The sequence below is a fragment of the Salimicrobium halophilum genome, assembly GCF_900100295.1.
In the GTDB taxonomy this organism is placed as follows: Bacteria; Bacillota; Bacilli; order Bacillales; family Halobacillaceae; genus Salimicrobium; species Salimicrobium halophilum.
The window spans coordinates 275,442-437,352 of sequence record NZ_FNEV01000002.1; the positions used below are offsets into that span (position 1 = coordinate 275,442).

Here is a 161,911-nt window from a genome sequence, read left to right on the forward strand (position 1 = left end):
GGAATACGGAAAACCGGTGACGATCGGCGATGATGTCTGGCTCGGTGGGAGTGCGGTCATCAATCCGGGCGTAAGGATCGGAGACCGCGCCGTTGTTGCTGCTGGGGCGGTTGTGACGAAAGATGTTCCTGCGGATACGGTGGTCGGCGGGAATCCTGCGCGCGTGATCAAAGAGATATGAGTTGCATGGACAGAGGGACGAGCCCTCTGTCTTTTTTTGGGCTTGGTGGACGTTCGCGAGGTGAATTCTGGCTTGAGTGGGTGGCAAAGGCGTTTGCGGTACACTCAGGGGCGATGGTCGGTGATGAACGGTTCGCTATTATATTTGCTGGAAACACATGCTGTGAATCTCACCGTGAGCGACCAACAAACTGAACGCATGGACAGAGGGACGAGCCCTCTGTCTTTTTTTGGGCTTAGTGGACGTTCAGAGGGTGTTTTCTGTTTTGAGTGGGTGGCAAAGGAATTTGCGGTACACTCAGAATGGGTGATCAATGCTGTGCGGTCCGCAACTATTTTTGGTGGACACTCACGAAGAAAATCCCACCCTGAGCGTCCACCAAACCTAAAATAATCAGAAAATTTCATAAATTATATTGTAATTAACGTTAACGTCAATGGTAAAATGAACATATGAGGAGGGGAGCAAGGTGAAAACGATCCAGGAAACGGCTGAAACGTTCGGAGTATCGACGAGAACGCTCCGTTACTATGAAGAAATCGGATTACTTACGCCTGTGCGCTCCTCCGGCAACCAGCGAATGTACTCCAAACAGGACGAGACGAGATTGAAACTGATTTTCCGCGGGAAAAAGTATGGCTTTTCGCTCGAAGAGATTCGCGAAATGGTTCTGCTCTTTGACGAAGACCGGACGGGAAAGAAACAGCTGGAACGGACCATCGAATACGGCGAAGCCAGAGTTCAGGAAATCGAAGCGTCGATTCAGGAATTTCAGGCACTGAAAGAGGAGATGGAACATCTGTTGACCGGGTTCAAACAAAAATTGAAGGAGGAACAATGATGAACACATCTGCACTTCTTGCTCGTAATGCCCGTAAGTACCCTCACCACGAAGCGATCGTCTGTCAGGGAAAGAGGATTCCCTATGCGGAACTCGATCGACTCGTGAACAAATTTGGAAGCGCTATCAGAGGGAAAGAGATTCATGCCGAAGACAAGGTGGCACTATTCCTTCCGAACACACCGGAGTTCGCGATCGCTTATCTCGCTGTTCAGCGGATCGGAGCAATCGTCGTTCCCATCAACGTCAAGCTGACCCAGGAAGAACTGCACTATATTTTAGAAGACAGCGGTGCGAAAGCCCTCATTGCGCATGACATGCTATTTGATACGGTGAAAACTCTCGAGAGTCCCGTGGAGAAAATCAAGACCGGTGATGCCACGGGTGAGTGGAGTTCTTTTTGGCAGATGCTTGAAGCCCAGAAAGACACCCCGATTGAATGCTATCTCCGGGAAGACGATCTCTCGACAATTCTGTATACGTCCGGGACGACCGGAAAACCGAAAGGCGTCTTGTTCACGTACCGGAGCATTCTGAACGTGGCGACGATGATCAATATCGAAATGGAAGTGAAGCCGGAGAGCCGGATTCTTCTCAGCATGCCGCTCAGTCACTCGGCACCGCTGCATCTCTTTTTCATGTCCGGGCTGATGACAGGTTCGACGCTTGTCCTCACGCCTACGTTCACGCCGGATCTGTTCCTCGATATGATCGAAGAGGAAAGGACGACACATTTCTTCGGAGCACCGGTCGCGTACCTCACGACGATGCAGATGGCGAATCCGGCAGGACGCGATTTGTCCTCGATGAAATGGTGGGTGTATGGAGGCGCTCCTTTATCGGAGAACGAGGTACGAGGGATTAAACAGGCTTTCCCGACCGGACAACTAACGTGCGTCTATGGTCTGACGGAAGCTGGTCCGAGCGGGACGCTGCTTTTCGATGAAGAGCATAAGGAGAAAGCGGGAAGTATCGGACGCCGCGCAGCCTGGGGGACAGAAATCCGTCTGATTGATGACGTCGGAGATAAAGTGGCGCCGGGAGATGTCGGGGAGATTGCCCTCCGAGGCGAAGGCAACATGCGGGAGTATTTCCGTAAGTCGCACGAGACAGAAGCTGTGTTTGCCGGAGAATGGCTTCGCACGGGGGATCTCGCCATGCAGGATGAAGACGGCTATTTCTGGGTGATCGACCGGAAAAAAGATATGATCATCTCGGGTGGTGTGAACATTTATCCGAAAGAAATCGAGAATGTGATGCTTGAAATCGAAGGAGTCCGGGAAGTGGCGGTGATCGGTGTACCTCACCCGGAATGGGGCGAGACGGTGAAAGCCGTGTATGCCGGCGACGCAGATGACACGGAAATCCGTAATACCCTCGAGAATCGTGTTGCGTCTTATAAAGTACCGCGAATCTACGAACAGGTGGAAGAACTTCCTCGGAACGCGTCCGGCAAAATTCTGAAACAGTCGCTCAAGGGGGCTCATGCATGAAGGTATTGCAGGAAAAAATCCGTCAGCACAATTTTTATGAAGAGGACGAATTTTTACAGAAGCTGCTGCAGCAGTATATGACGCCTGAGTTGTTCCATTATGCGGATCAGGAGCTGAAAACGTTCGGCCGCAGGGTCGCCGGTCCGATTGATGAACGGGCGAAGCATACCGATCGCGAGGGTCAGCCGAGACTCGAGCGCTATGATAAATTCGGGGAAGAAGTGTCGAAGGTCTGGGTGAACGAAGGATACAAACAGACGGTGAAGGAAACGTATGACACCGGTATCGTCGGCTACGTGCACAAAGACATTCCGGAACTCGGGAAAAAAGGGACGTACACGTACAGCTTCGCGCAAGGATATGTTCTATCCCAGGCGGAACCTGGATTCTACTGTCCGGTGACGCTGACGATGGCGACGGCGTACCTGCTCGACCATTATGCTGATGAAGATTTGAAAGAAGCATACTTGCCTCATGTGCTTGCTACCGGAGACACGGAACTCTACGAAGGAGCGACTTTCCTGACGGAGCGTCAGGGTGGTTCGGATGTTGGTGCGAACGTGGTGGAAGCTGTTCAAGACGGGGATCACTATCATCTGTACGGGGAAAAATATTTCGCCTCCAATGCCGGGATGTGCGGCGTGGCGATGGTGCTTGCCCGCACGGAAGGTGCTCCGGAGGGCTCCCGTGGATTATCTCTCTTCCTCGTACCGTGGGAGGGAAATAATTTAAGGATTCGTCGATTGAAGGATAAATTAGGCGTACGTGCCGTTCCATCGGCGGAAGTGGAATTCACAGGAGCGAAAGCGTATCTCGTCGGTGAAGCGGACCGCGGTTTCTACTACATGATGGAAGCTCTCAATCTATCGCGGATCTGTAATGCGGTGGCTTCGCTCGGAATCATGCGGCGTAGTTACACGGAAGCTCTCCACTATGCGGAAGGACGGAATGCGTTCGGTCGCAGGCTCGTCGATTTTCCGATGATCCAGCAGACACTGCGGAAACTGCGGGTGAAGTTGGAGAAAGAAACGGCAGCGATTTTCGATATGATCCAGCTGTATGAGAAAGTGACCGAAGGCGAAGCGACACCTGAGGATGAGGTGCTGAACCGTCTCCTGATCGCTATCATGAAAAAAGAGTCCGCCGAGCAGTCCATAGCTTTTGCCCATGAAGCGATTGAGATGCACGGGGGCAACGGCTACATCGAGGATTTCGTCACACCGCGGCTCCTTCGTGATGCGCAGGTGCTTACTGTTTGGGAAGGCACGGCTAATATTCTCGCACTGGAACTGCTTCGTCTTGTGAATAAGTACGGAGCGCATACGATTTTTATAGATTTACTGAGAGAGAAAGCGGAAGGCAGTAAACAGCAGGAAATTGATCGCATGGAAGAGCGTCTTATTTACTTCGCTAATCGGGAACAGGTGGAGCAGGAACTCGAAGCGAAGTCGCTTATGAAAGACATGGCGTGTCTGTACGAAGATGTTATTTACGAGAAACTATAAATGAATGATAGTTAAGGCAGAGGGCCAGCCTCTGCCTTCTTTACTTTATAAATATGTAAATGAGCGTAACGAAGAAAAAGGAACTTAAGATATAACTCAGGATACCGGAGATTTTCTTTCCATTCTTTTGTAACCAGATTCCTCTCGTCACTGTCGTATATATAATAAAAGAGAACAGAACAGCGTAGGATAGGGGCCGCTCTGTCGTTAGAGTGAACATGATATAAATCAGTCCTGCTAAGACAATAATCCAGTCCACTATATTAAGCCATCTCGGCAATCGCTCCATCGAATTCCTCCAAGTCTCAAATTTTCCTAAGTGTAAAGGAAAACAAAGGATGTAGTAAAGCCTGCTCATTTCCTTACTAGAAGGGTGTAAAGACAGAACATAGGTGAATAGTCTCGTTTTCCGTGAGAAAGCTGAATTTTAAGAAAAAGAACCCACGAAATCATTTTCAAACGAAAGAAATACGTTATAATGGAAAAATCAAACCTTTTCTACAACAGGAATTTTAAAAAAGCAGGTGAAAGCATGCAGGAACAAGAAGTGGAAATCCTACAACTGATTGAAAAGAATGCGAATATGGAACCTTCAAAAATTGCGAAATTGATGAATATAACGGAAGACGAAGTCCGCCAGCTCCTTCGTGGACTCGAAGAGAAGAAAGCGATTCTCGGTTATTCAACACTGATTGACTGGGCGAAAGTGATTCAACAGGAAGAAGTGACAGCGATGGTCGATGTGAAAGTCCAGCCGGCGAGAGGCGTCGGATTCGATAAAGTCGCAGAGCGTATCTACCGTTTCCCTGAGGTGAAAGCTGTCTATCTCATGTCCGGGGCCTATGACTTATCTGTATCAGTGGAAGGTAAAACGATGATGGAGATTGGTCGCTTCATTTCGGAGAAACTCTCTGCGCTCGATTCAGTACTGTCGACGACGACGCACTTTATTCTTAAACGATACAAGCATGACGGTATCATTCTCGAGGACGACGATGACAACGACAAGCGAATGGTGGTGTCCCCATGAAGAAGACATCCTTCGTATCGAAACAGGCCGACAGCCTTCAGCCATCCGGCATCCGTCGTTTCTTCGATCTGGCGGCGCAGATGGAGGACGTCATCTCTCTTGGCGTAGGGGAACCGGATTTCGTCACACCCTGGAGTTTCATCGAACACAGCTTCCACGCCTTAGAGCAGGGATACACCTCCTACACGGAGAATGCGGGAATGATTGATTTACGTGAAGAGATCAGCAACTACCTCCTAGGAAGCTTCGGCGTGAACTACGACGCGGAAAAAGAAGTCGTCGTAACCGTAGGTGCCAGCCAGGCGATTGACCTCGCGCTCCGGGCTACCGTGAACCCGGGCGAAGAAGTGCTCGTCGTCGAACCTGGATTCGTTGCATATGTGCCGACCGTAAGCCTCGCAGGTGGGACACCGGTTACGATTCAGACGAGACCTGAAGATGATTTCAAACTCACTCCTCAACTGATCGAGGAAGCGGTGACGCCGAGGACGAAAGCGATCATCCTCTGTAACCCGAATAATCCGACAGGTGCCGCTTTATCCAGAAAAGAACTCGAGGACCTGGCAAACGTCGTGGAAAAGCATGACCTGCTTGTGCTTTCGGATGAGATTTACGCGGAACTGACGTACGAAGATGTGCATACAAGCTTCCCGGCGATCAAAGGAATGAAAGAGAGGACCGTGCTGATCAGCGGGTTCTCGAAAGCATTCGCGATGACCGGCTGGCGTCTCGGCTATGCGACAGGACCTCAGGAAATCATCGAAACGATGGTGAAAATCCACCAGTACACGATGATGTGCGCACCAACGATCGCTCAGCATGCGGCCCTTGAAGCGATGAAGAACGGAAAACCGAGCGTCGATCATATGATGAAGAGCTACAAACAGCGCCGGAACTTCATCGTCAGCAGTTTTAATGAGATGGGGCTTGAATGTCCGAATCCAGGTGGCGCTTTCTATGCCTTCCCGTCCATTCGCGAAACAGGGCTGAGCTCCGCCGAATTCGCTGAAGAACTGCTTCAGGAAGAACAGGTCGCTGTCGTTCCTGGTGATGTGTTCGGCGAAAGCGGAGAAGGATTCGTCCGTTGTTCTTATGCAACTTCTTTGAAACAGCTCGATGAAGCGATGAGACGGATGAAGCGTTTTGTTGAGAAAAGAGTATAATACCTTTAATATGATGCAGTTCAACCAGAGATACGATAAGGATCCCTGGTTGAACTGCTTTTTTTAAGTGACTTGTAAGCGATAAGGTGATCAGTATAAACGTGAGGAGAGATTCTGTGCAACACTCATCGATAGAAGAAATCCCAATTGTTCAAAAAGCGGACAATATCCAAACGCTTACGAAAGGATTCTCCTATGACGAAAAATATGTCATCGACGAGCAATACCTTTTACGTATTTTCTCCAGTGACACTAAGCACTCCAGAAGAAAAGAATTTGAAACGATTCATCAGCTGTCTACGTATTCCAATTATGTACCTGAAGCGATAGCGTTCGATACCTTAAAGGAGAGTGACAAGTCATATATGATTCTATCCTACCTCCCGGGTACGGACGGGGAAGTTGCATTGAACCATTTAATGGACGAGGAACAATATTCCACCGGGTTTGAAGCAGGGAGAGAATTGAAGAAGTTACATACGTTACCCGCTCCTTCTGACTATCCAACATGGTTTGAAGTGAAGCAGCGAAAAATCAGCAAATACTTCAAAGAATTAGAAAAGATCGATGTAGATCAAGGTCTCAAGGCGATGTTGGAGAACTATATCAAAGAGAGAGAATGTCTGATGGAAAACAGACCGAACAGGTTCCAACACGATGATTTCCATCCTTCGAACATTGTGATTGAGAATAAGCGGTTCTCCGGACTCATCGACTTTCAACGAATGGACTGGGGAGACCCGATCCATGATCTGCAGAAACTGGGCTTTTTCTCGAAGCAGGTCAGCGTTCCGTTCACGAACGGAATCTTGGATGGCTATCACGAGGGAAAGGAGATCAGTGATTCCTTTTGGGAACTGTTCATTTTTTATAGTGCGGTGCATATCGTTTCCGCACTTGTGTGGGGGGAGAAAAGAAGTCCGGAACAGTATGAGTTGCTTTACGAGCGTTCCCTGGAGGTTCTTCGTGATCATGAGGATTTCAATCGTATTGTTCCTAAGTGGTACACAGAAAAAGGATAATAGAATGAGGTGCTTCTGAATTAGAGGAATGGTGCGTAAAATGCATGCGAAGGGGAGGTTGGTATGTATGAAAAGAAACCTTTGGATAGTCCTGTTCCTACTACCTCTGTTGATGGCCAGTTGTTCTAATCAGAAAACTTTTTACTACGAAGGCGAGAGTGACAATTGGAAAGTCGAATATCAAGTAGATATTACAAGTCAAGATAGCCAGTCTGAAAGCGCGTCTATACAGTATATCGGCGATGACGCTATACCTGAACGGATCGATTATCTTATTGAGACTCGTACCGGTAAGAATGCGGGTAGCACTCCCTTGAGCGAAGAAGGGGTGAAAAGACTCTCTCCAGGTTCTTGTAGCGGATGTTCTGTTGTAATGGAAGATGAAGAGGTCAGTGCAACGATTGAATGGGAAGGGCATAGGGAACGGATTGTATTATCTCAAAACCAATAAATATTATAAGCTTTTCTGAGATATAAAAAAGTAGGGCTACATTGCAAAATAAACTGAGAAAATCTTCAACTGATAAATCTATACACGGAGTTTGTGGAGGGATTTCGGAATTCTTTGGCATCTCCTCTTTTGGAATTAGGCTCCTGTTCATCTTCCTGCCAGGTAATTTATTTATCTATATCATTCTTGCCAATACGATGCCTGACAGTCCTCGTTCTTTATAGGAATTACCTTATTGATTTGTACTCTGCTTTTTGTCCATATACCTGGCCATTAAATACAAGGACCATGATAGTAGTCCGACAAATGCCGTGATCCAACCTTCTATATCGGCGTCAGAAAACAATATGAAAAGAAAATAAATCAAACATGCCAATCCAATAACCTTCATTACTACTGATCCCATTGGCAGTACACACCCTTCTTCAAGTATCATCATTTATTTAGCACATCCTGAATCTCTTGAGTCGATAGAGAACAGTCTTCGGTCAGTGGCTTGTTTGCCCCTACGTAAAAATTCGTAAAAGTAAGGTTCACTATAAAACCATCTGGCATTGGTTTTTCCTGTCCGGTAAGTCCAACTCCATGAATCATGTCTTATCTGTTTATTTTAGATCTTTCTCCGTTATCATCAACATAGTAATAGTCGACATTTCTCAATCCGGAACGGTCTTCATAAGCCCACCCAAAATCACTGGGAGATGACGTTTTCAAATCTCCACCTTCTGGAATTTTATGGGTGATCGTATGATTCTCCATGGGGAGTGCGGGGTGCTCTTCTAAATCATAGATAACTCTTACACATCCTTCGTATCCTTCAGGTATCAGATACACTTCATCCGCAGCATTGAAATTTTCTCTGTAAATGAGGAAAGCGATAGTGAAAACAGCCAGGAAAGCGCCGACGATGAAGAAATTCTGTTTGATACGGATCACCCTTTTTAGAAACTATGGAGGTAGTTACCACTTAATTTAGTAGGTGAACAACAAGAAGGCTAAATATATACCTACGCCAATTAGAATAACTAAGAAGACAGTCTCTATTTTAATTTGAATCTCATTCTTTAATTTATAATAGATAATCAGATTAACAACAGTTGAAGGTATTCCGATGGCGAGAATTATATAAATGGTGAGGTGAGGCGAAATTGTATTGAAATAGTAGTAAGCAACTACTGTCCCTATCGTTGTAAAGTTTCTAAGTGAGTTTAATTTGGAAGGTAAGTTTTCAATAACCATTTACACTTCTCCCTGCTAAAATAGTTACTTGATTACTTTATTAAATTTTCACATAATTATAAATATATTACAATGAAAAGCACAACAACTCAGTAATCATTCCCAGGGGTTCATTATAAGCGATAGATTTAATAGCGAAGAGGCTTCTGATTATCAATTTGAAAGAATTTATACCCACAACAGGAGGGGAAAATGAATAATCCAAAATTTAATGTATTCTTACATATCACAAGAGAGTTGAATGAAATTGGCATCGTCCCATTGTTGATGGGGTCAGTTGGCTTAGAAGTTGTTACGGGCAAGAGTTGGAATGCTCAAGATCTGGACATTCATGTACCAGGAGATGAAAGAGGATGGGAAATACCGCCCGAATCGAACATACATAACTGGAACGACATAGTTAGCATGATGAACGCGATGGAATATACTCTGATTGATTTACACGAGCATGAGTTCAAGAAACAAGGGTTATCCGTGGAATTTGGAATCATTGACACTTTACCGGGTTTCGCGGGAGTCCTCTTAGAAGATTTGGAAATGCTTCAAGAGGGAGAGGTGAACTATTATTTGCTGAATCAGGCACAGTACTTAAAGGTTTATGAAGCTTCTGCAGAAGACAGTTATCGTGCTGATAACAACAACAATAAAGACTTAAGAAAAATCGATTTCTTGAAACGTATGAATCAGTAATCATTTGGAATAGCGTCCTTTCAGCCCTGTATATTTCTGGTATACTAGTTGTTAGAAAATTTGATCATTATCAGGAGAAAAAAGATTGGAAGGGGAGATCGAATGAAGAAACTCGTTTATTTTCTAGTCATCGCGACTGCGGTTCTTTCCGCCTGCGCAGAAGCGGAATCGGAGAAAGAGTACACGGTCGAAGATGCCCGGGACAACGGTGATGTGATTGTGGAGCACGAAACCCAGAATTTTGACCAGATTGCCCAGGGAGCACTTGAGATTGAAAATATCGGAGAAATGACCACACTGCTTGAAAAAGTGGAGAACGAAGAGGAGTACAGCGTAGACGTATCGATCTTCGACACAGGTGGCAGCCATTACAAAAACACGTTTGAAACGGATGGAACAGAAATCACGTTTGAAAATAATTATGAGGGATATTCCCAGGCGGGGACATTCACTTGCCAGTACATGAGTAAGCGTGGTCCGATGATTTACCTCAGCCAATGTGAATCAGAAGAAGGAGAAGAACATTCTACACTGCTCGGTTTCATCGGGAAGGAAGAAGCTTTCAGGGAAGCGGAATAAGAACCGGAAGGAAGGGGTTAGAATGGGGATAGTTTGGGTGGTTTTAGTTTTTCTCTCTCTATACGTAATCGGTGTTTGGCTTAGTGTCTTTGCCTTTAACCATAAGAAGTATCTAGGTTATGTAACCACTTTCTTGTTTCCTATAATCATAGTTTTTTTGTTCGGCTCAATGGTTGTGATTTATATTTTCCCGGCTTTATTAGTCAGCTTGATTGTGTATCATTTGTTGATGAAATCTAGGAAGAGAGTGTGAAAGTCAATTTTCGAAAAAAGGTAGCTATTATGAAAATAGTGAAAGTATATTACTACGATACCTGCAGGAGGCCAAAATGGAAAAGATGAAAAGTGATGCTGAGATGAAAACGAAAATCCACGAGATATTGAACGATACCAGGGATCCGCTTAAAAGCGCTACAGAATATGAAACCATCTTAGAAATCGTAGGAGTCTTGGGTTCTACGGATGCAGAACTGCGAGATGAACTTGGTTACGAGACTTTATTAAAACTATTGGTACATAAAAATTACTTGAACGGCCATGAACTGAAACGCCTTCTGCAATATGCCATTTCGGACAACATGCTGTTACATGACATAGGTAGAGAAAACGAGGATAGCGTGTTTCTCCGCTCTTTTTCTGCTTTACTGGTGACACTTCTGTTGCATCGCGATAATCAAGACGAGTACCTTTCAAAAGCTGAATACGATGAGGTAGTTCATCGTATTGTAGACTATTGTGAAAAGGAAAGGGACTTCCGGGGATTTGTCCCGGAAAAAGGCTGGGCTCATGCTCCCGCGCACATCTCTGACGCCATTGATGAATGTGTGAAAAGTAGATATGTCGATATAGAAGTGTGTCGTTCTTTATGGGAAGGGTTAAAAAATCTTCTGCTACACGCCCCGTTCGTTTATAGCTGTGAAGAAGATGAACGCATGGCCATCCCCATGTTGGCGATGCTCGACCAGAATCATGTGACATTGCCGACTCTTAGAACTTGGTTGACGGAGGTTTCGATCGCAGAAGAACCTATGCATACGAAGATTAATTTCAAACATTTCACAAGATGTATCACTACTCGTCTTTTGATCAATGGGGAAACAACCGAATACCGTGAGATGGGTGAAGAATTGGAGTACAAGTATAACCCAACTTTTTCCCAGTTATAGTAGTGAAAATGAATCGAAGGAGAAATCGAATGAAGAAATTTATGAGAGTACTCATCGTTGTTTTTGTGCTTGGCGTTGCTGGGGCAGTTTCTCTAGGGATGGTGGATTTTGCTGGAGAAGAGGTGCGCGCCGTCGAAGAATTTCCAGAAGAAGCTATTCAGGACATAGAGGTGGAAGCAACGTCCATGGACGTCGAGGTGCAAAGCAGTGATTCCGATCAAATTGCCGTCACTTTTGAGGGAACAACGAGAGGAAATGACGAGCCTTATTATCGCGTGGATCGGGAAGGGGAAACATTGAAAATCGAGCAGATACCACGAAACCAGTTTTCCTTTTTTCCTTTCTTTGCAGGTGATGATGCAAACCTTCGAATAGCCATTCCAGAAAGAATGTTCGATCATTTCGCTTTGGAAACAACCTCGGGTGATATGACGATTTCGAAAGTGCAAGCAGGAGAAGCCCACATAAACTCGACTTCGGGATCGATCGAATTGAAGGAAAGCACAATCGAGGATCGTCTCTCGTTGGAAACCACCAGTGGGGACGTGTACGGTTCATCCAACACTATTCAAAACGCGAGCTATCAAACGACGAGCGGGTCTATTTCTGATCAATCTCCTCAAGGCGAAACGTTTGATTATCGTACAACATCCGGAGACCTCGAAGTGAAGCGGAGTCAGGTTGCAAGGAATACGAATATCCAAACGAATAGCGGGGATGTCTCGTTTCTACATAGTTCGTCCCCGGAATCACTGGCCGTCGAATTTTCCAGTAACTCGGGGGAAGCTGTCGTAGATGCAGAAGGTATGGTTTATGAAACGAAAACGGAGCACAGCTTCCTAGGGAAAACAGGAGAAAATGATGTTCGTCAATTGAACGTACGTACTCAATCCGGAGACTTTCATTTGGAGAAAGAGTAAGTCGCCTGCGAGCTTGCAAAGAAATATGAAACATCTATTCCCATTATAAGGAAAAGGTGGGGGGGTGAAATGCCGACGAGTATGGAGAAGTGGAAGACTTTACATTCAGAATACTTACATAAGAGTGATTTCGTCCATATCAGAAAGGACCGATGTGAACTCCCAGATGGCTTGATCATCGATGATTATTGTGTGAACGAATATCCAGATTGGGTCAATGCGATTGTCATAACAAAAGAACAACAAATGGTTTTAGTAGAACAATACCGTCATGCAGGAGAAGATTTTTTCCTGGAGATTCCCGCGGGAAAAAAAGAGAACGGAGAAACAGATGAAGAAGGGATACTGAGAGAAGTGAAAGAGGAAACCGGGTATGTGTCGTCCGTGGAACCAACATATCTGGGTGAGTTCATGATCAATCCGGCGACCCAGACCAACAAGGTGAAGACTTATCTGATTGAGCAAGCTTACAAAGCACATGACCAGGATCTTGACGATACGGAAGATATTACTGCGAGGTTGTTTGACTTTGATAGCTTCGGAACACTCATCACAGAAAACAAAGTGAAAACGCAACTGTTTACAGCGCATGCGTATTTTATGGCGAAGGCCAGGTTGTTAAATAAGTAAGGGGGCTTTATCATCGAAACGAAAAGATGTCTGCTCAAGGGTGTGTCCCAATCAGATTTTGAAGAGGTCAAGAATCTCTACACCGATGAAAATGTAAGGAGGTTTCTTGGAGGTCCAAGACGAACATTCACTTTGGATGAATTTGCAGATGATGTTGATGCAGAACAATCCTGGCATTGGACGGTAAGGAAAGCCGGAACGAATGAGTTCATTGGAATGATTTCGTTGGCTACCCATCATTCTGGAAAAGACACCGAAGTCTCCTATCAATTTCTGCCTAAGTGGTGGAAAAAGGGGTATGCGAAAGAAACCGTAGCACGAGTAGTTACATTTGCTTTTGAAGATTTGAACCTGGAAAGAGTGGTAGCTGAAACTCAGACAGCTAATCGCCCGTCGTGTCTACTACTGGAAAGATTGGGTATGGAAGTGATTGATAATTACGAGCGCTTCGGTGCCGATCAGTCCCTGTATTCGATTTCTGACAATCGTCATTTTTAAAAAGGGGAATGGATTTGAAAAATTTTCTGGATATAAATCAGCTCATCAGTGATGAGAGCAATCATAACAACTTCTCAGGTGCTGTGTATGTAAAGCAGGATGATGAAGTACTGGCTGAGCTGGCGTTCGGTTATGCAGACCGAGCTGAAAAAAGACTCAATCATCCAACGACACGCTTCGGAATAGCTTCCGGTTCCAAATTATTCACTGCTATCGGGATCTGCCAACTAGTCGAAGAAGGATTGATCACCTTTGAGACCCATTTAGCGGATGCGCTCGATATAAACTTTCCTCATTTTGATGAAGACATCACCATTCATCAGTTGCTGACGCATACCTCAGGGATCCCGGATTATTTTGATGAAGAAGAAATGGATGATTATGAGGACTTGTGGAGGGATTATCCCGTATATCAAATAGAAACCCTCAAGGATTTTCTGCCTCTTTTTCAGAAGGAACAGATGAAGTTCAACCCGGGGCAGAGGTTCCATTATAATAACGCAGGCTATATCATCCTTGGACTTATTCTGGAACAGCAGACTGGCAGGACTTTTACAGAATACATAGAAGCAGAAGTTTTTCAAAAATGCGGCATGTCGGACTCAGGTTACTTTGTCATGGATAGACTTCCTGAGAATACGGCGATCGGATACATCGACAACGAGGAAGAACAAACGTGGAGGACAAATATTTTTTCGATTCCTAAAAAAGGTGGATCAGACGGAGGCGCTTATACAACCGCTTACGACATAATGAAATTATGGGAAGCGCTGTTCAACTTCGAACTTTTGAGCGAAGATATGACAAAGCAATTGCTCCTTCCTCGGGTCCAAGTGAATGGGGAGGTCCACTATGGGTATGGTATCTGGATGAATCAGAGAGAGAACCATATATACAAATATCATCTCATGGGCTATGACCCAGGCGTCAGCTTCAGAACTTCGGTCTACCCTGACATTAGGATGAAAATGGTTATACCGTCCAACGTCGAATCAGGACCTTTCGAGATTACTAAGGTAATAGAAGGGACCGTGCTGAATACATAATGAACCTTTATTTCCATGTAATTAAATTAAGGTATAGAAAGGGGTGGGATTTTGACAGAGGGGCTACTTCATCACGTGGAAATCTATGTATCTGATTTAGAAAAGTCCAAAGCCTTTTGGGGCTGGTTTCTGGTAGAGTTGGGCTATGAATCTTTTCAACAATGGGATAACGGGCATAGCTGGAAGCTTGGAGAAACGTATCTGGTGTTCGTTCAGACAGAAAGCGAGTATCTGGACGTGCCTTACCACCGGCGCAGAACAGGACTGAATCACCTGGCGTTCCATGCTTCATCTCGTAACAGAGTTGATGAGATAAGGGAAATGCTGAAGAAATGGGAGGTGCCGATGTTGTACGAAAAGGATTATCCGTACGCGGGCGGCGAAGACCATTATGCTGTTTACTTTGAAGACCCTGATAGAATTAAAGTTGAAGTTGTCGCGCCAAGTACATAAGTGCAGGGTTTGACGGTTGTAAAGAAGGGAGGAGATGTACTTTGAAGAAAATTCTCATCTTCGTCGTGATTTTCCTTCTGATTCAGGCGGGTTACCTCTTGGTGTCCAATTTTTTGAATGATGGTCCAAAGAGGTACGATAGTGTTCAGGAAGCAATAGAAAAAGAAATAGATAACGATATTAATGAAGTGATCCACACAGAACAACGCGATGGGGTAAATGTAGTCATGTACACAATCGATCCGGAAGTAGATAATCTTCCGGAAGCTGACTTCGAAGCGCTGGCCATCGCTTTTCTGAAAGGGAATGACGAGAACGGGTGGAAGAACCTCGGGTCTGGTGGATGGACCCATTATGATAATGAAAATATGAGGGTATATGTCGAACCTTTGCGGATTCATGAGCACCACTTTCATGTTGTGTTCGGAGAAATAAATAACCCAGCTATTGCAGTGATCGAAACGAAAGCAGATGATGAAAAATCATTCGAAAAGGCGGGAATCATCACTCACAGAGGGGAAAGGTATTATTTTCAGCCGAAATTGGAACCGATTGTACGGGGATTAGCGGAAAATGGAGATATCGTAGATAGACAAGGTGGATAAAAACAGATTCAGAGGAGGATTTTACATGCAAACGATACGATGGGGAATTATAGGTTGCGGAGACGTCACAGAAAAGAAGAGCGGACCTGCATTTCAGCTCATTGAACAGAGCTCACTGCAAGCTGTCATGAGAAGGAACGGAGAGAAAGCGAAAGATTATGCCAAACGCCACGGAGTGCCGACATGGTATGACCGGGCAGAAGACTTGATTCACGATGATAAAGTTGATGCCGTCTATATTGCGACGCCACCATCCTCTCATATGGAGTATACGAAGATGGTCGCAGAAGCCGGAAAGCCGGTGTATGTAGAAAAACCGATGGCGAATAGTGCGGAGGAATGTGAAGCGATGATTGAAGCGTGTGAGGCGAATGGCGTACCGTTATTCGTTGCTTACTATCGTAGATCTCTGCCCAGGTTTCTAAAACTGAAAGAACTGATCGATGAAGGAGCAATCGGGGAGGTCCGTTTTGCAACGATGGAACAAACGCAGAAAATCGTCAAGAAAAAGGAAGATGGAAGCTGGCCTTGGCGAGTCATTCCTGAGCAGAGTGGAGCGGGACTGTTTTACGATGTAGGATCGCACACGCTCGATCTGTTCGATTATCTACTCGGACCGATTACAGACGTACAGGGAGCAGCTGATAATCTGGCGGATTCCTATCCAGCTGAAGATACGGTGAACGGAACGTGGAAATTTGAAAACGGCGCAGTAGGAACCGGGGTATGGAACTTCTCTTCTTACAAAAATGCGGACGATAATCGTATCGTCGGAACCAAAGGTGAGATCCAGTTCTCTACGTTTGATGACCAGCCGATCACCCTTTTGACAGAATCGGAAGAAGAGTCGTTCTATGTCGAGCATCCAAAGCATATCCAGTATTATCACATCCAATCCATCGTCCGGGAATTACTGGGGCAGGGGACATGTCCGAGTACAGGAAAGACAGCGCTTCGCACGAACCAGGTGATGGATGAGTTTGTGAAGGGGTATTATCAGTCATGATTCTAGGACTCTATGAAGTACATTTGCCAGTAAGAGATTTGGATAAGTCGATCGAATTCTATGAGAGGCTGGGACTTGAGTTTGATCATAGGATAGAAGATAGGTTGGCTTTTCTATGGATCGTTAAGGACCAGAGTTGGCTCGGCTTATGGAAAACGGACAACGTGGAGCTTGAGTACCATCCATCCATCAGGCATATAGCTTTCGAAGTCTCTTTGGAGGGATTGAGAAACTCGGTGACCTGGTTGAAAGAGAAAGGATGCGAACCGCGGAAAGCTTTCGGTTTTGAGCCGGTGGAACCGTTCGTGATGCCGAATCCGAGAGAGGGGTTCGGTCATGCTAAAATTCACTTCAACGATCTGGACGGGAATAGTTTGGAATTCATCTGAAAATCGAGAATCCTAATAATGTAACGGAAAAGATGTATTTGAGTGAGAAGCTTTAAATAAGTAATTCATAAGGAGAAAAACATGAATGATTATATAAGAACCATGCGAGAGATGATCGGTCACGAAACGTTGATCACCGTAGGTTGCGGGGCGATCATTGAAGACGAACGAGGAAGGATTCTGTTACAGAAAAGAACGGATTTCGGAGTATGGGGAGTCCCGGGTGGCTTACTGGAAGTCGGGGAAACGTTCGAAGAAGCCGTAAGGAGAGAAGTGAAGGAAGAAACGGGTCTCTCTATGAACGCATTGGACCTATTCGGTGTCTACTCGGGAACGAAGGGGTTTGCCGAATACGAGAATGGAGACAAAGTCTTCAGTGTGCAGATCATATTCAAGGTCACGGACTTCCGTGGGACGGTGGAAAAGAATAAGGAAAGTCATGAATTATGTTTTCTACATAAAGAGGCGATCCCTCAAAAGTTGAATCCACACCAGGCCCCTTTCATACATGACTGGATGAACGATACACCTGGTCCTATTATTAAATGAATTCTATTTATGAGGATAATATTCTTCTTAGTTAGTGACTACTAAGGTTAGGAGAATACAAATGAATAAAGTGTTGAAGTCCAGTGTAATTATTCTCATATTCTCAGCCGTAATTGTAGTAGGTGTAATCGTTTTCCATTTAGTTACTGACTCATTGATACTTAAAGGGACTGTGGTAGAAAAGCAGAACAATAATACTATTGTAATATCTTCAAGTATAGACGGGTCCAAAGGTGAGCCGAGGATCGACAGCATAGGCGACTTTAAATTTGAAAGATTGGAAGAAGGGCAACATGTAACGATTATATGTAAAGAGTCTGGACCTCTTAACGAGCCCTTTGATGCCTATTGGATTCTGATCGAAAATTGAACCAGGAGTATCTTTCTCCTATGGTCATGAGGAGGGGTATGATTTGAAGAGAAAGATGATTATAGGTCTAGTCGCAGCTCTTTTCCTACTCTCTGTCTCTCTGAATTTCTACTTCTACAGTCAAAAAGAAGAGGCAGCCGAACGGTCTGAGGAAGTGACCAGCTTGAATGAGCAGCATGTGACCACTATATCTCAAGTTGGTGCAGACATCTTAAAGAATGCCATCGACTCAAAAGAAATAAGCCAAAGCGATTACACCTCGTTGAAATACATATTCAGCACCCTTCAAGTGAACCTCATGACTATGAACAGAGCTTCGACGGAAGAGCTGAACGATGGAGGGGAACCTTTGCAATACCTTAATTTAATCGGAGATTATTTTTTCAGCAGGGAACTGGAAGTGAGTGGAGAAACCATGAGGTTGGATACGGAAAGTGAACGATATGACAATCTGGAGTATGCTCATAACCTCCTGAATGACATCAGTGATCTAAGTGAGGCGGATAATATGCTGCAAGAAGTGAATGATAGGTTATCACAGGATGATATGTCCATCCGCGAGAGGTTTTAACAAAAAGGAGCTGCTCAAGTTATGGAGATCATCCAACAATGGAAACAGGACGACAGTGACTATATAAGGAAAAAGGTAATCGAACACAATATGCAAGAACTCCCTGATGAGCTCAAAACACCGAACAAGGATATCAGCTTTATGCTCAAGGATGACAGCGGAGAAATCTGCGGAGGCATCACAGCCAACTCGTTCTGGCACCACGTACATATAGAATTTCTGTGGGTAGCGGAAGAATACAGAGGGAAAGGATATGGACGTACGTTGCTCGAAAAGGTGGAGCGATTCGCCCGAAACAATGAATGCAGGTTTGTTTACTTGGATTCATTCAGCTTCCAAGCTCCGGAGTTCTACATAAACAACGGCTATGAAGTGTTCGGGTGTATTGAAGACCATCCCAAAGGGTTCCATCAATATTTCCTGATCAAGCGTTTTGATAAATGAAAATCCGCCTCTCATCGTAGAGAGACGGAAAAAACGTCATGCGGACTGTTTCATGCTTAGTGTGGTGATGGTAAACAGGATAAGAATCATCCCTGCAAGCTGAATGAGCGTGAGTGTATCACTTAGTATCAGCACGCCGAATAAGGAAGCTGTCACCGGTTCTACCATCGCGACCATCGAAGCGGTAGATGGAGAGGTCCACTTCACACCGATCAAGTAAATGATGAACGAAGCACCTGCCCCCAGAATTCCGAGTAACAGGAACCATCCGATGTCACCGGATCCTAAAACATCCGTCAATTCCTGGGTATCCGTGAGAAGGAACAAGATGACACAGAATGCCAGAAAGGCAGTCGTCAAAATCATCTGCGGTTTACCGATGGCTGCCGCTTTCTTAAAACCGAAAATAAAGAGCGCGTACGACACCCCGGCACCAAGTCCGGTTGCTATTCCAAGAAAGCCGGCGGATATCTTATCGGTATTGTAAGCTCCTGTAAGCAGAACGATTCCTATCAGAACACCGACGATACAAATCCATTTAAACCAGCTCGAATTCTCGATCCCCAATACAAACGAGACTAGAAGCACGAATACGGGCGCCGTATACATCAGGGTAGCAGCTACGGCTATACTGGAAGACTCGATCGCCAGGAAGTAAAACGTGAAATTCCCTGCAACGCCGAGCCCCGCGATTATGGCGAAGAAGTACAAGCGGCCGGATACGATCCAGTTCTCTTTCCAGCTGAGCAGAAACCAGCCTATGAAACACAATAATCCTACTGCTCCACGATAGAAGGATATGACAAGAGGGTCCCATCCTTTACTCATTAAAATATCTGCGATGCCTCCGGTAATCCCCCAGAAGATAGCGGCCAGCACTACCAGAGTGGTTCCTCCAAATTTCAAGCAAAATCCTCCTTTATTTATTTAGAAATAAATGTATTTTTTATCAACTCGTAAAGGGGGAATTTCCTTTTCATTTGCGAAATTAAACCTTTAATAAGGAAAAGTAATACCTTTGTAATATTTAGGAGGTTTAGGTGGCTATTCCCTATTAAGAACACCCGCTTCTATTTCGTTGATTTTCCGTGTACACATCTGTCCCGGGTGCATACGATGAAGATAGCCCTTTGTGAAAGGATGGAGATGTATGGTTTACGATTCCTACCATAAACCTTATTACGGCGAAGCGGTCTACCCTCATTCAGAGAAAACTTCAAAAGAAGAACAACGCTCTTCTTATTCGTCCGGTTATGATTCGTGGTCGATGATGCTGAAGGATTACGGACCGAACCCTTTCGTCATCGATATCAACGAAGCGACGAAGCGGAATGATAATTTCCGGACAGCTCTCTGGACGGGAGATCATTTACAGGTTACATTAATGAGCCTGATGCCGGGAGAAGATATCGGCCTCGAGATACACCCGGATGTCGATCAGTTTATACGTATAGAACAGGGAAGCGGAACGACACGGATGGGAAAAAATAAGAATGATTTGAATTTCATGAGAAATGTCCAGGATGATTCTGCTATCCTAATCCCCGCTGGATATTGGCATAACCTGATGAATACGGGAAATGTGCCGCTGAAGCTGTATTCGATTTATGCTCCGCCGAACCATCCATTTGGGACTGTTCACCGGACGAAAGCGGATGCGATTGCAGCGGAGGAACATCATGAACATGGAAATGATCACGCCATGGAAAAAACGCCGGATGAGTGGGTGAAGTACACGGAGTATCTCGTGGAGAAGGCCTTGGAGGATATCGACAAAGGAGTGAATATGACGCACGTCATGCAGGAATTCATTCTGATGGGGGTCCTTGTAGGAAAAGGATATTCGCCGGAAGAAGCGTATGAAACGGTGGAGAACTGGGAGAAGACGGGAGAATCGCAGTTGTTGATGGAAAGTAAGAATATGTAGAAGAAAGACGCCCCGGGAGAGAGGGATTCTCTTCCGGGGTATTTTGCTTATTCTTTGTAACGGTCGATCTCCGATTTCAATCTTTCAGCTACCTGTTGGACAGGCCCCTCGAGTTCTGAGCTACTCAACGTTACTTTCGCACGGCTCTCATCCATTTCGAGAGCTTCCGCAAATAGTCCGCCAAGGCCACGTGCGCGACGATCCACCTCAAGCATCACATCAAGCTTGTCTTCACTCAGGAAGAAAATAGCTTCCAGTTCATCCAGATAAGCCCGGTACTCCCCGCCGGCAGCGAATTCGAATTCCTGCACGAACCCGTGTCGTTTCGAGTATTCCATTTCGACTTCGCGAAGACGAAAGTCCAGATGGTTTTCAAGCGCTTCGAGTACTTTTTCGATATACGGGTGAGGCTTCAGCGTTACTGGGTCCCGGTCCTCAGGGTCGAGAGCCATCGGGATATCCGCGCCGGTTTCGAACCAGATCGGTAGACGTCCGAGGGAAGCAGGAGCGTGGTATGGAAGCTGGATGGTAAATGGGATTTCTTTCGTTTCCCCTTCGCCGATCGTTACGTGATCGCTCACTTTATACTTCTTGAGCGATACCTTCTCCTTCACTTTCTTGTCATCCACTTCCCGGATCGCTTCTGTCATAAGGAAAATATGAATAGCGTCAATCGTCTGCTCGGCTTCTCCGCCCTGGACCACGACTTTCCCCTGGACATCTTCTCCCGGGACGAATGTTTCCTTCTCGAGCTGCGTATCTACTTTTGCAGCACCAATGCCTACACTGGCCAAGAATTTTTTGAACATAGAAGTACCCTCCTTTTCTACTATTATACGAAAAAATAAGAAAGTTTGGTTCAAAAAATTAGTGGTATTACGTAATTTTGCACATCCAAAAGACGTTTTCTTACGTATGCTGAATGAGAAACGTTGTATTCCGGTGATCTGTTTTCTATAATGGGATTACCACACAGAAAAAGGAGAAGCGGATGAGTACTCAGGATGAAGAACTGTACAGACGCGTCCTTCATAAAGATAAAGACGCGCTCGAAACGCTATACGACAAGTATGAGAAACTGTTGTTTTCCTTCAGCTATAAAATGACGAACAATCATGGGTTATCCGAAGAAGTCGTGCAGGATGTGTTCATGAAGTTATGGACGCAGAAAGGCACCTATGACAGCTCTAAGGGGAAATTCTCGAGCTGGCTGCTAACGATCGCAAGGAACGCAGCCGTCGATCTTATGAGAAAGAAAAAGGATACTCCTTATGAACTCGAAGAGAGGGATGCCCTTCAAACGAACGAACCTTCCGTCGAAGAAATGTACGAATGGAAGGAAGAAGCGACAGCGGTCAGAGAAGCAATGCGGGTATTAAATGACAATCAACAGCGGGCGATCCAGCTTTTCTATTTCGATGCAAAATCCCACAGGGAGATTGCCGAACAGCTGGGTGTACCGCTTGGAACGGTAAAAGGACGAATACGAATGGCATTGAAACATTTACAGACAGAGATGAATCGGAGAGAAGGGGGGAAGGAACGACATGAGTGACAAGCGATGCGATATGCTGATCGATTACTTCAATGGACAGTTAACAGACGAAGAAGCAAAACAGTTCGAAGAGCATCTGGAGACGTGCGAGTCGTGTCAGGCAGAGCTTGATGAGTGGCGTTCTTTGACGGAAGACCTTCCTTACCTCTCCGAACCTGTAGAGCCGGATACAGAGATGAAAGGGCGTGTGCTCTCCTCCATTTTCGAAGAGGAAGAGGGCACTTCTACAGATACAGGAAATAAAGAACAGACAGTCGAACGTGAAGAAAACATGAATGAACCGGCGTTGTTTCAGCCGAAGAAGAAAAGGAACTGGGCCGTTTGGGGGCTTGCTGCCGCGCTCGCCGCTTCTCTGATAGGGAATGCAGCGTTTCTCACCCAATGGCCGGCAACGACAACGACGGAACCGGAAGAAGAAGTCGTGATCGATAACCTCGAACAGGCACTTACTCTTCAGAACCCTGAAGGGGGAGAAGCGAGTGGCCGGGCTTCGATGGTTGCGAATAATGGGGAAGCTCAGCTTGTCGTTCAGGCAGAACAGCTTGAACCTCTCTCGGGTGATGAAGCCTATCAGGTATGGCTGCTTGAAGAAGGCCAGCCGGTAAGAGCCGGAACCTTCGTACCGAACGAAGAAGGCACCGGAGCGGTGACGTATCCGATGGATGAGCTCCAGGACGGGAACTGGGATACGCTCGCCATCACCAAAGAACCTGGACCTGATAGTGAAACACCTCAGGGAGACATTGTACTCGCTGCAGAAATATAAAGAATGAGGGCTGCTCTCTTTAAAAGGGAGCGGCTTTTTCTACATACATAGGAGGATGATGAGCGCATGATCATTGATATGCAAGGCGTTTCCCTTAAGAGGGAGGGACGCTTCATTCTGAACGACATCAACTGGAAAGTGGAAAAGAAGCAGCACTGGGCCCTGCTTGGCCTGAACGGATCGGGGAAGACGTTTCTTTTGAATCTCATCAATGCTTATACATTTCCTACGAAAGGAAGAATGAATGTGCTCGGCCTCGAATTCGGTAAGACCTATCTTGCTGAAAAGCTCCGCAAGCAGATCGGTTTCGTTTCTGCTTCCGTGCAGAATCGTCTGCATAAAGGAGATAATGCGTTTGAAGTCGTACTGAGCGGGGCTTTCGCTTCCATAGGGCTGTATGATACACCTACGGATGAGATCAGAGAAAAAGCGATCGGGTTATTGAAAGATCTCGGCTGTTTTGATTATGCCAACCGTCTGTATGAAACGTTATCCTCGGGGGAAAAGCAACGGGTCCTTATTGCGAGAGCACTGATGGCAGATCCTGAGCTTCTTATCCTGGATGAACCGACGAACGGTCTTGATTTCCTCGCGAAAGAACAGTTGCTTGAGTCGGTGGAACGTATCGCTCAGAGGGAAAACGGTCCGACAATTCTCTACGTAACCCACCACGTCGACGAGGTGTTACCCGTATTTGAAAACACGCTGCTTTTGAAAGAAGGGGAGATATATGATTCCGGAGACACGTCCCGTCTGCTTACCTCAGATACGATGTCTTCGTTCTTCGAAGTGCCCGTTGATATCACCTGGAACAAACGACGTCCATTTTTAATGAAGCGATGAACCCTCGTCACAGAGGGATATTTTTAAAAAAGTTATAAAAAATTCAACTTTTTTCGAAAAATAATGATCCAGTGCGAGATCCTCTCCGTATGCTTGGTGAAATCAATTAAAAAGGAGAGGATCATCAATGAACTGGAAAAAAGGACTAGTAACGATTCCGCTTGCTGCAACGATTGCTGTACCGAGCTTAGGATTGAACGTGTACGCGGACGATCACGTAGAAACACCGTCCGTCGATACAGAAGCGGTAGAACTTCGGTCATCTCTCGATCATCTGTTGAGTGAACACGTGTATTTGGCAGTAGAAACAATGAGAAAAGGAGCGGAAGGAGCTTCCGACTTTGATCAGGCTGCCGGCGCATTGAGCCAGAATACAGAAGATCTTTCAGCGGCGATCGCTTCCGTTTACGGAGAAGAAGCGGGTAACCAATTCAACGAAATGTGGTCTGAACATATCGGCTACTTCGTCGATTATGTAAAAGCGACAGGTGCTGAGGATGAAGCGGCTAAACAGGAAGCGCTCGATAACCTTGGCCAATACAAACAGGAATTCTCCCAGTTCCTTGAACAGGCAACAGGAGAACGCTTAGAAGCAGGAGCACTTGCGGAAGGACTTCAAATGCACGTGAACCAACTTATCGGAGCATTTGACGCCTTCGTTGCGGGAGATTATGACAAAGCATATGAATATGAAAGAGAAGCGATGAGCCACATGTATATGGTAAGTAAAGGGCTCTCCGACGCAATGTCCAACCAATTCCCTGAGAAATTCAATGATACATCCGCGGTAACGCCGGCGGCAGATCTACGTTCCGACTTGAGCTATCTGTTGAGTGAACACGCAGGACTAGCAGTCGTAGCGATGCAGAATGGTATTGACGGAAGTGAAGACTTCGAAGCATCTGCAGAAGCGTTGAGCAATAACACCGAAGACTTGTCCAACACGATTGCTTCCGTATACGGAGAAGAAGCGGGACAGCAGTTCCAGCAAATGTGGTCCGACCACATCGGTAACTTCGTCTCTTATGTAGAAGCGACAGGGGCGGAAGATGAGCAGGCGAAAGAACAGGCGCTGACAGCACTTGAAGGCTACCGCTCTGAGTTCTCTTCCTTCATCGAAACAGCGACCGAAGGAAAAGTAAGTGCTGATGTAATGTCAGAAGGGCTACAAATGCACGTGAATCAGCTAATCGGCGCTTTTGACAGCTACGCTATGGAAGACTATGAAGCAGCTTATGGTGACATCCGTGCGGCTTATGAGCACATGTTCACTCCTGGTAAAGCACTATCCGGAGCAATTTCCGCACAGTTCCCTGATAAGTTTAGTCAGGAAATGCCATCCGACATGCCGAAGACCGGCCTTGCACCACAAGATACAGGAATGAATAGCACAACGTGGCTTGCAATCGGTGGAATGTTCGCACTGATCACAGCACTTGTGTTCCACTTCAGAAGACAACAGGAACAGTAATTAGTAGACCGCCTCTTTTTGAAGGGGCGGTTTTTCATATGGAGTAATGTAAGAGGAAGGAAAACATTTCCTTTTGTCGAAGCTAGTAGACATAAGGAGGTTTATTATGCCAGAAGATTTTTATTGTGAAGAAGTACTAAGCGGGAAAACCCAGGTAACTAAGGTGATGGAGACCGAAAACATATTGGCTTATTATCATACGAGACCTTTTTGGCCTACCCATATAGTTGCTATTCCCAAGAAGCACATATCTTCCCTCATCACATTAGAAGAAAGCGATAACGAATTACTATTAGAACTGCTTGGCGTGATCAAAAAGGTTTCCGCTAAGGTAAAAGAAGAAAAGGGTGCTTGTAGAGTTATAACGAATCTCGGAGAATACCAGGATTCCAAACATCTACATTGGCATATAGTTTCCGGGAAGCCTTTAAGGGAGGAGTGAATGGTGTTAATATGCCTCCCTACATAGGTGGGAATGAGCCAAGCTGGTAAGAAATAGAATGAACGTATGAAGTAACTTACCAGGAGGGGAAAAGTATGCGACCCAATGAAATGATGTATTCCGGGGCGTCGCCGAACAGACCTATGCAGGTGGTGGTAGTGGAGCCTTATGTATATGCAGCTCTTCAAAGCCTGATGGGAAAAAGAGCGGTTATTGATACGTCCCGCGGTTCCGTAAGTGGGACAGTAATGGATGTGAAACCCGATCATGTCGTGCTTCAAGAACGTGATTCAGCATTTTTTGTCCGCATCTCTGAAATTGTTTGGATTATGCCAGAATCTTAGAATTTATAATGGTGTGTCGTGAAAAATAAACAGGTCGTAGAGAAAACCCCTACGACCTGAAAATCATCTAAGCCGGTGCTTATCATTTTCCGTTGTTTTTAAGCAGAACCTTCAATCCGTTATCCATATCAGAGGCGAGGATATAGTTCCGATCAATATCAACGCCCCAGAAGTAAGCTCCCTCAGGCTGGTATTGGCCTATTTGGGTCGGTTTGGCCGGGTTCGTGATATCGACTGCGAAAAGACCGCCTGCATAATGGGATAGATATAAGGTGTTGCCGCGCACTTTAGGATCGTGAACCGTGTTGGCGAACGTGACACCATCTTCCACATTATCAACTAGATCCGTCTTGAAAGTACTCAGTTCTTTTGGATTAGTAGGATCCTTAATATCAAAAATTCTCGTGTACCCGTATGATTCTTCGTATCCTTCTTTAACAGGATTGTAGACTTCTCTTGTTTCAATTAAGACGTTTCCACCCTTTGCTAAAGTTGCAGAGTGGGCAGAGCCCTGGACGTCTGGAGCGAAATCTGTACGTCCCTCATATTTTACGTTGTAAGGATCAGAAATATCTAGAATGATTGTCCCTAAATCCCAGAAGGATAAGAGAGCCGTATCTCCATTGTTATCAGTCATGGCACTATGGTTGAATACTGGTCTTGTTTTCCCATCGGGGGAGTTCCAATGATAGCCATTGAAGTCTTCTGATACTTCAGGGAGAATACGTGGATCGAACTCATAGATAGTTTTCGGCTGGTTCGGATCCGAGACGTCCACCAGCGCGAAGTCTTTACTCTCTCCATGAGTGAAGTAGTCGGCGTAAGGGTTAGCAGCCAGTACAAAAGGTTTGCCTTTTTGAACGGTTAAGTATAATTCATGAGTTCCCGGAACACGCTTGTCCATTTCCCAGAATCCGAGTTTCTCAGGGTTATGCGGGTCAGATACATTGTATAAAAGGAATCCGCCTTTAGAATCAGGATTACCTCTATCTAATTGCTGAACGCTGACAACCGCCAATTCTCCTTTGAATTCAGGTGTGTTCACTGATTTCACAATCACTTTTTCCTGCCATGTGCCAGGGATATCATCTGCAAACTTGGCGATTTCTTCAGGGTTTTCAGGATCCTTCATATCAAAGATTCGGACTCCGCCTTCGCCACCGTTCTTCGTATGTGTGCCCAAATAAGCGTAGCCCTTATAAGTGTAGACATCGGCAGTATTATTTTCGACGCCGTCGTATTTTTTCAGAGGCTCCGCTGCAACTTCTTTCCAATTCGAAAGGTTCTTGCTCCCTTCCAGTTTAGGGATATCATTCAGGTCTGCTTCTTGTGCACCTTTTTCAACCCCTACCCCATCTAACATATCGTGGGCAAAGGTCGTAGGTGTGAACATAGATAACGACATGATACCAGCAATAGAAGTCGCTAAAAGTTTTTTCTTCATAAATTACCTCCTATTAAAATATTTTCCATAAATTATGGTATCATAGGGGATGCATTCCGTCAGTAATTATCAGAAAAATAAGACAATAATCGTGTGATAGTACTTGAGTTTTATAGGCAATATTATCCTTGTATGTTATATCAAAGGACTTATGCCCCTGTTTATAGTTGTTTACATAGGCTATAGTCCTTTCTTTCGAGTAATTGATATATTTTTAAAGGGGGAGAGTTTGTGAAAGAGGAGCAATTATTTGAACAAATGAAATTGTGGCGTACATGGACCGTTGAATATCTTCAAACAATTTCAGAAGAGTTGGTTGATCAAATTCCACAAGGTCATAATAATAATATAAGCTGGAATAGTGGTCATATTTTAGTAGGTTGGGACAACGCAATTTTTCCGGCTGAAGAGAGACAAGTTCCTCACAATTATCATGTACTGTTTCCTGATGGGAGTAGACCGGAGGAATGGTCACAAGAACTGCCGTCTATGGCTGATATAATTAAACAACTTGAAGAACAACCCATACTTATTGAACATGCATGCAAAGGTCATTTGAACAAATCACTTAATGAATCATTCTTAGGTATGAAAACGTTAGGCGGCATGTTTGTTTTCCATATGAATCATGAAAATTTGCATATGGGAATCATCAAAAGTATGAAGCAGATGCTTATGAGTAAATGACCGTCCGACTTTTGGCTTTCCGACGTATGGAAGATCTAGGTGGACTTTCATAGCTTGCAACCAATGAGGAGAATTCCAAAGGTGTGTAGGGGGACCGGAACTCTTTTGAAAAAGGAGCGATTACGTAAAGTGACGTATAATAGACATATATTTTTATTCGGGGGAAGTCCACCCTTTAGTGACTACTTTGCGGAAAAGTTTGCAGAGGTTACTAGAAAAGGGAAAGTAGCTATATTATTTCTGGAGAGAGACGGTTGGGAAGACTATATGTCCAAGTATGCGTCCGTGCTAGAGGATAATGGGATAAATGAATTCGTTTATCTTCCACTTGGTTCTGAGCCAGAAGGTGAAACATTGTATGTTTTATCTTCCTGTACCGGAATAATCATCGGTGGTGGTAAGACGGAACTATACCGGAGATATATTGTTGATACTGAGATTGGTGAGCGGATCAAACGACTTTATCATCAAGGAGTCCCTGTTGCCGGTTTTTCAGCAGGGGCGTTAATCATCCCTGAGAATTGTGTAATTCCTCCTATTGATAATTCCCAAAACAAACATCTTTTTCTCCAGGGGCTTGGCTTGATCGAAGATTGTGTGGTAAGCGTCCATTATACAGAGTGGAAGGAAGAAGAGAATTTAAAAGCCGCTTTAAGAAAACTCAACCTGGCTATCGGTTACGGAATAGACGATGAAGCAGCCCTCCATTTTGTGAATGAGGTAGTTTCAGAGACCGATGGGGAGAAGGTGTATAGACTCACCTAGTTTAAATTAGCATAAAGAGGGCAGAAAATTTTGCTTACATTGATAGTTGATTCTGGAGTGTATTGAACGCAGTCAAGCATGAGTGCCTAGAATCATTCAAAAAGGGTGATAGATTGAAGAAAGTAGCAATAGTTCTAATTATGGTTTTCTTTCTCAGTGGGTGTGGGGGCCAAAATCAAACTGTCGACGATCCCTCTCTTGAAAAACAAGAAGGGGTTATTGCTCACAAAAGAGAAATCGATGATAACGACAATCAAATTTTGCTGATACCAAATACGGAACGTGACGAGGTAGTTGATAAATCTGTAAGTCAGCTTACTGGTATGGCTCTGGAGAAGGGTGGAGCCTATTATTACGTGGATTCAGATGAATACATAGACTTAGTAGTCGGAACTAAGGCAATGGTTTACTGGAACGGTACCCAAGAGGATTCTGAAATACCTCAGCGTGAGGCTCAACAAATAGACTTGGTTTCGGAATAGATAACCGGTGATGAGGATGATTTGTAATGAAGGATATATGTGTGGATTTACTACAAATAAGAGATAGTTCTTTTGAAATCGGTGTTAGAACAGGAAGAGTGATTCAGAACCAACCAATAGTTCAGACGTTCAAATCTATAACAAAACCTGAAATTGATTATGACAATATGAAGTCGATCTACTCTTCGTTTGCTCCCCATTTGCTTGAAGAGCTGGATGGGTTAGCGCATAGTATCAATCTTCCTACAAGTAAGGCTGCAGCTTTGTTCAGTGGTTATGATGTTCCGAGGACGGAAGCTATGGGCTGTTCGGCACTTCTGACAAAAGATTATTATGTCAGAAATTATGATTTCTCTCCTGCTTTCTATGATGGGATATTCAGCTTACTACAACCTGAGAAATTTTTAGCTTCAGCAGGATATAATCTGCAGATCCTCGGAAGACATGATGGCGTGAATGAACAAGGTTTAGTAATAGGTCTGCACTTCGTGAGTAACGATGGGTACAGAAAAGGTGTATCCCCATGGATTTCTGTTCGAATGGTGTTAGATATGTGTTCTTCGGTCGAGGAAGCAACCTCTATGTTGAAAGAGATCCCTCACGCTGCTTGCTATAATTTCTCACTTGGAGATAGTCGAGGGAATATGGCTGTTGTAGAAGCTAGTCCAGAGAATATAATGGTAAGACGTGATGACTTCTTAACCTGTGTAAATCATTTTCAAGATGATGATCTTAAAGATAAGAATCGTAATATAATTGATGGTTCCTTGGAGCGTAATAGCTATTTACACAATCTTCGAGAAACCAACCTTACTCAGGAAGAAGCTTTCAACGAGTTTAAAAGTAAACAGTCGCCATTATTTTTCACTGACTATGACAACCTTTTCGGAACGCTGCACACATTTTCTTATTCCTACCAAGACTCAAAGATTCTGACTGCCATAGCGCAAAGCAGTCAGACGTTAGAGGTGGATTTTAAGGAATGGGTGCAAGGCAAGAATATAAATGTACAGAGACTAAAGGGATCACTTGAGAACTGATGGTATCCTCGTCCTGTTTATAGGTACTGTATTTACTGAAAGAAAGAGGGATGAACGATGGGAATCGATTTCCATAGTAATAAAAACCGTTTTACTTACACCACCCGAACTGCAGACCCTTCCTGGAAAAAGAAGATAGCGCAACTTGTTCCCATTGGGAATGTTTCAATGGCTGCAGATATCGGATGCGGCGGAGGTATTTATACCAGAGCACTGGCGGATATGGGTGTGACATCCGTCATTGGCGTAGATTTTTCTGAAGAGATCCTTGGAGGGGCAAGAGAAAACTGTGATGAGCCCCATATCTCCTTCTGCCATGGTAGTGCTTACGATACCGGGTTAAGTAGTAATAGTTTAGATCTAGTGCTTGAAAGAGCATTAATACACCACCTCGACGACTTACATAATTGCTTTGATGAAGCATATAGAGTACTAGAAAATAATGGGTGTTTTGTTGTGCAGGATCGGACACCTGAGGATTGTTTATTAAAAGGAAGTACCAGTCATATAAGGGGATACATGTTTGAATTATTTCCTGATTTAATCGATAAAGAGGTAAGGCGCAGGTATAGTAGCCAAGCCGTAGTCGAGACTTTGAAGAGTATAGGATTCAGAGAAATCGAGGAAGTGAAGTTGTGGGAAATTAGACAAGAGTATTCAAATAAGAATCAACTGCTGGAAGATCTAAGAGAGAGAACCGGGAAAAGTATTCTACATGAACTGAATGATAGGGAACTTGAGAAACTGATGAATCATGTGGATCAGTCGCTTCCGAATAATGAAATTATAGTGGAGAAAGATAGATGGACCATTTGGAAAGTTGTAAAGTAACAACAGTTGTTAGTTGATTCAGATAAATACATAGGATTGAAAGTCGGTACTCATGTGATGAGTCATTGGAAAAGCACGAAAGAGTATTAAAATTACCACAGCCAGGAGCTGAACGAATAGAAATAACGACAGATTAGAAAACAGCACGTTGGTTTCAATCAAAGACGAAGAATCGATAAATTAGGAGTGTTGGTTTTGGCTGTAGTAGGAATCTTAGGGATGACACATGACGAAGAATTGCAGAAGAAATATAATTACCCCTTATCACTGGTAGAGGAGTTAATCACAGAATTTAATCCGGATGTGATTTGCGGTGAAGTACATCCAGATAGTTGGAAGCTTTTTTTGAATGAAGGGGAACCTTGTGGAGTGCTCGGAGAAACGCAGAAGGAATATCCAAATTTGATTTACCCATTATGTGAAGCGAAAGACATCGAATTTGTTCCTGTAGATTGGTTCGAAGAGGACGTTTTTGAAGAGGAGCCTTTTGATAAATTCGATTATGAAACTCGGGAAAAGTTGGAGGATAAACGGAGTGAATGGAATGAGCAGCAACTTTCAACTTGGAATAAAGGTGAAATCCCACTGAACTCATCTGATTACGATAGAGTAACTAACGATATGTACAACTGGTTACACACTATTAATCCTGAAGTTCAAAATATCGTGTGGAAATCGAGACATTATATTATGCTTGCGAGGGTGAAGAAAACAATCGAAAAGTATCCTGGCAAGAGGATTCTATGTATCCATGGAGCTGACCATAATTACTGGTATCATGAATCATTGAAGGAAGTAGAAAACATTGAGTTAGTGTATCCTTTAAGATGATAATAGCAGAAGTGATTTAGATAGAGGGGAGTTAGTAAATGGAGGATCAGGCAAAAGTGAAAGAAGAAATTTATTCTTTGGAATCGACTCTACTTAAGGGGGACATTCGCAAATCCGCAGGTAAGTTGGATGAGTTATTAGCGGAGGACTTCATCGAATACTCAAGCACCGGAGAGATCTATGATAAAGTAAACATTCTGGATCGTTTGCCAGCGGAAGACGATCCTGGAATAACGATGAGTGATTTTGAGGTTAAGCACCTTTCGCCAACTTCCGTATTGTCTACATTTAAGATATTCATTGAAAGCAAACAGAAACACTCTCTAAGGAGTTCTGTTTGGACATATGAAAATGGGAAATGGCGAATGACCTTTCACCAGGGGACGGTTATGGATTAGAGGGTGAACACGAAATAGCTTCGAGGAGTGTATTTATGGAAACATGGGATGTTTATGACAAAGACAGAAACCCGACCGGGAAGCGGATGAAACGTGGAGACGCCTTTGAGCAGGGAGCCTATCATGTGGTGATCCACGTATGTTTGTTTAATCCACGTGGTGAAATGTTGATCCAACAGCGGCAGCCGGAGAAAGAACATTGGAAGAACATGTGGGATGTTACGGTCGGAGGTAGTGCTATAGCAGGGGAAACCAGCCAACAAGCTGCAGAAAGAGAAGTGAAGGAAGAGATCGGATACGATTTAAACCTGGGAAATATACGCCCTTCCCTGACCGTTAATTTTGAAAATGGATTCGATGATTATTACCTTTTGGAGAGTGATGTCAGTATCGCGGCTCTTAAAGTGCCCACAGAAGAAGTGATGCAGGTAAGGTGGGGATCACAAAGAGAGATTCTTGGTATGATAGAAGAGGGAACTTTCATTCCTTATCGTCCGTCGTTAATTGAAGTACTGTTTGATTTGAGAAATGACATGGGAGCTGTTCGTAAGTGATTGTTCATGTGCAAAAAAAAGAAAGCCTCACATAATGGAGACTTCTTCCGCATATACGATAGGGCTTTCTTGAACTGGGGCAGGCTTCTTGAGACTCAGCACGACGACCGTAATCAAAATCAGTGCGATTCCGAGAAGCTGCACCAGCGTCAAATGATCTCCGATAAGCAGAAAGCCGAACAAAGAAGCGGTTACCGGTTCTACCATAGCTACCATGGAAGCCGTAGTCGGAGCGATCCACTTCATACCGATTACATACAGGATAAAGGAAACACCAGCTCCCTGAACGCCTAACAACAGAAACCACACGAGATCTCCAGAAGTCAAAACGCTTGAGAGTTCTCGAATGTCCGCTACGAGGAAAAGGATGAAACAAAAGGAAAAGAACGCAATCGTGAGCGTAGGTTGCGGCTTTCCGATAGAGGAAGCGTTTTTGAACCCGAAGATGAATAGGGCATAGCATAGTCCCGCTGAAAGCCCGGATATCATCCCAAGAACACCGACGGATATCGAGTCAGTATTGTACGCTCCCGTAAGCATGACGACCCCGATAAGCACACCGAAGATGCATCCCCACTTGAACCAGGTCGACCGTTCAATCCTTAATAGAAACGAAATGACGAGAACGAATACAGGTGCCGTATACATCAACGTTGAAGCGACGGCGACACCAGAAGCCTGGATCGTGAAAAAGTAAAAAGTGAAATTTCCGGCAACGCCGACACCCGCCAAAAAGGACCAAAGATACAATTTTTTTGAGGAGGTCCGATTTTGTTTGAAGCGGATAAGAAACCATGTGAAAAAACATAGAAAACCGATAGCTCCGCGATAGAAGGAAATTACGATAGGGTCCCACCCCTTATCCATCAAAATGTTCGCAATTCCTCCGCTGACACCCCAACATACCGCTGCAAGGATAACCAAGCATACCCCCACCGATCTCATCGTGCGCATCATGCCTCCCACTAAATAAAATCTTGCAAACTTCCATCGGAAATCAGTGTGGGCTTGTAACTCAATAGCTTTACCATGTTTCTTCTTTTCTTCTGTTTGGAAGGCACGGATGATAACTCAGTTGAATGTGAATAGTAGTAGGAAAGTGGGATTCGCATGGTAAGTATTAACAAATTTTATTAAATTTTAGCAGGGAACTATCTGTATTTCAATCAAAAATTTTAGAAAAATTTTGATAATTTTTTAAGCGAAAATGGAAACGTTGAATCAGTGGGATTGACGAGAGTTAGAATTAAAACACTGGAAGGAGTAGTACGTGGAATGAATGGTTGCAAAGGGAGTTGTGTGATTTTTGTATGTCTCTTCTAAGAAGCGCAATAAGAAAAACCCTTGATACATAGGTAGCGATTCATCCTTAGTATCGAGGGTTTTTGGATTTTGTTACTTTTTCAATTCTGTATAAACGACAAGTCTGTCTTCTCTTCCATTAATGGATTCGTTGAAATCTCCTTCGCAGGTAATGAGATTAAGGGCACTGCGATGGGAATACCCGAAAATGTCTTTGACCGGCGAATTCTTACGATTGTAGACTTCTTTTCCTATGACTTCGAAAGTCAGTGTCTTGCCCTCTTTATCTTGGACGTGGATTTCGTCTCCAGCTTCAAGCTTGTGCAAGTCATAAAAAACCGCCGGATTGACGGTATCATCCACATGACCTGCGATGACAGAATTTCCGGCTGCTCCCGGTTTGGTCCCTGGCTCAAACCAGGCGACGTTTTCCATTCCATCTGGAACTCCCATACGTCCTTGTTCATCGACTCCTACATGTTCTATATCTGCCTCAACATTGATGGCAGGAATTGAGAGGATAGAGGGAGTGATCGCCTCCCGCTCATCTTTAATGATCGGTTCAGTATATTCCGTGCTCTTTTTCGTCACTGGTTGGATTTCTGTATTCTCTTCGGTCTGAGCTTGTGTTTTTTCATTTTCTGCACTTTCCGTATCTTCACCGGATGAGCTCATACATCCACTCAGTATTACAAGTATTAGCAACAATAAATATTTGTACATCTGCAAGAGCCTCCTTTAAAAAGCATACGTAGGAGAAGCGTTGTTGGATCACATGAATTTTTGAAAAAGGTTCAGATGTGATTCAATGGGAAGAGAAGATATACAATCAAAAGGAGGGAGAGTAGATGGAGGTGTCGCACATAAGAGAATTGATAAGGTTGAAAAAGAGGCGTCTGATACATATCAATATACTATTTCTCCTGCTGGTACCATTGGCGACGTACGCAGGAAATCACATGAGTGGATTCAGGTTTGTCCTCTTGTTCACTATCATCGTCTGGATAGCCGCTGCTTACTATCTTTTCCTATATTTCACTGGCAAGAAAATAGGTTTGAATTCGTGGGTACGCCATGATGAATTGGAGCGATTTTACCAGGGGGAACGAAAGTGGAAGCGTAATAAGGTGAAAGAAATAGTTTTCATTATTAGTCTTGCTGTTGCATTTACGATTTTTTATATAGTTTTTGAATTCGATTCGTGAAAACAGGGGAACGGCGTCGTATTGATTGGAGGTTGGATCGGAGTGAACCTCGGGGAACTGATGAGAATCGGCTGGCTGTCCAGTGAAGAGAAGAGCGATTCACCCGAATAAAAGGGAATTGCTCTTTTGTATCATATTCTCTTCCATTGTGATCTTTTCAACGTCATATTGAGCGAATCAATCCAGTCCCCTTGATGCTCCAGGTCATCCTTGTCGACACTTGTTACGGTGAATCCCAAAGACTCGTACACATGTATTGCTCTCGGGTTGAAAGCAAAGACGCTTAGAGTGATAGCGTGTAGATCCGTTTCTCTGAACGCGTAATCCAGGAGTAGTTTTGACGCTTCCGTTCCAAGGCCACGGTTCCGTCCATCAGGTCCTATCAGGATACGGAAGTTCATGGAATGGGTTTGTTCGTCGTACAAATTGAGAACGACTTCGCCCACAAGCATACCTGTTTCCTTATCGATCACAGCAAGATCCAGGCGGTCCGTCTGACTATTTCTCGTCTGGTACCAGTCCTTTGATTTCTCCTCTTCGAATGTGTCATCACTTCCTGTGTATTTCAGGACGACCGGGTCTTTCAGACATTTCGCAATAGCCGGGAAATCTTTCTTAAAGTGGAAAGGACGTAGTGCCACTTTACACCCTTTGATAGTTGGTTTGTGAGATAAGTCAATCATTGGATGAACTTCCTTTCCAGAATGATTTTTACAGTTTCCGTTTACTATTGTACACTTTCCCTAACAAAAAGGAGAGAGAGAATTGTATATAAGGTATTACAAAACAGAGGACTTCGAAGCGATCAATGGTTTGAATGAGAAAGAAGGCTGGAACACTCTGGCTGAGAATCCTGAACAGACTAAGGCAGCATGGCAGAATTCCAACGCCAGTTTTGTAGCTGTAGAAGATGGAGAAATCGTCGGGTATCTTCGTGGCATGACGGATACGGTGGTCACGTTCTTCATATGTGAGATGCTAGTGGCAGAAGAATATCGCAAGAAAGGAATTGGACAAAAACTGCTTTCTTATGGTCGTAGAGAGTTTCCTGAGACGCGAACGGACGTGTTGGCGACGAGCACTTCCCGCGATTTTTATGAACAAAACGAATTCATACCGTTTTATGGTTTCCGAAAATGACACTTATAAGTCTGAAGGGAGAGGGAGGATTGAATGGATAATGAGGAGTGGGACCTGGAGGAAGTCAAAAGGTTGAAAAAGAGAAACTTGATTCAAGCTAACGTCATTTTCTTATTTCTGTTTATAGGTGTACCATACATAGCTTCTCATACAACGGTTTCGACAATGATGACTATATAGAAGAGGAGGACAGCGATTCATCTGAATGAAGATGGGTCGCTTTTTTTGCATCTTGGATTTGATTTTGGACCGGTCAGCAAAATGTAGTGGGGCTGTAGTATCACTTCTTATATAATGAAATCAGAAACAAAAGAGGGAGGGGTGTCCGGTGAAAATAAACGTGGAGATCGATGAAGAGTTGGAGCGGCTGGAGGTGCTGATCCGAGCGAAAGAGTGGGATGACGAAGTGAACAGGTTGATGGATCGCCTGAAAGAGAAGCGACGCTCGTATTTCAGCGGCACGAATGGCGAGACGCGTCACGTGTTCAAACCGGAGGAGATTTTATATCTCTATACGGAAGACAAAACGGTGCTGGCGCGTACGGAAGATGGACGTTACCGGATGAAAGAAAGGCTTTATGAACTGGAAGAAGAATTGCCGGAAGAGCAGTTCGTCCGGCTTTCCAAGTCAGCGATCGCCAACCTCGACGCCCTTCAGAAATTCGAAGCGTCTTTCAATGGGACCCTTTGCGTCTATTTCAGAAATGGGGAAAAAGAGTACGTCTCGCGCCGGTATGTATCGGATATCAAGCAAAAAATCGAAGGGAAAGGATGAAGACCAGTGCTTAAAAAAGTAGTATTCCAAAGTTTTGTCGGGATCTGTTTCGGTGCATTCGTTTCCGTGATGGTCTATTACGGTGTCTATCTGTTTGGAGGAATAGAATCGTTCGAAGCTCCTTTATTCATCAAGAATACGACAGCGAGTATTTTCTGTGGCTGGTTCTTCAGCGTCGGTGCGCTGATCTTCGCATTGGAGCACTGGAGTCTTGCGAAACGGACGGTTGTTCATTTTCTCATTGTAACTAGCCTATACTTTATTTTGGCGATTGGCGTGGGATGGCTCTCTCTCACTACGACACAATTGATACTGGGTGTACTATTTTTCCTCGTCGTCTACGGACTGATCTGGCTCAGTTGCTATGTCTACTTTTCTTATCAGGCGAAAAAATTGAATGACTCTCTGAATATGTAAGGCCGGCGACTGCCGGTCTTTTATTTTGCTTACAGCGTATTTTGAAACGAAATGAGTTCCCTTTTCGTATTACTTGGGAGAGACAGCTTATGTGGTTTGCTTTTTTTATTATCGGATGCCGATTTGTGGTATTCTTGTAGTATATCGGATACATTTTGTCGAGAACGAAAAAGGGGCTGACGAACCATGGATAACCTCTACTCTTCTACGCTTGAGAATTTGGAACGGACGTTTATGCCGTACCTTTCCGAATATCAGCGTTACATCGATTTTCAGACGATGAGAGACATGAAGCAGGTCATCAAAGACAAGCGTCCTGTTTATTTTGATTTGGATATAGATGAACTGGTGGAAATGAACACGAGATATATTATGGACGTCTTCTGGAATGGAGTTTTCTTCACCGCGGTGATCCCTTCTTCGAATACGTTCAAGGGTACCATCGAAGTATATGGGAAACCTCCGAAGATGCTCCTTGGCCGATTCGAGAAGGAAGAAGGGGAGGACACCTTTTTCCCGACATTTTTAAAAGAAGAATTCACGAGAAGAAAAGGACTCGGAGATACCTTACGCGATTTTTCGAAGGTGCTGTATACGTATCTGGATTCCTATGTGGAGCACCGGGCACGGTCCGGAGACGAGATAACTTCAGAGCATCCCGGCGAAGCGATTCTCGAAGGCTGGGATTTCCCGTTTCTGGACGGGCACCCTGATCTTAAGAAAGAGTGGGTGTCCTTGAAGAAACGCACGGTGACCCAGTTCAGGCGCATGGAAGAACTCGAAATCGAAGAACAATACGCCCTTGAAACGATGGTGGAGAAAGACGTGCCGGACTTCATCGAATCCTTCGAGCAGCTGTCTGTGGCGAATAAAGAAAGCCGCAAAGAGGAAGTATTCGAGACAATGAATGACCTTCATAAGTTTATCGCGAAGCTTGAGCGTAAAGAAGAAGAAGGCCATACCCGGAAATTCGCCAGAAGCAAAGGGATCATCGCGTCGAAGTACAACAAGGAAGACGAGAATTTCTTCTCCCGTAAGGAAAAAGATGTGTAATCAACCAATCCTAGATAGGAGAGATGGACATGAGCGAACGTTCTTTTCATAAAGACAAGGAAGCGGAAATGAACCATCAGGATTTGAGAGAAGCGATGACGTTAATTGAAAAAGAAGATATTGACCGTTTGAACGAGGAAGCGGAAAATTACGCGGGTCGATTCGATTCTCCGCGCGATGAATCTTTGTCAGAAGTGATGAGAGAACTCGGCGATCTCGGTGAAAAAGAACAGCGTATCGCCGGGGAGACGATGGAAACGTTGAAACGCCCGGTGAACGATCTCATGACGAAAAGTAACAATGACATTCCACAGACATTGAGTGAGCTCGAAGCGATCGTGTCGGACCTTGACCCGAAACGTACGGAAGGCAATGGTGTACAGCGCTTCTTCTATAAACTGAGCAAAAAGCAGCCGATCGACCGCTATATGAAGAAGTACGAAACGGTCGACTCGAAGATCGATACCGTCGTCCGCAGCCTGCTTGCAGGAAAAGATCGCCTCGAAGAAGACAGCGTCGAGCTGCAGATGATCAAAGAGAATGCCCAGCAGCGGATCTACGACCTGGACAAGCAGATCTACCTCGGGAAGAAACTGTTCGAGCTTTTGAAAGAAAAAGAAGCGACGGGCGAATATGATCTGGCGCTGCTTACCGAAGGAAAAGAGAAAATCATCACGCGTACGAGGAACATGACGCAGATGAAGAGTGTGCTGCACCAGAGTATTTCATCCGTGGATATCATCAAGAAGAATAATGAAAAGCTGAAGGAATCGATCCGTAACGCGGTCACCCTGACGAAGAATATCATCACCGTTTCCGCTTCGATCCAGCTGGCTTTGAACAATCAGCGGAAAGTAATCGACACGGTGAACGGCGTCAACAAAGCGACGGAGGAAATGCTGTTGTCGAACTCCCGCAATCTGAGAGAGAATGCGGAAGAGACGACGCAGATGATGGAGAATCCGGCCATCAGTATGGAAGCTCTCCAGGAGTCGTTCGATAACGTATTCGAAGCATTGAAGACGACGGAGCAGTCCTCCGAGCGGATCATCGCTTCGAGTGAGCAGTTCATCGAAGAGATGGATGCACTGAATGAAAACGTACGGAAAAAATTATCACAGACGTCTACCCAACGAGCGCTTCGAGACTGAAGCGCTCGTTTGTTTTGGAGGAATAGCGAGCCACTCAAGCCGGAGAACTTGGCCTGAGTGGATCGGTAATTTGAAAGCGCCCCGTTCAGAGCCGCACCTGGAGCGTGAGTGGGAGGCAAACGGGTTAGCTGGACACTCGGAGGAGCTCTGCCTCCTTGAACGGGACGCAAGTGCATCTAAGAACTTCATCAATTCTTCAAGAGCTAAAGCGAGCCACTCAAGCCGGAGAACTTGGCCCGAGTGGATCGGTAATTTGAAAGCGCCCCGTTCAGAGCCGCACCTGGAGCGTGAGTGGGAGGCAAACGGGTTAGCTGGACACTCGGAAGAGTCTTGCCTCCTTGAACGGGGCGCAAATGCATTCAAGAACTTCATCAATTCTTCAAGAGCTAAAGCGAGCCACTCAAGCCGGAGAACTTGGCCTGAGTGGCTCGGTAATTTGAAAGCGCCCCGTTCAGAGCCCCACCTCGAACGTGACTGGGAGGCAAACGGATTAGCTGGACACTCGGCAGAGCCTTGCTTCCCTGAACGGGGCGCAAGTGCATCTGAGAACTTCATCCCTGATTATGCGACAGTTTTCTAACAGCACAGGCGGCAAACTACAGCATAACTTTCCTCATCAAACAAAATACAATCATCAAAAGAAAAAAATGCCGCATAACATAAGTTATCCGACACCTTCTCAAATCCACGCGCCAAAACTACCTCATATCCCACTAAGAACATCACCGCGATACGAACTTATTCCCCGTCACCCAGAACCTCCACGGAAAATCGCGCGCTTCCTCCGAGTTCTCGATTCCAATCCGGGGCCCGACGGAAATATCCTCAGGTATAAACCCTTTGGCGATATAAAGCGGCGGCTCCCCGTACAGGTGACCATAGTCCGATTTGACGATGCCCAAAGCTTTCGTAAGCTTCCCAGGTCCGTTCGTCAGATCTTTTTCTTTCTTATCCCCGCGACGTTCATACATCAGGTCAATCCCCTGCACTGGTTCTACGGCACGAATCAGAATCGCTTCGGGTTCTCCCGCTTCTCCTGACACGACATTCACCAAACAATGGGTGTGCATGACGTACGTATAGGCGTACCCCGCTTCGCCGAACATCACTTCCGTCCGCTTCGTCCGTTTGTAATCATAGCTATGCGCGGCTTTGTCGACCGCTCCGATATACGCTTCCGTTTCTACGATATAGCCGGAAGCGACTCCTTCTTCGGTTTCTTTTATCAATTCACAGCCGAGCAATTCCTCAGCCAGCTCAAGTGTCGGCTTTCCAAAAAATTCTTTAGGCATCCGTTCCATTCGCTTCACCTCGAAAATTATCATATCATACGTCACGCCCGTGGGCACAGCGACATATGCTGAGGTGTAGGAGGGGTGTGGGATGAGTGAGTCAAAAGCGATCCAGCTTGAAAAACAGGAGTGGAGACGACAGCGGCGCCAGGAACGATGGAAGCAGCTCCTCACGATTGCTTCTCCGATTTTCCTTCTATTGGTCTGGGAGTTTCTATCGCGTACCGGACTGGTGGATGCGAGATTCTTCCCGCCACCGACCGCCATCATCGGCACGTTCTTATCGATGGCAGCAAGCGGAGAGTTATTCTCGCATATCGGCATCTCTCTGTTCCGCATTATCGCAGGATTTCTTCTCGGGGTCATACCGGCCATTTCGCTCGGACTTCTCATGGGATTGTACAGTCCGCTCCGTCACTTCTTTTCCCCACTCATCATGGCACTCATGCCCATCCCGACGCTGGCCTTACTCCCGATCATCCTCATCGTTTTCGGAGTGGGGGAAACGTCGAAAGTCGTCACTATTGCAGGAAGTGTCTTTTTCCCTGTCATTATCAATACGGTTGCAGGAGTCGTGAATATCGACCGGATCTATCTCGATGTGGCAAGGAACTACGGGGCCTCGTCGAAAGACTTTTTTCTGAAAATCGCGCTGCCGGGAAGTCTGCCGGTGATGATGGAAGGCGTGCAGATGGGGCAGGCGATTGCCTTACTGACGATTGTCGCGGCTGAAATGATGGGAGCGAATGCCGGCATCGGATACCTGATCTGGACGTCGTACAAAGCATTTCTGCTGAAAGAAATGTTCGTAGGCCTGATGCTGATTTCCTTATTCGGATACTTATTTTCTCTATTGCTGAAAGGCATTCAGGCGAAAGTCGTTCCATGGAAGTGAGGGGAGAAGGATGAAGGAGAAGATTGTCATCGAGGCGCTGACGAAAGCGTTCTATCAGAAAGAGAAGATTCACACGGCCGTCGAAGATATAACTGTGTCGATCAGGGACGGAGAGTTCGTCTGTCTTGTGGGACCGAGCGGATGCGGGAAGACGACGCTACTCCGGATTATCGCCGGGTTAATAAAAGAAAGTAGCGGTTCCTACAACATTCAGCGGGAGAAGAAAGAGAGCCCTTTGCAGTCGATGGTCTTCCAGGAACAGGGGGTTATTCCGTGGCTGACGGTCCGGGAGAATGTCGCTTTCGGATTGAAGATGCGGGGCCTGGATAAAAGAATTGTAAAGGAGCGGACAGATCGATTTCTTGAAAAAGTCGGACTCACCGCCTATGCCCGCCAATATCCGAAAGAACTGTCCGGAGGCATGAAACAGCGGGTCAGTATCGCAAGAGCTTTCGCCAACGATCCCGAAATCCTTCTTATGGATGAACCGTTCGGAGCGCTCGATGAACAGAACAAATTCATCCTGCAGGAAGAGCTTCTTCACATATGGGCGGAAACGAAGAAAACGGTACTCTTCATTACACATAGCATCGATGAGGCGCTGCTTCTTGCGGACCGGGTGCTTCTGATGAGCGCGGGGCCGGGGAGTATTGTGAGGGATATAACGGTAGATATCGAACGTCCACGAACGATGGAGAAGGTGCGTGCCGACCCGCGGGCAGCGGAGCTTTTCGTGGAGATATGGAATCATCTGCAGGAAGAAGTGCAGAAAGGAAGAAAGGGGAACTCGTCATGAAGCGATTGGTTTCAGGGATCATGCTTGTAGTGCTGCTGGCGGCCTGTGGAGGGAAAGAAGCGCCGGAAGATAAGCCGGAAGTGAAAGAAGGGGACTTTGCGCCGCTTGAAGAGAAGACGACAGTGACGATTGCCGAAGATGGAGCGGCTTCGGGGGCAGGATTCTACATTGCGATGGAAAAAGGATACTTCGACGACTATAATATTGACGCGGAATTCACGACATTCGCCAATAGTGATGATATGTTGCCAGCGCTCGCTTCAGGAGAAGTGGATATTGCCGGTGGCGTATCGACAGCCTCCTTTTTCAATGCCATCGCTCAAGGGATCGACGTGAAGATCATTGCGGATAAGGGGCACTACATCGAAGGGGATTCTTATTTCTCTTTCGTTTTGAGAAAAGAACTTGAAGATGAAGTGACAGACTATGAAGATCTGAAAGGGAAGCGGATCGCCGTCTCCGCCCGTAATACCGTCGATGATTACATCTATCAGAAAATGCTCGACCATGCCGGGCTCACCGAAGAAGACGTGGAATTCGTACTTATGTCTGATTTCGGGAACATGTTAGCGGCGATGGGGAACGGGTCGATCGATGCCGCCCTGCAAATCGAACCGCTCATCACTCAGGGCATCAACGAAGGGCTGCACGTCCGTTTCCATGATGCTACCGACTTCGCACCGGATGCCCAGATTGCCATGGTGCTCGGCTCGCCGGATTTCGTGAAAAACAGCGACGTGTCCGTGCGTTTCATGGCAGCGTACCTGAAAGGGTTGCGTGACTATCATGAAGCATTCGTCAACGGCAACGGAATGGATGAAATCATCTCCATCATGACGAAGCATACGGCACTCAAGGACGAAGAGGTGTGGAAAGACGTCGGCGTTACAGGGCTCGATCCGAACGGGGAAATGTTCATCGAAGATATCAAGAAACAGTACGACATGTATAAAGAAAACGGAGCGATTCAGGGGGATATCGATTTCGATAATGCAATCGTCACGGATATGACGGACGAAGCGATTGAAGTCATAGGAAAATATGAAAAATAGCGCGTCTTCTATGGTAGAATGAGGAAAACCGGGCCGGAAAATCGGCCCTCTACATAAGGAAGTGGAAGAAATGAACATAGAAGTTTGTCCATCTGAGGATGCGCCGATCGAGCTTTTACTCGAAGCGGATCCATCCGAAAAGCATATCCGTGATTACGTGAAGCGGGGAGTCGTTTACGTCGCGGAAGAGGAAGGGATCGTAGGCGTATTTGTCCTGTTACCGACACGTCCCGGAACGATAGAACTGGTGAATATAGCTGTCACTGAAGCCCGACGCGGAGAAGGGATCGGGAAGCGTCTCCTGGAAGCCGCGAAAGAAGCAGCGGAAGGGTACAAGCGTATAGAAGTAGGAACAGGCAATTCCAGCACAAATCAGCTTTCGCTCTATCAGAAGGCCGGCTTCCGTATCACCGGTATCGATCACGATTTCTTTACGATTCATTACGAAGAAACGATATGGGAGAACGGCATCTGGTGCCGCGATATGATACGATTGACTCTGGAACTGTGAATAAAAGAAAGAGGGTTTAGCGATGCTTAAGATTTTCGATTTTGTCATTTTGCCGGCTATCATCGTACTGGTGGCCGTCTTACTATTGGACATGCCGCTTGTGCCGGCACTGATCGGCGCTTATATCGGTATATGGATAGCGCTTATTCTACGCCGGAAGAGGGAAGAGAAACATGGAAAACAAAACGGATGAACAGAAGCTGATTCAGCAGCACCTGGCGAATGAACGCACGTACCTCGCCTGGATCCGGACGGCGATAGCGCTTGTAGGAATCGGATTCCTGGCAACGACGCTTCATATCAACGCAGCGCCTGATGCGGGAGCTGTCGAGCAAAATCTTGTGATGATCGTCAGTCTTTCGGCCCTGGGTCTCGGAGTTCTGACTATCATTGGAGCGACCCTTAACTACTACGCAATGAGAAAAAACATCAACGAAAGCCGCTTCCGCTCCTCACAGTGGATCATCGGCTTCATGACGAGTATCGCCGTATTACTCGTGATCCTCGTCAGCATCTATATTTTCGTTGTCGGTTAGGAGAATGACAGATGGAATTCAAGACGATAGATTTGGAAAAAGATAAACAGACCGTGCTCCATTTCCGTAGGGAATCCTTCAGGGAAAGTTTCGGGGACGAAGATTCGTTCGATGAAGAAGACTATCTCGACTGGCTTCAGAAGAAGATCAATGAATACCCGAACGGCGTTGTGTTCGTAATGAACGAGGAAGAGCCGATCGGTCAGATCGAGCTGTCGATCCGTGCGCACCAGGGACGTATCATCGGATATGTCCACCTTTTTTATCTGAAAGAGGAGTGGCGCGGCGAAGGCTATTGGCTGTTCGATTATGCGATGAAATTCTTCCACGAACGGGACATCACCGAATTTCACCTGAGAGTGGCACCTGGAAACGAGCGTGCCGTCGCTTTTTATAAGAAATACGGAATGACCGAAGCCGGGGAAGAACTCGGCGGGAAAGTGATACGAATGATAGGGAGTGTAAATGCATGGACATTGTAGAATTGAAGACGAGAAAAGAAATTACTCAGGCGTTTGCGGTCGTGAATGAACTGCGGACGCACCTGGACTTGAATAAATACCTCGAGCTCGTTACAGAAGCGATGGAGACGGACAACTATCACATGTTCGCGATGATGGAAGAAGAGGAGATTGTAGCTGTCGCTGGACTGAAACCGATGGTCACTCTTTATTACGGACGCTTCGTCTGGGTCAATGACCTCGTTGTCACGAGTGAAAAGCGGAACAATGGCTACGGAGAAATCATGCTCCATTTCGTCGAGCAGTGGGCGGCCCAGAACAAATATGATCACGTCGCACTGTCCTCTGGTCTTGAAAAAGCACAAGCGCATAAGTTCTACCAGGAGAAAATGGATTACGATAAAGCGAGCTATGTCTTTTTGAAGAAAAACGTCTGAGAAAGGAAGTGCTTCCATGATGGAAGGGAAGAGGATCACGGATTTGCTGGAAACGGAGATTCCTGTTGTTCAGGCAGGCATGGCCGGAGGCGTAACTACGCCGGAACTGGTAGCGGCCGTCTCGGAAGCCGGAGCATTCGGAACGATCGGCGCCGGATATATGTCAGCGGAAGATATGAAAGAGTCGATCCGTGAAGTGAAGAAGCGTACGTCGAAACCGTTCGGGGTGAATCTGTTCGTACCTGAAGAGCCGGAAGCAAGCCTTGAAGATAGGGAGAGAGCTGCCGAAGCCCTGCGTCCTTACCGGGAAGAACTTGGAATGGACGACGGGGATGCCCCGGAAGTTCCTGATGTTTTTCTTGAGCAGGTAGAAGGGGTGCTTGCTGAAACGGTGCCTGTGGTGAGCTTCACGTTCGGTATTCCTCCGAAAGAAGTTATCCAATCATTGAAGCAGGCAGGGATGACGGTGATCGGAACAGCGACGACGGTCGAGGAAGCTGTACAGAATGAAGAAGCAGGGATGGATGCAGTGGTCGCTCAAGGAGCGGAAGCCGGCGGTCATCGTGGCACATTCGATACAACCTTCGACAAAGCGATGATCGGCTCGATGTCTCTTCTTCCCCAAGTAGCCGATCACGTGTCGATTCCCATCATCGCAGCCGGAGGGATTATGGATCGCCGCGGCGTGGATGCAGCTTTCGTTCTCGGAGCGGAAGGGGTGCAGCTCGGGACTGCCTTTTTGACGACGAGAGAAAGTGGAGCTCAGGCGGTGCATAAAGAAGCGGTTCTTCACGCTGGGGAAGCGGATACGGTCGTGACGAAAGCCTTCAGCGGCAAACCCGCCCGCGGGATCGAGAATCGATTCACCCGTGAGATGGAAGGCCGGAATGTGCTGGACTATCCTCTGCAGAATGCATTGACGAAGCCGATCCGGAAAGAAGCGGGTCGGCAGCAGAACACGGACTTTTTATCGCTCTGGTCCGGACAGAGCCCGAGACTCTCTCAGGACATGACCGTTGCGGAGCTCATCCGAAGTCTTGTCGGTCCGTGGGAGTAGAGCACAGCTAAGGTTATGGAGATATAACGCTATGGATGTCGCGGAAAGTGTGACGTCTGTAGCTTTTTTTTATTGATTGCGGTCTATTCAGGTGAAACATTTATTGCTGAGCGGTTCGTTTTTTTGGAAATGGACCGTTCGCGGAGCGGAAAAAAGCACGAGTGTCCGATTCTTAGTATTTGCGGTACACTCAGGACGGGTAGCACCCTCGTGAACGGTTCAAAAGCATCTGAATGCCCCTTGCCCCTCTGACAAGCAGAGGGGGCTTAGGCCAGGGCTTCTAAGCGGGAAGTTTCCACTTTTTATTCAATCCAGCTGCATCACCCAGAAACCCGAGCCATAAGTAACCAGGATCAGAAAAAAGAAAGAGCACTTTTGTCTGACCAGGTTACTTATGGCTGAGGTTTCTAGGCGGGGTGATTCCGCTTTTTCTTTCATAATCCAGCTGCGAAGCCCAGAAGTCCATAACATAAGCGGCCACTTCTGTTTCGGAAAAAAGCATCCGAAGCCAGAACCGTCCGCTTATGTTAGAACTTCTAAACGGACTTCTCCGCTTTTTCTTTACCATTGACTTTTATTTCCCACGCCCCTAAAATCTTAAAAGTATTACACGAAATTCCGAGAGATCGGAGGGGCATGAAATGAAACATCGTTTGAGAAATCTTATTGTATTATTTGTAGCATCTATCGGATTGGCGTTCGCTTTCAACTTTTTCCTGCTGCCGCATGAAGTACTTTCCGGCGGCGTTACAGGTCTTGCGATGATCTTCGGTCTATTGACGCCGTTCAATTCCGGTGTATGGCTCGTCATCTTCAACATTCCTGTGCTGATCATCGGCTGGATGAAGCTGGGGAAAGAATTTATCGCGAACAGTATCTTCTCGGTTGCCGTGACGTCGGTGGCTATGCTTTATATTCCGCTCATTCAGGTGACGGAAGACGCGCTGTTGTCTTCAGTATTCGGCGGAGTGATTACAGGTGCCGCTATCGGTGTCATCATCAGATTCTACGGGTCGACCGGTGGTTTTGATGTGATCGGGCTCGTTCTTACGCTGAAAAGGGATCTGCCGCTCGGAGCGCTTGTCTTCAGTTTGAACAGTCTCGTCGTTTTCGCTTCCGGTTTCTTTTTTACATGGGAACTCGCGCTTTATACGCTTGCTTCCATTTACATCACCGGAATCGTCGTCGACCGTATTCATACTAGGCACATCAAGCTCAGTCTTATGGTGGTCACGGATAAAGATCAGGAGCTTCGCAGCGAATTGATCGGGAACCTGATCCGCGGGATTACCGTCATGGATGCGCACGGGGCTTATTCCAACCAGGAGCGGAAAGTCCTTTATACCGTCATTTCCCGTTATGAACTGGCTCTCGTTAAATCTATCATAAGCGAAGTGGACTCCCGCGCGTTCGTCAGCGTGACAGAAACCGTGGAGGTTATGGGTAACTTCCGAAGGTCCTGATATCTCTATCGTCTCTTTATCAAAAGAGGCGATTTTTTTATCCACCGGAAGTTTTGATTCTATCAATTTCTGTTTCTAGCATATAGTAGATTCCCATACATATAGTATAGCAAGTGCTTCATTTTGGAGCGTGAAGGTCACGATTTCCGGGAGCATATTGGGGAAAGAGGAGGGACTGGTATGAACAGACAGGATGTGGATGCTGTCGTTGTAGGAGCCGGTTTTTCAGGATTGTACATGCTATACAGATTGCGAGAAGCAGGAATGACGACGAGGGCGTTCGAAGCGGCGGACGGGGTAGGGGGCGTATGGTATTGGAATCGCTATCCGGGGGCCCGGTGTGATTCGGAGAGTATCTATTACAACTATACGTTCTCGAAAGAATTGTTCGAGGAATGGTCGTGGTCCTCCAGGTATCCGGAGCAGCCTGAGATTCTGGATTACTTGAACCATATGGCAGACAAGTTCGAACTGAAGCCGCATATTACGTTCAACACGAAAGTAATGAAAGCTTCCTTTCACGAAGACGAGGATCGCTGGTACGTGGACACAGAGTCCGGGGAACAAGTGAGGTGCAAGTACTTCATCACCGGTGTCGGTTGTATCTCCGCGGCAAATGTTCCTGACATCCCGGGGTTGGACCGATTCGAGGGAGAGTGGTATCACACAGGTCACTGGCCGCATGAAAAGGTCGACTTTACAGGTGAAAGAGTGGGCGTCGTGGGGACAGGCTCGAGTGGTATCCAGTCGATTCCTGTAATTGCGGAGGAAGCGGAACATCTTTCCGTATTCCAACGAACGCCGCAGTACAGCATACCGGCCAACAACTATCCGTATTCCGAGGAATTCAAGAAACAAGTGAAGAACGACTACGATACGATACGGAGGCAGATGAGAGAATCCGTAGCAGGATTGAAATTCGAGTATGGAGACCGTTGCGTGCTCGATGACTCGCCTGAGAAAAGATATGAGCGCCTGCAGGACGGCTGGGACAAAGGAGGCTGGCACATTCTCTTTACGTACAACGATCTTCTGACGAATGAAGAGGGGAATGAAAAAGTCGCTTCCTTTGTTCAGGATAAAATCAAGGAAATCGTCGATGACCCGGATACGGCGGAGAAGCTCACACCCGACCATTACTACGGAACGAAACGGGCGATTGTCGATACGAACTATTTCGAGACGTACAACTTGCCGCACGTGACCCTGGTAGACGTGAAAGAGTCACCTATTCAAGAGATTACGGAAACTGGTGTGAAAACATCAGAAGGAGAATATCCCCTTGATGCGCTTGTATTCGCCACCGGGTTCGACGGGATGACCGGTTCGCTTTTCAAAATGGATATCCGGGGACGCCGGGACCTTTCTCTGAAAGATAAATGGAAAGACGGAGAAGCGGTACGCACCTATCTCGGGCTTGCGACGGCGGAATTTCCGAATATGTTCATGCTGACGGGGCCGGAGAGTCCTTCTGTGCTCGGGAATATGCCTGCAGCCATCGAGCAGCATGTGGAATGGGTGATGGATTGTATCGAGGATTCTGAAGAAGAGGGTGTCTCCGTCATCGAAGCGGAAGAAGAGGCGGAGGTAGAGTGGAGTGCCCACTGCCGGGAAATGGCTGAGTCGACGCTTTATATTAAGACGGACTCCTGGTACACGGGAGCGAATATCGAAGGAAAAGCGAAAGGGTTTCCGATCTACGTCGGAGGATACGGACCTTACCGGACGATTTGTGACGAAGTGCGGGAGAAAAATTATGAAGGATTTCACCGATATCAAAGGGAGGAATTATAATGGTACTACACCCACAGGCGAAATTTTTACTCGATCAGATGGCGGAAGCGGACGAAACGCCGATGCACCTGCAGACCCCCCAGGAGGCGAGAGAAGCTACGGATTTCAGTCCCCTCGCCGGAGAGCCTGAAGAGGTAGCAAAAGTGGAAGACCGGACAATCCCCGGGCCGGAAGGAGACATTCCCGTTCGAGTGTATACGCCGGAAGGAGAAGGGCCATTTCCTGCGCTCGTCTTTTACCACGGAGGAGGCTGGGTCATCGGAGATCTCGAAAGTGTCGATGTGCCTTGCCGGATGATAGCAAATAGAAGCGAATGTGTCGTCGTTTCCGTCGACTATCGACTCGCTCCAGAGCATAAATTCCCGGCAGCCGTGGATGATGCTTATGCGGCACTCCGATGGGTCGCTTCGTATGGAAAAGAAATAAATGTAGACCCTTCACACGTGGCAGTGGGAGGAGACAGCGCAGGAGGGAACCTTGCCGCCGTCACAAGTCTGATGGCGAGAGATCGGCAGGAATTTTCGGTGTCCTATCAGATGCTCATCTACCCGGTGACGAATTATTCCTTTGAGACGGAATCCTATAAAGAGAATGCGGATGACTATCTGCTGACGAAGGATTCCATGCAGTATTTCTGGAATCATTATCTTTTGAAAGACCGGGACGGGTCCAGTGCCTATGCCTCTCCGCTCCTCGTCGAAGATTTGAGCGACTTACCACCGGCGTTCGTTGTGACGGCAGGGTATGATCCGTTACGGGATGAAGGGGAGGCTTATGCGGAGCGGCTTCGTACCGCTGGTGTCGATGTCGAATATCACAAGTACGACGGAATGATCCACGGCTTTTTCTGGATGCCTGGAGTGCTGGATGATGGGAGAGACTGCATCGAACGGGCGTCTGCCGCTTTAAAGCAAGCTTTTGAATAATAGAAAAGTGCAGCCGAAGATGGCTGCACTTTTTGTATGGGTACGTTTATGAAATGGTATTTTCATTATTTATGAGAAAAGTGTCTTATAAGTTGAGGAATCATGTTTTTTTCCCTTGAGTCTTGTGTGAATTCGCATCATAACTATTTTTATCAGACACTTTTCCCATCATTCTTATAGAAAACTATCTGATACAAAAAGCAGCCCCTCCTCAAAGAAGGGCTGCTCTACATAATTATTTCACGACAATGACCGGATGATTCACATACTTCACAAGCTTGTGGCTGACGCTTCCGAGAATGAGCGTCTGGAACTTGTTGCGCCCGCGACTTCCGACGAGCACGCAATCATAGTCGCCTTCATTGGCGTATTCGATTAACGTCTCTGCCGGCTGGCCGTGAAGAATCGTGATGTCGGCTCCAAGTCCTTTGTCTTCGATATATTCGATCGTGGACTGGAATCTTTCTTTCCGTTTCAAGGAGGCTGTGTCGGAATCTCCGTACTGCAGCACGTCCTTTTTCGATTGATCTCCGTCCACGGCGTATACGACCTCGATGTGGACCTGGTCTTTGTAAGGATCCACCATTTTCAGTGCTTCATCAATGGCGCGGTTGGAGTGGTCGGATCCGTCTGAAGCTAGAAGAATTTTTGTGAACATAGTAGAACTCCCTTATGATTTAGTGTCCGGAACTTTTCGATACCCCGCCGAGCTTACTCAGTAAACGTTCACTCTCACCGTTCAGCCCGATGAAGGTGACATCGATCCCTTTTTGTTCAAATTTCGCTTCGACACTATCGAGTGCCCCGATAGCGGAGTCGTCCCAAAGGTGGGATTCGCTCAGATCGATGACGACTTCTTTGACCAGATCGGACTCGTTGAATTCGATTCCTTCCTGGAATTCCGTCACAGAAGCGAAGAATAGCTGTCCTTGTACGTAGTATATACGTTTTTGCCCTTCGTTCATATAGAGGGAAAGGACGCGGACTTTCGAAATTTTCACAGCAAAGAAGATCATGCTTAGCACAACACCTGCAAGTACTCCATATGCCAGGTTATGCGTAATAACAACGGTCAGAACCGTCACAATCATAACGGAAGCATCCGATGCCGGAACTTTATGAAGGTTGCGGATTGATCCCCAGTCGAACGTGCTGATGGAAACCATGATCATTACTCCTGCGAGTGCGGCCATCGGAATTTGTACGACGATATTTCCAAGGGCGATAATCAGGAACATAAGCGTGACGCCGGCGACAAGGGCAGAAAGTCGGCCTCGTCCTCCGGATTTCACGTTGATGACCGATTGCCCGATCATGGCACAACCTGCCATCCCTCCGAAGAACCCGCTGACGACGTTTGCGATTCCCTGTCCGCGGCTTTCCTGGTTCTTATCACTCTCGGTATCTGTGAAATCATCGACGATAGAAGCAGTCAGCAGGGACTCGAGCAAACCAACAATGGTAAGAGCAGCTGCATATGGGAAAATGATCGCCAACGTTTCGAAGTTCAACGGAATATCCGGCAGCGCAAAGATAGGAAGGGTCTGTGTCAATTCTCCCATACTGCCTACATTACGAACATCGATGCCCATACTTACGACTACGATGCTCATCACGATGATGGCTACAAGCGTTGATGGAATCGTCTTGTTAATATAAGGGAACAGGTAGATGATTCCGAGCGTTGCAGCAACCAATACGTATACGATCCAGCCTTCATTTTCGAAGTGCTGAAGTTGTGATGTGAAGATCATGATGGCCAGTGCGTTGACGAAACCGACCATGACCGACCTCGGAATGAACTTCATGAATCTGGCAAGTTTGAAAACACCCAGGATAAATTGGAGAATTCCTGTTAAAATGGTAGTGGCGAGCAAGTATTCGAGTCCGTGCTCAGCGACGAGCGTGACCATCAGGAGCGCCATAGCCCCTGTAGCGGCGGATATCATACCAGGTCGCCCACCGACGAATGCAATGGTGACAGCGATACAAAAAGATGCGTACAGCCCGACCATCGGATCGACGCCGGCAATGATCGAAAAGGCGATCGCTTCCGGGATCAGGGCCAGGGCTACAACGATTCCGGACAGCACGTCTCCGCGAATGTTCCCGAACCATTGTTGTTTCATGGATGAAGTTAACATAAATACCCTCTTTCTATTGTTTATTATGCGACCACTAAGTCTCATAGTAGTCAGGATGTATGACCGTTCGTTTATAAATGATTTATAATGGACTATAACAGATTATAATAGAAAGGGCTCAATTGCAACGGGGTTTTCGCTTGTTAAGCGTTTACATTGAAAATTTCTTAACAATTTGCCGGTTGAAAAGGATTACATCTGATTTTTCAATTGTTAAATGGATGAGAAGCACGTACACTTACGGTAGTACATCGAAACGAAGGACGGATATACATGGATAATGAACGTGAGATCATGACCGTGGCCCAAGTCGCGGATTACCTGCAGATCAGTGAAGTGACGACCTATAAGCTGGTGCAGGATGGAAGAATCCCCGGCTTCAAGATCGGACGCCACTGGAGAGTACGAAAAGAAGACTTGAGAGAGCATATCGCGAAGCTCGAGCACGGCGAGCACTTATAAAAAAGCTGCAACTCGAAAGCTTTTGCTGAGGACGCTAAAAGCTAACAGTTACAGCTGGAATTGATGAATAATAAAAGAGGAGCGGACACTTAGTCCTGCTCCTCTTCTTTATGGAACCAAAGCGGGTCATCGATATCCGCTTCTCCGTTATAGTTGATGAATATCTCTTCATCCGGCTGAATATCCCGGTAGGCATAAAAGTCGAACGAATGATTATCGAAATTTATTTCATAAATCGCATTCGGTTCGTAGGAATGGTTGAACATCATACCGTAGCCCAGTAAAAAGGCTGTGTGGTGCTCTCCATATTCGAACGCGTAATCCGCGAGGTACGTTTTCTCGATGTGCTCGTGCTGCTCGTTCGGATAAGGCAGAACCGGCGCCCGGTGAAATCTCGTGCCTTCCTTGATGAGCTGATTGGCGAACACTCCTTTGTTGAATTCATCTTCGACATCTGTAATCTGCGACGTGCGTACTTCGATCAATCAATCACCTGCTTTTCTTTGGGAATCTGTTCAGTATGGCAGGGAACTGACAGAAAAGCAAGGCATCTCAGGCGAAAAGCTTCGTATCCTCGAAGTAATCATACTGGACGAAATCGAGTGTGTTCACATCAAGGTAGTTTTTGAGCACGTAAGCAGCTCCTCCAAGAGCGCAAGCATATTCACCGAGTTGCGAGATGCGGATCGACTCATAACTGTTTATCTTAGAATGGAGCGCGCGCTGGACCCGGTCCACAAACTCAGGATTCTGATTGATCAGCGCCCCGTTCAGAACGATACGCTGCGGGTTGAAAATGTTGATGACGTTGTTCAGCCCGTAGCTGAGATAATCGATATAATCAGAAAGAATGGGTTCGGCTTCGGGTTTTGCAAGGAGATCTATGAAATCACTTCCCTGACCGAGAGAGGACAACTGCTTTTTGAGCGTACGTTCGGAAGCGTAGAGTTCCCAGCAACCATGGTTACCGCACTGGCATTCCGGGCCGTGAGGTTCGATGATCATATGGCCGATCTCTCCGGCGAACCCCCTGAATCCACGGTAAATCGTATAGTCATTGATGATACCTAGCCCGATTCCGGAATAGAGTGTGATACAGAACAGGTCAGGGATGTTTTCGAAGTATACCTGTTCCCCGTAAGCGCTGAGGTTAGCATTGTTGTCGATGTAGATGGGAACATCGATTTCTTTTTCCAGACGTTCTTTCAGATTGACATGGGTCCACTGTTGTTTCGGTGTGAATTCGATTTCGTCTTCATTGTTGATGATCCCGTGGATCCCGAGACAGATCCCCGTCAATCCGATGGGGGAGTGGCTTGCTTCGAACCGTTGGATCAGGGGAGAAAGGTTCTCTTTCACTTCGCTTACGAGCGTGTTGATATCTTTATCTCCGTTCGGTATCACTTCCCGGTGAATCGGTTTTCCTTTGATGTCGATGAACACGACACGGACTTCCTGGTCATCGATGTCCACGCCGATGCTGAATCCGGATTCGCCGTTCATCTCCACAAGGATCGGTTTTCTGCCAGGGGTCGTAATATCACCGACTTTCGTTTCCGTAACGATTCCATCTTCGATCATAGAAGACACCTGAGCGGAGACCGTCGCTTTGTTCAAGCCGGTTTTCCTCGATAAATCACTTCTCGAAAGGGCTCCTTCTTTCACGATATGTTCTACGAGAATTCTTCTATTTAAATGTTTGATGTAATTCGCATCACCAGTACTCACTATGTCATCACCCAATCTGCAAGTTATTTCCTTCTATTTATCATATCAGAAAGCTGTATTTTTCACTATATCACAAACTTTTTCGAAAATAGGGGTTGAAATGTGAAACGCTTACACTTATCATAAGTATTAATAATTTGTTTATCAAACAAACGAATTATAATCCATTACATGAAAAGGTGCGGAATATGTAATGAAAACAATGATAAATGACGAGTTTTTACTCGAAAGCAAAACAGGTTACGATTTATATCACAACTATGCGAAACACATGCCGATTGTCGATTACCACAATCATCTTGTCCCTGAAGAAATACTCGAGGATAAGAACTTCAACAATCTTTATGAAATCTGGCTCGCAGGTGATCACTACAAATGGCGGGCGATGAGGGCCAACGGAATCGAAGAGAAGTACATCACAGGGGATGCCTCTCCCTACGAGAAGTTTCTCGCCTGGGCGAAAACCGTTCCACAGACGATCGGAAACCCATTGTATCACTGGACCCATCTGGAACTCAGGAACTACTTCGGGATTGAAGAGCTTCTGAATGAAGAAACGGCTCCGAGAATCTGGGAGATAACAGAACGCATGCTTCAGAAAGAGGCGCTATCGGTGAGGAACATCCTCAAGAAAGATCATGTTCGCTTCGTAGGAACGACGGATGATCCGACCGATGATCTCGAAGCTCATCGGAAGCTTCAGAACGTGGAGGATTTCACAGTATCTCCTTCCTTCCGGCCGGACCCGGGTCTCCATATCGAAAAGGATGAATTTCCTGCGTGGGTACAGAAACTTTCAGATGCAGCTGGAAAAGACATCACTTCTTATGAAGAGTTTCTCACAGCTCTCGGTGATCGCGTCGCTTACTTTGACGAACTCGGGTGCCGCAGTTCGGATCACGGCATAAGTTCCATGTTTTTTGAAGAAGGGACGAAAGAAGAAGCGGCAGATGTATTCCGTAAGCGGATGAACGGGGAAGAACTGACGGTGAAAGAAGCAGACCTTTTCCGTACGTATACACTCGTCACGCTTGGAAAACTGTACGCGGATTACGGCTGGATTATGCAGCTTCATATGGGACCGAAGCGTAACAACAACACGAAGATGTTCCATCGTCTGGGTGGGGATAGTGGGTTTGACTCCATCAACGATACAGCATTGGCAGAGCCTCTTGGAAATTTTCTGGATGCGCTTGAAAAAGAGGACAGTCTTCCGAAGACGGTGTTGTACAGCTTGAACCCGAACGATAACCATATCCTCGCTTCCATGGCAGGGAACTTCCAGGGGGACGGCATCAAAGGGAAAGTGCAGTTCGGTACGTCGTGGTGGTTCAACGATACGATTGACGGGATGGAGAATCAGATGAAGACGCTCGCGAATATCGGGCTTATCAGTAACTTCATCGGTATGCTTACGGATTCGAGAAGCTTCCTATCGTTTTCGAGACACGAATACTTCCGCCGCATTCTCTGTAACCTGATCGGAAGCTGGGTCGACAAAGGTCTCGCGCCGAATGACCCGGAACTCCTGAAGGAATACGTCGAAAATATCTGCTACTATAACGCTGAAACGTACTTTCAACTGAATGAAAAAGTAGCGATGAAGGAGGTATGATTGATGCAATTGCCATTCAATATAGATTTAAAAGGAAAAGTAGCTGTTGTCACCGGCGGTAGCGGGGTACTCGGTTCGGTATTATCGAAAGCGCTTGCGGGGGCAGGGGCGAAAGTGGTAGTTCTCGCCAGAACCCAGGAAAAAATAGATAAAGTCGTCGCAGACATCAATAACGATGGAGGCGAAGCATACGGGTACAGCGTCAGCGTCCTTGATAAAAATGATCTGGAACGGGTCCATAAGAAAGTGAAAGAAGAAGTAGGTCCTTGCTCCATCCTGATCAATGGAGCCGGTGGCAATCACCCGAAAGCGACGGCTTCTCATGACCGCTTTCCTAAAAATGCTGATGCAACAGGGGATAAATCATTCTTCGATCTTGATCAGCAGGCAATCAGCCAGGTGTTCGATATGAACTTCCTCGGGACGCTGCTCCCTTCTCAAGTATTCGGAGCGGACATGATCGATCAGGAGGGGGCGACAATCATCAACGTATCCTCCATGAATGCGATGCGACCGCTTACCCGGATTCCTGCCTACAGTGGAGCGAAAGCGGCAGTAAGTAACTTCACCCAGTGGCTTGGCGTCTATTTTTCAGAGGTTGGAGTGAGAGTGAACGCTATTGCTCCAGGATTCTTCTCGACAGAGCAGAACAAAGATCTTCTGTTCAACGAAGACGGTTCCTATTCGGAACGCGCTGAAAAGATTCTATCGCAGACCCCGGACGGCCGTTTCGGGAAACCGGAAGAACTGGTCGGTACGCTGCTATGGCTCGTACACACCCCGTCTTCAGGGTTCGTCAACGGCATCGTCGTTCCCGTTGACGGAGGATTCTCTGCTTATTCAGGCGTATGACGACAATAGAAGGACTTACTTTCGTGAGTCCTCCTATTACCAATTATTTGTAAGCGGTATCAGTTTTCGGAAAAAATGAAAAGGAGCGTGGAACTATGTCGGATGCACACGTGACGAAGACGGGCTATGAGTACAACCAGGCAAAGATTTGGCAAATCGCTTTGTTCGCCATGAATAACTCCGCAACGAACATCTATTTATTCGCCATCGGATTCATTTCTTATTACGCTACAGGGATTGCCGGTCTCGGGGTTGTGGTCGTAAGTGCTGTACTTACCGGTATGAGGGCTTTTGATGGAGTTACCGATCCGATTATCGGTTACATCATCGACAAGACGGAAACGAGATTCGGGAAATTCATGCCCCTCATGCTGATCGGGAATGGAATACTTATCACTTCGTTCCTCATCATGTATGGCATCATGCATCGGCTTCCGGAAGGGTGGCAGCTGCCGTTCTTCATTCTCATGCATGCCATCTACATCGTAGGTTATACAATTCAGGCCGCCTGTACGAGAGCCGCTCAGACGGTGCTGACCAACGACCCGAAGCAACGTCCATTGTTCACCGTATTTGATGCTATCTATATCATCCTCGTCTTTACAGGGGGCCAGCTGCTTGTCGCCAACTACCTTGTGCCTAAGCACGGTGGATTCGATCAGTATTCTCTGTTCATCGAGCTGAATGCTTATGCGATGGGGTTAAGCGCAATCTTCACGATCCTCGCAGCGATTGCCATCCGCGGGAAGGACAGAAAAGAATTTTATGGCCTCGGAAAGACACAGAACCTTCAGGTGAAGTTCAAGGATTATCTGCCGGTCCTTAAAGAAAACCGTCCGCTTCAAATGCTTGTCATCGCAGCGTCCTCCGACAAACTCGCTATGCTGGTACTCAGGCAGCCGGCTATTCCGATCATGTTCTTCGGTATCTGGCTCGGTGATTATGCTCTGAGTGGAACGATGCAACTCGGAATCATCCCACCGACACTGTTGCTCGTGTGGGCAGGGATGGTATATGCGAGAAAACGTGGGTTGAAACGGGCGCTCGTACTATTTACCACGATAGCGATGCTTTCGTTCGCAGCGCTGATTCCGTATCTGCTCTTCGTCGATCAGACGCAGATTTCCTTCAGTAACTTCGGTCTGGTCACGATAGGGTTTCTACTTCTTTACGGCATAGGTATGGGAATCTCTACATTCACCGGCGGTCTCGTCATTCCGATGATTGCGGATGTCGCTGACTATGAGACGTACAAATCCGGCCGCTACGTGCCCGGGATGATCGGAACCTTATTCTCCCTGGTGGACAAAATGGTATCGTCGCTCGCACCAGCCATCGTCGGGGTACTATTGGCATTTATCGGATTCCAGGATGAATTTCCAGGCGTCGATACACCACTGACGACAGCGCTCCTTGTCATGACGATCGTTCTCCAGTTCGGCGTGCCGATGCTCGGGTGGCTGACAACACTCATTGCAATGAAGTTCTACAAGCTCGACTCTGAAAAAATGGAAGAAGTACAGGATAGAATCCAGGAAATAAAAAAGGAAGCTAAGAAAGAAGAAGCTATGTAAAAAAGGAAGGGAGAAGATTTACATGCTATATCCAATCACTACAGAAACAAGAGGAACGATAGACTTGAACGGAATTTGGGATTTTAAGCTCGATACCGCTCAGACACTGACAGAGAGCTGGAAGAACAAACCTCTCGAAGATACGATGGAAATGGCTGTGCCGACGTCCTACAACGATGTCGGTGTCGTCGATGAAATCCGCAACCATGTGGGCTGGGTCTGGTATGAGAGAGAATTCCAGGTTCCCCGTTATATGAAAGAGGAGCGTCTTGTGCTTCGTTTCGGATCTGCGACGCATGAAGCGAACGTATATGTGAACGGGGAGAAAGTGACCGAGCATAAAGGAGGATTCCTTCCTTTTGAAGCGGAAATCAATGATTACGTAACGTCAGGGAAAAATCGATTGACGGTAGCCGTGAACAATATTCTGGATGAAACGACGCTACCGGTAGGCAATTACAAAGAAGAGGAATATGAAGGGTTGGGGAAAGTCGTATCCAACGAGCCGAACTTCGACTTTTTCAATTACGCAGGTCTGCACCGCCCGGTGAAAATCTATTCTACTCCTCATACGTACACGAAGGATATCACTATTATTCCGGACATCGAAGGTTCAGACGGTAAGGTTAAGTATGACGTGGAGACGGAAGGGATAGCCGGGGATGCGAAAATCCAGGTTCTTGACGAAGAAGACCGGGTGGTGACAGGAGGAGAAGGCTTATCCGGAGAGGTAACGATTAAGAATGCCAACCTGTGGGAGCCGATGGATGCTTATCTTTACACGCTGCGCGTCGAGCTATATGAAGGCGGGGAGCTTGTAGACCAGTATGATCAGCCGTTCGGCGTAAGGACCGTAGAAGTCGCTCACAACGAATTTCTGATCAACGGAAAGCCGTTCTACTTCAAAGGTTTCGGAAAGCACGAAGATACCTATATCCATGGTCGGGGATTCGACGAAGCAGCGAACGTCTTAGACTTCAACCTTATGAAATGGATCGGGGCAAACTCGTTCCGTACCGCACACTACCCGTATTCGGAAGAGATGATGCGTCTTGCCGATCGTCAGGGCATTGTCGTCATCGATGAAACACCGGCCGTCGGGATTCACCTGAACTTCTCTGTTTCGCTTCTCGGTGGAGCGGAGAGAAGAGAGACTTTCAAGGAAATCGGTACTTTCGAGCATCACCAGCAGGTTATCAGAGATCTCGTCGCCCGTGACAAAAACCATCCGAGTGTCGTCATGTGGAGCATCGCGAACGAGCCTGCGTCGAACGAAGAGGGAGCGGATGAATACTTCAAACCGCTGATCGATCTTGCCAAAGAAGTGGATCCTCAAACGCGTCCGACGACGATCGTCAACATTCTTATGGCACCTCCGGGAGAATGTAAGATTTCCCCGTACGTCGACGTCATTTCCATCAACCGCTACTATGGCTGGTACGTCTATGGTGGCAACCTGGAAGTGGCGAAAGTGAAGCTGAAAGAAGAGCTCGACAAGTGGGCGGAGCTTCATCCAGGAAAACCGGTCATTATGACGGAGTATGGAGCGGACACGATATCCGGCTTCCATGCGATCGATCCGATCATGTTCACCGAAGAATACCAGGAGATGTTCCTTGAAGCGAACCATGAAGTCTTCGATGAATCGGAGAACTTCATCGGAGAGCACATCTGGAACTTCGCCGACTTCGAAACGAGTCCTGGGGTCATCCGCGTCCAGGGAAATAAGAAAGGGATCTTCTCTAGAGAACGTCAGCCGAAAGCCGCGGCTTACTATATGAAAGAACGATGGAAAGGTATCCCTCATTACCATTACAAATCCCAAAAGGAAAAAGTTAAGTAAGAGAAATCGCCCGTAGTAGATGCGGGCGATTTTTTTCATGCGTAGGGGAATTATAGAAATGATTTTGTACAGACGGATCTATTCTGAAAAATGTTTTTATTTATGGTAAAGTAGATACTATCAGTTTTCACGAGTAAAATCGAGAAAACCCTTGAAAAATGAAGCGGTTACATATATTATATAAGTAACTGATATTGTTTGTTTAGTAAACAAACAAATTAAACGAACGAGAAAAGGAGTATGATTATGTCCAAATCACAATTCGGAGTCATAGGTCTGGCGGTCATGGGTAAGAATCTTGCGATGAATGTCGAAAGCCGCGGCTATTCCGTAGCTGTATTCAACCGCACGTATGAGAAAACAGAAGAGTTTCTCAATAATGAAGCGAAGGGTAAGAACTTCACAGGGGCAGAGACGGTCGAAGAATTCGTCAACTCTCTGGAGACCCCGCGTAAAATCATGCTGATGGTCAAAGCAGGACCGGCGACAGACGCTACAATCCAGTCTCTGCTGCCTCACCTGGATAAAGGGGACGTGCTGATCGACGGCGGGAATACCCTTTATGAAGAAACGATGCGCAGGAATGAAGAGCTTGCGGAATCCGGCATTCACTTCATCGGTACCGGCGTTTCTGGCGGAGAAGAAGGAGCATTGAAAGGACCGTCCATCATGCCTGGCGGTCAGAAAGAAGCTTATGAGCTCGTTCGTCCGATTTTTGAAGACATTTCCGCAAAAGTCGACGGCGACTCGTGCACGACGTATATCGGTCCGAACGGGGCTGGGCACTTCGTCAAGATGGTCCATAACGGTATCGAATATGGGGACATGCAGCTGATCTCAGAAGCATATGTATTATTGAAAGATGTGCTTGGAATGGATGCAGATGAGTTACATGAAACGTTCAAAGAGTGGAACGAAGGAGAGCTCGATTCCTACCTTATGGAAATCACTGCGGACATCTTTACGAAAAAGGATGACGATACCGGCAAACCGATGGTCGACGTGATTCTTGATTCTGCTGGTCAGAAGGGAACAGGTAAATGGACGAGCAAGAACGCTTTGGACCTTGGGGTTCCGCTTCCTCTGATTACAGAGTCTGTATTCGCCCGTTTCATCTCTTCTTTGAAAGAAGAGCGCGTAGAAGCAAGCAAAGTATTCTCCGGCCCTGAAATCTCTTATGACGGAGATAGAAAGGAACTCATCGAAGCGATCCGAAAAGCGCTTTACATGAGCAAAATCGCTTCTTACGCTCAAGGATTCGCTCAGATGCGTCAGGCGAGTGAAGAGTACGGTTGGGACTTGAACTACGGAGATATCGCTATGATCTGGAGAGGCGGCTGTATCATCCGTGCCCGTTTCCTGCAGAAGATCAAAGAAGCGTACGACCGTGAACCGGAACTGAACAACCTGCTTCTCGACGAGTATTTCAAAGGTATCGTAGAAGATTATCAGGGTGCGCTTCGTGAAGTCGTAAGTGTCGCTGTGAAAAATGGAATTGCTGTACCGACCTTGCAGAGTGCTATCGCTTATTATGATAGCTACCGTACAGCGGACCTTCCGGCGAACCTGATCCAGGCTCAGCGTGACTACTTCGGTGCACACACGTACAAGCGTAAAGATAAAGAAGGAACGTTCCATACGGAGTGGCTGAAGTAAGATGAAGACATTATATTTTGATTGCTTCTCCGGCATCAGCGGCGACATGACGATCGCCGCTCTCCTCGATGCCGGGGGAGATTTTCATAAATTAGAAGCTGAACTCGCCAAGCTATCATTTGAAGATGAATATGAACTAGGGTATACGAAGGTGAATAAAAATGGAATCATGAGTGGTTTGTTTACAGTTGGTTTGTTGTCTGAACAAACAAATGGAACGTCTAACCACGATCACGAGCATAGTCATGATCATCACCACGGGCATCATCATGAGTACAACCACCATCACCATCATGGCCATAGCCACGGACACGCTCACGGGCATCACCATCATCTTTCGTATAAAGACATCAAAACGATGATCGAAGATTCCCAACTGGCTCCTACGGTAAAAGAGAAAGCGCTTAAAATTTTCGAAATCATCGGCTATGCGGAAGGGAAGATCCACGGCATGGCTCTTGAGGACGTTCATTTCCACGAAGTCGGTGCCGTCGATTCCATCATCGATATCGTAGGAGCGGCTATTCTGATCGAGGATCTGCAGGTAGATCGGATAGTTTCTTCCCCGGTGCCTACCGGATCCGGTCATATTCATATCGACCACGGAACCTATCCGGTTCCGGCCCCGGCGACGCTTGAATGTCTGAAAGGGGTTCCTTTGAAAGAAAGCAGTTTGAAAGCGGAACTGACGACACCTACGGGAGCGGGGATCATCAAAGCTCTCGTCGACGAGTTCCGTACGATACCTCCGATGACCGTCGAAAGAATCGGATACGGAGCAGGTACAAAAACGTTTGAAGACCATCCGAATGTCCTACGTGTCATGATCGGAGATAATTGAGGAGGGAGTAATATGGAAGCAGGACTGTTGGCTGTATTCGCCGTAGGTTTTTTTCTCGGGATCAAGCATGCGATTGAACCGGACCATATCATCGCTGTATCCACCATCGCCAGTGAAAGTGACAAATGGATCCGTTCGTCACTCGCCGGTGTGTATTGGGGTATCGGTCATACGGCGACATTGTTCCTTGTAGGTATAAGTTTTATAGTGATGAAAGGGAGCATTCCCGAAACCTGGGCGATGTCTCTGGAGTTCCTTGTAGGGGTGATGCTCGTTTATCTCGGCATTCAGGCTCTTATCTTTTACAAGAAGCAGAAGGAAGCGAGCGCTCCGCGCAAAAATTCCAAATCGATGTTCATCGGTTTCATCCACGGGCTTGCGGGAAGCGGAGCGATGATCATTGCGACGATGAGCATGGTGGACAGTATCGTACTTGCAGGCGTCTACATTCTCATTTTCGGGGTAGGGACTGTGGTAGGAATGCTTTTGTTCACGACCTTGCTCGGCATCCCTTTTATGCTGACGAAGCACAAAGAGAAGTTGAATCATCGCCTCGTACAAGTCACAGGCGCTGTCAGTCTCGTTTTCGGTGTGTACTACATGTACGGTCTCGGAATTGAGGACGGACTATTTCAGTTATGGTTCTCCTGATTCGGAGCATTAGGAAAAGGAGGGGAAAGGTTATGGGGATTTTACACGATCTCGTCAAAGATATCCCACTTCCGAAGATGGCGAAAGTGGAGCAGAATTTCGACAAAACGGAACTTCAGCATTTTGAACATGAACTGAAACGAAAGCTTGAAGAGGAAGTGGACACTTCGAAAATAGAACCGGGAATGAAGATCGCTGTAGCTGTAGGCAGCCGCGGCATCGACAAGTTGGTGGAAATGACCGAAGGAACTATCCGTTTTTTGAAGGACCTCGGTGCTGAACCTTTCATCGTTCCCAGCATGGGGAGTCACGGCGGGGCTACCGCGGAAGGACAGAAGGAAGTACTTGAACACCTCGGCGTCACGGAAGAAGCCGTAGGGGCGCCGATCCATTCTTCCATGGAAGTCGTGAAAGTGGGAGAACTGGACAAAGGGCTTCCGATTTTCATTGATAAACTGGCTTCTGAATCGGACGGCATCGTCGTGCTGAACCGGGTGAAACCACATACTGCCTTTCGTGGTCCGGTCGAGAGTGGTATTATGAAAATGATATCCATCGGCCTCGGCAAGCAGAGGGGTGCGGAAACGTGTCACCAGCTCGGATTCAAGCACATGCATGAGCATGTCCCGCAGATGGCAGAGATTACGATGAAACGTATGCCTATTCTATTTGCCGTGGCTACGGTGGAGAACGCGTTCGATAAGGTGAAGCGTCTCGAAGTGATGATGCCCGAAGATGTCTACGAAAAAGAGAAAGAGCTGCAACAGCTAGCGAAGGAATCGTTGCCGAAAATTTTCTTCGATCAGATCGATGTCCTTATCATCGATGAAATCGGAAAGAATATAAGCGGAGATGGAATGGACCCGAACATTACGGGACGTTATCCTACCCCTTATGCCCATGGAGGACCGGATGTCACCAAAATGGTGATACTCGATCTGACGAAGGAAACCGGTGGCAATGCCAACGGAGTCGGAACCGCCGACTTCACGACGGAGCGCGTCGTCGATAAGATGGATCGTCATGCCACTTATGCAAACGGTCTCACTTCGACGGTCGTCGGTCCTACCCATATTTCCACAGCGATGGAGAATGACAGGGAAGCGATCCAGGCAGCGATCAAAACGTGTAACATCCTCGATTTCACGAACGTTCGCATGGTCCGTATCAAGAATACGCTCGAGATCGGTGAGATCGAAGTATCGGAAGTGATGCTTCAGGACGTGTCGGACAACGAAGAAACGAAGCAGGTATCTGAACTGTATGACCTTCCCTTCAAGGACGGGAATTTACGGTAAACGGTGGTGGAGGAAATGCAAGAAGGATTAGTGATAGGACTCGATATAGGTACGACAAGCGCAAAAGCCGTCCTTTTCGAAACGAATGGGAAAGTCGTCAAGGAAACGGAAGAGAAGCTCGAGACGCTCCATCCTTTTGATGGTGCAGCAGAGCAGGATCCTATAGATGTAGAGGAGAAGGCGAGACTTGCCCTGACCTCGCTTATGGAAAATATAGATAAGTCGCGTATTCTGGCAGGAGGGTTCTCGGCAGCGATGCACTCCTTCCTATTCGTAGATGGTGAGGAACGACCTCTGTCGCATGCAGCTCTCTGGTCGGATGCGAGGAGTCTGGAAGATGTCGAAGCTTTTCCGATGAAGGAAACGATCTATGAAAAGACAGGAACGCCGATTCACCCGATGACGCCGCTGGTGAAACTATTCCACCATAAGCGGGCGGAGACGGAAGCGTATAGAAAAGCGAAAGGCGTTCGTTCCCTGAAAGAATATATCATTTACAGCTGGTTCGGAGATAAGGTTACGGATTATTCGATGGCTTCTGCGACGGGGATGTATAATATCCAGGAAAGTGACTGGGATGAACAGGCGCTTGGAATCGCCGGGATCGACAAAGGGATGCTAAACCCGATTGCAGCTCCGGATACGAAACTGTCTCTGATCAATACGGAGATCGCCGGAGAGGTCGGGTTGCCGGAAGGGGTTCCTTTTTACCTCGGCGCCTGTGACGGGCAGCTCGCCAACCTTGGGGATGGGGCGATTGCGCCGGGAGAAGTCGCGATTTCCGCAGGTACGAGTGGAGCGATCCGCCAGTTCGCGAAGAATCCTTCTATCGATAAAGACAGGGAAACGTTCACGTATGCATTTGAGAAGGACTCTTTCATCGTCGGCGGTCCTACGAACAACGGCGGAATCATTTTGCAGTGGATCAAAGAAGTGATGGGCTTCCAGGGTACGACAACCGAACTCACAGCTCTTGCTGAAGACGTAGCACCAGGAGCGGATGGTGTACTGTTCATCCCCCATGTGAATGGGGAGCGTTCTCCAGTCTGGGACCAGGGAGCTCGCGGAAGTTTTCACAACTTATCCATTCAGCACAAGCAACCTCATTTCGTAAGAGCTTGTCTTGAAGGTATCGCGTTTAACCTGTATCACATCGGCCAATCGGTGGAGCGGATGGCCGGGGAGCCGAAGCGGATCCGAATGAACGGAGGGCTTTCGAAATCCCGTCTGTTCGTTCAGATACTCGCCGATGTTTTCGGCCATGACGTAGAGCTTTCTGAGACCCACCACAGTGCCGCCTGGGGAGCTGCGTGGACGGCTCTTGTCGGTGCCGGCTATGCGGAATCCTATGAAGCGATACGTGAATACTCCCCTGTAAGTGAAGTGATCAACTATGATAGGGATAGACATGAAGTCTATCAAAACGTATTCAAAAAGTATCATCGACTCGTCCAGAGAGGATGATTGGGATGGATGACATACTACAAGCGCTTGAGGCGGGAGAACTCTCAGCAGAACAAGCGAAAGTAAAACTTACGAGCTACGATAATCTCGGGTTTGCGAAAGTCGATCGGCAACGACAAGAGCGGACAGGCTTCCCGGAAGTCGTGTACGGAGAAGGGAAAACCGCTGATGAAATCATCCGTATTTTCCGATCTCTGAAAGAACATTCAGAAGTATTGCTCGCGACCAGAATCGACGAAGAAAAGGGGCGGAAGATCGTCGAGGTACACGACGACTGCACGTTCGACGAGCGATCAGGAACGGTTTATAAAAAGAAGCCACTAGAAGACACCGAGCATTATATCGCGGTCGTCTGTGCCGGAACGTCTGATTTAGCGGTAGCAGAAGAAGCCGCGATTACGGCTGAAGTATTCGGTGTAAGAGTCGAGCGCGTATATGACGTAGGCGTAGCCGGGTTGCACAGGTTACTTGGAGAAATCGAAAGAATACGAGCCGCTCGCGTGTCGATCGTAGTCGCCGGAATGGAAGGGGCCCTGCCGAGTGTCGTCGGAGGACTTGTTGCTCATCCGGTGCTCGCGGTGCCGACGAGTGTCGGATACGGCGCGAACTTCGGAGGTGTCTCTGCCTTACTTTCGATGCTCAATTCCTGCTCTTCGGGCATCAGTGTCGTGAACATTGATAACGGTTTCGGAGCAGCGTATAATGCAGTCATGATTGAAAAAATGGCGGGTAGCTGATCATCTTGGGTAAGAAAGGAGCTCTGTAAATCATGAAAGCCGAGGACGAGTACCATATCGATGATAAAATGATGAAAATCGAAGTCAACCTCGATGATACTCCCGGTGAATGGCTCGGCTTCGTGATGGAGGAGCTTTTCGACAAGGGGGCGAACGATGTCTATTATACGCCGATCTATATGAAGAAGAATCGGCCGGGCGTTCTCTTACAGGTCTTATGTAGCGAGGAAGAACTTGATATAATGAAGGAAGTGATTCTTCGGGAAACGACGACGCTTGGGATCCGCTATCATCCGCTGACGGTAGAACGATCCGAGAGAAAGTTCAAAACGGTGGAAACGAAATTCGGTCCCGTGCCAGTGAAAGTCGGCCTGAAGAACGGAGAAGTTTTTCAACTGGCTCCTGAATACGAAGAATGCAGAACGATAGCGAAGAAGGAAAAGGTTCCTCTCAAAGTGGTGTATCAGGAAGTGTGGAAATCGATAGAGTCCTATGAAGGAGGAGAAGAGTATGAGTAAGAACGAACAATTAGGGACGCTGCTCAGAAGTATGGAAAAAGTGGTCGTCGCTTTCTCAGGCGGGGTCGACAGCAGCTTTCTTCTGAAACGGGCACAAGATGAGCTCGGCTCTGACAACGTGCTTGCAGTAGTGGTCGCATCGGAGTTGTTCCGTCAGGAGGAGTTCGATGGTGCCGTCCGTCTCGCAGAAGAAATGGGCGTGCCGGTCCACCGCGTCAGTATGCGCGAACTCGAAGATGAGAACATCGTGAATAACACACCGGAGAGCTGGTATTACAGTAAGAAAATGCTGTATAAAGCATTGAACGAAACAGCGGAAACATTCGGATTCTCGTACGTCTTAGATGGAATGATCAAAGACGACGAAGATGACTTCCGCCCTGGTATGAGGGCACGTACGGAAGCCGGAGTGAGAAGTCCTATCCAGGAAGTCGGCATGTACAAACAGGAAATCCGTGAATTATCCAAAGCGCTGGACATTCCTGTCTGGGATAAACCGGCATCCTGTTCCCTCGCTTCCCGGATCCCCTACGGCACGCCGATCGATCGTCAGAAGATCACCCAGGTCGACCAGGCAGAGCGTTTCATCCAAAGTCTCGGCTTCAAAATCGTACGCGTCCGTCACCACGGGGAACTCGCGCGTGTCGAAGTCCGTCCGGTCGAAATGTTGTCTCTGATGCAGAAGAAGGATCAGGTGCTCATGAAGCTTCGGTCGCTCGGGTTTTCCTATATTTCCATCGATCTTGACGGCTACCGCACAGGCAGCATGAACGAAGTGTTAGAAGACAAGAAGAATACGACGAGTGTCGGATAATCAGGTCGGGTCTCCCGTCCTGATTTTTTTCGTCTGTCTGTGTTAGAATAAACGGAATAGAAGAAATTCTTGGCGAAAAGCCTTTAGCAATTTTTCGAACAAAAAAAGGAGGGGAGCGTCGTGGCTTTTGTCATCACGAGTCCATGCATGAGCGAGAAATCCGGAGAGTGTGTGGATGTATGTCCGGTGGATTGCATCGAAGAAGGGGAAGATCAGTTTTACATAAATCCGAATACGTGCATCGACTGCGGAATGTGTGTCATGCAGTGTCCGGTGGCGGCGATCGTGGAAGAATTCGATCTCACCCCCGGAGACGAAGAGTATTTGAAGAAAGCGGAACAATTTTTTGAGAACAGGTAGGAGGAGATAGCTATGTCCATCAGAATCGAAAAGGCAGAAAGCTTAAAACAGAAACCGGAATCGAAAAAGATCCCGTTCGGACAGGTGTTTACAGATCATATGTTTGTAATGGACTACGAAGAAGGGCAAGGATGGTATGATCCTCGCATCGTTCCTTATGCACCGATCACCCTCGATCCGGCGGCAATGATCTTCCACTACGGACAAACAGTTTTTGAAGGGTTGAAAGCGTACCGCACGAAAGATGGGGGAACGCTTCTGTTCCGCCCGGATAAAAACATGCAGCGCCTGAATAAATCGAACCGCAGGATGAGTATCCCTGAAATCGATGAAGAGGAAGTGCTCGGTTATATCAAGCAGCTCGTGGAGATTGAGAAAGACTGGGTGCCGGAGTTTGAAGGGACCTCTCTGTACATTCGTCCATTCATTATTTCGACAGAACCGAATCTGGCAGTAGCACCTTCGAAAACGTACAAACTGATGGTCATTCTTTCCCCGGTAGGTCCTTATTTTGCCGGAGGCATGAAGCCTGTACGGATCAAAGTAGAAGATGAATTCACGCGCGCGGTGAAAGGCGGAACCGGTGCTGCGAAGACGGCCGGGAACTATTCCGCGGCCTACCGCGCCCAGGCGAACGCGAAGCAGGAAGGTCATGCCGATGTCCTTTGGCTCGATGGTGTAGAAAAGCGTTACATCGAAGAAGTCGGAAGCATGAACATCTTTTTCAAAATCGACGGGAAAGTGGTCACTCCGGCCCTCAGCGGGAGTATACTGGAAGGGGTGACGCGTATGTCGGTCCTCGAGCTTCTGAAGGATTGGGACATTCCGGTGGAAGAGAGAAAGATCTCCGTAGCGGAATTGTATCAGTACTACGAAGAAGGGAAGCTTGAAGAAGCATTCGGAGCAGGAACGGCTGCTGTCATTTCTCCGGTGGGACGCCTTGACTGGCTGGGGAATACGATGACCATCAATGATGAAGAAGTCGGACCGCTCGCGAAACGTTTGTACGATGAAATAACGGGAATTCAATTAGGAGAGAGAGAAGATACTAAGGGATGGAGTGTGAACGTGTAATCACTTCTCATTCAGAAAGGGGAGTCCCATGCCTACGAACGATGAACGACTGTTTGCGATGCTCATTTATTTGATCAGTCTGTTTTTCCCCGTCCTCGGTCCATTGATCATCTGGCTGATCAAGCGGGAAGAATCTCCATTCGTCGATTACCACGGCAAAGAGTACCTGAATTTCTTCCTGTCGTATACGATCTATACAATCATCAGCGGTATTCTCGTACTGTTGTTGGTGGGGATTATTCTGCTGATTGTTGTCGGTATCGCCGCTTTCATTTTTACGATTATTGCTATGGTGAAAGCTTATGGTGGAGAAGAGTATCGTTTTCCATTAGTGATCCATTTCATAAAATAAGTTAGTAAACCCGGAGTTCATCTCCGGGATTTTTTTGTGCAATTTCCTGTGTTGTCCCTAGTTTCAGGAGATTTGCGGTACGTTCACGATTTGAAAAGGAAGCTTGAGTGGTTCGTTTCTATTGCATGGAACCGTTCGTGAATGGTTTAGCCTGATGAGCGATTTGTAACTATTTTTGCGGTACATTCGTGTGTTGGTGGATTCACTCAACGGTTCGTTTCCGCTGTGGGACCAATTCATCTGGAGAAAAAAAGGTGTCTCCACTTTTCTTTTAAGGGCTAGCTGCAAAGGCCAGAAACTCCTTAATACTGAAGTTTCTAATCGGGCCTTCTCCACTTTTCATGTCTAGTTGTAACACCTAGCCCTTAGCGACATAAGTGAAAACCAACCATAAAGAAGAAATACGTTTCTTTAGGTTGATTTTCACTTATGCGAGAAGGGCTGAGCAAGGTGTCTCCACTTTTTTTTAAGGGTTTTCCCTGATAGCGTTTTCATGAAATCGAGATTATAATAAAGGGTGTACGATACTTAAGGAGGGATTTGGATGCGTTTGAAGGACAAGGTAGCTGTCGTGACAGGTGGAAGCAGCGGAATCGGGGAACATACGGTTCGGCTTTTCGTAGAAGAAGGCGCAAAAGTCGTGATCTCTGACGTCAATGATGAAAAGGGGCAGGCTCTGGCTAAGGAACTCGGCGATGCGACGGTATATCAGCATGCGGATGTAGCAAAAGAAGAGGATGTCGAAAAGCTGATCCAAAAAGCGGTCGATCAATTCGGGAAACTTGATATTCTATTCAGTAACGCAGGGATTGGATCCCTTTCTCCTACGCATGAGCTTTCTGCTGAAGACTGGAAGCAGGTGCTTTCGATCAACCTGGACGGAGTTTTTTACGGGGCGAAACACGCGGTGAAAGCGATGAAAGAAAGCGGAGGAGGCAGTATCATCAATACCGCTTCCATTCTTGGACATGTCGGACAGGCGCAGACAAGTCCTTATTCCGCTTCCAAAGGTGCGGTCGTGAACCTGACGAGAACCCTTGGAATCGAATATGCTCAGGAACATATCCGGGTGAACGCTGTATGTCCTGGTTATATCGAAACCCCGCTTCTTGAACAGCTGGATGATGAGATGAAACAGCACCTGATCAGCCTGCATCCGATCGGTCGTCTTGGTCGTTCAGAGGAGGTGGCGAAAGCAGTGCTTTTCCTTGCGTCGGATGATGCGAGCTTCGTCACGGGTACAAGCCTTCTCGTTGATGGTGGATATACCGCCCGATAAATAAAGACGCTCCGGTACGGACCGGGGCGTCATTTCTGTTTAAGCAGCTGCTTCGTCTTTTGGATGTAGGCGATAGCCAAGTAGCCGAGGCTGAGAACGAGCAGAATGCTGATCGCGAGCCACATAAAGTTAAGTACTTGCGGGACGAATGTTGCAATGAGACCGAAAAGGATGGCCGCAATCATAAAAGCCGTAACGAATCGAATCACCATACCGGACTCCCCCTAAATTCGTTTGAATCCTTCCTGCTCCAAAAAGTCGCTCGCTTCGTCATAGGTACGGAACGAGCCCTCAAGACGGTCGCCTCCGTAGACGTTGAATCCGTCATCTTCTTTCATGAGAACGAGCAGCTCTTCGCCGTCGTTTTCCCATTCTTCGAGGAGCGGATCTCGCTCAGCATCGGTCATGGATAAAGAATCGATTGCGTCCTGTACAATTTCCTTCAGTTCCTCTTCAGAGAAATCACGGATATTGACCATACCGCGGTCATCCGTTTCCACATCTCCGATCATGCCGGCGTATACATAGCCGTTTCCGTTCGGATGCAGGTGATAGACGACATTCTTCTTATCATATAAACTCTCTTCATAGTGATAGTTGACTCGTCCGAGAGATATTTCTTTCTTCTCGAGTTCTGTGAACGTATCGAGAATGTTCTGTTTTTCTTCAAAGGATAGCATATAATCCCTCCATTCCGTACGAATTATAGCACAAATATGAGTGATTAACTACGGGGTGAAGCGGAAGAACACATCGTCCTCCTCCTCAGGATTGCCGCGCCCGTCACGGTTACTGGTAATTCCGTGCCCGTACCCCTCTGTGAAGAGGATATCACGGATGCGTCCATATTCCTCAGAAAGAACGTTGATCTCGAGGGACTCTGGTTCCACTTCAAGAAGTCGCTCTCCTCTGAGAGCCGCGACGTATAACTTGCCTTCAAAAGCATCTATTCCGGAAGGAGCCCACGTATCGTTGCCGGTATGATAAAAAGGAGTTACCATCCCTTCCGCCTGTTCGTCTCCTTCGATGACGGGCCAGCCGTAGTTTTTACCGGGTTCGATGATATTGATTTCGTCTTTCGCACTCTCCCCGTGTTCAGTACTGTACATCGTACCGTCTTCGGTCCACGTGATGCCCTGCGGGTTGCGATGGCCATACGAGTAGACATACGACTCTTCAAACGGATTATCCTCAGGGACGCTACCATCGATATTCATACGAAGAATCTTTCCGGCGAGGCTTTCTTTATCCTGGGCACATTCCGGATCAGCTGCATCTCCGGTAGTGATGAAAAGATGGCCTTCCGGACCCTGCTCCAGTCTCCCCCCGTTATGGATCCGTGCCCCTGGAATTTCATCGATGATGACTTCCGACTCCGTCCAGGTATCATCCGTTTTGGTTATTTTCGAAACACGGTTCCGCGGTCCATCCCCCGCATTGTAGGAATAATAAATATACCCTTGATCAGCATCGAGGAGAGAGAAACCTAATAGCCCTGCTTCTCCGCGAGTATAGAGGGGAGCGGAAAGCTCGAGGGTCTGTTCTGTGATCTCGCCTGCATCACTGACAAGGAACAGTTTTCCCGCCCGTTCCGTTATATAGAAATCGTCTCCGGATGCTGCGATGGACCAGGGCGTATTGAAATTCGTCGCAAGTATGCCCTGTTCCAGAGGTTCAGCATTTTCCTTTTCCGCGGTGGAAGAAGTGGGTTCCTGTTCACCCGAACTGCAAGCGGCTATGAATATAAATAGAAAGAAAATGATGGATCTCATGGCGCTCTCCTTTTTCACGTAACATAGCAGATATTATCTGTAATGTAAACGATTTCGCCCGACTGTGAACCGATTCGGTTGCTGAACACTCTCATAATGCGTATCATGTAAAAGGATATCTAACAGAAAGGAGGGAGGAATCTATGATGTACTGGTGGGAACGTATGATGGCGACGGACCCTGGTCGGAAACGTTTTCGACAGGCGGGAAAGGCTAGCTTGAGCCTCATGACTTCCGTGTTCGCGACGATGCTCATTCTTACTTTCGTTGGAAAAGAACCGCTGCTACCTTCGATACTAGCAGGAATGGTCGGGATGATGGGCATTATGGTAGTGATGGATGATACGGAAAAAGAGAAGAAACAGACGACCCTTCTCCTTCCACTATCGGCGGCTTCCGGTATTACATTCGGTTCCCTGCTTGCGGAGAACGTGTTTCTTGTAAGTGGGCTTATGATTCTCGTAACGGCCAGCGCGTTTTATTTTTCAAGATATGGCACCCGCTATTTCTCCCTCGGCATGATCGGTTTTCTTACTACGTATCTGGCATCCTTTCTCGGGTTGCCGGTTCAGGAATTCCTCTGGTTTTACATGGCTATCTTCATAGGAATGATCAGTGCGTATTCCTATAATTTTCTTCTTTTCAAAGATTCGGCTCGTATGCTGAACCACAGCATGCGCTCTTTCCATCGTCAGGCGAATTTGACTTTCGACCTGCTGGAGGAAGTAATACGGGATGAGAACCTTCTCGAGGAGAAGAAAGCGATCCTCGATCAAAACTCCAGGAAACTCCGGGAGTACGCGAGCAGTGTCGCGACAGATGTGAAGGCACAGGAGATCCAGGAGCTGTGGCCGGGGCTGTCGACGGCGCAGGTACGGCTGTATCTTTTCGATGCGGCGATGCTAGTCACCACCTTGTCGGACAGCCTGCAGCGGCTCAAGGAAGATCGTGCTTTTGAAAATGGACGGATCCGGAGGCTGTTGATCGATGTGCTGGACCATCTTCGGAAAGCGGAAGTGTTGAAGCATTCCTACGACGCTTATGACCTTGAGAAAGCGAACGACACCCTCGAAGAATTGCGCGGGGTCATTGATGATCTGTTTCATAGTCAGGTAGACAGGCCGGGAGGATGGCTCTATCTCCTGCGTCGTATAGAAGCGATCGCCGGCCACGTGACCGAAGGCGCCATGGAGATCCGGCAGTCGATGTACAGGGATCGACATATAGAGGATCAGGAAGAAGAGGAAGAAGCTGAAGAGGTAGAAGAAGGGATGAAACCTTCTACGAAAAAAGCGATCCAGGCTTTGATCGCAGGGTCGATCGCAATTGTCGTAGGCCATTGGATTTCCCCGATCCAGCCATACTGGGTGATACTGACGACGTTCATCGTCCAGATCGGTACGGATACAGTAGGCCGGACGTACCTGAAAGGGCTGGAAAGATCGATAGGTACGGTGATCGGAGCGATTTTCGGATTCGGGTTGGCTACCGCCGTATCAGGATACGCCATTCTTGAACTGATTCTTATCTTTTTCGTCATTTTCTGTGCGTTCTATATGCTCAGCGTGTCCTATACGATCATGAGTGTATTCATTACGATGCTGATCGCTTTCATGTATGACCTCATTCTCGGGGGAATTACGTATGAACTGCTGGCAGCACGGGTCATTGATACGATTGCCGGTGCGATCATCGCTCTTACTGTCGTGTCCTTCATTTATCCGACAAAAACGATGAACAAAGTGACGACTACGTTCGAAGAATACCTCGAAGAACTCGAATCCTATGTGACGGATTACCTGAAAGGGTTCCGCGGCAAAGGAGTCAAAGACCTGGCGGAGAATGCCTTCGACCTTGATGAAAAGCTTCAGCTTATGGAAGACGAGGCTAAACCGGTGCTTCAGGGGCCGGGCATCCGTAAGTATTCAGGCTTGCCACGATGGATGACGATTTTTACGGCTATCAATTATTATGCGAAGCAGCTCGTCGCCTCCTCGTATCAGAAAGAATTCTCCTATGATGATACGGTGAGGGTAGAGCTCGAGCGAACGGAAGAAAAAATAGCACAGAATCTCCGTATTCTGCGTGAAAGTATGAAAGAGAAGAAAAAAGCTGGTGCGCTGCACGATCTGAAAAGAGAACGGGATATTATCGAGACACATGCGCCTGCGTCATCCGAGGCGAGAGGAGATCTAATTCATCATCTTCATTATGTGTGGAAGATCAATCAGTCTCTTCTCGTTCTGGGGGCCAGGCTTCATCTGGACGAAAAAGAATCCCGAGACGACGTTTTGTAGTCGTTTCGGGATTCTTTTTGTTTCTAAGCGGGAAGTTTTCACATCTTACTCTTCATAATCTAGTTGCGTTACCCAGAAACCGGAGCCATAAGTAGCTCGGATCAGAGAAAGGAAAGTGCGCCTTTCATCTGACCGAGCTACTTATGACTAAGGTTTCTAAGCGGGGTAACTCCACTTTTTATTTCATAATCCAGCTCTGCCATCCAGAAGCCCGTGTCATAAGCAGTGATTTCTTTTTCAGGAAAGGGCACCTGAAAAGAGAAACCCCTGCTTATGCCAGACCTTCTAAGCGGGATGGCTCCGCCTCTTATTTCTGCATAGGACGGACCATGACTTCATTGACATCTACATAGTCCGGTTGGGTTACGGCGTAGGTGACGGCTTTGGCTATGTCTTCGGCGTTCAGTGTTTGTGTGCTTCGGCCCTTGAACATGTCGAGTACGTCTCCATCTGTAATGTGGTCGGTCAGTTCGGTGTCTACTGCTCCTGGGGAGATGTTCGTCACTCTGACGCCGGTGCTGGAGAGTTCTTTCTCCATGCCCATGGACAACGCACGTACTGCATATTTCGTTGCACTGTAGACGGCGCTTGAAGGGAAGACTTCGTGTCCTGCTACGGAGGATATGTTGATGACATGACCGGATTCCTGTTCGATCATCGTCGGCAGCGATGCATGGATTCCGAATAGTACCCCTTTGATGTTGACATCGACCATCTGCTCCCATTCATCGACGTGGTCGTTTTTAAGGAAAGATAGAAGCATGACGCCGGCGTTGTTAACGAAAATATCAACGCTTCCGAACGCTTCTTTCGTTTCTTTCACCAGGTTCTCCAGGTCTTCTTTCTTCGTTACATCCGTTTCTATCACTTTTGTATCTACGCTATAATCTTTCTTGACCTCATCGGAAAGCTCTTTCAATTTTTCTGAGCGGCGAGCGGCCAGTACGACATTCGCCCCATGGCTAGCCAGATGATGGGCAATCGCTTTTCCTATGCCACTGCTGGCTCCTGTAATGATTGCGGTTTTATTTTGCAATGTTTCCATGAAGAATCCCTCCTTGAAGTGTATGCCTTATCTTTTGCAGGCAAAGGTTATATACCCGTTCCACTCCTTGAATAATCAAACGATCTTGAAAATGAGCGGGTTCGTTCTGCTGAAAAGCGTCGAAATCCCTCCTTGATTTTTCCTGTGAAAGCGATTACGATATATTTATACATAAGGTCATCTGATGACCGGAGGAGATAAAAGATGGAATACAAACAAATACGAACGAAGAAAATTTATGAACAAGTAGCTGATTCCTTAATAGAGATGATCAAGAACGGCGATCTTTCTCCCGGGGATAAACTGGAGTCCGTCGAAACATTGGCAAGAAACTTCGACGTCGGACGCTCTGCTATAAGAGAAGCGCTCAGTGGGCTCAGGTCCATGGGATTACTTGAAATGAAGCAGGGAGAGGGGACATATGTGAAAGAATTCGAAGCTTCGAAGTTCACACTCCCTGTCCCTTCCGCTTTCCTTATGAATATCAAAGATGTGAAAGAGCTGTATCAGGTCAGAAAGATGCTCGAAGTGGGAACCGCAGGGCTTGCAGCCGAACACCACGATGACGAAGATCTCGAAGCGATTCATTCGGCCCTTCAGGCGATGAAGAAAGCAGATAAGGAAGAACTTGCTGAGAAAGCGGACCATGATTTCCATATGGCGATCGTCAAAGCTACGCATAATGATATGCTTACCTATCTTATGGGGAGTGTATCCGAAATCATGGCAGAGACGATCCGTGACACGAGAAGAGTGCTTCTCTACACAGAAGAGAAAGCTCATGATCTTTTTTCAGAACATGAGAAGATTTATAACGCCATAAAGAATAACAATTCCGATTTGGCAGAAAAAGCGATGTACACGCACCTCGCCGCGGTAGAGATGCTTCTGTTTCAGCATTTGGAAAAGTAAAAGGGGGAGAGAAATATGAAAGTCTCTTTGTTTATCACTTGTCTGAGTGACTTGATTACACCGAAAGTCGGGCAGCATACGGTGGAACTTTTAGAAAAAGCAGGCTGTGACGTGGATTTTCCGGAATCACAGACTTGTTGCGGCCAGCCGGCTTTCAACAGCGGCTATCTGCAGGAAGCGAAACAGGCGATGAAACAGACGATCCGTGCTTTTCAGCATGCTGATTATGTCGTCGGTCCATCCGGCTCCTGTGTCGGGATGCTCAAAGAGTACCCGAAAGCGTTTGAAGAAGAGAGGGCCTGGTACGTGGAAGCGAAGAAGCTTGCAGCTAAATCCTATGAGGTTACGGACTTCCTCGTCAATGTTCTGAACGTGACGGACACAGGCTCCACCTTCAAAGGAACCGTAACCTATCATCCGTCCTGCCACATGACGAGAGTGCTCGGCGTGAAAGAAGCTCCGAGAAAATTGCTTGAGAACGTCAAAGGAGCCGAAGTGATCGATTTACCGGAAGCTGAGGACTGCTGTGGGTTCGGAGGTACCTTTGCCGTGAAGAACTCCGTAATTTCAGGGGAGATGGTGAAAGAAAAGTCACGTCACGTAAGCGAAACGAAAGCGGAATATCTTGTCGGCGGCGACATGGGCTGTCTGTTGAATATTGAAGGACGAATGAGACGCGAGGGCAAGAACGTAAAAGTCGTGCATATCACGGAAATACTTAACGCTCAGGAGGGATGAAGAGATGGCTATCAGAATCGGAGATCAACCGTATGAAGGGCGAGTAAAAGCCGGTGTAGATAATACGTTTATGCGGGAAGCCGTTTCGTCAGCGCAAGGGAGATTCAGAAGCGGAAAACAGAAATCCTCGGAAGAACTCGGGAACTGGGAAGACTGGCGCACACTCGGGGAAGAAATCAGATCCCACACGCTTGAAAACATCGATTACTACCTGCACCAGTTAAGTGACAAAGTGGAGGAACGTGGAGGTCACGTATATTTCGCCGAAACGGCGGAAGAAGCGAATACGTATATTCAAGGTATCGTAAAAAAGAAGAATGCGAAAAAGGTCGTGAAATCGAAGTCGATGGTCACCGAAGAAATAGGGCTGAATGAAGCGCTTGAAGAAGCAGGGACGGAAATCGTGGAAACAGACCTCGGAGAATGGATCCTGCAGATGGATGAAGATCCTCCTTCGCACATCGTGACGCCAGCCCTTCATAAAAACAAAGAACAGATCCGTGATTCGTTCCGTGATAAAAAGGGCTACGAAAAGACAGATAAACCGGAGGAACTTGCTGCCTTCGCAAGACAAGAGCTTCGTAAGGACTTCTTGTCTGCAGATGTGGGAATCACCGGATGCAATTTTGCTGTCGCAGAATCGGGCGCCGTAACCCTGGTTACGAATGAGGGGAACGCCAGGCTCGTGACGTCTCTCCCTGACACGCAAGTATCTGTAATGGGAATGGAGCGTCTCGTCCCGACGTGGGAGGACCTTGAAGTGCTGGTCGGTCTTTTGACGAGGTCGGCAGTAGGCCAGAATCTCACGAGCTATGTAACGTCCATTATCGGTAGCAAGCTTGAAGAAGAAGTGGACGGTCCTGAAGAGTATCATTTGGTGATCGTCGACAATGGTCGTTCTAAAATTCTCGGGACTGAATTCCAATCTGCGCTTCACTGTATCCGCTGTGCCGCCTGCATCAATGTCTGTCCCGTATACAGGCACGTGGGTGGCCATGCCTATGGTTCTGTATATCCAGGACCGATCGGAGCTGTGCTTACACCTTTACTGGATGGATATGAAGATCATAAAGAGTTGCCCTATGCTTCTTCTCTTTGTGCAGCTTGCACAGAAGCATGTCCGGTGAAGATACCGCTTCATGAACACCTTATCCGGCATCGGCAGATCATTGTCGAAGAGGAGAAGAAGTCGCCGCAAACAGAGAAAATCATGATGAAAGGTTTTGCGAAATGGGCATCGAGCCCGGCGGCTTATAAACTCAGCGAAAAAATGGCGCGTACCTCTTTGAAACCGTGGACGAAAGAGGAGACGATCGAGAAGGGGCCGGGTCCTCTCAAAGGATGGACGGATGTCCGGGATTTTCCTGCGCCGGCGGAGCAAAGCTTCCGGAAATGGTTCAAAGACCGGAAGAAAGGAGAGGATTCCTGATGACCATCAAGAATCGTGATTCGTTCCTCAACAATCTTGCAGCGAACCTTGGACGACCGAGACGGACGGAGTCGGTGGAGAGACCGGCGTATAGCGTATCACCACAAAAGGAAGCGTGGAAAGACGCAACGTCTGAAGAATTGCTGGAGGTATTCAAAGAGCAGTCCATCAAAATGAGTGCCGAAGTAGAAGAAACGACCGAAGAGAACCTTCCTTCGCTTATAAGAGATCTCATTGTACGGGAGGGCAATTCTGTCATTGCGGCAGGTGGAGAGCGGAATGACCTTTACGGGTTGACGGAAATGTACGAAGAACTCGAGAGCAGGATTGGGGAGGTCCATATCTATGATTCGGCCTTAGGTAAAGAGAATCAGGTGATTGCCGAAAGAGCAGATGTAGGAGTGACATTCAGCGATGTGACCCTTGCAGAATCAGGGACGGTCACACTTTTCAATGATAAGGACAATGGCCGATCCATCAGTCTCCTGCCGAAAACGTATATCGCTATTGTTCCGGAAAGTACGATTGTGCCACGGATGACTCAGTCGATGCAGGTTCTGCGTGAGAAGGAAAAAAGTGAAACAGAAAAGACGCCGTCCTGTGTAAGCTTCATTACAGGGCCGAGTAACAGTGCGGATATCGAAATGATCAAAATCGTCGGCGTGCATGGCCCTGTGAAAGCCATTTATGTAATCGTCCGCGATTCTTAGCACACATGAAAAAGCCCTGAGGGGGAACTCAGGGCTTTTTCGTACGTTTTCCAGATATAAATGAAATTAATCTTCCAATACAGGGTAGACTCCGTTTTCATCGTGCGTTTCCTGTCCAGTAATCGGTGGGTTGAAGACGCATACCATACGCATATCTTCTCCTTCATAGGCACGAAGCAGATGCTCGTCGTGTTCATCAAGGATGTAGATTTCGTCCTTCTTGATCGGATGGATCTTTCCGTCTTTTACTGTTTCGACTTCACCTGCACCCTGGATGCAGTACACGGCTTCCAGGTGATTCTGATACCAGATGTGTGTTTCCGTACCTGCTTTGATGATTGTATCGTGCACGGAGTAGCCCATGCCGTCTTTTTTCAATACAAGACGACGGGACTCCCATGTGTCTGCTTTCACTTCTTGGTCTGTTCCTAAAATGTCTTCTAGTTTGATTACTTTCATGTCCTGAAATTCCTCCTGTTTAGTTGGTTACCGGTTCGTTTTTAGCTACTGCAGCTTTGACGGATTCTTCGATAACATCGAACCCGCGTTCAAGCGTTTCGTTATCCATGTTGATGGCAGGGAACAGTTTGAATACTTCATCATCCGCTCCTGCAGTCTCCATAATCAGTCCACGCTTGAATGCCTCTGCCGCTACATCTTCCGCAATACCTTCAACACCGCAGGAAATTCCCTGCATCAGACCGCGACCTTTTACGTATCCGTCGAGTTCCGGATAGTCTTTTACGATACGATTCAGATAGGAAGTGACTTTTTCGATCTTTTCATGGATCGCTTTCTCGAATGCCGGGTCGTCCCAATATTTCAGAGCTTCTGTCGCAGTGACGAAGGCATGGTTATTCCCGCGGAACGTACCATTATGCTCCCCTGGTGCCCAAATATCATACTCAGGCTTGATCAATGTGATCGCAAATGGAGAGCCGTATCCTCCGATGGACTTGGACATACACACGATATCCGGTTTGATACCTGCTGGTTCGAAGCTGAAGAACGTACCTGTACGTCCGACACCTGCCTGAACGTCATCGATGATCAACAGAATGTCAAAGCGATTGCACAGTTCTTCGAGGCGTTTCAACCATTTATTCGAAGCCCAGTTCAATCCACCTTCACCCTGTACCGTTTCAAGGATGACAGCCGCCGGTACTTCTACACCGCTTCCTCCGTCTTCAAGGTAATGTTCCAGATAGTCGAGAGAATCTGTCGTATCATCCATGTAACGGTCATATGGCATAGTCACTGCGTTGTGAAGCGGGATACCGGCACCTTTACGTTTGAACGCATTACCGGTTACAGATAATGAACCGATAGTCATGCCGTGGAATCCGTTTGTAAACGTGATGACTTCTGTACGTCCCGTCACTTTACGAGCCAGTTTCAGGGCGCTCTCTACCGTATTCGTTCCGGTAGGTCCCGGGAACATCACTTTATAGTCAAGATCGCGAGGCTTCAGAATTACGTCGTTGAACGTTGTAAGGAATTCCTGTTTTGGAGTCGTCGCCTTGTCGAGGCTGTGGGTAATGCCATCGCTCATAATATAGTCTACAAGCTTCTGCTTCATATTCGGATCATTATGACCGTAGTTAAGCGCTCCAGCACCACAGAAGAAGTCGATATACTCTTTTCCTTCTTTGTCCCACATAATAGATCCTTTCGCTTTTGTGAAGACAGTAGGGAAACTGCGGCAATACGAACGTACCTCAGATTCCAGGTTTTCAAATACTTTAAGATCTTTATTCATCAATGAATCCTCCTTATTTTTTGTCGAATGGTCCAATTCGGAACGTCAATTCTTCTTCGTGTTCATCTCCGGGGAATAATTCTTTGTTGAAGCATGGGGATACGGTGCATGTTGTATCATTCTTCGCAGCGAATCCTTTGAACAAGGCGCTCGATGCATCGTTTGAAGGGGTCACAGTAGCTTCGAGGTAGCGGACTTCATCTGTAATCGTACGGTCTGTCAGTTCTTTCAGAAGTCCCGTAGCGATACCCTTGCCGCGTTGATTCTCATCGATGCCGATCTGCCATACAAAGATGACGTCCGGTTTTTCCGGGGGTACGAACGCGGTCACAAATCCGACAAGTTCACCGTTTTCTTTCGCTGTAACGCACGTTTCTGGGAAAAATTCGCACATCATTATATATTTGTAAGGGGAATTTTGATCGAGGGTAGATTCATTGACTAACTCCCACATTGCAGCTCCGTCCTCGACAGTTGGCTTGTCATAGACGATCTCAGCCGTTGTAGCTGTTTTCATTAGAATAATTGGCCTCCTTTGGCGATCACTTCATACAATTTTTTGTGTGCTCTCGTAACGAACACGTTTATAATGTTAGGCAGTTTTCGGAAATATATCAAATGAGCTTAAACGTGATGAGCAAAGATTAGGTTGTAAAGCACTACATCCTTTTTAATTAGTTATTAGCTTCTTTTAAATTGCTTATGTATAGTACGCTTTTCACCGGAATCCTTCAGAAATGCTGTTTGATTTTTCTGACAGGACGTGTTAAACACGCGCGTATGGGGCATATAAGTGAATAAGAACCAAAAAAAAGGAGATGAGACCAATGGGATTTTTGGATAATCTTATGGGGAATGCCGCTGAGGTCGATTTGTCGAAACTGGAGAAGGAACTCGAAGATATACTGATTGAAGGGGAGAAAGTGGATCGTGGATATAATGTCTTCAGGGATATGTTCCTGTTTACGGATAAACGTCTGCTTCTTGTCGACAAGCAGGGAGTGACCGGGAAGAAGGTCGAATACCACTCCATCCCCTATAAAAGCATCACCCATTTCAGTGTCGAAACAGCGGGAACATTCGACATGGACTCGGAGCTCAAAATCTGGCTGAGCGGAACTTCAGAACCTATTTATAAACAGTTCAAGAAAGGTAACAGTATAGCTGACGTCCATAAGGCACTTGCTACGTACACTTTATAGTAGAAACTCGGAAACCCCCGGTATCATCCGGGTGTTTCTGTTTTCCTGAGAGATAATATAGTAGAAAGTCGGTAATAATATGTAGGAAGTCTATGTATGATAGGAAGATAAAAGATAAATATGACCGGGTCGTCTAGAGGGGAAAAGGGATACTTTTCCTTTTTTCAATAGGCTGTGATCCCCTCACGAAAGCAGTGAACACACCTTCACTTTAAGATAAAAAAGAAAAAAAGAAAAAGCGCTTTTCCGCTTTAAACCATGCATATCAACGTTGGAAGCGCTTCCTTGTATTTTGACTTTTTGAAGTGTTCTGAAAAATTACAAAATATCTGTTGACCTTTGCTCTAAAGCATATTAAAGTAATCATCAATAAACATTTCGTTCTCGTCGGAGCGGGGCGAATTGTTTTGGAAAAGACCTCTTTTCTTGGCCCTGAAATAACTATTCTTTAATAGTGATCAGGGTCCCCTTTTAAAAATTGGTTATACTGACAAACATCTATATATAATGGATAAAATATTAGACAGAAAGGAGTGCTAAGGATGAGCAGCCAATGGATATTTTTGAGCGGTGAATTCGTAACGAAACAGGAGGCAGCAATCTCCGTCTACGACCACGGCTTTCTATATGGAGACGGGGTGTTCGAAGGTATTCGTGCTTACGAAGGGAACATCTTCAAGCTCGATGAACACCTCGACCGGTTATATGACTCTGCTAAATCAGTCATGCTCGATATTCCATACGACAAGGAGGAATTGGAGCAGATTATTGCAGAAACGATCCGTAAGAATGAATTAGAATCCGCTTATATCCGTGTAGTCGTTTCCCGCGGCGTCGGAGATCTCGGACTGAACCCGGTTTCTTGCAGTGAGCCGCGTCTGGTTGTCATTGCTGAGGCACTTTCCTTATTTCCGAAGGAGCTTTATGAAAGAGGGGTCCGCCTCGCTTCTGTAGCAAGTCGTAGAAACAGACCGGACGTTTTGTCGCCACAGGTGAAATCACTGAACTATCTCAATAACATTCTCGTAAAACTTGAAGCGAACCAGGCTGGTGTAGACGAAGCACTGATGCTCAATGATCAGGGATATGTAACGGAAGGTTCAGCGGATAACGTATTCATCGTGAAGAATGGCAAGATTTATACGCCGCCGGTTTACCTCGGAGCCTTAGAAGGCATTACGAGGAACGCCATCATCGATATAGCCAGGGAACTGGATTATGAGATGGTGGAACAACCGTTTACACGCCACGACGTGTATGTGGCAGATGAAGTCTTCCTCACAGGAACCGCCGCTGAAGTGATCGCGGCAGTCGAAGTGGATAAACGGATGATCGGTGACGGAAAGCCCGGCACGATCACGAATCATCTGCTATCTGAATTCCGTAAAATAACGACGACGGATGGATACACTGTATATCCATCCAGTGATGAAGTGCAAGTAGGATAACTATACCAAGAACACGATGATGGGAAGAAAGGTTTAAGGAAGCGTATTTTCAGAGAGTCAGGGTTGCTGGAAGCCTGGCATTACGTCTTAATCCGACATCGTCCCTGAGTGCTCACACTGAACGGTAAACCCAGTAGGTGGAGCCGGGTGCAGGTCACCCGTTACCAAAAGGAGCAGAACGTTTGCTCTGTGAGGCAAAGCAGCCGCTTTGCGAACAAGGGTGGTACCGTGGAAAGCATAACCTTTTCGCCCCTTTTTCCGAAATGACTCCAGGCGTTGGTCCGGGGAAGTATCGGAGAGGGATGGAAAGGTTTTTTTGTTGATAAAAAATAGATGAAATATTAAGAACGACAGGAGGATGATGAACATGAGAGCCAGTGCAGAGCCGAAACCGAAACAGGAGGCGGAACCGATTGTGAAGACAGGTGCAGATCTATTGGTGGAGGCGTTGATCAGTCAGAAAGTGGAAACGATCTTCGGTTATCCGGGAGGTGCTGTTCTTCCGATCTATGATGCCTTGTACCGCGCCAAGGGAAGCTTCGATCATGTTCTTCCAAGACATGAACAGGGAGGCATCCATGCTGCAGAAGGGTATGCACGTGTTTCCAGGAAGCCGGGGGTAGTCATCGGAACATCCGGACCCGGGGCGACGAACCTTATTACCGGTATCGCTGATGCTATGATGGACTCCCTTCCACTCGTTGTATTCACCGGTCAGGTGGCCAAAAGCGTAATCGGAACCGACGCTTTCCAGGAATCGGACGTTATGGGAATCACCACACCGATCACAAAACACAACTACCAGGTGCAGGACCTCGAAGATTTGCCACGCATTGTTAACGAGGCATTCCACATTGCATCCACCGGGCGTCCGGGACCGGTCGTTGTGGATATCCCGAAAGATATCTCCTCTACCGTCTATGAAAAGGATGTACAGAGCGAATTTCATCTTCCGGGATATCAACCGACAATCAAACCGAATCCGCTTCAGGTCAACAAACTGCGCGAAGCTCTCGTCATTGCCAAGAAACCCGTCGTTCTGACAGGAGCAGGAATCCTTCACGCAGGAGGATCTGATGCGTTGATGAAGTTCGTGGAGAATTACGATCTTCCGGTGACTTCTACATTGCTCGGTCTGGGTGCGTTTCCGGGACACCATCACCGCTTCCTCGGGATGGCAGGAATGCACGGCACATACGCCGCCAACATGGCACTGTATGAATGTGACCTTCTAATCAATATCGGCGCTCGTTTTGATGATCGATTAACAGGGAACCTGAAGCACTTCGCTCCGAATGCGAGAATTGCTCACATCGATATCGACCCTGCGGAAATCGGGAAAAACGTGACGACGGAAATTCCGATCGTATCGGATGCGAAGAAGGCGATCGAGAAATTGAACGATCTCGAACCGGCTACCCTCGATCATCAGGAATGGGTAGATAAACTTGAAAGTAACAAACAGAACTATCCATTGTGGCATAACGATTCGGAAGATGTAATTCTGCCACAGTATCTATTAAGGAAAGTACATGAATTTACAGATGGAGAAGCGGTCGTAACGACAGATGTCGGCCAGCACCAGATGTGGGCGGCTCAGTACTATACCTTCAATCGGCCGGACCGCTGGGTCACTTCTGGCGGACTTGGTACGATGGGCTTCGGCTTCCCGGCAGCGATCGGAGCACAAATAGCAGAGAAAGACTCTACCGTCGTGGCTATCGTCGGAGACGGCGGGTTCCAGATGACGATGCAGGAGATGTCGCTCCTTCAGGAACGCGGACTTCCGGTGAAAGTCATCATCGTCAACAACCAGGCGCTCGGTATGGTACGGCAGTGGCAAGAGAAATTCTATGACGAACGTTACTCCGAATCGATCATCGATACGCAGCCGAACTTCGTGAAGATGGCAGAAGCCTACGATTTGAACGGATATAAATTCGAAAGCGTTCAGGAAATCGATGAAAAGCTTGCCGATGTTCTGAATGATGACAAACCGGCCGTCATCGACTGCCGCGTCGTTCAGCAGGAGAATGTGTATCCGATGATTGCTCCTGGTAAAGGAAGCCATGAAATGATAGGAGTGATGAAGCCATGAAACGAATAATAACCGCTACGGTGCACAACCGGAGCGGGGTGCTGAACCGGGTGACCGGACTGCTCGCCAAACGGCAGTTCAACATCGAAAGCATCTCCGTCGGTCGGACGGAAACAGAAGGAGTTTCCAAGATGACCTTCGTTGTGGATGTGGAGGATGAAAGGAAACTCGAACAGCTCTCCAAACAATTGAACAAACAAATCGATGTCATCAAAGTATCAGACATCACGGATAAGCAGATTGTGGCGAGAGAGCTCGCTATGGTCAAAGTATTGACGACGCCCCAGCAACGGGGAGAATTGCAGGCGATCATCGAACCGTTCCGTGCAAGCATCATTGATGTAAGCAAAGAGAGCATGACGGTTCAGATCACCGGGGATTCAGACAAAGTCGATGCGATGATCGAACTCTTAAGGCCATATGGGCTGAAAGAGCTTGCAAGAACCGGCGTGACGGCCTTCACAAGAGGGCAACAGCGCCAGCAGACAGAAATGAAACCATATTCTATTCTTAACTAAACCAGAGGAGGATGTTTAACATGACAACAGTTTACTATCACAACGATATCAATGCAGAGGTACTACAAAATAAAAAGGTTGCCGTTATCGGCTATGGTTCTCAGGGTCACGCGCACGCACTGAACCTGAAAGAGAGCGGGTTCGACGTAGTTGTAGGTCTTCGTAAAGGGAAATCCTGGGACAAAGCGGAACAGGACGGCGTGGAAGTGAAAACAGTAGCGGAAGCGACGAAGGCAGCGGATGTCATCATGGTACTACTTCCGGATGAATACCAGCCGCAGATCTTCGAAGAGCACATCAAACCGAACCTTGAAGCAGGAAACGCTCTGGCTTTCGCCCATGGCTTCAATGTTCATTTCAACCAGGTGGTACCGCCATCAGACGTAGATGTATTCCTCGTAGCACCGAAAGGCCCGGGACATCTTGTACGTCGTACGTTTGAAGAAGGCGCAGGTGTACCGGCACTGATCGGAATCGAGCAGGATCCATCCGGTCAGGCGAAAGAAGTCGCTCTTGCATATGCAAAAGGAATCGGTGGCGGCCGTGCCGGCGTACTGGAGACAACATTCCAGGAAGAAACGGAAACGGATCTATTCGGAGAACAGGCGGTCCTATGTGGTGGACTATCGAACCTTGTCAAAGCAGGATTCGAAACACTGACAGAAGCAGGGTATCAGCCGGAAGTCGCTTACTTCGAATGTCTCCACGAACTCAAGCTTATCGTGGATCTTATGTATGAAGGCGGACTTGAGAACATGCGTTATTCCGTATCCGATACGGCACAGTGGGGTGACTTCGTATCCGGTCCTCGCGTCGTAAACGACGAAACGAAAGCACGCATGAAAGAAGTTCTTGAAGATATCCAGACCGGTAAATTCGCGAAAGGCTGGATCCTTGAGAACCAGGCGAACCGTCCGGAATTCGAAGCGATCAACAACCGTGAAAGCAATAGTCAGATCGAAGAGGTGGGTCGTGAGCTGCGCAAGTTGATGCCGTTTGTGAAAGGCAAATCCGAAAAGGAAAAGGAAGTGGTGAATAATGGCTGATGTGAATGTTTTCGATACGACACTTCGAGACGGAGAGCAATCCCCAGGGGTGAACTTGAACCGTCTGGAAAAGCTCGAAATCGCGAAACAGCTGGACCGCTTCGGTGTGGACATCATGGAGGCCGGATTCCCGGTCTCCTCCACCGAGGATTTCGAATCGGTGAAAGAAATCGCTCAAACGGTGAAGAACGCATCTGTCACAGGGCTAGCCCGCTGTCATAAGAAAGATATCGACGCCTGCTGGGACGCTTTGCAATATGCTGCTGAGCCACGGGTTCACGTATTCCTTGCCACTTCTCCGATTCACATGAAATATAAGTTGATGAAAACGGAAGACGAAGTCATCGATCAGGCCGTTGAAGCCGTCAGCTATGCGAAAGAACGTTTCACACACGTCCAGTGGTCAGCAGAAGATGCTTCCCGCTCGGATCTTGATTTCCTTGTCCGTATCATCGAAAAAGTGATTGATGCCGGAGCGACAGTCATCAACCTTCCTGATACGGTGGGATATACGACACCTGCAGAGTACGGAGCGATGTTCCGCTACATCAAGGAAAACGTTCCGAACGTAGAGAAAGTGGATTTGTCCGCTCACTGCCACGATGATATGGGGATGGCGGTCAGTAATACGATTGCAGCTATCGAAAATGGAGCTACGCAGATCGAAGGAACGATCAACGGTATCGGCGAACGTGCCGGGAATGCTGCAATCGAAGAGGTAGCGATCGCTCTTGAAATCAGAAAAGATTACTATAAGAAAGACTTGAGCATCAACTTGAGAGAAACGAAGCGTACGAGTGATCTTGTATCCCGTCTTACCGGCATGGTCGTACCAGGCAACAAAGCGGTTGTCGGACGTAATGCATTCGCTCATGAGTCCGGCATCCACCAGGATGGTGTATTGAAAGAAGCTTCCACTTATGAAATCATCACACCTTCCATGGTTGGAATCGATTCCAATAACCTGGTACTCGGAAAGCATTCCGGACGTCATGCATTCACGGATAAAGCGGAAGAGCTCGGCTTCTCGAACCTTCCGGAAGATAAGTTGAAAGATGCGTTCGCAGCTTTCAAAGATCTGACAGGGAAGAAGAAAGAAGTGACGGACGAAGATATCTTCGCCATTCTGACAGATAAGCAGACGGAAATGGGAGACCTTCCTCAGTATAAAATGCACGCGTTCCAGGTGCATTACGGGAACTTGAGTCGCCCGACAGCGACGGTCATGCTGACGCGTCCGGACGGGGAGCAAGTGGAAAAAGCCCATACTGGTGAAGGTAGTGTCGAAGCACTTTATAACACTATTGATGAACTTGTAGATGAAGATATCCATCTTGAAGACTATCAGCTGAGTTCGATCGGCCGAGGCCGCGATGCATTGGCTGAAGTGCACGTACAGATGACGATCAACGGAGTGAAATCATCAGGAAGAGGATCGGCGCAGGATGTGTTAGAAGCATCGGCGAACGCATTCCTGAATGCAGTGAACCGTACACTTTACAAACATCGCGTGCCAGTGAAAGAAGCATAAGGAGGGGACCTTGATGAACAAACATATCGTGTTGTTGCCGGGAGACGGCATCGGAAAAGAGGTAATGAAAGCGGCGAGGCTCACATTAGAGGCTGTCGCGGAGAGGAACGGGCATACGTTTACATTTGAAGAGCAGCTGATCGGTGGAGCGGCTATCGACGAGAGAGGTACGCCGCTCCCTGATGAAACAGTGGATGCAGCAGGAAAAGCGGATGCTGTCCTTCTCGGTGCCGTAGGTGGCCCGAAATGGGACCATCTTCCAGGAGCTGAGCGTCCGGAGAAAGGACTATTAGGCATCCGGAAACAACTCGGTCTGTTTGCGAATCTCCGTCCTGTCAAAGGATTCAAACAGCTGCTTCATGCTTCTCCGTTAAAGCAGGAAGTAGTGGAGAACAGTGATTTACTCATCGTCCGTGAACTGACAGGTGGTCTGTACTTCGGACGACCGCAGAAACGTACAGAAGATGGAACCGGTGTAGTCGACACCCTTCAATATACCCGAAAAGAGATTGAGCGAATCGTCGAACAGGGTTTTGAGAGTGCGAGAAAACGCCGGAAGCAATTGACATCCGTCGACAAAGCGAACGTTCTTGAGTCGAGCCGAATGTGGAGAGAAGTAGTCGAGGAGAAAAAGGAGAAGTACCCGGACGTGGAAGTCGAGCATATGCTCGTCGATGCAGCTGCTATGAAGCTTGTCACGAACCCTGCAGCGTTCGACGTCATTGTAACGGAAAACATGTTTGGAGATATTCTGAGTGATGAAGCGAGTGTACTCACAGGATCACTTGGACTGCTTCCTTCTGCAAGTCTCAGAGAAGACGGTGTAGGCCTGTATGAACCGGTTCACGGATCTGCTCCTGATATCGCGGGAGAAGATAAAGCGAATCCACTGGCGATGATTCTATCGACAGCGATGATGCTTAAGCATTCTTTCGACATGGAGAAAGAAGCCGATCATATCGAAAAAGCCGTCCAGGAAGTGCTGGATGCCGGATACCATACCGGGGATCTTTCCGTGACGAACGGAACTGTACTCGGATGCGAAGCCATGACTAAGAAAGTGATCGAACAGATCACTTCAGAAGACACAACAGCCAACATTATGCGTTGCTATACGTGAGGGAAAGGAGAGAACTGGCATGAGTCAACCGAAAACGATCATCGAAAAAATTTGGGATAAACACGTAGTACACCAGGAGGAGGGCAAGCCGGATCTCCTTTATATCGACCTGCATCTCGTCCATGAGGTCACGTCCCCGCAAGCATTTGAAGGCTTACGGATGGCCGGACGCAGCGTACGCCGTCCGGAATTGACATTCGCCACAATGGATCACAACGTACCGACGATCCACAGGAATGTGATCAAGGATGCCATCTCCAAAAAGCAGATGGAAACGTTGAAAGAGAACTGTGAAGACTTCGGTGTATCCCTTGCTGATATCCATCACCCGGACCAGGGGATCGTCCACGTCATTGGACCCGAGCTGGGGCTTACCCAGCCAGGAAAGACGATTGTGTGCGGTGATAGCCATACGTCCACGCACGGGGCATTCGGTGCCCTTGCCTTCGGAATCGGTACGAGTGAAGTGGAGCACGTCCTTTCTACACAAACGTTATGGCAGGCTCCGCCGAAAACACTCCAGGTGAAGGTGAATGGAAATCTTCGTACAGGTGTCACAGCTAAAGACCTCATTCTTGCCATCATCGCAAAGTTCGGTGTCCGTTTCGGCACGGGCTATGTTATGGAGTATACGGGAGAGGCGATCCGCAACCTTTCCATGGAAGAAAGGATGACGATCTGTAACATGTCCATCGAAGCCGGGGCACGCGCCGGTTTGATTAGCCCTGATGAGAAAACGGTGGATTTCGTGGAAGGACGTCGTCACGCTCCTGAGGGGGAAGACTTCGAACGGGCGAAAGAAGAATGGCTGGCGCTCGCTACAGACGAAGGAGCGACGTACGACTCTACCGTGGAAATCAATGCAGACGAAATTGAACCGCAGGTCTCCTGGGGAACGAACCCTTCCCAGTGTGTACCAGTATCTGCGACGGTACCGGATCCTGAAGAAGTCGAAGAAGATGCGGACGGCGTCCGTCGTGCTCTTGAGTACATGGGTCTTAAGCCGAACCAGTCAATCGAATCGATTGAACTGCAGCACGTATTCATCGGTTCCTGTACGAACTCCCGGGTTGCTGACTTGAGAAAAGCGGCAAGCATCATCGAGGGGCGTAAAGTACACGAAGGCATCCGTGCCATGGTCGTTCCCGGTTCCTTTACGGTGAAAAAGGAAGCAGAAGAAGAAGGATTGGATAAAATCTTTACAGACGCCGGCTTCGAATGGCGCTCTGCAGGTTGCAGTATGTGTCTCGGGATGAACGACGATATCGTTCCACCAGGCGAGCACTGTGCCTCCACATCCAACCGTAACTTCGAAGGCCGTCAGGGGAATGGGGCAAGGACCCATCTCGTCAGTCCTGAAATGGCTGCAGCAGCAGCGATCGAAGGACACTTCGTCGATGTAAGAAAATACGACCAGCTGGTGAAGGGGTGAGAACATGGAAGCATTCGTAAAACACACGGGTCTTGTCTACCCGTTGAACCGTTCGAATATCGATACCGATCAGATCATTCCGAAGCAGTTCCTGAAGCGGATTGAACGGAAAGGTTTTGGGAAATTTCTTTTTTATAACTGGCGTTACGATGATGATGGGAATCTTCGTGAAGACTTTTCATTGAATTACCCGGAGTATGATAACGCGTCTATCATGGTGGCTGGAGAGAATTTCGGCTGCGGTTCCTCAAGGGAACACGCGCCGTGGGCGATCCAGGATTACGGCTTCCGCGTCGTCATCGCACCCAGCTTCGCTGACATTTTCTACAGCAACTGTTTCAAAAACGGGATTCTTCCTGTACCACTTGCGGAAGAAGAAGTGCAGCAGATCATCGAACATGCGGAGAAAGAACAGTATCATATAACTGTCGATCTAGAGAGCCAGGAAGTCTATGCTGAAGACGGCTGGTCGGCATCCTTTGAAATCAGTGAGTATCACAAAAACATGCTGTTGAACGGGTGGGATGAAATCTCTGTCACGTTGACATATGAAGATGCCATCACCGCTTTCGAACAGAATAAAGCTTAACGGGAAGAACTCTCCTTTTCCAGGGAGGGTTCTTTATTTTGGAAAAATAATCTTTCTAATAATTGAGAATAATTTTCATTGACTTTCTCTTCCGTTTTTCGTACGATAGATTAAGAATGAGAATGCTTATCAATTACATAAAATGGAGGAGAGAGACATATGAGAAAGACTTGGCTATTCATGATTGTCGCCCTATTTGCTGTAGTTCTTGCAGCGTGTGGAGGCAACGAAGATCAGGAAACAGAAGAAGGAACGGATGAGAACGGATCCGCAGAAGAAACGGAAAGTGATAGTTCCGGAGATACACGCAGTGTAACCATCGAAGATGCTACAGGAGAAAAGACGATCGAAGGTACCCCTGAAAAGGTCGTCGTCCTGGAGTGGACGTATGCGGAATATCTTCAGGCTCTTGATATGCAGCCTGCCGGTGTTGCTGATAAAGAAGGCTTCGGAAATTGGGTGGATACAGGCATTGAACTCGGTGAAGAGGTAGAAGACGTCGGGACACGTCAGGAGCCGAACCTCGAAGCGATTTCGCGTCTCGATCCTGATCTGATTGTCGGTGTACAGTTCCGTCATGAAGGAATCCAGGATCAGTTGGAAGAGATCGCCCCTACCGTCATGTTCGCTCCATATTCGGAAGAGAGTGCCCAGGATCAGATGGCAGCAATGAAATCCGAATTCAACACGATGGGACAGATTCTAGGGAAAGAAGATATGGTAAGTGAGCGTCTGGATGAGATGGAGAATCATTTCGCCAGCGAACAGGAACGCTTAGAAGAAGCGGGCGTCCAGGATATCAATTATGTGATGACCCAAGCGTTCACATCTCAGAATACACCTACCCTGCGTCTGTTTACGGATAATTCGATGGTTGCGAAAATCATGGGCAACTTGGGACTGGAAAACGCCCACTCCTCAGAAGAACTTCAGATTTACGGATATACACAAACAACGGTAGAGACGTTGCAGAACTACCAGGATGCTCATTTCTACTATATTGTACAGGAAGAGGATAACATCTTCTCCAATCAATTAGCCGGGAATCCGGTCTGGGAAGAGCTGAACTTCGTACAGGAAGGTCGTACGTATCAGATGCCGGGAGATACATGGACATTCGGCGGTCCGATTTCTGCTGAAAAATTGGCGACGCAAGTCGTTGATGCTACAATTGAAGGAAATCAGGAATAAGTAAGCAGGTAAGGCGCGCAGGTTGTTGCGCGTCTTTCTGCTGATTCATGAAGGAATGAAGCTATATGCAATTCGATTGGAAAACAGTATGGAAGACCTCGCTCACATTCGGGGGAGGGCTTCTTTTTCTCTTTTTACTTACATGGATACATATAAATCAGGGGAATGTGTCGATTCCGGTGATGACGGTATTGGAGGCTGTGTTCTTCCCTGAAGATACCCTTGAACATCATACCGTACGCATACTCCGGATGCCGAGGGCTATGATGGGGATCGTCGCAGGGGGAGCGCTGGCTGCCTCCGGGGTCATATTGCAGACCGTAACGAAGAACCCGTTATCTTCGGCGAGTACGCTGGGGATCCATTCCGGAACATACTTCGCCGTCGTCGTGACGACGATCTTTTTTCCGTTCGCTCTCTTTCTGAACGGAATCGTCACTGCATTCATCGGCGGGGTGGTCACCTTCCTTATCGTATACATTCTTTCTGGAGCAGGGAATGCGACACCTGTACGTATGGTGCTTGCAGGAATGATTGTCACATTTCTATTCTCATCCCTCACAAGTGTTCTGCAGATCTTTTATGAGAATGAAACGCAAGGGTTGTTCTTATGGGGATCAGGGACACTTGTCCAGAATAATTGGGACGGGGTACAGTTCGCACTCCCTGTGGTGGCTATCGCTTTTCTTATCGCTTTGGGGTATGCCAGGAAGCTTGATACATTGACGCTCGGCGATGAAGTGGCTACGGCTCTCGGTCAAAACGTCCGCTCCGTAAAGTTCATAACCATCATCGTAAGTGTGCTGCTCACATCCGTGACCGTAAGTGTCGTAGGACCAATCGGGTTCATAGGTCTCGTGGCTCCGCATATCATCAAACTCATCGGCTTCCGCTCCCATTTCACCCTTCTATTAGGTTCATTTTTGTGGGGAGCGAATGTCCTGTTGATGGCAGACGTGCTAGCTCGGATCATCGACCCCTCTTTTTCGGAATTACCAGTCGGTGCCATCACTGCTTTGATAGGAGCACCATGGCTCATCTGGCTTGTCCTTCGCATGAAAGCCGGTGGTGCTTCGGATGGAGGAGCGGTGATGGCAGGTTCGTCTCTTGTCCAGATACGGCTTCGTGTTCTTTTACCGATCTTTGCAGGTCTTGTCCTGCTGACGGTATTCGTGAGTATGTCTACGGGCAACTATGGGTTCGAACCCGGGCAGACATTTGCTGTCTTTCAAGGAACAGCCGAATCCTTCATCCAGACCTTTATCTTGGAACTCAGACTCCCTCGTGCGATTGTCGCTTTCACCAGTGGGGCGATATTGGCTGTCAGTGGCTTGATCTTTCAAGGGGTGCTAAGGAACCCGCTAGCTGACCCTTCTGTTATAGGAATCACCTCAGGGGCAGGCGTAGGGGCGTTGCTTACGATGTACGTCTTTTCCGTTTCTGCTGCCTGGATTCCTGTCGGAGCAATGGTCGGAGCGATCGTCTTTTTCTTCATCGTTATGATCCTCGGTGCTAAAATGGACTTTCAGCCGACGATGCTCGCTCTCTTAGGGATAGGTGTAAGTGCATTCGGACAGGCAATCATCCAGATTCTTGTCGTCCGTGCCGACATGGGCGTGGCATCTGCACTCACGTGGCTATCAGGTACGACGTATGCCAAAGGGTATGGAGAATTGTTCACCTACCTCGTCTGGCCGGTGTTGTTATTTATTCCGGTTTTGTTTTTCTATATCAAAACGCTGGATGTTCTTGGGCTTGGCGATGATACGGCAAAAGGACTCGGTCTGAACGTACGCTCGGTGCGCTTCCAGATGGCATTGATTGCGACACTTCTTGCGGCAAGCAGTGTGGCAGCGGTCGGGTCTATCGGTTTCATCGGCCTGATCGCTCCTCATGCCGCAAGACTTTTCGTCGGTACCGTCAATCAGCGTCTGCTCCCGGTGGCGATGATGATCGGAGGGCTGCTTCTCGTCGTAGCGGATCTTTTCAGCCGGACGCTTCTCGCACCTGCGGAGATTCCTTCGGGGATTCTTGTCGCCGTCATCGGAGCCCCGTACTTTCTATGGCTGATGAAGCGGAGAGCCGCATGAGTATGGTATGATGAGACAAAATGTAGTTATAAAACTCGGAAGTAGGAGTGGTGTCACGAATGAAGATTCCATATATCAAAGGACATGGATCGGATAACGATTTTATTATGATTGATGAACGTAAGCTCGAGGAGACACTTTCGGATGATGATAGAAGAGAGATGGCCCTTCTGCTGTCCGATCGTCTCGAAGGAGTAGGGTCCGACGGGATACTGTTCATCCTTTCCAGTGAAAAAGCCACCGCACGCATGCGCATGTTCAACTCGGATGGCACCGAGGCGGAAATGTGCGGGAATGGACTCAGGTTAGTCGCCCGTTATGTAATAGAGGAAACGGGAGAAGACAAAGTGGATATCGAGACGGAAAAAGCGGTACTCGATGTGGAGAGAGTAGAGGAGATCTACGAAGGAATCGATACGTTCTCTGTAGCGATTGAACCGGTTTCCTTCCGAACAGATACACTTCCGATGACCTGGAACGAGGAAGAAGCCAGGGAAGTGGAGATCAGTGCTCTTACCGAAGATCAGACATTCACTGCTTTAAGCGTTCCGAATCCCCATGTCGTTTCTGTTCTTGATGATTACGAAGAAAAGGAGCTTGAAAGAATCGGGGAACTGGCGAATAATCTGCCTGACGTTTTTCCGAACGGCGTAAATGTAAGCTTTGTGAAACCGGTCAGGAAAAACGAAATCTTCGTCCAGACGTATGAACGTGGTGTGGGGCTCACCAATGCTTGCGGGACGGCCATGTCCGCTTCGAGCATCGTTTCTGTCCTTGTAGCTGGGAATGATTTGAAAACCCCGATCACGGTGATGAACAAAGGCGGGATGGTCCAATGCGTCGTTCATAAGAATGATGATTACCGTGTAGAGCTTCGGGGAAATGCTACGTATGTGTACGAAGCGGAATTGACCGTCGATCTCGCATCGCAGTCATTCGAAGAGTCGCCTCGACATGTGCATAAAGATGAGAATGAACGTTATGAACAACTCAGAGAGTATGCCAAGTCTCAAGGGAGGTAAGTACGATGATCGAAACGATTAAAGTATCTACATCTTCTCATAGTGAGATGGTGGATATCACGTCTCAAATTACCGAATGTATAGGGAAGCGTGAGTTGAAAGATGGCATCGTCGTAGTCCAGTCGATGCACACGACGGCAGGGATCACCGTCAACGAGAATGCGGATCCCGATGTGAAGACGGATATGTTGAGGCGTTTCGATGAAGTTTATCCATGGGAGCATCGAAAAGACCTGCATGCGGAAGGGAATACGGCTTCTCACATGAAGACGAGCACCGTCGGTCATTCCCAGACGCTCATCGTAGAGGATGGTAGTCTTGTACTTGGAACGTGGCAGGGTGTCTACTTCTGTGAATTCGATGGACCAAGAACAAGGAAAGTCGTTGTGAAGATGATCGAAGGATGAAAGCGTAAAACCTCCGAACGGATTGTTCGGAGGTTTTTTTAATATTACTTACTGGTGATGAATTGTTCTGCTTCTGTTGAGCCTGACAGAGCAGTTGTAGAGGAGGTCCCTCCGGAGATTGCCATCGAAACTTCATCAAAGTACCCGGTACCTACTTCACGCTGGTGTCTTGTTGCCGTATACCCATTTTCCTCTGAAGCGAATTCCGCCTGCTGCAGTTCGGAATAAGCTGCCATGCCTTCCATTTTGTATTTACGGGCAAGCTCAAACATGCTGTGATTCAACGCATGGAATCCTGCAAGCGTAACGAACTGGAACTTGTAGCCCATTTTCCCGAGTTCCACCTGGAATTGTTCGATGGTCTCCTGATCGAGTTTCTGTTCCCAGTTGAAGGAAGGAGAACAGTTGTAAGCAAGCATTTTGTTCGGGTACTTCTCGTGAATCGCGTCTGCAAATTTCTTCGCTTCTTCGAGATTCGGTTCGGATGTTTCACACCAGATCAAGTCGGCATAAGGCGCGTAAGCGAGACCTCGGGAGATCGCCTGGTCGATACCTGGAGTCGTGCGGTAAAATCCTTCGGCACTTCGTTCACCGGTAAGGAATTCATGGTCATACGGGTCAGCATCACTCGTAATAAGGTTTGCAGCGTTTGCATCCGTGCGGGCGATGATGACGGTCGGGACATCCATCACGTCAGCAGCAAGACGAGCGGAAATCAGATGACGAACAGCGGTTTGCGTCGGCTGCAGAACTTTCCCGCCGAGGTGTCCGCATTTCTTCTCGGAAGCAAGCTGGTCTTCGAGGTGTACACCAGCTGCGCCGGCTTCAATCATCGATTTTGCCAGTTCGAATACATTGAGCGGCCCGCCGAAACCTGCTTCCATATCAGCGACGATCGGAGCAAACCAGTTCTTCTCTCCATTTCCTTCAGCATGCTCGATCTGATCGGCCCGCTGGAATGTCTGATTGATTCGTTTCACTACATGCGGCACGCTGTTCGCAGGGTAAAGGCTCTGATCGGGGTACATTTGTCCGGAAAGGTTCGCATCTGCAGCTACCTGCCACCCACTTAGATAAATCGCTTCCAGCCCCGCCTTGACCTGTTGCATCGCCTGGTTCCCTGTCAAAGCTCCGAGAGCCGGTACGAAATCACGGTTGTGAAGCAAGTTCCATAGGCGTTCTGATCCCATACGGGCAATCGTCTGCTCTATGACTACAGATCCTCGTAGTTTAATAACCTCTTCTGCACTGTAGGGGCGTTCTACTCCTTCAAAACGCTCACTGTTCCATTTGTTTTCCAACTGTTCGATCTGTTCTTTTCTGTTCATATTCATCTCTCCTTAGAAAAATTGGATACAGGTACAATCCTGTTTATTATGATTTGTTATATAACAGTATGATTAAAAAATAAAGGCCAGGAGACGAGGGGGGACCCTGCGTCTCCGAAAAGTTATGAATTACCGTCAGCGTCACTGCAGCACTCAATCGCTTCCTTATGGCTGGTATGGTCCATCCCACATCTGTGACAAGAGTTGCTCAAGTTTTGATACGTTTTCATAATAATCTCCTCCTTAAATGGTTTGGGAAAACTGATTAGCCTTAAACTGAAGACGGCGTTTGTGCAAAATCGGTTCGGTGTAGCCGTTTGGCTGCTGATCACCAAGGAACACAAGGTCGGAAGCGGCCTGAAAAGCGATAGACTGTTCGAAATTCGGGGACATCGGTCGATAATTCGGGTCGTGTTCATTTTGTCTGTCTACGACTTCTGCCATCTGTTTCATCACTTCCTGAACCTCCTCTTTTGCAATGACATCGTGCTTGATCCAGTTGGCAATGTGCTGACTGGAAATGCGGAGGGTTGCTCTGTCTTCCATGAGTCCCGTGTCGTGGATATCAGGGACTGTTGAACAACCGATACCCTGTTCGACCCAGCGTACGACATACCCGAGAATTCCTTGAGCGTTATTCCGTACTTCCTGCATAATTTCCTCTTTGTCTTCCGGAGGGGAGGCTACCGGAATTTCCAGCATTTCCTGTGTCCGATCCTCATCCGGGATCTTTTTCTGTATATCCGGAACATAAGTTTCGTGATAGTGCATGGCATGAATCGTAGCCGCTGTCGGGGAAGGGACCCATGCGGTGTTTCCGCCGGCTTTCAGGTGACTGATCTTCTCCTCGAGCATCGCTTTCATTTCTGCAGGTTTCGCCCACATGCCTTTTCCTATCTGTGCCTGTTTGATAAAACCTGTGTGAATCCCTGTACGGACATTGGATGCTTCGTAAGCGTTGAGCCAGGTGCTTCCTTTCATCGCCCCCTTTTTGATCACCGGCCCTTTCTCCATGGACGTGTGGATTTCATCGCCGGTCCGGTCGAGAAAGCCGGTGTTGATGAATACGATGCGATTCTTCACTTCATGAATACAGTTGTGAAGGTTCAAAGAGGTTCGTCGTTCTTCATCCATAACCCCGATTTTTATGGTGTATCTCTCGAGTTCCAGAATATCTTCGATGTAGTTCAAGATTTCGTTCGTGAAGGCGACTTCTTTTGATCCGTGCATTTTCGGTTTTACGATATAGATCGAGCCTTCTTTGGAGTTATTCCTTAGCTCCAGGTCGTGCATGGCAATCAGACTTGTGAAAAAGCTGTCGAGAAGGCCTTCGAATACCGGTTCGTTGTTCCGGTCCAGAACAGCGTGATTCTTCATCAGGTGTCCGACGTTACGTATGAGCATGAGGGAGCGGCCCTTCAATGTTATTTCTTCATCCTCGGGCGTACGATAGTTCCGATCGGCTTTTAGACTACGTTTCATCAGCTCTCCGTTTTTCTTGAAGGTAGTACTCAGGTCTCCTTTGATAAGTCCGAGCCAGTTCCGGTAAGCGCTCGTTTTATCTTCAGCATCCACGCAGGCTACGGAGTCTTCGCAGTCCATGATGGTTGTGAGTGCCGATTCGAGCTGGATATCTTTGATGCCCGCATCGTCGATCTGTCCGACCGGATGGTTCCGGTCGAATTGTAATTCAACGTGTAGATCGTTGTGTTTTAGTAATATGGCCTGAGGCTTGCGGCAGTCTCCCTGGCACCCGATATAAGCCTCCGGTTTTTTCAACTTCTGTCTGGATTGATCGGAGAGTTCGACGCAAAGCTCTCCGTTTACGACAGCGTAGCGGATGGAATTCTGATGACTTCCTCCTTTTAGAGGGAACCACTCGTCGAGACGCTGGCGCCCCTGTTTTATTACTTCGCGTCCTCTTTCCGGATTATAGGAACTCCCTTTTTCTATTCCGGGGGATTCCGGGATGAAATCCGTACCGTAATAGGCGTCGTATAAGCTGCCCCATCGGGCGTTTGCAGCATTCAGAACATATCTTTGATTTGTGAGCGGGACGACTAGTTGTGGTCCGGCCTGATCTTTCATTTCCGGATCCACGTTCTTCGTTTCGATGGTGAATTCAGGTTTCTTTTCCTCTAAGTAACCGATGGAAATAAGGAATTCCTCGTAAGATTGTGAAGGGGAGGAAGTATGATATTCATCGATAGCCTGTTGCAATTCCCTTCTTGTATTCAATAACTGTTCATTCCTATCGGAGAAACGGTCGAGAAGTGATGAAAGCCCTCCCCAAATTTGGTTGGATGAAACAGGGAGCGAAGGTAGCACTTCCTGTTCTATAAACTGATGTAACACAGAATCGATCCGGTAATTCCCGAGCGGCTGGTAAGCGGCCAAGGTAAGTCCTCCTTTGTTTACTGTGATTAAGAATCAACTGTTTCATAACAGTTTTATTTGTTAATTCGTATTATATAACAACACAGCGTTAAGTCAACAGGTATTTTGAAAAAATTTAGAAAATTTATTTAATTCGTGTGCTGTCTTAAAACAGAAGAGATAAAACGGGTGTTGTCTGATCACAAAATTTTATTTATAATCAGAAAATATATATGATTAGCCTAGAGTGGAACTGGGTATTTATATAGTAAATCTACATACGAAAGGAAGTATTATATTATGGCTGAAGAAGCGAAAAAGAATTGGAAGTTGGTACTCATGTTAGATAGTAGAAGAGAAGTAAAACATGAGCTGGAGTTAAGTGAAGAGATGGACCAGCGGGAAGCCACAGAATTCGTAACGAAACAGTTGGAGCGTGACAGCTGGTGGTTCCTGGAGAGCGGAGTAGCTGTATATACGAATGCTGTAGAAGCCTTTTATCTTGAAGGTGCGGCCGAGTTGACAAAGTTTAATATTAACTGAGCTATTTCGGTTCACAAGAAAAACCGCTGAATAAGAACCCGGGACTGCAGGGATGACCTGTAATCCCGGGTTCTTTTCATTTGGAAACGTAGAATAGGGGCCAAAATTTAAAACAGAGGTTCATTTTTGCCTATGTGCGCATATTATAACCTTAACTAAAAAAGTTGCACTAGAGAAAAACTTTGTGTAAAATGAACATTGTTAAATCGACTAGAAGGAGGAAGTGAATATGGAAGGTGTGTTACTGGCGTTTGGGCTGACGCTCATGGCTGGTCTTGCAACAGGGATCGGAAGTATCCTGGCATTCTTTACATCGACGACGAATACGAAATTCCTATCACTGGCACTAGGATTTTCAGCTGGTGTAATGATATATGTATCTATGGTGGAAATATTTTTTAAAGCTCAGGAGTCATTGGTGGATGCGCTTGGTCAGGAAGGTGGGCAATGGTTGACGGCCGGAGCTTTCTTTGGCGGAATGGTTGTCATTGCTCTCATCGATAAACTTATACCTAAAGAAGGGAATCCTCATGAAGTGAAGAAAGTGGAGGATATGTCTAAGAGCGAATCTGAAATCAAAGACCCGGCTCTAATGAAAATGGGAGTGTTCACTGCTCTTGCAATAGCGATCCATAACTTTCCTGAGGGGATTGCAACATTCACTTCAGCTTTGCAGGATCCATCTCTCGGAATAGCCATTGCTATAGCCATCGCTATCCATAACGTACCGGAAGGGATTGCGGTTTCCGTTCCCATTTATTATGCTACAGGAAACAAAAAGCGCGCGTTCAAATTATCTTTTCTCTCCGGGTTATCCGAACCGATCGGAGCTATAGCGGCGTATTTGATTCTTATGCCTTTTCTGAATGATCTGATGTTCGGAATTCTTTTTGCCGGGGTAGCTGGGATCATGGTGTTCATATCCCTGGATGAACTGTTACCGGCATCGAGAAAATACGGGGAAGCTCACCTATCGATTTATGGGGTAGTTGCAGGAATGGTCGTCATGGCTGTAAGCCTCTTGTTGTTTATTTAAACTTTTGCTGAAAAAAGGGTTAATTTTTCTCCTTCTAAGGTATAGAGTAGTAAGGAACAGATAGGGGGCTGATGTTGAGATGAGAGAACCGGTAATGAAAGGTGCCGAAGCTTTTTACAAAGAAGGGAATGAAGTAGGGGTAATCGTTCTTCATGGCTTCACAGGAACTACCCAAAGTATGCGTCCACTTGCGGATGCTTTCGCAAAAGAAGGATACACCGTAGCCTGTCCTAAATTGATCGGGCATGGAACGACTCCTGAAGACATGGAACAGACGACTGCCGAAGAATGGATCCAGTCAGCGGAAAATGCCTATGCCTGGGTGAAGAATAAATGTGAACGTGTATTCGTGGTAGGATTATCCCTGGGAGGAACGCTCAGCCTGTACTTGGCTGCCAATAAGGAAATCGATGGTATAGCTGTCATCAATCCCGCGGTAGACGTACCCGAACTGGTGGCGATGGCGAAGTCAGAACTCCGATTTGTCGACTCGATCGGATCGGATATCAAGAAAGAAGGCGTAAACGAGTTGACTTATCACAAGACGCCGGTCCGGTCGCTGAAACATCTGCGTAATCTAATGTCCAAAGTGCATGAGCAATTAAGTGAAGTGAGGGCTCCGCTGATCGTATTCGTTTCTGAAGAGGATCATGTTGTTCCACCGGAGAATGGACAGATGGTGTTTGATATGGCATTTTCCGAAGAAAAAGAATTGGTGCACCTCGAAAACAGCTATCATGTAGCGACATTGGATAACGATCAGGATCTTATCATCGAGAGAAGCCTTGAGTTTTTCGATCGTCACATCAATGCGAAAGTGGAATAATTTTTGTACTTACATGAGACGTACGTTATAATGAAAGTAAGCAAAGAAAGCAAATAATAGAAAAGCCTTCAAGGGGAGCCTATGGCTGAGAGTGAACGTCTCGTTCAGACCCTTCGAACCTGTCAGTTAATACTGGCGTAGGGATGGCGGCTTTTTTTGATGGGCAATGCACGGGGATTTCCATCAGAAAGCCTGCCCCTCTTGAGCATTGCTTTTTTTGTGTCTTCAGAAAGGGGAGATACAATGCAACAACAACGGGTGTTATTTCTTGTGGAGGCAGCGATTTTTTCAGCGATTGCATTATTGCTTGATATCCTGCCGTTCTTGTCCATCAATCTTTGGTTCCAGGGAGGATCGATTTCATTTGCGATGATACCGGTCTTTCTCATGGCGTTTCGCTGGGGAATTTCCGGAGGAATGATTACAGGGCTGTTATTCGGGTTCTATCAATTGTTCACCGGGGCGTTCATCGTTCATCCCGTTCAGGCGTTTCTCGATTACATTGTTGCGTTCGCTGTCATCGGAACAGCAGGAATCGTTGCAACCAAAATCAAAAAGAATGCCAGAAATGATCATATGGAGCATGTTTTGACTTATGTGGTTTTGGGTACACTTATCGGAAGTACCCTCCGTTTTCTTTCTCATTTTGTTGCAGGTATGGTGTTTTTCGCTTCGTTGGCGGAAAATCAACCTGTGTGGCTCTATTCCCTCTTGTACAATGGGGGATACATGCTACCTTCTTTTATAGCAAGTGCTATTGTTATAAGTCTTCTTTTATGGAAGCGTCCACGCCTATTATTACGATTGTAATGAAAGCTCTGAACCTTGGAATCACAGGGTTCAGAGCTTTTTTGATGTCAGGAAAAGAAGGTCTTTGTTTCATTATGATAAACATTTGTAACATAAACGTAACGTTCACAGCCGGAATTTTTTGATACACTGTGTTCAGTGCTCGAAAAAAGGAAATAAAAAATAAAGATAAATAGAAAAAAGAGAGAAGAAAAACATTGGGGAATAGGAGTGGAAAGTCATTATGTTGAAGAAAGTCTTATTTTTTGTAGCGATCGCTTTTGTAACTGTCCTCGTTCTGCCGTCGAAAGAAGCAGACGCAGCTTCTGAAGAAAAACTTCACAGTATTTCGAAACAATACATAGGTGTCCCTTATGTATTCGGGGGTACCACACCGAGTGGATTTGACTGTTCCGGTTTCACGCAATATGTATTCGGTAAGATGGGAATTTCTATTCCAAGAGACACATTGAGTCAGTATGACACAGGTCAGTCCGTATCAAGATCGAACTTGCAAGAAGGAGATCTCGTATTCTTTAAAAATACCTATCGTCGAGGTATTTCTCACGTAGGAATCTATGCAGGCAACAACAAGTTCTATAACGCAACAAGCAGTCGCGGAATCCAACTCGTTTCTCTAAGCAATCCGTACTGGGGACCAAAATACGCTGGTGCTAAACGCGTTGCTTCCTTCTCTAATCAGGATGAAGTAGCAGCTAGCAAAGCTCCACTAAGCGATCTTTTCCCGGATCTTGCTGAAGATGATCCTGCATTCGAAGCGGTTAAATCATTGACTTCCCAAGATATCATCAGTGGTAACACAGATGGAACATTCCGTCCTGATGCAGATGTAACTCGTGAACAGGCTGCAGCCATCATCAATCGTTATTTCGATTATAGTGGCGAAGGACAAGGGTTCAAAGATGTATCTTCTAAAACAACTCGTTTTGAAGAAGATATCGAAGCTGTACAGGAAAAAGGTATCATCGGTGGTTTCAGTGACGGAACATTCCGTCCTAAAGAAAAAATGACAAAGTCTCAGATGGCATTGATCGTTCAACGTGCCTTCTCCCTAGAAGGATATGACATCACAGAAGCGGATGATATCTATGACAACGTTACACCTAGTTACCCTTTCTATAATGCAGTTGTTCTTTTGAATGCTATTGACACTACTACTGTTTTTGAAACGAACTTTATGGATGTTACAGATAATGCATCCCGTGCAGAGTTCTCTACAGCAATCTTCAACGGTATTCAGACGCAATAACGAATAAACATTGCTATAGATGATTTCAATAATGTTATTCCCGCCAATCGAATAAATAAACGTAAAAATCGCAAGGATTCCTTGCGATTTTTTTTGTGCAAGTGAAAATAGAGAATATTATGTCGATACTACTATAGATGAAGATTGTAGGGGGGGGTTAGTTTGTCATCAAGAAGAAAATTCTACGAAAAAGGGATCCAGCGTCAGTTTCTGCTATCATTTATGACTCTTGTATTATTGACCGGTATCGTGGTGGCCGGTGTCAGTTATTGGATCAACCTTTCGAACACAGAAACCACAATGAAGGAGGATGTCGCCCAGCAGACCTCTCTCATGAATGATTCATTCCGCACTCTGTTTACAAGTATCGAACATAATACAGATACGGTTGCAGAAGAAGACATAGTGCAAAATGTGGAGGGTCAGAGAGAAGAAGTATTTGACCGGTTTGAAGCTATTCAGAAAGCACACCCTGATATATTGAATGTGTATATGGGGGTTTCTGAAAACCGAGAAATGCTTATCTATCCTGAGGCGGATCTAGGGGATGATTATGATCCAACGACGAGACCATGGTATAAGGAAGCGGTAGAACAACCAGGTGATGTTATCTGGACCAACCCTTATAAAGATGCGGCCTCCGGAGATACCATTGTCAGTGCTGCAAAAATGATTGAATCCGGGTCTGACACCTATGGAGTTTTTGCTATCGATTTCAGGGTCACATCTTTATTCGATTCCGTTCAAGCCGTCGAATTCGGCACGACTGGAAATGCGATGATCATCAACGAACAAGGTGTATATGTCTACCATCCGGACGATAAGCAGATTGGTAAGAGTTCGAATGAAGAGTTCTTCAGTACTCTTGATGAAGGAAAAGGTACTTTCACCTCAGAAAATGGAGGGGAAGAGAAAATCTTTTCTTATGTGACCAACGACCAGACGGGGTGGAAGATGGTCGGTGCTTTGCCTTTATCTGATATATACGCATCGAGCAATGAAATTATTACACCTATAGTTATTACATTGCTTATCATTTTTGTGGTTTCATTTGTTCTTGCTTACTTCTTGACGAAACGTCTGACGACTCCTGTCCAAAAACTACAGGAAGCTATGGAGCGTGCAGGGAACGGGGACCTGACAGCAACAGCTATCATTGACCGTAATGATGAAATCGGTGATTTATCCAAGAGTTACACGTTGATGCTTGAATCGATCCGCAATCTACTTGGAAAAGTGAATACAGCGTCCGAGCGGGTGCAATCGTCCTCTGAAAATGTTGTGGCGAATGCCGAAGAGAATGCCGCTTCTGCTGAAGAAATTTCCAATGCGATCCAGGAGATTGCCGGAGGTGCTCAGCATCAGGCAGAGCGGATGGAGGACAGTGTCTCATCAGCAGATGACTTGTCGAAATCGATTGATGAAGCGGTTGAGCGAAGTGAACGAATGAAAGAGCGCTCTGATGAATTGTCAGGACGTTCCAAAGAAGCGATGGCGATCATTGAACGGTTGAGAAATCAGTCGAATAAAACGGATGCTGTGACAGGAGAGATGAAAGACGCAATTGAAGAGCTGCGTCAAAGTTCTGATAATGTAAACAGTGTTGTGGGTACAATCTCCGGTATCGCCGGACAAACGAATCTTCTCGCATTAAATGCTGCCATTGAAGCTGCCCGGGCCGGGGAAGCAGGGAAAGGGTTTGCGGTTGTCGCAGACGAAGTAAGGAAACTTGCCGAACAATCGGAATCAGCCCTTGGAGATGTGTCTGCGATGATTGAGCAGATGAGGAAACGTACGTACGACATCGTGGACCTGATAGAAGATACGACAGAAGTAGTCCAAGAACAAAAAGGTGCTGTGGATGAGACGGAAGCGTCTTTTGAAGATCTGTTTGCACACATAACTGAAAGCGTTGTAAGTATGGATGAAATTTTAGACGAAATGAAGACAATGAATAAGAAGAAAGATGACGTAACTACGCACATCAACGAAATCAGTAGTGTAACGGAACAAACGGCAGCTTCTTCTGAAGAAGTGTCAGCTTCTGTGCAAGAAAGTCAGGCAGCTATGGAACAGTTGAACCATTTGGCTGAAAGTCTTGAGGGCGTATCTTTCGATATGCAGAAGGAGTTGCAAAGGTTCAGGCTTGAAGCGGAAGAGCAGAGCGAAGAATAAGAGAAAGCGAGGCCTCCTACGGCCTCGCTTTTTTATCATAGTAGCTGTTTACGGACATTCCGGAAGCTTTTGCGGACCTGCATGCCGATTTTCAGGACTTTCGACATAATTCGACGCTCATTTGCGTACCTGCAGAAGATTATTGAGGACCTCCGGTAATTTTCTAAGCGGGATGTCTCCGCTTTTCATTTTTAAAAATAAGAGAAGAAGAACCAGCCGATCATGATCAGTTGAATGACGAATTTGGCGATGGTGCCGCTGAGGAATCCGAATAGGGTTCCGACTGCTGCACGGAATGCTTTGTCCGGTTGCTTTTCCAAAAGAAATTCTACGAGAAGTACCAGGACAAACGGGACGATTAGGATACCGAAGGGTGGGATGATGAATGAGCCGATGATAACCCCCACTACAGCTGTCCATTCTCCCCATTTGCTTCCCCCGTACTTTTTCACGAATATACTGTTGGCAATCATATCTGAAACGATCAATAGAAGAGTAAGTATTACTGCTCCGATCCAGAACCATAGAGAGAGACTCCCTTGAAGCCATATACTTAAAAGAAATCCTGCCCATAACACGAGAGGGCCCGGGATAATGGGAAAGATGAGACTTACGAAGCTCAAGGTGAATAAAACGATAATAAGTGTCCATAACAATATTTCCATCGTTGCACTCCTTTCTTATCTCATTGTACGTGAGTATTCTCAACTGTCCAGAGAAAATTCTTCGTGATTTTCCCTGTGACTTATATATAATGGAAGAAAAGGGGGACAAGGAGTCATGAAATCGTGGAACTGGAAAAAAATATGGTTAAGAATCGGTTTAGGAACAGTAATTCTGCTGCTTGCGGTTGTTTTGTTTGTCTTCATTTATGTTCAGCGTACCCTGCCAGATACGAACGGAGAAATTTTTTTGGAAGCGTTATCATCGGAGGTAAGTGTAACAAGAAACGAAGAAGGAGTCCCTCATATAGAGGCTGATTCACTAGAGGACTTATATATGGCGCAGGGGTATGTCCAGGCCCAGGACCGTCTCCTGCAAATGGAGCTCTCACGGCGTCAGGCCTCCGGGGAATTAAGTGAAATAATCGGTTCAGCTACTATAGATCAGGATAAATTCTTTCGCTCTTTAGGGCTTCGTAGAGCGGCGGAGGCTTCTCTCGAAGATTATTCACAGGAAGGGAGAGCGGCTCTTGAAGCTTTTGCCGAAGGAGTGAATACCTACATAGAAAAAGCGGATCGAGAAAATAGCCTGCCTCCTGCTTTCACTTTGTTGGGATCCAAACCGGAGCCCTGGACACCTGTCGACTCTTTGACGATAGGGAAATTTATGGCTCATGATCTTGGCGGTCACTGGGAACGGCAGGCGTTCCAATATTACGCCATGAACAATTTTACAGAAGAGAAAGCGGAGGAAATAATGGCTTATTATCCGGAGAACAAGCCGAAAGTCCTTGAAGATACGTCTCTGGACATCGCCGGAGACTTCCGTAATGCCTCTTTGCCGCATCCTTTCAATGGAAGTAACAACTGGGTGGTGAGCGGAGAACGAACGGAATCGGGGAATCCCGTCTTAGCTGATGATCCACACCTTGGAATCGCCACGCCATCCATTTGGTATCAGATGAAGCTGAGCGGTCCTGATCATGCAGTGAGTGGAGTCATTTTTGCTGGCGTACCCGGGATTATCCTAGGTCATAATGAGGACGTGGCCTGGGGGGTTACGAATGTCGGTCCTGATGTTCAGCAGCTGTATGTCGAAAGAAGAAACCCTGAGAACCCTGAACAATTTTTATATGAAGGGGAATGGGAGGATGCTGTCATCCATGAAGAACCTATTGAAGTAAGCGGTGGAGAAACGATTGATTATGAAGTAGTAGAAACGAGGAATGGACCGATCATCAATGAATTCTCAGAAGGTGCGGGAGAAGGGGAGGCACTATCTCTCCGCTGGACAGCCCACGATCCTTCCCGGGAACTCGAGGCAGTTCTTGATATTAACCGCGCGGATGACTGGGAGTCTTTCGAAAAAGGTCTGGAGAAATTTCATACACCTGCCCAGAACTTCGTTTTTGCTTCGAACGACGGAACGATCGCTTATAAAGCGAATGGAAAAATACCTATTTATGATAACCCCGCAGATTCTCAATTGCCGCTTCGAGGCTGGGTGGAGGAAGACCAGTGGGATGGGTTCATTCCTTTTAATGAACTGCCGAAAGTCGTCAACCCGGAAAAAGGATGGGTGGCCACGGCTAACAATAAAATCACAACGGATGACTACCCTTATCATATCAGCCATAACTGGGCGCAACCTTATCGTTATGAAAGAATCCAGGAAATGCTTGAAGAAGATAGTACTATCACTGTCGAAGACGTAAAGCGGATGCAGATGGATGTAAAAAATCTGCAGGCAGAAGAATTTACATCTTTTCTCGTAGAAGAGGTGAAGAGAGAGGGTTTATCAGACGGAGAGATTGCCGCACTCAGTCTGATGGAGGAATGGAATTTCGAGGATAACAAAGAATTATCGCAACCACTTATCTTCCATCATTGGCTTGATCAGATAGAGAACCTGTTGTATGCGGACATTCCCGAGGACATCAATTCTCTCTTTCACCGAAAAGCGCAGACGACCGATGAAATTCTGAGAGCCGAACAAAACGGTGAAGAGTCTGAGTGGATGAAGGAAGCAGGTGGAAAAGAAAAAGTGATCACTTCCGCTTTCCGACGAACATATAAAAAGTTGGAAATGGAATACGGCGCATCCGCATCGGACTGGGCTTGGGGAGATTTTCACCGGGTGGAATTCACTCATCCTTTATCTGATATAGCTTTTCTTGATCGATTTTACAATCGGAAAGACCCTCTTCCTGTCAGTGGGAGCAGGGTGACAGTTCGGGCAGCAGGGTTTGATGATAATGGTAAGGTGGATCACGGAGCATCGTGGAGGTACGTCATCGACACCAGTGATATGACGAAATCTCACCATATCGTAGGACCTGGTCAATCAGAACGGTTCAATAGCAAGTGGTATCATAGTCAGTATGAAGACTGGGTAGAAGGTGATTATCACGAAACGAACCTTTTAGAAGACACCGGCGAGGAGTTACTTCTGTTGCCGGAGGAATAATAGGATTGGAAGCACCTATTAATAGAACCCGAACTGCTCAAAGTTCGGGTTCTTCTAATTATTCTTTGCGATTCAAATATGCGACTACTTCGGACAAATCGTCATGAATATAATAGTCGAACATGTAATCTTTATCCGTCGGCTGATTGTTGATGAGTATTTTCACTCCTCCAGCAGCCATCGGAAGCATGTTGAACGGCATCACGCTGAGGGAAGTGCCTAATACCAGCGTCACATCAGCTTTCCGTACGAGCCTTTCTGCTTCTTCGTGATACTGGATCATGTCTCCGAAAAGTACGACATCCGGTTTGGGAATACTCCCGCATGTGCAAGTAGGTACGTCTTCAGAGAGTATTTTTTCGAGCGGGTATGTCTTATAACAATCAGGGCATGTAGCGGTCTTCAGGGTACCGTGATATTCCAGAACATTTCCGTTCCCGGCTGCGGTATGAAGGCCGTCCACGTTCTGAGTGACGACATCTACGCGCTTCCCTTTCTTTTCAAGGTCTAATAGAAAACGGTGGACAGCGTTGGGACCATAATTTTGCAGAAGCTTAAGCTTGAAGATCGATTTATAGTGATGCCAGAACTCTTCGGGGTTTTGATCGAAAAAGTCTCGTGACATCAACTCTTCCCGGGATTTGTCCTCACTCCATAGTCCTTCGCTCGATCTGAAATCAGGAATGCCACTTGCTGTAGATACCCCGGCTCCTGTCAGGGCGACCACGTGATCAGCGCTCGAGAGTATGTCTTTGATAGTATCCAGCACAATTGTCCTCCTTATCTTTTGTTGAATCCTTTCTTGTGAAGGTATTCGGTTACATCCATCCGGATCGGTTTCCGGAATCTTCGTAGCATTTGATCCGACCACGTATCTGTTCGACGGTTCGATGAGCGTGAAGCGTAGTAGTCACTGATCTTATCGTTGAAAGCGCGGATCACTTCTTCATGGTCCTGGTATTCATTTTCGAAGTACACAGCCTTCTGTGGCAAGCGTGGCTTCTTCTCCGGATTTTCTGCCGGAACCCCTACAGCTATACCGAACAATGGGGAGACGTACTCCGGCAAGTTCAATATTTCGTCCACTTTCGAAATGTCATTCCGGAGACTTCCGAGGTAACACATACCAAGCCCCATGGATTCTGCTGCTATTGCTAAGTTTTGCGCTGCTAAAGCCCCGTCGATTGCAGCGGTCATCAAGTGTTCGCTGTTCTCGAGATTCGCTTTCATATCTTCCTTTGCTTCTTCAGAGACACCATAAGTCATACGATGGTAGTCAGCACAAATGATGAACAGATGCCCGTTGTTCAAGACGTGCGGGTGACCGGAGACTTCGTGCAGCTGTTCCTTTTTCTTCCTATCCGTAATGCCGATGATCGAATAAGCCATCATGTAGCTGGAGGTCGATGCCTGCTGGGCAGCTTCAATGAGCGTATGGATCGTCTCTTTCTCTAAGGGTTTCTCTTCGAAGGAACGGATGGAACGGTGGTTCAAAATCGTTTCTATTGTCGAATTCAATGAAAAAACCTCCTCTTATGTAGAACGCTTCTTTAAGTTTAGCATAAAGAAGTTGATCTACACGAAGAGAAGGTCGTGGACCGAAGAGGAGTGGTCATCTAGGAAGATTTACATAGAGGTCTTATTCTACTGTAAGCGGCTGAATCGTTTAGCGGCTTTTTTATTTTTCCATTGGATGGTACTCATATAGAGCTGAATCAGACCAAGGCCGAGAATGATCGGTCCTATCGTGTAAGCGAAAAATGGGCTGATCGCAAGGTGAATGAATCCCAGTAAAAACTGGCGACGGGAATGGTTTTCCCTATATGCCTGATAAGACAGGTAGCTCGTTCCTAGAAACACAAGAAATAATACCCATGTCACTAATTCATTAGCGAGTAAAAACGTCATTGGCAAACCTCCTTTAAAATAATGTATTCTTTAAATGATACCATATTTGAATAATTTGTCAATAGACACCGCCGAGGATAGACGAGCAGGGCTTTTTGTTCTATAATCGAACCGGGTAAAAAAATGGAGGAGAAAGGGGATTATTATGACGAAACAATTGATTTTTGGACATAAAAGTCCAGATACGGATACAATCTGCTCTGCCATTGTATATGCAGATTTGAAAAAACAGCTAGGTTACGAGGTGGAACCGGTACGCCTGGGAGAGCTTAATGGGGAGACATCCTATGCGCTTGATTATTTCAATCAGGAAGCTCCTCGGTTCGTGGAAACAGTAGCCAATGAAACCGGAGAAGTCATCCTGGTAGACCACAATGAACGTCAACAAAGTGTGGATGATATCGATGAGGTGGAAGTAAAGGAAGTGATCGATCACCATCGTATTGCCAACTTCGAAACGAAGAGCCCGCTTTACTATCGTGCCGAGCCGGTCGGATGTACCGCAACGATCCTGAATAAAATGTACAAAGAAAATGGTGTAGAAGTTTCTGAAACGATGGCCGGACTCATGGTTTCTTCTATCATCTCCGACTCGCTATTGTTCAAATCTCCGACGTGCACAGCGGAGGATGAAAAAGCTGCCGAGGAACTTGCGGCTAAAGCCCGCATCGATTTGAACGAATACGGTCTGGATATGCTGAAAGCAGGTACAGATATCAGCGGAAAATCCGCTGAAGAGCTCATTTCTCTCGATGCCAAAGCATTCGATATGGGAGAAGCGAACGTGCGCATCGCTCAGGTGAATACGGTAGATACGAACGAAGTACTCTCACGTAAAGAAGAACTCGAAGGAGCTATGCAGAAAGAAATCGATGACAATGGCTACGACCTTTTTGTTCTTCTGATCACTGATATTCTGGATAGTGACTCGACAGCACTTACTGTAGGAGATAAACAGGAAGCTGTAGAAAAAGCTTTCGACGTGAAGCTTGAAGACAATAAAGCTGTGTTGAAAGATGTCGTTTCCCGTAAGAAACAGGTAGTACCTCCACTCAATAAAGTATTAGGCTAATGACAAATAAAAGCCGCGTTTCCCTTGTGAAAAAAGGAACGCGGCTTTTTGTATTCAGTAGTCGACTTATTCTTTCTCCTGATTCTTCGTGAAATACCATTCTTCCCTAAGGATGCCAAGGCGAACGGAATCATAGTAATTCCCCTGATACAAATGGGCTTTACGGATGCGAGCTTCCTCTGTCATTCCAAGTTTTGAAGCGATATGAATCATCCGTGTGTTTTTGGACCAGGTGCGGAGACCTACTCTAGCAAGTGGCATCGCTTGGAACAGGTAATCGATCCACATTTGGAGGGCCTGGCTCCCGACACCCTTCTCCCAGAAATCCGCATTATAGATCCCGATACCCACTTCAAGCCAGAAGGACGACTTTTCTTCCCAGTAATACATGACGGTACCGATGATTTCTCCTTCATATTCGATGAGGAGACGGGAGTCCACTTCATGCTCTGAAAGTCGATACTTTCTTGCCAGTTCGTGACTTTTATAGCTTTCGAGTGTGTGAGGTTCAAGGGAGTAGAAGGGAGCGTCGTATTTCTTCCATAAAGGTTCGGTGTCTCCATAAATGAGATTGTATAAGGAAGGAAGATCGTACTCCTGAATACTTCGTAGCGTCACATTATTCTCTTTTAGTATAATATCCCGGACCATAAACAGGAGTCCCTTCTTTTTTTCTCTTCATTATAACAGATTATTGAAAAAAGAAAGAGGGTATACCACTAGATAGAGAAAGGTGGGTGATAATATGATTCACAGTATGGCTTTTCACAGAGAGCGCGGAATGGAAACGATGGAACACTTAACGGATATTTGGAAGAATGACTATGAATGGAGATGGATCGATTTCGATAACCCATCCTCCGATGAAAAGGAGCTTCTGGAGAAGGAGTTCTCCTTTCATCCGCTCGCAGTGGAAGATTGTTTCCACAAACTGCAGCGTCCAAAGCTGGATGATTATGGAGATCATACGTTTTTTGTGTTACATACGCTCGATAGGCAGACCCTGGAGAAAGAAGAGATCGATGTGTTTCTCAGTGAAGGACTGATCGTCACTTTTCATAAGCATTCCTCTTCCTTTGTAAAAAAGGTGAGAGATTATGTTGTAAAGAAACCTTCTTCTGCGGACGAAGCAGTCATTCTTCACAACATTCTCGACCAGGTCGTAGATGCTTATTTCCCGATTATCTATTCACTGGAGGACCAGATCAATGACCTCGAAGATAATACGAACGAATTATCGATGGAAGATATGCTGGAGGAGTTGTTCGACAGACGGGGGGAGCTGCTGAAAATGAGGCAGACCGTCCACTCGATGCGTGATATGGTATATCGGATGTTATATACACATGACCTTGAAAATGTATATGAACATAAAGAATATTTCCGCGATATTTATGACCATCTGTTGAAAGTTTCGGACATGATCGCTTCCAACCGGGAGATGACCCAGGATATCCGGGACAGTCATTTATCTATGACTTCCCACAGGCAAAACAAAACGATGCAGTTTCTGACCGTCGTATCGATGATATTTCTTCCTTTGACCTTTATAGCGGGTGTATATGGAATGAATTTTGCCTATATGCCGGAGCTTGACTACAAATACAGTTATTTCATTATTTGGGGAATCATGATTATGATGACGGTTGCCATGGTTGTATTTTTCAAGAAAAAGGGATGGTTTGATTGATCATTCAGTAAGAGGAAATCGTCACAAAAAAACCGGCTCGAAGGCCGGTTTTTTAAATGAACAGGTTTCTGAACGGGCGTATCCGCTATTCCTATTGTCCAGCTGCATCACCCAGAAACCCGAGCCATAAGTAGCCCGGATCAAAAAAAAGAAAGTGCGCTTTTGTCTGACCGGTCTACTTATGACTGAGGTTTCTAAACGGGCGTATCCGCTATTCCTATTTCAAAATATCGTGGTCTACGTATCGTTCACCGTTGATTTCAGACAGAATATTTACGGCGACGCGCGCGCCGTCTCCGGACGTGATGATCGTATGTACGCTCACTCCGGCTACTGTTCCGGCTGCCCATACATTTTTCTTTTCTGTGTGACCATCTTCTTGGACCTTGATGATTTTTGCTACGCGGGGTTCGGTTCCTTCTGTGACAGTAAGACCGAATTCTTCAGCCAGCTTCGCCGACATCCCTGTTGCGAAAAGAACGTGTTTTGCATTATAGGTTTCGCCTCCGGCAGTCAATGCATATCCATCTGCTGTTTCTTCGATACCGTCGACTTCTCCCTCGACCAATTTTGCGCCGTGGTTCGTCGCCTGTTCCTGTCCGGCATTCAATAAATGGGGCCCTTCGACACCTTTTGGCAGACCATAGTGATTCTCTACCCATGCTTTCGCTGTAATACTTTTCCCGGAATCGAACATGACTACCTCCTTGCCAGCTTTAGCAGCGAAGATCCCGGCACTTGCCCCGGCAGGTCCTGCTCCGATAATTGCAATATCCATCATAATTATTACCTCCTTATTCTAAGTATAACCTTACTCTGTTCAGGAAAACCACAATGCAGAATGTGGAATTCCAGATTTATGTTTATTATAGAGAAAACGCAAATCCTTTGTTCATGTAATTGCGATCGACTTGCCTATTGACCTCAACATCTTCTAGACAATGTCCGAAGACCCTTTTAGTAAGCTGTATCACTTTGTCTTCATCTCCATCTTCGATAAAAACTGAAATGGCTTGGTCCGGGTTCATCGTCAATAAGAAGGAAATGAACTTCGGAAAGCATTGATTATAAGCGACGTGTTTGTGTTGTCTGATATACATATCGTTGCAGTTGTGTTGTTGATACCATTCCATCCACTGTTGGATCGACGGAGATTGATGAAATCGAAGGACCAAAGGTGTTCCATACATAAGACATCCCGCCTTTCTTCTTTTTATAGAAGGAGTACCCCTGAAAATTATATGTAAAACCTGTTTCGAACTTGCCGGAGCGGGGGAATCATGCTATATTAGATATTAAAAAATCATGGAGGAGGTTTCTTTATGGTTACATTAGAGAATATATTTTCCCATTGGGTTACAGAGAAATATTTGCAACGCTCCGGTATTCATCACGCCGTCACTGTTGCTGAAACCGCCTTTTCGTTAGCGCGTGAACGCGGGTTGGACACGGAAGTGACAACAAAAGCTGCCCTTCTTCATGATATCGGTCATTACGAGTGGTACACCGATGGAGAATGGGATTACGATGAATACAGAAAGCATGATATCCATGCAATCAAAGGAGCGGAACGTGCTCATAAGCTACTGATCCGCCTTGGCGAAGATCGGGTGAAAGCGAAAGAGGTGGCGCTGGCGATTCTTCTTCATACCGATAGTTATCTTCCTTTTTCCGTAGAGGAAAACCGCTCTCCGGTTCAAGCGGTAGTAGCTGAAGCAGATACGCTGGATGAACAGGAAGGTGGACTGCATCACTACAAGTCGATGGATAAGATGGAAGCTCTACAGCGGTTGCAGCAACTGGATCAGGAAATTTTCTTAAGTCAAGATATAAATGTGAACATTTTTTGAATAAAGTATTGCTTTTTTTATCCAGTACCTATATACTTTATTCGTACTCACAAATCAAAGGAAAGGGAGGTCGAACAAAATGAAAAAGATGATGTATACACTTCAGACAATTGAATTCGACCTGTGTTCCTTCCGTTGATTATGTGTAGGGAATAATGTGCATAATAGCCGCAGGTCGTGCGTAGAATGACCTTGTGGCTTTTTATATGAATTCGTTGAAGTATAAGCCAAAGCCACAGGGAGACCTGTGGCTTTTTTGTGCCTTTAGAGAGGAGGGATGACCATGACGATGAATTTCCTGATATTTTCGATCAGTATTCGTAGACGAAAAGAATTGAAAGATCAGCCCGGATATTGCCGGAGCGCTTATGACGCACATCTCGACCGCAAGACCATCCAACTATAAGAGAGGAGAGGGACAAATGATTAAACGAATGGGAGTATTTATGGACTGGCTGAATGCGGAGAAGGATAGTGCGTAGCTATTTTGAAGTAAGGAGAGATACTTATGAGAATACCGTTGTTGTTCTTTATCATCATTATAGAAAAACGGAATAAGAAAGAGTTGGAATCCAAACACAGAAAATATCAATCGGTCCGCGATCGTATTGATTCCAACAAACAAAAATTCCATATATGAAAATAGAGATGTCCGCTTTCGGCGGGCATCTTTTTTCATATATAATATATGTAATGATCAGAAAGTTCTGGAAAAGGAGGGGGATCATGCATCTTCAGCAATTTTTCCGCGCCAGGAAGCGAATCGCTTCCATTGTTGAACAAACGAGGTGCATCTACTCGGAACCGTTATCTAAGATGGCGGGGGCCAACGTGTATTTGAAACTTGAAACAGAGCAGCCGACGGGCGCCTTCAAACTTAGAGGGGCCGCTAATAAAATCAGGAGTCTGCCAGAAGAAGAGAAGAAGAAAGGGGTCGCTACATTCTCGACCGGGAATCATGGAATAGCAGTAGCTTTTGTAGCGCGGGAAGAGAATATTCCGGCGACCATCTGTATCTCGAACCGAGTGCCGAAAGCGAAAAAGCATCGTCTTGAAGAAATGGGGGCTGAGGTGATCATCGTCGGTGAGAGCCAGGATGAAGCGGAAGAGTATTGTTATTCCCTGCCCGGGGTTACAGTTATACCTCCGTTTGATGATGAAGCGGTCATTGCCGGTCAGGGTACCATCGGTCTCGAGGTCATGGAACAATGTCCTCAAGTGGATCACGTCGTCGTTCAGCTTTCCGGTGGTGGACTTATGTCCGGGGTCGGTATGGTTGTGAAGAAGATGAATGAAGCTATTCGTGTTACAGGGGTTTCAGTAGAAGGAGCAGCTGTCATGCATGAGAGTATCACGAAGGGCAGCCCCGTAATTCTTCCGGAAAAGTCTACTCTTGCTGATAGTTTGCTTGGCGGAATCGGAGGGAACAATACCTTCACCTATCAGATGACGAGGCAAGTGATGGATGAAAGTGTCCTGGTAACTGAACAAAAGATTGCTCTAGGTATTAAAACAATGCTCGACAAGCATAAAATGCTGGTAGAAGGTGCTGCTGCTTCCGGAATCGGTTGGATACTGGGAGAGAGATTGGCTAGAGATGAGAATATCGTTCTTCTTATTACCGGCAATAATATTGACGCTGAGGTGTTAGATCAACTGTAGATATGAGGTGAAGGAACATGGGGCTGACTATGAAAGAAATTGTGGATCTTTCCGTTCTGGAGAAGGCGAAACTGCTTACTCCGAAGGCGTTTCTCGAGGGACAGACGGTAGAGTGGATCAGCGTAATCGAGACGCCAGTGGAGAATTTCGTCAAGCAGAATGAATTCGTTCTGTCCACAGGAGTGGGGTGCAAGGAAGACCCCCGCTGTCTGGAACAGTATGCAAGAGACGTCATCGAATCCGGCGCTTCTGCTATCGGGTTTGCGACCGGCAGGCATATCTTTACGGTACCGGATACGATTATCGAAGAATGTCGCAGAAACAATATCGCCCTTTTGGAGATTCCGTGGGAAGTGAGATTCGGTGATATTATGCAGGAGGTTCTCCAGGCAATCTCTGAAGAAAAGAGGGAGGACCAGCGCTTCGTCGAAGGAATCAGACAGGACATGATCAATTGTGTATTGAACGGAGAGGGACTGGAGGAGATCACTTCTCTCGTGTATGAACATACCTCCATTCCTGTTGCTATCAGTGATGATGAACGGGTCGTTCGGTCCAACCATCATTTCGACAGCCAAATGATCGATATTCTAAATAGGAAGAAGGAAGGGAATTATCGATCCGTGCCTTTTACGCAGACCTCCTATCTCGAGCATCACTATCCGATAGAGAAGTATGAATTCGAGCAGGGAGAGTGTTACCAGCTCACGATTTTATCTAACCATAAAAAACAGGGCTATCTGCTGTTCGAACGCATCGATCGACCGTTCACCTGGTCCGATATGACGATACTCGAACATGCGGTGACGGCTTGCGCGCTGTTCTTCGTCAAAGAAAATGCCATCGAAATGACGGAAATTAGATTGAAAGACAACTTTCTTCTCGACCTCGCAAAGAAAGGGGCAGAACAGGATGAAGAACTGCGCGAGAAAGGACGGCTTCTCGGTTATGACCTGGAGAAACCTTATACATGTATTATAGGGGATGTCCAATTCTCCAAAAATGTAGATGCTCACATAGAATCGAAGGATAGCAAAGTGGCTTCCTCTTCCATGCACAGTCGGAACTATTATGTCCAGACAGAAATCCAGCATGCGGCTGATCAGATCGGCCGGGAACGAATGACTACGTTCGACGACGGGAAAGTTATCGTTTTTCTGGAAGCAGACGAACATTCCTATATGGAAACGACGCATCAATTCCTTGATCTTGTAGAACGAAGATTGAACGAATTGCTTGCAGGCATCACGGTTTCCTGGGGCATTTCGTTTCACGGGGACGGTATCGGGGTCTTCAACGAGAGTTACAAAGAAGCTTCAACGGCTTTATCGTTCGGTTTCCGCCAGGAAGAAGCGGGGTTTCGAATGTTCTTCACCGATACGAAGGTGAACCGGTTGCTTCTTTCCATTTCGAAGAATAAGGAAGTGACTTCTCTTGTGGAGAGGACACTTAAAGACCTGATCGCTTATGATGAAAAGCGGCAGGCCGATCTACTTCATACATTCATGGTATACAATAAGTACAATTCTAACGTAAGCCAGACGGCACGGGCGATGAATCTTCACCGTCAGTCTTTATTGCATCGGCTTCGTAATATTGAGCGGCTCACCGGTTTGTCTCTTCTCGACGCAGATGATTTCTTTCTGTTGGAGCTCAGCGTCCGGATGTGGATGCTGACCAGAGAGGGATAAGTGTTGATTTATAATTAAGACATCAATAATAAGATCCACATAGACACTGCCCTTATACGGGTAGTGTTTTTTTGTATGAAAGATTCGGATTCGATTTCCTATCAGGATGTTTAGATAAATGGGGAAACGGTTAAACCCTTGCGCTTAAGCACTTTTTTAGTGTGTCACATATGTACGAAAAAGTTATACAAAAGTTCATACATTTCGTACATTACATCCGGTAGCTATGTTTCATACAATAAGAATTAAGAAATTAAAAGATTCTGACAAAAAGAAAAGGAGGGAATATTTATGGTGCTTCCGTTTGACATCATGGAATATCAGGAGAGGTTGAATAAAACAAAGGAACGGATGGAAAAAGACGGCATTGAAATCTTGTGTGTCACCAACCCGTCCAATATGAATTATCTGACCGGTTATGATGCATGGTCATTCTATGTCCATCAGATGCTGATCGTCATTATCGATGAACCTCAGCCGATCTGGATCGGACGTACGATGGATGCGAACGGAGCCAAGGCGACGACATGGATCTACGATGACAATGTTATTGCCTATCCTGATTATTACGTCCACTCCGACATCTATCACCCGATGGATTTCATCGGTGAAATATTAAGGGAGATCGGTCAGGGAAACAGACGCATAGGAGTAGAGATGGAACAGTTCTATTTCACAGCTAAATCGTTTCAGCGACTTCAGCGCGCACTACCCGATGCGTTTTTCCTCGATGCCTCGAACCTTGTCAATTACGTCCGGCTCATCAAATCGGATCAGGAAATCGAGTATATGCGAAGAGCCGGGATCATCGTCGATCAGGCCATGAGCCGAACCATCGACTATATTCAGCCGGGTGTCCGCGAAAATGATGCGGCTGCTCACCTGTATTACAACCTGATCAGCGGAACTTCGGAGTATGGCGGAGATTACCCGGCTATCGTGCCGATGATGCCGACGGGAGACCATACCTCCATGCCCCACCTGACCTGGTCGGAGCAGACGTTTAAAGAGAACTCTCCGGTGGTCATTGAAACTGCCGGTTGTTATAAGCGATATCATGTTCCGATGGCCCGTACGGTGTCCCTTGGAGAGCCGAGTGAACGTCTGCAATACGTTGCATCCATTGTTCAGGAGGGGATAGAAAATACGCTTCAGACGATTCGCCCGGGAGCGACTTGCAGTGATCTTGAAGCAGCCTGGCGGAATAGTATCAAACGCTACGGTTTTGAAAAAGAATCGAGGTTGGGATACTCGACAGGGCTTTCTTACCCGCCGGATTGGGGTGAGCATACGGCAAGTATCAGAAGCGATGATCATACCGTATTGCAACCGAACATGACGTTCCACATGATTCCGGCCCTGTGGTTTGAGAATGATGGGATCGAAATCTCTACGACATTCAGAGTAACGGAAACTGGATATGAATTGTTCACTTCTTATCCTCGGGAACTGATAGTCAAAGGCAACCTCGGATACAATACGAATCCGATGAGTTCGTAAGGAGGGATGCACGATTCAGGTAATAGACAGGAAGACCCTTGAAGAGAAAATTTCTCTTTCCGAAGAACTTATTCCGGTGATAGAAGATGCTTTTACTTCTCTTGCGACAAAAACGGTGACGATGCCTGAAATTATGCGGATCGACATTCCGGAACACCACGGAGAAGTCGATATCAAATCTGCATACATTCCTGGATACGACAGTTTTTGTGTGAAGTTATCATCCGGTTTTTTCGATAATCCGAACAAAGGGCTGCCAAGCGCAAATGGCATGATGATTCTTATAAGTAGTGAGACCGGCGAAGTCCAAAAGATATTTGCTGATCGTGGCCTCCTGACAGATTTACGTACAGCTGCCGCCGGCGCAGTAGCTGCGAAACACGTAAGCCGGGAAAACAGTGAGCGAGCCGGGATTCTCGGTACAGGAGCCCAAGCCAGGTATCAGCTCGAGGCACTGTTGTTAGTACGCCCGATCAAGACGGTGTATGTCTGGGGCAGAAACCAGCAAAAAGCCCAAGAATTCCAGGAGGAAATGGAAAAGAAACTGAACGTTTCCGTAACGGTGGGAGATACAGCGGAAGAGGTCGTACGAAACAGTGACATTGTAGTAACAACCACACCGGCCTCAGAGCCGATTATCCAGGGAGACTGGCTCCACCCGGGCCTTCATATAACAGCGATGGGTTCCGACGCGGAGCATAAACAGGAACTCTCGACCAGTGTGATTCAACAAGCAGACGTTTTCACGTGTGATGTACTTCATCAATCCAGAAGATTAGGTGAACTGCGTACGATCGACGACAAGGAGATCATAGAAGCGACCATCGAACTCGGAAATGTAACCGGCGGGCAAAGGACCGCCAGACAAAACGATGATCAAATCACAATTACAGACCTGACGGGTACGGGGGTACAGGATACCGCAATTGCCCGCTACGCATTTCAAACAATAGGAGGATGATGAATATGAAACAAGCGAAATTCGGTACTAGATCCATTTGGGCAGGCGAGAAAGAACAGTTGGCTTTCGGAGCTACACAGGTGCCGGTAGTGCACAGTGTGTCCTTCGGTTATGACAATATGGATGAATGGTATGAAGTGGCGATTGGTAATAAGGAAGGACATATATATGGAAGAAACACGAACCCGACGGTCGAGGCTTTCGAGAACAAAATCCGTGACCTTGAAGGCGCGGAAGCCGCGACGAGTTTTTCGACTGGCATGGCTGCCATCAGTAATACACTGAGTACGTTCCTTGCTCCGGGAGATCGTGTCGTATCCATCAAAGATACGTACGGGGGAACGAACAAGATTTTCACAGAATTCCTACCGAGAATGAATGTGGATGTCGAACTTTGTGAAACGGCTGATCACGAAGCGATTGAAGCTGAAGTGGAAAAAGGGTGTAAAGTGCTTTATCTGGAGACACCGACGAACCCGACGGTCAAAATCACGGATATTGAACGAATGGCGAAAGCCGGAAAAGCGCAAGGTGCCATCGTCATCGTCGACAACACTTTTGCGACACCCGTGAACCAGAACCCTCTCGACTTAGGGGTGGATCTCGTCATTCACAGTGCAACGAAGTTCCTCGGTGGTCACGCGGATGCTTTGGGTGGAGCACTCGTCGGATCGAAAGAACTCGTCGAGAAGGTCTACCACTACCGGGAAATCAACGGGGCTACATTGGATCCGATGGCCGCTTACCTCTTGCTTCGTGGTATGAAGACATTGAAACTTCGAGTGGATCAGCAGAATAAGAACGCTCAGGAAATAGCTGAATATCTGAAAACATTCGACCTCGTAGAAGATGTGTTTTATCCAGGGCTCGAAGATCATAAGAATCATGATATCGCCAAGAAGCAGATGAGAGGCTTCGGAGGTATGCTCAGCTTTGCTGTAAAAGGTGGGGTAGAGACGGTCCGAGACTTCCTGCCGGAACTTCAGTTTGCTAATCGGGCCGCGAACCTGGGAGCGGTGGAAACCATCGTTGGTCCATCCCGTACGACTTCTCACGTAGAGTGTACACCGGAAGAACGTGCAGCGATGGGAATTCCTGAGGGACTGATCAGGTACTCAGCCGGTATTGAAGATATCGAAGATCTAAAAGCGGATCTGAAGCAGGCTTTTGCAAAAGTAGAAGAAAAAGCATCTCAGAAAAGCTAGGTGATTACTGATGTATGGACCGGAGACTTTATTCGACTACATGGTGGAGTGGCGGCGTCACCTTCACCAGCATCCGGAACTGAGCTTTGAAGAAAAAGAGACGAGTGCATTCGTCACTCGAAAGTTGAAAGAACTCGGTGTTTTCGAAGTCCATGAAAATATCGGGGGATACGGGGTGATCGCCATCATTTCGAATGGGGAAGGTCCGGTTCTCGGTATTCGGGCAGATATGGATGCACTTCCGATTGTAGAGCAGACGCCGGTCGGGTATGCTTCAGAGAACGAAGGAGTGATGCATGCGTGTGGACACGATGCACACACGTCCATTCTTCTCGGGGTTGCCCATTGGCTCAAGAATCACAGCGATGAAATTCGGGGAACCGTGAAACTGGTATTTCAGCCTGCCGAAGAAGCAGCTGATGATGAAGGGGAAACGGGAGCGATGAAAATGATTCGCTCCCCACTGCTTCAGGACATCGACGCCATATTTGCACTTCATATGTGTCCGTGGCTTCGTGTCGGTGAGCTTCAGGTGAATGATGGGCCGAGCATGGCGAACAATGATGAATTTCAGATCACCGTTTTCGGGGAAGGGGCACATGCAGGATATCCTCATCAGGGAGCGGATCCGATATGGATGACGACTCAATTGCTCCAGGCTCTTTACAGTATCACCGGCAGAAGAATGCACCCCCTTGATGTAGGAACCATCAGTGTTGGAAAGATCAATGCAGGGAGCGCAAGTAACATCATTCCTGATAAAGTGGATATTCATGGAACGATGAGATCCTACACGTCTCATGTCCGTCACCAGCTGGAGAATGAACTGTTGGAGAAAGCGAATATCATCCATTCGCTGGGAGGACGTTACCAGTGGCATATTCAAAAAGGGGAGCCTGCTCTCATCAACGATGAGGAGTTGAACAAAGTTGTTCGGAAGGTGGCCTCGGATTATACGATATACAATGAACCCTTCGGTATGGGGAGCGAGGATTTCAGTCACATGACGAATCACTTGAAAGGAACGATGTTCTTTCTCGGCTGTGGGCTGGAAAAGGAAAGGATGCTCCACCAGCCGGATTTCGACATTGATGAACAGGCGCTCGAAAAAGGGCTCGAGATCATGACGGGCATTTTGCAGTCATACTGGAAAGAATAGGAGGGGTTGGATGACGAATATAGCAATGATCGGTTTCGGTGGTGTTGGTCAGGCGCTCGTCGAAATTCTTGAAGAGAAGAGGGAGAGTCTCAGCAATCAGCACGGGTTGGAATCAAAAGTGGTGGCCGTTGCAGATCTGATGAAAGGCGCCGTATATGATAAAAATGGTCTTGATGTGCAAACGCTCCTCGAATGTGTACGGAAAGATGGATCCGTAGAGACGTACCCGGACGGTCCGGATGTCGTGAAAGGGATGTCGAGCATCGATACCATCGAGCAGACGAACGCGGACATGATTGTGGAAGTGACATTTACAGATGTAAAAACCGGAGAACCTGCCATAACGCACTGTAAGCGTGCCTTCGCAAGCAGGAAGAGTGTCGTTACCACGAACAAAGGTCCGATTGCACTTGCGTATAAGGAACTGGATGAAATGGCCAGGGAAAATGGAGTATTCTTCGGGTTCGAAGGAACGGTGATGAGCGGAACGCCTGCGCTTCGCATGCCTGAAGAGACCTTGGCAGGAAATGAAATCACACGCATCAGCGGTATTCTGAACGGGACGACAAACTATATCCTGACCGAAATGGAAAAAGGGAAGTCCTATAAAGAAGCCTTGGAACAAGCCCAGTCTTATGGATATGCAGAAGCCGATCCTACAAACGATGTGGAAGGGTACGACGCACGGTACAAAGTTGCAATTCTAGCAAACTACCTGATGGATGCACCTCTCGATTACAGAGACGTGACGGTGAAAGGGATTTCTGATATGACGATCGAAGACGTCCAGGAAGCTCTCGGAAACGGTCAGAAATGGAAACTCATCGGGAAAGTGGAGAGACAGGAGGATGGTTCTGTCATCGGAAGCGTCAAGCCTGAGAAGGTCGAAGGAACTCATCCACTTGCCGGTGTGACGGGAGCTACAAACGCTATCCTTTATGAATGTGATCTGCTCGGCCCTGTACTTCTTACCGGGGCTGGTGCCGGAAGGAAAGAGACCGGCTTCTCATTATTGATTGACTTGATCCATTATCAGAAGGAGCGGAAGCTGCAAACTTCTTGAAGGAGGGAGAGTATGAAGACGAGAACAGAAGAAATGAAGATGTTGCTGGCCGGACAGTGGGTGTTGAGAGATGATACGATCGATGTGTTCGATTCCGGGAACGGCGAACGCATCGCCACCGTACCAAAAGCGACGCGAGACGATATGAAACATGCGATAGAAGCCGCGCAGGAAACGTTTGAATCCCTGGACTCGTGGCCTGTTCATGAAAGAATCAGTATACTGAAGCGTGTCAGTCATTTCATGCTCGAGAACCAGGAAGCTTTCGCCCGAACGATTGCTCTCGAAGGTAGTAAAACGATAAATGAAGCCAGAGGCGAAGTGAAACGGGCGGCACAAACGATTGAAATTTCCGCAGAAGAAGCCAGAAGGATCCAGGGCGAGACCATCAATTTCGATCAGAATGAAGGCAGCGAAAATAAAGTGGGGTACTACTACCATTTCCCTGTGGGGGTTGTCGGAGCAATCACTCCTTTCAATGATCCGTTGAATCTCGTCGCTCATAAAGTCGGTCCAGCTATTGCTGCGGGGAATGCCATCGTCGTGAAACCTGCATCGGAAACCCCTTTAAGTGCACTTAAGCTTGCCGAAGCTTTCACAGAAGCCGGACTCCCGGAAGGAATGCTTTCCGTCGTCACGGGTCCCGGACGCGAGATCGGCGACGAGCTAGTGACGCATCCTTTTATTAAAGCTCTATCTTTTACCGGTGGAACTGAGGCAGGTAAAAAGATAACAGAAAAAACCGGCACCAAACATGTCAGCATGGAACTGGGATCGAATTCTCCGGTAATCGTACTGAAAGATGCCGACTTGAAAGATGCCGTAGAAGCATGTGTAGACGGTGGGTTCAGTGCCGCCGGGCAGAATTGTATAGGAGTTCAGCGGGTTTACGTGGAGAAAGAGTCCTATCCGTTTTTCCTCGATGACTTCATTGAGAAAACTAGAGAGCTGAAACTCGGGGAGAAACTCCTTGAAGAAACGGATGTCGGGCCACTCATATCCGAAAAAGAAGCGGAAAGGATCGAGAGCTGGATCGAGGAAGCTGTTTCCAAAGGAGCGCAGATCGAAACTGGAGGTACGAGAACCAAGGCTTATATCGAACCCACCATATTATCCAATGTTCCTTCAGACGCAACGATAGCCAAAGAAGAAGTCTTCGGACCGGTGGTGATCGTCGAAGCCGTGGAGGACCTGAAAGAAGCGGTCAGAAAATCGAATGACGTGGACTATGGTCTTCACGCAGGCATTTTCACGAAAGATGTGAACCAGGCTTTCTATGCGGTGAAACATTTGAATGTCGGCGGTGTCATGGTCAATGATAGCAGTGATTACAGAATCGATGCTATGCCATTTGGTGGAACGAAAGACTCAGGCATCGGTAGAGAAGGAGTGAAATTCGCCATTGATTCTCTCACGGAGAAGAAAGTGGTATCCTTCAAATTGACCGATCCTTTCGCCTGAACGATGGTCATCTGAGATATATGAACACAATCCATGGTCAGATAAAGCAGAAGCCTCCTGAAACTTCAGGAGCCGCTTCTGTTTTTTTAGTAGGAAAAGAAGGTTCATTTCCAGGAATAATAAGAAAGCTTTCCCTTTACCCCTCGCTATTTTATAATGAAAGTATTACATAAGAAAGGGTGAGGCAGGAATGAAAACGTTCAAGCTCGTTTCCCTGGATATTATCGAGGAGAATCAGGAAGATATTACGCTACGATCCATAGAGCTTAAGGATGGTATGATCATCAATCGAGAAGACGACCACGGTCGATGGTTGCTGGAAGCTTTCCTCGATGAAGACTACAGAGAGTATTTCCAATCCCTTGTTAAGCGTAAAGAGAAACTGATGATCCAGGCGCTTATTACGAAGAAAAGCAATTCTCCGGCCACGTTCCTTGTAGAACCGAAAGAGGTTAATCTTTTCGAAGAGAATATGAACGTTATTTTTATGGGAAGTATGGTGGATAAAAAGCAGGAACAAGTCGAAAAGCTTCTCCAGATTCTCTTGGAAGAAGGGTACCAGGGAAAGCAGTTGCTAGAAGAATTCAAGCGTAGAACCGGCACTGTCTCCAATTGACACCTATACATCGGTGTGAATCTTTTCTATAATGAGAGGAAGTTATTCAAATGTAAGGAGATAGAAGTATGCAGGCAGGCAAACGAAAGTACAATTGGATCCGGTCACTATCACCATTTCAGCTGATTGCTTTATTCTATTTAATAGCAGTCACCATTGCAACTATTCTTCTTTCTCTTCCGGTTGCTTACGAGCGGGGGGTGGAGATTCCCTTCATTGATACATTGTTCGTGGCGGTCAGTGCGGTGAGCGTAACAGGTCTGACTCCCGTTTCTATACCGGACACGTTCAGTACCACAGGATATTTTCTGATTGCGTTGATGCTTCAGTTCGGCGGAATCGGAATAATGACCCTTGGTACCATCGTCTGGATCATTTTGGGGAAGAAAATCGGTTTGAAAGAGCGACAGTTGATCATGACGGACCAGAACCAGTCTAATTTCCAGGGGATCGTACGTCTGGTCCTTCAAATTGTTCTGCTTGTCTTACTCATAGAATTCATAGGTTTTTTGGTTTTGGGTACATATTTCCTGCAGTATTATGCGCCAGGAGAAGCTTATTTACAAGGCTTCTTTGGGGCGGTAAGTGCCATGACCAACGGCGGGTTCGATATTACCGGAGCATCTCTGATCCCGTTCCAGGATGACTATTTCGTTCAATTCATCAATATGATGCTGATCATCTCAGGAGCCATAGGTTTTCCGGTGCTGATAGAAGTGAAACAGTATCTCTTCGAAAGTGGAGAGAGGACACGTTTTTCATTATTTGTAAAGTTGACTTCCATCACATTTCTTGCGCTAGTAGTGTTCGGGGTTGTCATGATCATCCTGCTTGAGTTCAATCATTTCTTTGAAGGGCGTTCCTGGCACGAAATTCTGTTCTATGCTTTGTTTCAGTCCGTCACGACAAGAAGTGGAGGGCTCTCGACGATGGATGTCAGTCAGTTTACCGAGCAGACCCAGTTGTTTATGTCTTCCCTGATGTTCATTGGTGCTTCTCCGAGTAGTGTGGGAGGAGGTATACGGACGACAACTTTCGCTCTGGTCGTCATCTTTATCCTCACCTTCGCACGGGGAACGACGAACATCCGCATCTTCCGGAGGGAAGTTCATCATGAAGACTTGAATCGAGCGGTAGTGGTTACATTGATGGCAGTGCTTACCGTGTTCACCAGTGTTCTGCTGGTGTCCATCGTAGAGCCTTTTTCTTTGACAGAGATTTTATTTGAGGTCTGTTCTGCTTTCGGAACTGTAGGATTATCCCTCGGAATAACCTCTGAGCTGACAACATTCACAAAATTGCTCCTCATGGGGCTGATGTTCGTCGGAAGAATCGGCATCCTGACGTTTTTATTCTCCTTCAAGAAAGAGAAGAAGAAGGGGAACTATCACTATCCTAAAGAAAGAGTGATCATAGGTTAAATGAAGGGGGAGAACGATTTAGCATGGAAGGGGAATTATCAAAGAGGCTTTTCCATTTATTTGAAGATCCATTATTCATTGTTACAGGTGAAGGGACAGTTGTTCATAGAAACGAGGCAGCTAAGAAATATAAAAAAGCGGAATACTTGATCGAGGGGATAAAACACAATACGAACCCGGGGAAGAACCAGTACCTTCTTCTTCCGGAGATGCAAGGACATAAGCTATTACATGAAGCTAAAGTGCTGACTGTTTCTGAGAAGTACAAGGCCGTTCTTCTAAGAAAAGCTTCCTTGAAAGAGGAAATCGCTCCGTTAAGTAAGTTGAAGAAAGGAAGCAGAGAAGGCACGGTCATCTTTGATGAAGAAAGAATTTATGATTGTGATTCAGGATTTTCGAGGTTCTTCAACAAACAGCCGGAAGACATCATCGGTTCATCTATTTATGAATTTCTGAAATATGGCCCTGGTGATTATCTTCACGCTGTAAAAGCAGAGAGTATTTTTGAGGTCCTTGGGAGAACCTCTCTTCCAGGATTGGAAAAGGCATGGATTATGTCTATAAGAGAAGAAGAAAATAGAGAGCAGGCGGTTTGTCCGGGACTTCTCGGCAGAAAGGCATTCGTTAATCTGGCGAAGCGTCTGATAGATGATCCTGAAGTGGAAGAACTCGCCATATACACTCTTGATCTCGACCATTTCAGGCAGATCAACGACACGCTGGGGTATGGTTTCGGAGAGAAACTCATTGCTGCATGTGGGGAAAGGTTGGAACAGCTGAACAATGAAAAGGTTACCATCGGGCATCTGGGTGGAGACGAATTCCTCGTCTGCTCTACGGGCAACAAAGACAGGAAGGAAATTGAGGAGTTTGCTGAACGGTTGCTGGATAAGTTCCGGCTCCCTTTTAACATTGATGAACACGAAATCACTATATCTCTCCGCATAGGAATCAGTACCTACCCTCATCATGCAAAAACGGTGGATGAGCTTCTGCGTCAGGCAGATAGTGCGATGTACCAACTTAAAGAACAACGTACGAATGATTATCAGTTTTATTCAGCTTCTATATCCAAGTCGTTCGAGGCATTGCTCTCTATGGAAGCGGATCTAAGCAAAGCGAGAGAACTGAAAGAATTTGAAGTCCACTATCAGCCCCAGACAAATATCGAGACAGGGGAAATCATCGGCTGTGAAGCACTTTTACGCTGGAATCACTCCCAGAAGGGATATATACCGCCTGGGGTCTTCATTCCCGTTCTTGAGAAGAACAATCAAATCAACGAAATGGGCGAGTGGATACTGCAACAGGCATGTCACCAGAACAAAAAGTGGCAGGACGAAGGTTGTCCACCTATCGTCGTAAGTGTCAATCTGTCCGCTAAACAATTGCATGACCCAGACCTCGTGTCCACGGTGCGGAAAGCTTTGAAAGACAGTGAGCTTGCTGCTTGTTATTTGGAGCTTGAGATTACGGAAAGCATGGCTATGACGAATGAAACGACAGTATTGAAAACTCTCCAGGAATTGAGGCATTTGGGCGTTCAGGTCTCTATAGATGATTTCGGTACAGGTTATTCCTCTTTGCAATATTTGAGCCGTTTTCCGGTCAACAAATTGAAAATAGACAAAGTGTTTCTCCATGAAAATAAAGGGAGGAATGAAGCGATTGTGAAATCGATTATACATATGTCACACGCACTCAATCTAAGAGTGATCGCTGAAGGGATTGAAACGGAAGAGCAGCTCAAATTTCTGCAATCTGAAAAATGTGATGAAGGGCAGGGGTACTTCTTTTCAAAGCCTCTACCTGCCCATGAAACGAAAAAGTGGATGACACAAGTAGGAGAGACATAGAAAAACCGCCTTCTTTGAAAGGCGGTTTTTTTACCTGCTGTGATCAGTACCAGGAAGCTCCTACAATAACCAATAGAATGAAAAGTACGACGATAAGGATGAAGGTAGTACCTCCACCTCCGTGGTTGTAGTCGCAATCATCCTCGTATCCTCCGTACGGCATTTTATAACCCATTTCCTCACCCCCTACGCCACTATATGCACCGGCACTTCCGATTGCAGATGCAGATGCCTAAGGACGTTGCATAATACACGTACGGAAATGTCTCTTCCGCTTCACTCCCATGTTTTCCCCAGGATTGAACATTCGTTTGTAGGAATAACGGACATAACCCATTGCATCACCTCCAAGAAATAAGACTAAAGAGTTAATAAATCGGGTACTGTGTGTAGTACGAAGATAGAGAGAGGTGTCAGATATGAAGAAAATAGCCGTCATCGGTGCCGGGCCGGGGGGACTTGCATCTGCCATGCTGCTTGCTGCAGAAGGCCATGACGTTCATGTATATGAAAAGCATGACCGCGTAGGGGGAAGAAATGGTGCATGGAAGCTGGGAGATTATTCATTCGATATAGGTCCCACGTTCCTTAGTATGCCCCATTTGATTCAAGAATTATTCCGAAAAGCTGGTAGAGATATGAATGATTATATGGACTTGAAGCAGCTAACTCCTATGTATGAATTATTATGGGAAGGAAAACAGATTCCCATGTATCATCAGCAGGACAAGATGCTTGCTTCCATTTCCAGACATTTCCCGGGAAATGAACGCGGCTATCTCAGATTCATGAGAGACAATAAAAAGAAAATGGATCGTCTTACACCCATTTTGCAGACTAGACATCATCGACTACGGGATTATTTGGCTCCTCGTGTATTGAAGGCGCTCCCGCAATTGTCCCTTGGGAAATCGGTGTACGACGTATTGTCCGATTATTTTGATGATGAAAAGCTGAAAATAGCATTTTCTTTCCAAGCAAAATATTTGGGGATGTCTCCCTGGGAATGTCCAGGTGCCTTTTCGATTTTATCCTATATGGAACATGAATACGGTGTTTATCACCCCATAGGTGGCGTCAACCGATTATCAGGGGCGATGGCTGAGGTTTTCGAAGAACTCGGAGGAACCATTCACCTTGGACAGGCCGTGGCAAGCGTAGAGACGAAAGAGAAGCAGACGGAAGCGATTGTTCTCGAATCAGGGGAACGGGTCGTAGCGGATGATTTTGTCATCAATGCGGACTTTGCTCAGGCGATGACGAAATTGATCGATGACGGATCCTTGAAGAAATACAAGAAGAAGAAAGTGGAGAAGAAGAAATTCAGCTGTTCTACATTCATGATTTATGCTGGAGTTGATAAACTATATGATATGCCCCACCATTCGATACTTTTCTCCTCTGACTATAAAAAAAATGTAGAAGAGCTGACTGGGACGCTGGAATTGTCTGATGAACCATCTATTTATATTCATAACCCAAGCGTAACGGATGACACGCTAGCACCGGAAGGGCACTCTGCCGTCTATATCCTGGCACCGGTGCCGAATAATCAATCAGGCATCGACTGGGAAGCTAAAAAAGAAGAAGTGGAAGCCGTCGTCCTCGACCGCCTTGAAAAAGAGAGCGGCTTCTCCGATATCAGAGATCATATCACTGTCAAGAAAATCATCACCCCGAAAGACTGGGAGCAGACTTTCGAGATTTATGAAGGGGCTACCTTCAGCCTTGGGCATCAACTCTCCCAAATGATGTATTTCAGACCGCACAATCAGTTCGATGATTTGGCGAATCTGTGGCTTGTCGGAGGAGGGACACACCCGGGGAGCGGTCTTCCTACCATCTTAGAGTCCGCTAAAATAACATCTGATTGGATCGGTGAAACGTAATGAAGAAAACCACGATAGTCGGCGCAGGTATAGGTGGATTGATGACAGCATTGTACTTATCCAAACAGAAGGACCGCGATATTACTATCCTTGAAAAGAATAGTCATGCAGGCGGACGGATGACATTTGAGACGCACGAAGAAAGCAAAATCGATCAGGGACCTACCATTGTACTATTGCCGTCCCTCCTATTAGAATTGATGGAAGCAGCAGGAATCGAAAAGAGCCGTATACCTCTCATTCCGATGGAGCCTATGTACCACGTTCATTTTCCGGATGGAACCACTTTCCGTAAGTTCCAGAGTGAAGAAAAACAACTTGAGGAATTCTCTTCCGTTTTCCCGGAGGAAAGAGAAGGGTTCCTTGAATTCCTGAAAGAAATGGGACCTTACTTTGAAATGGGGAAATCAAGAATTCTTGGTCAGACGTTCGCTGATAAGAAAAAGTTCTTTCACCCTGATATACTTAAATTATTGTGGGGGATGAAGGCTTATAAATCTCTTCGGGCCTTCATGAGTAAGTACTTCATTTCCGATATGCTCCTCGATAGTTATAGTCTGCAGTCCTTATATATCGGTGGGAATCCGTCTAAATCTCCTTCCATTTACTCATTTATCGCTCTGAGTGAACATCTGGAAGGCATCTGGTATGTAAAGGGTGGCTACGCTCATTTGATCGATATCCTCACGGAAGAGCTTGAACGAAGAGGAGTGGAGATTCAGACCAATACGGAGGTTCAGCACATACTTATTGAGAAGGAGAAAGCCGTAGGAGTCCAGACAGCGGATGGAGAAAGACGATTTGATGAAGTCATCTATAATGGGGACTTTCCTCTGATGGATACTATGCTGCCTGAGCGTTTGCGTTTGAACAAAACCTATACGCCCTCTTCCGGTTGTCTATTGTTTTACATTGGCACCGATAAAATATATTCAGACCAGCCGGTTCACCAATTTTTCATGACCGACAACTTCCGTTCACATATGAAGGAAGTGTTTGAGACGAAGCAGGTACCTGATACACCCTCGATTTATGCTTTTCATCCATCCGTCGTAGATGAAAGCCTTGCTCCGGAAGGGAAAGGAGTGCTGTATGTACTTGTCCCGGTTCCTGCCGATACGTCGATAAACTATGAAAAAGAGGGAGTGCTGAGTAATTATGTGATAGATATACTCGAAGAAAAAGCTTTCCCTCACCTGCGCCAGCATATAGAATGGTGGAAGATACGAACACCGAAAGACGCAGAAATTTCCGGTTTATATGAAGGCGGCAGTTTCGGTATCGGTCCGACCCTGGGCCAATCCGGGATGTTCCGTCCACAATTTCGGCCATACCCAGTCGAGAACCTGTATGCCGTAGGAGCCTCTATCCACCCAGGGGGAGGGGTACCGATTGTGATGCAGGGAGCAAAATTACTGGCCGACGAACTTTCCAAAGAGGTCATGTACAATTGAGGTGAAGCTAGTGGATATAGATCAGGCATATGAACAATGTCACAGTATTATCAAAAAATATTCCAAAACATTCGCAAAAGCTTTTTCTTACTTGCCTAAAGATCGTAAAAGGGCCGTATGGGCGGTTTACGGGTTTTGTCGTTATGTCGATGACGTAGTCGATGAAGGGGATGCCCCTGCCGAGCATCTCAGAGAAATCAAAGAAGAGCTTTATCGTTTTGAAAGAGACGAATCAGTACCAGAACGACCCTTTTGGGTGGCTCTCCACGATGTCCGCTCCAAGTTCCATATCCGATTCGAACCTTATTACGATATGATCAAAGGACAGGAGATGGACCTATCTGGGGTAGAAATCGAAACAGAAGATGAACTATTGGAGTATAGTTATAATGTTGCGAGCACAGTCGGGTTGATGTTGCTTCCTATTCTTGCTCCCGGTAGATACGAGGTATTGAAAGAGGATGCGATTCACCTTGGCTATGCGATGCAATTGACGAATATTCTGAGGGATATCGGAGAAGATTTGGAAAAAGGCAGGGTTTATATTCCGAAGGAGACATACGAGTCGTTCGGATATACGAAAAAGCAATTGGAACATAGAGAAATCACTCCTGCATTCATAGATACGTGGGAGTATTTAGCACAAAAGGCCGAGAATTACTACTCCCGTGCTATGTCCACCATCTCTTATTATCCGCTTACGTCCCGGCTGCCTGTCAAAGGTGCGGCATACTTATATATGAGTATCCTGGATGCTGTCCGGCGGGAAGAGTATGATGTGTTCACGAAGCGGGCCTTTGTAGAGGAAGAAGAGAAGAAGAGGATTATTGCGAAGCTGCAATAATCCTCTGTCGATTCTTCAAGTGAGTTTTCCAAGAATATGATTTGCTACGTTTCGTCCGCTTAGCGTGACGATAGGAGACCCTCCACCGGGATGGGTGCTCCCCCCAGCGAAATATAAGTTGTGAAATCGGTCCGACTTGTTACGTGGTCTCAGAAAGGCCTGTTTTTTATTGTTCACGCTCGGACCGTATAACGCACCACGAAAGCTCGAGAACTGCTTCTCAATATCCTTAGGGGTCCATATACGTTCTGTTTTTACATAAGAAGCTATCGGAATACCATTGTTACGCAATTTATCGTAGATGAGCTGTTTATACCTTTCCGCATCGACCTCTTTTCCAGGAGGCGCATTCACAAGAAGGAAGCAATTATCCCCGTCCGGAGAGACGTCAGGATCCGATTTGCGCGATGTAGAAATGTAAATGGTAGGGTCTTCAGGATATCGTCCTGATTGAAGATCGGTGAATTCTTTTTTATAATCGCCTGAGAACAACAGATGGTGATGGTGAAGCGGAAGAGAACCATCAAGTCCCGCAAGAATTACGAAAGCGGAAATCGAAGGATCATACTTCGGTTGTTTTTCCCCTAAAAGAGCGGGAAGCGCCTGACCAACGTCGCCGTTCACGATGACATTGTCCGCTTCTATATGCTCTCCGTTATCTAAGACCACTCCCCGGATGTGGTCTTTTTCTTTGAGGAGAGACTTCACTTCTGTATCCGAATGGAGGGAAGCTCCCGCATTTCTGGCTGCAACCGTCATCGTTTCTGCAATTTGTGTATTGCCTCCTTCGACATAATAAACTCCCTCCATCAATTCCAGATAAGCAATCATGGCAAACGTCGCAGGTGCGCGGTAGGGATCAGACCCGACATAAGTCGCGTATCGATTCAAGGCCGTCTGGACGTAAGGAGAAGAAAAGTACCGGCTGAAGAACCGGTCCATGCTCATGAGAGGTCGTACTTTCATCGTTTCTTTCAAAAGAGAGGGCGAGAGGTAGTCTTTCCGGGAAGTGAACGCTCTCGAGAGAAAGGAAGCGTACGACGTATGAAAAAGCCGGGTAATGTCCTGAAGGAACCGGTCATATGTTTTAGCCCCTTTTGAGTCAAAAGCTGATAGTTGTTGTATCATGTAGTCACGATTGGAGGAAAGGTCGAAGACTGTCCCGTCAGGAAATTGATTGCGTGTATGTACTTCGAGAGGACGATAGTTCAGCTTATTATCCATCCCTCCCATGCGCAGGATATCTTCGAAAACATATGGCATCGTGATGGTATTCGGTCCGAAATCAAAGTGATAACCATCGATATCGACACGCTTCATTTTTCCTCCGAAATGGTCGTTCTTTTCGAACAGGACTGTTTCGACGCCGTGAGCCGCGAGCGTAGTGGCTGCTGCCAATCCACCCAGCCCGCCTCCTATAATTATTGTTTTCATGAGTAGGTCCGTCCTTTCCATTCGTATTGTTTTTTCCTTCGGTCGACCGAGATGGATGCTAGCAGTACAGCAACCATAGAGATGATGGAGAAAGGGATGAAGAAGGATACCCACCACGGATGGCTCGTACGAATGTCTACAAACATCTTCAAAAGTATAAGCAACAGGCAGACGTACCACCAGTACCCGCCTGCTACAACCGCAGCGATGAACGGGAATAGAAAGACTGTTACGTAAAAAAGCATGACGCCAGCGGCCAGAAAGAGAGATCTACCGAGACCGGGGAAAATATTCTTCTTGAAACCGCTCCATACGTCCCTGTTCGTCGTATACATCCTGCAACTGATATCGGAAGTGACGTTTGCCAGTATGGTCCGTTTTCCGTTCTTCTTCATTTCTTTTGCAAGGTGAACATCTTCCACAAGAGAGTTGTATACTTTCGTATGTCCACCGATGTCGTCATAAGCTTCTCTGTCGATGAACAAGCACCCTCCAAATGCTGCCGTGAACATTGGGATGTTCGTTTTATTGGCCAAGAACAGAGGGAGATGAAGTGAAATGACGAAATGCTGCATTGGTACAAGCAAATGACCGAGCAGACAGGAATTCAGAAAAGCAGGGAACCCTGAGATGAATGCCGCGTTCTTTTGACGTTGAAGCGCCAGGAATTTCTCTACGGCTCCCGGTGAGATACGTACATCCGCATCAAGGAATAGCAGGCTATCTCCGCTGGCATATCCTGATAGTTGATGACAGGCATACACTTTTCCGTTCCATCCTTCTTTCAGCCCTTTCCCCCGGACGATTCGAAAACGGTCATCTTGCTTAGTAAGTGTCTGTAAAAGCGTGTGCGTATCATCTTCGGATTGGTCATCGAGAAGAACGAATTCGATGTTCGTATAGGTGATCCGCTTCAACGAATCCACGAGAGCTTCCACGTTTCCCTCCTCATTTCTCAGAGGGATAAGCACCGAAACGAAAGGGTGCTTGTCAAGAGGCCGAGGGGAGAGGGAAGGAAGGAAGAAATGGTTGAGGAGTGTCCAAAGAAATAGACCGGCCACTCCAATTAAAAATAGTAAATCCATACGTCATTCCCCTCCTTCAAAGTAAAGGTTCGAAAGTCTCGATCTCTTCACTGATAACTTTCCCCTTCAATCCATCGAGTTCCTGTTCCAGTACCGTTTCCCATTCCTGAAGGGAGAGGGGCTCGTACCTTGGCCGGCCCACTCGTATGTATACTTCAGGTTTCTTGTGATGACCGAAAGAATAAAAGAATACAACGGGGGTAACTGGAACTTCAGGAGCTCTTCTCATAAGAACTCCTGCGCCTTTCATGAACTCAAGTGGTCTGGTTTCCAAGTGCTGTTCTTCTCCTTGGGGGAACAAAAATACCCCTTTTCTGTCGTTCAACAGCTCGGTTGCATAAGAGAGGGATGCTTTCGTATGCTGAAGCGATGATCTGTCTACAGAAAATCCCCCGACGTAACGAAATACGGGAAACCGATCCAATCCTTCCTGATCGATCATAATATGTCCATCAGTACGAAGGATTTTGTCATTCAGCAAGTGCACGAGCAATCCGTCCCACCAGCTCGAATGATTCATCAGAAATAGTCCGTAAGAGGGCACAGGAACTTCCGGGAGTTGCACATACACTTTACGGAATTCCCTTCGGATCAGAAGCCGGCTCACTTTTCTGAAACCTGCTTCCACCCACCATTTTTTATCTGTCTGTAGCATAGAGTCTTCTCCTTTTCAAAAATAGAACGTACCATCCTGTACTGAGGATGAGCACCAGAATCGGCGCTGCTATAAGTCCGCCGAAGATAGCTGTTACACTGAACATCAGGATCATGCCGAGGAATACAAGGCTCATCCGTGTCTGCCACACTTTCTGGAAACGGGTGGAAGCGAAAGAGATGGAGGCTTGAAACAGAAAAGCCAGGATGAACCAGCCGATGAAATTCTGAGTAGGAATATCATAGTAGTAACCGCCCTCTGTCCAAATCCAATATTCTTTCACTTTGAAAGCTACAGGATCGAGGATGAGGTCCATCGTGACAGCGACCGAAGCACCTAATACAGGTAGAAAAAGACGGGAGGAGGTGATTCCTCTGGCCAGTACATCTGCGCATCCCATTACTAAGAGCCAGGCAAAACCTATAGTCACTGGAGTGTCGAAAATCTTTATGCCGAAGCGTGACGTGTACTCATAACTCCCGAAAAACAATCCGCTCTGTACACCGTATTGCTCGACTGCGATACTGACGATGAAAACGAATATACTATAAAGGTAGCCGATTTTCGTCCCGTATGTATGTAAAAAGTAGAAAACCGCAACAACCCCAGCTACAATAAGAAATACACTGTTCGCCCACTCGAGCCAGGGAGGCACGAGATCGAGCGGTACAAGGATGAAGCCTATGATAAACCAACCACAAAAAAAGTAAAATATTTTATCGCCCATGTTCCACCTCTTTCATTCCCAATCGAAAACGGTTAAAATAGATATAGTTCAAGTACTTAAGTATTACCTAATTCTTCTTGCATGAAACGTACATAAATTAGGAGGTGAACGGCTCGATGGAAGTCGTAATGTTTCTGATTCTATTGTTTGTTCTTATCGGACTTATCGGATTCGTCATCCTTGATAACGGGTGATCCAGTCCGAAGAGTGTTGCATATGCAGCACTCTTTTTTTTATGTCTCAACTCTTTTCGTAAAAAAACCCTGAACGGTCTGTTCAGGGTTCATCTCGATCATTATTCTTCGAAGAGGGAGGTGCCTACTGGGTTCTTCCCATTTCTTCAAACGGAAAGATGACCAGTTCGGTTCTTCCGACTATTTCACTTTCCTTGATAAGACCCAGACCGTTTCTGCTATCCTTACTGACTGCCCGGTTATCTCCCATGACGAAATAATGGTCTTCAGGAACTTCTACCGGCCCATAGTCTCTTGTCGCCTGAATAGATTGATTATCGAGATAGTCTTGTGCTTGTTTTTCTCCATTGATGTAAAGTTCATGGTTTTTGACTTCCACTTGATCACCGGGTTCTCCGATGACGCGCTTCACGTAGTTCTTCGCGGGGCGTTCAATGATTACGATGTCGTTACGGTCTGGTTCATCCAGATGATATACGATTTTGTTGAACACGACACGCTCTCCATTTTCTAAAGTAGGGTCCATGCTCGCGCCTTCAACAATAGAGGTGGCAAAGAAAAAGTTTCGTAATAGAAATGCCAGTACAAGAGCGATGAGGATGGCTTTGATCCATTCCAGCCATTCGTTTTTTGCTTTAGTAGACAATAAGATCTTCCTTCCTTCTGATCATACTGTATTAATTATAGCATATTTTCCGTGCCACACCTACATTTACCAATCTATATAATTTTTGAGCCTGTCGAGCCCCTTTTTCAACGTTTCCATGTCATAAGCGTAAGATAATCGCATATAATCCTCACCGTGTTCCGAAAAGGCGCTTCCCGGCACCAGTGCCACCCCGGCTTGCTCCACCAGTTCTACCGCGGTGTCGAACGTGGATTTTTCAGAAGGCAAGTGAATGAACACATAGAATGCTCCAGTAGGCATTACATAAGAAAGCCCGATTTCCTCCAACTTACTTAGAACGAAAGAACGACGTTCATTGTACGTATCCCTCATGTTCTTAATGGCTGACTGATTGTTGCTGATAGCCTCAAGTGCTGCATACTGACTCGTCGAAGAGGGGCAGGAGACATTATACTGATGGACTTTCAGCAAATGTTGTCTCATCCATGCGGGAGCTAACACATAGCCTATCCGAAAGCCGGTCATGGAAAAAGATTTACTTACCCCGTTCACTACAATGACTTTATCTTTCATGCCGGCAAAGGAAGCGAGAGAAAGGTGAGGTCCGTCATATACGAGTTCGCTGTAAATTTCGTCCGCGAGTACGAACATTTCTTTCTCTTTCAAAAATTCAGCAATGTCGCTCAACTGTTTTTCTGAAGGAGAAACGCCCGTCGGATTGGAAGGATAAGGCATAATGACAGCTTTTGTTTTAGAAGTAACGTTTTCACTGATCGCTTCTTTCGTCAAAACGAAATTGTACGTGCTTATGTCAACATGTACCGGAACCCCTCCTGCTAATCGGATGAGAGGTTCATATCCTGGATAGACAGGGGAAGGTAGAAGAACTTCATCTCCTGGTTCGAGAATGGTACGCAGGCTGATATCAATAGCTTCTGAGGCCCCCACGGTTACGATGATTTCGGACTCAGGGTCGTAAGAAAGTCCGTATTTTTTCACGTCCTTCGAGATAGCCTCTCTCAATTCCGGAAGACCGGCGTTAGGGGTGTACACCGTTTTATTCTGGTTCAAGGAATCAATGGCCGCCTGTTTGACCGGTTGTGGAGTGAAAAGGTCAGGCTGGCCGATGGTGAGAGAAACGACATCCTCATAATCTCGAACCATATTGAAAAATTGGCGGATGCCTGAAATTTGCAGCTGTTTCACTTCCTTATTTAATAGATGTTCCATTTCTATTCCACCTTTTCTGAATGTTTACAAAATGTTCAAACAATTTAGTTTTCTTTCGGATAGGCTCATTCTATACTTTGTTTAGGTTATTAACGTTAGGAGTGAACTGCTATGAGACCACAACGATTATCGTTCAAGGATCTTGTCCGTGAGAACAAAGAAGAGTTGCTCAAAGATGAAGAACAACTCGAACAGATCGAAAAACAGATTGATGAAAAGCACATGAAGCAATTGGATACAAAAAACTGACAAACTGATAATACCATAGAACCTGCGCTTTCTCGAATAGAGAGGCGCAGGTTTTTGTATGGGATACGATTAATACTTAGGAAAATAGGCCGATACATAAAGAAAGTATGATTTTGAAAGAGAGGAAGCGATACATATGGCAGTGAATGAAGGGATATTGACAGAGACAGGAACAAACGAATTAGAAATCGTCGAGTTCACCATAGGGAAGAACCGCTTCGGTATCAATGTGATCAAGGTGAAAGAGATCCTTGTGCCGACGGAAGTGACGAAAGTACCTCATTCTCACCCTTCTGTAGAGGGGATCATTGATATCCGAGGGGAAGTGGTGACAGTAGTGGACCTGGCTCATGCGCTCGGTTTCGAAGCATCCGATAATCCGAAATATGATAAGTTCATTCTAGCGGAATTCAACCAGACGAAAATCGTTTTCCATGTACATAATGTGACACAGATTCACCGGATTTCCTGGCAGCAGATCGAGAAGCCGGGGAAAATGTACCAAAGCCTCGAAACACAGCTGACAGGTGTCATCAAAAGGGAAAAAGATATGCTGCTACTGCTTGATTTCGAAAAGATTGTCGCGGATATCAGTCCGGAAAGCACGATTCATAAGGAACAGATGACAGTATTAGGGGAAAGGGAACGGTCCTCGAAGCGCATCATGATAGCTGAAGACTCCGGCCTTCTTCGGGCGATGCTCCAGGAAACATTGGGAGAAGCAGGTTATCAACAAACTGTCGTTTTCGAAGATGGACAGGAAGCACACGACCACCTGATGACTCTATTGGAAAAAGGGAAGAAACCGGAAGAGGAATACCAGTTGATCATCACAGACATCGAAATGCCGAGAATGGATGGTCACCATTTTACCAAGCTGGTAAAAGAAGAAGAAAAGTTACGTCATCTTCCTGTTGTCATCTTCTCCTCCCTAATTACAGATGACCTACGTCATAAAGGGGAAAAAGTCGGGGCTGATGCTCAAGTATCAAAGCCTGAGATCGTGGATCTGGTAAACGTGATCGATCGTCAAATATTATAGTGAAGTACCCATGAATGTGTGGGAATCAAAAAAAGAAACTCTTCTCCCTTTTGAACAGTGAGCAAGAGTTTCTTTTTCGTGGATAATGATTCTACCTGCGAACGCGCTGGTTCCAGGGCACAACTCGCTGGTTTCCAAGCATACTTCCGTAGGTGGAGACTCTGGAAGGTTGAGAGGAATGACGCCCAAGGTATTGCTGAAGGGTGCGTTTCGATTTTGAAAGAGAACGTTGCGGCTTAGGGTTACGGTAGCTGGTGTCGACTTTTCCCAAGTGTTGCAATTCATCAAAGTCTTTCTTTTCGGCAGGTATGTGAAAATAATACCCAGCCACCTCAATCAGAAGAGTAGAGTGTTGTTGGCTTAACCGGGGGTGGTTGGAGTAATGCAGACCAATCTTTTTCGCTTTCTTTTCCTTCAATAATTTCGATACGGTCTGTTTCTTCAACTCGTATAACTGTCTCGGGTCGGGCGCCGTTTTAGCGTGACGGTTGACGATGAATAAAGATTCCGCAATTTCCAGAAGGCGGGGTGACTTTTCTTTCATAATCTTCTCCTTTCTTCACATCTTGCTTCTATTGTATAGGTGCCCCGGTAATATTGCAAAACTTATCGCTATTTGTCTAACTGTTTCAGGTCGCTGATGATCTTTTCCATTGCTTCGGAGTTCGTACCCTGGTAGTTTTTGATGACTTCACCATCAGGCGTCACGAGAAAGAAGCCCGTAGCATGAGCGAATTGATCGGAATTATCGAGCTTTTGCAGAGGGGATTGGAACGACTTGATGGAGAACTCCTTGATTTCTTCAAAGGAATACCCTGTATAAAAACTCCATCGATCGAAATCCGGCTGATAATCTTCAGCGAAATCCTTCAAGGTTTCCACGTCGTCTGTGTCAGGATCTACGGTAAACGAAGCGAGTCTGGTATCTAATCCTTCTTCTTCAAGTTCGTTCTGAAGTCGGGCCATATTCCCGGTCATAGGCGGACACACAGTAGTGCAGCTTGTGAATATCAAATTCGTGATCCAATATTCGCCTTCCATTTCTTGTTCCACATTGACTTGTTCATGGTGCTGATTGACAGCGGATAATTCTATGATTTCCCTGGACATATTCGTTTCGATATCTTCTCCTCCACATCCAGTCAGTAGGAGAAGGAGAAGAAGTCCTGTTATCCGTTTCATATGTATCCCTTCTTTCCGACTATATTGTATCACGAAAGAAAGAGTGGCTTCGATGCTTCACAAAAATGTCGAAATAACAAAAATGAGCAGGTATTCATTTTTGTTTGGCGAAATATAGTAAAGAGAAGGAGTTGATAATAATGAAAAATCAAACAGTTATTGTAACTGGTGGATCCAGTGGTATGGGGCTTGCCATGGCGAGTCATTTTTATGAACAGGGAGCGAACGTAGTCATCACCGGCAGGAATAAAGAGAAACTGGATGAAGCGATGAAAGAAATGAAGGATCAGGACCGGATCTTGAGAATTGTCATGGATGTCCGTGATCCGGAAGACGTGAAGCGAATGGTGGAAACAACCCATGAGTCCTATGGGACAATCGATCATCTTATCAATAACGCAGCAGGTAATTTCATTCAGAAAGCGGAAGATATGTCACCGAATGGATGGAAGTCAGTCATCGATATCGTATTGAACGGTACATTTTACTGCAGTCAGGAAGTCGCCAATTATTGGATCGAAAAGGAAAGAAGCGGTAACATCCTGAATATGGTCGCTACATATGCTTGGAATGCAGGCGCTGGTGTCGTCCATTCCGCATCCGCCAAAGCAGGCGTTCTTACTATGACGAGAACACTGGCAGTAGAGTGGGGACGACGCTACGGCATGAGAATCAATGCCATTGCACCAGGACCGATCGAACGGACGGGAGGAGCAGATAAATTGTTCCAATCCGAGAAAGCTTATCAACGGACACTCGATTCCGTACCGCTGGGCCGCCTCGGCACTCCGGAAGAAATCGCTAAGCTTGCCGGATTCATCTTATCTGAAGATGCTGCTTATATGAACGGAGAAGTGGTGACTCTTGATGGAGGCCAGTGGCTGAATCAATTCCCATTTTAATCAAAAAAGCTTGAGAGAAAATTCTCTCAAGCTTTTTTAACCATGTCAGATGATATAGAAGAAGATCGTTGCAAAGTGAAGCACAGCTCCTGCTAGAACGAACAGGTGCCATACCATGTGATGGTGCGTGAATCCTCTCCAGACATAGAAGATGGCGCCTATCGTGTAAGCGAGACCACCGGCTATCAGAAGGTTCACACCTCCCTGAGCAAGGGAAGCTGTGAGAGGTTCCCAAGCAAATACGATCATCCAACCCATCAGTACATAAAGGAGAGTGGAGAGGACGACAAACTTCTTCACAAAGAAAATCTTGAAAACGACTCCGAGCACAGCAGCTCCCCAGACGACACCGAACAGTGTCCAGCCGAGTTCTCCACGCAAAGGTACGAGAAGAATAGGGGTGTAGGTTCCAGCGATAAACAGGTAAATAGAAGCATGATCGAAAATCTCGAACAGATCCTTTATTTTCCCTTGGGGGAAGCTGTGAACGAGCGTCGATGAAAGGAACAGGAGAAGCATCGTCGCCCCGTAAATGGCTACAGCGGTGATCTTCCACGCGTTTCCACCCATACCTGCAAACGTCACGAGTAAGGAGAGCATAGCGATACTGAGTACAGCACCGATCCCATGTGTTATAGCGTTCGCGATTTCTTCTTTTTTCGTGAATATATGTGTTTCCAAATGATCATCTCCTAAATTTCATCTTCCCCCATTATACGCTCCATTCTCTTGAAAGGGAAACGGGGTTTATGATTTCCTTAAAAAAGGAATATAGAGAGAGCAGGAAGCGTCATTCGTTTTTACTTAAAGAATATGATACTATAGATGAAGAACTCCTGTAATGGAAAGATAGTAAGGAGTGAAGTGAAAATGTTACAAATGGAAAGAGAAAAAAATGAGATGTTGCTCGTGGAAGAGCTCATGGTTCCATCGGAGAAGGTGGCACATGTGCAGTCGGGAAATCCCCTCGAGCACGCACTGCTTGTCCTCATCAAAACGGGCTACTCCGCTGTCCCCGTCTTAAATCCCCACTTTCAATTCGAAGGCGTCATAAGCAAAACGAAAATTTTGGAGGAAGCACTGGGTCTGGAGCAGTTCGAGATGGAGCGGCTGTCAGATATAGCCGTTCACACAGTGATGGACCGGGAAATCCCCTGTCTGAAGAAAGACCACACTTTTATAGATGCTCTGCACAAGTTGATCGATCATCCCTTCGTATGCGTTACAGGAGAAAACGGAGAGTTTGATGGCATTGTGACCCGCAGAGAAATATTAAAAAATGTAAGCAAAAGTTATCATGAGTCAAAGAATAAGTAAGGAGACTTCTCCTTACTTCATTCTTGTCAGCATTATAGTGCTTTGATAAAGTAGAGAAGAAAAGAATACATAAGGAGGCGTTTTTGTGAATCAGATGGATGCAAATGAAATCATCAGCTTTATTTCTAACAGTGAGAAATCCACTCCTGTGAAAGTATATGTAAAAGGGGCCCACCTTTCTGACATCGATTTTGGCAGTGAGGTACGCGACTTCATTTCCGGGGAATCCGGCGTGCTTTTCGGTGAATGGGATGCGGTTAAATCGGTTCTTGATAAAAATGAAGATAAGATCGAGGATTATGAAGTAGAGAATAACCGTCGTAATTCTGCGATTCCGCTTCTTGATCTGAAAGATGTGAATGCCCGCATTGAACCTGGCGCAATCATCCGTGATCAGGTGGAAATCGGGGATGGAGCTGTTATCATGTACGGTTCCTCTATCAACATCGGTTCCGTTGTCGGAGAAGGAACGATGATTGACATGAACGTAGTGATGGGCGGTCGTGCGACAGTCGGGAAGAACTGTCACATTGGTGCAGGTGCCGTTCTTGCAGGCGTCATCGAGCCACCTTCCGCTAAACCTGTAGTTGTGGAAGATGGAGTAGTCGTCGGTGCTAACGCTGTAATCCTCGAAGGGGTTACTGTGGGAGAAGGTGCTGTCGTTGCAGCCGGTGCGATCGTTACGGAAGATGTAGCTCCGAATACACTTGTCGCCGGATCTCCAGCCAGAAAGATCAAAGATATCGATGATCAGACGAAGTCCAAAACCGAAATCAAACAAGAACTACGTAAACTTAAATAAACGGGTGAAGAGCTGTCCTCAGAAGGGGCAGCTCTTCTTTACGGAAGGAGAGGTACAGTTGGATTATATAGCAATGAGAAGAGCTTTGCATCAGATTCCGGAGCTTGGATTCGAAGAAGTGAAAACACAGAAAATGCTACTTGAAACCATTGATAGCATGCCTCAGGATCGCTTGACCGTTGAGACGTGGCGCACAGGCATATTCGTTTTCGTCCAGGGGGAAAATCCTGAAAAGACGATAGGCTATAGAACAGATATTGATGGTCTGCCACTCGAAGAAAAAACCGGATATGAATTTGCTTCCGTCCATAAAGGCAGAATGCATGCATGCGGGCATGATTTCCACATGACGATTGCACTTGGGGCTTTAGAGAAAATGACGGAAACCCCTCCGCAAAACAATGTCTTATTCCTGTTCCAGCCTGCGGAAGAGGGACCGGGTGGGGCACAACCGATGCTCGAAGCAGAGCCTATGAAAAAGTGGCGTCCTGATGAGATTTTCGCTCTTCATGTAGCTCCTGAACTTCCAGCACGCACCCTTTCCGTAAAACCGGGTCTCCTGTTCGCTAACACGAGTGAACTTTTCATCGACTTCAAAGGAAAAGGAGGGCATGCTGCCTATCCTCATAAAACGAAGGATATGACGGTAGCCGCAAGTTATTTCGTGACGCAGATCCAGGAGATAGTCGCGAGACGAGTAGACCCACTCGAGAGCGCGGTCGTTACGATAGGGAAGATAGAGGCGGGTACTGTTCAGAACATAATCGCGGAAACGGCGAGGCTTGAAGGAACGCTTCGTACGACTTCCGGAACCGTCATGACAGAAGTGAAAGAAGAATTGGAGAAAATAGCCCGGGGAATGGAAATAGCGAATGACTGTAGTGTCGAGATCGACTATGGGTCCAATTATTATCAGGTGTACAATGATGAAACTCTCACCTCCACATTCACCGCTCTCATGGATGAGCTTGAGTATGATTGGCGTGAAGCGGATCGTGCGATGACGGGAGAAGACTTCGGTTACATGCTGAAGGAAATTCCCGGATTCATGTTTTGGCTTGGAGTCGATTCAGAGGCAGGGCTCCATCAGGCTACGTTGAAACCTAAAGAAGAAGCGCTTGAATATGGAATAGCAGTAGTGACGGATACGCTTTACCGCTTATAGTCGAAATATAAGAAACGCATGCAATTCAAGTTTTTAAGCTTGACTGCATGCGTTTTTCATTTTAGACCGTTTCTTTGGCCTCGCCTTTATAAAGATTGACTTGATGAGGGAACGGAATGTCGATGCCGGCTTCATCGAGAGCTTCTTTGATAGCTTTTCTCATATCTCTTTCCACCGCCCATTGTTCCATGTTCTTCGTCTGACCAAGAATACGAATAACGATATCTGAGGATCCAATGCTTTGAACGCCAAGTACATCCGGACCTTCTTTGAATCGTTCATCTTCTTTGAACCGATCAGCTACTTCCTGCAGCACTTTCATCGCTTCATCGATACTGTCGTCGTAGGAAATTCCAATGTCGACAAGAGCCCGCATATTTCCGCGGGAGTGATTGCTGACCCCTTCGATCAGTCGGTTCGGCACAAAGTGCAGAGTGCCATCAAAGCCACGCACTTTGGTCGTACGGATGCCGACTTCCTCGACGATGCCTCCATATCCACCTACGGTCACATAGTCATCTACTTCTACCTGACGTTCAAGTAGCAGGAAAAAGCCGGTAACGACGTCAGCTACAAGATTCTGAGCCCCGAAAGCAATGGCAAGACCTATGATTCCCGCACCCGCAAGAAGCGGTCCGATATCGATGTTCACAGTTCCGAGAAGCATGACGATAAGGATGAACAGAAGAGCGTAAGAAAAAACGTTGATGCATAATTTTTCAAGTGTCTTTGTTCTCCCGGGAGACAGGTTCTTTTTCGCTCCCATTGTCTCGATCATTTTAGTGATAGCTTTTGACCCTATCGGCTTAATGATAGCAAAAGCGATAAGTAGTAATAAAACCTGTAATAATACTGGTACAATCGCACTTACGATTTCGGAAAGATTGAATTCCAACCCGAAGATTTCCATAAGCTCACTCCTCTCCAATGAAAATGATATAAAAAAGATAGACCGAAATCAACTATACCCTTCAATAATCGACAATAATCTTCATTTTGCAAATTTTCAAAAATACTGACAAATCAGTGGTAATTTATTTCGAAAACCGATATATTTAAGGTAGTGTGAAAAGAGGTGGAAGGAATGGAAACATTTAAGAAATTGAAACAATTTTACTGGCCATATAAATCGTGGCTATTATGGTCGTTGTTCGCTCTGCTATTTGTGACGGCTATTACGGTCGTTTATCCCGTTATATTACAGATAACGATAGATGAAGTGATCAGGAACGGAAAGTATGGATGGATTCCTTACTTAAGCGCCATTTTCCTCGGTCTGATGGCAATCAAGGGAGTCGCTACATACTTCCATCAGTATTTGGGCGATTTTTTCGGTATCCGATCGGTATATTCGCTGAGGGAAGCTCTTTATCAAAAACTCCAGCGTTTGTCCTTTCGTTATTATGACAACGCCAAGACCGGAGATATCATGTCGAAGTTGACAGCAGATGTCGACGGTTTTCGTTTTTTCCTTTCCTTCGGTTTTTCCGAGTTCATCCGTATCGTTTTACTGATCAGCGTGAGTCTCGGTGTAATGTTTTACTACTCGGTTCCCCTTGCTCTTGTAACCATGGCAGCGATGCCGTTTCTGGCTGTGGTCGTTTTTCGGTTCGATCGTAAGGTGCACCCGGCTTTCCGCAGAATAAGGAAATCGTACGGAAAGCTCAACACCAGGGTACAGGAAAATATCAGCGGGATGAATACGGTGAAATCTTTGTCCAGGGAAGACTTTGAAGTGGGAAGGTTCCTTAATCGAAGTGAAGACTATCGTACTACGTATATCAATACGTCGAACATATGGGCGAAATTTTTCCCGTTGATGGAGTTCATCGGCAATGTATGTGTTGTTTTGCTGCTCGCCTTCGGTGGTTATTTAGTGACGACCGGAGAGCTTCAGGTAGGGGAACTTGTCGCATTTTTCAACCTTGTCTGGTATATCCTTGGACCGTTGATGAACTTCGGTTTCGTCATTAACCTGTTTTCGCAGTCCAAAGCTTCGGGAGAACGTCTCTTAAGTATATTGGAGGAAGAAGAGGACGTAGTGAATGATCCTTCAGTGGAAGAGAAGAGGCTTGAAGGTACGGTCTCTTTCCGTGATGTGACGTTAACCTATCCAGGAGAAGAAGAGAAGGCATTGAAGAACATCACGCTCGATGCTCCTGCCGGTACGACCATAGGAATGATAGGTGCCACAGGCTCAGGGAAGACGAGTCTTACCCAAGTATTAACGAGGTTTTATGAACCGGAATCGGGACAGGTATATGTAGATGGAAAGCCGGTAGAATCTTATGACCTCCAGTATTTGAGGAAAAATATCGGGTTCGTGCTGCAGGAATCCTTCCTGTTCTCGACTACGATCAAAGAGAATATCGCTTACGGCAACCCGCTCGCCTCAGAAGAGGAGATCATCAAGGCTGCCAAAAGAGCTCAGGCCCATGACTTCATTATGGACACGCCGGATGGATACGATACGCTTCTCGGAGAACGAGGGATGGGGCTTTCCGGTGGACAGAAACAGAGGATAGCTATCGCCAGAGCCATTCTGATTGACCCAAGTATTCTGGTGCTCGATGATGCAACTTCCGCTGTAGACATGGAAACAGAATTCAAAATTCAATTGGCGCTGAAAGAAGTGATGAAAGGGCGGACGACGTTTATTATCGCTCACCGTATTTCATCCCTGAAGCATGCCGACGAAATCCTCGTATTAGAAGACGGGGAAGTGAGAGAAAGAGGGAAGCACGACCAGTTGCTTGAAAATGGCGGCATTTACCGGAGGATCTATGATATCCAGTACAAAGATAAAGAACGGATCATGAAAACATCCCCGAGATAGAGAGGAGGCCTTTACGGATGGCACGGAATAAAAAACACTTGGAACGATTTCAGTATACACAAGACCATGCTATTGAAAAGCCGTTCAACTGGAAACAACTTGTAAGACTGCTCCGATACGTACGACCCTACACCAGAAAACTATTGCCGATTGCGATTGTCGCTATGCTAGTGTCGACTCTAGTCCGGCTTTTTGTACCGATTCTGATAGGGCGTGTAGCTTTTGATGTTGCCATCAAAAGTGGAGACGTGTCACTTTTGACTTGGTTGGTTATAGGTATTGCCGTTATGTATTTGTTCAACTACGTCGGTAACCTATTGAGGATCAAATACGTAAACATTTTGGGACAGAATGTGATTTATGATTTGAGGGAGCATTTATTTTCTCATGTACAACGCTTATCCCACCGCTTTTTCGATACGAAATCAGCGGGGTCGATTCTTGTTCGGATCATGAATGATATCAACTCTTTGCAGGAACTGTTCACGAACGGAATCATAAACGTATTGATGGATATAGTGCTGCTGACGGGAATTATTATAATGTTGTTCGCTCTGAGCCCTAAACTTGCCATTGCAGTGCTGATCGTCATTCCGATCATGTTTTATATTTCCACGAAACTTCGAAGGAATATACGCCGGTCCTGGCAGACGGTACGTATCGAACAGTCGAAACTGAACTCACATCTGAATGAAAGTCTTCAGGGGATGCGGATCACCCAGGCTTTTGCTCAGGAAAAAGAGAACGAAGAGTACTTCGAAGGAATCAATACGTCGAATTTCGCAGCATGGAAGGAAGCTTCGAAGAAGAGTGCGATGTTCCGGCCTTTTGTAGAAATGAGTAATGCAGTCGGAACCGTTATTCTTATCGCCTACGGGGCGCACCTGATTCTTTCCGGAGATGTAACAATCGGTATCTTCGTGTCGTTCTCTTTCTATCTAGGTATGTTCTGGGAGCCGATCTCAAGGCTTGGACAGATGTATAACCAATTGCTGATGGCCATGGCTGCTTCCGAGCGGATTTTTGAATTCCTTGACGAAGAGCCCAATGTCAAAGAGAAAGAGAATGCGGTCGATATCAAGGATATGAAAGGGCATATTGAATTCGACCATGTCCAGTTCGCTTACGACGAAGACAGGATCGCGATTCCTGATTTGTCTCTCGAGATGAAAGAAGGGGAGACGGTAGCACTCGTAGGTCATACCGGATCAGGGAAGTCGACGATCGCCAATCTGATCAGCCGGTTCTACGATCCTACGAAAGGGAAGGTGATGATTGATGGAATCGATCTGAAGGACGCGACGATCGATAGTGTGAGGTCACAGATCAGTGTAGTCCTCCAGGATACATTCGTTTTCTCCGGTACTATTATGGAAAATATCAGGTTCGGAAGACCGGATGCCGGTGACGAAGAAGTCAAAGAAGCGGCAAGGGTCGTAGGAGCCGATGAATTCATCAGTCGTTTGCCGTACGGGTACGAAACGGAAGTCGAAGAAAGAGGGAATATTTTATCAGTGGGGGAGAGGCAACTTTTATCTTTCGCAAGAGCGCTGCTGGCGGACCCGCGAATCCTCATACTTGATGAAGCCACATCAAGTATCGATACGGAGACAGAAATGAAAATCCAGGAAGCCCTGAATAAACTTTTGGAAGGTCGCACGGCGATCATGATTGCTCACCGTCTATCCACGATACGCGAGGCGGACAAAATATTCGTATTGGAACATGGGGAAATTCTTGAAGAAGGGTCCCATGACGAGTTGATGAATAGACAGGGAGAATATTACGAGCTTGTAAAGTCTCAATTCCAAATGCTTGATGCTATGTAGACTGCCGGGAGACCGGCAGTTTTTTTGTTTGAAAAGAAAGGGCGCAGGGTATCTTATTAGACATAATTACGTCCGATAAGGTATAGTGTACCCATAATCTTCATTTGTGAAATGTGTCACAAAGTTGTCATCCTTTCCGTGTTTATTTCGTATCTGTTTCGATTACACTGGAAAAAGATAAAGGGGGATTCTGTAATGATCGAACTGGATTCCGTCATGCTTAGCCGAATGCTTACAGCTATGACGCTTATCTTTCATATCATCTTCGCCACTATCGGCGTAGGTGTACCCGTTATGATATCCTTAGCGGAATTGATCGGTATCAAGAAAAAGGATCGTTATTATTCACTTATGGCCAAGAGATGGGCCAGGGGTTTTACGATCATCGTAGCTGTCGGGGTTGTAACAGGAACAGCTATCGGCCTGCAATTATCACTGCTTTGGCCGAGTTTCATGCAGCTGGCAGGTAAGGTGATTGCTCTTCCATTATTCATGGAGACATTCGCGTTCTTTTTCGAGGCGATTTTCCTTGGGGCGTACCTCTATACATGGGATCGTTTCAAAAACCCGATGACGCACTGGCTATTATCTTTGCCGATTATCATCGGGGGAACATTGTCTGCATTTTTCATCACTACTGTCAACGCATTCATGAACACACCGGCAGGCTTCGATATGGAAGATGGTGTAATAACAGCCATTAATCCTATTGCTGCCATGTTCAACCCTGCAACACCTACGAAAGTGTTTCACGTCGTGTCGTCAGCCTATATGACGTCTGCAGCGATTCTTGCTACGATTGCTGCAATCACTTACTTGGTGAAGCGTGACCAGGAATATGCGAAACGTGCACTCAAGCTAACCGTAACAGCTGCTTTAGTCTTCTCTGTCTCTACGGCTATAGCCGGGGATCTGTCAGCCAAGTTTCTTGCTGAGCACCAGCCGGAGAAGCTGGCTGCAGGAGAATGGCATTTTGAAACGGAGAAAGGGGCAGACCTTGTCGTTTTCGGTACGCTGAATGAAGATAACGAAATCACCGGTGCGATAAGATTGCCGAATATGCTCAGTTTCCTCGCCTATGGTGATTTCAATGCAGAAGTGACGGGACTCGATCAGATTCCTGATGACGAAGAACCGCCACTTTGGATCCATTACATCTTCGACCTGATGGTTTCTATAGGATTCCTTGTGCTCGGCATCAGCTTTCTCTATGTGCTTTTGACTTACGTGAAACGATGGAACCCTTATCAGAAGTGGATGTTGTGGGCCGTGGCGGCTATAGGTCCTCTTTCGATGCTGGCTATAGAATTCGGGTGGATCTATGCAGAGATCGGTCGTCAGCCGTGGATTTTACGAGGATTCATGACTGTTGCGGAAGGAGCTACCACTTCCCCGAATGTGGGGTGGATGTTCCTCTTGTTCTTCCTGCTCTACTTCGTTCTGGGTGTCGGAGTGCTCGTGGTGTTAAGAAAAATGTTCAAAGATCACCCGGCAGAACTTGAACTGGAGCATCTGTATAAAGAAGTCGATGAAGGAGGGAAGCGATGATGGGATATGAATATATAGGAATCACCGTCCTCTGGATTTTCCTCTATGGTTACCTGATTGTAGCATCTATCGATTTTGGCGCAGGGTTCTTTGCGTATTACGCGCGGATCACAAATAAAGATCACATTATGAATAAGTTGATCTCACGCTATTTATCACCGGTATGGGAAGTGACCAACGTATTCTTCGTATTCTTTTTCGTCGGACTCGTCGGGTTCTTCCCGGACATGGCTTATTACTTCGGGCAGGCGCTATTGGTTCCGGGGAGTATAGCTATCGTACTTCTTGCTATTCGCGGTTCGTTTTATGCGTTTGAAAGCTATGGTTCGAAAAACAATTCTGTGTACATGTTTTTATATGGCGCCACCGGGTTGTTTATTCCCGCGTCGCTTTCAACAGCACTGACTATCTCCGAAGGCGGTTTTCTCAATGTGACAGATGACGATGTAAGATTGCAGTTCGGTGAGTTGCTGCTCAATCCTTATTCATGGGGTGTCGTGTTCCTCGCGGTCGTTTCTGTATTGTATATCAGTTCCATGTTCCTCACTTATTATGCAGGCAGAGCGGATGATGAAGGCGCACTCAGTCTAGTAAGGAAGTATGCGTTGTTTTGGAGTATACCTACGATTATAGCGAGTATGACTGTGTTTATTGCTCTCAGTCAGCATAACCCGGAACATTTCAACCGAATGTTTGATTACTGGTGGATGTTCGGTCTGAGTGTCTTCTTTTACCTGATTGCTGTATTCCTCGTTTACAGTGAGAGGTTTTACGGATGGGCATTCATTGCTGTTATGTTCCAGTTCTTCTTCGCATTTCTAGGGTATGGGATATCCAAACTACCGTACCTTCTCTATCCACATGTAACAATTTCGGAGAGTGTCACACCGGACACCATGGGATTGGCTTTAGTCATCGTGTTCATCGCAGGACTTTTTCTTCTAATTCCATCCCTTATTCTGCTGATGCGGATGTTTTTATTCGATGCGGATTATGTAAAAGGGAAAAAATAAAGGAGGGGCTCGCCCTTCCTTTATTTTTTTGAGATAATAAGCAAGGAAAAGGAGGTCGTACAGATGAAAAGAGAATTTGCAGTCGTCGGTTTAGGACGATTCGGAGGCAGTATCTGCCGGGAACTGAGCCAGGAAGGGATGAACGTTCTGGCCATTGATACAGATGAAGACAAAGTGAATGAATTTAAAGATATAGCGTCTCACGCGGTCATTGCTGATTCGACGGACGAAAGTGTGTTAAAGGAACTGGGGATCCGTAATATCGATCATGTCATCGTCGCCATCGGAGACAATATCCATGCCAGTATCCTCACGACGCTTATATTGAAAGAATTGGGGATCAAAACGCTGACTGTTAAAGCTCAGAATGATTACCATGAAAAAGTGTTGAATAAAATAGGCGCGGACCACGTCGTGCACCCTGAAAGGGATATGGGGAGAAGAATCGCCCATAATATCATATCGAACAATATCCTTGATTACATTGAACTCTCTGACGATCATAGTGTGGTGGAAGTCAAAGCGGGGAGTAAGATGAGCGGCAAGTCCCTGATCGATCTGGACATCCGTGCTCAGTATGGGTGTAACGTAGTAGCGATAAAACGCGACCGTGATATCATCGTCTCTCCTATGGCTACAGAGAAAATCGCAGAGAGTGATGTCCTGATTGTTATAGGAGCGGATAAGGATATCAGTCGCTTCGAGAAGAACTTGGTCGTGGAAGATGATTAAAAAGTACATGCAAATGAAAAAAAGCTGCGGACATTACTCCGCAGCTTTTTCTTATACTTCCATGATGATAGGAAGAATCATCGGACGTCGCTTCGTTTTTTCGAACAAGAACGGAGCAATCGTATCGGTGATTTCATTTTTGATTTCGGACCATTGAGTCGTCCGGCGTTCCATTACTTTATTTACATGTTTGGTAACAAGTTTCTGAGCATCCTTGATAAGGTCTTCAGACTCTCTCATGTAAACGAAGCCACGTGAAATGATGTCCGGGCCGGAAGCGATTTGGAACTCTTTCATGTCAATGCTGACTACCACAATGACGAGACCTTCTTCAGAAAGAATCCGGCGATCGCGAAGTACGATATTACCGATGTCCCCGATACCACTACCGTCTACGTAAACGGAACCGGATGGGATTTTGCCGGCAACCATCGCTTCATCTTTGCCAAGGGCAAGAACGTCACCGTTATCCATGACGAATGTGTTATCAGGGTCTACATCACAGTCCTGACTCAAATTCGCATGTTCTTTGAGCATGCGATATTCACCGTGGATCGGCATGAAGAACTTCGGCTGAATTAATCGGAGCATCAGCTTCATTTCTTCCTGACTACCGTGACCGGAAGTGTGGATATCACTTAGCGGACCATGGATGACTTCCGCTCCTGCGCGATATAGTTTGTTGATCGTCCTGCCGACACTGATCGTGTTTCCAGGGATTGGGGAAGATGAGAACACGACAGTGTCATTAGGGATGATTTGAATCTGACGGTGTGTACCGTTAGCGATTCTTGATAATGCGGCCATCGGTTCACCTTGGGATCCGGTGCACAGGATGGTCACTTCATGGGCTGGGAGACGGTTGATTTCATGGGCGTCGATAAATGTATCTTTTGGAGCGCGAATGTATCCCAGCTCCTGGCCGATACGGATGGATGACTCCATGCTTCTTCCAAATACTGCTACTTTACGGTTATGTTTCACTGCACCTTCAACCATTTGCTGAAGACGGTAAATGTTAGAAGCGAAAGTTGCAAAAATCAGCCGTCCTTTAGCCTTCGAGAAAATGTTGTCGATGTTCTCGCCAACGACTCGCTCTGATTTAGTGAATCCCGGAACTTCTGCGTTCGTACTATCGGAAAGCAGGGCAAGAACTCCTTCTTTGCCTATCTCAGCCATACGTGCGATATTAGCAGGCTCTCCTACAGGAGTGAAATCGAATTTGAAATCACCAGTATGAACGATGTTACCTGGAGGTGTTTTTACGACGATTCCGAACGAATCCGGAATACTGTGCGTCGTCCGGAAGAAAGAAACCGAAGTTTTGCGGAACTTGATTACATCATCTTCCTGAATTTCGTGCAATGTTGTATTTCGTAACAGTTTATGCTCGTCCAGCTTGTTTCTCAAAAGACCTGCTGCGAGCTTTCCGGCATAAACAGGAATGTTCAATTCACGCAGAAGATACGGAACACCGCCGATATGGTCTTCGTGTCCATGCGTGATGAAAAGTCCTTTGATTTTATCCTGATTCTGGATCAAGTACGTATAATCTGGGATTACATAGTCAATTCCCAATAACTCGTCTTCCGGGAATTTGATTCCTGCATCAATGAGGATAATTTCGTCTTGAAATTGGATGCCATACGTATTTTTGCCGATTTCACCAAGTCCGCCCAGTGCGAAGACGGCTGTCTGGTCGTTTTTTACGAATTTCATGTGTTAGTAAGACTCCACTCTGAAATCATCGTTTTGAACTTCATATTCATAGTGTTCCTCACTTAACACTTGAATATATTCAATATTAACGTTCTTATCGGCTAATTTGGTGCGCACTTCACGTTCTGTTTCTGCTTCTACGTACATCGCATCTGTACGCTCTCGTACAGGAACTTCTTCAGGAAGTTCCTGATAATACACTTTGAATATCATGTTTTCTATCTCTCCTCTAAAATCTAAGTTTCATTGTTCGCACGTTTGTTCCGGAATTCCATCAGTATTAAGCATACATTTTTCTCTCAACTATTCGTTTCCAACGTTTTTTTAGCTTTCTTCTTAAACGCTTCATCATAGCGTCCATCTCCCTTCAACCTAATGGAAGAAAACTGTTATCAAAACGTATGACCGCCCAATCCCTGTTACTTATAGTATAATACGGTTTTCTTCATAATGAAACAATTAAGTTGGTCCGATGCGGAAACTTTTTCTTGTTTCACTACTGTAACTGACCCCGTAGCACCGTTCTTTCCAAAAAAGAGAACTCATGCTAAAGTATATCCATCAGTTCAATATTTAAGCCAGGAGGAGAGAGAATGACGAAAAAACTAGCTTTTTTTGATATAGACGGCACATTATTAGACCACAATAAAAACCTGCCAACATCGACACTGGAAACGATCAATAAGCTGCAGAAAGAGGGTGTCTACTGTGCGATAGCTACCGGGCGTGCTCCTTTTATGCATGAAGCGATAAGGGATCAACTCGGTATCGATTCATTCATCAGTTTCAATGGTCAGTATGTAGTGCTCGAAGGCACACCTGTCTATAAGAACCCACTCAATCATGAGGAACTTGATTCCCTTTATGAAAAGGCCATCTCTAATAATCATCCGGTGGTATTCATGAATGAAGAGACGATGAAGGCAACTCGTCCTGCAAGCGGTCGAATCAAAAAAGCACTCGAGTCCCTCCATTTCGACTATCCCTCAGTAGATGAGAAATATCATGAAAAAAGGGAGATGTATCAGTCCCTCTTATTTTGTGAAGGAGATGAGATCGATAGTTACCGGGAGTCCCATAAAGCTTTTGATTATATAAGGTGGCATAGATATTCCTGTGACATCATTCCACGCGGAGGATCTAAAGCTGAAGGTATCCGTAAACTCATTGAAGCGGCTGATATAGACATGAAAGATGTCTACGCGTTCGGAGACGGGTTGAATGACATCGAAATGATTCAGGAAGTCGGTACGGGAGTCGCTATGGGGAATGCGGTGCCTGAAGTGAAAGCAGTAAGCGATTATGTGACAACTGATGTAGCAGAAGGCGGGCTGGCGAGGGCTGTGTATGAAGTCGGCCTGCTGAAATAAATACCGTTAGTGAATCCGTCAGTAAGAAAGACCGGCCATTTGGTATTGCACCCCGGAAGTTAGAGTAAAAAATCTAATTTCCGGGGTGTTTTTTATGTCAAAGTATAGTGAGGAATTTAAATTGAAGGTGGTAAGGGAATATCTCCAAGGTCCTCTAGGGTACATTTTACTAGCTGAAAGATACTCTATCCCTAGTGAAACCCCAATAAAAAATTGGGTCCGAGCGTATAAAGCTTTTGGAGAAGAAGGGCTAAAAAAGAGACATTCCAGACAAGTATACTCTGTCCAATTCAAGCTGGATGTATTAAACTTTAAGAAACAAACAGGCGCTTCTCACCAGGAGACTGCGATTGCCTTCCGCTTAAATAATCCTTCG

At 46.5% G+C, this 161,911-nt stretch carries 172 protein-coding genes, 1 pseudogene and 1 riboswitch (1 of these 174 running past the window's edge); of the genes and pseudogenes, 131 read left to right on the forward strand and 42 right to left on the reverse strand.

The features are described from left to right. The 4 genes from BLQ44_RS04865 to BLQ44_RS04880 all read left to right on the forward strand — a co-directional run. Positions 1-181 carry the 3' portion of a maltose acetyltransferase domain-containing protein gene (locus BLQ44_RS04865; protein ID WP_093192641.1) on the forward strand. Its footprint begins 362 nt before the window's first position, so only the last 181 of its 543 coding nucleotides appear in the window; its start codon lies off the left edge, out of view; the stop codon is at positions 179-181. A 469-nt stretch (positions 182-650) separates the two neighbouring features. Beyond that, positions 651-1,022 (forward strand): MerR family transcriptional regulator, encoded by a 372-nt coding sequence (locus tag BLQ44_RS04870; RefSeq protein WP_093192643.1) that lies wholly within the window; start codon positions 651-653, stop codon positions 1,020-1,022. Next, complete coding sequence (locus BLQ44_RS04875) at positions 1,022-2,515, forward strand: class I adenylate-forming enzyme family protein (RefSeq protein WP_093192645.1); 1,494 nt, start codon at positions 1,022-1,024, stop codon at positions 2,513-2,515. Before BLQ44_RS04870 ends, BLQ44_RS04875 begins: the two co-directional genes overlap by 1 nt. After that, positions 2,512-4,020, forward strand: coding sequence for an acyl-CoA dehydrogenase family protein (locus tag BLQ44_RS04880; RefSeq protein WP_093192647.1), 1,509 nt, complete (start codon positions 2,512-2,514; stop codon positions 4,018-4,020). Before BLQ44_RS04875 ends, BLQ44_RS04880 begins: the two co-directional genes overlap by 4 nt. Positions 4,021-4,060: 40 nt before the next feature. On the opposite strand, the gene BLQ44_RS04885 is transcribed toward BLQ44_RS04880, so the two are convergent. Continuing rightward, positions 4,061-4,309, reverse strand: coding sequence for a hypothetical protein (locus tag BLQ44_RS04885; protein WP_093192649.1), 249 nt, complete (start codon positions 4,307-4,309; stop codon positions 4,061-4,063). Positions 4,310-4,552: 243 nt separating this feature from the next. Between BLQ44_RS04885 and BLQ44_RS04890 the strand changes: the two genes are divergently transcribed. The 5 genes from BLQ44_RS04890 (at position 4,553) to BLQ44_RS04910 (ending at position 7,910) form a co-directional block, all read left to right on the forward strand. Beyond that, the gene (locus tag BLQ44_RS04890; RefSeq protein ID WP_093192923.1) at positions 4,553-5,050 is read left to right on the forward strand and encodes an Lrp/AsnC family transcriptional regulator; all 498 of its coding nucleotides are present in this window, start codon (positions 4,553-4,555) and stop codon (positions 5,048-5,050) included. Beyond that, on the forward strand, positions 5,047-6,213 hold the full coding sequence (locus BLQ44_RS04895) for an aminotransferase (protein WP_093192651.1): 1,167 nt from the start codon (positions 5,047-5,049) through the stop codon (positions 6,211-6,213). Before BLQ44_RS04890 ends, BLQ44_RS04895 begins: the two co-directional genes overlap by 4 nt. A gap of 116 nt (positions 6,214-6,329) precedes the next feature. Next, the gene (locus tag BLQ44_RS04900) at positions 6,330-7,235 is read left to right on the forward strand and encodes an aminoglycoside phosphotransferase family protein (protein WP_093192653.1); all 906 of its coding nucleotides are present in this window, start codon (positions 6,330-6,332) and stop codon (positions 7,233-7,235) included. A 67-nt stretch (positions 7,236-7,302) separates the two neighbouring features. Beyond that, a complete protein-coding gene (locus tag BLQ44_RS04905) occupies positions 7,303-7,686 on the forward strand; it encodes a hypothetical protein (protein ID WP_093192655.1) in 384 nt (127 codons plus the stop codon). Positions 7,687-7,727: 41 nt separating this feature from the next. Continuing rightward, positions 7,728-7,910, forward strand: coding sequence for a PspC domain-containing protein (locus BLQ44_RS04910; protein ID WP_093192657.1), 183 nt, complete (start codon positions 7,728-7,730; stop codon positions 7,908-7,910). A 373-nt stretch (positions 7,911-8,283) separates the two neighbouring features. Here the strand turns inward: BLQ44_RS04910 and BLQ44_RS04920 are convergent, their stop codons facing one another. Next, on the reverse strand, positions 8,284-8,622 hold the full coding sequence (locus BLQ44_RS04920; protein WP_093192661.1) for a DUF6843 domain-containing protein: 339 nt from the start codon (positions 8,620-8,622) through the stop codon (positions 8,284-8,286). 495 nt (positions 8,623-9,117) lie between these two features. Here BLQ44_RS04920 and BLQ44_RS04930 point away from each other — a divergent pair, with 495 nt between their 5' ends. The 15 genes from BLQ44_RS04930 (at position 9,118) to BLQ44_RS05005 (ending at position 18,841) form a co-directional block, all read left to right on the forward strand. Further along, on the forward strand, positions 9,118-9,615 hold the full coding sequence (locus tag BLQ44_RS04930) for a phosphoribosylanthranilate isomerase (RefSeq protein WP_093192665.1): 498 nt from the start codon (positions 9,118-9,120) through the stop codon (positions 9,613-9,615). Positions 9,616-9,717: 102 nt separating this feature from the next. Further along, complete coding sequence (locus BLQ44_RS04935; protein ID WP_093192667.1) at positions 9,718-10,194, forward strand: hypothetical protein; 477 nt, start codon at positions 9,718-9,720, stop codon at positions 10,192-10,194. A gap of 329 nt (positions 10,195-10,523) precedes the next feature. After that, complete coding sequence (locus BLQ44_RS04945) at positions 10,524-11,360, forward strand: DUF2785 domain-containing protein (protein ID WP_093192671.1); 837 nt, start codon at positions 10,524-10,526, stop codon at positions 11,358-11,360. Positions 11,361-11,389: 29 nt separating this feature from the next. Next, on the forward strand, positions 11,390-12,280 hold the full coding sequence (locus tag BLQ44_RS04950) for a DUF4097 family beta strand repeat-containing protein (RefSeq protein WP_176757431.1): 891 nt from the start codon (positions 11,390-11,392) through the stop codon (positions 12,278-12,280). 69 nt (positions 12,281-12,349) lie between these two features. Next, complete coding sequence (locus BLQ44_RS04955; protein ID WP_245688096.1) at positions 12,350-12,910, forward strand: NUDIX hydrolase; 561 nt, start codon at positions 12,350-12,352, stop codon at positions 12,908-12,910. Between the two features lie 30 nt (positions 12,911-12,940). Further along, a complete protein-coding gene (locus tag BLQ44_RS04960) occupies positions 12,941-13,408 on the forward strand; it encodes a GNAT family N-acetyltransferase (RefSeq protein WP_281241396.1) in 468 nt (155 codons plus the stop codon). 14 nt (positions 13,409-13,422) lie between these two features. Beyond that, on the forward strand, positions 13,423-14,454 hold the full coding sequence (locus BLQ44_RS04965; RefSeq protein ID WP_407690364.1) for a serine hydrolase domain-containing protein: 1,032 nt from the start codon (positions 13,423-13,425) through the stop codon (positions 14,452-14,454). A gap of 51 nt (positions 14,455-14,505) precedes the next feature. Then, the gene (locus BLQ44_RS04970) at positions 14,506-14,907 is read left to right on the forward strand and encodes a VOC family protein (RefSeq protein ID WP_093192678.1); all 402 of its coding nucleotides are present in this window, start codon (positions 14,506-14,508) and stop codon (positions 14,905-14,907) included. A gap of 41 nt (positions 14,908-14,948) precedes the next feature. Then, a complete protein-coding gene (locus tag BLQ44_RS04975) occupies positions 14,949-15,512 on the forward strand; it encodes a hypothetical protein (RefSeq protein ID WP_093192680.1) in 564 nt (187 codons plus the stop codon). 25 nt (positions 15,513-15,537) lie between these two features. After that, the gene (locus tag BLQ44_RS04980; protein WP_093192682.1) at positions 15,538-16,518 is read left to right on the forward strand and encodes a Gfo/Idh/MocA family protein; all 981 of its coding nucleotides are present in this window, start codon (positions 15,538-15,540) and stop codon (positions 16,516-16,518) included. Further along, positions 16,515-16,907, forward strand: coding sequence for a VOC family protein (locus BLQ44_RS04985; protein ID WP_143004692.1), 393 nt, complete (start codon positions 16,515-16,517; stop codon positions 16,905-16,907). The genes BLQ44_RS04980 and BLQ44_RS04985 overlap by 4 nt, the downstream gene beginning before the upstream one ends. An 81-nt stretch (positions 16,908-16,988) precedes the next feature. Next, entirely contained in the window at positions 16,989-17,456 is a 468-nt protein-coding gene (locus BLQ44_RS04990; protein ID WP_093192684.1) for an NUDIX hydrolase, read from the forward strand. Between the two features lie 61 nt (positions 17,457-17,517). Next, entirely contained in the window at positions 17,518-17,826 is a 309-nt protein-coding gene (locus BLQ44_RS04995) for a hypothetical protein (RefSeq protein ID WP_093192686.1), read from the forward strand. A gap of 43 nt (positions 17,827-17,869) precedes the next feature. After that, complete coding sequence (locus tag BLQ44_RS05000; protein WP_093192688.1) at positions 17,870-18,397, forward strand: hypothetical protein; 528 nt, start codon at positions 17,870-17,872, stop codon at positions 18,395-18,397. A gap of 21 nt (positions 18,398-18,418) precedes the next feature. Beyond that, positions 18,419-18,841: a GNAT family N-acetyltransferase gene (locus BLQ44_RS05005; protein ID WP_093192690.1), complete on the forward strand. Its 423-nt coding sequence runs from the start codon at positions 18,419-18,421 to the stop codon at positions 18,839-18,841. A 36-nt stretch (positions 18,842-18,877) separates the two neighbouring features. On the opposite strand, the gene BLQ44_RS05010 is transcribed toward BLQ44_RS05005, so the two are convergent. Next, positions 18,878-19,747 (reverse strand): DMT family transporter, encoded by an 870-nt coding sequence (locus BLQ44_RS05010; protein WP_093192692.1) that lies wholly within the window; start codon positions 19,745-19,747, stop codon positions 18,878-18,880. A 364-nt stretch (positions 19,748-20,111) separates the two neighbouring features. On the opposite strand from BLQ44_RS05010, the pseudogene BLQ44_RS16830 reads away from it, so the two are divergent. Further along, a pseudogene (locus tag BLQ44_RS16830) lies at positions 20,112-20,516 on the forward strand (cupin domain-containing protein); the annotation flags it as partial. Between the two features lie 299 nt (positions 20,517-20,815). Here BLQ44_RS16830 and BLQ44_RS05020 read toward each other — a convergent pair. Next, the gene (locus BLQ44_RS05020) at positions 20,816-21,577 is read right to left on the reverse strand and encodes a sporulation protein (RefSeq protein ID WP_093192694.1); all 762 of its coding nucleotides are present in this window, start codon (positions 21,575-21,577) and stop codon (positions 20,816-20,818) included. A 182-nt stretch (positions 21,578-21,759) separates the two neighbouring features. Between BLQ44_RS05020 and BLQ44_RS05025 the strand changes: the two genes are divergently transcribed. From BLQ44_RS05025 to BLQ44_RS05050, 6 genes are all read left to right on the forward strand, one after another. Further along, a complete protein-coding gene (locus BLQ44_RS05025; RefSeq protein WP_093192696.1) occupies positions 21,760-22,323 on the forward strand; it encodes an RNA polymerase sigma factor in 564 nt (187 codons plus the stop codon). Beyond that, positions 22,316-23,089: an anti-sigma factor gene (locus BLQ44_RS05030; protein WP_093192698.1), complete on the forward strand. Its 774-nt coding sequence runs from the start codon at positions 22,316-22,318 to the stop codon at positions 23,087-23,089. Before BLQ44_RS05025 ends, BLQ44_RS05030 begins: the two co-directional genes overlap by 8 nt. Positions 23,090-23,155: 66 nt before the next feature. Beyond that, on the forward strand, positions 23,156-23,932 hold the full coding sequence (locus BLQ44_RS05035) for an ABC transporter ATP-binding protein (RefSeq protein ID WP_093192700.1): 777 nt from the start codon (positions 23,156-23,158) through the stop codon (positions 23,930-23,932). A 127-nt stretch (positions 23,933-24,059) separates the two neighbouring features. Beyond that, a complete protein-coding gene (locus BLQ44_RS05040; protein WP_093192702.1) occupies positions 24,060-25,403 on the forward strand; it encodes an LPXTG cell wall anchor domain-containing protein in 1,344 nt (447 codons plus the stop codon). 106 nt (positions 25,404-25,509) lie between these two features. Beyond that, the gene (locus BLQ44_RS05045; RefSeq protein WP_093192704.1) at positions 25,510-25,845 is read left to right on the forward strand and encodes an HIT domain-containing protein; all 336 of its coding nucleotides are present in this window, start codon (positions 25,510-25,512) and stop codon (positions 25,843-25,845) included. 95 nt (positions 25,846-25,940) lie between these two features. Beyond that, on the forward strand, positions 25,941-26,189 hold the full coding sequence (locus BLQ44_RS05050) for a YuzF family protein (protein ID WP_407690365.1): 249 nt from the start codon (positions 25,941-25,943) through the stop codon (positions 26,187-26,189). 82 nt (positions 26,190-26,271) lie between these two features. Here BLQ44_RS05050 and BLQ44_RS05055 read toward each other — a convergent pair whose 3' ends face one another. After that, a complete protein-coding gene (locus tag BLQ44_RS05055) occupies positions 26,272-27,633 on the reverse strand; it encodes an LVIVD repeat-containing protein (protein ID WP_093192706.1) in 1,362 nt (453 codons plus the stop codon). Between the two features lie 231 nt (positions 27,634-27,864). On the opposite strand from BLQ44_RS05055, the gene BLQ44_RS05060 reads away from it, so the two are divergent. The 8 genes from BLQ44_RS05060 to BLQ44_RS05095 all read left to right on the forward strand — a co-directional run bounded on the left by BLQ44_RS05060 (position 27,865) and on the right by BLQ44_RS05095 (position 33,221). After that, positions 27,865-28,320, forward strand: a complete 456-nt coding sequence (locus BLQ44_RS05060) for a DinB family protein (RefSeq protein ID WP_093192708.1) — start codon at positions 27,865-27,867, stop codon at positions 28,318-28,320. A gap of 63 nt (positions 28,321-28,383) precedes the next feature. After that, positions 28,384-29,085, forward strand: a complete 702-nt coding sequence (locus BLQ44_RS05065) for a Type 1 glutamine amidotransferase-like domain-containing protein (protein ID WP_093192927.1) — start codon at positions 28,384-28,386, stop codon at positions 29,083-29,085. Between the two features lie 113 nt (positions 29,086-29,198). Next, positions 29,199-29,567, forward strand: coding sequence for a DUF3221 domain-containing protein (locus BLQ44_RS05070; protein ID WP_143004693.1), 369 nt, complete (start codon positions 29,199-29,201; stop codon positions 29,565-29,567). 26 nt (positions 29,568-29,593) lie between these two features. Beyond that, the gene (locus tag BLQ44_RS05075; RefSeq protein ID WP_093192712.1) at positions 29,594-30,607 is read left to right on the forward strand and encodes a C45 family autoproteolytic acyltransferase/hydolase; all 1,014 of its coding nucleotides are present in this window, start codon (positions 29,594-29,596) and stop codon (positions 30,605-30,607) included. A 57-nt stretch (positions 30,608-30,664) separates the two neighbouring features. Then, positions 30,665-31,438: a class I SAM-dependent methyltransferase gene (locus BLQ44_RS05080; RefSeq protein ID WP_093192714.1), complete on the forward strand. Its 774-nt coding sequence runs from the start codon at positions 30,665-30,667 to the stop codon at positions 31,436-31,438. A 195-nt stretch (positions 31,439-31,633) separates the two neighbouring features. Further along, on the forward strand, positions 31,634-32,269 hold the full coding sequence (locus BLQ44_RS05085) for a hypothetical protein (protein ID WP_093192716.1): 636 nt from the start codon (positions 31,634-31,636) through the stop codon (positions 32,267-32,269). 38 nt (positions 32,270-32,307) lie between these two features. After that, on the forward strand, positions 32,308-32,667 hold the full coding sequence (locus tag BLQ44_RS05090) for a nuclear transport factor 2 family protein (RefSeq protein ID WP_093192719.1): 360 nt from the start codon (positions 32,308-32,310) through the stop codon (positions 32,665-32,667). Between the two features lie 35 nt (positions 32,668-32,702). Continuing rightward, positions 32,703-33,221, forward strand: coding sequence for an NUDIX hydrolase (locus BLQ44_RS05095; protein WP_093192721.1), 519 nt, complete (start codon positions 32,703-32,705; stop codon positions 33,219-33,221). A 27-nt stretch (positions 33,222-33,248) separates the two neighbouring features. Here BLQ44_RS05095 and BLQ44_RS05100 read toward each other — a convergent pair whose 3' ends face one another. Then, positions 33,249-34,166, reverse strand: coding sequence for a DMT family transporter (locus BLQ44_RS05100; protein ID WP_093192928.1), 918 nt, complete (start codon positions 34,164-34,166; stop codon positions 33,249-33,251). Between the two features lie 450 nt (positions 34,167-34,616). Continuing rightward, the gene (locus BLQ44_RS05105) at positions 34,617-35,246 is read right to left on the reverse strand and encodes a class F sortase (RefSeq protein ID WP_093192724.1); all 630 of its coding nucleotides are present in this window, start codon (positions 35,244-35,246) and stop codon (positions 34,617-34,619) included. 125 nt (positions 35,247-35,371) lie between these two features. Between BLQ44_RS05105 and BLQ44_RS05110 the strand changes: the two genes are divergently transcribed. Next, entirely contained in the window at positions 35,372-35,728 is a 357-nt protein-coding gene (locus BLQ44_RS05110; RefSeq protein ID WP_093192726.1) for a hypothetical protein, read from the forward strand. Between the two features lie 131 nt (positions 35,729-35,859). On the opposite strand, the gene BLQ44_RS05115 is transcribed toward BLQ44_RS05110, so the two are convergent. Continuing rightward, positions 35,860-36,411 carry a GNAT family N-acetyltransferase gene (locus BLQ44_RS05115; protein ID WP_093192728.1) on the reverse strand — a complete coding sequence of 184 codons (552 nt, stop codon included), beginning with the start codon at positions 36,409-36,411 and terminating at the stop codon, positions 35,860-35,862. An 82-nt stretch (positions 36,412-36,493) separates the two neighbouring features. On the opposite strand from BLQ44_RS05115, the gene BLQ44_RS05120 reads away from it, so the two are divergent. The 5 genes from BLQ44_RS05120 (at position 36,494) to BLQ44_RS05140 (ending at position 40,264) form a co-directional block, all read left to right on the forward strand. Beyond that, on the forward strand, positions 36,494-36,868 hold the full coding sequence (locus tag BLQ44_RS05120; protein ID WP_093192730.1) for a GNAT family N-acetyltransferase: 375 nt from the start codon (positions 36,494-36,496) through the stop codon (positions 36,866-36,868). 328 nt (positions 36,869-37,196) lie between these two features. Then, complete coding sequence (locus tag BLQ44_RS05125) at positions 37,197-37,643, forward strand: LytTR family DNA-binding domain-containing protein (RefSeq protein ID WP_093192733.1); 447 nt, start codon at positions 37,197-37,199, stop codon at positions 37,641-37,643. 6 nt (positions 37,644-37,649) lie between these two features. Then, entirely contained in the window at positions 37,650-38,060 is a 411-nt protein-coding gene (locus BLQ44_RS05130) for a DUF3021 domain-containing protein (RefSeq protein ID WP_245688099.1), read from the forward strand. A gap of 186 nt (positions 38,061-38,246) precedes the next feature. Continuing rightward, positions 38,247-39,113, forward strand: coding sequence for a hypothetical protein (locus BLQ44_RS05135; RefSeq protein WP_093192735.1), 867 nt, complete (start codon positions 38,247-38,249; stop codon positions 39,111-39,113). A 29-nt stretch (positions 39,114-39,142) separates the two neighbouring features. Beyond that, on the forward strand, positions 39,143-40,264 hold the full coding sequence (locus BLQ44_RS05140; protein WP_093192737.1) for a toxic anion resistance protein: 1,122 nt from the start codon (positions 39,143-39,145) through the stop codon (positions 40,262-40,264). 722 nt (positions 40,265-40,986) lie between these two features. On the opposite strand, the gene BLQ44_RS05150 is transcribed toward BLQ44_RS05140, so the two are convergent. Continuing rightward, a complete protein-coding gene (locus BLQ44_RS05150) occupies positions 40,987-41,565 on the reverse strand; it encodes a DNA-3-methyladenine glycosylase (RefSeq protein ID WP_093192741.1) in 579 nt (192 codons plus the stop codon). An 82-nt stretch (positions 41,566-41,647) separates the two neighbouring features. Between BLQ44_RS05150 and BLQ44_RS05155 the strand changes: the two genes are divergently transcribed. The 12 genes from BLQ44_RS05155 to BLQ44_RS05210 all read left to right on the forward strand — a co-directional run bounded on the left by BLQ44_RS05155 (position 41,648) and on the right by BLQ44_RS05210 (position 51,484). Further along, positions 41,648-42,451: an ABC transporter permease gene (locus tag BLQ44_RS05155; protein WP_093192743.1), complete on the forward strand. Its 804-nt coding sequence runs from the start codon at positions 41,648-41,650 to the stop codon at positions 42,449-42,451. Between the two features lie 10 nt (positions 42,452-42,461). Then, entirely contained in the window at positions 42,462-43,247 is a 786-nt protein-coding gene (locus tag BLQ44_RS05160) for an ABC transporter ATP-binding protein (RefSeq protein WP_093192745.1), read from the forward strand. Next, positions 43,244-44,299: an ABC transporter substrate-binding protein gene (locus BLQ44_RS05165; RefSeq protein ID WP_093192747.1), complete on the forward strand. Its 1,056-nt coding sequence runs from the start codon at positions 43,244-43,246 to the stop codon at positions 44,297-44,299. Before BLQ44_RS05160 ends, BLQ44_RS05165 begins: the two co-directional genes overlap by 4 nt. A 70-nt stretch (positions 44,300-44,369) precedes the next feature. Beyond that, positions 44,370-44,810 carry a GNAT family N-acetyltransferase gene (locus tag BLQ44_RS05170; RefSeq protein WP_093192749.1) on the forward strand — a complete coding sequence of 147 codons (441 nt, stop codon included), beginning with the start codon at positions 44,370-44,372 and terminating at the stop codon, positions 44,808-44,810. Positions 44,811-44,832: 22 nt separating this feature from the next. After that, positions 44,833-45,003: a hypothetical protein gene (locus BLQ44_RS16500; RefSeq protein WP_176757432.1), complete on the forward strand. Its 171-nt coding sequence runs from the start codon at positions 44,833-44,835 to the stop codon at positions 45,001-45,003. Then, the gene (locus BLQ44_RS05175) at positions 44,984-45,346 is read left to right on the forward strand and encodes a YidH family protein (protein WP_093192751.1); all 363 of its coding nucleotides are present in this window, start codon (positions 44,984-44,986) and stop codon (positions 45,344-45,346) included. The genes BLQ44_RS16500 and BLQ44_RS05175 overlap by 20 nt, the downstream gene beginning before the upstream one ends. An 11-nt stretch (positions 45,347-45,357) precedes the next feature. Next, the gene (locus BLQ44_RS05180) at positions 45,358-45,828 is read left to right on the forward strand and encodes a GNAT family N-acetyltransferase (RefSeq protein WP_093192753.1); all 471 of its coding nucleotides are present in this window, start codon (positions 45,358-45,360) and stop codon (positions 45,826-45,828) included. Further along, the gene (locus BLQ44_RS05185) at positions 45,816-46,244 is read left to right on the forward strand and encodes a GNAT family N-acetyltransferase (protein ID WP_093192755.1); all 429 of its coding nucleotides are present in this window, start codon (positions 45,816-45,818) and stop codon (positions 46,242-46,244) included. Before BLQ44_RS05180 ends, BLQ44_RS05185 begins: the two co-directional genes overlap by 13 nt. 19 nt (positions 46,245-46,263) lie before the next feature. Beyond that, on the forward strand, positions 46,264-47,301 hold the full coding sequence (locus BLQ44_RS05190) for an NAD(P)H-dependent flavin oxidoreductase (protein WP_093192930.1): 1,038 nt from the start codon (positions 46,264-46,266) through the stop codon (positions 47,299-47,301). A gap of 641 nt (positions 47,302-47,942) precedes the next feature. Beyond that, on the forward strand, positions 47,943-48,764 hold the full coding sequence (locus tag BLQ44_RS05200) for a YitT family protein (protein ID WP_093192759.1): 822 nt from the start codon (positions 47,943-47,945) through the stop codon (positions 48,762-48,764). Positions 48,765-48,944: 180 nt separating this feature from the next. Then, a complete protein-coding gene (locus BLQ44_RS05205) occupies positions 48,945-50,558 on the forward strand; it encodes a flavin-containing monooxygenase (RefSeq protein WP_093192760.1) in 1,614 nt (537 codons plus the stop codon). Then, the gene (locus tag BLQ44_RS05210; protein WP_093192762.1) at positions 50,558-51,484 is read left to right on the forward strand and encodes an alpha/beta hydrolase; all 927 of its coding nucleotides are present in this window, start codon (positions 50,558-50,560) and stop codon (positions 51,482-51,484) included. Before BLQ44_RS05205 ends, BLQ44_RS05210 begins: the two co-directional genes overlap by 1 nt. A gap of 235 nt (positions 51,485-51,719) precedes the next feature. Here BLQ44_RS05210 and BLQ44_RS05215 read toward each other — a convergent pair whose 3' ends face one another. Together BLQ44_RS05215 and BLQ44_RS05220 are read right to left on the reverse strand one after the other, a co-directional pair. Beyond that, a complete protein-coding gene (locus BLQ44_RS05215; RefSeq protein ID WP_093192764.1) occupies positions 51,720-52,142 on the reverse strand; it encodes a universal stress protein in 423 nt (140 codons plus the stop codon). Positions 52,143-52,161: 19 nt separating this feature from the next. Further along, a complete protein-coding gene (locus BLQ44_RS05220; protein ID WP_093192766.1) occupies positions 52,162-53,628 on the reverse strand; it encodes a SulP family inorganic anion transporter in 1,467 nt (488 codons plus the stop codon). A 273-nt stretch (positions 53,629-53,901) separates the two neighbouring features. On the opposite strand from BLQ44_RS05220, the gene BLQ44_RS05225 reads away from it, so the two are divergent. Then, the gene (locus BLQ44_RS05225) at positions 53,902-54,090 is read left to right on the forward strand and encodes a helix-turn-helix domain-containing protein (protein ID WP_093192768.1); all 189 of its coding nucleotides are present in this window, start codon (positions 53,902-53,904) and stop codon (positions 54,088-54,090) included. An 89-nt stretch (positions 54,091-54,179) separates the two neighbouring features. On the opposite strand, the gene BLQ44_RS05230 is transcribed toward BLQ44_RS05225, so the two are convergent. Together BLQ44_RS05230 and BLQ44_RS05235 are read right to left on the reverse strand one after the other, a co-directional pair. Then, a complete protein-coding gene (locus BLQ44_RS05230) occupies positions 54,180-54,575 on the reverse strand; it encodes an SET domain-containing protein (protein ID WP_093192770.1) in 396 nt (131 codons plus the stop codon). A gap of 67 nt (positions 54,576-54,642) precedes the next feature. After that, the gene (locus tag BLQ44_RS05235) at positions 54,643-55,818 is read right to left on the reverse strand and encodes an ROK family transcriptional regulator (RefSeq protein ID WP_143004694.1); all 1,176 of its coding nucleotides are present in this window, start codon (positions 55,816-55,818) and stop codon (positions 54,643-54,645) included. A gap of 193 nt (positions 55,819-56,011) precedes the next feature. Between BLQ44_RS05235 and uxaC the strand changes: the two genes are divergently transcribed. From uxaC to BLQ44_RS05315, 16 genes are all read left to right on the forward strand, one after another. After that, the gene (uxaC, locus tag BLQ44_RS05240; RefSeq protein ID WP_093192774.1) at positions 56,012-57,433 is read left to right on the forward strand and encodes a glucuronate isomerase; all 1,422 of its coding nucleotides are present in this window, start codon (positions 56,012-56,014) and stop codon (positions 57,431-57,433) included. A 3-nt stretch (positions 57,434-57,436) separates the two neighbouring features. After that, the gene (locus tag BLQ44_RS05245) at positions 57,437-58,285 is read left to right on the forward strand and encodes an SDR family oxidoreductase (protein ID WP_093192776.1); all 849 of its coding nucleotides are present in this window, start codon (positions 57,437-57,439) and stop codon (positions 58,283-58,285) included. A 95-nt stretch (positions 58,286-58,380) separates the two neighbouring features. Beyond that, on the forward strand, positions 58,381-59,859 hold the full coding sequence (locus BLQ44_RS05250) for an MFS transporter (RefSeq protein ID WP_093192778.1): 1,479 nt from the start codon (positions 58,381-58,383) through the stop codon (positions 59,857-59,859). A gap of 22 nt (positions 59,860-59,881) precedes the next feature. Beyond that, positions 59,882-61,702 (forward strand): beta-glucuronidase, encoded by a 1,821-nt coding sequence (uidA, locus tag BLQ44_RS05255; RefSeq protein ID WP_093192780.1) that lies wholly within the window; start codon positions 59,882-59,884, stop codon positions 61,700-61,702. 246 nt (positions 61,703-61,948) lie between these two features. Further along, positions 61,949-63,358 (forward strand): NADP-dependent phosphogluconate dehydrogenase, encoded by a 1,410-nt coding sequence (gene gndA / locus BLQ44_RS05260; protein ID WP_093192782.1) that lies wholly within the window; start codon positions 61,949-61,951, stop codon positions 63,356-63,358. Position 63,359: 1 nt separating this feature from the next. After that, the gene (gene larC, locus BLQ44_RS05265) at positions 63,360-64,199 is read left to right on the forward strand and encodes a nickel pincer cofactor biosynthesis protein LarC (RefSeq protein ID WP_093192784.1); all 840 of its coding nucleotides are present in this window, start codon (positions 63,360-63,362) and stop codon (positions 64,197-64,199) included. 12 nt (positions 64,200-64,211) lie between these two features. Further along, positions 64,212-64,850: a HupE/UreJ family protein gene (locus tag BLQ44_RS05270; protein ID WP_093192786.1), complete on the forward strand. Its 639-nt coding sequence runs from the start codon at positions 64,212-64,214 to the stop codon at positions 64,848-64,850. A gap of 32 nt (positions 64,851-64,882) precedes the next feature. After that, positions 64,883-66,148, forward strand: a complete 1,266-nt coding sequence (locus tag BLQ44_RS05275; RefSeq protein ID WP_093192788.1) for a nickel pincer cofactor-dependent isomerase, group 22 — start codon at positions 64,883-64,885, stop codon at positions 66,146-66,148. 15 nt (positions 66,149-66,163) lie between these two features. Further along, positions 66,164-67,612: a gluconokinase gene (locus BLQ44_RS05280; RefSeq protein WP_093192790.1), complete on the forward strand. Its 1,449-nt coding sequence runs from the start codon at positions 66,164-66,166 to the stop codon at positions 67,610-67,612. Between the two features lie 5 nt (positions 67,613-67,617). Then, positions 67,618-68,349 (forward strand): nickel pincer cofactor biosynthesis protein LarB, encoded by a 732-nt coding sequence (gene larB, locus BLQ44_RS05285; RefSeq protein WP_407690366.1) that lies wholly within the window; start codon positions 67,618-67,620, stop codon positions 68,347-68,349. A 32-nt stretch (positions 68,350-68,381) separates the two neighbouring features. Next, positions 68,382-68,867: a nickel pincer cofactor biosynthesis protein LarC2 gene (gene larC2 / locus BLQ44_RS05290; protein WP_093192794.1), complete on the forward strand. Its 486-nt coding sequence runs from the start codon at positions 68,382-68,384 to the stop codon at positions 68,865-68,867. Beyond that, on the forward strand, positions 68,860-69,681 hold the full coding sequence (larE, locus tag BLQ44_RS05295; protein ID WP_245688100.1) for an ATP-dependent sacrificial sulfur transferase LarE: 822 nt from the start codon (positions 68,860-68,862) through the stop codon (positions 69,679-69,681). The genes larC2 and larE overlap by 8 nt, the downstream gene beginning before the upstream one ends. Positions 69,682-69,801: 120 nt before the next feature. Then, positions 69,802-70,041 (forward strand): indolepyruvate ferredoxin oxidoreductase subunit alpha, encoded by a 240-nt coding sequence (locus BLQ44_RS05300; RefSeq protein WP_093192798.1) that lies wholly within the window; start codon positions 69,802-69,804, stop codon positions 70,039-70,041. A 12-nt stretch (positions 70,042-70,053) separates the two neighbouring features. Beyond that, positions 70,054-71,115, forward strand: a complete 1,062-nt coding sequence (locus tag BLQ44_RS05305; RefSeq protein WP_093192800.1) for a branched-chain amino acid aminotransferase — start codon at positions 70,054-70,056, stop codon at positions 71,113-71,115. 28 nt (positions 71,116-71,143) lie between these two features. Further along, positions 71,144-71,467: a DUF4870 domain-containing protein gene (locus BLQ44_RS05310; RefSeq protein ID WP_093192802.1), complete on the forward strand. Its 324-nt coding sequence runs from the start codon at positions 71,144-71,146 to the stop codon at positions 71,465-71,467. Positions 71,468-72,011: 544 nt separating this feature from the next. Beyond that, positions 72,012-72,746: an SDR family NAD(P)-dependent oxidoreductase gene (locus BLQ44_RS05315; RefSeq protein WP_093192804.1), complete on the forward strand. Its 735-nt coding sequence runs from the start codon at positions 72,012-72,014 to the stop codon at positions 72,744-72,746. Between the two features lie 29 nt (positions 72,747-72,775). On the opposite strand, the gene BLQ44_RS05320 is transcribed toward BLQ44_RS05315, so the two are convergent. Genes BLQ44_RS05320 through BLQ44_RS05330 form a run of 3 tightly spaced genes read right to left on the reverse strand, consistent with a single transcriptional unit; the run spans position 72,776 to position 74,518 of the window. Continuing rightward, positions 72,776-72,958 carry a hypothetical protein gene (locus tag BLQ44_RS05320; protein WP_093192806.1) on the reverse strand — a complete coding sequence of 61 codons (183 nt, stop codon included), beginning with the start codon at positions 72,956-72,958 and terminating at the stop codon, positions 72,776-72,778. Between the two features lie 12 nt (positions 72,959-72,970). Further along, entirely contained in the window at positions 72,971-73,426 is a 456-nt protein-coding gene (locus BLQ44_RS05325; protein ID WP_093192808.1) for a hypothetical protein, read from the reverse strand. A 48-nt stretch (positions 73,427-73,474) separates the two neighbouring features. Then, a complete protein-coding gene (locus BLQ44_RS05330; protein ID WP_093192810.1) occupies positions 73,475-74,518 on the reverse strand; it encodes a PQQ-dependent sugar dehydrogenase in 1,044 nt (347 codons plus the stop codon). Between the two features lie 143 nt (positions 74,519-74,661). On the opposite strand from BLQ44_RS05330, the gene BLQ44_RS05335 reads away from it, so the two are divergent. Then, entirely contained in the window at positions 74,662-76,815 is a 2,154-nt protein-coding gene (locus BLQ44_RS05335; protein ID WP_093192812.1) for an FUSC family protein, read from the forward strand. A gap of 307 nt (positions 76,816-77,122) precedes the next feature. Here the strand turns inward: BLQ44_RS05335 and BLQ44_RS05340 are convergent, their stop codons facing one another. Further along, entirely contained in the window at positions 77,123-77,860 is a 738-nt protein-coding gene (locus tag BLQ44_RS05340; RefSeq protein ID WP_093192814.1) for an SDR family oxidoreductase, read from the reverse strand. A gap of 204 nt (positions 77,861-78,064) precedes the next feature. On the opposite strand from BLQ44_RS05340, the gene BLQ44_RS05345 reads away from it, so the two are divergent. Genes BLQ44_RS05345 through BLQ44_RS05360 form a run of 4 tightly spaced genes read left to right on the forward strand, consistent with a single transcriptional unit; the run spans position 78,065 to position 81,649 of the window. Further along, positions 78,065-78,772, forward strand: a complete 708-nt coding sequence (locus BLQ44_RS05345; RefSeq protein ID WP_093192816.1) for a FadR/GntR family transcriptional regulator — start codon at positions 78,065-78,067, stop codon at positions 78,770-78,772. A gap of 15 nt (positions 78,773-78,787) precedes the next feature. After that, positions 78,788-79,510: a (Fe-S)-binding protein gene (locus BLQ44_RS05350; protein ID WP_093192818.1), complete on the forward strand. Its 723-nt coding sequence runs from the start codon at positions 78,788-78,790 to the stop codon at positions 79,508-79,510. Between the two features lie 4 nt (positions 79,511-79,514). After that, the gene (locus tag BLQ44_RS05355; RefSeq protein WP_093192820.1) at positions 79,515-80,939 is read left to right on the forward strand and encodes a LutB/LldF family L-lactate oxidation iron-sulfur protein; all 1,425 of its coding nucleotides are present in this window, start codon (positions 79,515-79,517) and stop codon (positions 80,937-80,939) included. Further along, positions 80,939-81,649: a LutC/YkgG family protein gene (locus tag BLQ44_RS05360; protein ID WP_093192822.1), complete on the forward strand. Its 711-nt coding sequence runs from the start codon at positions 80,939-80,941 to the stop codon at positions 81,647-81,649. Before BLQ44_RS05355 ends, BLQ44_RS05360 begins: the two co-directional genes overlap by 1 nt. A 66-nt stretch (positions 81,650-81,715) precedes the next feature. Here the strand turns inward: BLQ44_RS05360 and BLQ44_RS05365 are convergent, their stop codons facing one another. From BLQ44_RS05365 to ectA, 3 genes are read right to left on the reverse strand one after another with little or no spacing between them, the layout of a single operon-like run. Then, entirely contained in the window at positions 81,716-82,108 is a 393-nt protein-coding gene (locus BLQ44_RS05365; protein WP_093192824.1) for an ectoine synthase, read from the reverse strand. Between the two features lie 19 nt (positions 82,109-82,127). Then, the gene (gene ectB, locus BLQ44_RS05370; RefSeq protein WP_093192826.1) at positions 82,128-83,408 is read right to left on the reverse strand and encodes a diaminobutyrate--2-oxoglutarate transaminase; all 1,281 of its coding nucleotides are present in this window, start codon (positions 83,406-83,408) and stop codon (positions 82,128-82,130) included. 13 nt (positions 83,409-83,421) lie between these two features. Continuing rightward, positions 83,422-83,925 (reverse strand): diaminobutyrate acetyltransferase, encoded by a 504-nt coding sequence (gene ectA / locus BLQ44_RS05375; RefSeq protein ID WP_093192828.1) that lies wholly within the window; start codon positions 83,923-83,925, stop codon positions 83,422-83,424. Positions 83,926-84,235: 310 nt separating this feature from the next. Here ectA and BLQ44_RS05380 point away from each other — a divergent pair, with 310 nt between their 5' ends. The 13 genes from BLQ44_RS05380 (at position 84,236) to BLQ44_RS05440 (ending at position 99,102) form a co-directional block, all read left to right on the forward strand. Continuing rightward, on the forward strand, positions 84,236-84,610 hold the full coding sequence (locus BLQ44_RS05380) for a PH domain-containing protein (RefSeq protein ID WP_093192829.1): 375 nt from the start codon (positions 84,236-84,238) through the stop codon (positions 84,608-84,610). A 542-nt stretch (positions 84,611-85,152) separates the two neighbouring features. Continuing rightward, complete coding sequence (gene ilvE, locus BLQ44_RS05385) at positions 85,153-86,058, forward strand: branched-chain-amino-acid transaminase (RefSeq protein ID WP_093192831.1); 906 nt, start codon at positions 85,153-85,155, stop codon at positions 86,056-86,058. Between the two features lie 367 nt (positions 86,059-86,425). Then, on the forward strand, positions 86,426-88,156 hold the full coding sequence (gene ilvB / locus BLQ44_RS05390; protein ID WP_093192833.1) for a biosynthetic-type acetolactate synthase large subunit: 1,731 nt from the start codon (positions 86,426-86,428) through the stop codon (positions 88,154-88,156). Continuing rightward, the gene (gene ilvN, locus BLQ44_RS05395) at positions 88,153-88,674 is read left to right on the forward strand and encodes an acetolactate synthase small subunit (RefSeq protein WP_093192835.1); all 522 of its coding nucleotides are present in this window, start codon (positions 88,153-88,155) and stop codon (positions 88,672-88,674) included. Before ilvB ends, ilvN begins: the two co-directional genes overlap by 4 nt. A 20-nt stretch (positions 88,675-88,694) precedes the next feature. After that, positions 88,695-89,720, forward strand: coding sequence for a ketol-acid reductoisomerase (gene ilvC / locus BLQ44_RS05400; protein ID WP_093192836.1), 1,026 nt, complete (start codon positions 88,695-88,697; stop codon positions 89,718-89,720). After that, positions 89,713-91,251 (forward strand): 2-isopropylmalate synthase, encoded by a 1,539-nt coding sequence (locus BLQ44_RS05405; RefSeq protein ID WP_093192837.1) that lies wholly within the window; start codon positions 89,713-89,715, stop codon positions 91,249-91,251. Before ilvC ends, BLQ44_RS05405 begins: the two co-directional genes overlap by 8 nt. Positions 91,252-91,264: 13 nt before the next feature. Beyond that, entirely contained in the window at positions 91,265-92,371 is a 1,107-nt protein-coding gene (gene leuB / locus BLQ44_RS05410; protein ID WP_093192838.1) for a 3-isopropylmalate dehydrogenase, read from the forward strand. 19 nt (positions 92,372-92,390) lie between these two features. After that, entirely contained in the window at positions 92,391-93,803 is a 1,413-nt protein-coding gene (gene leuC / locus BLQ44_RS05415) for a 3-isopropylmalate dehydratase large subunit (RefSeq protein WP_093192839.1), read from the forward strand. A 4-nt stretch (positions 93,804-93,807) separates the two neighbouring features. Next, positions 93,808-94,392, forward strand: a complete 585-nt coding sequence (leuD, locus tag BLQ44_RS05420; RefSeq protein WP_093192840.1) for a 3-isopropylmalate dehydratase small subunit — start codon at positions 93,808-93,810, stop codon at positions 94,390-94,392. Between the two features lie 159 nt (positions 94,393-94,551). Beyond that, complete coding sequence (locus tag BLQ44_RS05425; RefSeq protein WP_093192841.1) at positions 94,552-95,583, forward strand: ABC transporter substrate-binding protein; 1,032 nt, start codon at positions 94,552-94,554, stop codon at positions 95,581-95,583. 65 nt (positions 95,584-95,648) lie between these two features. Continuing rightward, positions 95,649-97,673 (forward strand): iron ABC transporter permease, encoded by a 2,025-nt coding sequence (locus BLQ44_RS05430; RefSeq protein WP_093192842.1) that lies wholly within the window; start codon positions 95,649-95,651, stop codon positions 97,671-97,673. Between the two features lie 59 nt (positions 97,674-97,732). Then, a complete protein-coding gene (gene dapF, locus BLQ44_RS05435) occupies positions 97,733-98,695 on the forward strand; it encodes a diaminopimelate epimerase (RefSeq protein WP_093192843.1) in 963 nt (320 codons plus the stop codon). A 5-nt stretch (positions 98,696-98,700) separates the two neighbouring features. Then, positions 98,701-99,102: a secondary thiamine-phosphate synthase enzyme YjbQ gene (locus BLQ44_RS05440; RefSeq protein ID WP_093192844.1), complete on the forward strand. Its 402-nt coding sequence runs from the start codon at positions 98,701-98,703 to the stop codon at positions 99,100-99,102. Positions 99,103-99,146: 44 nt separating this feature from the next. On the opposite strand, the gene aceA is transcribed toward BLQ44_RS05440, so the two are convergent. Together aceA and BLQ44_RS05450 are read right to left on the reverse strand one after the other, a co-directional pair. Then, the gene (gene aceA / locus BLQ44_RS05445) at positions 99,147-100,430 is read right to left on the reverse strand and encodes an isocitrate lyase (RefSeq protein WP_093192845.1); all 1,284 of its coding nucleotides are present in this window, start codon (positions 100,428-100,430) and stop codon (positions 99,147-99,149) included. A gap of 243 nt (positions 100,431-100,673) precedes the next feature. Continuing rightward, a complete protein-coding gene (locus tag BLQ44_RS05450; protein ID WP_093192846.1) occupies positions 100,674-102,827 on the reverse strand; it encodes a malate synthase G in 2,154 nt (717 codons plus the stop codon). A gap of 279 nt (positions 102,828-103,106) precedes the next feature. Between BLQ44_RS05450 and BLQ44_RS05455 the strand changes: the two genes are divergently transcribed. From BLQ44_RS05455 to BLQ44_RS05480, 6 genes are all read left to right on the forward strand, one after another. Further along, a complete protein-coding gene (locus tag BLQ44_RS05455; RefSeq protein ID WP_093192847.1) occupies positions 103,107-103,349 on the forward strand; it encodes a hypothetical protein in 243 nt (80 codons plus the stop codon). 229 nt (positions 103,350-103,578) lie between these two features. Next, a complete protein-coding gene (gene zupT / locus BLQ44_RS05460) occupies positions 103,579-104,385 on the forward strand; it encodes a zinc transporter ZupT (RefSeq protein WP_093192848.1) in 807 nt (268 codons plus the stop codon). 79 nt (positions 104,386-104,464) lie between these two features. After that, the gene (locus BLQ44_RS05465) at positions 104,465-105,211 is read left to right on the forward strand and encodes an alpha/beta hydrolase (RefSeq protein WP_093192849.1); all 747 of its coding nucleotides are present in this window, start codon (positions 104,465-104,467) and stop codon (positions 105,209-105,211) included. 61 nt (positions 105,212-105,272) lie between these two features. Continuing rightward, positions 105,273-105,372: riboswitch (TPP riboswitch) on the forward strand. An 82-nt stretch (positions 105,373-105,454) separates the two neighbouring features. Next, positions 105,455-106,021: an energy-coupled thiamine transporter ThiT gene (thiT, locus tag BLQ44_RS05470; protein WP_093192850.1), complete on the forward strand. Its 567-nt coding sequence runs from the start codon at positions 105,455-105,457 to the stop codon at positions 106,019-106,021. 223 nt (positions 106,022-106,244) lie between these two features. Then, the gene (locus tag BLQ44_RS05475; protein ID WP_093192851.1) at positions 106,245-107,270 is read left to right on the forward strand and encodes a C40 family peptidase; all 1,026 of its coding nucleotides are present in this window, start codon (positions 106,245-106,247) and stop codon (positions 107,268-107,270) included. Positions 107,271-107,432: 162 nt separating this feature from the next. Next, positions 107,433-109,445, forward strand: a complete 2,013-nt coding sequence (locus tag BLQ44_RS05480) for a methyl-accepting chemotaxis protein (RefSeq protein ID WP_093192852.1) — start codon at positions 107,433-107,435, stop codon at positions 109,443-109,445. A 191-nt stretch (positions 109,446-109,636) separates the two neighbouring features. Here the strand turns inward: BLQ44_RS05480 and BLQ44_RS05485 are convergent, their stop codons facing one another. Further along, on the reverse strand, positions 109,637-110,110 hold the full coding sequence (locus tag BLQ44_RS05485) for a DUF456 domain-containing protein (protein WP_093192853.1): 474 nt from the start codon (positions 110,108-110,110) through the stop codon (positions 109,637-109,639). Between the two features lie 115 nt (positions 110,111-110,225). Here BLQ44_RS05485 and BLQ44_RS05490 point away from each other — a divergent pair, with 115 nt between their 5' ends. Then, positions 110,226-112,574 carry a penicillin acylase family protein gene (locus BLQ44_RS05490; RefSeq protein ID WP_093192854.1) on the forward strand — a complete coding sequence of 783 codons (2,349 nt, stop codon included), beginning with the start codon at positions 110,226-110,228 and terminating at the stop codon, positions 112,572-112,574. 58 nt (positions 112,575-112,632) lie between these two features. Here BLQ44_RS05490 and BLQ44_RS05495 read toward each other — a convergent pair whose 3' ends face one another. The 3 genes from BLQ44_RS05495 to BLQ44_RS05505 all read right to left on the reverse strand — a co-directional run bounded on the left by BLQ44_RS05495 (position 112,633) and on the right by BLQ44_RS05505 (position 114,482). Then, a complete protein-coding gene (locus BLQ44_RS05495; RefSeq protein ID WP_093192855.1) occupies positions 112,633-113,343 on the reverse strand; it encodes an NAD-dependent protein deacylase in 711 nt (236 codons plus the stop codon). Positions 113,344-113,354: 11 nt separating this feature from the next. Then, the gene (nfsA, locus tag BLQ44_RS05500) at positions 113,355-114,092 is read right to left on the reverse strand and encodes an oxygen-insensitive NADPH nitroreductase (protein WP_093192856.1); all 738 of its coding nucleotides are present in this window, start codon (positions 114,090-114,092) and stop codon (positions 113,355-113,357) included. Positions 114,093-114,218: 126 nt separating this feature from the next. Continuing rightward, positions 114,219-114,482, reverse strand: coding sequence for a hypothetical protein (locus BLQ44_RS05505; RefSeq protein ID WP_093192857.1), 264 nt, complete (start codon positions 114,480-114,482; stop codon positions 114,219-114,221). A gap of 145 nt (positions 114,483-114,627) precedes the next feature. Here BLQ44_RS05505 and BLQ44_RS05510 point away from each other — a divergent pair, with 145 nt between their 5' ends. After that, positions 114,628-115,554, forward strand: a complete 927-nt coding sequence (locus BLQ44_RS05510; RefSeq protein WP_093192858.1) for a manganese-dependent inorganic pyrophosphatase — start codon at positions 114,628-114,630, stop codon at positions 115,552-115,554. Positions 115,555-115,620: 66 nt separating this feature from the next. Here BLQ44_RS05510 and BLQ44_RS05515 read toward each other — a convergent pair whose 3' ends face one another. After that, the gene (locus BLQ44_RS05515) at positions 115,621-116,205 is read right to left on the reverse strand and encodes a GNAT family N-acetyltransferase (protein WP_093192859.1); all 585 of its coding nucleotides are present in this window, start codon (positions 116,203-116,205) and stop codon (positions 115,621-115,623) included. Positions 116,206-116,299: 94 nt separating this feature from the next. Here BLQ44_RS05515 and corA point away from each other — a divergent pair, with 94 nt between their 5' ends. After that, entirely contained in the window at positions 116,300-117,244 is a 945-nt protein-coding gene (gene corA, locus BLQ44_RS05520; protein WP_093192860.1) for a magnesium/cobalt transporter CorA, read from the forward strand. A 217-nt stretch (positions 117,245-117,461) separates the two neighbouring features. Here corA and BLQ44_RS05525 read toward each other — a convergent pair whose 3' ends face one another. Beyond that, positions 117,462-118,025 (reverse strand): FAD-dependent oxidoreductase, encoded by a 564-nt coding sequence (locus BLQ44_RS05525; protein WP_093192861.1) that lies wholly within the window; start codon positions 118,023-118,025, stop codon positions 117,462-117,464. Between the two features lie 85 nt (positions 118,026-118,110). After that, positions 118,111-118,434, reverse strand: a complete 324-nt coding sequence (locus BLQ44_RS05530) for a hypothetical protein (RefSeq protein WP_093192862.1) — start codon at positions 118,432-118,434, stop codon at positions 118,111-118,113. Between the two features lie 132 nt (positions 118,435-118,566). Between BLQ44_RS05530 and BLQ44_RS05535 the strand changes: the two genes are divergently transcribed. From BLQ44_RS05535 to BLQ44_RS05590, 14 genes are all read left to right on the forward strand, one after another. Then, a complete protein-coding gene (locus tag BLQ44_RS05535) occupies positions 118,567-119,094 on the forward strand; it encodes an HD domain-containing protein (protein ID WP_093192863.1) in 528 nt (175 codons plus the stop codon). Between the two features lie 283 nt (positions 119,095-119,377). Then, entirely contained in the window at positions 119,378-119,500 is a 123-nt protein-coding gene (locus BLQ44_RS16785) for a hypothetical protein (protein WP_281241394.1), read from the forward strand. A 102-nt stretch (positions 119,501-119,602) separates the two neighbouring features. After that, the gene (locus BLQ44_RS16375) at positions 119,603-119,734 is read left to right on the forward strand and encodes a YrzI family protein (RefSeq protein WP_143004695.1); all 132 of its coding nucleotides are present in this window, start codon (positions 119,603-119,605) and stop codon (positions 119,732-119,734) included. Between the two features lie 86 nt (positions 119,735-119,820). Then, positions 119,821-120,756 carry a pyridoxal-phosphate dependent enzyme gene (locus tag BLQ44_RS05540; RefSeq protein WP_093192864.1) on the forward strand — a complete coding sequence of 312 codons (936 nt, stop codon included), beginning with the start codon at positions 119,821-119,823 and terminating at the stop codon, positions 120,754-120,756. A gap of 17 nt (positions 120,757-120,773) precedes the next feature. Next, positions 120,774-122,447, forward strand: coding sequence for a PucR family transcriptional regulator (locus tag BLQ44_RS05545; protein ID WP_093192865.1), 1,674 nt, complete (start codon positions 120,774-120,776; stop codon positions 122,445-122,447). A 291-nt stretch (positions 122,448-122,738) separates the two neighbouring features. After that, positions 122,739-123,947, forward strand: a complete 1,209-nt coding sequence (locus BLQ44_RS05550) for a M24 family metallopeptidase (RefSeq protein ID WP_093192866.1) — start codon at positions 122,739-122,741, stop codon at positions 123,945-123,947. 22 nt (positions 123,948-123,969) lie between these two features. Then, positions 123,970-124,908 carry a cyclodeaminase gene (locus tag BLQ44_RS05555; protein WP_322787517.1) on the forward strand — a complete coding sequence of 313 codons (939 nt, stop codon included), beginning with the start codon at positions 123,970-123,972 and terminating at the stop codon, positions 124,906-124,908. A gap of 5 nt (positions 124,909-124,913) precedes the next feature. After that, positions 124,914-126,113, forward strand: coding sequence for a cystathionine gamma-synthase family protein (locus BLQ44_RS05560; RefSeq protein WP_093192931.1), 1,200 nt, complete (start codon positions 124,914-124,916; stop codon positions 126,111-126,113). Positions 126,114-126,123: 10 nt separating this feature from the next. Next, entirely contained in the window at positions 126,124-127,272 is a 1,149-nt protein-coding gene (locus BLQ44_RS05565; protein WP_093192868.1) for a M20 metallopeptidase family protein, read from the forward strand. Between the two features lie 10 nt (positions 127,273-127,282). After that, a complete protein-coding gene (locus tag BLQ44_RS05570) occupies positions 127,283-128,335 on the forward strand; it encodes a homoserine dehydrogenase (protein WP_093192869.1) in 1,053 nt (350 codons plus the stop codon). Positions 128,336-128,347: 12 nt separating this feature from the next. After that, positions 128,348-129,796: an aldehyde dehydrogenase family protein gene (locus tag BLQ44_RS05575; protein WP_093192870.1), complete on the forward strand. Its 1,449-nt coding sequence runs from the start codon at positions 128,348-128,350 to the stop codon at positions 129,794-129,796. A 190-nt stretch (positions 129,797-129,986) separates the two neighbouring features. After that, complete coding sequence (locus tag BLQ44_RS05580; RefSeq protein ID WP_093192871.1) at positions 129,987-130,412, forward strand: YwpF-like family protein; 426 nt, start codon at positions 129,987-129,989, stop codon at positions 130,410-130,412. Positions 130,413-130,480: 68 nt separating this feature from the next. Then, positions 130,481-131,833: a TrkH family potassium uptake protein gene (locus tag BLQ44_RS05585; protein ID WP_093192872.1), complete on the forward strand. Its 1,353-nt coding sequence runs from the start codon at positions 130,481-130,483 to the stop codon at positions 131,831-131,833. Between the two features lie 23 nt (positions 131,834-131,856). After that, positions 131,857-133,689 (forward strand): putative bifunctional diguanylate cyclase/phosphodiesterase, encoded by a 1,833-nt coding sequence (locus BLQ44_RS05590; RefSeq protein WP_093192873.1) that lies wholly within the window; start codon positions 131,857-131,859, stop codon positions 133,687-133,689. A 43-nt stretch (positions 133,690-133,732) separates the two neighbouring features. Here BLQ44_RS05590 and BLQ44_RS05595 read toward each other — a convergent pair whose 3' ends face one another. Beyond that, a complete protein-coding gene (locus BLQ44_RS05595) occupies positions 133,733-133,864 on the reverse strand; it encodes a YjcZ family sporulation protein (protein ID WP_093192874.1) in 132 nt (43 codons plus the stop codon). A gap of 244 nt (positions 133,865-134,108) precedes the next feature. Here BLQ44_RS05595 and BLQ44_RS05600 point away from each other — a divergent pair, with 244 nt between their 5' ends. Genes BLQ44_RS05600 through BLQ44_RS05610 form a run of 3 tightly spaced genes read left to right on the forward strand, consistent with a single transcriptional unit; the run spans position 134,109 to position 137,876 of the window. Next, entirely contained in the window at positions 134,109-135,578 is a 1,470-nt protein-coding gene (locus BLQ44_RS05600) for a phytoene desaturase family protein (protein WP_093192875.1), read from the forward strand. Then, positions 135,578-137,032 carry a phytoene desaturase family protein gene (locus BLQ44_RS05605; protein ID WP_093192876.1) on the forward strand — a complete coding sequence of 485 codons (1,455 nt, stop codon included), beginning with the start codon at positions 135,578-135,580 and terminating at the stop codon, positions 137,030-137,032. The genes BLQ44_RS05600 and BLQ44_RS05605 overlap by 1 nt, the downstream gene beginning before the upstream one ends. Before the next feature lie 10 nt (positions 137,033-137,042). Continuing rightward, positions 137,043-137,876 (forward strand): phytoene/squalene synthase family protein, encoded by an 834-nt coding sequence (locus BLQ44_RS05610; RefSeq protein WP_322787516.1) that lies wholly within the window; start codon positions 137,043-137,045, stop codon positions 137,874-137,876. Positions 137,877-137,891: 15 nt separating this feature from the next. On the opposite strand, the gene BLQ44_RS05615 is transcribed toward BLQ44_RS05610, so the two are convergent. The 6 genes from BLQ44_RS05615 to BLQ44_RS05640 all read right to left on the reverse strand — a co-directional run bounded on the left by BLQ44_RS05615 (position 137,892) and on the right by BLQ44_RS05640 (position 143,829). Next, positions 137,892-139,310: a phytoene desaturase family protein gene (locus BLQ44_RS05615; protein WP_093192932.1), complete on the reverse strand. Its 1,419-nt coding sequence runs from the start codon at positions 139,308-139,310 to the stop codon at positions 137,892-137,894. Beyond that, positions 139,307-140,395 (reverse strand): glycosyltransferase, encoded by a 1,089-nt coding sequence (locus BLQ44_RS05620; protein WP_093192878.1) that lies wholly within the window; start codon positions 140,393-140,395, stop codon positions 139,307-139,309. Before BLQ44_RS05620 ends, BLQ44_RS05615 begins: the two co-directional genes overlap by 4 nt. Before the next feature lie 16 nt (positions 140,396-140,411). Further along, positions 140,412-141,050: a lysophospholipid acyltransferase family protein gene (locus BLQ44_RS05625; RefSeq protein WP_093192879.1), complete on the reverse strand. Its 639-nt coding sequence runs from the start codon at positions 141,048-141,050 to the stop codon at positions 140,412-140,414. Continuing rightward, positions 141,034-141,777, reverse strand: a complete 744-nt coding sequence (locus BLQ44_RS05630; RefSeq protein WP_093192880.1) for a carotenoid biosynthesis protein — start codon at positions 141,775-141,777, stop codon at positions 141,034-141,036. The genes BLQ44_RS05625 and BLQ44_RS05630 overlap by 17 nt, the downstream gene beginning before the upstream one ends. A 318-nt stretch (positions 141,778-142,095) precedes the next feature. After that, positions 142,096-142,617: a signal peptidase I gene (gene lepB / locus BLQ44_RS05635; RefSeq protein ID WP_093192881.1), complete on the reverse strand. Its 522-nt coding sequence runs from the start codon at positions 142,615-142,617 to the stop codon at positions 142,096-142,098. Positions 142,618-142,683: 66 nt separating this feature from the next. Next, entirely contained in the window at positions 142,684-143,829 is a 1,146-nt protein-coding gene (locus BLQ44_RS05640; protein ID WP_093192882.1) for an aminotransferase class I/II-fold pyridoxal phosphate-dependent enzyme, read from the reverse strand. Positions 143,830-143,940: 111 nt separating this feature from the next. Here BLQ44_RS05640 and BLQ44_RS05645 point away from each other — a divergent pair, with 111 nt between their 5' ends. Then, positions 143,941-144,078, forward strand: coding sequence for an FbpB family small basic protein (locus BLQ44_RS05645; protein ID WP_093192883.1), 138 nt, complete (start codon positions 143,941-143,943; stop codon positions 144,076-144,078). A 136-nt stretch (positions 144,079-144,214) separates the two neighbouring features. After that, positions 144,215-145,120, forward strand: coding sequence for a chemotaxis protein (locus BLQ44_RS05650; RefSeq protein WP_093192884.1), 906 nt, complete (start codon positions 144,215-144,217; stop codon positions 145,118-145,120). 91 nt (positions 145,121-145,211) lie between these two features. On the opposite strand, the gene BLQ44_RS05655 is transcribed toward BLQ44_RS05650, so the two are convergent. Together BLQ44_RS05655 and BLQ44_RS05660 are read right to left on the reverse strand one after the other, a co-directional pair. Continuing rightward, a complete protein-coding gene (locus BLQ44_RS05655) occupies positions 145,212-145,664 on the reverse strand; it encodes a YkyB family protein (RefSeq protein WP_093192885.1) in 453 nt (150 codons plus the stop codon). Between the two features lie 68 nt (positions 145,665-145,732). Beyond that, on the reverse strand, positions 145,733-146,302 hold the full coding sequence (locus BLQ44_RS05660) for an SCO family protein (RefSeq protein ID WP_093192886.1): 570 nt from the start codon (positions 146,300-146,302) through the stop codon (positions 145,733-145,735). A gap of 140 nt (positions 146,303-146,442) precedes the next feature. Between BLQ44_RS05660 and fadH the strand changes: the two genes are divergently transcribed. Further along, positions 146,443-147,204, forward strand: coding sequence for a 2,4-dienoyl-CoA reductase (gene fadH / locus BLQ44_RS05665; RefSeq protein WP_093192887.1), 762 nt, complete (start codon positions 146,443-146,445; stop codon positions 147,202-147,204). A 45-nt stretch (positions 147,205-147,249) separates the two neighbouring features. Here the strand turns inward: fadH and trhA are convergent, their stop codons facing one another. Continuing rightward, positions 147,250-147,885 carry a PAQR family membrane homeostasis protein TrhA gene (gene trhA, locus BLQ44_RS05670; RefSeq protein WP_093192888.1) on the reverse strand — a complete coding sequence of 212 codons (636 nt, stop codon included), beginning with the start codon at positions 147,883-147,885 and terminating at the stop codon, positions 147,250-147,252. Positions 147,886-148,074: 189 nt separating this feature from the next. Between trhA and cbpB the strand changes: the two genes are divergently transcribed. From cbpB to BLQ44_RS05685, 3 genes are all read left to right on the forward strand, one after another. Further along, entirely contained in the window at positions 148,075-148,521 is a 447-nt protein-coding gene (gene cbpB / locus BLQ44_RS05675) for a cyclic-di-AMP-binding protein CbpB (RefSeq protein WP_093192889.1), read from the forward strand. Positions 148,522-148,606: 85 nt separating this feature from the next. After that, a complete protein-coding gene (gene dapD / locus BLQ44_RS05680; protein WP_093192890.1) occupies positions 148,607-149,323 on the forward strand; it encodes a 2,3,4,5-tetrahydropyridine-2,6-dicarboxylate N-acetyltransferase in 717 nt (238 codons plus the stop codon). A 73-nt stretch (positions 149,324-149,396) separates the two neighbouring features. Further along, positions 149,397-150,488: an N-acetyldiaminopimelate deacetylase gene (locus tag BLQ44_RS05685; RefSeq protein WP_245688108.1), complete on the forward strand. Its 1,092-nt coding sequence runs from the start codon at positions 149,397-149,399 to the stop codon at positions 150,486-150,488. A gap of 61 nt (positions 150,489-150,549) precedes the next feature. Here BLQ44_RS05685 and BLQ44_RS05690 read toward each other — a convergent pair whose 3' ends face one another. Continuing rightward, complete coding sequence (locus BLQ44_RS05690; protein WP_093192892.1) at positions 150,550-151,398, reverse strand: mechanosensitive ion channel family protein; 849 nt, start codon at positions 151,396-151,398, stop codon at positions 150,550-150,552. A gap of 174 nt (positions 151,399-151,572) precedes the next feature. Here BLQ44_RS05690 and BLQ44_RS05695 point away from each other — a divergent pair, with 174 nt between their 5' ends. From BLQ44_RS05695 to BLQ44_RS05715, 5 genes are all read left to right on the forward strand, one after another. Next, positions 151,573-153,324, forward strand: coding sequence for an ABC transporter ATP-binding protein (locus tag BLQ44_RS05695; RefSeq protein ID WP_093192893.1), 1,752 nt, complete (start codon positions 151,573-151,575; stop codon positions 153,322-153,324). Between the two features lie 17 nt (positions 153,325-153,341). Continuing rightward, positions 153,342-155,153, forward strand: a complete 1,812-nt coding sequence (locus BLQ44_RS05700; protein ID WP_093192894.1) for an ABC transporter ATP-binding protein — start codon at positions 153,342-153,344, stop codon at positions 155,151-155,153. 195 nt (positions 155,154-155,348) lie between these two features. Next, the gene (locus BLQ44_RS05705; protein WP_093192895.1) at positions 155,349-156,701 is read left to right on the forward strand and encodes a cytochrome ubiquinol oxidase subunit I; all 1,353 of its coding nucleotides are present in this window, start codon (positions 155,349-155,351) and stop codon (positions 156,699-156,701) included. Next, on the forward strand, positions 156,701-157,714 hold the full coding sequence (locus BLQ44_RS05710) for a cytochrome d ubiquinol oxidase subunit II (protein WP_093192896.1): 1,014 nt from the start codon (positions 156,701-156,703) through the stop codon (positions 157,712-157,714). Before BLQ44_RS05705 ends, BLQ44_RS05710 begins: the two co-directional genes overlap by 1 nt. Before the next feature lie 63 nt (positions 157,715-157,777). Further along, complete coding sequence (locus tag BLQ44_RS05715) at positions 157,778-158,446, forward strand: potassium channel family protein (protein WP_093192897.1); 669 nt, start codon at positions 157,778-157,780, stop codon at positions 158,444-158,446. A gap of 51 nt (positions 158,447-158,497) precedes the next feature. Here BLQ44_RS05715 and rnjA read toward each other — a convergent pair whose 3' ends face one another. After that, positions 158,498-160,165 carry a ribonuclease J1 gene (gene rnjA / locus BLQ44_RS05720; protein WP_093192898.1) on the reverse strand — a complete coding sequence of 556 codons (1,668 nt, stop codon included), beginning with the start codon at positions 160,163-160,165 and terminating at the stop codon, positions 158,498-158,500. A gap of 3 nt (positions 160,166-160,168) precedes the next feature. Next, positions 160,169-160,378 (reverse strand): DNA-dependent RNA polymerase subunit epsilon, encoded by a 210-nt coding sequence (locus tag BLQ44_RS05725; protein ID WP_093192899.1) that lies wholly within the window; start codon positions 160,376-160,378, stop codon positions 160,169-160,171. A gap of 380 nt (positions 160,379-160,758) precedes the next feature. On the opposite strand from BLQ44_RS05725, the gene BLQ44_RS05730 reads away from it, so the two are divergent. Beyond that, on the forward strand, positions 160,759-161,535 hold the full coding sequence (locus BLQ44_RS05730) for a Cof-type HAD-IIB family hydrolase (RefSeq protein WP_093192900.1): 777 nt from the start codon (positions 160,759-160,761) through the stop codon (positions 161,533-161,535). A gap of 94 nt (positions 161,536-161,629) precedes the next feature. Further along, the coding region (locus tag BLQ44_RS05735) for a helix-turn-helix domain-containing protein (RefSeq protein ID WP_143004696.1) at positions 161,630-161,911 on the forward strand (282 nt) is incomplete at its 3' end.

Coding starts and splice junctions, on each gene's coding strand:
- BLQ44_RS05600 (WP_093192875.1), top strand. CDS start 134,109: ATGAAGAAAATAGCCGTCATCGGTGCCGGGCCGGGGGGACTTGCATCT.
- uxaC (WP_093192774.1), top strand. CDS start 56,012: ATGAAAACAATGATAAATGACGAGTTTTTACTCGAAAGCAAAACAGGT.
- BLQ44_RS05455 (WP_093192847.1), top strand. CDS start 103,107: ATGGCTGAAGAAGCGAAAAAGAATTGGAAGTTGGTACTCATGTTAGAT.
- BLQ44_RS04985 (WP_143004692.1), top strand. CDS start 16,515: ATGATTCTAGGACTCTATGAAGTACATTTGCCAGTAAGAGATTTGGAT.
- BLQ44_RS05700 (WP_093192894.1), top strand. CDS start 153,342: ATGGCACGGAATAAAAAACACTTGGAACGATTTCAGTATACACAAGAC.
- BLQ44_RS05315 (WP_093192804.1), top strand. CDS start 72,012: ATGCGTTTGAAGGACAAGGTAGCTGTCGTGACAGGTGGAAGCAGCGGA.
- BLQ44_RS16500 (WP_176757432.1), top strand. CDS start 44,833: ATGCTTAAGATTTTCGATTTTGTCATTTTGCCGGCTATCATCGTACTG.
- BLQ44_RS05150 (WP_093192741.1), bottom strand. CDS start 41,565: ATGGAACGGATGCCTAAAGAATTTTTTGGAAAGCCGACACTTGAGCTG.
- BLQ44_RS05590 (WP_093192873.1), top strand. CDS start 131,857: ATGGAAGGGGAATTATCAAAGAGGCTTTTCCATTTATTTGAAGATCCA.
- BLQ44_RS05570 (WP_093192869.1), top strand. CDS start 127,283: ATGACGAATATAGCAATGATCGGTTTCGGTGGTGTTGGTCAGGCGCTC.
- corA (WP_093192860.1), top strand. CDS start 116,300: ATGATTCACAGTATGGCTTTTCACAGAGAGCGCGGAATGGAAACGATG.
- leuC (WP_093192839.1), top strand. CDS start 92,391: ATGAGTCAACCGAAAACGATCATCGAAAAAATTTGGGATAAACACGTA.
- BLQ44_RS05695 (WP_093192893.1), top strand. CDS start 151,573: ATGGAAACATTTAAGAAATTGAAACAATTTTACTGGCCATATAAATCG.
- BLQ44_RS04890 (WP_093192923.1), top strand. CDS start 4,553: ATGCAGGAACAAGAAGTGGAAATCCTACAACTGATTGAAAAGAATGCG.
- BLQ44_RS05650 (WP_093192884.1), top strand. CDS start 144,215: ATGGCAGTGAATGAAGGGATATTGACAGAGACAGGAACAAACGAATTA.
- BLQ44_RS05545 (WP_093192865.1), top strand. CDS start 120,774: ATGGGGCTGACTATGAAAGAAATTGTGGATCTTTCCGTTCTGGAGAAG.
- BLQ44_RS05730 (WP_093192900.1), top strand. CDS start 160,759: ATGACGAAAAAACTAGCTTTTTTTGATATAGACGGCACATTATTAGAC.
- BLQ44_RS05065 (WP_093192927.1), top strand. CDS start 28,384: ATGAGGAGAATTCCAAAGGTGTGTAGGGGGACCGGAACTCTTTTGAAA.
- BLQ44_RS05475 (WP_093192851.1), top strand. CDS start 106,245: ATGTTGAAGAAAGTCTTATTTTTTGTAGCGATCGCTTTTGTAACTGTC.
- BLQ44_RS05605 (WP_093192876.1), top strand. CDS start 135,578: ATGAAGAAAACCACGATAGTCGGCGCAGGTATAGGTGGATTGATGACA.
- zupT (WP_093192848.1), top strand. CDS start 103,579: ATGGAAGGTGTGTTACTGGCGTTTGGGCTGACGCTCATGGCTGGTCTT.
- BLQ44_RS04945 (WP_093192671.1), top strand. CDS start 10,524: ATGGAAAAGATGAAAAGTGATGCTGAGATGAAAACGAAAATCCACGAG.
- BLQ44_RS05360 (WP_093192822.1), top strand. CDS start 80,939: ATGACCATCAAGAATCGTGATTCGTTCCTCAACAATCTTGCAGCGAAC.
- BLQ44_RS05270 (WP_093192786.1), top strand. CDS start 64,212: ATGGAAGCAGGACTGTTGGCTGTATTCGCCGTAGGTTTTTTTCTCGGG.
- BLQ44_RS05440 (WP_093192844.1), top strand. CDS start 98,701: ATGATCGAAACGATTAAAGTATCTACATCTTCTCATAGTGAGATGGTG.
- BLQ44_RS04930 (WP_093192665.1), top strand. CDS start 9,118: ATGAATAATCCAAAATTTAATGTATTCTTACATATCACAAGAGAGTTG.
- BLQ44_RS05685 (WP_245688108.1), top strand. CDS start 149,397: ATGAGAAGAGCTTTGCATCAGATTCCGGAGCTTGGATTCGAAGAAGTG.
- BLQ44_RS04990 (WP_093192684.1), top strand. CDS start 16,989: ATGAATGATTATATAAGAACCATGCGAGAGATGATCGGTCACGAAACG.
- BLQ44_RS05005 (WP_093192690.1), top strand. CDS start 18,419: ATGGAGATCATCCAACAATGGAAACAGGACGACAGTGACTATATAAGG.
- BLQ44_RS05325 (WP_093192808.1), bottom strand. CDS start 73,426: ATGCTATCCTTTGAAGAAAAACAGAACATTCTCGATACGTTCACAGAA.
- fadH (WP_093192887.1), top strand. CDS start 146,443: ATGAAAAATCAAACAGTTATTGTAACTGGTGGATCCAGTGGTATGGGG.
- BLQ44_RS05160 (WP_093192745.1), top strand. CDS start 42,462: ATGAAGGAGAAGATTGTCATCGAGGCGCTGACGAAAGCGTTCTATCAG.
- BLQ44_RS05335 (WP_093192812.1), top strand. CDS start 74,662: ATGATGTACTGGTGGGAACGTATGATGGCGACGGACCCTGGTCGGAAA.
- BLQ44_RS05080 (WP_093192714.1), top strand. CDS start 30,665: ATGGGAATCGATTTCCATAGTAATAAAAACCGTTTTACTTACACCACC.
- BLQ44_RS05350 (WP_093192818.1), top strand. CDS start 78,788: ATGAAAGTCTCTTTGTTTATCACTTGTCTGAGTGACTTGATTACACCG.
- BLQ44_RS04950 (WP_176757431.1), top strand. CDS start 11,390: ATGAAGAAATTTATGAGAGTACTCATCGTTGTTTTTGTGCTTGGCGTT.
- BLQ44_RS05190 (WP_093192930.1), top strand. CDS start 46,264: ATGGAAGGGAAGAGGATCACGGATTTGCTGGAAACGGAGATTCCTGTT.
- larB (WP_407690366.1), top strand. CDS start 67,618: ATGGATGACATACTACAAGCGCTTGAGGCGGGAGAACTCTCAGCAGAA.
- BLQ44_RS05115 (WP_093192728.1), bottom strand. CDS start 36,411: ATGATTGACTTATCTCACAAACCAACTATCAAAGGGTGTAAAGTGGCA.
- BLQ44_RS05135 (WP_093192735.1), top strand. CDS start 38,247: ATGGATAACCTCTACTCTTCTACGCTTGAGAATTTGGAACGGACGTTT.
- BLQ44_RS05715 (WP_093192897.1), top strand. CDS start 157,778: ATGAAAAGAGAATTTGCAGTCGTCGGTTTAGGACGATTCGGAGGCAGT.
- BLQ44_RS05625 (WP_093192879.1), bottom strand. CDS start 141,050: ATGCTACAGACAGATAAAAAATGGTGGGTGGAAGCAGGTTTCAGAAAA.
- BLQ44_RS05490 (WP_093192854.1), top strand. CDS start 110,226: ATGAAATCGTGGAACTGGAAAAAAATATGGTTAAGAATCGGTTTAGGA.
- BLQ44_RS05615 (WP_093192932.1), bottom strand. CDS start 139,310: ATGAAAACAATAATTATAGGAGGCGGGCTGGGTGGATTGGCAGCAGCC.
- BLQ44_RS05165 (WP_093192747.1), top strand. CDS start 43,244: ATGAAGCGATTGGTTTCAGGGATCATGCTTGTAGTGCTGCTGGCGGCC.
- BLQ44_RS05305 (WP_093192800.1), top strand. CDS start 70,054: ATGTCCATCAGAATCGAAAAGGCAGAAAGCTTAAAACAGAAACCGGAA.
- BLQ44_RS05575 (WP_093192870.1), top strand. CDS start 128,348: ATGAAGACGAGAACAGAAGAAATGAAGATGTTGCTGGCCGGACAGTGG.
- BLQ44_RS05040 (WP_093192702.1), top strand. CDS start 24,060: ATGAACTGGAAAAAAGGACTAGTAACGATTCCGCTTGCTGCAACGATT.
- BLQ44_RS05220 (WP_093192766.1), bottom strand. CDS start 53,628: ATGTTAACTTCATCCATGAAACAACAATGGTTCGGGAACATTCGCGGA.
- BLQ44_RS05620 (WP_093192878.1), bottom strand. CDS start 140,395: ATGGATTTACTATTTTTAATTGGAGTGGCCGGTCTATTTCTTTGGACA.
- BLQ44_RS05560 (WP_093192931.1), top strand. CDS start 124,914: ATGAAACAAGCGAAATTCGGTACTAGATCCATTTGGGCAGGCGAGAAA.
- larC (WP_093192784.1), top strand. CDS start 63,360: ATGAAGACATTATATTTTGATTGCTTCTCCGGCATCAGCGGCGACATG.
- BLQ44_RS05355 (WP_093192820.1), top strand. CDS start 79,515: ATGGCTATCAGAATCGGAGATCAACCGTATGAAGGGCGAGTAAAAGCC.
- BLQ44_RS05690 (WP_093192892.1), bottom strand. CDS start 151,398: ATGGAAATCTTCGGGTTGGAATTCAATCTTTCCGAAATCGTAAGTGCG.
- BLQ44_RS05510 (WP_093192858.1), top strand. CDS start 114,628: ATGACGAAACAATTGATTTTTGGACATAAAAGTCCAGATACGGATACA.
- BLQ44_RS05050 (WP_407690365.1), top strand. CDS start 25,941: ATGCGACCCAATGAAATGATGTATTCCGGGGCGTCGCCGAACAGACCT.
- BLQ44_RS05705 (WP_093192895.1), top strand. CDS start 155,349: ATGATCGAACTGGATTCCGTCATGCTTAGCCGAATGCTTACAGCTATG.
- leuD (WP_093192840.1), top strand. CDS start 93,808: ATGGAAGCATTCGTAAAACACACGGGTCTTGTCTACCCGTTGAACCGT.
- BLQ44_RS05425 (WP_093192841.1), top strand. CDS start 94,552: ATGAGAAAGACTTGGCTATTCATGATTGTCGCCCTATTTGCTGTAGTT.
- BLQ44_RS16375 (WP_143004695.1), top strand. CDS start 119,603: ATGAGAATACCGTTGTTGTTCTTTATCATCATTATAGAAAAACGGAAT.
- BLQ44_RS04875 (WP_093192645.1), top strand. CDS start 1,022: ATGAACACATCTGCACTTCTTGCTCGTAATGCCCGTAAGTACCCTCAC.
- gndA (WP_093192782.1), top strand. CDS start 61,949: ATGTCCAAATCACAATTCGGAGTCATAGGTCTGGCGGTCATGGGTAAG.
- BLQ44_RS05365 (WP_093192824.1), bottom strand. CDS start 82,108: ATGAAAGTAATCAAACTAGAAGACATTTTAGGAACAGACCAAGAAGTG.
- BLQ44_RS05530 (WP_093192862.1), bottom strand. CDS start 118,434: ATGTATGGAACACCTTTGGTCCTTCGATTTCATCAATCTCCGTCGATC.
- BLQ44_RS05535 (WP_093192863.1), top strand. CDS start 118,567: ATGGTTACATTAGAGAATATATTTTCCCATTGGGTTACAGAGAAATAT.
- BLQ44_RS05320 (WP_093192806.1), bottom strand. CDS start 72,958: ATGGTGATTCGATTCGTTACGGCTTTTATGATTGCGGCCATCCTTTTC.
- BLQ44_RS05540 (WP_093192864.1), top strand. CDS start 119,821: ATGCATCTTCAGCAATTTTTCCGCGCCAGGAAGCGAATCGCTTCCATT.
- BLQ44_RS05250 (WP_093192778.1), top strand. CDS start 58,381: ATGTCGGATGCACACGTGACGAAGACGGGCTATGAGTACAACCAGGCA.
- BLQ44_RS05180 (WP_093192753.1), top strand. CDS start 45,358: ATGGAATTCAAGACGATAGATTTGGAAAAAGATAAACAGACCGTGCTC.
- BLQ44_RS04980 (WP_093192682.1), top strand. CDS start 15,538: ATGCAAACGATACGATGGGGAATTATAGGTTGCGGAGACGTCACAGAA.
- BLQ44_RS05345 (WP_093192816.1), top strand. CDS start 78,065: ATGGAATACAAACAAATACGAACGAAGAAAATTTATGAACAAGTAGCT.
- BLQ44_RS05075 (WP_093192712.1), top strand. CDS start 29,594: ATGAAGGATATATGTGTGGATTTACTACAAATAAGAGATAGTTCTTTT.
- BLQ44_RS05175 (WP_093192751.1), top strand. CDS start 44,984: ATGGAAAACAAAACGGATGAACAGAAGCTGATTCAGCAGCACCTGGCG.
- BLQ44_RS05465 (WP_093192849.1), top strand. CDS start 104,465: ATGAGAGAACCGGTAATGAAAGGTGCCGAAGCTTTTTACAAAGAAGGG.
- BLQ44_RS05055 (WP_093192706.1), bottom strand. CDS start 27,633: ATGAAGAAAAAACTTTTAGCGACTTCTATTGCTGGTATCATGTCGTTA.
- BLQ44_RS05505 (WP_093192857.1), bottom strand. CDS start 114,482: ATGACGTTTTTACTCGCTAATGAATTAGTGACATGGGTATTATTTCTT.
- ilvE (WP_093192831.1), top strand. CDS start 85,153: ATGAGCAGCCAATGGATATTTTTGAGCGGTGAATTCGTAACGAAACAG.
- BLQ44_RS05430 (WP_093192842.1), top strand. CDS start 95,649: ATGCAATTCGATTGGAAAACAGTATGGAAGACCTCGCTCACATTCGGG.
- aceA (WP_093192845.1), bottom strand. CDS start 100,430: ATGAACAGAAAAGAACAGATCGAACAGTTGGAAAACAAATGGAACAGT.
- BLQ44_RS05585 (WP_093192872.1), top strand. CDS start 130,481: ATGCAGGCAGGCAAACGAAAGTACAATTGGATCCGGTCACTATCACCA.
- BLQ44_RS05710 (WP_093192896.1), top strand. CDS start 156,701: ATGGGATATGAATATATAGGAATCACCGTCCTCTGGATTTTCCTCTAT.
- BLQ44_RS05095 (WP_093192721.1), top strand. CDS start 32,703: ATGGAAACATGGGATGTTTATGACAAAGACAGAAACCCGACCGGGAAG.
- BLQ44_RS05225 (WP_093192768.1), top strand. CDS start 53,902: ATGGATAATGAACGTGAGATCATGACCGTGGCCCAAGTCGCGGATTAC.
- BLQ44_RS05550 (WP_093192866.1), top strand. CDS start 122,739: ATGGTGCTTCCGTTTGACATCATGGAATATCAGGAGAGGTTGAATAAA.
- BLQ44_RS05640 (WP_093192882.1), bottom strand. CDS start 143,829: ATGGAACATCTATTAAATAAGGAAGTGAAACAGCTGCAAATTTCAGGC.
- BLQ44_RS05330 (WP_093192810.1), bottom strand. CDS start 74,518: ATGAGATCCATCATTTTCTTTCTATTTATATTCATAGCCGCTTGCAGT.
- BLQ44_RS05565 (WP_093192868.1), top strand. CDS start 126,124: ATGTATGGACCGGAGACTTTATTCGACTACATGGTGGAGTGGCGGCGT.
- BLQ44_RS05170 (WP_093192749.1), top strand. CDS start 44,370: ATGAACATAGAAGTTTGTCCATCTGAGGATGCGCCGATCGAGCTTTTA.
- ilvC (WP_093192836.1), top strand. CDS start 88,695: ATGACAACAGTTTACTATCACAACGATATCAATGCAGAGGTACTACAA.
- BLQ44_RS05405 (WP_093192837.1), top strand. CDS start 89,713: ATGGCTGATGTGAATGTTTTCGATACGACACTTCGAGACGGAGAGCAA.
- BLQ44_RS05155 (WP_093192743.1), top strand. CDS start 41,648: ATGAGTGAGTCAAAAGCGATCCAGCTTGAAAAACAGGAGTGGAGACGA.
- BLQ44_RS05090 (WP_093192719.1), top strand. CDS start 32,308: ATGGAGGATCAGGCAAAAGTGAAAGAAGAAATTTATTCTTTGGAATCG.
- BLQ44_RS05660 (WP_093192886.1), bottom strand. CDS start 146,302: ATGAAACGGATAACAGGACTTCTTCTCCTTCTCCTACTGACTGGATGT.
- BLQ44_RS04955 (WP_245688096.1), top strand. CDS start 12,350: ATGCCGACGAGTATGGAGAAGTGGAAGACTTTACATTCAGAATACTTA.
- BLQ44_RS05200 (WP_093192759.1), top strand. CDS start 47,943: ATGAAACATCGTTTGAGAAATCTTATTGTATTATTTGTAGCATCTATC.
- BLQ44_RS05275 (WP_093192788.1), top strand. CDS start 64,883: ATGGGGATTTTACACGATCTCGTCAAAGATATCCCACTTCCGAAGATG.
- BLQ44_RS05580 (WP_093192871.1), top strand. CDS start 129,987: ATGAAAACGTTCAAGCTCGTTTCCCTGGATATTATCGAGGAGAATCAG.
- BLQ44_RS05215 (WP_093192764.1), bottom strand. CDS start 52,142: ATGTTCACAAAAATTCTTCTAGCTTCAGACGGATCCGACCACTCCAAC.
- rnjA (WP_093192898.1), bottom strand. CDS start 160,165: ATGAAATTCGTAAAAAACGACCAGACAGCCGTCTTCGCACTGGGCGGA.
- thiT (WP_093192850.1), top strand. CDS start 105,455: ATGCAACAACAACGGGTGTTATTTCTTGTGGAGGCAGCGATTTTTTCA.
- BLQ44_RS04895 (WP_093192651.1), top strand. CDS start 5,047: ATGAAGAAGACATCCTTCGTATCGAAACAGGCCGACAGCCTTCAGCCA.
- ectA (WP_093192828.1), bottom strand. CDS start 83,925: ATGAAAACAGCTACAACGGCTGAGATCGTCTATGACAAGCCAACTGTC.
- BLQ44_RS05340 (WP_093192814.1), bottom strand. CDS start 77,860: ATGGAAACATTGCAAAATAAAACCGCAATCATTACAGGAGCCAGCAGT.
- BLQ44_RS04880 (WP_093192647.1), top strand. CDS start 2,512: ATGAAGGTATTGCAGGAAAAAATCCGTCAGCACAATTTTTATGAAGAG.
- ilvN (WP_093192835.1), top strand. CDS start 88,153: ATGAAACGAATAATAACCGCTACGGTGCACAACCGGAGCGGGGTGCTG.
- BLQ44_RS16785 (WP_281241394.1), top strand. CDS start 119,378: ATGACGATGAATTTCCTGATATTTTCGATCAGTATTCGTAGACGAAAA.
- BLQ44_RS05595 (WP_093192874.1), bottom strand. CDS start 133,864: ATGGGTTATAAAATGCCGTACGGAGGATACGAGGATGATTGCGACTAC.
- BLQ44_RS05630 (WP_093192880.1), bottom strand. CDS start 141,777: ATGGGCGATAAAATATTTTACTTTTTTTGTGGTTGGTTTATCATAGGC.
- BLQ44_RS04885 (WP_093192649.1), bottom strand. CDS start 4,309: ATGGAGCGATTGCCGAGATGGCTTAATATAGTGGACTGGATTATTGTC.
- BLQ44_RS05025 (WP_093192696.1), top strand. CDS start 21,760: ATGAGTACTCAGGATGAAGAACTGTACAGACGCGTCCTTCATAAAGAT.
- BLQ44_RS05185 (WP_093192755.1), top strand. CDS start 45,816: ATGGACATTGTAGAATTGAAGACGAGAAAAGAAATTACTCAGGCGTTT.
- BLQ44_RS05515 (WP_093192859.1), bottom strand. CDS start 116,205: ATGGTCCGGGATATTATACTAAAAGAGAATAATGTGACGCTACGAAGT.
- BLQ44_RS05210 (WP_093192762.1), top strand. CDS start 50,558: ATGGTACTACACCCACAGGCGAAATTTTTACTCGATCAGATGGCGGAA.
- BLQ44_RS05380 (WP_093192829.1), top strand. CDS start 84,236: ATGGGATTTTTGGATAATCTTATGGGGAATGCCGCTGAGGTCGATTTG.
- BLQ44_RS05035 (WP_093192700.1), top strand. CDS start 23,156: ATGATCATTGATATGCAAGGCGTTTCCCTTAAGAGGGAGGGACGCTTC.
- BLQ44_RS05525 (WP_093192861.1), bottom strand. CDS start 118,025: ATGATGGATATTGCAATTATCGGAGCAGGACCTGCCGGGGCAAGTGCC.
- dapF (WP_093192843.1), top strand. CDS start 97,733: ATGAAGATTCCATATATCAAAGGACATGGATCGGATAACGATTTTATT.
- BLQ44_RS05045 (WP_093192704.1), top strand. CDS start 25,510: ATGCCAGAAGATTTTTATTGTGAAGAAGTACTAAGCGGGAAAACCCAG.
- BLQ44_RS05245 (WP_093192776.1), top strand. CDS start 57,437: ATGCAATTGCCATTCAATATAGATTTAAAAGGAAAAGTAGCTGTTGTC.
- BLQ44_RS04995 (WP_093192686.1), top strand. CDS start 17,518: ATGAATAAAGTGTTGAAGTCCAGTGTAATTATTCTCATATTCTCAGCC.
- BLQ44_RS05485 (WP_093192853.1), bottom strand. CDS start 110,110: ATGGAAATATTGTTATGGACACTTATTATCGTTTTATTCACCTTGAGC.
- BLQ44_RS05655 (WP_093192885.1), bottom strand. CDS start 145,664: ATGAAAGAAAAGTCACCCCGCCTTCTGGAAATTGCGGAATCTTTATTC.
- uidA (WP_093192780.1), top strand. CDS start 59,882: ATGCTATATCCAATCACTACAGAAACAAGAGGAACGATAGACTTGAAC.
- BLQ44_RS05205 (WP_093192760.1), top strand. CDS start 48,945: ATGAACAGACAGGATGTGGATGCTGTCGTTGTAGGAGCCGGTTTTTCA.
- ilvB (WP_093192833.1), top strand. CDS start 86,426: ATGAGAGCCAGTGCAGAGCCGAAACCGAAACAGGAGGCGGAACCGATT.
- leuB (WP_093192838.1), top strand. CDS start 91,265: ATGAACAAACATATCGTGTTGTTGCCGGGAGACGGCATCGGAAAAGAG.
- BLQ44_RS04905 (WP_093192655.1), top strand. CDS start 7,303: ATGAAAAGAAACCTTTGGATAGTCCTGTTCCTACTACCTCTGTTGATG.
- BLQ44_RS05110 (WP_093192726.1), top strand. CDS start 35,372: ATGGAGGTGTCGCACATAAGAGAATTGATAAGGTTGAAAAAGAGGCGT.
- cbpB (WP_093192889.1), top strand. CDS start 148,075: ATGTTACAAATGGAAAGAGAAAAAAATGAGATGTTGCTCGTGGAAGAG.
- BLQ44_RS05310 (WP_093192802.1), top strand. CDS start 71,144: ATGCCTACGAACGATGAACGACTGTTTGCGATGCTCATTTATTTGATC.
- larE (WP_245688100.1), top strand. CDS start 68,860: ATGAGTAAGAACGAACAATTAGGGACGCTGCTCAGAAGTATGGAAAAA.
- ectB (WP_093192826.1), bottom strand. CDS start 83,408: ATGAATAAAGATCTTAAAGTATTTGAAAACCTGGAATCTGAGGTACGT.
- BLQ44_RS05725 (WP_093192899.1), bottom strand. CDS start 160,378: ATGATATTCAAAGTGTATTATCAGGAACTTCCTGAAGAAGTTCCTGTA.
- BLQ44_RS05100 (WP_093192928.1), bottom strand. CDS start 34,166: ATGAGATCGGTGGGGGTATGCTTGGTTATCCTTGCAGCGGTATGTTGG.
- BLQ44_RS05140 (WP_093192737.1), top strand. CDS start 39,143: ATGAGCGAACGTTCTTTTCATAAAGACAAGGAAGCGGAAATGAACCAT.
- larC2 (WP_093192794.1), top strand. CDS start 68,382: ATGAAAGCCGAGGACGAGTACCATATCGATGATAAAATGATGAAAATC.
- BLQ44_RS05030 (WP_093192698.1), top strand. CDS start 22,316: ATGAGTGACAAGCGATGCGATATGCTGATCGATTACTTCAATGGACAG.
- BLQ44_RS05105 (WP_093192724.1), bottom strand. CDS start 35,246: ATGTACAAATATTTATTGTTGCTAATACTTGTAATACTGAGTGGATGT.
- BLQ44_RS05645 (WP_093192883.1), top strand. CDS start 143,941: ATGAGACCACAACGATTATCGTTCAAGGATCTTGTCCGTGAGAACAAA.
- BLQ44_RS05280 (WP_093192790.1), top strand. CDS start 66,164: ATGCAAGAAGGATTAGTGATAGGACTCGATATAGGTACGACAAGCGCA.
- BLQ44_RS05020 (WP_093192694.1), bottom strand. CDS start 21,577: ATGTTCAAAAAATTCTTGGCCAGTGTAGGCATTGGTGCTGCAAAAGTA.
- BLQ44_RS04935 (WP_093192667.1), top strand. CDS start 9,718: ATGAAGAAACTCGTTTATTTTCTAGTCATCGCGACTGCGGTTCTTTCC.